Raw genomic sequence first — 225,172 nt, forward strand, 5'->3', positions numbered from 1 at the left:
GATCGTGGCCGTCACATCGAGGGCGGCAAATCGTGGCAGGTCGGCGGGGTTGACGACCTGGACGTGAGCGATGTGGTGCCGCCGGTCCCAGGCCTCGTTGGCGGCGCGTGCGTGCTCGACGGCATCGAGCACGTCCCGGACCGCCCGGTCGCCGATGGCGTGGAAGTGCAGGTGGAAGCCATCGGCGTCGAGGGCGGCGACGGCCTGGTGCAGCATCGCCGGATCGACGAACGAGAGTCCGTGCGGGTGCGGGCAGTCGGCGAGGTAGGGCTCCAGCATGCTCGCGGTGAAGTTCTCCGCCACGCCGTCCTGCATGATCTTGACGCTCGTCGCCCGGAACCGGTCGCTGCTGAGCCGGTCGCGGCGTTCCCGCAGCTCCTCGATCTGCTCCAGCCCGCGGTCGCGCTGCCACCACAGGGCACCGGTGACCCTCGCGGTGAGCTCGCCCCGGGCGGCCAGCTCGGCATAGTCGGCCGACGCGTCGGGGAGTGAGCCGAAGTCGCCGAGGATCGCGTCCTGCCAGGCGGTGATGCCGAGGGAGTGCAGGTGGCGCTGGGCGAAGCGGAGCGCGGCGAGCCGCTCGGCCCGGGTCGGCGGCGGGATCAGGGCCGTGACCAGGTCGACCGCGCCCTCGTGCAGCATGCCGGTCGGCCGGTTGCCGGGGCCGCGCTCGATCCGCCCGTCCGGCGGCTCCGGGGTGCGCTCGGTGATCCCGGCGAGCTCCAGCGCCCGGGTGTTGGCCCAGGCGCCGTGGCAGTCGCGGTTGTGCAGCAGCACCGGCCGGTCGGCGACGACCGCGTCGAGCGCCGGTGCCGTCGGCAGGCCGCCGGGGAAGTCGGCCATCGCCCAGCCGCCGCCGGTGATCCAGGGCCGGTCGGGGTGCGCGGTGGCGTAGGCGGCGACCGCGGCGAGGTAGGCCGGTGCTCCGGAGAGGCCCAGCAGATCGACCCGGAGGCTGTTGAGGCCGCCGCCGACGGGGTGGATGTGCGCGTCCTGGAAGCCCGGCGCGAGCAGCCCGCCCGCGAGGTCGACCACCTCGGTCGCGGGGCCGATCAGCTCGCGGGCACCGGCGCCGACCGCGGCGATGAGGTTGCCCCGGACCGCGACGGCGGTGGTGATCGGGCCGTCGGCGGTGAGGACGGTGCCGCCGTGAAAGACCAGCTGAGCGAAGTGCATCGCCCATGCTATCCGGACCGGGACCGCCGCCCGCACCGCAGGCGTGATGAATGCCGCATTGACATATATCGTTGGTCGGTCCATCCAGTGTCCTCGGAAGGTGACCGTCGTGACTTCCCCCCTGTCCCGTCGCAATCTGCTGCGTGCCGGCACCCTCGGCATCGTCTTCGCAGGCAGCATCGAGGCGATCTCGAGCTCTGCCTTCGCGCACGCACCCCGGACCGGCTACGGCCCGCTCGTGCCCGACCCGGCCGGGATCCTCGCCCTGCCGGAAGGCTTCTCCTACCGCATCGTCGCCGAGGCGGGAAAGACGCTGCTGGAGTCGGGCCACCCGACCCCCAGCGACCCCGACGGCACCGCCTGCTTCCGCAGCAGCCATGGATTCTCCCTCGTCAACAACCATGAGATCGGCGGCGGCGAGGAGTTCGGCGTACCGCCGCTGCCCGACCTCACCTTCGACCCGGGTGCGCAGGGCGGCACCACCACGATCGACGTGGACGCCCACGGCAACCGCCTCCGCGAATACGTCAGCGTCGCGGGCACCCACAACAACTGCGCCGGCGGCATCACCCCCTGGGGCACCTGGCTCACCTGCGAGGAGACCGAGCAGCGCAAGGGCGGCATCTTCGAGCAGGACCACGGCTGGGTGTTCGAGGTCGACCCGTTCGACCGGGAAGCCAACCGGCACCCCGTGGCGCTGAAATTCCTCGGCCGCTACGCCCACGAGGCCGTCGCGGTCGACCCGCACACCTCGGAGATCTTCCTGACCGAGGACGCGAGCGGCCCCAACGGGCTCTATTTCCGGTGGACCCCGCCGAGGCACTTCCGGGGCCGCAAGGGTGCCCTGCGGGCGCTGGCACTGGGCGCGGGCGGCGACACCGCGGGCAGGCTCCAGGCGCTCAGCGCCTCGCTCAAGGGCGTGCACATCACCGACCTGTCGCAGGCCACCACGCCCGGCACGCGCTACCGCGTGACCTGGGTCGACGTGCCCGACCGGCTCGCCACCACGGTCTCGGTCCGCCGGCAGTTCACCGATGACCAGGTCACCCGCAGCCGCAAGCTGGAGGGCCAGTGGTGGGGCGACGGCGGCGTCTACTTCGTCGCCAGCTTCGCCCGGCACACCGACGGCAGCGTCAACGAGCACGACGGCCAGGTCTGGTTCTACGACCCGAAGCACGAGACGATCGAGCTCAAGACCATCTTCGGCGTCAATCCCGATCCGAAGGTGGAGGGCACCTTCGACGGGCCCGACAACATCACCGTCTCGCCCTACGGCGGGGTCATCCTCGCCGAGGACGGGGAGGGCCTGTCGCACCTCGTCGGCGTGAGCGAGCGCGGGGAGGCGTACGCCCTGGCGCGCAACGAGATGAGCGACAGCGAGTTCACCGGCCCCACCTTCAGCCAGGACGGCCGGACCCTCTTCGCCAACATCCAGGCGCCCGGCCTCGTCTTCGCCATCACCGGACCGTGGCGCCGCCCGCACTACTGATCGCCCCGCCGCTACCCGGCCGCGCACCGCGGCCGGGTAGCGTTGCCGGTCATGCCGACCGAACAGCGCCGCCTCTTCATCGCGGCCTACCCGCCCCCGGCGGCGATCGGCGATCTCGCGGCACTCGTCGCCGGGCTCACGCTCGCCCAGCCGCACCCCGACAGCCTGTCGCGCCGGCCCGTCCCGCCCGACCAGTGGCACGTCACGCTCGCCTTCCTCGGCGAGGTGCCGGTGGACCGGATCGACGCGGTGACCGGCGCGATGACCGCCGCCGCCGCTCGGTCCCGCCCGCCCGCACCCCGGCTGCGCCTGACCGGCGGCGGGTGGTTCGACAACCTGCGGGCGGCCGCCATCTGGATCGGTGTCGACGGCGACCTCGACGCCCTGCACGCGCTCGTCGCCGGGCTGCGCGAGGAGCTGGCCGCCGCCGAGCTGCCCGTCGACGAGCGGCCCTACCAGCCGCATCTCACCCTCGGGCGACCCGGCCGACGGCTCTCCGAGGCGGAGCGGCGTGGGGACCTCGACCGGCTCGACGACTATGCCGGGCCGGTCTGGACCCTCGGCGAGCTGGCGCTGATGCTGGGGGACTACCCGGACGGCAACGACTACACCAGGATCTTCACGGCGCCGATGACATCCTGACGAGCTGTCGGTTCGGGGCGCCCCTGTTCGTTGTGAGGGTGAGAGCCTCGACCAACCAGGGAGCCAATCATGAAGCAGTACCTGATCAGCATCTATCAGCCCGAGGGCGGCTCGCTGCCGCCGGCGGAGCTCGCCGTCGTCATGAGCGACCTCGCCAAGGTCAACGAGGAGATGCAGGCGGCGGGGGCGTGGGTCTTCGCGGGCGGGCTGCACGCGCAGAGCAGTGCGACCGTGCTGCGGCATGCGGAGGGCGAGGTGCTCGTGACGGACGGGCCGTTCGCCGAGAGCAAGGAGTACCTCGGAGGGATCACGATCATCCAGGCCGCGGATCTGGATGAGGCGCTGGGCTGGGCTCGGCGGATCGCCGAGGCGATCAAGCTGCCCATCGAGGTACGCCCGTTCCAGTAGGGCACCGGCATGATCGTGCTTCTTCACGGAAACAGGCCCCTCGGAGCTTGTCGGTGGGCTTACTTCCGTGAAGAAGCACGATCATGCACGGTGACGCACCTTCCACCCGAGATGCGGGCGAGCCGGGGCGAGAGCTCCACGCCTCGCCCCCGACCGGCTCGTCGATCTCAGCTGACCAGCTCCAGCCAGGCCCGATAGTCGCTGGCGAAGGGCTCCGTGCCATCGGCCAGCGCTGTCATCAGCCAGGCCGCCGACGCTCGCGCCGCGTCGACGACCTCCGATGGGTACGCCCACCGCAGCCGATGCTCGTCGAACTCATCCTCATCCCACAGGACCACCCGACCGCCGGCTCGTTCCCGGGACACGTCGAGGTCGAGATCGACCATGGTGACCTGTCCCGGGTGCAGCCAGCGGACCGGCGAGGTGATGTCGCAGTAGATCTCGGTCTCGTGCGGCGGACCGTTGAAGGCCGCCGTCCACCACACGCCGGGCCGGAAGAGCATGACGTGCGGGTGCTCGGTGACATGCTCGCGTCCGGCTGTTCCCTTCTGCATGCGGACGCCGGGCGGTGCTCCCAGCCACACTCCGTGGCGGTCCTCCCCGAGGCGCTGAATCACGTGGTGCCAGTGCAGACTGCCGTCGAACTTGGTGTAGACGACACGCGTATCCCCGGTCATGCACCGACCGTAGGCGCTGCCGACGCACCTTTGCGAGCGGTTAACACCTCACGTGGCCGTGATCGTCGCGCTGTTGGTGATGAAGTCCTTGCCACCGCTCGCCGACGTGATCTCGTAACCCAGCTGCACGTTGCCGATCGTCACATCCCCGAACCAGCCGCGGTTCTTGATCCAGTTGGCGATCGCCTTGATGTCGACCGTGCCGGAGCTGGCGTTGCTCGTGCGCAGGAACGAGTAGACGTTGTTGCTGCCGTTGCTGCCACGGTAGATGTTCCACGTGTGTCCGCCGACGCTCGCCGTGGTCTGCAGCGTGCCGAGCGGTCCGACCGCGCCGTACTTGTTCATCCACAGCATGATCTCGTGCTTGTTGTCGCTGGACCACACGTCGTACGCCGTCGTGAAGGCCACCCCGCTGGTGGGCACGGTAACGTTGAAGGTGCTGCTCAGCGTACCCAGGGCGCTGATCTTCTTGCCCGACCACCTGGTCTGGTTGGGGTAAGACTTGATGCCGCCGGTGTTGGGGTGGTTGGCCCAGACGCCCCAGCTCGTCGCCGAGTTGGCCCAGATGGTCTGCGGGCCGTAACCGCTGCCCCAGACGTTGTTGTAAAGCGTGTAGCCGCCGCTGGAGTAGGTGCCCCAGCGGTCCGTGGAGGACCAGACGGCGGCCTGTGCCGGGGCGGCGGCGGATATGCCGAACCCCACGGTGAGCGCGAGTGCGATGACGGTGCGCCGCAGCATGGTGGACATGGTCGAATCACTCTCCTTCGAGTCTTTTCGCAGGGAGTTCAAGGGCCGGACGTCCGATGCTTCCGAACGGTAGTTATCGAATTTATCGAAATCAATACTTGAGATAGGTTGGGTTTCCAAATTATTTCGCAGCAGCTCAGGCTGCCCAAGGTCGTGCAATTTCCCGGAAGTAGTCCCCTCAGTCTGTGTCGGTAGGGCATGTTTCCGGGAAGCAGCACGATCTTGCGCTGAGGTAGGCCCACTTTCCCGGAACGTGCACGATCACCGCCGCGCCCGCGCTGCGCCCGTGTCTTGCTCCGGGCGGAGCGGCATTGCGTCCGTGCTCCGGGCGGCGCCGCCCCGAACCGCGCTTCGGATAGTGCCGTAGCGAGCCTCGCTTCGGGCAGTGCCGTAGCGAGCCTCGCTTCGGGCAGTGCCATAGCGAGCCGCGCACGGGCAGTGCCGTAGTGGACCGCGCTTCGGGCAGTGCCGTAGCTCGCCGCGCTGCGGGCATTGCTGCATCGCGCCCGCCCTCGCGGAGCATGTCAGCAGCGCGAAGTGTTGGTGTGCTCTGCCGCGCAGCCTGCTGGCGCGCCTTGTCGGCGAGCTCTTGATCGTGCTGTTTCCCGGAAGTAGTCCCCTCAGCCTGTGTCGGTAGGGCCAATTTCCGGGAAGTAGCGTGATCTTGCGCTGTGGTAGGGCCACTTTCCCGGAACGTGCACGATCACCGCCGCGCCCGCACCGCGCACCGCATTGCACCGCACGCATTGCACCGCCTGCACTGCGCTGCCTGCACTGCGCTGCCTGCACTGCGCTGCGCTGCACCGCGCGGAGCATGTGAGCAGCGCGAGGTGCCAGCGTGCCCTGCGGCGCGACGTGCTGGCGCGCCTTGTCGGCGAGCTCTTGATCGTGCTGTTTCCCGGAAGTAGTCCCCTCAGCCTGTTTCGGTAGGGCCAATTTCCGGGAAGTAGCGTGATCTTGCGCTGTGGTAGGGCCACTTTCCCCGAACGTGCGTGATCACCGCCGCTCCGCGCTCGCTCCGCCGCACCACCCACGCCGATCCGCACGCATCGCACGGCCCGTGCCGCCGCATCGCACCGCCCGTGCCCACCGCCTCGCACCGCCCGCGACACCGTCACGCCGCCGCCTCGCACGGCCCGCGCCGGCGCCCCGCACCGCCCGCACCCCGTCTCAACAAGCTCTCTCGATCGTGCCGAGAAACGCCGCCCAGGAGCGCGAAAAACCCCTACCCCGCGCTAGCCGGAGCGTGGAGCAGATCCAGCGGCCCGGTCATCGCACCCAAATCGAAGGTCTCCGCCAGCGGCGTGCAGGTGAGCACCAACAGCTCCCGTACCAGACTGGTGATCTTGCCCGTAGCCAGCGGAACCGGCGAGTCGCCGAACATCCGGCACTGCCGTACGAAGAACTGGCTCTCGTTCGAGATCCGCCGAATCATGATCTCCGTGACGATCTCGAACCGGGCATACCGCACGAGACCCACCCGGGCCACCGCGACCGAGTGCACCTTGAGCAGCGTCGTGTCGGTCGAGATCCCCTCCACCCTCCACCCGCCGAGCCGCCGCAGCGTGACCGTGGGAAACGTCGCCGACGGCACCTTGATGATCGTGTCCAGCTTCAGGTAGTCGCGAACCAGCTGTTCGTCGGCGCGCTCGTCGAGGCGGAACGCGAGCTCGAAGCTGTAGCTGTCCCGATCCGGCCGCCGCTGCCGCCATACCCGCCACGCCCAGGCCAGCACGAGGAACCCGGCCGCGCCGAGGACGACCGGCCACAACTCGACGAGCTGCTCGCTGAGGGGCAGGGCGTCCTTGCCGGACTGGTCGGCGGTGCGGATCGCGACGAAGACCGCGATCACCGTGAGCACCAGCATCAGCGCGTTGTAAGCCGTGTCGCCGACTCGGCGTCCGCCCGGCTGGCCGTGGCGGCTGCGCTCGATCTCGGCCATCGCCTCCTGTTCCGAGCGGGCCTGTTCCTGCTCGTAGAGGAGCCGTTCCTGCCAGTCGTGCTCGACCGCCGTCTCCAGGCTCTTGACGTTGACGCGGAGCCGGTCGAGCAGGTCGGCCCAGGAGCCCACGAGCGCCTCGACCTCGGCGAGCTGGATGTAGAGGTCGTGGGGCTGGTCGGAGTTCCGGCGGCCGAGGTCGGCGGCCCGGCCGGCCAGCGCCGTCATCGCGGTTCTCGCGCCGTCGGAGACGGTGAACATCAGCGGCAGCTTCGTGGCGACGAGCATGACGTAGCCGCGCATCTGCGACTCGGTCGCCTCGCCGGTCATCTCGGGAGTTCGCTCGTAGTCGATGCCGGAGAGGTCGAGCTGGATCAGGCGGGCCTGGCGGTGCGAGACGGCCATCATCTGGTCGAGCAGGCTCCTCCGTACGCTCTCGACGGACCGGCGCATCCACTGCAGCGAGCCGCGCGAGATCATCATGAAGCGGTGCAGGGTCGTGAGCTGCCCGGCGACGGTCGAGGCGTCGGCGGCCACGGTGACCTCGCGGATGAAGTCGTCGAGGTCGGTGGTGATCGAGGACTTCCGCTTGTACGCCTCCAGCCACTCACCCGCCCGTCGGTAGTGCTCGAAGAAGACCGCGGGCAGCAGCGACTGGTTGCACAGCCCTTCGATGAAGACGTTGAGCTGGTGGAAGCTGAGCGCTCCCCGGGGCGGCGTCGAGGCGACCTCGGTCTGCTCCGCCGCCGGTGCCGTGACGCTGAGCCCGTTGTATCGCCGGACGGCGGCGACGCCCTCGCTGCTGTGCCGGTCCCGTATGGACTGCAGCCGGTTGACCCCGAACTTCCCGCCGAAGACCGTGACGATGTGCTCCGCGAGGGCCTTGGCGACGAGTCCGGGCGCACCGTCGTGGGCGGCGCTGAACGTGTAGAACCCGAATTCGTCCACGCGCATCGTGACCGTCTGCACGCCCGCGTCGAGCAGCTCGGCGTGGGCGGGGCGGGCGTCGGCCAGCCCGACCACCGCCGTCGCCGTCTGCAGTGTCATGGTGAGGCTGACCGGCCTCGACTGGTCGTCCTGGTCTCCGCTGAACTCGCAGAAACCCACCCGCTCATAGCCGAAGGAGGCGGGCAGCACCTCGATGAGCCGCCGCAGGACGGATTCGCGCAGGAACGGGATGTAGTCGCTGCGCTCCGCGTGCCGCATCGAGACGCAGTCGCCGGTGAGGACGCCGTCGTCGCGTTGCAGCAGAACGGGATCGGTCATCGCGCTGTAGAAGTTGGCCGGCCCGATCGGCAGCCACAGTGAACGGGTAACCGCGCCCATCAGTCACATCCTGTGTAGTCGACCTCGCCGATGGTAGCCAGCGATGCAAATGCCTGCGCCTCAAGATCGCCACAACTCTTCAAGGGTTGCGGCGATCTTGAGGTGTCCCGACGGGTGGCGCCACGTCGCGGGCCATGGACAAACCGGCTCGGGCGGACGAGCATTTGATTTGACTATGTCGATCTACTGAGGAGGCCATGTGCGCCGCCTGTGTCTCGCGCTTGCCCTGTCCCTCGTGGGTGCGCTCCTCGTGCCACCCGGTGCCGCCACCGCCGACGGGGTGATCAGCTCCTTCTCCGTCTCGCCCGACTCCGTGCGCGACGGCGCGTCCTCGCAGGGGACCGTCACGCTCGCCTTCCCGGAGGGCACCGACACGACCGTCCTGATCTTCAGCGGCGACACCGCCGTCGCCACCGTCCCGGCCACCGCGACCATCCCCGCCGGTGCCATCGGCGTGACCTTCCCGATCGCCACCAACGCCGCGGCGCCGCCCACGATCGTGCAGCTCACGGCATGGGTCGGCAACACGCCCCGCTCGGCGAACCTCTCGGTCAACGCGGCGACCCCGCCCGGCCCGTCGCTCTCGTCGGTCTCCTTCGTCCCGACCACCATCGTCGGCGGCCAGAACGCCACCGGAACGGTGCGGTTCACCGGTGCGATGACCCAGGGCGCGGTGGTCCAGCTCTCCACCGGCAACCCGGCGATCGCCCAGGTGCCGGCGGAGACCGTCGTCAGCGCGGGGCAGTCCAGCGGCACCTTCAACCTCTCGACCTCGGCCGTCACCGCACCGACCACCATCACGGTCACCGCTCGGTGGTTCTCGGTCACGCGGACGGCGACGGTCACCGTCACCCCCGGCACGCCGCCGCCCGCCGACACGGTGCGGATCACGCGGGCGACCTGGAAGTCCGGGCTGCTGCGGATCGAAGCCACCAGCACCAACGTCAACGCGATCCTCAGCGTCTACTCCAGCGCCGGCAACTTCATGTTCACGCTCACCAACAACGGCGGCGGGCGCTACTCCGACCAGCGCGGCTTCATCACCAACCCGCAGCAGATCGCCGTGCGCAGCAACTTCGGCGGCTCCGCCGGCGCGACGATCAAAACCTGATGACCGATGTGTGGTGCCGGACTAATGACGATTGACTAGACGGCTCAGACCTGCGGCCACCGAGGTCGTCAGCAGCCAACCGAGCAGGACGAAGATCCAGCTGACGACCTCGCGTGGACCTGACATTCGGAACGACGACTCCTGACCGAGATCGATCAATGGTACGAGAAGATCGAACGCGTACGCGAACGGCCGGAACGCGGGTGGGTGATCAGCGATCGGGATCGGAGAGGAGTTCCGGAAGACGAACGTGCCGACAACGGTCAGCGCCAGCAACCACACTCCTGCGAGCCAGGTCCGGTATCCGTAGCCGACCGTCGCGTCGAGTAGTAGCCCCCAGGCTTTTCCGCGCCAGGTCAATGTCGACCGCCGAGCGCGCTGCTTGGCGAGTGCGACTCGCGCTGCGTCCTGTTCTCTGCCGGACAGACGGTAGAACGAGAGGAGTTGCTCATAGGGCTGGGGTGAGTAGCCGCTCTTGTTGCGCTGCAGCCACTCCAAACGTTGTTCGGCGCTCACCTCGGGCTGCGGCTGCAGCGATTCATAGGTGAAGCCATCCGTCGATATCCGAACCGGCCATGTCTCGGCTGCGTCGACGAGCCGGACGACCGTCACGTTGGTGAGGTCGAGCGTGCCGGATAGCGGCTTCGCGAAACGCAGGTCAAGGGTGTCGGCGGTCGTACCGGAGAGGTTGATCGGAACCTCACCTCCGCATGACTCGATACCATGCAGGTTGAGCGTTCCGCCGATCTCTGACGACTTCACCCTGATGCCGCCCGCGCACCTGAGCCCATCGCTCAGGTTCAGGTTGCGTCCCACCCGCAGGCGAGTCGCGCGGATGCTCGTGGGATCTTCAAGCGGCTTCTCTGACAATGTCTGCGGCTCGGTGAGAAGAGCACCTTCAAAGGCGATGCCGCCGGCTATCTGTGCGTTGGTGAGAACGATCGCCCCGGATGCTTCCAGCGGCTCCTTCGTACCCATGGCGCGCTGGAAGAAGAGACTGTCGCCGAGGACCATCCGCTCGCCCTGAAAGCAGATTTTGCCGGGGTTCCTGAGCCGCGCTCCCCGGAGCGTGACCAGGCCGTCGATGCGTGCGCTGATCAGTCTGATCTGGCCGTCGGCCTCCATGAGGCCGGCAAAGAGCGCGCCGCCGATCTTGATCCGATTGGCGTTCAGCGCCCACCGGTTCGGCTCTATGCTCTCCAGCGTCGCCTTCCGCAGGGACAGCTCATTGCCGATCCGCGCTCGCTCGAGGGTTACCTCCTGAGTGCTGTGGAACCCCTCGTCGAGCCACACGGAGCCCTTGACCTCGATTCCCATGGCATGCAGTCCAGGCATCGTCGACCCGGACAGCCGGAGGCTGGTCAGCGACGCGTTGTCGAGGCGGGGTGCTGACTCGAACCTGCACTCCACGAGCGCCAGCGGTGCGGCGATGGCGAGTTCTTGGAGGTCGAGCGTTCCGGTGATCGTGGCGTTGCGGAGCAGGAGCGCCGTGATCGTACTGTCGATGCTGTTGGTGACCATCCAGCGCAGCACCTCGGCGCGGACCGTCTGGCCGGCACAGTCGAATGCCAGGCCGCTGATTGCCGCGATGTGCAGTTCGCTCTCGACATTGCTGAGCTCGGGTTTGGCCATGACAGCACCTTCTGGGCGGCTATCCGACATGATCAGGCCCGCTTCAGCAGCCGGGTCAGACCTGCTGCGACCGCGCTGGTGAGGATCCACCCGGCGGCTGTGTAACCCCAGGCGAGCCAGCGGAGCGTGCCTTCGGGCCGCCAGTTGCTCTCCTGGCCGAACTCCACTACCGGGACGAGGAGATCCACCGTATAGATGAGCGGGTTGAACTCCGGACCCATGGTGGTCGTCGGCACGGTGGAGCCGGCGGCGAAGAGTGCCGACCCGCCGATCAGGAGGACGACGAGCCACACCCCCGCCATCCAGGTCTTGTAGCCGTATCCGACGGTCGCGCCAAGGATAAGTGGCCAGATCCTGGCGAATCGCCGTAGCGTCCTGGCCCGTTGCTTCTGTTTCTCAAAGCCGACAGACCTCGCCTCTTGCTCCTGTCCCGACCGTTGATAGACGGCGGCGAGCTGCTCGTACGGTTGGGGCAGGTAGCCCTTCTCGCCCCGCGTCAGCCACGTGAGCCGCCTGGCGACGGTCACGGTCGTTGCGGACGAGAGCCGCTCGTAGGTGAGTCCGTCGAGCGCTATCGCGGCTGGCCAGGACTCTTCGGCATCGTTGAGGAGCCCGACCTTCGCGTTCGTCAGGTCGAGATGGTTCGGCGGTTCGGCGAAGGTCAAGGTGAGAGTCTGGGCTGATGCGTCGGCGAGCCGGATGACGGCGATCTCCACTCCTCCGAGGCGGATCGGCGAGATGCGCGCTCCGTCGAAGGAGATGGTCCGCTCCACTGCGGCCGAGTTCATCGCGATGACTCCGGTGGCGCTGAAGCCATCCCGGCACAACAGGTTGCGGCCGACCCTGATCCCCGTCGCCTGCAGATTCACCAATTGGCCGGCCAGGTCGAAGTCCTTGGTATTGAGTTCCGGTGCACTCATGGTGCAGCCGGAGAAATCGACCGAACCAGCCACTCGGGCACCGTCGATCGTCACCCGGCCCTCGACCGTCGAGGAGTCCGAGTCCACGTCCTCGCGGTTGAACCAGATGCCCTCGTCGACCTCGATGCGTTCGGCCTGAAAGCAGAGCTGGCCAGGGTTGCGAAAAGTGGCGCTGCGTGCGTTGAGCACGCCGCCGATCCGCGCGCCGATGAGTCGCACCTGGCCCTCGACCGTGCTTCGGATGAAGCGAACACTGCTGCCGAAGTGCGCCTGGCTCGCCATAAGGGCGACGCCGGTCTCGGCTGAGCTCAGCTGGGAGCCTTCAAGGATAAGCGCACCGCCGACCTTTGCCCGAAGGAGGCGGACCTCGCCAGTGCTGATGATGCCGGTCAGGTCGATCGATCCATGGACCGTGAGGCCCGTGGCGCTGATACCGGGCACCGTACAGCGCTCCAGCCGCAGGCTCAGCACGGTCGCGTCGAGGAGCTGCGGCGCGGCCGTGAAGGTGCATTCGGTGAAGTCGAGAGGGTGGGTGATGAGCGCACCAGTGAGAGCGATTTCTCCCTCGATGACCGCGCCGACGATGCGTACGTTGCGGATGCTCGTCTGATCGTCACGTGTTCCAGTGAGAATCCATTCCAGATAGTCGGCGCGGATGACCCGGTCGTCGAGACCTCTCACGTCTGCAGACAAATGAGGACTTCCGGTCTTGGAAAGGTACGATTCGCCGGGGTGTCGAGGACTGTGATCCATGTCTGTCATTACGTCAGAAGGTGAACCCCGCGACAACGACTGATCATGTGGCATGTTGGGCGAATCGCATCACCGACTTCGGCGGTCCAGGCACAACATATGTATCCATGGCCGACCGCCGATGGGTATCCTGAGCCGCACCCTGTCCGTCAGTTAAACAAAGGGATCCCATGAGCCTCGACATTGGAGCGGTCAACAAGGCCTCGGAGCTGGTCGTGGGCGTTGGTCGCGCACTTCGCTACGCGCATTTCATCACCCCTCTGAATCAGCGTGAATCACGAGTGGCCTACTTGTCGGCATGGAATTCCGGACAGGCGATCGATCCGGTCTTCGAGTACCTGGAGCCGACCGCCGATACCCTGGACGCGATTGGGCGTGCCACAGCGGCGTTGCCCGACGACAGCGCGTGGCGGGAACGATTGAATCGAGAGATTGAGGCGGCACGCATTGGTCACGAGGCGCTCGTCACGCATGATCCAGCGACGATGACAGCCTATGCCCTGGGGCAGTTCGGCAGCCCCACCGATGAAGGACTGGCCCAAGCACTCGACTACCTCGCACACCATCCGCGGCAGGGCCCGGGCCCAGTTCAATGGACAGCAGACCGAGCTGCGGGAATCATGACCGAGGTACTCGCCAAAGCTGAGCTGGGGGACTGGGCGGTTGAGGTCGATGATCATATGGCGGCCCGGATGAGTGTTACGGGGGTGAAGCGGCTGCTGCGTGTGAAGCAGGGCGCCATGTTCACCCCCGCCGAGGTTCGGCGTCTGATCGTTCATGAGATCGGCACCCATGTCGCGCGAACCGTCAACGGCAACAGCCAGCCGCTGACGCTCCTCGCCCATGGCATCACCGGTTACATGGGCACGGAGGAGGGCTTGGCGGTCTGGCATGAGCAGCAGGAAGGTGTCTCCGACGTCAACGTCATGCGCACCTACGCCATGCGGGTGGTTGCTTGCCACAAGGCCATGACTGGCGGGTTCGGCGAAGTCTTCGCAGCAGTCCTGCCACACACGACACCGGAGGACGCCTTCGGCATCACCCTCAGGATCAAGCGCGGCCTCATCGACACCAGCCAGCCGGGTGGATATATCAAGGACCATGTCTACTTCATGGGGGCGCTTGCCGTTGCTGGGCATCTCGACCAGGCGTCGTCCGACCATGAGTTGCTGCTCGCGACGAAGTGGCCGCTGGCGGAGATCGAGGCGCTCCGAGATCTACGGGAGCAGGGTCTGCTCCTTGAACCGATCGTGCGGACGTCGATGATCGCCGCGTTCGCGCAGGAGGTCATGTCCAGTTACCGCGGCAGTGACCTGACGTCGTAAGAGTCGGCCGGGGCGGCACCGCACCGGCGGTGCCGCCCCGTCGATCGAGTCCTAGCGGGGCGGGCTGATCAGCGTCGCCTTGGCCCGGTAGGAGCCCTTCAGCAGCCAGGTGGAGTTGACCGCGCCCAGGCCCAACCGGACCTGGTCGGCCTGGTTGCCGTCGTTGTCGTCGGTGTAGCAGACCGACACCTCGCCCCACGGCGAGACGCCCACCGCGATCTGCTCCTGGCGTCCGACCGTCAGGTCGCTGAACGCCTGCGCGGTGATCCGCCCGGCCGTGGTGCCGTCGGCGTTGAAGCCGCGTGCCCAGACATCGAGGCCGTTGGCGGGCGTGGTCCAGGCGACGACGGTGTTCGCCTCGTCGTCGATGCCGACGCTCGGCAGGTTCGCGCCCGTCTCGGCGGAGGCGGCGACCTCGGTGTGGCGGGGCGTGCCGGCGGCGGTGAACGACCGCGTCCAGACCCCGAGGGCACCGGTGTGGTCGGACTCCCAGGCCACGGTGAAGTCGCCGTTGAAGTTGGCGGCGATCGCGGCGCGCCGCTGCTGGCCGTCGCCGAGCGAGTTGGCGGTCCGGCGGGTGAGGGTGACGGCACCGTTCGCCTTCGCCAGCCTGGTCAGGCCGATGTTGTCGAAGTTGTTGCCGTCGCTGTCCTCGTCCCACACGACGACCGCGTCACCCGAGGCGCCGACGGCGACATCCGGCCGGTGATGCGCGCCGGTGGCCTGGGACGCGACCACCTCGTACGCCTTCGTGGTGATGTTCGTGAAGCCCGATGCCCGGATGGTGGCGGGGCTGGTGCCCTGGATGTCCTCCCAGACCACGCTGAAGGCGACGGCGGCGGCGTTGCTCGGCGTACCGTCCGGATCCACGGCGACCTTCGGCCAGATCTGCTGCCCGGCGTCGGCCGCGTTGGCCTGGCCCGACGCGAGGATCGCCCCGGTCGGCGAGACCACCCGATAGGGCACGTTGAAGTAGCCGTTGCCGTCGGGGTCGTCGGACCAGACGACCACCGCGTTGCCCTTGTCGTCGAGGCCGACGTCGGGGCTGATGTGCTTCCAGTTGGTGCCGCTCGTGCCACCGGTGGAGAGCTTCAGTTCGTAGACGGCCGCCCCGTCCCGGTAGAGGCGCAGGAAGACCTCCGAGTGGCTGTTGTCGGCGGGTGCGGTGCTGTCGCGGTCGTCCTCCCAGACCACGGCGACGTTGCCGTTGCGGTTCATCGCGATGGCGGAGAAGTCCTGGTCGCCGGTGGCGACGCTGTTCGCGGTCGACCAGGTGACGCCCGGCGGTGCGGCGGATGCGGCGACGGGCATCCCCACGGCCGCGGCCAGGGCGGCGACGACGGTGGTGAGGACCAGCGGGGTGCGGTTCAACATCAACTGTTCTCCTAGATCTGCTGGAGGCCGGGCTGGCCCTCAGCGATGACGAACGAGCGCGTCGTGCTCACGGCGGCGCCGTGCTCGGTGACGCTGGCGACGGAGCGGAAGTCGGCCCGGACCTGGCTCGGGGTGATCGTGGTGCGGACGTACCCGCGCTGGTCGGAGTAGAACTTGATGTGCGGGTTCGTCGCGCCGTTGGGGATCGTGGTGCTGCCGGAGCCGTTGCCGTTGGAGGTGATCGAGGTGCAGACCAGCTCGGTGCCGATCGTCGCCGAGTTCGGGTTGGCGTAATCGGCCTTGAGGTTGCTGGCCCAGGACTTGTGCACGTCGCCGGTGAGCACCAGCGGGTTGCGGACGCCCCGGTCGACCCAGCCCTGCTGGATGCGCGCCCGGGACGCGCGGTAGCCGTCCCAGGCGTCCATGCTGCTCGCGCCCGCCGCGTCGAACTGGCGGGCGAAGAAGACCTGCTGGCCCAGGATGTCCCAGGTGCCCAGGTGCTGGCCGAGCCCGTCGAGCAGCCAGGACTCCTGCGCGGTGCCGGTGAGCGAGCGCGCGGGCAGGTCGGCGTCGGCGCAGACCTTCCAGCCGTCGCCGCAGGCCTGGTCGTCGCGGAACTGCCGGGTGTCGAGCATGTGGAAGGTGGCGAGCGACCCCCACCGGACCCGGCGGTAGAGCGGGATGGCGTTGCCGCTCGGCGCCTGGCTCGGCCGCAGCGGCATGTTCTCGTAGTAGGCCTTGTAGGCGGCGGTCCGCCGGGCGGTCCACTGGGCGGCGGTCAGGACCGGGCTGCTGTCGTTGCGGACCATGTTGGCGTAGTTGTTCTCGACCTCGTGGTCGTCGGGGACGACGAGCCACGCCGCGGCAGCGTGCGCCGCCTGCAGGTCGGGGTCGGTCTTGTAGAGCGCGTAGCGGCGCCGGTAGTCGGCGAGCGAGACGATCTCGGTGCCGAGGTGCTGGCGTACGCCGCTGGAGCCGACACCGCCCTCGTAGATGTAGTCGCCGAGGTGCAGGATCAGCCCCGGCTGGTCCTCGGCGATCCGGCGGTAGGCGTTGAAGTAGCCCGCCTCGTAGTGCGAGCACGACGCGAAGGCCATCACCAGGTCGCGGCCCGCGCTGCCCGCTGCCGGAGCCGTCCGGGTACGCCCGACCGCCGAGATGTGCCCCTGCGCGCGGAAGCGGTAGTAGTAGTCGGTGTCGGCGGCGAGCCCACCGGCGACCACGTGCACCGAGTGCGCGTCGGCGTAGCGGGCGATCGCCGTACCGGAGGCGATCAGCGTACCGAACGTGCTGGTCTTGGCGATCTGCCACTCGACGGTCACATCGGCGGTGCCCATGCCGCCCTGCCCGTCGGCGTTGAGCGGCGTCGGCGCGAGCCGGGTCCACAGCACCACGCTGTCGGCGGCCGGGTCACCGGAGGCGACGCCGAGCTTGAACGGGAAGGGCGATGCGGCGAGCGCGGTTCCCGCATAGGTCAGTGTGGACGCGGCGGCGAGCCCACCCAGGATGAAGGTACGGCGACCTAAAGATCTCATGGACGTAGATTTATGCAGATGCTTGAACGTGACAAGCCCTGCCGGTGAAGATCAGGCGACCAGCGGCCCTACGGTGATCACCGTTCGGTGATCGTCTCCAGGTTGGCGGAGTAGATCCGCACCCCGTCGGTGTCGCCGGTGCGGCGGCACTCCGCCAGCGCCGCCTCCGTGTGCTGCCGGGCGCCCTCGGTGTCGCCGAGCCGGTGCAGGTTGAGCCCGATCAGTCCGAAGATCTTCGCCAGGTGGCGCACGGACTCGGGAGCGTCCTCCGCCAGCAGGTCCCACAGCAGGTCGTTGCTGGCGTGGAAGCGGGTGCCGTCGCTGAGGTCCTGTGCCGTGGCGATGCGTCGGCGGACGTCGATCAGCCGCAGCGTCGCCGGATCGTCGCGGACGGCACCCTCGGCGAGCCGGGCCAGGTCGAGGTTGACCGAGTAGATCGCGACCCCCTCGCCGTCGCCGATCGCCGCGCACATCCGCAGGGCGAACTCGGTGTGCGCCACCGCGACGGCGTAATCCCCGGTGTGCAGCGCATTGCTGCCGAGCAGCCCGTGCACCTTCGGCGCGAAGTCGTCCACCGCCGTCCCGCTGACCTGCGACATCTCCGCCAGCACCCCGGTGAGCAGATCGGTGCCCGCGGCGAACTCGCCGATCGCGGCGAGCCGCTGCGCCTCCGCGTAGGCCCGGTGCCACTGCTCGATCGGGTTCGCCGATCCGCCGGTCAGCACCGCCATCGGCCCCGGGTAGCCGGCCTGGTCCATCACCTGCGCGATCGTGGAGAGCGCCTGGACCCAGGCGTTGACGGCCTGCTGATCGTCGCGGATCTGCTCGGGCACCCGGGCCCACGTGCGGAAGGCCCGGTCGACCGTCTCCAGCTGCGGCTCCAGGAGCTGCACGAACTGGTCGCGGGCGCCCATCGCGTAGAGATTGATCAGCATGTCGCGCAGGCCGCGCTCCTCGATCCCGTCCTCGCTCATCGGGCGCCTCCCAGCGTGGAGCCGAGCAGCTCCGTCAGGCCCGCGCGGAATACCCCGCCGGGCAGCTCCACGAAGGCGGCCGCGGTGGTCGCCACCCGGGCCGCGCGCTGGTCGCCGGGATCGCCGATCGGCAGGTGGTGGATGTTGCCGGCGCGCCCGTCGATCGCCACGACGGTGAGCGGGTAGCCGGCCGTCGTCACCCCGGTGATCAGTGCGGAGGCGGCGGCGCAGTGCTGGAGCCGGGCCCGGGTCGTGACGAGCAGCCAGCGGTCGGCGTCGACCGCGACGGTCCGCAGCGAGCCGTCGGGCAGGTGCCCCACCGGGGCGATGTCGCTCGCCAGCCAGGTCATCGTGCCGATCGGACCGCCTGCGGCCCGGGCCAGCTCGTCGAGGTGATCGTGGATCCACCGTCCGATGAGGACCGCCTCCCCCTCGCACGCCGCGACGATCGCGACGTGCGCGCCGTCGGCCGCGAGGCGTTGCCAGGACGGCTGGTCCGGGTGGGCGCTCGGCCGGCCGCCGGGCCTCAGCGCTCCGGTCCAGTCGATGGTGGCGCTCGCCGGTGGCGGCCCGCCGACGGGATGCGAGCTGCTCACCGGCACGACCAGGGTGGCGCCCCGGTCCACGACGGGCAGCGGGAAGCTGCCGGTCACGACCTCCATGTCATCGGTGTGCAGCCGGCTCGGGCCGCCCAGGCGGAGGAGCTGCTCATAGACGAGGGGCAGGTCGGTGCGGTGGGTCGCGGTGAGGCCGAGCCGGGTGAGGCACTCCTCCGGCGTCTGCAGGCCGAAGACCTCGGTGTCGAGCAGCGCCCGCCACACCAGGTGCGGCCGGTCGGCGAGCGCCCGCAGCAGGAAGTGCTCCGCCTCGCCGGACCGGGCGGCCGCGCGATGGGAGCCGACGAGCAGGTCGGTGGTGCCGGTGAGGTTGTCGGCGACAAGCGCCTCCAGGGTGCACCAGGCCCGGGTGAGGTGCGCGTCGGCGTCGTCGAGCAGGATCGCCGTGCGGCCGGTCGCCTGATAGGCGCTGAGGTGCCGCAGAGCCTGCTGGAACTCCCGCTCCTCATCGCCGACGTGGGGCCGCTGGGGCATGCAGCCGTAGTCGTACCAGACGAGGATCCGGTCGAGGACCGCGCAGAGTGCGGGCAGTCCCATGAGGAGCTCGCGCAGGCGCGACAGGCCGGTGTCGACGCGGGCCTCGGCCACCCCGCGATCGGCGGTGCGGGTCTCCAGCGCGGCGACCTCGGCGTGCAGCGCCGCCAGGCTCGCCTCGTCGAGAAGCGGGCGCAGCACGTTGACCACGATCGCCTCGGCCAGGTCGGAGCCGGTCACGCCCAGCTTGAGCCCCATCGCGGGGTGGCTGAGGCGGGGCTGGTGCAGCCCGCGGTAGAACGCGACCCGGGCCGCCTCGCACGCCGCGGCGACGACCTGCCACCCGATCATGGCGGCCTGCTGCCCCTCCGGGTCCGGCGCCTCGGGCCCCAGCCAGCGGTGCGAGATGAAGAGGTAGAGGTGGGCGGGCTCGGTCTCGGTGACCAGGTCGCCGCGCCACTGCTGCATCCGGACGACTCTGCCTGCGGCGATCAGCTTCCGCAGCGGCAGCCAGTGCGCGCCCGGCACCGAGAACCGGTGGGTCTGCGTCAGGATGGGCGGCTGGTCGTCCGGCTGGGCCTGCTCGGTGAGGAACGTCGGCGGCGCGCTGAGCGGGAACGACCACCGCTCCGACTGCGCGCCGTCGCGGTGGTGCGTCAGGTGGATGACCGTTCCGCGCACCTCGTAGCCGATCCGGCCGGTGATCCGGGGCAGCTCGATCGGCCGGTGTGCCAGTCTCTCGGTCAGGTCCAGCAGCTCCTGAACCTGGTCGGGCAGCCGGGTCCGCTCGCGGGCGGCCCGGTCGCGCAGCAGGTCAGGGATGGTCTGCAGCGGAACGGGTCCGGTTCTCGGAGCGGCCGAGCGGATCCGCGCACCGATCTCGTCGTATGCCGTCGTGCCGTCGGCCCGGCCGAAACCGAGTGCCTCGGCCGCGCCCCACCGTGACTGCGTTATCACTGAAAGCCTCCCGCCATCCGGCACAGGATAGGCCCGGCGACGCTCCACTGTGGTGCTCGGATCTAAAGGTGCGGAGAATAAAAGATTGCAGAGTCCGCAGGTTTTGCCTACCGTGGCTGGGTGACCCTCGTCGAGGACGCGCCCGCCCTGGGTCGGCGTGACCGCAAGAAGCAGCAGACGCGCGCAGCGCTGATCCAGGCCGCGCTGCGCCTCGCCGACGAGCGCGGCCTGGAGAACATCACGGTCGAGGAGATCAGCGAGGCCGCCGACGTCTCCTCCCGCACCTTCTTCAACTACTTCAGCAGCAAGGACGACGCGATCATCGGCGATCACCAGGCCGACGCGCCGCCGCTGCACGAGCTCTTCGCCGCGCTCCCCGCCGACATCCCGGTGATCGGGGCGCTGCGCCTCGCCCTCGCGCCGGTGATCGCGCAGGTCCAGGCCGACCAGGAGCTGTGGTTCCTGCGGATGCGGGTGCTCGCCGAGCATCCGGCGCTGCTGCCCCGGCTGCACGCCAACGGCGCCGCCGCCGAGCGCGACCTCACCGCCGCGGTCGCCGCCCGCACCGGCGTCGGCCCCGACCATGTCTTCCCGCCGCTGATCGTCGGTGCCGTCGGCGTCGCCGTCCGCACCTCGATGGCCCGCTGGGCCGCCTGCGGCGGTGCCCGGCCCCTCGCCGAGCTGCTGGACGAGGCGTTCGTCGCCCTCGCCGGCGGCCTGATGGACCCCCGCTAGTTCGCCAACGAAGGAAACGCGATGACCGCTGCCATCAGCACCACCGACAACTCAGCACTCGGCGGCGACCCGCCCCCGGTGGAGCCCGACGCTCCCGCGGCGAGGATGACGCCGAAGGAGGTGATGCAGGCCCTCTCCGGCCTGATGCTGGGCATGTTCGTCTCGATCCTCGCCTCCACGGTCGTCTCCAACGCCCTGCCCCGGATCATCGCCGACCTCCAGGGCACCCAGTCCGTCTACACCTGGATCGTCACCACCGAGCTGCTCGCGATGACGGCCACCGTGCCGCTCTGGGGCAAGATGGCCGACCTCTACAGCAAGAAGCTGCTGATCCAGCTCTCGCTCGGGCTCTTCGCGACCGGCTCGATCATCGCCGGCCTCACGCCCAACGTGGAGATCCTCATCGCCAGCCGCGTCGTGCAGGGCGTCGGCGCGGGCGGCATGACCGCGCTCGCCATGATCGTGATGGCGGCGATGATCCCGCCCCGCGAGCTCGGCCGTTACTCCGGGATCTTCGGCGCGGTCTTCGGCGTGGGCACGATCGCCGGTCCGCTCATCGGCGGCGTCCTCGTCGACACCTCGTGGCTCGGGTGGCGCTGGTGCTTCTTCATCGGCGTACCCTTCACGCTCTTGTCGATCCTGCTCCTGCAGCGCACACTGCACCTGCCGACGGTGCGTCGCGAGGTCAAGATCGACTGGCTGGGCGCCCTCCTGATCACGACCGGTGTCTCGACGCTGCTGGTCTGGTCCACGCTCGCCGGAAACAAGTTCGCCTGGCTGTCCGGCTGGACGTTCGCGCTCGTCGCGGCCGGTGTGATCATCCTGGCGGTCGCCGTCTTCGTCGAGGCGCGGGTGCCCGAACCGATCATCCCGCTCGACATCTTCCGCAACCGCACGGTCTCCCTCGCCACCGTCGCGAGCGTGCTCGTCGGCGTCGCGATGTTCGGCGGCACCGTCTTCCTCTCGCAGTATTTCCAGGTCTCGCTCGGCAAGTCGCCGACCGCGGCCGGCCTGATGAGCCTGCCGCTCATCTTCGGCCTGCTCATCTCGTCGACGGTCGCCGGCGGGCTGATCACCAAGTACGGCAAGTGGAAGATCTACCTGGTCTCGGGCGCGATCGTGATGACCGTCGGCATGGTGCTGCTCGGCACGATCGACGCGACGACGAGCGTGCTGGTCCTCTCGGTCTACATGGCGGTGCTCGGCGTCGGCGTCGGCATGCTGATGCAGAACCTCGTCCTCGCCGCCCAGAACGACGTGCCCGCGCACGAGCTCGGCGCGGCGACCTCGGCGATGACCTTCTTCCGCAGCATGGGCGGTGCGATCGGCGTCAGCGCGCTCGGTGCGGTGCTCGCCAACCGGGTCACCACGCTGGTGGCGGAGAAACTGCCGCCCGCGCCGGGTGGCTCGTCCGGCGGTGTCGCCAAGGTCCCCGACCTGAAGACGCTGCCGCCGGAGGTGCTGCGCATCATCCAGGACATCTACGGCACGGCGACCGCCGACCTCTTCCTGATCGGGGCGCCGATCGCGGCGCTGGCGGTGATCGCGGTCCTGTTCATCAAGGAGAAGCCGCTGTCGACGCTGAGCGGCGACGAGCGCCTCGCCAAGGAGCAGGCGTCGTCGTAAAACGCGGCGCATGATCGCGTTGTTTCCCGGAAACAGTCCCTACATCGTGCATGCGAGGGGACTGTTTCCGGGAAACAACGCGATCATTTAATTGCGTTGCGCGGCATGGACGTGCCGCTTAGTGTTCTGGGCACACCACTACTGAGGAGATTCCCGTGAGGACCTGGCAGACCGGCAAGCGAGCCGCGCACCTGTGCGCGAGCGACGCGATGCTGTCGACCGGTCTCCTCTGCGGACTCGACGAGTGGCTCAACGACAGTGAATGCCGCCGTGATGACGGCGGTGGGTGGCCCAGGTAGCGTTTGCGCAGACGCGACCAAGCCGCCCGCCCCTTTTCCGGGGACCGGGCGGTTTTTGTTTTCCCTATGGGTGTGGCTCAACTGGCAGAGCAGTGGTCTGGAAAAACCACAGGTTGCAGGTTCTACTCCTGTCACCCATGCGTAGGTGAACGCACCTTGAGAACTTCACAGCGGATGGCATAGAACAAGGGTCGATTCGGCTATGGGTAGGCCTTCCGGTTCTCGACCGGACAAAGCGGTTCGAGTCCCGCATCGACTACTCCCATCATATTCACCACCAGCAGAAAGGAGGCTGTCCCGATGAACGCAGTCCTCGTCCTCAACGCCGACCTCGGGCCGCTCCACCGGGTCAGCCTTCGGCACGCGATACGCATGCTCTACCGGCAGGTCGCCGAGGTCCACGAGGCCGAGCCCGACCAGGTCCTCGGTGTCTTCCCGATGCCCCGGGTCGTGCGGCTCGTCCGCTACGTCGTCACCCGGTGGCGCTTCGGCGGCGGGCCGAGCTGGTCCCGGCGCGGCGTGCTGGCCCGGGACGGCCACCGGTGCGGCTACTGCGGTGGCCACGCCGCCACGATCGACCACATCCTGCCCAGCTCGCGCGGTGGCCGGAACACGTGGCTCAACACCGTCGCCGCTTGCGGCGTCTGCAATCAGCGCAAGGCCGACCTCACACCGGTCGAGGCGGGCATGAAGCTGCGGATCACTCCCGCAGTGCCCTCCTGGACCGCGCTCGCGCAGCGCTGAACTGCGAAAAGTCGGCGCGCCACTCACGGGGGGTGGCGCGCCGCACCACGGGGTGGGTGCTGGTGCACAGTCTCGCTTTGCAAGCCTGACGGGCGGGGTTCGACTCCCCGACATTCCACGCCGCAATAGACCTTGAGTGGTTTCCGTCGCCATGGCGACGGAAACCACTCAAGGTCTCCAGAACCAAGCCCGGGTAAGCAATGCAAGCCGACGTAGCTCAGTGGTAGAGCGCCCGCCTGTCGAGCGGGTGGCGAGGGTTCGATTCCCTTCGTTGGCGCGGTCTCCGCGATGGCGGAGCATGCCTCCATGGCTCAGTGGATAGAGCGTCCGGCTACGAACCGGAAGGTCGCACGTTCGAATCGTGCTGGAGGCACTCGACGCGTGTTCGGTTATGGGTAGGCCACCGGGTTTTCACCCCGGTAGAGCGGGTTCGAGTCCCGCACGCGCGACCATGCAGCACGCCGTGCCATCCGCTGTGAAGCGCTATCGTAGTCGGCGGCGCACCGCTCGGCGAGCCGCTTTCGCCCCGCCGATCAGCGCCCAGCCCATGCGGGCCGACAGCGATCCGCTGAGCAGCTTGTTGATCCGTTGCGCCCGCTTGAGAGCGTCGTCGCGGGAGGTGAGCGCTTCGGCGTACCAGTCGGATTCGGCTCTGGACTCGGCGAGCTCGCGCGCGAGCCGGTCGCGCTCCGCGATCACCTCGCGCAGGGACCGCGCGGCCGGCTGCGGGCCGGGCCCGAGCGAGCGCCCGGCCATCACGGCGAGGGCCGCGGCCGGGTCGCCCGGCGGGAAGAGGTGGGCGAGCCCGGCGCCGGTCATCGACGCCGCCAGCTCCCGCAGCGCCACGTCGGGGTCACCGGCCGCCACCAGCGCGGACAGCCCGTCAGGGCCGACGATCACCTGGTCCGCGGCGACTCCGGCCGCGTCGCCGCCCTGCCAGCCGCCGACCAGCTCGCGCAGCGCCGGCACGTCCCGCCGCGTCGCCGCGTCCACGATCAATTCCCGGAGGGTACGCCCACCGGCCACCACGTCACCGTCACCGATGCCGTGCCGGAAGCGGGCCCACGAGCCGTCCCCCCGACGCCGGATCTCGTCCCATCCGCCCGGCTCCGCCAGGATCCCCCCGAGCGGCGACGGACCACCGGAGTGCGCCACCAGGACCCAGCCCGGCGCCAGTGAGAAGGCCGCACCGTGCCGCACCGAGTCCACCGCGAGCCGCACCGGATCGACGAGCTGGTCCACATCGGATGCTGCGCAGGCCCGCCCCACGGCGGCCTCGACGAACCCGCGTACCCCCTCGTCGTCCAGGAGCTCGGCCCCGAGCAGGGCGCGCGGCGCCGTCACCGCCGGATAGGCGGCATAGGCGCCCGCAACCTCGAGCCCGGCCGCGCCGAGCCGGGCGATCAGCGCGGCGAGCCCGGCGGGTCGGCTCCGGTCGTGCTCTTCGGCCGCCGTCCAGTCGGCGTCGGACGGCACGGTCGGCAGCGCGGCGAGCCGGTGCAGCCCGATCAGGTTCTCCACCCCGAGCAGCAGCGTCCCGCCCGGCCGGAGCAGCCCCACCAGCAGCGAGAACGCGGCCTCCCAGGTGAGGTCGTCGCTCTCGGCGGAGGAGAGCCGCCGGACCCCGTCGAGCGCCACCACCGTGTCGAACGGCTCCTCGGCGGCGAGCTTGTCGGGTGTGCCGCAGCAGACGGCGACGCCGGGCCGGTCGGCATAGCGGGCGGCGAGCGCCTCGGCGTCGGGCATCCCCCGGACGAGCAGGGTGATGCTGCCGGTGGGGAGCGTGTCGATGAGGGCGGGGTCGTGCGGCCCCGCGACGAGCGTGCGGCCGGTCTCGGCGGCGAGCAGGGGGGTGAGGGCCGGGCCGCCGGTGGCGCTGTCGAGGTCGGACCAGACCGGCATCTCGCCGCCTATCAGTCGCAGGTTCATCGGCCGGCCTCCTGGAGCAGGGTCGCGTCGTCCACATAGGGCTGTTGGAAGCGGTCCGGCCAGCCCAGGACGTGCCGCAGCTCGGCGGGGGGCAGGAGCCGGTCGGCGCCGAGCTCGGCGACGGCGATCTCCCGCGCCACGACGGGGTCGACCTGGGCGCCGTGCAGCTCGGGCCACTGCCGCCGGATGCGGGGCTGGCCACCGAAGGTCGGGTTCTCGCGCTCCAGCAGCATCGGGTCGCCGTAGACGGCCGGTTCGCAGCCCGCGAGCGCTCCGTAGATCACCGCGCTGCTGAGCCGGTTGGAGGCGACGCGCAGGTGTTTGCGCTGCTCTTCGAGTTGCCGGTAGAGGAACCGCGGTTCGAGGTTCTCCCACCAGCCGCCTCGGAAGCCGTGGCAGATGACCCGGAAACCGGCCCGCTCGTAGCGCTTGCGGGTGCTCCCGGACCGGAACTCCTGCCAGTAGAGGCACACCGTCACCGGTCCGGGCTCGGTCTGCTTGATCTCGTCGATGAGCCGGTTGTGGTCGCCGAGGACGTGCTGCCCCTCCCAGCCGTGGAAGGGGTACCAGATCGTGCCCTCGCGCTGCTCGGCCGCGCCGAGGTCGGGCTCCATCTCCAGCAGGTACGCCCAGGGCGATCCCACCACGTGCGTGTGCCGCCGCCCCAGCGACCACGCCCGTCGGCGGGTCCGCTCGGACCAGAGCAGCAGCGGGATGCCCGCCACGAACTCGTGGTCGGCGGCCATCCCGTCGCCGATGTTCCAGCCGTGCTGGAGGTAGCCGTGGATGCGTGGCGGATCCCGATCGTCCAGACCGCAGTAACGGGCCAGGACGTGCGAGTGCCCGTAGTAGTGGTTGGCGTGGTGCACGGTGGGGAGCCTAGCCAGGTCGGCTGCGTCGCTCGCGTCCCCGAGTGACGGCCGGGCGAAATCTCGGTGACGAGCACATGAAGAACCCTGCCGCTCGCCTGCTGTATACCCGTCGGCCTTCTGCGATTCACCGGATCAACCTCGTCGACTCATAGCGTCCGGCCCATGTCCTGGACCCCCGATGTGAGCGTGGTGATCCCGACCTTCGCCCGCCCGGACCTGGTGACCCGTGCCGTCCACAGCGCGCTGGCGCAGACGCTCGAGCGCATCGAGGTCATCGTCGTGATCGACGGTCCCGACGAGGCGACCCGGGACGCCCTCGCGGCGATCCCCGACCCGCGGCTGCGCGTGATCGAGCTGGCCACCCAGGCCGGGGCGCCCCACGCCCGCAACGTCGGCGTGACCGCGGCACGCGCCCTGTGGACCGCTCTGCTCGACGACGACGACGAGTGGCTGCCGACGAAGCTCGCCGTGCAGCGCCGCGTCGCCGACGAGGTCGAGATCGCGCTGCCGATCGTGGCGAGCCGCCTGCTCAACCGGACGCCGCGGGCCGAGTTCGTCATGCCGCGCCGCATCCCCGCCCCGGGCGAGCCGCTCAGCGAATACCTCACCGTCCGCAAGGGACTCTTCCACGGGGAGGGCTTCATCCAGACCTCCACGATCATGGCCCCGACGGAGCTGCTGCGCCGCGTACCGTTCACCGTGGGACTGCGCCGCATGCAGGAGCTCGACTGGACCATCCGCGCGCTGAACCAGCCGGGCGTCGACCTGGTCTTCGCCGACGAGCCGCTCGTCATCTGGCACACCGACGAGAACCGCCCCCGGATCAGCACCGGGGTGAAGTGGGAGCCGCAGCTCGAGTGGCTGCGGCGCAGCCGACCGCTGCTCACACCCAGGTCCTACGCCGCGATCGCGATGAGCTCCCTCAGCTCGATCGCCGCGCCGACCCGGAGCCGGCGGGCGTTCTGGCTGATCCTGGGCGAGGCCCGTCGGCACGGCAAGCCCAGCGCCATCGACTACCTCACCTTCCTGCAGATCTGGCTCGTCCCGCAGTCCCTGCGGCGCGGCCTGCGCGACCTCATCCTCGGTCGCCGCGATGCCGGGCAGGTGGCGACCGCCTACACTCCACCGGTCGAACCTCCGCTCAGCAGAATCGGTGAAGATGTCCGTCGGTAAGCATGTGGTCATCTGGCGGAGCCTGCTGCTCCCCGGATCCGAGACGTTCATCCGCAACCAGGGGGGCAACCTCACCGAGTGGCGACCGACCTACCTCGGTGCCCTGCGGATCCAGTCGCCGCTGACGGCGCGGACCGATGTCATCGCCTACCCGGACGGTCTGCGGGGGAGGGTCGCCTTCCTGCTGCTGCGGCTCACCGGCGGGTCGCGCCGACTGCGCGGGCTGCTCACGGGGCTGCGGCCGGCCGTCGTGCACGCGCACTTCGCCGGGGACGGGTGGCTCATCAGCCGGTCGGCGGTGCGGGCCGGTGCGCCGCTCATCATCACCCTGCACGGGCTGGACGTGACGAAGCAGCCGACGGCGGCGGGCATGCGGGGCAGCCGCTACCGGCGCAACCTGCGGACCGCTTTCGACCGCGCGACCGTCATCCTCGCCGTCTCCGAGTTCATCCGGGGCCGGGCGATCGCGCTCGGTGCCGATCCGGCGAAGGTGCGGGTGCACCACACCGGCGTACCGCTCCCGCCCGTGCCGGATCCCGTCGAACCCGCGTCCGACCTGCTCTTCGTCGGCCGCTTCGTGGAGAAGAAGGGGATCGACGACCTCATCGAGGCGGTCGGCCTGCTCCCGGAGCCCCGCCCGCGCCTCGTGCTCATCGGCGCGGGGCCGCTGGAGGAGACGATGCGCCGTCGTGCCGAGGCGCTCGGCCTCGACGCCACCTTCCTGGGTTCCCGCGACTCCGCCGAGGTCAGCCGCCGGATGGCCGAGTCGAGGATCTTCGTCTCGCCGTCGAAGACCGCCGCCGACGGCGACTCCGAGGGTCTGCCGACGACGATCCTGGAGGCGGCCGGACACGGACTGCCGACGGTCTCGACCCACCACAGCGGCATCCCCGAGGCGGTGGTGCACGGCGAGACGGGCCTGCTCGGCGCCGAGGGCGACCCGGCGGCGCTCGCCGCCAACATCGCGTTGCTCCTCGCCGACGAGGAGCTCCGTGCCCGCCTCGGCAAGCAGGCCCGCGCGCACGTCGAGGCCAACTTCGACCTGGCGAAGCAGACCCGCCTGCTGGAGGCTCTCTACGACACGGTCTCGACGAGCCCCCGGGCATAGTTCGTCATCGACCGCTGGTAACGGGGCAGGTGCGCGGCGAGCGCCTGCAACGCCATCGACAGCGCCTCGCGTTCGCGACCGGCATCGGCGAGGCAGAGCGCGAGGGTGCAGACGACCGCGTCCGACAGCTCGTCGGCGGGGCGGGCCAGCTCCGCCGTGAGCAGCTCGGTCGCCTCGTCGAGGGCGCCGATGTTGCGCAGCGAGCTCGACATCTGGATCGTGGCGCGCCGCCGCCGATAGGGGTCGAGGCCACCCGCGAGCGCCTGGCGGTAGAGCGGGACCGCCCGGTCGGAGTGGCCGTGCGAATCCTGTGCGCAGCCCCGCTCGAACGCCGCCAGCGGACTCCCCGCGGGCAGCTCGGTGACGAGGTCCTCGATCGCGGCGAGGAAGGACTCCTCGTCGTGGTCGTCCAATGTGGCCCACAGACCTGCGGAGCGCTGCTCGTACGCGGAGTCGATCTCGATCATGAACCCAACCTACTGCAGGTGCCGGACTCGATGGCCGAAGGGACGAGCGGAGCGGCGCCGGTCCGGCAGAGTGATTGCTGACAGCACCGTGACGGACACGGAGTGCGACATTCCCTGCGGTGGGCCGCATAACGTGCCGCATTCAAGGTGTGTCGGCCGGGCGAGGCCGCGCGACGGTGGGGGAGTGCAGTGGCCGGTGTCGACGAGTGCCTGCGCAGGTTGATGGCACTCCAGGGTGTCCTCGGAGCCGGCCTCATCGACTTCCCGACCGGATCCTCCCTCGGCACCGCGGGCCGGGGACACGACCGCTCCTATGCCGAGGACGCCGCCGAGATGATCCACGCCACCCTGCGGACGGCGGCCTTCGCCACCGTGGGCGACCCCGGTGCCGTCGAGGATGTCGTGATCACAGCGGCGAACGGCTACCACCTGCTCCGGCCGCTGCCCGCCGCCACCGTGGCCCGCGTCGTCATCTACCTGTGGCTCGATCGGACGACGGGCAACCTGGCCGTGACCCAGCGGCAGCTCACCGCCATCGCCGCCGAATTCTCCGCGAACTGACGGTCGCCGTGGCACTCTCACCCGGACCGGTCCTCGTCCGCGATGCGCTGGAACTGTGGTGCGCCGCCGGTGCCAGCGGTGCGCTGCGCGTTCTCGAGGCGCCCGGCGGGGTCATCCACCTCGTGGGCGGCCGGATCGCGTACGCCGAATCGCCCGTCACGACGAGCCTCGAACGCCAGCTCGCCGCCACCGGCCGGGTCTCCACCGAGGCGTGGCGGGCCGCCGCCGCGACCGGCCGGGCGCAGGCGCGGATCGGCGACGAACTCATCGAGGCCGCCCTGGTCAGCCGGCTGGAGCTGGAGGCGCTGGCCGAGATCGCGATTCACGACGCCGCGTTCTTCCTCCTCGACCTCGTCGCCATGGCGAGGTTCGAACCGGGGGCTCGACACCCGCTCGGCCACCGGCGCCTGCTCGACCTGCGCGCCGTCTGCCAGGAGGCGGAGCGGCGTCGGCGCCTGCTCGCCGACGCCTGGCCGGACCAGGCGATCGACACGGCGGCGGTGCTGCCGGTCTCCCGGCTGACCGGGCAGGTCGTCGCGCTCACCGCACTGCAGTGGGAGGTGGTGGCGAACGCCAACCGGCGCCGCAGCCCGATCGACCTGGCCCGCCTGCTCGGCCGGGACACCTTCGGGGTGCTCCTGGAGGTCCGCCGGATGGCCCGCGCCGGGCTGGTGGAGGCGGGGCGGCAGGGCGGCTCGGCCGCGTCGGAATCGGTCGCGGCGGCCCGTGCCGCAGCAGCCGTGGCGCAGCAGACCGAGCCGGTCAGGCGAGGTCCCGCTCGCTCCGGCAAGCGCAAGGCTGCGGTCGCGGAGGCACCGACGACGCTCGACCGGCGCACCATCCCGCAGCAGCGGCGACCGGTGCCGGTCGAGCAGATCGCCCCGCACGCGTCCGACGAGCACCGGCTCTCCGATCAGGTGCTCACGCGCCTGATCGCAGGGCTCACCGCGCTGTGATGCGCCTGTTCCGCCCTCGCTGGAACCGTCCGAAAAGGAGTGACCCGGTGCCTGACAACACTCCCGTGCTCGCCGAGCTGCGTCGGCTCCGTGAACGGCTGCCCTACATCGCCGGGATCGTCGTCGCCAGCACGGACGGGCTGCTCGTCGCTCATGAGGCGCCCGGGATCGAACCGGAGACCGTGGCGGCGATGTCCGCCGCGCTGCTCGGGCTGAGCCAGCAGCTCGCGGCCGGGACCGGATCGGGCGACTTCCGGGAGACGGTGACCTCCGCCTCCCACGGCTATGTCGCCACCTTCGTCGCCGGTGAGTCCGCGCTGCTCACGGTGCTGGCGAAGCCGGAACTGAACGTCGGGCTGCTGCACCACGAGGCTCGGCCGGCGGCAGCCCGGATCGGTGCGCTGCTCGCCGAACCGAGCGGTGCCCGACGGCCCTGATAACGCATCAACCGATCACCCTTCACCGCACAGAAATCGAGGAGATCATGCCCGACATGGAAACGTCGCTCAAGGAGTCGATGCAGATCGAGGGCGCCATCGGCGTCGCGCTCGTCGACTACACCAGCGGTATGGCGCTGGGCACGCTGGGATCGAGCAAGGACTTCGACCTGACCGTCGCCGCCGCGGGCAACACCGATGTGGTCCGGGCCAAGCTGCGGGCCCTGGAGATGCTCAAGATCAAGGATTCGATCGAGGACATCCTGATCACCCTGAAGGACCAGTATCACGTGATCAGGCCCCTGACCACGGCGAATACGCAAGGACTGTTCCTCTACCTGGTGCTGCTGCGCTCGCGGGCCAACCTGGCGATGGCCCGGCACAAGCTGCGGTCGATCGAGGAGAACCTCCAGATGAACTAGGCACACCCGCCACGATCGCCGCAACTCTTCAAGAGTTGCGGCGATCGTCCTTGATCTGGCTCGGCTACTGCGTGATCGTCATCCCGGCACTCGTGACCAAGGCGGTGAGCTGCTCGGTCGTGAAGATCGGCGCGGGCAGGTACGGTCCCCCGGCCGAGTTCGTGGCCACGGCGCTGACGGCCGACCCGTCGGCGAGGTGCACGGTGACCCCGACCTCCTGGAACCCGTCGGTCTTCGAGCTGGTCCAGACCGAGAACTGCTCACCGTGCGGTCCGGTCTGCGGCGCACAGGACGACCGGTCCGTCGTGTAGGCGGTGCACGGCGCGGCGCCCAGACCGGCCTTCGCGCCGTCGAGGGTGAAGCGCACCGACAGGTTCCCCTGTCCCGCGCCGGTGGTGACGAGCGCGAACCCCTCGTACCAGTCGAGGTCTGGGAGATCGGCGACGCTGCCCGGCGGCAGCACCGCGAGCGCGGGCGGCGCGAGCCCGGGGCGGTAGTTCGGGTCCGTCGCGAACTGCGCGTCGGGCCGGACCGCCGCCGCCGCGGCCTGCAGGGCTGTCGTGAGCCGGGCCGCGATCTGCGGCGGCGTCTCGGTCGCCGGGGCGGCGCTCGATGAGGGGGCGCCGACCGGGAGCGGAGCCGGTCCGGTGCCCTGGGCGAGCGCCGAGATCGCGATCGGGGTGATCGCGACGACGGCCGCGAGCCCGGCGACGGCGAAGAGTCCCCGGCGGCGCCGCTGCCGCTGCCGACCGGCACCGATCGCGGTCTCCCGGGTGATCGACGACGGCGGCTGATCTGCTGATACTTCCTCGAAGATGGTGCGGATGTCGCTCATGCTGCTCCTAGCGCCTGCGCGGATAGGGGATCGGTGAGCAGGCCGCGCAGCGTGTGCAGGCCGCGCGCGCACTGGCTCTTGACGGTCCCGGTCGAGCACCCCAGCAGGTCGGCGACCTGCTCGACGGACTGGTCCTCCCAGAAGCGGAGCACCAGCACCGCCCGCTGCCGGGGTGGCACCTGTGACAGGGCGGCGAGCAGCGCGAACCGCTCGTCCGTGCTCGCGGGCGAGTCCGTGACCGGCCGTTCGGGCAGTTCCGAGGTGGTCCGCTCGCGGCGGAACCAGCCCAGCCTGCGCTCGTCGATGAGCGCCCGCACGACGATGCGCCGCACGTAGGCGTCGATCGACTCGCGGTTGTGCAACCTGGGCCACGCCACATAGAGCTTGGCGAGCGCGGTCTGCACCGCGTCCTCCGACCGATGCCAGTCCCCGCAGGTGAGGTAGGCGAACCTGACCAGCCCGGGTGCCCGAGCCGTCACGTAGTCGCCGTAATCCTTTTCCGCGTCAACCTTCATCCAACCCTCCTCGTCTCCCTGTCGGCCCTAGTCACGGGTGCGGGAGCCGTTCGGGTTGCATCGAGGTCCGGCGGACTCTACCGGGCTTGGCGGCGGACCACTACTGTGGCGTTCCCTGAACATCGACGAGAGACCTCGGAGACCCCGCTGATGAGCTTTCCGCGTTTCCTGAGCGCACATGAGCAGGCGGTTCTTCGGCGTGCGCTCGCCGCCGACTCCGCCGACGCCGAGCGGCTGCGCGCGCAGATCCCCTTCACGAAGGCGATCGCCGACTGCGCCTGCGGCTGTGCCTCGATCGACCTCTGGGTCAAGCGCGCGCCGGGAGTGCTGCCCGCCGCCGCCCCGGCGGTGATCGCCGCCCGGATCCTCGACACGGACAACGCGGGGATCCTGGTCTTCGTCGATCCGGACGGGTACCTGTCGCTGCTGGAGATCTTCACCCACGCCGACGAGCCGATCACCCGCTTCCCCGCGCCGGAACTGGTCGAACCGAAGGCCGCCTAGGAGTCGCGCCGGGCCAGCCAGAGCTCGGTCGTGACCATCTGCTCCAGCACGCCGCCGCGCTCGTCGATGACGGCGGCGAGCGCCGCGTGCAGGGTGGCCCGCTGCTCCTCCGGCAGCAGCCGGTGCGGCGAGAAGGTCGAGAGCAGGGCGAGATAGCGCGCCGTCGGAAACGGCACCACGGTCACCAGCAGCTCCTGCGCGACATCGCCGAAGAGCGGTGAACCGCGCAGCTCCTCGGAGTGGAACGCGGCGGGCGGGTGCACGTGGCTGCCCGGCCGCTCGGCGATCGCGGGTGCGTGCCGCAGATAGACCGCGTTCAACGCCTCGGCGACCTCGTCGTCGGCGAATCCGTGCTGGTGCGCGAAGACCGCGAGCACCCCGCCCGGCGCGAGCGCGTCGTATGCCAGCCGGGTCCGGCGCTCGCGGTCGACCCAGTGCCACGCGGTGGCGCTCGCGACCAACCCCACCCCGCCAGCCGGCGGCGCCCACTCCTCGAACCGGCTCACCACGACCGAGACCAGCTCATCGCCGGTGAAGCGCCGCGCCAACACCGCGGCCATCGCCGGGTCCGGCTCGATGCACGTCATGGGTACGCCGAGCGTGCGCAACGTCGCCGAACCCTTCCCGGTCCCGGCGCCCGCCTCGGCCACCCGCTCCGGCACCCGCCCGGCATAGGCGGTGATCAGCTCGGCGATCTCCACCGGGTAGCCCAGCCGAACCTCGTCATAGGCCTCGGCGACCTCGCCGAAGACGAGGCTCCGCTCCCGTGGCGAGGTCATCGTGGCCGGTCGCTGAGGCGTCGGATGAAATCGACGCTGCCGTCGAAGATCCGCTGGGCGTCGTGGTCGAGCGTCGCGACGTGGAAGCTGTCGGCGAGCACGACCTCGGTCGCATCGGTCGAGGCGGTGTCGCGCAGCACGATCGCGCTGTTGACCGGCTCCACGACGTGGTCGTCGGCGGAGCGGAAGAGCAGCAGCGGCTGGGCGATGCGGGGCAGGTCGGCGCGGACCACCGCCTGGAAGCGGCGCAGCGACGCGGCGGCCCGCACCGGGGTCCGGTCGTAGGCGCCCTCGGTCATGCCGGGCTTCTTGATGTCATCGCCGATCGCGGGCACCGACGGGATGACCTTGGCGAGCACGGGCAGCAGCTTCGCGTCCCAGCGCAGCATCGTCACGGCCGGGTTGACGAGGACCAGCCCGGCCAGCTCGGGATGCTGCTGGGCCAGGCGTAGCGCGAGCGTCCCGCCCATCGACAGGCCGACGGCGTAGACCGCGTCGCAGCGCGCGCTCAGGTCGGCGTAGGCGCGGTCGACCTCCGAATACCACTCCTGCCACGTCGTGCGGTTGGCGTCGCGCCAGTGCGTGCCGTGGCCCGGCAGCAGCGGCATCCGCACCGACCAGCCCTGATCGACGAGGTGCGCGGCCCACGGTCGCATGCTGTGTGGCGACCCGGTGAAGCCGTGGCACACCACGACGCCCACGTCGGTGGCGCCGTCGTGGTGCAGGGGAGAGTGATCGATGGCGTTGTCCATGGCAGCCTCCGGGTTGGCGTGTGGCGTCATCCTGCCACCTCGGCCATGCGGCGGACCAGGAAGCGGCGGTCGGCCTCCGCCGTCGCCAGGTCCAGGGCCTCCGCGTAGCAGGCCAGCGCCTCCTGCATGCGGCCGAGTCGGCGCAGCAGGTCGGCCCGCGTCGCCGCCAGCAGGTGGTAGCCCGACAGGGTGCCGGTCGCCACCAGAGCCTCCACCAGCGCCAATCCCGCCTCGGGGCCATCGGCCATGGAGACGGCGACCGCCCGGTTGAGCTCCACGACCGGGGTGCCGGCGATCCTGGTGAGCTGCTCATAGAGCAGGGCGATCTGCGGCCAGTCGGTCGAGTCGGCGTCGGAGGCGCTCGCATGGCAGGCGGCGATCGCGGCCTGCACCTGATAGGGGCCCGGCCGGCGACGGCGCAGCGCCCGGTCCAGCAGGGTCAGGCCCTCGGCGATCTGCTCCGCGTCAAAGCGGCTGCGGTCCTGGTCGGGCAGGGTCACCAGGTCACCGGCCGGGTCGAACCGCGCCTCCCGGCGGGCGTCGTGCAGCAGCATCAGCGCCAGCAGGCCCAGCGCCTCGGGCTCGTCGGGCATGAGGCCTGCGGTCAACCGGGCCAGCCGGATCGCCTCCGCACCGAGGTCCGGCCGGACGGGATCGGGGCCGCGCGTGGTGGCGTACCCCTCGTTGAAGATCAGGTAGAGGACGGCCAGGACCGCCGGTGTCCGCTCGACCAGCGCGTGGCCCGGCGGCACCCGGAACGGGATGCCCGCGCCGCGGATGCGGCTCTTGGCCCGGGTCAGCCGCTGGGCCAGCGTCTTCTCCGGCAGCAGCAGCGCCCGGGCGATCTCGGCCGTGCGCAGGCCGCAGAGGTAGCGCAGGGTCAGCGCCACCTGCTCGGGGACGGCGAGCGCCGGGTGGCAGCAGGTGAAGATGAGTTCGAGCCGTTCGTCGGGGATGTCGCCGCCCGGTGGCGGCTGCTCCGGCGCCCGGTCCGCCACCAGGGCGAGCCCGCGCAGCTTCGCCGCCTCCACCCCGGCCCGGCGCAGCCGGTCCAGCGCCCGGTTGCGGGCGGTCGTGGTCACCCAGGCGCCGGGGCGTTGCGGGATGCCGTCGGTCGGCCAGCTGGTCAAGGCCTGGGCGAAGGCGTCCTGCGCGCACTCCTCGGCGAGGTCCCAGTCGCCGGTGAACCGGATCAGGCTCGCCACGATCCGACTCCACTCGGCCGTGTAGACCTGCGCGACCGCCTCGCTCACCCCGTCCAGAACGCCCTCCTTCTCCTACCGCGCAACCCTAACGCCGCAGTCCGACGAAAACCGGCGGCGAAGCATCCGGCGTAAACCGTAGGCTGGCCGGATGGCTGCGGGCGATGACTATCGGGCACTGGGCGAGCGGGCCTGGGCATGGGTGCTGGACCAGGTCGGCGACGACGACGGCCCCTGGCTGCCCGGGAGCGTGACCGACGGGCCGCCGCCCGGCCCGGCCGACGATCGCGACTCGCTCTATGCCGGGATCGCCGGCCTCGCCCCGGTGCTCGCCGAGATCGCCCAGCACCGCGAGCTCACCGATGCCGAGCGAGCCCTGTCGGCCGCGATCGTGACGAGGCTCGCCGCCGCCGCGGCCACCCGGGCGGAGCCGTCGCTCTATGACGGCCTCGCCGGTGACGCCACGGCACTGAAGCTGCTCGTCGGGGACTCCCAACCGGTCGCCCTGCGGCGACTGGCGCAGCTGGCCACCCCGATGGGGTGGAAGACGACCTTCGACCTCCTGCCGGGCTCCGACGCACCGCTGACCGACGTGGTCCTCGGCAGCGCCGGCATCGTGATGGCGGCGGTCTGGGCCGGTGGCGAGCACGCCGAGCCGATCGCGATCACCGGCGGCGAGGCGCTGCTGCGGATCGCCGAACCGACCGGGGCCGGCCTGAACTGGGGGATGATCCCCGGCAAGCCGTCCAAGTCGCCGAACTTCTCCCACGGCACCGCGGGTGTCGCCGCGGCCCTCGCCGTCGCCGGGACGGCGTTCGGCCGCCCCGATTTCGTCGAGGCCGCACGTCAGGGTGCGCTGGAGCTGCTCGATGTCGGCTCGCTCGACGGCGGCGGGTTCATCATCCCGCACACGATCCCGCCGTCCACGCGGGAAGTGGAGCCGCTCACCTACACCTGGTGCCACGGGCCGACCGGCACCTCCTATGCCTTCGCGGCGCTGTCGCATGCCGGAGTGGACGAGGTAGGCGGCCTGACCACTGCCGAGCTGCGGCAGCGGTGCCTGCACTCGCTGCTCACCTCGGGCATTCCGCAGCGGCTCCGCCCCGGATTCTGGGACAACGACGGGCGCTGCTGCGGGACGGCGGGGGTCGGCGACGCGCTGCTCGACGCGGTGCAGGACGACCCCGGGTCGGAGCATGCCGCGGAGCTGCTCGCGGGGGCGCGGACCATGGCGGACGCGCTGGTCGAGCGGGCTGTCGTCGACGGCGACGGTGCGCGCTGGCGGTTCATCGAGTACCGGCAGGACGAGCCGCTGCTGCCGCCGGGGACCTCGTGGATGCAGGGGGCGGCGGGGATCGCGGCCTATCTGTTCCGGCTAGGCAGGGTGCTGGAGCAGGGATTGGGCGCGAAGGTCGTCGATCGCCCCGACCAGTGGTGGGGCGTCCCCGCCGCGCTGCGCACCGTCCACAATTGATGGTTACCGGATCTTGTGCGTTTTCCGTCGCTACGGCGACGGAAAACGCACAAGATCTACATGTCGCACCGTGCGGGTCGCTGGTCGGTTGCCCGGCGCCGGTGACCACCGCCCAGATCCATGGTCACCGGCGCCGGGAGCTCTCCGGAATGCATTCGCGGTCATCATTCTCATCGCGGCTCCGCAACGCGGTCAACATGTTCCGGAAATGTTCCGGGCTGCTTCCGGGTCCGGGAGAATGAGAGATGCCGACCCGCCAGATCGACGGGTCGGCAGGGTGGCACATGCCCATTGCCGAAACTTCCGGCGACGTTACCGCCGCGGCTTCTGCGGGATGCGCGGCAGGACGTAGGGCGCCCCGGAGAAGGCCAGCTCGGCCTTCACGATGCCGAGCGCCCGTTTGGGCTGGTAGGCCTCGTCGTAGAGCGTGGCGAGCCCCTCCGGCGGGTTGGTGAACCAGGTCGGCACCCACGAGTGACGGTCGGTGAAGCCCCAGACCGTGAAGGAGAGGCAGTGCCGGTTGGAGAGGCACGCCTGCAGCAGGATGCCGAAGTTGCCCGCCGAGGCCTGCAGTCGCGGGTTGATCTCGTTGGAGTCGCCCGCCTGCACCCCGGCCGTCATCTGGCTGCGCACGTCGACCTCGGTGAACGCGGTCGCCAGTCCCAGATCGGTGAAGCGCCGCAGCGCGTCGGAGACCTGGAACGTGTCGTAGTTGCCGTACTGCGTGCCGAGGTGGCCCTGGCTGCCGACGCCGTCGATCGGGACGCCGGTCTCGCGCAACCGCTTCACCATCTCGTAGACGAACTGCGTCTTGTCGTCGGCCGCGTTGCCGGAGCCGAAGACCTCGATGTTGTAGTCGTTGTAGAAGAGCAGCGCCTTCGCGTCGGCGGCCCGGGCCCAGCGGAAGGCGTCGGCGATGTAGCCGTCACCCAGGTGCTGCGCCCAGAACCCCTTGTAGTGGATCGCGGGCGGCGAGTCCCACGGGTCGCTGACCGCCTCGTTGACGACGTCCCACTGCCAGATCTTGCCCTTGAAGTGCTTCACCACGGCGGTGATGTGGTCGCGCAGGATGACGCGCAGTTCGGTGTCGCTGATGGAGCCGTCCGCGACGCCCGCGGTGAGCCAGCCGGGGAGCTGGTTGTGCCACACCAGCACGTGGCCGCGGACGGACTGCCGGTTGCGCTGGGCGAAGGCGATCAGCTCGTCGGCCGGGGCCCAGTTGTAGGTGCCCCGGGTCGGTTCGAGCACCTCCCACTTCATCACGTTCTCGGCCGTGACCGTGGAGAACTGGGACGCGACCGTGGCGCGGTACTGCGGGTCGGCGGTGTCGGCGAGCGCGGCCATGTCGACCGCGGTGCCGATCTGGAGCCCGTGGCGCTGGGCCAGCCCGCGCAGGCTCTGCTCGGCGGGGCGGACGTTGTCCGCGGCGGCGGGCATGGCGTTCAGCGCACCGGCGACCGCGAGGGCCACGGTCCCGGTGATGATCAACCGTGAGACTTTCATCGGTGTCCTTCCTTATCGGCTGGGCGATCGGCTGGGATGAGCCAGTTGTGCCGATGGAGCGGACCTCGCCCGGGGCGGGGCGAGGAGTCAGAGTTCGGTGTATGTCGCGTGGTCGAAGTCGGCGTGGGTGCCGTCCGAGCCGAGGTCCTGCACCCAGAGGCCGAGGAACGCGCCGGTGAATCCCCAGGCGGCGGGCTCGCCGTCGATGACGATCGCGGCGTGCTCGTCGGAGAGGATCGTGGCGTCGAACTCGATCGGCAGGTCGGTCCAGACGTCGCCGAGCCGGTAGGCGAACCGCACCACCGGGCCGTCGAAGGTCACCCTGAGCCCGACCCGCGCGCTCTCACCCACGTCGACACCCAGCTGGGGGTACGCCGTGAGCCGCCCGCTGTCACACGCGAGCAGCTCCAGCAGCCGCCGCCCGTCGTCGGCCCGGGTGAGGTAGGCGTAGTACCAGTTCCCGGTGTTGTAGTAGCCGGTGACGCCCGCGAGGTGCCGGTGCCCGGTCGGGTCGAAGTCGACGACCGTCTCCAGCGAGCAGCGGGTGGACCCGACCCGCCGGGCGACGAGGCTGGGCGCCTGCCGGCCCACGGGTGACTGGCCGCCGACGATCCGCAGGTGCGAGGGCCGGCTGGTGAGGTCGACCCAGTCCGGGGTCGCCGGGCGGCGCAGTGTCGACCACAGTGGACCGAGCGCCGGTGCGTCGAAGGTGTCCGTCGCGGGCGCGGCGGGCCAGGGCGCCGGGGGCAGGTCCGGCCCGGCGACATCGTCGGCGGGCACGCCGCCGGGAATGCTCGGCCAGCCGCCGGCCGGCCAGTCGACCCGCTGGATCGCCGTCTCGCGTCCGAGCACGCAGCTGCCGAGCGGCGTGTAGGGCCGGGCCGCCAGGTGGGCGAGGTACCACTGGCCGGTCTGCGTCTGGACGAGGCTGCCGTGCCCGGCCTTCTGCAGCCGCAGGTCGGGTCGGCCGACGGAGGTGAGCAGCGGTCCGGACGGGTCCGCGGTGTAGGGGCCGAGCAGGTGCCGGGACCGGGCGACGGTCACCTGGTGCTCCCAGCTCGTGCCGCCCTCGGCGGTGACCAGGTAATACCACCCGTCGTGCTTGTAGAGGTGCGGTCCCTCGGTCAGCCCGGCTTCGGTGCCGCCGAAGATGACCCGGGCCTTGCCGACGAGGCGTCGTTCGGCGCGGTCGTACTGCTGGATCTCGATCCCGTTGAAGCGGTCGCGGCCGGGCCGCCAGTCGGCGTTCAGGGCGAGCAGCCACGAGGTGCCGTCGTCGTCGTGGAAGAGCGACGCGTCGAACCCGTGGCCGTGCAGCGGTACCGGATCCGACCACGGTCCGTCGATCGAGGGGGCGGTGATCAGGAAGTTCTGCGGGTCCCAGTAGCCGCTCGCGAAGCTGGCCACGTCGCTGTAGACCAGGTGGAACATGCCGTCGGCGTAGGAGAGGTCCGGCGCCCACACCCCGTTGGAGTCGCCGCAGCCGCGCAGGTCGAGCAGGCGCCGCTCGGTGATGATCCCGCCCAGCGGCCGCCAGTGAACGAGATCGCGCGAGTGGTGGACGCCCACACCGGGGTACCACTCGAACGTCGACGTGGCGAGGTAGTAGTCGTCGCCCACGCGCAGAATCGACGGGTCAGGGTGGAAGCCGCTCAGCACTGGGTTGCGGATGGTTCCTGCGGCGGTGGCCACGTCTGCGGTCTCGGTCGACATGGTGATTCTCCTCTATCGTTGCTGCTTCCAGCGTTGCGCCGAAACTTCCGGAGATTTGGCCGGGAATTCCCGCACACCATAGCGACAAGTGTCGACTCGCAACACCCCTTGACCGTTGTGGCACCGAGGTCGTAACGTGCCCGCCATCATTCGATAACGACCGGACTGATCGTGAAACTTTCGGTTCGGTGCAGCACTGAAGTCGACATCGGTATCCGAGTACTCGTCCGTACCTCGAAGGGACCGCTCATGACCGCGCATCTCTCCCGCAGATCTCTGCTGGGTGTCGCCGGTGCCAGCGCAGGCACGCTCCTGCTGGGCGCCTGCAGCGACGACAAGACCGCCGACCCGAATGGTGCACAGACCATCAACTGGTGGCACATCCAGAACACCGACCCGATGCTGCCCGTGTGGGCGGCAATCGCGAAGGAGTACGAGACCGCCCACTCGAACGTCAAGGTCGCGATCCAGCCGCTGGAGAACGAGGCGTTCAAGGCGAAGCTCACCACCGCCACGCAGGCCGGCTCTCCGCCCGACCTGTTCCAGTCCTGGGGCGGCGGCGTGCTCCAGCAGCAGGTCGACGCCGGCCTGGTCAAGGACATCACCGCTGACGTCCAGCCGTGGATCGGATCGCTGCTGCCCGCCGCGCTGCAGCCGTTCACGATCGACAACAAGATCTACGGCGTTCCGTTCGATGTCGGCATGGTCGGCTTCTGGTACAACAAGGAGCTCTTCACCAAGGCCGGCATCACCGCCCCGCCGACGACCTGGGCCGAGCTGCTGACGGTGGTCGGCAAGATCAAGGCGGCCGGCATCATCCCGATCGCCCTGGCGGGCAAGGAGAAGTGGCCGGGACACTTCTACTGGGCCTACCTCTCGATGCGCATCGGCGGCTTGGGAGCGCTCCAGCAGGCGGCGAAGGACCACAACTTCGACACCCCCGACTTCGTCGCGGCCGGGACCCGTTTCAAGGAGCTCATCGACCTCGCCCCGTTCCAGAAGGGCTTCCTCGGCGCCGAATACGGCTCACCGGACGGCCAGGCGGCCACGATGGGCAACGGCGGAGCGGCGATGGAGCTGATGGGCCAGTGGGCCCCGTCGGTGCAGGCATCCTCCTCCACCAGCAAGAAGGGGCTCGGCGACAAGCTCGGCTTCTTCCCCTTCCCGGCCGTCGAGGGCGGCAAGGGCACGGTGGCTGAGGCGTTCGGCGGCGGCAACGGCTTCGTCGTCGGCAAGAACGCCCCCGCGGCGACCCTGGACTTCCTGAAGACCCTTCTGACCGCTGCCAACCAGCGCAAGTCCGCCGCGACCGGCGCCGTGCTGCCGACCGTCAAGGACGCGGCCGACGCCATCGCCGACGCCAACAGCAAGGTGGTGGCCGCGAGCCTCGCCGCCGCGACCGGGTTCCAGCTCTACCTGGACCAGGCTTACCCGCCGGCCGTCGGCCAGCAGGTCAACGACAGCGTGGCCGAGCTCGTCGCCGGCTCCAAGAAGCCGGAGCAGATCGTCGTCGACATCACCAAGACGGCTAAGAGCCAGTAACATGCCCGGCTCCGAACTCTCGTTCGCCTCGTCGGCGGCCACGCGCAAGCGTGGCCGCCGGCCCCGGCGCGGCAACCTGGCGACGATCGCCATCTTCCTCGCCCCGGCGCTGGTCCTCTTCCTGCTGCTGGTGATCACGCCGATCCTCGTCGCGGGCTACACCAGCCTGTTCAAGTGGAACGGCTTCAACCTGCCGGAGAATTACGTCGGCCTCGACAACTTCACCCGGGCCTTCGGCGACGAGACCTTCGTCGGCGACCTGCGGCGCGGGCTGATCCTCGTCGCGCTGTCGGTCGCGATCCAGCTTCCCGTCTCGCTGGGCCTAGCCCTGCTGCTCAACCAGCCGATCCGTGGCCGGGCCGTCTACCGGCTCGTCTTCTTCGCACCCTACGTGCTGTCGGAGGTGACGACCGCGGTCCTGTTCACGCTCGTCTTCTCGCCCAACCGGGGGCTGGGCGACTCGCTGGTCGACCTCTTCGGCATCGAGGGGGGCGCGGTCTTCGCCGACCCCGAGACGGTGCTCTACGCCCTGTTCGTCGTGATCTCCTGGAAGTACTTCGGCTTCCACATGATCCTCTATCTGGCAGGGCGCCAGGGCATCCCGCAGGAGCTGACCGAGGCGGCCACCACCGACGGCGCCAGCGCCTGGCAGGTCTTCCGCCACGTGACGCTGCCGCTGCTCGGGCCGACGATCCGGGTCAGCATCTTCCTCTCGGTGATCGGCACGATCCAGCTCTTCGACATGGTCTGGGTGCTGACCGGCGGCGGGCCCATCCACTCCTCGGAGACGATGGCCGTGACGATGTTCCAGTACGGCTTCCGCCGCTTCGAGGTCGGCTACGCCAGCGCGATCAGCATCGTGCTCTTCCTGCTCAGCCTCGTCTTCGCCCTGATGTACCAGCGCTTCGTGCTCCGCCGTGATCTCGACGGCGCGCTCACCACCCGGGGAGTCCAGCGATGACCGCCATGCGTACCACGCCAGCCGCCAGGGCTCGCCGCCTCGTCCTGCACCTCGTCTCGATCCTGATCGGCGCCACGATCGTCGTCCCGATCGCGTTCGGCGTGCTCGGCGGCTTCAAGGACAACGGGCAGCTCTCCACCAACCCGCTCGGCCTGCCCGACCCCTGGGTACCGGAGAACTACACCGGCATCCTCACCTCGGGCGTCTTCTGGCGGCAGCTCGGCAACAGCACCCTGATCGGGCTCGCCACCGTGATCGTCGTCGTCGGCGCGTCGGCGATGGCGGCCTTCATCTTCGCCCGGTTCACCTTCCGGGGCCGCGAGTTCCTCTTCACCGTCTTCGCGGTCGGGTTGATGTTCCCCTTCGCGGTCGCGATCCTGCCGCTCTTCATCATCCTGCGCAGCGTCGGCCTGCTCGACAACCCGCTCGGCGTCATCCTGCCGCAGGCGGCGTTCGGGCTGCCGGTGACGATCATCATCCTGCGGTCGTTCTTCCGGTCCATCCCCGCCGAGGTCGAGGAGGCCGCCACGCTCGACGGCTGCGGACCCTTCGCCTTCTTCTGGCGGATCCTGCTGCCGATGGCCCGCCCGGCGCTCGCCACCGTCTCGATCCTCGCGATCGTCGCGAGCTGGAACAACTTCATGCTCCCGCTCGTCGTCTTCACCGATCAGAGCTGGTGGACGCTGCCGGTCGGCGTTCAGGCCTTCCAGGGCCAGTACGCCGACGACACCGCCCGGGTGCTCGCCTTCGTCATCCTCTCCATGGTGCCCGCGCTGGGCTTCTACGGTCTGGCGGAGCGGCAGCTCATCGGCGGGCTCGCCGGCAGTGTCAAGGGCTGATCACGGAGATGGACGGAAACCGCAGGGTCACGATCGCAGTCATCGCACGGGAGGCCGGGGTCTCCGTACCCACCGTCTCCCGGGTCATCAACGGCCGCGCCGACGTCTCGCCGCGGACCCGGCAGCGGGTCGAGGAGCTGCTCAACCGCTATGACTACCAGCGGCGCAGCACGTCGGTGCGCAGCACGACGGGCCTGATCGACCTCGTCTTCAACGACCTCGACAGCCCGTGGGCGGTGGAGATCATCCGCGGCGTGGAGGACGTGGCGCACGCGGCGGGTGTCGGCACGGTCGTCTCGGCGATCCACCGCCGCACCTCCTCGGCGAAGCTGTGGCTCGACAACATGCGGGCCCGCAACACCGAGGGCGTCATCTTCGTCACCTCGACGCTGGAGCCGCCGCTCCAGGCGGAGCTGCGCCGGCTCAACATCCCCGTCGTCATCGTCGACGCGGCGGGGGTGCCCCCGCAGGAGGCCCCGACGATCGGCGCCACCAACTGGAACGGAGCGCTGCGGGCCACGGAGTTCCTGATCGGGCTGGGTCACGAGCGGATCGGGTTCATCGCCGGGCCCCCGCAGCTGCTCTGCAGCCGGGCCCGCCTCGACGGCTACCGCACCGCCCTCGACGCGGCCGGGATCGCCCTGGACGACAGGCTCATCTACCCCGGCAACTTCTACCACGAGGCGGGGTTCACCGGTGGCGGCCGCCTCCTCGACCTGCCCAGACCCCCGACGGCGATCTTCGCGGCGAGTGATCAGATGGCGCTCGGGGTCTACGAAGCCGTACGCCAGAGGGGCCTGCGCGTCGCCGACGACATCAGCATCGTCGGTTTCGACGACCTGCCGGAGGTCCGGTGGTGCTCGCCGCCGCTGACGACTGTCCGTCAGCCTCTGGCGGAGATGGGCCTGCTCGCCGCGCGGACGGTGCTGCGCCTGGCGCAGCGGGAGAAGATCGAGAGTCCGCGGGTGGAACTCGCCACGGAGTTGATCATCCGGGACAGTGCCGCCAAGCCGCGCGCCTGAACAGCGGTCGGCGGCAGGCCGGTAAACTCGTCTGCCGACGACCGCGAGAAGGGGTTACCCACCGAGATGAGCACCACGCAGACGCTCGAATTCCAGGCCGAGACACGTCACCTGCTCCAACTGGTGATCCATTCGGTCTACTCCAATAAGGACGTCTTCCTCCGAGAGCTCATCTCCAACGCCTCCGACGCGCTGGACAAGCTGCGCATGGAAGCCTTCCGTGACAAGGACCTGCAGGTCGACACCGACGACCCGCACATCGGGGTCACGATCGACGCGCAGGCGCGCACCCTGACCGTGCGCGACAACGGCATCGGGATGAACCGCGACGAGGTCGTGGCCCTGATCGGCACGATCGCGAAGTCCGGCACGAGCGAGCTGCTGCGCCAGTGGAAGGAGGCGGCGGAGTCCTCGGCGCCCGACCTCATCGGCCAGTTCGGCGTCGGTTTCTACGCCACCTTCATGGTCGCCGACAAGGTCACGCTGGTGACCCGCCGGGCGGGGGAGTCGCAGGCCACCCGCTGGGAGTCCGACGGCCAGGGCACCTACACGATCGAAGACCTCGACGACGCGCCGCAGGGCACCAGCGTCACGCTGCACCTCAAGGCGGTCGACGAGCAGGACGGGCTCTTCGACTACGCCGACGACCGCAAGATCCGCGAGATCGTCAAGCGCTACTCCGACTTCGTCTCCTGGCCGGTGCGCCTCGACGTGCAGCGGGAGACCGCCGAGGGCGAGACCGTGCACGAGGTCGACACCCTCAACTCGCAGACCGCCCTCTGGGCCCGCCCCAAGGGCGAGGTCACGAAGGAGGAGTACGACGAGTTCTACAAGAGCATCGCCCACGACTGGTCCGACCCGCTCGAGACGATCACGATGAAGGGCGAGGGCACCTTCGAGTACGAAGCGCTGCTCTTCATCCCCTCGCACGCACCGCACGACCTCTTCATGCGCGACGGCCGCACCGGCATCCGCCTCTACGTCAAGCGCGTCATGATCATGGACGAGTGCGACGTGCTCCCCGAGTACCTCCGCTTCGTCAAGGGCATCGTCGACGCCCGCGACCTCTCCCTCAACGTCTCCCGCGAGATCCTCCAGCAGGACCGGCAGATCCAGCTCGTGCGCCGCCGCCTCACCCGCAAGGTGCTCGGCACGATCAACTCGATGCTCGCCGCCGACGACGGCCGCTACACCACCTTCTGGAGGGAGTTCGGCCGCGCGCTCAAGGAGGGCCTGCTCAGCGACGTCGACAACCGCCAGGAGATCCTGGAGGTGATCAGCGTCGCCTCGACCCGGGACCCGCTGCAGACGACCACGCTGCGCGGGTACATCGAGCGGATGCAGGAGGGCCAGCAGGAGATCTACTACATGACCGGCACCTCCCGCGCGCTGGTGGAGAAGTCACCGCACCTGGAGGCGTTCCGCGACAAGGGCCTGGAGGTGCTGCTGCTCACCGACCCGGTCGACGAGGTCTGGACCGACTCGATCTCCGAGTTCGACGGGCACAAGCTCCAGTCGATCGCGAAGGGCCAGGTCGATCTGGGGTCCGGCGACTCCGAGGACGACGCGAAGCCGTCGCGCGAGGAGTTCGGCGACCTGCTGTCGTGGATGGGGTCGGTCCTCACCGAGCAGGTCAAGGAGGTGCGGCTGTCGCAGCGCCTCACCACCTCGCCGGCCTGCATCGTCGGCGACGACTTCGACATGTCGCGGACGCTGGAGCAGATGTACCGCGCGATGGGGCAGGAGCTGCCGCCCACCAAGCGGATCCTGGAGGTCAACGCGGACCACCCGCTGCTGGTCGGGCTGCGCAAGGCCTATGACGAGGGCGGTGAGAGGGAGTCGCTGTCGGAGACGGTGGAGCTGCTCTACGACATCGCGGTGCTCGCCGAGGGCGGGGAAGTGAAGGACCCGGCCAAGTTCACCACGATGATCGCCAACCGGTTGGCGCTCTCGCTGTGATCTCCCGTGGGGTCCGGGGCGGCCGTCCCGGACCCCACTCCCTTGACATCGACTAGCATCTATAGTCGGATGGTGGGCATGAGGTTGCGCTCCGTCGTCGTTGCCCTCGTCGCGGCTGCCGCGACCACCATCGCCGTCCCGGGCCCCGCGCGGGCGTCGGCCGACTCGTGGGCCTGCTCCTCAGTCGGCAGCTACACCAGGACCGTCGGCGGCACGACCACCACCTACTCCAACGTGGGCAACGTCGGCCGCAAGGACTACCGCTACTGGCACGTCTCCAGCACCGCCGGCGGTGTGACGACCTATCAGGAGAGCTACCTGGTGCACTGCGACGTGGCGACGATCCTCGCCGAGCAGAACCTGGTGCCCTACCAGGAGAGCGGGCCCCGGTGCGGGACCACCACGACCGATGCGGCGCTCTACATCGGGTCGCGGCCGTTCTCCGACGGCGGGTTCAACTACCAGCTGCGCTACTGGCACATGCGCAAGCAGGTCGGCTCCGTCTGGATCTTCGACCATCCGGAGATGGCCCGCTGCCCGGTCTGACAAACCTCGACGGGTACGCCGTGGGTGGGCCTGGCCGGCACTGACCTGTCGAATCCGTGCTGGCGCGAGTCGGCTCAGGTGGTGCCGTGCACCTGGTAACCGCAGGTCGATTCATAGATGACACCGTCGCTGTAATCACCGAGGCAGACCGTGAAGTAGATCGACAGGCCTTCGTCCACGTTGCCGTAGGAGCGGTCGGTGCAGAAGTTCGACCCGGATCCGGCGGTGTGCCACTTGTAGGGCTTGTGAACGCCGTCGATGGTGGCGAGGACGACGACCGACTTGCCGTCCGGCTTCATGTCGCACACCTGTAGAGCGTCGCCGTCGGCGTTCCAGAGGGCGAAGCCTGCGGTGCCGGTGCAGCTTGAGCCCGCACACCCCTGGACGGTCGCGGCGTGTGCCGGTGTCGACACCATCGCCTGGCCGGTCAGGGCCAGGGCTATCGCCACGATGAGTTTGGGGAGAAGTCGCTTCATCGAGCCAACGCTAAGGGGCGCGGTGGCCCGCTGCGTCCACCCACGGGACTACCGCAGAAGTCTCAGTCACCGGATCGAGCGGCGGCGCAAAGTCACGCAATGCTTGTTGTCGCGTGCTGGGATCTCGAGCCTGAAGAGCGGGCACAACTATTCGAGTCGAGATTCTTGAGATCGCGCCTCCGCCAGTCGCCCTATGTAGGAAAACGATCATCGACGGGCGCAGCGATAGTCGGTGAAAGCTTCATGGCTGCAATATTGACTCACCGATGGCATGGCATGACGACGGATATCCGATCAGGTGCGACAAGGTACGTCATGGTCGATGAGTACTGTCCTCGCGTTGCCTCTTGTCGATCAGCTAGATAAAACTGCCGTTGATCTGCTCCATCGCAACTCGGGCTGTCCTAGCGTCAGCAGTTCCGATGTACAGGAGTCTGACTGTGACGCTGAGATTCAACACGCCTCCCAACTGGCCACAACCTCCTGCTGGTTGGGTTCCGCCGAAAGGTTGGTCACCTGATCCGGCATGGGGGCCGCCGCCCGCAGGATGGAACTTCTGGGGCGAAGGCGCGGCCCAGCAACCTGCGGTGACCCTGTCGATCGGTGCTCCGCCGACCGGCCCTTCGACGTCGTCGGCGCACCCGGTGGCTGCTGCCGTGCCGTCGGTGGAGATACCGCTGTTCGGCGCGCGTACGAAAGCTCGGGAGCTTGCCACCGACGTGACCAGGCTGCGTTCGGACGTGGCACTGTTATCCAGCCAGAAAGCGCAGCTGGAGGCCGAGTGTGACGTGGCCAAGGCCGAAATTGCTCGGCTTGGTGGCGAGATCGATCGCCTGGGCATCCTGCCACTCATCGAATTAGAGCATCGCGTTAGTGCGCTCGCCGCTGAAGAGCAAGCCGACACCGAACGGATTACCTTGACAAGGAGCGTCAGCACTATGCCAATGCGCTATCGGCGCTGCTCGCGAAGGGTGACGAGAGCGGAGCGAAACGACTTCAGGAGGAGCTGACCCGGATCGAGGGTGCCATCCAGGACGTGGACTACCGTGCCGCGAACGTCCGAGCCGGGTACGTCTACGTCATCTCCAACATCGGTGCCTTCGGAGAAGGGATGGTGAAGATCGGGATGACCCGTCGCCTCGAACCGCTCGACCGGGTCCGCGAACTGAGCGACGCGTCAGTGCCATTCAACTTCGATGTCCACGCGATCTTCTTCTCTAACGACGCGGTCGGAATCGAAAGTGCCATGCATTCTCGCCTGGCGTCACGCCGGGTCAACCTCGTCAACCAGCGCCGGGAGTTCTTCTACGTCACTCCGCACGAGGCGAAGCAGCACCTGCTCGAACTCGCCGGAGATCTCCTGGAGTACAACGAGTCGCCCGAGGCGCTGGAGTACCGGCAAAGTCTGACGCAATCTGAACTCTTAGCAGCTGGCTCTTCTGAAGCGTAGGCCTCGAACTGCCACGGAATGAGACGGTGGCCAGGGATCGAGGGCCGATCCCTGGCCACTGTCTGCGTACGCCGATCAGAACGGCGCGACGATCACCGCCGTGCAGTCGGAGTTGCCGCAGCGGATGACGCGTAGTGCCACCCCGATGAGCCCCGGCCCGGTGTAGCCGATCAACGGCAGCCCGTCCGGTCCCACGGTGATCGACGAGCGCGTGCCGACATCGTCGAAGCCGTCGATGAGGGCGGCGGTCGCCGCGCTACAGGCCAGGTTGGTGCAGTGCGCGACCTTCAGGTCCCGGTTGGTGATGTCGTGGTAACTGATCACGCCCAGGCCGTCACCGCCGATCGTGATCGATGACCGCCACCCGGTGTGCCCGCCGGTGTCGGCGGTGATGAGCGTCGAGGTGGTGCAGTAGGCATCCCGGCAGTGGGCCACCTTCAGATCGGAGCCGGTGGCGCTGTAATTGCCGTTGTAGCTGATCAGCGCCAGCCCGTCGCGACCGATCGTCATCGAGGACCAGCCGCCGTGCAGCAGCCCGGACGGATTGGCGGCCCGGTCGACGACCGTCCGCAGCACGGTCGCACAGGCCGGGTCGAGGCAGGCCGCCACCTTCAACATCTCGTTGGTGCCGCCGTCGTAGTAGCTGATCAGGCCCAGCCCGTGGTTGCCGATGGCGAGGCCGTTCTGGCTGTAGCCGCCGTTCTCGCCGTTGTCGGGCTTGACGGTGTCGATGGTGGTGACCGTCGAGGCGGTGCAGGCGATATTGGTGCAGTGGGCCACCTTCATCCTGGTGGCACTGCTGGTGGTCGTGTCCTGGTAGCTGATCAGGCCCAACCCGTCGCCGCCGATGCCGAGCGGGCTGACATCGTTGACCTTGGCGGCGGCGTCGATGGTGGTGACGGTGGCGCTGGTGCAGGCGATATCGTTGCAGTGCGCCACCCGCAGGTCCTCGATGAAGGCGTTGGCGGCGTTGCGGTTGGCGATGTAGCTGATCAGCGGCAGCCCGTCCGAGCCGATCCGGATGGACGAGAACTGCCCGACATCACCGACGGTGTCGATGTCGGTGGTGGTGATCGCCGTGCAGAGCACGTCCACGCAGTGCGCGACCCGCAGGTTCTGCTCGGATCCGCCGACCCAGTAGCTGGCGATGCCGAGCCCGTCGGTGCCGACCGTCATCGAGGGCTGGATGCCGGACAGGACGGCGGTGTCCAGAATGGAGAGGTTGCCGGTGGTGGGCGTCGGTGCCGGTGGCAGCGTCACCGGACTCGTCCCGGTGGCCCAGGCGGCGAAGGTCGGCGAGCCCGCGTTCTGCTCGTTGAACGACCCGTCGCCGTTGGACATGGCGAGGGTGACGGCGGTCGAGCCGGCGTTGCCGACCAGCGCCAGGTCGTAGCAGTCGTCGTCGTCGAAGTCGCCGACGACGACCTTCGCCCCGGCGGTGGCGGCCCACTGCGGGAAGTGCGGCATCAGGTCGTCGACGATGAAGAGCGTCTCGGGGTCCCGGGGCATCGCCACCGGCATGGTGGTCCAGGAGCTGCCCGGCTCCGGGAGGACGGCGAGGTCGGCGCGGCCGTCGCAGTCGTAGTCCGCGCTGATGATCGACGCGCCCGGCCGCAGTGCCCGGGAGCGGAACGCCGCGTCGCCCGCTCCGCCGGTCCGGTAGAGGTAGAACGTGCCGGTGCCGGTGGAGTAGGCCATCAGGATCCGGTCGTTCTGCACCACCGCGAGATCCATCCGGTGGTCACCGGTGAAGTCGCCCGCGACCACCTGCTTGCGGTAGGTCGCACCGACGAAGTCCGGGAAGTCGGTCCGGGTGACCTGGAACGTCCCGTTGCCGTTGGAGATCGCGACGGTGACGGTGAGGTCGGTGAGCATGTCCGCGTCACCGGGCAGCAGCACCAGGTCGGTACGCCCGTCGGCGTTGACATCGCCGCTGAACAGCCGCGTACCGGTGCCCCAGGCGAGCGACGGGAAGGTCGGCACGGTCGAGTTGGTGAAGGTGAACGTGCCGTTGCCCGCGGAGTAGGCGATGGGAATCGTGCTCCAGCCGTCGCCCGCGGTCAACGCGATGTCGGTCCTGCCGTCGCCGTTGAAGTCGCCGGAGAACGCGCGCGCGGTGGCCGCCGCCGCGAGGGCGGCGAAACCGGAGGAGCCGACCGAGGCGGTGGTGACCGTGAAGGTGCCGTTGCGGTTCGACAGCGCCAGCGGCATGCCCGTCCACCCGGCGACGCCGGTGAGCAGGATGTCGTCGGCGTGGTCGCCGTTGAAGTCGGCGGTGATCACCTTCACGCCCGGCAGCGAGGCCCAGGCGGCGAAGGCGGGCGACACGGCGTTGGTGACGTTGAATCCGCCCTGGTAGTTGCGGGTCGCCACCGGCAGGCTGGTCCATCCGGAGGCGCCGGTCAGCGCGAGGTCGGTGAATCCGTCGCCGCTGAAGTCGCCCGAGAGCACCGCCGGGATGCTGGTCGGGTTCGCCGGGACGACGACATCGGCCCGCGCCGGTGCCGAGCCCGCCGCGACCAGCGCCACCAGGACCGCTGACAGCCCGGCGAGGCGGCGGTTGAGCTTGCTGTGCATCTGACTTCCTCGTTTCATGGTCACGGCCGCAGCAGGCCGTCGAGCTGAACCCACGGGCCGTAGGTGGAGGCGGTCGGCGCGGTCTGCTTGCGGGTCCAGATCTGCCCGGCGGTGTTGACCGCGACGAGGCTGATCCGGCCGTCGAGGTTGCCCTCCGCGGCGACCGAGCGCAGCGGGCCGCCCGTGGTCGGCGAGTCGAGCGGCGCCCAGGCCGCCCAGGTGTTGACCCCGGCGAGCGCGTCGCGGCGGAAGAGCTGACCGGCGGCGTTGACGCCGAACACCGACAGGCCCGTCGGGCTGTTCCAGGAGACCGCGATCGTGGTGAGCAGGCCGTCGAGCTGCACCCAGGAACCGGCCGGGCAGTTGGCGGCGGTGTTCCAGCAGTGCCAGATCTCACCGGTCCGCGCCAGCCCGAACAGCTCCACCTTGCCGTTGCCGTTGCGTTCGGCGGCGATCCCCCGCAGGGGCGGTACGCCGGCCAGCAGCGTCCACGGCGTGAAGGCGCCGCCGGGGCTGACCTCGGAGCGCCGCCACACCTGGCCCTGCGCGTTGGTGCCGAAGACCTCCAGCGTCGTCCCGGTGGAGGCGACCGCGCAGGACGTGAGCAGGCCGTCGAACTGCTGCCAGATGGTCCACGTGTTGGTGTTGGCGACCGCCTGGTTGCGGTGCCACACCTGCTGGTTGCGCCGCAGCCCGACCAGTTTGATGCGCGACGAGGAGTCGGTGTCGGCGCAGACCGAGTACCAGCTCGGGTCGACCGACGATGTCCAGGCCGTGTAGGTGTCGGCGTTGGGCGCCGTCTGGGTGCGGAAGAACAGCGTGCCGGCCCGGTTGACCCCGAAGAGGTTCAGCCGGCCGTCGGCGTGCCGGGCGAAGGCGACCGACGACCCGCCCGCGACCGGTGGCGGTGGCGTGTGGACCAGCTTGTTCGGCGATCCGGCGTCCAGGCCCGTGACCACGTTGGGGGTGCTCTCCGACAGCAGCTGCGCCTTCACCTCCGCCGGTGTCTTCGTCGACCAGCCCGGCCGGGCCAGGATCAGCGCCAGGGCGCCGGTGACGTGCGGTGCCGCCATGGAGGTGCCGCCCATGGTCGCGCTCGCCGTGTCGCCGGCATTGCCGGCCGAGACGATGCCGTCACCGGGTGCCCAGATGTCGACGCAGGAACCCCAGTTGGAGGTGGGCCGCTTGGCGTCGTTGGCGTTGGCCGCGCCGGTGACGACGGTGCCGACGACCAGGTTGAACGGGCTGCCGCACGCGTTGATGTTCTCGTTGCCGGCGGACAGGACGTAGCTGATCCCGGCCGCGATCGAGTTCGTGATCGCGGTCTTGACGGCCTTGCCGGAGTCGGCGGGGCAGGGTGTGGGCATCCCGCTGCCGTCGACGCAGCTCATGCCGATGCTCAGGTTCGCGATGGCGGGCTTGACCGCGTGCGAGGTGATCCACTCCACCGCGTTCTGCACGCTGGAGGCGGTGGAGACACCGGAGCAGTCGAAGGCGCGGACGGCGACCAGCTTCACCTTCTTGGCGACGCCGTAGGCGGTGCCGCCGATGGTGCCCGCGACGTGGGTGCCGTGGCCGTTGCAGTCGTTGGCGATCGCGTCGCCGTCGACGAAGTCCCAGCCGTTGACGGCGCGGCCGCCGAAGTCGGTGTGCGTCGTGCGTACCCCGCTGTCCAGGACGTATACGGTGACCGGCGAGGGGTCGCTCTCGTAGCTGAACGTGGTGTCCAGGGGCAGGGCACGCTGGTCGATGCGGTCCAGGCCGGGCGACGGCGGGTTCTCCTGCGTGTCGGTGAGGTGCACCACCTGGTCCTGCTCGACGTAGTCCACCTCGGGGTCGGCGGCCAACCGCTTCGCCGAGGACTCCCTCATCGCCACCGAGAAGCCGGACAGGGTCTTCTCGTAGACGGAGTCGAGCTTCCCGGCGTACCGGTCGCTGAGGGTTTTCGCCCTGGTGGGGACGTCGTCGGCGCCCTTGGTGTTCTTCAGCACCACGATGTAGCGCCCCGGGATGGCGATGCCCGTTGCGGCGCCGACGATGTCCCCGACCGGGGCCGAGTATGCAGCCGGTGTCGACCCGACGACGCCTGCGGTGAATGTTGCCACCGCCAGTGCGGCCGCCGCCGCTTTTCGGCCGGTGATCGATGCGTTGAACACGCGCTGGTCCTCCGATGTGGATACGGCGGCGATGCGCCGTTCATGTCCCGTCGAACAGCAGGCGTTCCATTCCGTTCCAGTCGCTGGAACGGAATGGAACGGCTATGGGGTGAAGGACCCGTGTGCCCAGGAAGAGGTTTGCCCATGTTCACAGCCCCGCGTCGCGCTTCGACGGTGAGCGGTGTGGTGGCCGTCGTCGCGGCGGTGCTCGTCAGCTCGACGGTGACCCTCGCGGCCTCGGCCGGGCCACCGGACCCGCTGCCGGCGGCCGGCCGATCGGCTGTGCTGCCGCTCGCGGCGACCACCGCCGCGCCCAAGCCGGGCATCCGGGGCGAGCGGTCCAGCGCGGCGATCGCGGGCAGCTACCTGGTCAAGCTCAAGAAGAGCAAGGAGGACCTCGATTCCCGGGCCCGCCGGCTCAGCGACACCTATCACGGCGCCCTCGGCCAGGTCTGGAAGCACACCGCGCCGGGCTTCACCATCGCCCTGGCCCGCGCCGACGCGGTGAAGCTGTCGGTCGACGCCGAGGTCGAGTACGTCCAGCAGGACCAGCGGCTCGCCATCTCGCCGATGCCGGCGGTGGAGGGTCCGGTGGGGCTGACCCAGACACCGGCGCCGTGGGCGTTGGACCGGATCGACCAGCACGCGCTGCCGCTGGACAACAACTACAGCTTCGACGACTCGGCCGGTCAGGGCGTCAGCGCCTACATCCTCGCCAGCGGGATCGCCGTCTCGCACCCGGACTTCGGCGGGCGGGCCGTCGGCGGCGGCAACTTCGTCAACGACGGCCGACCGAGCACGAGCGACTGCCACGGTTCCGGTACGCGATTGGCGGGCATCGTCGGCGGCACCCAGCACGGCGTGGCGAAGAAGGTGGGGATGGTCAGCGTACGCATCTCCGACTGCAGCGCCCTCACCTCGACCACGGCGGTCGTCAACGGCATCGACTGGGTGATCGGCAACGCCGTGCTGCCGGCCGTGATCGTCTTCCCGCTGCTGGACTACTGCGTCAACCCGCAGAACGGCCAGCCCGTCCCCTGCGCACCCGATGTCGCCGAGATCATCGTCAACGCGCAGGAGAGCACGTTCCAGGCGGGCATCGCGGTCTTCGGCATGGCGGGCGACTCCGGCCAGGACACCTGCGCCAACGCGACCGGCGCGGCACCGGACACCGTCTATGTCGGTGCCACCACCAGCACCGATGCGCGGCTCGGCACCTCCAACTTCGGTCCCTGCGTGACGATGTTCGCCCCCGGCGGCGGCATCACCACCGACGACCCGGCCGGGACGATCACCGTCAGCACCAGCGGCGCCTCGGCCGCCTACGTCGCCGGTGCCGCCGCGCTCTTCGCCGGGAAGCCGGAGTTCGAGGGCGCCTCACCGGCCGACATCCGCGACGAACTGGTGCAGAACCGGTCCACCCCCAACGTCGTCACCGGCCTGACCGCCAACACGCCCAACCGGCTGCTCTTCACCGGCCCGCCCGGCTTCTTCACGGTGGGGGAGTCGGCGAGCCTCGCCCCGCGCTCCGACGGCAGGCTGGAGCTCTTCGGCGTCAACAGGACCGGCTCGATGTTCCACCGCGAGCAGGCCGCGCCGAGCAGCAGCACCTGGTCCAGCTGGAGCCAGTCGGTGAGCAAGGGCTGGCTCTCCGTCGGCGCCGAACCCAACGGCGACGGGCGGCTGGCACTGCTCGGCGTGACCCCGACCGGCGAGCTGTGGCTGCGCGAGGAGATGACGGCCAACTCCAACACGTTCTCGATCTGGTCGAAGCTGAGCCCGCCGGCCGGCGCGGTCCCGCTCGGCCGGGTCGTCATGGCGCACAACCTGAGCAACCGGCTGCAGATCTTCACCACCAACCAGCAGGGCCAGGTGTTCCAACGCGCCCAGCTCGGGCCCGGTTCGCGGCTGTGGTCGGCCTGGACGCCGCTCACCTTCGCCGGGAAGCTGCGCTCCATCAGCGCGGTCAACTACGCCGACGGCCGGATCGAACTCCTCGGGGTCGACGACGCCGGGCAGGTCTGGCGGGCCACCCAGCTCACCGCGAACGACAACAACTGGTCGTCGTTCACCAAGATCGGCGGGTTCGGGGTCGCCTCGATCGCCGCCGCCCGCAACGCCAACGGCACCCTCGAACTCGTCGCCGTCGACGCCGGTGGCAGCCTCTGGCACCGGACGCAGCCATCGGTCGGCACGTGGGGCAGCACGTGGTCCACGATCGTCCCGAAGACCCTGTCGCGGGTCACCGCCGAGACCAACGCCAACGGCCGGATCGGCCTGGTCGGGGTCGACAACCTCGGCAACATCTGGCAGAGCACGCAGACCTCGGCGAACGCGGGCACCTACACGTCGTGGGTCCAGCTCGACGGTCAGCTGCGGCCCTGATCAAACCCTCGGTGGGTACGCGGACCCGCGCGTCCGCGTACCCACCGAGGGTTGGGGGGTTTCACGGCCGGTAGCTGCACCGGGAGCCGGTGTGGACGGTGGCCTGCAGGTGCGCGCCGAGCTCGGGTTCGAACTCGGCCACCCGCGCGACCGCCCGCCGGATGGCCTTGCCCACCGCGATCCTGGCCCGTTCCGGATCACCGGTGAAGGCGCGGACCCGGCCGTGCAGGCCGGTCGCCGCCGCCAGCTCCGCCCGCAGCCACTCGCTCTCGACGACGGCATCGGCGGTGTGCTCGTCGGCGAGTCCGGTGAGCCGACTGCGGTAGTCGGCGATGGCGAGCTCGTCCAGCACCGGCTGGGCGGGACCGACCAGCGCACCCAGCCCGGAGGCGAGCCCGGCCGCCAGATCGAGCGCGCTGATCTCCTGCCCGGGGTTGGCGAGCAGGACCGCGAGGTGCGCCATGCCGACGCTGTTGTCGACCACCGCGGACCGGTCGCCGCGTTCGATCCGCCAGTGGCGGCCGACACGCAGGCACCGGACCCGGTCGGCGTCGGCGGCCGGTCCGGGCAACCGCATGCCGAGCGCCGCCGCGTCCCGCCGAGCCGTCGCCGTCTCCGCCTCGCCGCGCGGATCCCCGAGGGCGGCGAGCGCCTCGCCCAGCCGCAGCCGGGACAGCGTCGCCGCCGGCCAGTGCCCGAGCCGCTGGTTGGCCGCGACCGCCGCGTGCAGGTGACCGCAGGCCGTGACCGGGTCGCCGACGGTCAGCGCCGCGACGCCGAGGGCGTGCTCGGTCGAGCCGAAACAGGTCACGGCGAGGCTCGCGATCATCGGCAGGTGGGCGTAGGGGAGCAGCAGCCGATAGGCACGCGCGGCGGTCTCCCGATCGGCCAGCAGGTTCGCGGCTTCGACCACGCCGTACATCGTCGCCAGCCAGCTGCTCGACCGGGCCAGCCCGGCGAGCTCGGCGCCGCCGAGCCGGGCCAGTGCCCCGGTGGCCTCGCGGAACTCCCCGGCGCTCGCGGCGGCCACGGCGAGCGCGGCGAAGAACGAGTTGTCCACCGCGCTCAGCGTCGGCGAATGCGCGAGCTCCCGCAGCGACCCGACCAGCTCGTCCGGGCGCCCCTGGAACCAGCGCAGCGCGACCAGCTGACCACCGTGCCAGCCGGTGGCGTCGGCGTCCCCGGCCGCGTGCCCGTGGGCCGCGCACTCGGCCGCGAGCGTCTCCGCCTCGGCGAACCGCCCGGCCCGGGTGTGCAGCATCACCTCCATCGCACGGACGACGTAGCCGACCGCGAGATGATCCCGGTTGCCCGCCGCCGCACGCAGCTCGACCAGCCTTCGTTCGGAGTGCGGATCGCCGTCGAGGAACCCGTCCACGGTGCGCCACAGCAGCGCCACCAGCAGGTCGTTCGGCAGCCCGGCCCGAGTGGCTGTCTCGATCATCTCCTCGGCGAGCGCGGTGCGCAGGGCGGCGTGCTCCGGCCCGAGGACACAGTGGTGGGCCATGCTCAGCGCGGCGGCCAGGGTCGGCGGATCGGCCAGGTGCCGGGCCTCCTCGACGATGGCGAGCACCTCGTCGCAGCGTCCGGTGCGGTAGTCGGCCTCGCCGGCGAGGCGGGCGCGGACCTGCATCGTGAGCACGGGATCCGAGGCGACCAGGGGCAGTGATCGGCGTAGGCGCTCGCAGACCTCGGCCGCTCCGGCGGTCGTGCGGTGCTCGTGGACCCAGAGACCGCCGAGCCCCACTGCGGCCCGCGCCATTGACGGGCCGTCGCCGGTGCGTTCGGCCTGCTGGAAGGCTTGATCGAAGAGCAACCGACTGGTACGCAGGTCGCCCTCGACGTGCAGGGCGCGCGCGGCGTCGTGGAGGAGCACTTCCGTTCCGCTACCGAGCACCGTGATCATCCAGACCGCCGGGCTGACGGGGGGCAAGCAGTCATGACACCACACTGCGGGAAACCTGGTCGCTCATGCACCATCCTGTCGATCACCCGACGCGGACGGCTCCTGACTTGAGTTCTCGGCTGGGTCGGTCGTCCGCGACTTGGAGATCTTGAATGGTTTCCGTCGCTACAGCGACGGAAACCATTCAAGATCTCGGAGCCCGTTTCACAGCGCTACGAGCACGCATTGAACAGCGCGTGACCTAGCACTCCGTGGCGTCCGTCGCGTAAGGGCTGGAGTTGCCGCCGGTGCGAAACTCCCGGTAACCCTGGGCAGGTACCGTCGCGCACGCCGGATCCTTCCAGAGGGGAACCGTGGGACGGGTTTGCTCTGAAAGGAAACCAGCCCTCGCTGTGCCTGCACGTGTGACGACGGCACCCCATCATCACGTCACCCGCTTAGTCGCACACATAGAAAGGGCTCATGTTCATCGATTGAACATGAGCCCTGAGCTGGTGGGCGATACTGGGATCGAACCAGTGACCTCTTCCGTGTCAAGGAAGCGCGCTCCCGCTGCGCCAATCGCCCGTGCTATTCGTAACCTTACACAACCCGACAGGTCTCCCTGACGAGAGGTGGAGACGGGATTTGAACCCGTGTACACGGCTTTGCAGGCCGTTGCCTCGCCTCTCGGCCACTCCACCGTGAGTCCTCCCTTGCGGGAGTTCCGAGCGGATGACGAGATTCGAACTCGCGACCCTCACCTTGGCAAGGTGATGCGCTACCACTGCGCCACATCCGCATGCCTGGGGTTTGTCCCGAAAGCCTCACCCCTGACGGATCAGAACTTTAGCTGGTCGAGCCCCGCGATGCCAATCGGGTTACGCCCGGGCGCGTCGCCAATCGCCCAGAAGGCACGAAACCCCAGCTCACGGCCCCGGCTTCAGCCCCGAGCAGCGCTGCGCCCCGGCGAGTCGAGCCTTCACCGCGCTCGCGGCGGAGCCGGTGACGAGCTTCGGCTGCCCGGTTGAGCTGATCACCCCGGGTAGCACGTCGGCCTTCACGACCCGGGTGTGATCCGGACCTCCGCCGGGCACGGCGGAGACGGTCAAGGTCAGCAGCAGGGTGTCTGAGCTGCCGACATACCAGACGAAGTTGCCGGCGCCGTAGTGCACATAGGTGTTGCCGATCATGCCGCCGGCGAGCGGGACGTGCGCGTGCGTACCCGTGATGATGTTTGCGCCCGCCGCCGCGAGCGCCTTCGCGAGCGAGGTCATCTCGGCCTTGGGGCAGTTGCTGCTCTCGACGCCCCAGTGCATGAAGACGACGACCACGTCGGCCTGCGCGCGGGCGTCCTTGACGGCCTGGACGGCACGACCGCGGTCGTGGGACATCGCGACCCCGGACCGGGTGGCGGTCGGCGCCCAGGCCTCGGCGAGGGTGTGGATCTGCGACATGGCGAGCACGGCTACCCGCACCCCGCGCACGGTGACGACGTGCGCGGCATAGGCCTCGTCCGCTGTCGCGCCCGCGCCGATCACCGGCACCCCGGCGCTGCGGGCGGCGGCGAGGCTGTCGGCGAGCCCCACCCGGCCGTAGTCGAGCGCGTGGTTGTTGCCGAGCGAGGCGATGTCGATTCCGGCCGCCGTGAGCGCCGTGAAGGCACTGGCGGGAGTGCGGAAGTGGAACTCCTTGGGCTCCGGGGTGCCGCGCGTCGTGACAGCGGTCTCGAGGTTGACGACGGCGACATCGGCCGCGCGCAGCGGAGCGGCGAAGGCACCGAAGACGGTCCCGGGGTCGCGCAGCAGCCGCGCGGTGCGCCCGGTGAAGTGCACGTCGCCGCCGAAGGCGAGGGTGAGCGTCTCGGCCCCGGCCTGGCTCGGCGCCGGGGTGGGTGCGGGCGCCGACAGGCTGGGCGACGGTGCCGCGGACCAGACCGGTTCGGGCACGGCGGGCGGGGAGGTCGAGGTGCAGGCGGCGCTGAGCAGCGCGGTGGTCAGGGCGGCGACCGCGAGTCGCGCCCGTCGGCGGGCCATCACCCCGGCGACGGTACGCCGCAAGCCGCCCCCGCGCAGCCCCGGTCTCAGCCCGCGCCGAGCAGTGGGTAGAAGCTCGCCGGTGCCACGATGACATCGGCGTCGGCGGGTTTCGCCACCGCACCCGCGGTCCCGAACGCGGAGTAGCGCACCTGCACCGGCAGGAAGTCCTCCCCGGCCACGAGCGTGAGCCGCAACTGGACCAGCCGCCCCTGCGCGTCGAGGCTCGCCTCGAACGGCACCGCCGTGCCACCGTCCTTCAGCGCGCCGAGCTGCTCGGGCCGCAGCGCGATCCCGCTGCCCTTGCCGATCCTCGTCATGTCGACGGTGCCCCGGAAGCCGTCCCCGTCCCGTTCGGCGGCGGTCACGGCGTGGAGCACCCGGGCCCCGCCCGAGGGATCGTTGCGCAGCGGATCGAAGCTCATCACCGATCCGACCGGGGTCTTCGCCCGCTCCAGCAGCACCCATCTGTCCCCGACGTCCGGGACGGTCATGCCGTCGAGCTTGTAGTACGTCGAGTCGCCGATGAGCCGGATCCGGACCGTGGTGGCCTTGTCGCCGTTCTTCACCACGGTCGCGAGCTGGGCGACCCGGTGCGGCGCGTCCATGAAGCCCGCGGCGTCGACCTGCGGACCCATGTTGAGGTATGTCTCGAAGCTCGTCGTGGCGATGAAGTCGAGCGAGTGCGCCAGGGCCGCCCGGGCGGCCGGGTCGTCGACGACGGGGCTCGGCTCGACGATCTCGATCTTCGGAGTGCCGGGGTCCGAGCAGCCGGCCACGGCCAGGGCGAGCATGACGACGAGTGCTCGAACACGCATGGCAGCCTCCCGTCGCACATTCCTACTGGCGCGTATCCGTGACACGATAGGGCCCCGCGCTGCGGGGTGACAATGCGAGTCAGGAGACGCGGATGCGTTGGGTGTGGCTGGTCATCGGTGCGTTGCTCGTGCTCTCGGGTGTCGTCTGGACGCTGCAGGGGCTGGATCTGCTGGGTCAGTCCGGCGGCATGAACGGTCAGAAGATGTGGGCGGTCATCGGCCCGATCACCGCGGTGGTCGGCCTCTTCGCCGTCAGCAAGGGCCTGCGCAAGCGCCCCTGACGAAGAAATAACACCAACTCTTCAAGAGTTGCGGCGATCTTGGCTGGTCCCCGGTCACGTTTTGCAGCACAGCGTGGTCATTTCGCGCGCCGAGGCCACGCTGTGCTGCAAAACGTGACTAGGGGGGCGGGGCCGCGGCGAGCTTGGCGCAGGCGCGCAGGCGGGGTTCGTCGGCGGTGATGCGGGCGGCGGCGGTGCCGCGCGCGACGACGGGCTGGCCGGTGCGGCGGTTGATCACGGCGGGGATCAGGTCGGCTCCGGTGATCCTCCCGGCCGTCAGGGTCAGCTGCAGGACGCCGGTGTCGTTGCTGGCCGCATCGTCGCGCCACCAGAGGAAGTTGCCCAGGCCGTAATGGACGTAGGTACGGCCGAGCCACCCGCCGCCGAGCAGGATGTGGCCGTGCGTGCCGACCACGGCGTCGGCCCCCGCCCTCGACAGGGCCGTTGCCAGGTCGCGCATCTCCGTGGTGGGGCAGACCTGGCCCTCGGGGGAGGCCCAGTGGACGTAGACGACCACCACGTCGGCCACCTTCCGAGCCGCCCGGACCGCCTCGGTGGCCCAGGCGGTGTCACGGGCCATCGCGATCCCCGGCTGTGCCGCAGTCGCACGCCAGGACCGCCAGAGCTCGGCGACCTGGCTGACGCCGAGCAGGGCTATCCGCGTACCCCCGACGGTTGTGATCTTGGGGGTGAAGGCCGTGGCGGCGTCGCGGCCGGCACCGACGACGGGGAACCGCGCGCGGTCGGCGAGGGCGAGCGTGTCGGCGAGACCGACCCGGCCGTAGTCGAGGGCGTGGTTGTTGGCGACCGACGCGATGTCGACCCCGGCGGCCTTCAGCGCCGTGTATGCGCTGGCCGGAGCGCGGAAGTGGAAGGTCTTCGGCTCGGGGACGCCCCTGGTGGTGACGGCGGACTCCAGGTTGACCACCGTCAGGTCGGCCGCGGCGAGCACGGTGGCGATCGGGCCGAACGCGCTCTCCGGATCGTCGAGCAGCGGCAGCGTGCGCTCTGTGAAGTGCACGTCCCCCGCGAAGGCGATCGTCACCGGTCGAATGGTCGCCGAACGGGCGGGCGGAGAGGACGCCGGGACCACCGGCGGGGGCGGGGCGGCGGGCGGCGGCGGCGCGGTGCAGCCGGTCAGCGTGAGGAGGAGCAGGCCGAGGAGTCGAAGAGCGCGCACGCCGGTGCCAACCCCGAGTGCCACGCGTCGGTTACGGTGAGGCGCGTGACGAGACGAACCGCCGAAGTCCGCCTGGACGCGCTGCTGCGCACCGCCATCGATGTGATCGTGGAGCGCGGGCTGGCCAACACGCGGACCGCCGACGTGGCCGCGGCCGCCGGGGTGAGCCAGGCACTCGTCTTCTACCACTTCGCCAGCAAGGAGGCGCTGCTCGCGCAGGCCTTCGCCTACGCCGCCGAGCAGGACCTGGCCCGGCTCGACGCCGTCGTCAAGGCGCCCGCCACACCGCACGAAAAGCTCAAGAAGATCATCAAGTTGTACGCCCCCGTCGGCCGCTCCAAATCCTGGGCGATCTGGATCGACGGCTGGTCGCAGGCGCTGCGTTCGCCGGAGTTCGAGAAGCTCTCCCGCAAGCTGGACCTGAAGTGGAAGGAGTCGCTCACCGAGGTCATCTCGGCCGGGGTGAGCGACGCCTCCTTCACCTGCGACGATCCGGCCGGAGCCGCCTGGCGGATCACCGCTCTCATCGACGGGCTCGCCGTGCAGATGACCGTGCACGCCAAGGTCGCGTCCCGGGCGCAGGCCGCCGAGTGGATCGCGCTGACCGTCGCGCGTGAGGTCGGCCTCGACCGACTGTGATCACCGTGCGGCGTACCGGTGCGCGGCCGTCGTTTCGATAGGGTGTGCGCTCGTGGGAATCGACGTACAGCTCCGCAGATCGCTGCGCCTCCGGGACTCCGGCGAGGAAGAACTCGTGGCCGAGGTGGGTGACGGCGCGGCCGTCTTCGCACACCTGCTGATGCGGGCACAGGGTGGTGGCAAGACCCCGATCCTGGACCGGGCGTACCCGTACTCCGACATGATCGTCGTGGCGGCGGACTTCCCGGGACTGCTCGGGGAGCTGGCTGAGCTGCGAGGACTGACGACGGGCGCGGACGAGCTGGGCTTCATCCAGCGCCTGGAGGAACTCACCGACAGGGGCCTCCAGCAGGACGGGCTGGAGCTCCACTTCCTGGGCGACTGACCCGCCCGCGCTGCGCTCGCGGGCTTTGCTCGCGGGCGCCACATCCCCTGAATTTTAATGCTGGACACGCCGAGAAATCAGCAACAAAAGTCAGGATCAACTAGCGACGTCGAATCGATCCTGACTTTTGTGACGGCTTTGGCGGCGTGTCCAGCATTAAAGTTCAGGGCCGGTGGTGTGGATGGGGGCGCCGCGGCGCGGGGCGGGGGGTGCGCCGCGGCGCTGTCCGTGGGGCGCAGTGCCCGCGCACGCCGCGACGGATCGCGTGCGACGTGCGCGGACCTTGCTGTCTCCTCACGCGGTCTGGTCGGCCTTTTTGCGGCGACCCGACCACAGCACCCGGGTGACGATCCCCGGGGCGAAGAGGTCCGTGGGCGGTGCCATCAGGTTGGCGACGCTCAGGAACCGGTGACCGACGACGGCGTGCTTCTCAGCGGCGATGTGCAGCTTGCCGACGTAGTTGTTGAGGAACTTGACCTTGCCAGTGCGCTCGCCCTGCACGTTCGGGTAGCGCAGGTCGGCGCCGACCGCGATGTCCCAGGGCACGTCGATGACCTTGGCGGCCTCGGCGAAGAACCGCTTCGGCATGCCCTCGCGGCCCTTGGCGAGCGCGTCACGCAGCACGATCGCCTCGGCGGCGGCCACGGTCATGCCCTGGCCGTAGGCCGGGTTGAAGCTGCAGATCGCGTCGGCGAAGGCGATGAAGCCGTCGGGCAGGCGCACGGCGTCCTCGTAGCGGCGGCGCACGCTGGTCGGCAGGCGCATCTTCTTCGGCTCGCAGAGCGGCTCGGCCTTGCTGAGCACGTCGTAGATCTCGGTGCCGTGCAGGGTCCGGGTGAACTCGAGGAAGCCCTCGGGGTCCGACGGCGGAACCACGCCGTTGACACCGATCAGGGTGACCATCCAGCGGTCGCCGTCGGCGGCGATCATCACGCCGCCGCGCGGGGACTCGGGGGACGGGCTCATGATCGCGGCTGCGAAGTCGGCGTCGCCGTCGACCCGCTTGTAGTCGCGCGACATGTAGACCGTGCCCGGGTTGACGAGCACCTCGGCCGGCTTGTCGTAGCCGATCTCGGCGAGCCACGTCGGGCCGCGGTTGCCACGCCCGGTCGCGTCGACGACCAGCTCCGCGGCGACCTCGCGCTCCTCGGTGGTGCCGACGGTCATGACGCGTACGCCCGTGACGGCCGACCTGTCGTCGGAGGTGAGCAGGCCGAGGGCCTCGTGCCGGGGCGCGATCTCGACGTTGGGCAGCGCGGTGACCCGGGTGCGGATGTAGCCCTCCAGCGTCGGGCGGCTCACGCACAGCCCGCGCAGATCCGAGGCGACCCGGGGGATCCGGTGGCCATCGTTGATCCAGACGCAGTCGTTCTGGATGTCGATGGCGAGCGCGCCCAGCGCGGCGAGGTCGTCGGCGAACCCGTCGAAGAGCTCCTCGAGCACCTGGCGGCCACGGGCGAGCAGGCCGTGCGAGTGCTCGCCCTGCGGGACGCCCTTACGGTCCAGGCCGGTGGTGGGCAGCTCGTCGCGGTCGAAGATGGTGACCTTCGCGAACGACTCGCTCAGCACCCGGGCCGCGAGTAGGCCTCCGATGCTGGCGCCGAGCACTACCGCGTGCCCGGCTTTTCCGTTGGCAGACATAGCATTTCTCGTTTCCTTGAGTGGGGTAAGCACACCGTAGAGAGCTATGCCTCTCGATTGGAAACGAATACAGCGTCGTGACGATGACACTGTGCGTCGCGTCACGGGTACGCTCGGCGAAATCCGGTTGCGGCCGGATTCAGCCCCGGCGGAGATCGATCTCGTAGCGGAGCTGGCGAGTGGGAGCGTTCCCCATTGGCTGCTCACGCACGGTGCCCTCGGGCGTCCAGCCGCCCCGTTCATAGAAGGTGATCGCCCTGTCGTTGCCCTCGATCACCCAGAGGTAGGCGCGCTCGGCACCACCGCTGCGGAACCCGTCGAGAGCGGCTCTCATCAGGGCTTTTCCGACCCCGGTGCCCTTGCGCGACGGTGCAACGTGAATTTGGTGCAGCTCCCGTGCGAGCGGCTCGTCGGCCGGCCCGACATACGTAAACCCGACAATCTCCGGACCGTCCAGGGCGACTGACAAAAGGTGTGTTTCGGCTTCGGCGGCGAGGCGCTCGCGCAACCTGGCCCGATGGGCGACCGGATCGACTCCGTCGAACGCCCCGGGCGGCAGCATCGCGCTGTAGGTGTGCGCTCGGCTCGCCAGGTGCAGGTCGGCCACGCGAGCGAATTCGGCTGCCTGCGCAGGCCGGATGATCATGGTCAGCACCCCGCGTATGTGGACGAGCGGATGAGGTTGTCCGGCATACACCGTAACCTTGCCGGGTGGGCGAGCACGAGATGACGTTTGAGCGGCTGCAGCAGCAGCTTTCGCGGGCCTGGGACCGCGGCTGGATGCCGGCCGATCTGATCCGCTTCACCGGCAGGCAGTGTGACGGCCATGCCGTGTCGATGCTGGTCGACGTCCTCGCCGCGGAGATCCGGCGCTACCCGGCCGCGACCGTCGAGGAGCGCTGGGAGCGCCAGCTCAGCGAGGCCGAGGCGACGGTGTGGTGGCGGTCCGACGAGACCTGGCTCGACGAGTGGAGCGACCGCGAGGGGATCAGCGTGCCGACGGCGCTCGGTGTCGCGACCGAGCTCAACAGCGTGCTCCTGCAGCTGCCCAAGCTGCCCCGGCTCTGCGCCCTGCCCGGCGCGGCCCGCCGCGGCTCGCTCGGTGACGACCGGCTCGAACGGCGCGCCGTCGACCAGCGCAAACTCGACAAGCTGCGAGCGCTGCTCGCCAAGGCCGAGTCGACGAGCTTCCCCGACGAGGCCGAGGCCTACACGGCGAAGGCGCAGGAGCTGATGGCGCGCTACAGCATCGACTACGCGTGGCTCTCGGTCGAGTCCGGCTCGCGGGAGATCCCGTCCGGGCGCCGGGTCGGCATCGACAACCCCTATGAGGGCGCGAAGGCGCTGCTGCTCAACCAGGTCGCCGGGGCCAACCGGTGCACGGCGGTGTGGTCCCGGGAGCTGGGGTTCGTCACGGTCCTCGGGTTCGCGCCGGACCTGGACGCCGTCGAGCTGCTCTACACGTCGCTGCGGGTGCAGGCGACCACGGCGATGATGCGGGCCGGGTTCCGCAAGGAGGCCCGCTCCAAGTCGTTCCGGCGGGCGTTCCTGACGGCGTACGCGGGGCGGATCGGCCAGCGGCTCGCCGACGCGGCCGACGCGGCCAGCCGGGCTGCTGCCGCGCAGTCGAGCGCCGATCTGCTGCCGGTGCTGGCAGCTCGGGGCGATGAGGTCCGCGAGGCGACAGCGGAGATGTTCCCGCAGCTGGTGACCCGCGAGGTGAAGATCACCAACCGCGCGGGCTGGGCGTCGGGGGTGGCGGCGGCGGACCTGGCGTCGCTGGGAGTCCGCCAGCCGGTCGCGGCCGACCCGCGTTCCTGGTAACGCCTGCGTCCTGCGCCGGGTGCGCGCTACGCGTCGGGGGTGCACTCAACGCGTCCGGAGGTGGGCGCAACGCCAAGCGGGGGTGGCGCTCCGCGCCAAGATCGCGCTCTTTCCCGGAAGCTGGCCCCTCCAAGCCAGGCGGAGGGGCCAGCTTCCGGGAAAGAGCGCGATCATGCCTTCCAGGCTGCCCCGGACGCTCGCGGTAGGTGTCTCCTTAGCACCAACTCTTCAAGAGTTGGTGCTAAGGAGAGTGAGGCGCCAGCGGCGGCGCCGCGTGCCTAGGCGGCTGCCGTGTAGCAGACACGCCGTCGGCGTGTGGTGAGCATTCCGGCTGCCCTTGGCGGCGGATGTTAGCGCCGCCGTGCAGCGACACCGCTGTGTAGCGGTGTAGCGGTGCCGCCGTGTAGCGGTGCCGCCACATGGCGGTGCCGCCGTGTCGCGACACCGCCATGGGGCGCTCGCATCCTAAGTGGACCATCGCAGCGACGCTGCGGTGACCAGCGCGCTCAGCAATGCCTGCGCGACGAGGTAGGGACCGAGCCCCGCAGGAGCGCCCGCCAGCGCCAGCAGCAGCGGCAGGCAGCCCAGCACCGCGACGTCCAGGCCCGAGAGCATCCAGACCAGCCACCCGGCCGGAATGAACGACCCGGTCATCGGCATCACGATCGGCGTGGACGCGTGGTCGATCATCCCGCGCTGCGCCATGCGTACCGCCGCGACCGCGATCACGGGCGCCGCCACCGGCCCGAACGCCCACCACGGCCGATCCGGCAACCCGCCCGCCCCGTCGGCGAGCGCCAGCGCCACCGCGAGCCAGGCCCCGCCCAGCAGCCCGGGCAGCAGCAAGCGCGCCGAGCCCACCCGCCATCCGGAGTGTCCGATCATCCGCCGCAGCCCGGTGTCGCCGGTGTCTCGTCGCAGCCCTGCCGTACCGCAGGCGGCCACGGCGAGCGTCCCCGCACCGAGCAGCAGCAACACCGCGATGTGCCGCCCGAGCACCATCGCGAGCAGGGCGGGCAGGGCGGCGCTGGGCAGCAGTACGGCGAGCCGCCCCGGTCGCCGGCCGAGCATCCGCCAGTCCGCCCACGCGATCGCCAGGGCCGGCGGCAGCCGGGGCCACCGGCGCGACCGCAGCCGTCGACCCGACCAGTAGCGGTCCTCGGCCGCCCGGGCGACGAACGCCGGTTCCAGCCCGAGCATGGCGTCGGTCGCCGACCCCCACCGCCCGGCTGCGTCGACCACACACCGGGCCGGGAAGGTAGTGAGCGCCCGCCACGAGGTCAGGACCAGCGCGAACGCGATCACGACGGTGCCGCCGAGCACGACAAGCACGGCGTCCGGCGAGATCAGGGGCAGGTCGACGACCGCATCCGGCCGGCCGATCGCGGGCCGTCCGGCGGCGATCGCCGCCACGCCGAGCGCGGCGACCGTTGCGCAGGCGGCGATGACGCGCAGCCAGGGGGAGTCACGGGGTTGTGCGAGCAGTGCGATGCAGACGAGCGCCACCGCCACGGCCGCACCGATGCCGGCGGCCATTCCGGCACGGGCTGCGACGGCGTCCGGTGCGCCGAGCGCCGCGAGCCCGACGATGCCGAGAGCGGAGCCGACGAGGGCCGCGATGAGCAGCACCAACGACACGCTCGGCGCGAGCACGGCACGTCGCGGCAGCGGCGACGGCACCAGCCATGCGGCGTCGGCGGGGCGTACCACGACCGGGCCGACCAGCCGGGCCAGGCTCAGCAACGCCGCGAACCCGAGCACCACCAGCGCGACGGCGATGACGATGAGGGTCGGATCCGCCTGCGGCCCGACGCGTTCCAGCCGGTTGATCACGGCGAGCACCGGTACCGCGACCAGCGCGATGACGATCCCGCTGCCGAAGAGCGCGAGGTAGCGGTCCGACCACGATCGATGCGCCTGGTGCGAGCGGATCAGCGCCCGCGCGGCCGAGGTGGCGCTCACTCGCAGTCGACCTGCCCGTCCGCGACGACCGCCTGCCGTGCCGAGCAGCTCCGCACGAACGCCGCGTCGTGCGCGGCGAGAACCACAGAGCCACCCCCATCGGCGTACGCCGAGAGCCGCCCCCCGAGCCGTGACCGGAACTCGCTGTCCAGGGCCTGTTCGGGCTCGTCGAGCAGCAGCAACCGGCTCGGCCGGAGCAGTGCCGCGGCGAGCATGACCCGGCGCCGCTGCCCGGACGAGAGGGTGATCGGCGAGGCCTCGGCCCGCTCGCGGAGCCCGAATTCGTCGACCACCGCGTCGATCCGCGCACGGTCGCGGACCCCGTGCGTGATGCCGACGAGTTCGAGGTGTTCCCGCACGGTGAGCCCCGGGTACCACGAGGGCTCCTCGGCGACGAAAGCCACGTCCCGCCAGAATGCGGGCGCGCCGTCGGGTGCCGATCCCAGCACCGTGACCTGCCCGGACGTGGGCCGAAGCAGCCCGGCGAGGCAGCGCAGCAGGGTGGACTTGCCCGCGCCGTTGACGCCGACGAGCGCCAGAATCTCGCCCGCCGTGACGTCGAGGTGCACGTCCTTGAGTACGAGGTGGCCGCCGAGTTCGACGGAGAGTTCCCGGATCGCGACCACCATGCCGCCCACGATAGCGATAACACCAACTCTTGAAGAGTTGCGGAGATTGGGGCCGACCCAGAAGACGCAACTCTTCAAGAGTTGGTGCTTTGGCGGGCATGATGCACGCATGCTTCGTTCGATCATCAATGGCCGTGCCGCCGATCCGGCCGGTCCCACCGTTCCCAGCCGCAACCCCGCCGACCAGGGCGATCTCGTCGCCGAGGTGGCGCTCGGCGATGCGGCCACCGTCGTCGCGGCGGCCCGGGCGGCGAGAGCCGCGCAGCGAGCGTGGGCCGACGTGCCCGCGCCGGTACGCGGGCAGGTGATCGCCAACATCAGCGCCCTCGTCGAGGCGAACGCTGAAGCGCTGGCGCAGCTCGTGACCCGGGAGGTCGGCAAGCCGATCGCCGAGTCGCGCGGTGAGGTGCAGGAGATCGTCGACACGTGCCGGTTCTTCCTCGGCGAGGGGCGGCGCCTCTACGGTCAGACGGTGCCGTCGGAGATGCCCGACAAGCAGCTGTTCACCTTCCGGGAGCCGATCGGCCCCTCGATGATCATCACGGCGGGCAACTTCCCGGTCGCCGTACCCAGCTGGTATTTGGTTCCTGCCCTGCTCTGCGGCAATGCCGTGGTCTGGAAGCCGGCGCTCTACGCGGCGGCGTGCGCCGACGCGATGTTCCAGCTCTTCGTGCGGGGTGGCCTGCCCGACGGCGTGCTCAACCTGGTGCACGCGGACGGGCCCGAGACCTTCGCGGGACTGGAGTCGGCGCTGGGGGAGGGGCTGATCGGCAAGGTCGGGTTCACCGGCTCGACCGAGATCGGCCGGGAGATCGGCGCGCTCTGCGGGCGCCACCTGCAGACGCCCTGCCTGGAGCTCGGCGGCAAGAACCCGATGGTGGTCGCGCCCGACGCCGACCTGGACCTCGCGGTCGAGGGTGCGCTCTTCGCCGGGTTCGGTACGGCGGGCCAGCGCTGCACCTCGCTCGGCACGGTGATCGTCCACGAATCGGTGCACGGGGAGTTCCTGAGCCGCTACACAGCTGCGGTGAGCGCGGCGGCGGTGGGCGACCCGACCGCCGACGTGCTCTATGGACCGTTGCTGGACGAGAGGTTCGCCGCCGGTTACGAGACCTATCTGGGGTGGATCGGCGCAGGTCACCGTGTGCACGGACCGGTCGGGCGGATCACCGCCGAGAACCCGCGGCCCGGCTTCGTCGGCGACCCGGCGACCGGCCTCTTCTATCACCCGGTGATCGTGGACGGGGTCCGGCCGGGCGATGCGATCTTCGACAACGAGACGTTCGGGCCGATCGTCGGCGTGACCACCTACTCCACGTTGGACGAGGCGATCGAGCTCGCGAACGCACCTGGCTACGGGCTGTCGAGCGCGATCTACACCAGCGATCCGCGGACCGTTTTCGCGTTCCGCCGGGGCATCGGCGCGGGCATGGTGAGCGTCAACAACTCGACCTCCGGCGCCGAGGCGCACCTGCCCTTCGGCGGCAACGGCAAATCCGGCAACGGCAGCCGCCAGTCGGGGATGTGGGTGCTGGACCAGTTCACCCGCTGGCAGGCGGTCAACTGGGACTACTCCGGCCGGTTGCAGAAGGCGCAGATGGAGGTCGCCGTCGTCGAAGCCGATCTCGGGTTCCGCCTCTGACCCCACGGTGAGCCGATTGGCCGGGACGGCTCGGGCACCGGAGAATGTTCCACCATGGAACGAGGCCTTTTCGGGTACGCCGAGCTCGCCGGTCCCGGCCACGAGCTGACCAGCACTCCCTACGTCGTGATCGACCTGGAGACGACCGGCCTCTCCCCGGACGAGGACAGGATCGTCGAGATCGCGATGGCCCGGGTGGAGGACGGCCGGGTGGTCGACGAGTGGATGACCCTCATCGACCCCGGCCGTGACCCCGGTCCCACGTTCCTGCACCACATCAGCCAGGACATGGTCACCGGGGCGCCGATGTTCCGCGACATCGCCGGGGAGATCCTGGCGAGGCTCGAGGGCGGCATCGTCGTGGCGCACCACGCGCCGTTCGAGGAGGGGTTCCTGCGGGCGGCGTTCGAGCGCATCGGCGTACGGATGGAGCCGATCCCCGCCCTCGACACGCTGCGGGTGGCCAGGTCCGTGCTCGCCTCGCCCAACTACAAGCTCGCCACCTGCTGCGAGATCGCCGGGATCGAGCTGACCGACGCGCACACGGCCCTCGGCGACGTCCGCGCCACCGCCCTGCTGCTGCCGAAGCTGCTGCAGCTCGCGCCGGACCTGCGCTACCCGGTGGCGCCGGCACCGCTGCCGCGACTGCAGCGCATCGTCGGTCCCCGGACCCGGGTCACCAACCTGCGCCGGGGTGAGACCGGCTGGATCCGGTCGCTGCTCACCAAGCTGCCGATCTCCATGGACGACCACGACCCCGTCGGCGCCCAGCCGTACCTCGACTACCTCGCCGAGGCCCTCTCCGACGGCCGGCTCACCGGCGACAAGACCCGCCGCCTGGGCCGTCTCGCAGGCCGGGCCGGGATGGGCGCGGCGCAGGTCACCGAGCTGCACCGACGCTTCCTCGACGGGCTGCGCGACGCCGCCCTGCGCGGGGGCGCCCTCTCCGCCGACGAGCAGCAGCAGCTCACCGTGATCGCGGCGAGCCTCGACGCACCGGGCTACTTCGCCGACCTCACCCCCGACGCGGTCACCGCGCCGACGGGTCCCCGGGTCTGGGTCAGCCCTCAGGTGCCGCAGCAGTCCCGGCGGCGCCTCATCGAGGCCGGCTACCAGGTGGCGACGAACGTCACCCGTACGCTGGCCGCGGTGGTGGTCGCCCCCGGCGACGAGGTCCTCCCCAAGGCGAGGCGCGCAGCCGAGCTGGGCACCCAGGTGGTCGAGCTGGCGCAGCTGGAGGGCTTCCTGGGTACGGCGACCACGCAGACCATCGAGCACGACCGCCTCCCCGCCCCGGTGGCCCCCGCCGGCTGGTACCCCGACCCCACGGGCCGCAACACCTACCGCTACTGGACCGGCACCGAGTGGTCCCCCCACGTCAGCCCCGGCGGCGTCATCTTCACCGACCCCCTCCGCTAGCCACCGCCCCCCGCCCCGCACCCCACCCCCTTAATTCGCGTTGATCAAGGGAAGACTCGCCGCATATCGGGCACCCGACATGGTGAGTCTTCCCTTGATCAACGCGAATATAGGGTGGGCGGGTGGAGACGGACGCGCGGTTGGTGGGGTTTCTCTCGGCGTACCTGGGGGAGTGGGGTGGGGGTTCGGGGTTGACTGTCGTCGGCTCCGAGCTGCGGACCCGGCCTGGGTGGGACGGGACGGTGCTCGACGTTGTCGGGATTGCCGCGCCCGAGGGCGGGGTGCTGTCGGTGGTGCCTGAGCGTGCCGACGGGGTACGGGCAGCCGTCGCCGGTTGGGCGGAGGTGCCTGCGCTGCTGCCCGGGGCGGTGGGGCGGCCGGACGCCACGGTCTGGTCGGGAGTGTTCCGGTGGACTGTCGAGCCCGCCGACCTCGACGATGCGGGGGAGTGGGTCGGTGCCACCGATCCGCGGCTTCCGGACTGGCTGCACCCCTTCGGCGGGCAGGTGCTGGTCGCGTTCCACGACGGTGCCTACGCTGCCGGGGTGGGCATCAAGCGGCACAACCCACAGGGGCTGGAGATCTCGGTCGGCACCGACGAGCAGCACCGGGGCCGAGGGCTCGCCTCGCGATTGGTCGCGCAGGCCGCTCGCTGGATCCTGGCGCAGGGTGCCATCCCGACCTACCTGCACGATCCGGCGAACGCGGCCTCCGACCGCACCGCGCTGCGAGCCGGATTCCCGGACCGCGGCTGGCGCATCGTGGGTGTTTCCCGATGAAGTTATCCACAGGAGGAGATGCCTCGATGGCGCCGACGGCGACTCGTCGCTAGCCTGCGGATATGTCCACTGAGGTCCACCCGCCCGAGCTGAGGCGCACCGCCGCGCTGCTCGACGACGCAGCCGAAGCCCTCCTCGCCGCCGGTGACAAGCTCTCCCGCGTGGCGGTCCCCGCCGACCCGCACGCGGCCGACGGTCCCGATGTCGGCGGTGCGCTCTCGCGTCTCGGCCGCCGCTGCGCCGATGAGACCTTCGCCTTGAAGATCGCGGCCGAGCAACTCGCCAACGGGCTGCGCGAGGCCGCTGACCAGGCCGTGGCGGCCGACAACCAGGCAGCCCGGGCGCTGCGCTACGCCGCCGGTGCGGGGGTGTAGCGATGATCGTGCCCCGCTACCGGGTCGATGAGCTGCGCGACCTTCGTGACCGCATGCTCGCGATCCCGACGACCCTGCCCGACGGCTACATCACGCTCGCGGACATGGTGGCACGGGCCGTCGTGTGCTGCCGCCCGATCACCGTCGCCGAGCTCAAGCCCGGCCATGCGCTGGCGATCTCGGCCCGCGCAGACCTCGAAGCCGCACTGGCCTGCCTCAACGAGGCCTCGGTGGTGCTCGGCCGAGCCGGTTCGGGCGACGCGCATGATGCTGCCGTGCACGCGCTCCGGCGACTGACCGCGGCCGTCGACAAGGTGGCGGCCGGGGATCTGACGGCGCCGTTCCGGTGGGACCTGGACCTGATCGCGGAGGCGGTGGACCGGCTCAATCCGGTGCTCGACCAGGGCCGCCGGGCGATGACGGAGGTCCTGTCCGGCATCGGCGGGGTCTACAGCATCGATCTCCCGGATCCCGTGTCGTTCGAGCGGGCGCGCGCGGTGGCGGTGGCCGGTGCGTGCGACTGTGTGGAGGCATACGAGCACTTCGACCAGCTCGCCGTCCGGGCCGTCCGCGAGGCCGACGCGCGGGAACATTTCGCGATCTTCCGCGGCGGACACGACCCCTTCGACCCGCTCGCGGTGCTGGTCCGGTGAGAGGCTGAACTCATGGCGCATTTGATCAGTCCGGACCCCCGCTGCCGGGAGTCCTTCCTCGCCGCGATGGCGGAGTTTCAGGCGGAGGGGCGCGGCGGCTCCGACGATCGCACGATGATCGGCAGCGAGCTGCGCGACTTCGCCGACACCTGGCACGACCCGGCGGCGTTCGAGATCTTCACCCGGTTCCTGCGCGATCAGGCCCTGGAGTCCTCGCCCCGGCCGGAGCACTTCGTGCCCAGCACCACGCTGTGGTGGGTCGAGGGTGATGAATACCTGGGTCGGCTCGCCATCCGGCACCGGCTCTCGCCGTTCCTGCTGGAGGTCGGCGGCCACATCGGCTATGACGTGCGCCCCACCGCCCGCCGGCGGGGCCACGCCACCGCGATGCTGCGGGCCGCGCTGCCGATCGCGCTGGAGCTGGGCATCGATCCGGCCCTGGTGACCTGCGACGACACCAACATCGCCTCGCGGCGGGTGATCGAGGCCAACGGCGGGGTGCTGGAGGACCAGCGCGGCGACAAGCTCCGCTTCTGGGTCCCCTGCAGCCGGTGACACGTCGCGGCGCGGTCCGGGTCGCTGATCGTGCGCCGCGTTTTTGCAGCAAAACGTGGCCATTTCACGCTGCGAGGCCACGCTTTGCTGCAAAACGCGGCGTCATCGCGGCGAGCGGCAACAGCACCGCGGCGCCGAGCCGCAACGGCACCGCGGCGCCGAGCCGCGACGGCATCGCGGCGACAGGCGGCGACCGCATCGCGGCGCCAGGCGGCGACGGCATCGCGCCACCGAGCGGCGGGAGCGTCGTGGCGCCGAGCGGTCAGGGCGCGTTGAGGAGGAACGCCTTCGCGGCGAGGTCCAGGGCCGCGCGGCACTCGGCCGGGGTGTCGGCGACCGCGATGGCGTAGGCGATACGCCCCGACACGTTGCCATAGGTCGGCGGCGACAGGACCTCGCCGACCGTGGCGGAGACGGTCGCCTCGACGATCGTCGGCGGCAGCAGGGCTTCGTCGAAGCCGATCGAGGTGATCACGGTCGCAGGCTCGCTCACCGCGAAGAAGCGGATCCCCGCGGACCTGGTCCGATCGGGCTCGACGGACGGCGCGACCCCGCAGGCGGCGTCGGCGGCGGCGAGCCCGGTGTCCACCCCGGTCGCGAGCAGCCCGAGATAGGGGATGAGCCCGCCGCCGAGGCGCCCGTTGACCTCGATCACCTTGGGCCCGTCCGGCGAGAGTTTGATCTCGGTATGCGTGACGCCCTCGTCGAAGCCGATCGCGGCATGGGTGTCGTGCAGGATCGCGAGGAGCGCGGGATCGGTGCGGAGCGGGTCGTCGGCGTCGACGAAGTGCCCCATCTCGATCCGCCACGGCGGTTCGCTGATCACCTTGCGGGCCAGGACGAGCACCGTGACGCGGCCGCCGTGGATCACCGAGTCGACGCTGATCTCGTCGCCCGGGACGTACTCCTCGACCAGCACCCGGGCCTGGTAGCCCGGGATGCCGCCCTCGACGGCGTGCGTGGCGGCGAAGTGCTCCGGAAGGTCGGCCGGCGAATCGACGCGGACGACGCCCTTGCTCGCGACGAGGTCGCTGGGCTTGAGGATGACGGGGTAGCCGATCTCGGCCGCGGCGGCGGTGGCCTCGTCGAGGCTGTCGACCCGGATGGAGCGGGGCTGCGGCACACCGGCTGCGGCGAGGGCTGCCCGGGTCTGGTGCTTGTCGCGGCAGCGGCCGATCGCGGCGGCACCGGGCCCGGGGAGGCCGAGGGCGTCGGTGGCGAAGGCGGTCTGCGCGATCCGGGCCTCGTCCCAGCACATCATGCCGCTGATCGGCTCGCGGGCGTGCAGGTCGCGGGCGGCGGCGGTGGCGACCTCGGGGTCGAGGTTCTTGCCGAGCAGGGTGTGCCCGCTGATGTAGTCGTTCTCCCAGCTCGGCTCGACGCCCACGAACATGTGGATGCGGTAGCGGGAGCTGATGGACCGCAGGAGGTATTCGCGGTACTTTCTCGGCCCCGTGCGGTAGATGACGAGCAGGGGCAGGGCGTCGTCCATGTGCGGCCTTCGACTGGGCAAGCTGATTGATCAAAAGGGCGGTGCCGGCGCCCGAGGGGCTGCCGGCACCGGTATCTCTTGGATTGGCTACTCACCAGCGGTGAGGCTGCCGATTCTGTGGCTCCTAGGAAGCGCGATCGGTATGCCAGGCGGTGGGCTCAAGGCCTCAGCGCGTGATCCACTGGTGAGCAAGGCTCACGCCTTGTCCGCCGCGATCTCCTCGTAGTCCATGGTGCGCCTCCCTCCAGCTCGAGCCAAACTCGCTAGGCACACGTTGCCTGTCGCATCCCGTCGTGTCAACTATTTCGATCATTAGATCCAGTCAGGATTAGCCGGACATCGACCACATAGTAAGACAGTATTTTGACGGCCAACGATGAATCGCGAGGCTGTGAGCTGCTGTTATGTACGCACGGCCATATTTAGCTGTCTAATCATTGAGACTTTGAGAGATGTTCGTTGGTTGACCCGCGCGGTCCTCGAGGAAACGGTTCCGGAGGGCCACCTTGTCGACCTTGCCAACCTGGGTCAATGGGAGCTTGTCGATAAATTCGATCTCGCGCGGCGCCCAGAGATCGCTGAGGGTCTCCACCACCAGGGTCCGCAACTCGACGGCGGTCACCGCGGCGTCGGGGGAGACCACGACATAGGCGTGGACCGCCTCACCCGTGGCACTGTCCGGTACGCCGACCACGGCCGCCGCGCGTACGTCCGGGTGCCCGGCGAGCAGGTCCTCGATCGGCCGGGAGTAGACGTTGGTGGACCCCTTGCCGGTGATGATGATGTCCTTCTTGCGGTCGACGAGGAAGAGGTAGCCGTCCTCGTCGAGGTACCCGACGTCGGCGGTGCGCACCCAGCCGTCCACGAGGGTCTCCGCGGTCAGCTCCGGCTGCCCCCAGTAGCCCAGCATCGTCAGGCCGCCCGTCGCCCACACCTCGCCGATGACGCCGGTAGGGCAGAGCTTGCCGTCGTCGTCGCGTACCTCGATCTTCGCGTCGCCGTAGGCGAACCCGCACGACCGCAGCCGCTCGGGGTGCTCCGGGTCCTTGAAGGCCCCCGGGTATGCGGTGATGAACGCCTGCTCGCTCATGCCGTAGACGGGCCGGATCACCGGTCCGATCCGGTCGATCGCCTCGGCCATCCGCGACGGCACGATCGCGCTGCCGCCGACCGACCACATGACGACGCTGCTGGTGTCGACGCTGTCCAGCCGGGGGTTGTCGAGGATCTCGTAGAGGATCGGCGGCGTCATGAAGACACTGGTGATCTGCTCGCGCTCGATGGCGGCGAGCGCGGTCTCGGCGTTGTAGGTGAACTCCAGCACGAAGGTGCCGCCGGAGAAGAGCGTGATCATCCCGGCGTTCTGGCCGCTCACATGCCAGAATCCGGCACCGGCGAGGTGCCGCAGCCGGTGCTGCCCGGTCGCGACCCAGCCCTCGGCGAGCGCGAGCAGCGTCTGGAAGAAGATCTGGCCGTGGTGCACGAGCTTGGGCTGCCCGGTCGTGCCGCCGGTCTGGAAGAGTGAGGCCGGCTCCATCGGCACGTCGGCCGGGTCGATCGGCGTCAGCTCGGGCGCGCCGGGCGGGTAGGGCGCGAGGATGTCCGGGCCGAGCCCGCCCTCGCCGAGGCACGCCACGATCGGGACGGGGTTGCCCTCGCTCATGATGCGGCCCATGTTGGGCAGGGTGCGCGCGTCGTAGATGAACGCCTCGACACCCGCGAGCTGCAGGAAGTCCAGGCGGTATCTGCGCGGTGCGTTCGGGGCGAGGAACGCCGACCGGCACCCCATCAGGTGCAGGGCGAGCTGCAGCATCACCGCCTCGGGCGGGTTCTGCACCAGGATGCCGACGGTCATCCCCGGCGTGATGCCGTGCTGGCGCAGCCGTGCCGACACCGTCAGCACGCCGGTTCGCAGGTCCGCGTAGGTCAGGCGGTGCTCACCGGCGACGATCGCCTCGGCGTCGCCGAATCCGTCGAAGAGTTCCAGCACTCGCCGCACGTAGTTGGGTGCCGGCGCGACTTCGTTGTCCATGTGGAGCCACCTCTCATTGTCTCGCCCCGAGCGTGCATTCTGCTGCGCCGCCGGGCAACGGACGATCGGTGGGGATCTTCAGGATCTCCGGGCGCGCCCGCGGGGGCCGCACGCCACAGCTCAATACATGGAGAGGTGGACGTGGTTGGTGTGCGACGCCGACGGGTCGCAGCAGCCGCTGTAGCTTCGCCAGCCCAGTCCCGGGAACCAGATCTTGCGGAACCAGATCACGTAGAGCACGCCGAGCGACGAGGCGTTGCGGATGAAGAACGCCGCCAACTTGTTGCCGTAGGTCAGGTCGCCGCCGGTCGCCGTACCCGCGAAGCCGCCCTTGGCACTGGAGAAGTCGCAGGCGCGGCCGCGCGGGTGCTCGCCCCAGCTCTGCGTGCGCCAGCATTTCGTGAAGCGCGTGTAGCCGTTCTTGCGCGCCTCGTTGTAGGCGTGCAGCAGGCGCGGCGTGATGCAGCCGCCGGTCTTGGTCGGGTCGTCGACGGAGCAGCGCTCGGTCGGCCAGTTGCCGTTCTTGTCCCGGGGTGCCGGGATCGCGGCGGGGGAGTCGGGGTCGAGGTAACCGGTGGCGCTGCCGCCGCCCGCCTTGATGATCGCGGTCTCGGCGACCTTCATCCGGGCCTTCATGTCGGCGGAGAGCTTCGCCTGCTTCGCCGCCTCGGCGTCGACGGCGGCCTTGTCGGACTTGACCCGCTCCTCGGCCGCGGTGAGCCGGCCGATCGCCTGGTCCTGCTGGTAGGTGATCTCCTGCAGCATCGCCGCGCGGTCCAGGAACTGGTCCGGGTTCGCGCTGGCGAGCAGGGCACCGAAGCCGCTGAGCCGCCCGCTCTGATAGGAGGCCGCGGCGAAGTCGCCGACCTTGGCCCGCAGCGGCCCGAGCTCCTTCTCGACGGCGGCGAGCTGGATCCGGAGTTCGGCCTGCCGCTTCGTCGAGACGTCGAGGGCCGTCTTCGCGTCGATGTAGCCGCGGGCGGCCGCCTCCAGATTCTGGATGAGCTGCTGGTTGTGCCCCTCGTCGCCGGGTTCGGCGAGCGCGGGCGCGGGTGGCCCGCCGGCCACGAGCAGGGACGCGGCGACGATCACCGCGAGCAGGCTGGCGGCGATACGGCGCGGGGAAGCCGTCGCGGGCACGGTCGGTCCTTCCGAACCGGGCGGGGGCGCCCGGGCAGCTCACGGAGCCGCCGGGGATCGGCCGGGCTCCTGCGGGGTGAACGATCCGCGAGCACTCTAACCGAGGCGCCCATCCGGCACGAAAATCCTTACGCAGCGCCACAGTGCCGTTACGCTGCCCAGTCCTCCACCGCCGTCGTCACCGGCGCTCCCGTGCGCGCCGACTCCTCGATCGCGAGTCCGATCAGGTGGTCCTGGCACGCCTCGGCGAGCGGGTAGGGGGCATCGCCCTCGTCGCGGCTCCACCGGCCCGTGGCCTCGAGGATCGAGGCGATGGCGATCTCCTCGTCCGACAGGCGCGCCCCGGCGAAGGGGTTGCGGTAGACGACCTCCCCGTCGAAGCCGATGTGGTCCAGGTCGAAGCCCTCCAGGTTGAGGTCGCGGCCCGTCTGCCGCCGCCGCAGGGTCGACTCCATCGGGGTACGCGGGTCGGCCATCCGGATCACCCGATCGTCGACGAGCTCACCGCGACTGCCGCGGACCACGATGCGGCGCGAGCGCAGCGGGTTCCACCACTGGCCGTCGGTGAAGTCGTAGAGGCCGACCCGGCCGCCGAAGTCGAGCGTGGCGAGTGTCGTGACGGTCGGCTGCGGTTCCAGATCGCGCCAGCCCTCGACGCGGTCGAGCGGGGCGATCAGCGGCGCGGTGAAGGCGCGGGCGGAGACCTCGACGGGACCGCAGCCGACGCCGAGCATGCCCCGGATCATCGAGACCGCGTGGTAGAGGTGGGTGGAGGAGACCTGCGCCGAGGTCGGCTCGCCGATCCGGCCGGACCGCACCACCGCGAGCCGGGCGGCGTGGTCGGGGAGCAGGAGATACTGCTCGGCGACCTGCACCATGCGGCGCTCGCCGACGCCGGCCCAGAGGCGGCGCAGGCCGTCGCGGTCGGGCGCGGGCGGCGTCTCGGAGAGCACCCGCAGGCCGCGCTCCACCAGCGCTTCGACCATCCCGGGGTTGACATCCCAGGGCACCGACGTGATCACGAAGTCGGGCCGGTCGCGCTCCAACCCATCAAGATCAAGATGTGTGGGTACGCCCCAGGCGGCCTCGATCTGCGCCGCTCGTTCCGGGGTACGCGTGACGACGGAGCTGACCCGCAACCGGTCGGGCAGCGACGCCGCGAGCTTCAGGAAGAAGTCGGCCCGCCAACCGCTGCCGATCACCGCGTAACGCACAGGATTCTCCGCCATGCGGCGTACTTTATCCCCGGCGTCCGCGACGTGGCGGGTCACGGCCGGGACCAAGATCGCCGCAACTCTTCAAGAGTTGGTCCTAACGGGTTCTCAGGACCAACTCTTGAAGAGTTGCGGCGATCTTGGGGTCCCTGCGCCGCCCATCCGGCCACGGTGCCGATCAGAAGGAGCCGAGCAGCATGTTTCCCGGCGAATCCGGGTCGTCGCTGACGAGGAATTCGCGCAGCGCGACCATGAGCTGCTCCCGTGACAGCTTGCCGCTGCCCCGGGTGTCGAGCCGCGCGAATGCGGCAGCCGCGCCCTCGGCGTCGACCCGGATCGACATCAGGACCGCCTCGAACTCCGCCCGGTCGAGCTCGCCGTCGCCATCACCGTCGTACCCGGCGATCACCGATGCCGCGACCGGCTCCATGACCCGCTCGAAGCCGTCGGGTTCGAAGACCGACTCCTGCACCGAGGCCTGCCACGCCTCGCGGGAGAGCCGCCCGTCGGCGTCGGCGTGGACCGCGAGGATGTCCCAGAGGCCGAGCAGGCTGTCGACGATCTCCTGCCGCCGCGGGTCGTCGAAGCGGAGCTGGGCGCCGCCCGCGATCTGCCGGGCGAGCTCGGCGTAGTCGGTGCGGTCGAGGTAGCCCTTGCCCGCGACATCGAGCAGCGAGAACCGGTGGTCGAGCTTCGCCCGCTGCACGGCGGAGATGACATCGACCCCGTTGGCCGTCATCAGATCTTCCCGTAGAGGGCGTTGCCGAGGGCATCGGGGTCGGGGCTGGTGTAGAAGTCGCGCAGCGCCTCGGTGATCTCGTCGAGGGTCAGCGCGCCCGTCCCGTCGGTGTCGATCTGGTCGAAGGCGGCCGACGCGTCGCCCGCGTCGACCCCCATCGCGGTCAGGAACGACTCGAACTCGTCCTGGTCGAGCTCGCCGTCGCTGTCGGCGTCGTAACCGGCGAGCACCGCCTCGGCGACCGGCGCGATGATCCGGTCGAAGCCGTCGCGCTCGATGATCGACTTCGCCACCGAGGCGTGCCACTCGTCGCGGGAGATGCGGCCGTCGCCGTCTCCGTCGACCTTCGCCGCGATCGCCTCCCAGAGACCGAGCAGGCTGTCGACGATGTCCTGCCGCTGCGGGTGGTCGAGGGGCAGCGAGGCGCCCTGGGCGAGCCGCCGGGCGAGCTCCTCGTAATCCTCGCGCTGCACGTAGTTGTCGCCGGTCAGATCCAGCAGCGTGAATCGGCGGTCAAGCTTGGCCGCCTGTACCTCGTTGATCATTTTTCCCCCGATTAGTGCGGAATATCCGACCGACTCTAGGGGGCGGGTGCTGGTCCGTGAAGTCGGCACACCGGTCCTGAGCAGCGGTTTCTGTGGTCACAGCGGGATGCTCGGCCAGCGGACCGTGAGCAGGACCGAGTCGGTCTCGGCGCGCCAGCTGTGGTCGATGCCCGGCCCCCAGACGACGTAGTCCCCGCGCTCGGCGAGAAGGTGGCCGCCCGTCGTGAGCTCCAGGTGGAACCGGCCCTCGATGAGCAGCACCATCGTCGAGCGGGTGTCACCCGCGGTCCATCCGGCCCGGCTCTCACCCGCCGGGTGCACGCCCCACTTAACTTCAAGATCATCACTCTGGCGTACGCCGGGAGGCATGAAGTGCCCCAGCAGCCAGCCGCGATTGCCCGCCGCGTCGGGACCGGCGTTGCCGGCGTAGACCTCGCCGTTCACGGACTTCCCGCCGGTCCGGCGGCGATGGCGCGGAGCCGGCGGAGCCCTTCCGCGCAGGCGAACAGGCCCTCGTCGCTCCACGCCGCGTCCGCCATCAGCTCGTGCAGCAGATCGGTGTCGAGCGAGGAGTAGATGCGCAGCCCATCGGCCTCCCAGTTGCCCTGGATCATGCCGCCGAACAGGGTCCACCAGGCCGGGTCCTCGATCACGATGAGGCACGCCATCTCGTAGTTGCCGCTCATCAGGTTGAGGCCGACGCCCACGGACTCCATCCGCCAGACACCCGCGTCGCGCCGGTCCACGAGCCACCGCAGCGGTTCCGAGAGCAGGCTCGGATGCATCGGATCGGCGAAGCGCTTCACGTCCACGTCCGCCGAGTCGAGCTCGGTGCGGCCGAAGAGCTCCTCCTCCATCTCCCGCAGCAGGGTGGCGGAGAGCTTGGCGTCGTTGGCGAGATCGGTCAGCGGCTCGTGGAACGCCTTGGGAATCACCGAGAGCCGCCCGACCGCGTTGAGCACCTGCTCGGAGCGCTGCTGCACGAGCAGGGCATAGTCGGGACGGTCCCGCCGGCCGTCCGCGGGGCGGGCTGCGGCGAAGAGCGTGCAGACGCCGCCCGCGCAGATGCGGTTCGCCACGTCGGCGACCTTCGCGAGATCGGGAAGGAGCCGGTCGCGCAGCGGGAGCCGGCGCCGCGCATCGGGGAGGTTGGCGATGAGCTCCGGCTCCAGCAGGTCCATGGTGAGGGCGTACTCGATGAAGGTGGTCGTGGCGAATTCGCAGCGCAGCCGGTCTGGTCGCGGCTCCACCGAGAGCAGGCGGTAGACGGGGGCGTCGACGACCCGGGTCCCGCGCCGGGAGATCTCCGCGACCCGGGCCGCCGCAGCCGCGTAGTGCACCTCGTCGAGGACGAGGGCCGGATCGGACCGGGGGATGAGGACGGCCTGCTCAGCTGCGGTGCCGAGCGCTGCGGACAGGCCGATCCAGTCGGGCTTGGTCACGATGGAGAGCGTCAGCTCCCGATCGGGCAGCGTGACCCGGTAAGGCTGCAGCGCCGAGGACTCGTCGACCCGGTAGTAGGCGAGCAGCGCCTCGGCGATCGACGAGCGCGCCGGGGTCAGTGCCGCACCGGTGGGGCGGGTCGAGGCCGACCGTCCGATGTCGCGCAGCACCGTCTCGGGATCCCGCTCGGACCGGCGGGCGAGCCACTGCAGCAGCACGGGTGCGGCGGAGTGGTCGTTCGCCGGGTCGGCCGGGCGGACGGGCAGCTCCTCGGCCGCTGTACCCAGCCCCATCAGCGATCGGGGGATCGCCAGGCCCTCCGCGATCCGCTCCAGGACGCCGTACGCCGTGACGATCTGGTGCCTGTTGGCGATCGCGCGTACGCGAGTCTCGGCGAGCCCCGTATATCCGGCGATCATCGACCGGCTGAGCCCACGCGAACGCAGGAACCGGAAGACGAAGGCGATGTCGCGCTCGCGGAGCGCCTCGGTGAGCGGACGTCCCTCGAAGGACTCCTCCGTCCACCATCGAGGGTTGATGGGTTGTCCGGGCATGGCCGCCCCTTCCTGCATGACCGCTAACTAGATGTCTGTGGATCTAGGCTGTCATGACCTCCATCGGGGGTCCATCGTGGACCCCCATGAAGGGCCTTATCCCGGTCTGCGCGGTTCATGAAGATATGGGCGTGGCCTTGCCGCTGTTCGCAAGCACGCTGCGGCGGTGGGTGCCGGGCGGGCCGTGTTCCTCGGCTGGCAACTGTGCACGGCCCGCCCATCCACGAACTTCACGAAAGGAAGTGCCATGACCAGGAATTCTCGCGTCGCCGACTACGACCCGGTCTACCGCCAGTACGTCCTGCCGCGGTGGATGACCCAACCGACGACGGCGCTTCCGGCGCTGCCGCCGCGGCGTCCGCGCAACGCGGCGAAGGACCTCCCGACCGGTTGAACTCCCTGACGCCGGTCCGGGGATGAGTGGGGGCGGCGGCCATCGCACCGCCGTCGCCCCCATTTTCGTCTGATTCCCGCTACTCCGGGATCTGTGCTACTCCAGGCTGTGCGTTACTCCTGGACGCAGAGGACCTTGCCGTCGTCGAGCCGGGTGCGGGTGCCGCTGCGGCTGACCGAGTAGCGCTCCAGCACGTGGGTCGCCGCCTCCGGGCAACCGGCCTCGGTGTCGGCGACGCCGATGACCTTGCCGTCGTTGCGCTCGTCGCAGTCGACCAGCTCGGCGCTCTCGACACCGCCGGATACCGACACGCACCGCCCGATGTTGTCCTCGGGCTTGGCGTTGATCCCGGCGATGATGGCGCTGCCGACGAAGCCGACGACCAGGATCGGCACGAGCAGGCCGACGATCGTGGGTCGCAGATAGACCGGCCGACCCGCGTCGAGCTGCGGTCCGTGCGGCCGGTCGTGCACCGGTCGGGGCGCCTCCAGCTTCGCGACCTTCATCCGGGCGAAGAGGTTCCACAGCAGGATGAAGGGCGTGATGAGGAACGACGCCCAGCCCCACCAGCCCTGCACGAGGGTGCGGCTGGTCATGGTGCGGAAGGTCGCGATGCCGCATTCGCGGCAGAAGGGCCCCTCGGTCTTGAGGAAGCTCATCAGGATGATCAGTCCGCGGTGGCCGCGGAAGGTGGCGTCCACCGCCGGTGTGCAACCGCAGAACCGGCAGGTGGTGATGGCGCTCGTGCCCGGGTAGACCGGGAAGACGGGCTGAGGGATCAGATCTGTCACGCGGCGGGACACTACTGGACCGGGCCGGGGTGCGCTGTCCCGCTGACGGCGTCGGTGTTTACGCAGGCCGGGCCGGGCGGAGCGCGGTGGCCGTCGCCGCGATGAAGACCGCCAGCAGCACCGGGATCGCCAGTGCCACGGGCAGGCTGGTGACCTCGGCGAGGGCGCCGATCATGATGGGCCCGGCGACGAACCCGACCCAGCCGATGCTCACCACCCGGGCCAGCACGCGGCTCGCACGGGCCGGGTCGCGGTTGCCCGCCGCCGAGAAGACCTGCGGTGCGATGCAGGACAGTCCCGCGCCGAGACAGGCGAAGCCGATGATCCCGGCGACCGGCTCCCCGATCAGCAGCGCGATGCCCAGGCCGGCGGCGGCGAGCGCGGCACAGCCCCGGACCAGCGTGACCGGGCCGAACCGGGCGGTCAGCCCGTCGCCGACGAGTCGGCCGAGCATCATCGAGATCGCGAACGCCGCGTAGGCCATCGCCGCGAACCCGGGCGAGCTGCCGAGACTGTCGCGCAGATAGACGGTGCTCCAGTCGGCGGCGGCACCCTCGCCGACGAGGCAGCAGAACGCGAGCGCCCCGAGCAGGGCCACACCGCCGATCCGCCCGGCGGGGGTGGTGTCCACATGCGACTCAGGGACGTGCGGTGCGGCGTACGCCCACCGGCGAGCCCAGACCGCGAGCGCCACCACCAGCACCGCGACGGCGGCGAAGGTCTGCGTGGGCGTCCGCGACAGGTAGGCGAAGGCACCGCCGATCCCGGCACCGAGGAAGCCGCCCACGCTGTAGACGGCGTGGAACGACGACAGCATCGGGCGCACGGCGGCCCGCTCGATCTCCACGGCGTTGGTGTTCATCGCGATGTTGAGCGTCCCGTGCACGGTGCCGAGCAGCAGCAGCGAACCCGTGAGCAGCACGAGATTCGGCGCCACCCCCGGTGTGATCAGCGCGAGCCCTTCGGCGACGGCGGCCGGCACCATCACCCCGGCGGCGCCGAAGCGCTCCACGAGGTGGCCGACGAGCTGCATCCCGATGATGGCCCCGGCGGCGAAACCGAGCAGCGCGATGCTGAGCTGCCCGTCCGAGAGGCCGAGATCCCGTTTGATCGCCGGGATGCGCGCGCTCCACGTACCCACGACCATCCCGACACAGGCGAAGAGCAGGCAGGTGGCGATCCGCCCGCGGCGCAGCGCGGGCGGGAGGGGCAGGACGCTCATCGGCCAAGGCTGCCATACCTCGGCGGGCCTCGTCAGCACTAGACTGCGCCGATGACGCCGAGTGATCCCGCAGGCGAGCGGCGTGGCCGCAAACGCGGGGAGACGACGGTCGGCATCATCGCCCGCCTCGCCGGTGTCTCCGCGCCGACGGTGTCCAAAGTGCTCAACGGCCGGCCGGGTGTCGCCCTCGACACGCGCCGCCGGGTCGAGGCGATCCTCCAGGAGCAGGGCTATCGCAGGCCGGACGCGATCGGCCCGGCGCCCGTGCTGGAGGTCGTCTTCCACGCGCTGGAGAGCCACCTCGCGATCGAGATCATGCGCGGTGTCGAGGGGGTCGCCCGGGGACAGTCGCTCGCCGTCGGCTTCACCGAGATGCGCGGCCGCGAGGAGCCCGGGCGGAGCTGGCTGGAGCAGGTGCTGAGCCGTCGGCCCGTCGGGGTGATCGCCGTCTACTCCGAGCCGGCCGCCACGGAGCAGGCCCGGCTCGCGGCGAGCTCGATTCCGCTCGTCACCCTGGACCCCACCGGCGAGCCCCTGCACGACGTACCGTCGGTGGGCGCGGCCAACTGGAGCGGTGGCGTGGCGGCGACCCGGCACCTGCTCGACCTCGGCCACCGGCGGATCGCGATGGTGGGCGGACCCACCGGTTTCCTCGCCGCCCGCGCCCGGCTCGACGGGTTCCGCGCCGCGATGGACGCCGCCGGGGTGCCGGTCGATCCCCGACTGGTACGCGACGGCCGGTTCTTCTTCGAGGACGGGCTGCGGCACGGCCGGGACCTGCTCGCCCTCGATGCTCCGCCGACCGCCGTCTTCTGCGCCGACGACCTGCTCGCCTTCGGTGTCTATGAGGCGGCCCGGGCGGCGGGGCGGCGGGTGCCGGAGGACCTGAGCGTGGTCGGCTTCGACGATCTGGAGTTCGCCCGCTGGTCCGGCCCGGCCCTCACCACGGTGCGCCAGCCGCTGGCGGAGATGGGCGCGGCGGCGGGGGAGATGGTGCTGGCCCTCGCCGCGGGCATCACCCCCACACCCCATCGCGTCGAACTGGCCACCACCCTCGTCATCCGCGACAGCACCGCCCGCCTCCAAGATCGTCGCAACTCTTGAAGAGTTGTTGCTTCAGGCCGCCAGGCCTTAGCAACAACTCTTCAAGAGTTGCGACGATCTTGTTGTGTGCCAATGTCTTGGTGCTCCCCGGACCGTCTTGACCTGGCTGCGGGTGCGCTTTAGCGTGGCCTACGAAATACATCAATAAATGTTTAGAAACGTTTCTATCCTGTCCTAACGCCCAGGCGAGGTGGAACACAGATCATGAAGAGGACAACGACATCCCTGCTCAGCGCCGCGATCGTGGCGTTCGTGGCGGCTGCCGCGGTGGCGATGACATCGCAGCCGGCCGCCGCCGCGACCCTGACCGAGGTCACCGGCTTCGGCAACAACCCGACCAACCTGCGGATGCACCTCTACGTCCCCAACAACGTCGCCGCCCGGCCGCCGATCCTCGTCGCCGTGCACTACTGCACCGGCTCCGGTCCGGCCTTCTACTCCGGGACGCAGTTCGCGTCGCTCGCCGACCAGTACGGCTTCATCGTCATCTATCCCTCGGCGACCCGGAGCGGCTCCTGCTTCGACGTCTCGTCACCGCAGGCACTGACCCACAACGGCGGCAGCGACCCGGTCGGCATCGTCTCGATGGTCAATTACGTGCTGCAACGCAACAACGCCGATCCGTCCCGGGTCTACGTCACCGGCGCCTCGTCGGGCGGCATGATGACAAACGTGCTGCTCGGCGCCTATCCGGACGTGTTCAAGGCCGGTGCGTCCTTCATGGGCGTACCCTTCGGATGCTTCGCGACCACCGACGGCTCGATGTGGAACAGCACCTGTGCCAACGGACAGCTGATCAAGACCGCGCAGCAGTGGGGTGACCAGGTCCGCGCGGCCTACCCCGGTTACACGGGGGCGCGGCCGAGGGTGCAGCTCTGGCACGGCACCAACGACCAGACGCTGCGCTACCCCAACTTCGGCGAAGCGATCAAGCAGTGGACCAACGTGCACGGGCTGAGCCAGACTCCGTCGTCCACGGATACGCCCCAGTCGGGCTGGACGCGTACCCGGTACGGCTCGACCGGCGGCACCGCGCAGGTCGAGGCGATCAGCCTCAACGGTGTCGGCCACGACCTGCCGCAGAGCGGTCAGGCGGCGCTCGCCATCGCGTTCCTCGGCCTCAACGGCACGACCCCGCCGTCGCCGAGCGTCTCCCCGTCGGCCAGCCGGCCGCCGTCGCCGAGCGCTTCACCGAGCGCTTCACCGAGCGTTTCGGCGAGCCCGAGCCCGTCGTCGAGTCCGCAGCCGTCCGGTCCGTGCCGGATCGGTTACGTGCTCAACCCGTGGAACACCGGCCTCACCGCCGAGATCACCATCACCAATACGGGTACGACGGCGATCAGCGGCTGGTCGTTGGTCTTCACGCTCGCCGGCGGACAGGTGATCACGTCCGGCTGGAACGCGACCTATGCCCCGACGAGCGGCCAGGTGACGGCCCGCAACGTCTCCTACAACGGGAGCATCGCGCCAGGCGCCTCCACCGGCATCGGCTTCCAGGCCACCCACACCGGCAACACCACGAGGCCGGCGACCTTCACTCTCAACGGCGCCACCTGCGCCATCGCCTGACCTCCCGGCCGTCCCGCCACGGCGGGACGGCCCCTGAATTCGCGTTGATCAAGGGAAGACTCACCATCTCGGGTGTCCGATTCGCGGCGAGTCTTCCCTTGATCAACGCGAATATGTTGTTCAGCGGGTAAGCCATACCGCGGCGAAGGGGCCCAGGTGGACCTTCGCCTCGGGACGCGCCACCACCTCGCCGTAGTTGCCAACGTTGGAACCGCAGTAGACGGCCGCGTCGGTGTTGAGGACCTCGGTCCAGGTGCCCGCTGCGGGCAGGGTCAGCTCGTAATCCGTCACCGGGATGCCGGAGAAGTTGACCACGCAGGCGAGCATCGAGCCGTCGTCGCCGAACCTCGTGAAGGCGATCACGTTGCGGTCGGCGTCGTGGACGCTCAACCAGGCGAAGCCGTCCGCGGTGCCGTCGCGCTGGGACAGAGCGCCGATCCTGGTGAGCAGGCGGTTGGCGTCGCGCAGGGTGTCGATGACCCCCTGATCGGGGTGGGACCAGTCCAGGCCGCGCTGCTCGGACCACTCCTCGGTCGCCGCGAGCTCAGCACCCATGAAGATCAGCTTCTTGCCGGGGAAGGCCCACATGTAACCGAGCAGGCCGCGCAGGCCCGCCAGCTGCTGCCAGTGGTCGCCCGGCAGCTTGCCGAGCAGCGACTTCTTGCCGTGCACGACCTCGTCGTGGCTGATCGGCAGGACGAACTGCTCGTCGAAGGCGTAGAGGCTGGGCAGGGTCAGCTCGTCGTGGTGGTAGCGGCGGTGGATCGGTTCGTGCTCGATGTAGCCGAGCGTGTCGTGCATCCAGCCCATGTTCCACTTGAGGCCGAAACCGAGGCCGCCCCAGTCGAGCGGGCGCGAGACGCCCGGCCAGGCCGTCGACTCCTCCGCGATCATGACGACGCCCGGGTGCTCGGCGTAGACGGCGCCGTTGAGCTCCTTGATGAAGGCGAGCGCCTCCAGGTTGGTGTTGCCGCCGAAGACGTTGGGCTCCCACTCACCCGCCTGGCGGGAGTAGTCCAGGTAGAGCAGCGAGGCGACCGCGTCGACCCGCAGCCCGTCGACGTGGAACTCCTCGCACCAGAAGCGGGCGTTGCTGACGAGGAAGTCGCGCACCTCGTCGCGGCCGTAGTTGAAGATCAGACTGCCCCAGTCGGGGTGCTCGCCCCGGCGCGGATCGGGGTGCTCGTAGAGGTGGGTGCCGTCGAACGTCGCCAGCGCCCACTCGTCCTTGGGGAAGTGGGCGGGGACCCAGTCCAGGATCACGCCGATCCCGGCCCGGTGGAACGCGTCGACGAGATGGCGGAAGTCGTCGGGTGACCCCAGCCGCGCAGTAGGGGCGTAGAAGCCGGTGACCTGGTAACCCCAGGACCCCCCGAAGGGGTGCTCCATCACCGGCATGAACTCGACGTGGGTGAAGCCGAGGCCGCCGACGTAGTCGACGAGCTGCGTGGCGAGATCGCGATAGCTCAGTCCCGGCCGCCAGGAGGCGAGGTGCACCTCGTAGACCGACATCGGCAGGGCGTGGTGGTCGCCGCGGCGCGTCCGCATCCACTCGCCGTCACCCCAGGCGTAATCCGGCGCGTGCAGCACCGACGCGTTGGCGGGCGGGCACTCGGTCGCGAAGGCCAGCGGGTCGGACTTGTGGCGCCACTCGCCGTCGGCGCCGAGCACCCGGAAGCGGTAGCGCTGCCCGCTCGCGGCCGACGGCACCCACGCCCGCCACACCCCGTCAGACCAATCCTGATCCATGGGTACGCCATCGTCGGGCCACCAGCCCGTGAAGTCGCCGACGACGGTGACCGCCCGGGCGTTGGGAGCCCAGACGGCGAACCGCCATCCGTCGCCCTCGGGGTGCGCACCGAGCCGCTCCCACAGGCGCGTCACTGGGCGGGTCCGTGCAGCGCTGGGTTCACCTGAGCAGGTTACCTTCGCCGATGACGATCTGCGGCCGCTCGGCGAGCGCCAGCGCGGCGATCCGTTCGGCCCGGACCAGCGGCTCCTCGTCGATCGCGGCGTAATAGGCCCCGGCCGTCTTCGCCGCGATGCTCTGCCAGCCGTAACGTTCGCCGATCATCGTCAGTGCCTGCCGGGCGAGCGACTGCGCGTGCTCGGGCGCGGAGAGCAGCGATCCCACCGCCGTGGCGAGCGCGTCGGGATCGGAGTGCGGGAAGGTCACCCCAGTGACGCCGGACTCGACGATCTCGGCGAGCCCGCCGGTGTCGGCGACGGCGAGGGGGGCACCGGCGGCGGCGGCCTCCAGCGCGACCATGCCGAACGGCTCGTAGAGCGACGGCACCACCGTGGCGTCGGTGGCGGCGAGGACGGCGGGCAGCTCCCGCTCGTTGAGGAAGCCGGTGAAGGAGACGGTGCGCTGGAGCTTGAGCTTGCGGGCGGCGTCCATCAGCTCGCTCCGGTAGGGTCCGTCGCCCGCGATCACCACGCGCAGCCCCGGGTGCTCGTCGCGCATCTGCGGGATCGCGCTGACCAGGTGCTGCACGCCCTTCTCGTAGACGAGGCGACCGGCGAACCCGACGAGCGGGCCCTCACCGGCGTAGCGCAGCCGGGCTGCCTTGACCGCGGCGGGCGCGGCCTTCCACATGCTGCTGTCGACGCCGTTGGGGATCGCCTCGACCTTGGCGGCGGGCAGCTCCAGGAGCCGGGTGACCTCCCACTTCATGTACGCCGAGCAGACCAGCACCCGGCTCGCCTCGTGGCCCAGCCACCACTCGACGGAGTGGATGCTGCGGTTGAGGTCGTCCGGGAGCCACCCCTGGTGCCGACCGGCCTCGGTGGCGTGGATCGTCGCGACGAGCGGCCGTTCGAGGTGCTCGGCGATGGTGACGGCGGTGTGGGTGACGAGCCAGTCGTGCGCGTGGACCACGTCGAACTCACCGGCGTCCGCCGCGCGCAGCGCCGCCCGGGTCAGCGTGTGGTTGAACGCCATCGTCCAGGCGAGCAGCGTCGGCGTCGCGAGGGCGAAGAGCGGCGGGTCCTCGGGCGCCCGGACGATGTGGACACCCTCGGCGTCCTCCTCGATCGGAGCGCCGGGGGCGTGCCGGGTGACGACGGTGACGTGGTGCCCCGCCGCGGCGAGCGACGTGGCGAGGGCATGAACGTGCCGCCCGAGCCCGCCCACGACGACTGGAGGGTATTCCCAGGACAGCATCATGATGCGAAGCGGGCGGGCAGAGTTCATGGAGAGCCCCCTACGTTGGAGTACCCGGGCATGCGGAATCAAGGCACCGACACAGGTGCCCATCGCGCCATTGGGGTTATCACCATTGTCGTGGATCAGACATTGCGAGCGGGGGAAGTTGAGTTTCCGGCGTGTAACGGCCTTCCAGCAGGCGCTTTATCGGCAGGTGCGGATGAATTCGGCGACGCTCCACGCTTGGAACGGGCATCCGGTGGCGTCGTGCGGCGCCGCTCCGTCGGCCGTCTCGCTCACCGAACCGAGGCCCCACTCCGACAAATGCTCGGTCAATCCGGTGAAAATATCCTCGGTCGGCAGCCCGGACACCCGCATCGCGTCCGCCATCGGCCCGATCAGCCACGGCCAGACGGTGCCCTGGTGATAGGCGCGGTCCCGGTCGGCCATGGTGCCCCGGTGGCGGGGGCGGAACGCCGGGTCGGTCGGGGCGAGGCTGCGCGGCCCGAGCGGGGTGAGCAGCGCGTCGGCGATCCGGCGGACGGCGGCGGCGTCCGGCTCCATCGGCGCGTGCGGCAGCGACCAGGCGAGCAGCGCGTTCGGCCGCAGCGCCGCGTCGTCCGGGTCCACGACGTCGAAGAGCCCCGGCGCGGTCCCGCCGACGGCGGTCACGCTTTGCAGCAAAGCGTGGTCTTCCGGCGCCGCGAGGCCACCGTTTGCTGCAAAACGTGACGGGGACGCCGACGCCGACGCGGTGTGACGGGACAGGGGGAAGCGGTTGCGGAACGCCGCCACCGCCCGGTCCCGGTGGGTCGCGAAGGGCGAGCCATCCGCGCCTACCCGGTCACTGAGCTGCGCCAGGACGGCCAGCCCGTTGCACCACAGCGCGTTGATGTCGACCGCCTTGCCCGCCCGCTGGGTGATCGGCACGCCGTCGACCCGGGCATCCATCCAGGTCAGCGCCTCGCCGGGGGCGCCCTGCCGGAGCAGCCCGTCGGCCGGGTCCACCCCTATGCCGTAGCGGGTGCCCCGCACGTGCCAGTCGTAGATCTCCCGCAGCGCCGGGAGCAGCTCCGCGGCGAGGTCGGTGTCGCCGGTGACGGTGACGTGCCGGTCGATCGCGTGCAGGAACCACAGGGTGCCGTCGGCCGTGTTGTGCTGCGGCGCGCCGCCGTCGCAGGTGTTGGCGAGCATCCCCTCGCTGAGCGTCTCGGCGTAGTTGCGCAGCAGGTCACGCCCCTCGCCGAACCGTCCGGTGTGCAGGAAGAGCCCGTCGAAGGAGATCATCGTGTCCCGCGACCACGCCCCGAACCACGGGTAGCCCGCCACCACGTCCGGCCCGGTCGAGGTGCGCACGACGAAGGCGTCGGCGGCGACGTCGAGCCCGGCGTTACGCCGGCCGGCGGCCTCGATGATCTCGCGGGCGGGGGGTGGTTCCGAGCCCAGGTCGCCGGACCAGGCGACCACCTCCAGGCAGTCGCCGGGACGGGCCAGCTCCGCGCTGAAGGAGCCCGCGTGCAGCAGGTCCTCGGTCGCGGCCATCCCGCGCGCCGCCTCCTCGCGGTGGTGGGCGCCCAGCCACCACTCGCCCCGGGGGGTCCAGTTCGGCCCCCGCAGCCGGTACGCCGACTCGACCACCGCTCCACCGGAGCTCGACTCGACCCGCAGCGCGCCGTTGCCGGAGCCGCGTTCGCCGTGCGCGTCGCGCCAGGTGCAGAGCGCGTCCACGCTGATCGTGCAGGGTCCGCCCTCGATCAGCGTGTCGACGACCGCCACGCAGGAGGTGCCGTGGCGCATCGCGAGGCTGCGCTCGATCACGGTCTCGCCGAGGCGCCAGCGCCACACCGGCAGGCCGTCGTGCAGCGTGAAGCTCTCCAGCAGCTCGTACCCCCGGGGGGCGACGGTGCCGTCGTGCCACTCGTGCGTCGCGAGGCGTACCCCACTCGTGGTTGATGTGGTGGTGATCACCGGATCGAGCGCGACCAGGCCGACCCGCCGCTGGGCCGGCGTCTGACCGGCCACGACGAGCAGTGCGTGGTAGCGGCGGGTGGCGAGGCCCGAGACGGTGCCCATGGCGTAGCCGCCCAGCCCGTCGGGCACCAGCCACTCCCTGGTCGAGGCGGTGGCGAGGTCCCCGCAGAGCTGCGGGCCGAACGCGACGTGGAGATTCACAGGGTCGATGTTCGCATCCGCGAAACAGAGGTGGGTAAGAATCATGGGCGTGACCTCAGAACAGAGACGCCTCGCCGACGCCGACGCAGGGGCCACACCGTGGAAGGCATGGGGGCCCTACGTGGCCGAACGCGCCTGGGGGACGGTCCGGGAGGACTACAGCGAGCACGGCACCGCCTGGGAGTATTTCTCGCACGACGACGCCCGCTCGCGGGTCTACCGGTGGAACGAGGACGGCCTCGCCGGGATCTGCGACGACCGGCAGACCTTCTGCTTCGCCTTCGCCTTCTGGAACGGCGTCGATCCCATCCTCAAGGAGCGGATCTTCGGCCTCACCGGCAACGAGGGCAACCACGGGGAGGACGCCAAGGAGTACTGGTGGTACATCGACTCGACCCCGACCCACTCGTGGATGACCTGGCGCTACCACTACCCGCAGCGGGAGTTCCCCTACCAGGAGCTCATCACGGTCAACCGGCAGATGGACCGCTCCGAGGCGGAGTACGACCTGGCCGACACCGACGCCTTCGACGACGACCGCTACTGGGCGATCACCGTCGACTATGCCAAGGCGTCGCCGACGGACCTGTGCGCCCTGGTCACGCTGGAGAACCGGGGGCCCGACGAGGCGACCCTGCACGTGCTGCCGACGCTGTGGTTCCGCAACACCTGGTCCTGGGGGACGCCGGGCCGTGACGACCAGCCGGTGATCACCGCCGACGGCGCCACGCTCCACGCCAGCCACCGCATCCTCGGCCAGCTCGCGCTGCACGGCGAGGGCGAGCCGACCCCGCTGGTCTGCGACAACGAGACCAACGCCCAGCGCATCTGGGCCCTGGACGGGCGCTCGCTCTATCCCAAGGACGGCATCAACGACCACGTCGTCAACGGCGCCGCGACGGTCAACCCGACCGGCAAGGGCACCAAGGGCGCGCTGCACTACACCGTGACGGTCCCGGCCGGGGGGAAGGCCGAGCTCCGGCTGCGCCTCACCCAGATCGCGCCGCCGCCGGGCGGTCTCCCCGTCCCGGAGCCAGACCTCGCCGAGGGGTACGCCGAGGTGCTCGCCGCCCGCCGCGCCGAGGCCGATGAGTACTTCGCCGAGCTGACCCCGCCCGGCACCCCGCCCGAGGAGGCGATCGTGCTGCGGCGCGCCATCGCCGGGCTGATGTGGGGCAAGCAGTTCTACCACTTCGACGTGGAGAAGTGGCTCGACGGCGATCCCGGCTCGACGCCGCCGCCGGCCGGACGGCGGACCGGCCGCAACAGCGCCTGGCGGCACATGACGAGCTTCGACGTGATCTCCATGCCGGACCCCTGGGAGTACCCGTGGTACGCGGCGTGGGACCTCGCCTTCCACACCGTGGTCCTGGCCCACGTCGATCCCCGGTTCGCCAAGGACCAGCTGCTCCTGCTGCTGCGCGACTGGTACCTGCACCCCAACGGCCAGATCCCCGCCTATGAGTGGGCCTTCGGCGACGTCAACCCGCCCGTGCACGCCTGGGCCGCGCTGAAGGTCTTCGAGATCGACGGCGCCAAGGACTACGACTTCCTTGAGCGGATCATGCACAAGCTGCTGCTCAACTTCACCTGGTGGGTCAACCGCAAGGACCTGGAGGGCAACAACGTCTTCGAGGGCGGCTTCCTCGGCCTCGACAACGTCGGCCCCTTCGACCGCTCCGCCGCGCTCCCGGTCGCCGGTGTCCTGGAGCAGTCCGACGGCACCGCGTGGATGGCGATGTACGCCCTGAACATGCTGGAGATGTCGCTCGTCCTCGCCACCCACGACCGGGTCTGGACCGACATCGCGACGAAGTTCTTCGAGCACTTCGCCTATATCGCCAGCGCCGCATACAACCGGGGGCTCTGGGACGACGAGGACGGGTTCTTCTACGACGTGCTGCGGGGTGAGGACGGCGAGCAGATCCCGCTCAAGGTCCGCTCCGTCGTCGGCCTGCTGCCGCTGTGCGCGACGACGATGCTCAACTCGGTGACGCTGATCCGGCTGCCCGAGGTGGCGGCGCGGCTGCGCTGGTTCCTCGCCAACAAGCCCGAGTTCGCGGCGGTCGTCGGTGCCCGGCGCATCGCCGACGGCGGTCAGCAGGTGCGCCTGCTCTCCGTGGTCGGCCCCGACCAGCTGCTGCGGATGCTGGGCCGGATGCTCGACGAGGAGGAGTTCCTGTCGCCGCACGGGTTGCGTACGCTGTCGCGCAAGCACCTGGAGGAGCCCTACGAGGTGCAGCTCGGCGGCAACGACTTCACCGTCACCTATGAGCCGGGCGAGTCGACGACGGGCCTGTTCGGCGGCAACTCCAACTGGCGCGGTCCGATCTGGTTCCCGGTCAACTACCTGCTGGTCGAGTCGCTGCGCCACTACGCGAGGTTCTTCGGCGAGGACCTGGCGGTGGAGTACCCCACCCGCTCCGGCCGCAAGATCCCGTTGGGCGAGGTGGCCGACGACATCTCGGCGAGGCTGATCTCCCTCTTCCTGCCCGGCCCCGATGGCGTACGCCCCATCTACGGCACCAGCGACCGCCTGGGCAGGCACCCCGACTGGAAGGACCTGATCACCTTCCACGAGTACTTCCACGGCGACACGGGAGAGGGCCTGGGCGCGTCCCACCAGACGGGCTGGACAGCTCTCGTAGCCGACCTAATCCTCCGCCGCCGCCGCCCGTAACCCCCAAAATTCGCGTTGATCAAGGGAAGACTCGCCGCATATCGGACACCCGACATGGTGAGTCTTCCCTTGATCAACGCGAATTAGGAGGGGCGGGCGGGGCGGGTGGGGTGGGCGGGGCGGGTGGGGTGGGTGGGGTGGGGGACGGTCGCGGCGACCGTCAGGGCGGTGAGGAGGAGGGCGACGCTTACCGCGAACGCCGCTCGGTAGCCCGACGTCAGGGACTGCGGAGTGGGGATCGCGGCCGGGGAGAGGGCGGCGGTGCGGGCCGCTGCCACCGTGGCCAGGATTGCCAGACCCAGGGCGGAGCCGATCGACTGGGTGGTGTTGGCCAGGCCCGACACGAGACCGGCGTCGGCGTCGGTCGCGTCGGACATCGCCAGCGTCGTGACGGCGGGCAGGGCGAGGCCGCCGCCGGTACCGAAGATCACGATGCCGGGCAGGAGGTCGGTGAGGTAGTCGGCGTCCAGCGGCACCCGGCTCACCAGCGCCACTCCCACGGTGATCAGCACGAGCCCGGCGATCAGGACCCGGCGCGGCCCGAAGCGGGTGTTGAGGCGAGCGGAGAAGCCCAGCGAGAGCGTGCCGATCGCGAGCGCCACCGGTACGACGGCGAGCCCGGCCTCGACGGGGGAGTAGCCGAGCACCTGCTGCAGGTAGAGCGTGTTGAGGAACTGCCAGCCGAGGAGCCCGGCGACCATCAGGGCCTGTACGACGTTGGCGCCGGAGACGTTGCGGGAGCGGAAGACCCGCAGCGGCAGCAGCGGGCTGCGCGCCGTGGCCTGGCGGACGACGAACGCCACCAGCAGCGCGATCGAGGCACCGCCGAACCCCAGCGTGTGGACCGATCCCCAGCCGTGCGAGCCGGTCGCGACGATCGTGTAGACGCCGAGCATCAGGCCCGCCGTGACGAGCAGCGCACCGAGCGCGTCGGCACCGGCGGCGAGGCCGAGACCGCGTTCGGCGGGGAAGATCCGGATGGCGAGCGCTGCGGCGACGACGCCGATCGGCGCGTTCACGAAGAAGATCCAGTGCCAGCTCAGCGCCTCGGTGAGCAGCCCGCCCGCGAAGAAGCCGATGGTGGCACCGGCCGAGCCGACGAAGGCGTAGATCCCGATGGCGCGGGCGCGCTCGCGGGGCTCGGGGAACATCGGCACGATCATGCCGAGGACCACCGCCGAGGTGATGGCGCCGCCGATGCCCTGGACGAAGCGGGCGGCGATGAGCAGCTCCGGCGTGGTGGCGAGGCCGCAGAGCACCGACGCGGTGGTGAAGACGATCAGGCCGGTGACGAAGACCGACTTGCGGCCCAGCAGGTCGCCGAGGCGCCCGGCGAGCAGCAGCAGGCCGCCGAAGGGGATGACGTACGCGTTGACGACCCACGCGAGGTCGGCGGTGGTGAAGCCGAGCTCCTGCTGGATCGCGGGGAGCGCCACGGTGACGATCGTCTGGTCAAGGATGATCATGAGCATTCCGGCGCAGAGCACGACGAGGGCGAACCAGCGCGAGCGCGCTGGTGCCGGGGTCGCGGCACGGGCCGGAGCCTGGGTGATCATGATGGTGGCCTCCAAAGGTGCACTGTTTGTAACAGTGACCATCATGTGTGACCATTGGGTTTGCCGGAAGGAGGCACATTGATGTCACAGGGGCACACGGTTGTAGCGGACGAGGTCGCACCGTGCCTCGGCTCGCCGGATCTGCCGAAGATGTGCACCGTCCGCGAGGTGCTGGACCGGGTCGGCGGCAAGTGGAGCATCGGCGTGATCGTGGAGGCGTCCGAGGGGCCGGTCCGCTTCACCGAGCTGGAGCGCAAGATCGAGGGGATCAGCCGGCGGATGCTGACGCTCACCCTGCGCAACCTGGAGCGCGACGGGCTCCTGCACCGGACCGTCTACCCCACCGTGCCGCCGAAGGTGGAGTATGTCGCGACCGACATGGCGCGGGAGCTCTACAGCACCCTGCTCACGCTGACCGCCTGGGCGGAGCGGCACCGGTCGGCGATCGACTCGGCCCGCGAGGCCTACGATCGCGAGCGCGGCCTTTCAGCGGAGGCGTCCTAACTTCGACGCGTCGTTGGCAAATCTCCGCCACGCCGACCTCATCGATGATCAGTGTATTTATGCAGCTAAATAACTTGAGGTGGGGCAGGAGGGCTCCGTTGGCGATGTCCGTACTTGTCCATATGGCCGAGGGTGGTTTAGCCTCCACTTCAGGTACTTTCTAAAAGTTCGACAAAAGACATCGATGGGTTGGCGAAAGTCTCTCGGGTGGGCGTCCGCGTCCAGCGGCCCACCGGCAACAATGGGGGCGTCGACACGGTGATCCAGCGGCCACTGGCATCAACCACGCCAATCGAGAAGGAGACCCCGATGGGTGCGCCGCCCCAGTTGACCGAGCCGATCTCGTACCAGCTGCTCTGCCTGCTGCGCGACCTGGGCCCGCAGTCGCGGGTGGAGCTCGCGGACCGGCTGACCCTGCCGCGCTCCCGGCTCGCCAGCGAGCTCGACGCGCTGGTGGACGCCTCGCTGATCCGGGGCGCGGGCCCCGCCGAGTCGCGCGGCGGCCGGCGGTCGACCCTGGTCGAGCTGAACCCGGAGATCCGCTACGCCGCGATCGACCTCGGCGCCACCTCGATCGACGTCGAGATCACCGACGGCCGGTTGGAGCCCCTCGCGGCGCACAGCGAAGAGGCCGACATCAGCGCCGGGCCCACGATCATGCTGCGCCGGGTCAACGAGATCCTGCAGAAGATGCGCGTCGGCGGGGCCTATGACCGGCTCAGCGCGATCGGCGTCGGCCTGCCGGGCCCGGTCAGCGTCCGCGACGGCATGCCGGTCTTCCCACCGATCATGCCGGGCTGGGACCGGTTCCCGCTGCGCTCCACCCTCGGCATCGAGCACGGCTGCCCGGTCGCCGTCGACAACGACGTCAACATCATGAGCATCGGCGAGCGCCACAGCGGCATCGCCCACACGATCGACAACTTCCTCTTCGTGAAAATCGGCACCGGCATCGGCTGCGGCATCCACCTCGGCGGCCAGGTCCACCGCGGCGCCGACGGCTGCGCCGGGGACATCGGCCACATCCAGGTCGACGGCAAGGGACCGGTCTGCTACTGCGGCAACGTCGGCTGCCTGGAGGTCTTCTTCAGCGGCACCGCCCTCGCCCGCGAGGCGATGGTCGCCGCCCGCTCCGGTTCGTCGGCCGCCCTGGCCCGCAGGCTCGCCGCGCAGGGCACGCTGACCGCCAAAGATGTCGGCGACGCCGCGGCCGAGGGCGATGTCACGTGCATCAACCTGGTCCGCGCCGGCGGCCGCCACCTCGGCGAGGTGCTCGCCGGGATGGTGAGCTTCATCAACCCGTCGATGATCGTCATCGGCGGCGGCCTCGCCGGCCTCGGCCACCTGCTCCTCGCCGAGATCCGGGGCGTCGTCTACAAGCGATCGCTGCCGCTCGCCACGGGAAACCTGCTGGTCGTGCTCTCGGAGCTCGGCCCGCGCGCGGGCGTCACCGGCGCCGCGGTCCTCGCCAGCGACGTCGCGCACCGGCAGAGCTTCTGAACCATCAGGGGGTACGGGAACCGGCCCGCGCGGTCAGCCCCACCCGGTCGTGCAGTTCTGCACGCAGGTGATGACCCGGGCGACCCCCGTGCTGTCACCCGCGTGCACCAGGACGGGGGAGTTGTCGGGTGTGAAGGCGACCCAGATCCGCTCACCCCGGTAGTCGTCGAGCCGGTGCCACGGTCGGCGCGCGGAGCGGCGCCGGCAGTCGTCGGTGTCGCAGCGCACCAGCGCGATCCGGTCGAACTCGCCGATCGAGAAGCGGATCCCGAAGCCCTGCTGCGGTCGGCGCGACACGATCGCGACCACCAGCTTGCCCTGGCGGTCGATGCCGAAGCCGCCGACCTCCTGGACGGCGTCCGGGACCGAGGAGGTGACCGGCGGGTACGCCGTCCGGGTGTCGCGCTGGACGTGGGTGCAGGCCTCGTCGTCGCAGCGTGCCATGTGGATGAGCTGCGCGTCCCTTCTGCCCCAGGCGACCACCGGGAACCCCTGCGGGCTCTGCCCGATCGCAATGATCGGCTCCACGTCGTTGCCCATGAGGCTGAAGTAGGGCTGGATGTAGGTCTGCGAGGCGCGGCTGCAGTCGAGGCCGGGGCAGCGCCAGAGCACCACGTCGGTGGAGGACTCGTACTCCACCACCGCGACGATGACCAGCGTGCCGTGCGGGGTGACGGTCAGCGCCGCGCTCTGCCACTGGAAGCCGAGCTTCGGCAGCGGGAATTTCGCCTGCTTGCAGGAGCCCTCCCGGGCGCAGACGGTGAGCACCGCCTGCGTGCTGTCGCGATCGATGCCGACGATCGAGCCGTCGTCGAGGACCGTTTCGGAGCGGCTCGCCCCGACCGTGTCGCGCTGGTGGGTGCCGCTCTGGCAGTCGGTGTCCTCGCAGGTGAAGATCTGCTGCTCGGTGATCGCGACCGGACGGCCGTCCGGTGCGACGCCGACACCGGCGAGCCGGACGTGCCCGGTCGGCACCGACGCCTCGTCGAGCACCGGCGCGGCGTAGGGGTTGATGAAGGCGACGAGCAGCCCGATCAGCGCCGGTGCCGCGACCGCCAGCCCGGCGAGGCCGAGCAGGCCCGCACCCGCCTCCCGGCCGCCGACCCCGGTCAGCGTGGCGTCGACGGCGGCGAGGTCCGCAGCGGGGTGCGGGTCGCCCTCGACCCGCGGCTCCAGGTAGACCACGGTCAGCGTGACGGCCTGCACGGCGACGACCGCGACGACGAGGGCGAGGGCGGCGAGCGCGATCGGTGCCGCGAGTGCCGGGCTGTCCGGCAGCCCGCGCAGCAGCCCGGTCAGCCATGAGGCGCCGCCCGGCAGGACCACGAAGCCGAGCACGAAGATGAAGCCCGGGTAGAGCGCCCGGCCCCGGGTGACATCGTGTGCCCGGCTCAGGTAGCCCGGCCCCTGCAGCAGCGCGGACGGCAGCGCCACGGCGAGGCGGGCCAGCAGCACCGCGATGAAGACGAGTGCCACCAGCGCCATCCAGCCCACCACGCCCATCGCGATGCCGAGCAGCAGGAGCAGGAGCAGTCCGGCGATGATCCCCTGGATCGCGACGAAGCCGGTGTGGTGCAGGCGGGAGAGGGCGTAGCGGACGGCCGCCGCGGGTCCGACGTGGAGGTCGCGGGCGGCACCGGCGGCGACCACCACGCCCGCCGAGATCGCGATCAGCCACGCCACCAGCCAGATCAGCGCCCCGACCACGTCCTGCAGGCCCGTCGGCCCGATCAGCTCGCCGTGGAACACGATGCCCCGGTCCCCGGCGGTGAACATGGTGATCAGCGACTGCAGCAGCGACGCGAGCGCCAGCGGGGGTGCGATCACCGCCAGCAGCTGCCGCCAGTGGCTGGAGAGGATGGCCGGAGTACGGGGCATCCCGGCAGCGTAGACCGACAGCTCAAGGCCGTGGTGCCCGTACGCGGCTGCGTAACTGGCTGACGAGGATGGAGGCGGCGGCGCCCACGACGACGATGTTGAACAGGAGCTGGGCGCAGAGCACACCCCGGGCGAGCTGCCCCTCGGCGTGCACGTCGCCGTAGCCGACGGTGGCGAGTGTGGTGAGCGCGAAGTAGAGGGCGTCGAGCCTCGTGGCGAGGTCGACGAACTCGCCCGGCCGCTCGACGGCGATCTCGTAGTCGATGAAGGCGAAGATCAGGACGCCACCGACGATGGCGAGCATGAGCCCGGCGAGCGGTGCCACCGGATCGTCGACCTGGCGGCGGATCTGGCGATAGATGAGCCAGACGGCGAGCGCCATGATGAGCAAGGTCACGATGGCGCGCCAGACCGCGCCGTCATCGTCGGTCGAGACGGGGACCAGGAAGAATGCCGCGACGAGTAACGCGCACGTACCCAATGAGCGCCACAGTGCGACCAAGACCATGTCCGCATTGTCCGGCGGCCGTAACCCAATCGCAATCACCGTTACGTAGCGTCGGGACATGGCGGACCTATTCGAGGATTATCCCCTGGGCGCTGCCTGGGACGAGATGTTCGCGGCGACCGGCGAGCCCCGTCCCACCTACGCCTCGCTCCACGCCACCCTCCGGCCGCTCGCCGGAGGAGACCTGCGGACCAGGGCCGATGTGCTCGCCCGAGCCTTCCTCGACCAGGGTGTGACCTTCGCGCTCAAGGGCGTCGAGCGTCCCTTCCCCCTCGACATCGTCCCGCGAGTCATCGAAGCCGATCAGTGGCGCAAGGTCGAGGCCGGCGTGGCGCAGCGGGTCCGGGCGCTGGAGGCGTTCCTCGCCGACGTCTACGGCGACGGCAACGTGCTCCACGACGGCATCGTGCCCCGGTCCACGATCGTCACCAGCGCGCACTTCCACCGCGAGGCGCACGGGCTCAACCCGCCCAACGGCGTTCGCGTCCTGGTGTCGGGGGTCGACCTGATCCGCGACGAGCAGGGCGACTTCCGGGTGCTCGAGGACAACGTCCGCACGCCGTCCGGCGTCAGCTACGTCATCGAGAACCGCCGGGCCATGGCCCACGTGCTGCCCGAGATCTTCGGCTCCACCCGGGTCCGGCCGGTCGAGTCCTACCCGACGATGCTCCTCGCCGCCCTGCGGGCCGCCGCCCCCGCCGGGGTCGACGAGCCGGTCGTCGTCGTGCTCACCCCCGGCGTGCACAACTCCGCCTACTTCGAGCACGCGCTGCTCGCCCGGGAGATGGGCGTCGAGCTCGTCGAGGGCCGCGACCTCGTCTGCGTCGGCAACGAGGTGGCGATGCGGACCACCGCCGGCGAGCGGCGCGTCGATGTCATCTACCGCCGCATCGACGACGAGTTCCTCGACCCGGTGCACTTCCGGGCCGACTCGATGCTCGGCTGCGCGGGCCTGCTCAACGCCGCCCGCGCCGGCCGGGTCACCCTCGCCAACGCGGTCGGCAACGGCGTCGCCGACGACAAGCTCATCTACACCTACGTGCCCGATCTGATCCGCTACTACCTGGGTGAGGAGCCGCTGCTGCCCAACGTCGAGACCTACCGCCTCGACGACCCCGATGTCCTGCAGCACGTGCTCGGCCGCCTCGACCAGCTCGTCGTCAAGCCCGTCGACGGCTCCGGCGGCTCCGGCATCGTCATCGGCTCGATGGCGACCGACGAGGAGCTCGCCACGGTCCGCCAGCGGCTCCTGCACGACCCGCGCGGCTGGATCGCCCAGCGCGAGGTGAAGCTCTCCACGGTCCCGACCCTGATCGGCGAGAGCCTCCGGCCACGCCACGTCGACCTGCGGCCCTTCGCGGTCAACGACGGCAACAAGGTCTGGGTGCTGCCCGGCGGGCTCACCCGTGTCGCGCTCCCCGAGGGCGCGCTCGTCGTCAACTCCAGCCAGGGCGGCGGCTCCAAGGACACCTGGGTCCTGACCTCCTCGGACGAGGACGTCTTCGAGCCGGAGCCGGTCCCGACGCTGGTCGGCCCGCAGGTCGCGCAGCCCCGGCGGCCCGATCCCGGTCCCCACTTCGAGGACCAGGCACAGCAGCAGCAGCAGTTCCGCGTACCCGGGAGGCCGGCATGTTGAGCCGCATCGCCGAATCGCTCTACTGGATCGGCCGCTATGTCGAGCGGGCGGAGGACACCGCCCGGATCCTCGACGTGCATCTGCACCGGATGCGCCAGGACCCGTGGACCGACGAGGAGCAGGCCTGCAGGTCGCTGCTCGCCGTCATGGGCGTACCAGCCGTCGATCATGCCGTGAGCCAGGCGGGCGTCGTGGAGCGGCTCGGCCTCGACCCCGACAGCACCAGCTCGGTCCTGGGCGCGCTCACCGCCGCGCGCGAGAACGCGCGCGGCGCGCGCGAGACCGTCTCGGCCGAGATGTGGGAGTGCCTCAACACCACGTGGCTGGGCCTGCGAGACGCGCGTCAGCGCATCGAGGAGCGCGGTGTGCACGCCTTCTTCCAGTGGGTACGCGAGCGCTGCTCCATCCTCGCCGGACTCGCCGATGCCACGATGAGCCGGGACGAGGGCTGGCTGTTCCTGATGCTCGGCCGCAGCGTCGAGCGGGTCGACATGACCTCCCGCCTGCTCTCCACCCACTCGCGGGCGGGCGGCAGCATCCCGAGCTGGCTGACGCTGCTGCGCTCCACCGGCGGGTGGGAGACCTACCTGCGCACCTACCGGGGCTCCAGCAACGACCGGCACGCCGCCGAGTTCCTCGTGCTCGACCGGCTCTTCCCCCGGTCGGTGCTCGCCGCGCTCGTCACGGCCGAGAGCTGCCTCGCGGAGCTGGAGCCCGATCCGGGCCGGGTCGGCGTCGGCACCGACGCGCAGCGCATCCTCGGCCGGGTCCGCACCGAACTCGCCTACAAGCCACCGGAAGAGCTGCTCGCCGAGCTCGGCCCGACCCTCGCCAAGGTGCAGCGCACCTGCTCCCAAGTGAATGAGGCGATCTCCTTGCGCTACTTCCGGCAGACCGCAGCGGTGCACTGGGCGGAGGCGGTGGCGTGAACGGCGGCTATGTGGGCAGCCCCGGCTGGCGGCTGCAGATCAGGCACCGCACCGGCATGCAGTACGCGGGCCTCGTCGGCTCCTCCTACAACGAGGCGCGGATGTCGCCGACGATCGAGCCGCGGCAGTCGGTGCTCGACTCCCGGATCACGGTCTGGCCGTCGGCGCGCACCTTCGCCTACCGCGACTACTGGGGCACCACCGTCACCGCCTTCGACGTGCAGGTCTCGCACGAGTCGCTGGAGGTGATCGCGGACGCCACCGTGGAGACGCTGGTGGCGACCCCGGCCCGCTCCAACGGGATCGGCTGGGACGACCTCGACCGGCCCGCGGTCGCCGAGCGCTGGCCCGAGCTGCTGCTGCCCACCCCGCGGACCGCGCTCGACGAGGAGCTCACCGAGCTCGCCACCTCGATGCGGGCCGCCTTCAAGACCCCGGACGAGGCGGCGCGCGCGGTCTGCGAGCTGGTCCGGCAGGAGATCACCTATGCGTCGGGGACGACCGGCGTGCAGACCGACGCCGTCCAGGTCTGGCGGCAGCGGCTCGGGGTGTGCCAGGACCTCTCGCACCTCGCCATCGCCCTGCTGCGCACGATGGGGCTGCCCGCGCGCTACGTCTCGGGCTACCTGCACCCGACGCCCAACGCACCGCTGGGCCAGCCCGTCGCCGGGCAGAGCCACGCCTGGGTCGAGTGGTGGACGGGGGACTGGCACGCCTATGACCCGACCAACGGCGTCGGCGTCGGCGAGCGCCACGTGGTGGTCGGCCGGGGCCGGGACTACGGCGATGTCCCGCCGTTGAAGGGCGTCTATGCCGGTCCGCCCAACACCAGCCAGACGGTCGAGGTGACCCTGACCCGGGTCCGCTAGCGTGCGGTTTCTCCGGCGAGCGCGGATTGACCCGGCGACGCACAATGGGCGAGGCTGTTGCCCGGCGCAGCCCCATTTCTGCGCGACTGGGAGGAAAAACCTATGTCCGAGGGACAAATCGTCGTCTCCGGCTTAACCAAGCAATACAACAACGTCAAGGCAGTGGACAACCTTTCGTTCACGATCGAGCCCGGCCGGGTCACCGGCTTCCTCGGGCCCAACGGAGCCGGCAAGACCACCACCCTGCGGATGGTCCTCAACCTGGTGACGCCGACGGCGGGCACGGCGACGATCGGCGGGCAGCGCTATGCCGACCTGCCGAAGCCGCTGCACAGCGTCGGCGCGGTGCTGGAGGCGTCGAGCGCGCACAAGGCCCGCACCGGCATCAACCACCTGAAGGTCATCTGCGCCGCCGCCGGGCTGCCCTACTCGCGGGCCGACGAGGTGCTGGCGCAGGTCGGACTGACCCCGGCCGCGAAGCGCAAGTTCAAGGGCTACTCGCTCGGCATGCGCCAGCGGCTCGGTATCGCCGCCGCGCTGCTCGGCGACCCGAAGGTGCTCATCCTCGACGAGCCCGCCAACGGGCTCGACCCCGAGGGCATCCGGTGGATGCGCGACCTGCTCAAGGCACTCGCCGAGGCGGGGCGCACGGTCCTCGTCTCCAGCCACCTGCTCTCCGAGATGGAGCTCCTCGCCGATGATGTCGTGATCATCGCGGCGGGCAGGCTGATCGCGCAGGGGCCGGTCGACACCATCCTCAACGGCAAGGGCACCGCGGCTTCCGTCCGCGTCCGCACCCCCGATGCCGCGAAGCTGACCGCCGCGCTGACCGGTGCCACGGTGCAGCCGGGTGCCGACGGTGCGCTGATCATCACCGGCGTCGAGGCACCGGCGATCGGTGCCGCCGCCCTGCGTGCCGGAGTGGAGCTGCACGAGCTCTTCACCGAGAAACCCGACCTGGAACAGGTCTTCCTGGAGCTCACCGCGGGGAAGGCGGCCATCCGATGAACCTCATCCGCAGCGAGTTCCTCAAGCTCCGCACGACCAGCGCGTGGTGGCTCTTCACGATCGGCGTCGCGGTGCTGTGGGCGCTGGCCTTCGCGGCCAACACGTTCGGCACCTATGTCACGCTCCACCCGGAGAAATTCGCCGGCCCCGAGGGCCCGCAGGGCGACCAGGTGGAGGCCGTGGCGAACGTCGACTTCACGTCGATCGCCTCGAACCTCTACACCTCCGGCCAGTTCTTCGGCCTGCTCTTCGCGATGCTGCTCGGCATCCTGCTGATCACCAGCGAGTTCCAGCACCAGACGCTGACCACGACCTTCCTCACCACGCCGCGCCGCTCGTCGGTCGTCGCGGCGAAGCTCGCCGTCTCCGCCGTCGGCGGCGTCTTCTTCTGGTTCATCACCACGCTGCTCTCGGTCCCGGGCGGAGCCATCTTCCTCAGCTCCGAGGGCCAGTCGGCGCACCTCGGCGACACCGAGGTCCTCAAGGCGGTCGGGCTGAACCTGCTCGCCTTCTGCCTGTGGGGCATCTTCGGGCTGGGCTTCGGCGTGCTGATCCGCAGCCAGATCGGTGCGACGGTGACCGCGGCCGTGCTCTACGTCATCGGCACGTTCGCCGTGTCGATCATCTTCGAGCTGCTCGCCGCCTGGCAGGGCGACTGGATCCGGAAGTTCGACGTCATCGTGCCGTCCATCGCCTCAGCGGTGATGGTGAGCGGCACGCAACTGCCGGACCACCCACCGCAGTGGGTGGGCGCGGCCATCCTCATCGGGTACGCCGTGGTGGCCGGCACGATCGGCACGCTCATCCTGCGCCGCCGCGACATCTCGTAGCCGGCTCGGCAACCGCACGATCGGCGTGGCTCCGCACCGGAGTCACGCCGATCGTCGTTGCGCGGTGTCACTAGCATGGCCCGGATGAGCCACGGGGAAGCCGCCGCCCTCTACGCCCACCTCGCCTCGCCCGCCGGCCGGGACGACCCCTACCCCGTCTACGCGAAGTTGCGGCAGCTCGGGCCCCTGGTCGGTGTCGAGCCGGGCTTCCTCATCGCCACCAGCTTCGAGACGGTCGACGAGGTGCTGCGCGACAGCGCGTTCGGTGTCGGCGGCGGATCCGGGCGGTTGCTCGACGCGTCGATGCTCAACAACAACGCGCCCGACCACACCAGGATGCGCCGCCTCTTCGCCGGCGCCTTCACCCCGCGCCGGGTCAACGGCCTCGCCGACGCGATCACCGCACAGGCCCGTGAGCTGCTCCGGGAGATGTCGGCGGCACCGGGCCGGCAGGCCGATCTGATGGCCGACTTCGCCTATCGGCTGCCGGTCGGGGTGATCTGCGAACTGCTCGGGGTGCCCATCGCCGATCGCGGCTGGTTCCGGCCCGTCGCCGCGGACGTGGCGCTGGAGCTGGAGGGGGAGATGACGCCGGAGGAGGAGGCGTCCCGGCAGAGCGCGGCGGAGCTGCTGACGGCGTACTTCCTGAGTCTCGTGCGCGACCGGCGCAGGTCGCCCGGCGACGACCTCATCTCAGAGCTCGCGGCCTCGGACGCGCTCGCCGAGGACGAGCTGATCGGCAACCTGGCGCTGCTGCTGATCGCGGGGTTCGAGACGACGACCAACCTCATCGGCAACGGCGTGATGACCCTGCTCGACCACCCGGCCCACCTGGCGCGGCTCGTCGCGGACCCGGCGCTCGCCGAACGCTATGTCGAGGAGTTCCTGCGGTTCGACCCGCCGGTCCAGCTCACCTCGCGGGTGGCGCTCGAGCCGACCGTCGTGCATGGACACGATGTCGACCCCGGCTGGTTCGTCATGGCATTGATCGGCTCGGCCAACCGGGACGAGACCCGCTTCGCCGACGCCGACGCGTTCCGCCCGGACCGGACGGGCAACACGCCGATCTCGTTCGGGGCGGGGGCGCACTTCTGCCTGGGCGCGGTGCTGGCCCGGCTGGAGGCCCGGATCGCGTTTCCGCTGCTCCTGGGCTGCCTGCCCGGTCTCGCCCTGGCGGGGGAGCCCGTTCGGCGCAGCCGGATGGTGCTGCGCGGCTATGAGACGATGCCGGTCACCTGGGACCGGAGCTGATCAGTTCGTCGCCTTGCGCAGCATGCAGGTGAGGCGGGCGGTGCAGATCCGCGCACCCTCGTCGTCGGTGATGACGATCTCGTAGGTGGCGACGGTGCCGCCGAGGTGCAGCGGGGTGGCGACCCCGGTGACCTTGCCGCTGCGGGCGCTGCGGTGATGGCTGGCGCTGAGCTCCATGCCGACGGCGCCGGGGCGCCCGATGCTCATGCCGTGCATGGCGGCGCCGATCGAGCCGAGCGTCTCGGCGAGAACGCAGGAGGCGCCGCCGTGCAGCAGGCCATAGGGCTGCTGGTTGCCCTCGACCGGCATGGTGCCGACGACCCGCTCGGCGGAGACCTCCACCAGCTCGATCCCCATGCGCTCGGTCAATTGGGCGGCGTCACTGTCCATCTCCATACGCAGACCCTACCCGTTGGTAGAAACCGGCTCCGTCACTCGCTGTCGCGGTGGTGCTCGGCGAGGAACCGCTCCAGCTCGGCGCCGAGCTCGTCGGCGGTCGGCAGCTCCGGAGTGGCGCTCAGGAGGCTGGTGCTGCGTCCGCGGGTGAAGGCGTCGTACTGCTCCTCCAGCGCGCGGACCACGGACTCGGCCTGCTCGTTGTTGGCGAGCTGCCGCTCGACCTCCAGCCGCATCTGCTCGCCCGCGACCCGCAGGCCGTCGGTCGGCAGGAGCAGGCCGGTGGAGCGGGAGACGGACCCCAGCAGCGCCTCGGCGGCGGGCTGGTAGTCGGCCTCGGCGAGGTAGTTGGGGACGTGCGCGGCGAACCCGATCGCGTCGTGGCCGACCTGGCCGAGGCGGAACTCCAGCAGGTTGGTCATGCTGGCGGGCACCTGGACGCGCTGGAACCACGGCTCGTGCCCGGCGATCAGCTCGGGCCGGGTGGCGTGCGCGGTGACCCCGGCCGGCCGGGTGTGCGGCACCGCCATCGGAATGGCGTGGATGCCGATCGTCGTCCGAACGCCGAGGTCCTCGATCAGGCCGGTCATCGCCGCGACGAACCGCTCCCACTGCAGGTCGGGTTCAGCACCCGCGAGCAGCAGGAACGGAGTGCCGTCATCGTCGCGCAGGGAGTGCAGGGTCAGCTTCGGCGCGTCGTAGTGCTCCCAGTGATCGGCGTTGAAGCGCATCAGCGGGCGGCGGGCGCGGTAGTCGAAGAGCTCGTCGATGTCGAACTCGGCGAGCACCTGGCCTTCGAGCACGTCGACGAGGTGCTCCCGGGCGAGACGCCCCGCGTTTCCGGCGTCGACGAACCCGTGCAGGGCGTGCAGCAGCACCGGACGCCCGAGCTCGGGGAGCTGGCCGTCGAGCTGGTAGAGCTCGCGAGGATCACGCATGTTGGTGGCAACGCTCAAGCACGGCAGACCATTCCGGTTAGGTGGTGGTGATCACATCAGACGTCATTGGTGACGGTGCGCTGCGCGATGGTCCGGCGGCGGTTGCGCGCGGGATCACGACGCCCCTCCAGCACCTCAGTACGCCATTGGCGGACATAACGTGTGATAGCGGCTATTTCGGAGCTGTCGAACTGTTCGGCCAGGATCGCCGCGATCTCGCCGGGCTTTCGCGGGTCCTCCGGGTCGAACTGGCTGTCACATGCCTCGAAGATCAACGATCGGAAGGAGCCGTTGGCCGGGGGCCCCGACTCGATGGTCGGGAACAATCCGTCGAGTTGGGCACGCAGATCCGGCAGCAGTGGCTGCATCTGCACGGACTCCAGCTCCATCGTCGAACCGCCGAGCGCCTGCGACGGCGGCACCTCGACGGTCGGGGAGTCGACCGGAATGCGCTGAGCCACCACCGGGGAGGCCGGGGCCGAAGGAACCGACGCCGAGCCGACCGCCTTGCGGGTGCCGTTGGTCCGTTGCTTGGTGGCCCGCTCGCTGCTGAGCCGCTCGACGGTCTGCTCCGCCTCGAGCTGGGCCTGCTCGGCAGCGGCGGCGATCGTGGCGGGCGTGTGGTGGTGCCACGGCAGGACGCCGAAGCGGTGCGCGTCGGGGTGGGTGACCCGCCACGGCGGCACCACGTGCTGCTGGCTGGTGAGGTCGGGCACCGGCTCGCCCTTGCGGCGTGCCTCACGGACGGTGCGCTGCGCGGTCACGGCGGCGCGGTGGTAGAGCTGGTCCGCGCGGGCCATGTCCATCGCGGTGGCCGGGTCGGAGACCCCCTCGCCGAGCGCCAGATACCACGCCCGGAAGGTCTCGCGGGGGCGCAGCAGCCAGCGGATCGGCCGGTAGCGCGGCAGCGGGTCCTCGATCATGCCCGCCGCCCGCAGCCGGTCCCGCAGCGAACGCCGCGTCTTGGCCCGCCACAGCACCACGGTCAGCACGCTCGCGGTGGCGTAGACCATCGCCGCCTCGGGCTGGCCGATCGCCTGGGCGTGGATGATCTGCATCGTCACCGCGCCCGCGGTGACGGTCCAGACCAGCGACCACAGTCCGGCCGCCGAGTCACCGGCGAGGGCGGTCTGGTTGGCGAGCATCATCAGCGCGACGGCCGTCGCCTCGATGATGAGGAAGACGACGTAGCGTTCGGGGCCGTGCATGCCGAGATAGATCTCGGCGAAGCCGGCCTGTCCCAGCGCAGCGCCATAGGACGCTGCCAGCGCGACGATGGTCAGCAGCGCATTTATCCAGAAAGTGGTGCGCCGGTTGGCCTCGAACGCCGGCCAGCGACGTGCTGAGCGGATGGCGTTGACGGCTCCGGTGGGGGTGGCGCTCACGGGGGAATCCTCCCAGACGGGTACGGCGTGGTTCCACGCTGCCCCGCACAGCTTTATCCATCTTCATAACGACCGCATGTCGACAGGGTGAGGTAGTTTGCCTTCCGTGGATTGGAATTTGCGCACATGCGGACGTAAGGGTCACGTGACCTACGCTCCGACCGAACCGGAGCTGCGAGCCAGGCTGCACACCGCCACTCCGGTCGGCCGCGCATGGCGTTGCCTGCGCTGCGGCACCTTCGTCGTCGGCGACCCGCGCGGCGAGGGCCCCGCCGATCAGGCGCCCATCGTGCTGCGCGGCCGGGCCCTGCGCGACGCGGTCATCCTGCGGCTGCTCGCGGTCGAACGATTCGCCAAGGGCATCATCGTGCTGCTCGCGGCTTACGGCGTCTTCCGCTTCCGGGCCAATCAGGACGCCGTGCACCGCGCGTTCGACGAGGACCTGCCGCTGCTCAAGCCCATCGCGGACAAGTTCAACTATGACCTGAGCGACTCGTCCATCGTCCACACGCTGCGCAAGGTCATCGAGGCCGAGTCCCGCACGCTCACCTGGATCATCGTCGGACTCGTCGTCTACGGTGGATTGCAGCTCGCCGAGGGCCTCGGTCTCTGGCTGCTCAAGCGCTGGGGAGAGTATTTCGCGGTCGTCGCGACATCGCTCTTCATCCCGATCGAGATCTATGAGCTCACCGAGCGGGTCACCTGGGTCCGGATCGGCGCACTCGTCATCAACATCGCGGCGGTGCTCTACATCCTGCTCTCCAAGCGCCTGTTCGGCCTGCGCGGCGGCCACGCCGCGCATGAGGCCGAACGCCAGGAGGCGAGCCTGCTCGAGGTCGAGGTCGCGGGCGACGAGGCCACCAACCGCGCTCCCCGCCGCCGCGTCACGGCCCCGGGAGCCTCCCTCAACCCCTGACCCCGCGACGGGTACGCCGAGGGGCGGCCGGGGGGAGGGAGGTGCTCGCGCGGTCTGAGGGGTCCGGTATAGTTCGTCGAGTCACCGGAGCGATCCGGCGACATGCGGATGTGGCGCAGTGGTAGCGCATCACCTTGCCAAGGTGAGGGTCGCGAGTTCGAATCTCGTCATCCGCTCCAGATCGAAAGGCGCTCGCGACCCGCGGGCGCCTTTCGCCGTTCTGGCAGCGGAAACGCGCCGATAATCAGGCCGTGACCGTCTGGATCGCGATCTTCTGGGGTGCCTTCTCCTCCGCCGCCCTCTTCCTCGGGCAGGCGCTGGCCGAGCCGATGCGGACCCGGACGCGGGCCACCGGGCTCGTCATGGGCTTCGGCGCGGGCACCCTGCTCTCGGCGATCGCCTATCAGCTCGTGCCGACGGAGGCGCTGGACAACGGGCTCATCCTCGCCGGGGGCCTGAGCACGGGCGCGCTCGTCTACTTCTTCGCCGACAGGCTGCTCGACGGGCGGGGCGCGGCGACCCGCCAGAACATCCTCCCGGAGGCGGCCGGCGGGTCGGGGCTGGCGATGTTCCTCGGCGCGCTGCTCGACGGGGTGCCCGAGGCGTTCGTGCTCGGCGCCAGCCTCTCGCTCGGCGGCGCGATCAGCATCGCGTTCCTCGCCGCCGTCTTCGTCTCCAACATCCCGCAGGGTGTGGCGGGGACGGTCAGCATGCGCGCGGCCGGTTACACCAACCTGCACGTCGCCGCGATGTGGGGCGGGCTGACGCTCGCCTGCGGTGCGATCGCCGGGGTCGGCTTCTCGGTGGCGAGCAGCCTCAGCGACGGCGGGCTCTTCGTGGAGGCGTTCGCGGCGGGCGCGCTGCTGATGATGCTCGCCGACTCGATGATCCCCGAGGCGTACCAGCACGGTGGCAAGACGGTGGGTTTGCTGACCGTCGCGGGCTATCTGGCGGCCACCGCACTCGCCGCCATCTAAGGTCGACACCATGAGATTTGGACTGCTGGGCACCGGGCACTGGGCCCGGGTCGTGCACGGTGCGGCGCTTGCGGCCCACCCTGATGTCGAGTTCGCCGGAGTGTGGGGGCGCAATCCGGAGAAGGCTGCGGCGCTCGCCGACGAGCTTGGCGTACTCGCCTTCACCGAGGTGGATGAGCTGCTCGCCGAGGTCGACGCGGTGGCGGTCGCGCTGCCGCCGGGCATTCAGGCGGAGCTGGCGACCCGGGCCGCGCAGGCGGGCAAGCACCTGCTGCTGGACAAGCCGCTGGCGTTGACGGTCGAGGACGCGGACACCGTGGTCCGGGCGGTCGAGGCGAGCGGCGTCTCGTCGGTGGTCTTCTTCACCAACCGCTTCCGGCCGCACATCGTGGAGGTGCTCGACCAGGCGATCGCGACGGGCGGCTGGCTGGGCGGCCGGTCGACGCTGTTCGGTTCGATCTACTCCGAGGGCAGCCCCTACGCCGAGTCGGCCTGGCGCAAGATCCATGGCGGGCTCTGGGACATCGGGCCGCACGCGCTCTCGCTCTTCATCCCGGTGCTGGGCAAGGTGACCTCGGTCAGCGCGATGGAGGGCCCCCGCCAGACCTTCTACGTGACGCTGCGCCACGACGGCGGCGCGGTGAGCACGATGGAGCTGACGCTCGCCTCGGCGGAGCCGGCGGTGAAGTTCGAGAACCTGTTCCACGGCGAGTCGGGCTGGCTCACGATCGGCGGCTTCGAGAGCACGCCCGTCGACGCCTACCAGCGGGCCGTCAGCGAGCTGCTGGCGTCCGTGCCGGGTGGCGGGCACCCGCTCGACGTGCACTTCGGCCGGGAGGTGGTGGCGATCCTCGCCGCCGCCGAGGAGTCGGCGCGGACGGGCCGCCACATCGAGGTCGGCCCCTAGCTCATCCGCGCTCTGAGGGCTGCTTCAGCGCAGCCCTCAGAGCGCGGTGAACCGGACCACCGTGTTGAAGAGCTTGTCGTGCAGGGCCTGCCGCTTCTCCGTCCCCAGGATCGCGACCAGCCCGATCACCCAGACCGGCACCAGCAGCAGCCCGACGACGGCGCGCAGCAGAGCGCGCGCGAAGCCGACCCGACTCCCGTCGAGGCGCTGCACCCTCGTTCCCATCAGCAAACCGCCGAGGGTACGCCCGGAAACCGACCAGCAGCCCGCGAAGTAGACCACCGGCAGCAGTGTCCCCACCCACTGCGCACCCGTCTGCACCCAGTTCGGGGGAGTGCCGATCACCTGCTCCCAGACGACCGGGAACCCGGCCGCCACCGACGAGACCGCCACGGCGAGGACCAGCGCGTCGACGGCGATGGCGCTGATCCGGGAGACGATCCCGGCGTAAGGCGGGTGCACCGTCAGTTCTGGGTCTGCGGCAGATGGAACAGCTTGCGGAAGCCGGTCTCCACCCGGTCGTCGGCGCTGGCGGTGCTCTCCCGGAGCTGGATGGCGGCGTCGGTGAGCACTCCGCGGCCCTGCTCCGAGATCATCCCGCGTACCTCGGGATCGTGGGTCAGGTCCTCGATGATGATCGGCAGCACCTTGGCCCGGATGTGCGGCATCGCGGAGTCGATCATGCGGGGTACCACCGAGTCGGTCAGGTAGGGCATCATCCGGTCGAGCAGCTTCGGGACCAGCGTGTCCGCGAGGTAGGGCGTCATCTTGTCGATCACCTTCGGGGCGACCGTGTGGGAGATCCAGTCGATGGACTCGTCGACCCGGGACCGCACCGCGCTGGTGGCGGCGTCCCGGCCCTCGATGACGGCCTCGCCGCCGCGGTCGCCGAGGCGCCGGACGATGCGCGCCGAACCCCGGGTCAGCTGGCGGAGGCTGTCGACCGCGAGGGCCGCCGAACCGACGGCGAACTGCGCCACGCCGGGGTGATCGTGCGTCTGATCGGACATACCACCCAATTTACGCGGTCATCACGTGGAGTAGTTCACAAACACGGACATCTCGGCTGGGTAGGCGTCACTTACCGAGTCTGACCTGTTCACCGACCGTTCACCCATTCCCGGGTGACCGGCTACCTGGCGCGCCTAGCTTTCCTCTCAGCCGGTGAACCCGCCGGCCTTTCACCCCTCGAAAGGGAAAGCTTGTGAAGCTCAAGCGGCCCGCCATCCTGGCCGGTGTCATGCTGACCGCGACGGTCGCACTCGCGGCGTGTGGCACTGATAACAACACCACGCCCGGTTCGGGCTCCAGCTCGAACGCGTCCGGAGTCTCCGGCAAGCTCACCGCGCAGGGTTCCACGGCCCAGAAGAACGCCATGGACCAGTGGATCAAAGACTTCCTGGCGCTGAACTCCGGCGCCACGGTGGACTACCAGGGCACCGGATCCGGTGCGGGTATCCAGGCGTTCTCCGCCGGCACCGCCGACTTCGCCGGGTCCGACTCGGCCCTCAAGGACACCGAGCAGCCGGCCGCCGACACCCGCTGCGCCACCGGCAAGGCGATCCACCTGCCGCTGGTGACCGGCCCGATCGCGGTCGCCTACAACCTCACCGGCGTGACGGGCCTGCAGCTCAGCCCCGCCACGATCGCCAAGATCTTCTCGGGCGCCATCACCTCGTGGGACGCCGCCGAGATCAAGGCCGACAACCCGGGCGCGACGCTGCCGGCGAAGAAGATCCTCGCGATCCACCGCAACGACTCCTCGGGCACGACCGACAACTTCACCAAGTACCTCTCGAAGGCTGCCGCCACCGACTGGACCCTCGGCAACGACAAGGTCTGGAAGGCCGCCGGCGGTCAGGGCGAGAAGGGCAGCGACGGCGTCAGCGCCGGCATCAAGTCCAACGACGGTGCCATCGGCTACGTCGAGTGGTCGTTCGCCAAGGTCAACAGCCTCGGTGTCGCCAAGGTCAAGAACGGTGCCAACGAGTTCACCGAGCTCACCGCCGAGGCGGCCGGAAAGACCGTCGCCGGTGCGAAGCAGTCCGGCACGGGCGACGACCTGAAGCTCTCCCTCGACTACAACACCACGACGCCGGGCGCCTACCCGATCATCCTGGTGACCTACGAGATCGTCTGCGGCAAGGGCACCCCGGCCGACAAGCTGGCGCTGCTCAAGGCATTCCTGACCTACGCAGCCGGCGACGGCCAGGCCAAGCTGACGACGCTGGGCTACGCCCCGCTGCCGGCCGAGGTCCAGGCCAAGGTCAAGACCGCGATCAGCAACCTCAGCTGACGATGACGAGCTGGCGGGGCAGGCGCGAGCAGGCCCCGCCACCTGACGATGGAGAAGCTGGCAGATGAGCCACCCCTCCTGGATCGCGAACTCCGCCGAGACCGCAGCCGCGGCCTCGGCGGCGGCGCCGGATGATCCAGCCGTTCGCCTCGGCACACAGGCGCAGCCAGTCCAGCCACCATCGGAGGCATCCATGCCGCCCTCTAGCGACGGCCCCGCGAACCACCGGGCCGGCTCGGCGGTGACCGCACCCTCGCCGCTGCACGACGGGCCCGCCAAGCTCGCCGGACGCAAGCGCTTCGGCGGCGAGACGATCTTCAAGTTCCTCAGTACCGGCTCCGGCGTCTTCGTCCTGGTCCTGATCATCGCGATCGCGGCGTTCCTGATCGCGAAGGCGATTCCCGCGCTGCAGGCCAACGAGGCCAACTTCTTCACCTTCGAGGGCTGGTACCCCGACGACGTCGAGCACCCGAAGTTCGGCATCGGGGCCCTCGTCATCGGTACGCTGATCACCGCGATCATCGCGCTCGCCCTGGCCGTCCCGGTGGCGCTCGGCATCGCGCTGTGCCTGTCGCACTACGCGCCCAAGCGGGTCGCGACGACCCTCGGATTCGTCATCGATCTGCTCGCCGCCGTGCCCAGCATCATCTTCGGCCTGTGGGGACTCGCCTACCTGGTCGAGCCGGTGCGGGCGCTCTCGGCCTGGCTCCACCGGTATTTCGGCTGGATCCCGATCTTCGGCAGCGAAGGCCCCTACGGCAAGTCGCTGCTCCTCGGCGGCCTGGTCCTCGCGATCATGATCCTGCCGATCATCACCGCGCTCTCGCGTGAGGTCTTCAGCCAGACCCCGAAGATGAACGAGGAGGCGGCACTCGCGCTCGGTGCGACCAAGTGGGAGATGATCCGCACCGCGGTGCTGCCCTACGGGCGCCCGGGCCTCATCGCCTCGGTCATGCTCGGCCTGGGCCGCGCCCTCGGTGAGACGATCGCCCTCGCGATGACCCTCGGTGCCTCATTCGTCATCTCGTTCGACGTCATCGAGGTCGGCGGCAACACGATCGCCGCCAACATCGCCAACCGCTTCGGCGAGGCGGGCGAGATCGGCCGGGGCGCACTGATCGCCTCCGGCCTCGTCCTCTTCGCCATCACCCTGGTCGTCAACGTCAGCGCCCGGGCGATCATCTTCCGCCGTCGTGAATTCCGGGAGGCGCTGTGAGCACCGACGCGCTCGTCCTCAAGAGCCGCAAGCTGCCGTCCTGGGCACCCTGGGCGGTCGCCGTCGGCGCCCTCGCCCTGGCCTACCTCGGGGTGTACGCCGGTGAGCTGCTCGGCGGCGGCATCGCCCTGACCGGGATCGCCGCCGTCGTCCTCTACCTGGTCGGGGTGGGCATCGCCGCCACCGTGGTCGAGGGGCGCCGCTCCGCCAGCAACCGGGTCGCCTCATCGCTCATCTACGCCGCGTTCGCCCTGGCGCTGCTCCCGCTGGCGTCGGTGATCTTCACCGTGGTCGATCGGGGCCGGGAGCGGCTCGACGCCGACTTCTTCACGCACTCGATGCAGGGCATCATCGCCTTCGACGCCAACGGCGGCATCTACCACGCCATGATCGGCACGCTGGAGCAGGTGGGCATCGCGGTTCTCATCACGGTGCCGCTCGGCATCGCCGCCGCGATCTACATCGTGGAGTACGGCCGAGGTAAGCGGCTCGCCACCGCCGTTCGATTCTTCGTCGACGTCATGACCGGTATCCCGTCGATCGTCGCCGGCCTGTTCATCCTCGCCTTCTGGGTGCTCGTCGTCACGCCGATGTTCAGCTCCGACGGCAAGGCGCACTACTCCGGTTTCGCCGCCGCACTCGCGCTCAGCGTGCTGATGCTGCCGACGATCACCCGGTCCTGCGAGGAGATGATCCGGCTGGTGCCGGACTCGCTGCGGGAGGGCGCCTACGCACTCGGCATCCCGAGGTGGAAGACGATCACGAAGATCGTGCTGCCGACCGCGCTGCCCGGCATCGTCACCGGCATCATGCTCGCCATCGCCCGCGCCGCCGGCGAGACCGCTCCGGTGCTGCTCGTCGCCGGTGGCTACGCCTCGATCAACACCAACCCGTTCGAGGGCAACCAGGCGTCGCTCGCGACCTACATCTACGACCAGATCAGCACGGCCTCGCAGTACGGTCCGCCGCGCGCCTGGTCCGCCGCGCTGACGCTCGTCGTCCTCGTCCTCACCCTCACTGTCGCGGCGAAGCTCCTCGCCAGCCGCAACAAGCTCACGAAGTAAGGAAGACCCATGGCAAAGCGCATCGATGCGGTGGGGGTCACCGCTTACTACGGCTCGTTCAAGGCGATCGAGGACATCACGATCACCATCGAGCCCCGTTCGGTCACCGCGCTCATCGGCCCCTCCGGCTGCGGCAAGTCGACCTTCCTGCGGTCGATCAACCGCATGCACGAGGTCCTGCCGAACGCTCGGGTCGAGGGCCGGCTCGCCATGGACGGGCAGGACATCTACGACCGCGAGGTCGACGTCACCGCCGTACGCCGGTCCATCGGCATGGTCTTCCAGCGCCCCAACCCGTTCCCGACGATGAGCATCTTCGACAACGTCGTGGCCGGGCTGCGGCTCAACGGGGTTCGCAAGAAGTCCGAGCTGGAGAACGCCGCCGAGAAGGCGCTGAAGTCGGCGAACCTCTGGGACGAGGTGAAGAACCGGCTCGGCAAGCCCGGCGCGGGCCTCTCCGGCGGCCAGCAGCAGCGCCTCTGCATCGCTCGGACGATCGCCGTCGAGCCGCAGGTCGTGCTCATGGACGAGCCCTGCTCGGCGCTCGACCCGATCTCGACCGGCGCCATCGAGGATCTCATCTTCGAGCTGAAGAACGACTACACGATCATCATCGTGACGCACAACATGCAGCAGGCCGCCCGGGTCTCCGACCGCACCGCGTTCTTCTCGATCTCCAAGACGGGCGACCCCGGCCGGCTCATCGAGCACGACGTGACCTCGAAGATCTTCACGAACCCGAAGGAGAAGCGGACCGAGGACTACATCACCGGCCGCTTCGGCTGAGGTCCAACGGTGAATCCTGGGGAGGAAGGGCTGCTGCTGCTCGTGGCGGAGCCCGATCACGAGGTGGCGGCGAAGCTGGCCGAGGAGCTCTCGGGGCACGGCATTCGCGTCATCTCCTGTGGCGACGGGGCGGAGGCGCTGCTCATCGCGGGTACCGAGCATCCCGACGCCGTCCTCGCCACCACGAGACTGCCCATCATCGGCGGGGCGGCGTTCGTCCGGACGCTCTCGTCGCGTACCCCCATCCCGGTGGTGCTGGGGGTCGGTGACGGGGACGGGCCGGCGGCGGCCGAGGCGCTCGCGGCCGGTGCCGCCGCCTGCGTCGCCTATCCCTATCGGGTGCGCGAGCTGCTGCCGATCCTGCGCTCGATCACCCCGCCGCCGCTCGACGCGCCGGGGTCACCGGTGGAGTGCGGCGGCCTGCGCCTGGATCCGGCGAGCTTGACGGTGCACCTGCACGACCGTCCGATCCGGCTGCCGATGCGGGAGCTGAGACTGCTGCACCTGCTCATGACCCACGCCGACCGCGTGGTCACGAGGGACCAGATCCGCGACATCGTCTGGGGCGGCGAGCCGAGCAGCAACACGGTGACGGTCCACGTCCAGCGCCTGCGCCACCGCCTGGGCGACGACCACCAGGACCCCCACCTGATCCTGACGATAAGAGGAGTCGGCTACCGCCTGGTCCCCCCGGTCCTCACCACCAATTCGCGTTGATCAAGGGAAGACTCGCCGCATACCGGACACCCCGGATGGCGAGTCTTCCCTTGATCAACGCTATTTTCCGAGTGGGCTCGCGTCCCAGCGGTAGAACTCCTTCGCCACCGCGTCCTGGGGAGTCCGCCAGGTCTCCTCGTCGTAGGCGCGGATGTACGGGCGCAGGTCGGCGCTGATCTTGCGGAAGCCGGGGTTCTCCGGCGCCCGGCGCAGCGTCTCGACCGGGTCATCGGCGAAGTCGATGACGTGCAGGTAGACGTCGTTGAGCGAGTAGAGCGAGCGGCGACGCACGCCCAGCTCATAGGGCAGTTGCGTCGCATCCGACTCCGCGAAGACACCGGCCACGTCCGGCTCCGCGTTCGGGTTGATGCGCGCCACGATGATCGTTCGATGCATATGCCGAACGTACCAATTTCTCCTGATACACAGTGGAAGATCGGTGTATATCCGAACTGAAGCTTGGAGGCAGTACGTTGGTGCAGGTCACGGTAATCGGCGGCGGGATCGGGGGCCTTTCGGCCGCGCTCTTCCTCGCCCGCCGAGGGCACTCGGTCACGGTGTTCGAGCAGGAGGTCCACCGGCCCACCGGCGACCTCCGGCAGGACTTCTTCGGCTGGCACCGCCCCCGTACGCCACAGGTGGTCCAGCCGCACGCGATGCTCGCCCCGGTCCGCACGGTCCTGCGGACCGAAGCCCCCGACGTCTACGCCGAGATGCTCGCCCTCGGTGCGCGGGAGTACCACGAGTTCGACTGGTTCGCCGAGCACCCGCCGGCCCGCCCCGGCGATGAGGACCTCGTCGCCGTGCGTACCCGTCGGATCGTGCTCGAAACCGCGCTGCATCACGCGGTGGCCCGGGAAGCGGGGGTGGACCTGCGTTTCGACGAGCCGGTCACCGGCCTCGTCATCGACCGCGACGGCCCGGTCCCGCGGGTCACCGGTGTGCGGACCGCCGCCGGCGTCGTCGCCGCGGACCTGGTGCTGGACGCGGCCGGGCGGCGCTCGCCGATCCCGGGCTGGCTCGCCGAGGCGGGCTGCCGGCCGCCCGTGGTGGAGAACCACAGCGTCGGGCGGGCCTACTACTCCCGGTGGTACCAGCTCGATCCGGAGGGTCCCCAGAACCCGGGGCGGGTCTGGGACGTGGCCGTGACGCCCTTCGCCATCAACCTCGTCTTCCCCTCTGACAGCGGCGTCTTCGCGGTCACCTTCGCCGTCCCGCTCGCGGAGGCCCGGCGGGCGGCGCTGCGGGATCCGGCGGTCTTCGACGCGGCGGCGCGGCGGTTCCCCGCCAGCGGGCCCTGGCTCGCGCTGGAGCCGGAGGCCCTCGGCGACGTGCAGGTGATGGCCGGACTCGACAACCGCTGGACCGCCCTGGTCGACGACGCCGGTCCCGTTGTCACCGGGCTCGTCGGGATCGGCGACGCGATCACCCACACCAACCCGACGCTGGGACAGGGCGTCGCGCTGACCCTGCTCGCGGCGCAGCGGGTCGCCGACGGCATCGACGGGATCGCGGACCCGCACGCCCATGCCCTGGCGCACTTCCACTGGGCGGAGCGGACGCTCAAGCCGTGGTTCGACCTGCAGGTCCGCATCGACGGCGGCGACGAGGAGCTCTTCGCGCGACGCGGTTCGGGACCGGGCGGTCCGGGACAGGGCCCGCCGCCGATCCTCGACGACCTGACCCGGGCGCAGTATGCGTCGATCCCCTGCGCGATGCAGGACCCGGTGGTGATGCGGGCCCGCGCGAAGGTGCGCCACCTCGCCGTCGCACCGGAGGTCGCCTTCGCCGACGCGGAGGTCCGCGAGCACCTCACGGCGTGGCTCGACCGGCAGCAGGGGCCGCCGCGGATGCCGCAGTTCGTCAGCGGCGAGGAATGGGCGGAACTGCTGGCGTCGGCGGATGCGGCACCGGCCGTGGGCGAGCCGGAGCCGAACGCGGCGGCGCTGGCCGCGTGAACCGCGCCGTGGCCGCCGTGTGACGGAACAGCGCCGCGCCGGGATCCTCCCGGCGCGGCGCTGTTCGGCCCGGTCAGGTGGCGAAGATCTGGCAGAGGTGGGCGTCGATGGCCGCCGCCGAGATCGGTGCGCTGCGGAACCCCACGTGCCCATCCGGCCGGATCAGGTAGGCACCCGAGCCGCGCAGCCCGTACGCCGCCCGGAACGCGTCGCCGTCGTCCCGCAGCACCGGCAGGTCCGATCTGGACGGCACGATCGCGTCCGGGCTCGCCAGGAGGTAGATGTTGATCAGATCCGGGTCCTCGGCGCGGATGTTGGCGGCGAGCTTCTCGAACCGGATCATCTCCTCCTCGCCGACCGTCGCGTCGGCGTAGACGAGCAGCGTGTGCGCCGTGCCCCGGGTCAGGTCGAACAACCGCACCGGGTGCCCGACGCCGAAGCGCCGCAGGGTGGTCACGTCCGGTGCCCGGTCTCCCGGCCGCACCCCGTCGAGGGGCTCCTCGACCGCCTCGCCGACGACCGGGCTGCCCGCGTAGCTGAGGTTCATCTGCATGTCGGTCAGGAACTGCTCCCGCTCGTCGTCCATGTCGATCTCGTCGGTGAACGCGACCCGGACCGCCCGGTCGACGATCGACTTCCCGGCGGGGCGGCGCTCGGCCTCGTAGGTGTCGAGCAGACCCGGTGCGGCGAGCCCGCGAACGGCGAGGGCCAGCTTCCAGCCGAGGTTCCAGCCGTCCTGGATGCCGGTGTTCATGCCCTGGCCGCCGGCGGGCGGGTGCAGGTGCGCGGCGTCCCCGGCGACGAAGACCCGGCCGACCCGGTAGCGGTCGACGATGCCGTGCTTGATCCGGAAGATCGACGACCAGCGCAGGTTGCTCGCGGTCGTGCCCGCGGGAGCCAGCCGGTCGAGCACCGCCTGGATGTCGGCGATCCCCGGCGGCGTGTACTCCTTGCAGAAGCCGGGCGGGACGGGACCGGTGCCGACCTCGGCCTGCAGGTGCGCCGGTGCGAGCGTCGCCACCCGGTAGCGGCCGTTGCCCTTGAGCGGTACGCAGACCAGCATGCCCTTCATCTCGCCGTCGTCGAGCTCGACGAAACGCAGCAGATGCCCCTCGGGCACCGACCAGTCGAGATCGACGTCGCCGAGCATGAAGAGCTGCGGGAACATGCTCATGCCGCCCTCGAAGGCGAGGCCGAGCTGCTCCCGGACCGTGCTGTGCGCGCCGTCGCCGCCGACCAGGTAGCGGGCCCGCACCGTCTCCGTCTCGCCGGAGGCGTGCCGCAGCAGGGCGGTGACGCCGTCGTCGTCCTGGGTGAAGCTCCGCAGCTCCACGCCGCGTTCGACGGCGACGCCCTGCTCGCGCAGGCGCTTGCCGAGGAGCCGCTCGGTGTCGTATTGCGGCAGTCCCAGGTGGGCGTAGGGCAGGTCCGGCAGGTCCCAGCCGATCTGGTGGGTGAGCTCGCCGTTGACGTAGACGGTCTGCCCGTGCAGCCAGACACCGGCGTTCATCGCCTCCTGGACGATGCCCAGGTCCTCCCAGATCTCCATGGTCCTGCACTGCACGCCGATCGCCTTGTCGGCGCTGGTCGACGCCTCGGCGCGCTTGTCGACGAGGCGGCAGCCGATGCCGCGCCGGGCCAGCTCGATCGCGGTGGTGAGCCCGGCGGGTCCGGCGCCGACGACGAGCACGTCGGTGTCGAAGGCGCCGCCGCGCTCGCCGGGCACCACCGGGCGGGCCGCCGCGGTCGCCTCGGCTTCGGCCTCGCGGACCTGATCGGCCGGGCCGAGGGTCGCGGAGTCGGTGATCCCGGTCGCGGGCAGCGCCGAGTGCGCCACGGCGACCGGCGTCGGCACCGCCACCGGCGCGGCTTCGGCCGGTGCGCCCGAGACCGGCTCCGCGACGACCGGCTCCGCACCGACCGGCTCCGTGGCGACCGGCGCGGACTCCTCGGGCCGGGTCACGATGTGGTAGGTCTTCCGCGAGAAGCTGGCGAGCAGGTAGGGCAGGATCGGCGCGGTCTTGTCCAGATGCGACGGATCGTCGGCCCAGGCGTTGAAGACCTCCTCCGACTCCCACTCCGCGAAGAGGTGGTAGGTCGAGGTCCCCGGCTCGCGCAGCAGCTCCTCGCGGATGTGGCCCGGCGTACCCCGCATCCGCTCGGCGACCTTGCGGTACGCCTGCTCGTAGGCGTCCTCCTCGCCCTCGGCGACGGTGATCGTCACGACCACCCGGATCGACGGCCCCTTCGCCTTCACCGCGTGCAGCACGTGATAGGTGTTCTTGTCGGCGGATTCCCGCAGGTCGCGCAGCGCCGCGGTGAGCCGGTCGCGGGCAGCGCTGCGGCCGAACCGCTCCAGCGACTCCGCGTCGCTCCAGTCGCTGGTGATGAGGAAGGTACGCGGGTCCTGAACGTCGCGGATCAGCTCCTGGTGCAGGTTGCCCGGCACCCGGCTGATCTCCTGCGCCGCATCGCGCCAGGCACTGGCGAAGGCATCCTCGCAGCCTTCCCGGGCCCGCATCCGCAGGACCGTGCGAACCCGGTCGTCGTCGGCCACCTCGGTCATTGCTCTCCCTCCAGATAGCTCTTGAGCACGATGGAGCTGTTGAATCCGCCGTATCCGCGGGCGGTGACGAGGACGACGTCGACCCGGGCCGGTCGCGGCTCGCGAACGAAGTCCAGTCCGTAGCAGGGCACGGGCCGGGTCAGGTTGCCCACGGCCGGGATCAGCCCGTCCCGCATCGCGAGCAGGGCGGTGGCGACGTTCAGCGACGGGCCGCCGGCGCAGAGCCGACCGACGAAGCCCTGCGGTGCCGTGACCGGGATCGACCCGGCCCGGTCGCCGAACACCTCGCGGATCGCCCGCACCTCCAGCGCGTCGAGCTCTGGCGTCCCGGCGCCGTCGGCGACGATCACATCGACGTCGTCGGGGCTGACCGAGGCGTCCGCGAGCGCGCCCCGCATGGCCCGGGCGAGCTGGCGGCAGTCGGCGGGCGGCGCGCTGATGTGCTCGCCGTCGTGGGTCGCGGCATAACCGGCCAGCTCGGCATAGATCTGCGGCGCGCCACGCTCGGCGGCCGCGGCGGCCTCCTCGACCATCAGCAGCGCGCCGCCCTCACCCGGCGCGTAGCCGTTCGCTTCAACATCGAAAGGCTTATATCCGGTACGCGGGTCGCGGCTCTCGGTCAACCGGCCGCCCATCATCTGGCAGACGAGTGCGTAGGGCGCCACGGGTGCCTCGGTGCCGCCGACGAGCGCCGCCCGCGTACCGCGCCGGATGACGCGGCGGGCGGCGCCCAGGCTGTCCAGCCCGCCCGCGTGATCGCCGACGACCACCGAGGCCGGGCCCTTCGCGCCGTTCAGGATGGACGTCTGACCCGCGCAGGCGGCGTAGAACCAGGCGATCGACTGGTAGGCCGTGACCGCGCTCGGCCCGCCGTGGCACATCGCCACGATCTCCCGCTGTCCGAAGAGGCTGCCGCCGTAGTTCGCCGCCAACAGCACCCCGGTGCTGTACGGGTCGTAGGCCGACGGGTCGTACTTGGCGTCGTCGAGGGCGAGCTGCGCGGCCGCCAGCCCGAGCTGCGTCCAGTGGTCGGTCTGGATGATCAGCCGCGCGTCGATGTGCTCCTCGGCGACGAACCCGTGCACCTGTCCGGCGAGCGTGGTGGGGTAGCGGGACGCGTCGAAGCCCTCGATCGGGCTCACGCGCAGCTCGCCCGCGAGCGTCGAGCGCCAGTGCTCCTCGGTGCCGACACCGCTCGGTGCGACCACCCCGATGCCGGTGAAGACCATCCGTTTCGGGTGCATCGGGTCCTCCCTGTCGGCCGGTTTCATCGGGTCCTCCCGGTGGGGCGGGCGAGGACGACCGCCGACTGGAAGCCGCCGAACCCGCTGCCGACCGAGAGCACGGCGTCGACCCGCTGCCTGCGGGCCTCCCTCGGCACGTAGTCGAGGTCGCACTCCGGGTCGGGGTGCTCGAAGTTCGCCGTCGGCGGGACGACGCCGTGGCGGATCGCGAGCACGCACGCCGCGAGCTCGATCGCCCCGATCGCCCCCAGCGAGTGCCCGACCATGGATTTGATCGAGCTCACCGGTACGCGGTACGCGTGCTCGCCGAGGCTGCGCTTGAAGGCGGCCGTCTCGTGCCGGTCGTTCTGCTTGGTCCCCGAACCGTGCGCGTTGACGTAGTGCACCTCGGTCGGGTCCAGCTCCGCCTGGTGCAGCGCGTCGGTGATCGCCTCGGCCATCTCGATCCCGTCGGGCCGCAGCCCGGTCATGTGGAATCCGTTGCACCGGTTGGCGAAGCCGCGCACCTCGCAGAGGATGTCGGCGTCACGGCGCCGGGCGTGCTCGTACTCCTCCAGCACCAGGACCGCGCCGCCCTCGCCCATCACGAAGCCGTCCCGGGTCGCGTCGAACGGGCGGGACGCGTGCTCGGGATCGTCGTTGCGGGACGAGGTGGCCTTGATCGCGTCGAAGCAGGCCATCGAGATCGGCGAGATCGGCGCCTCCGCGGCACCGGCGATCACGACCTCGGCCTCGCCGTCGACGATCAGCTGATGGCCGTGGCCGATCGCGTCGAGCCCGGAGGTGCAGCCGGTCGAGACGACCGTCGCCGGACCGTGGGTCCCGAAACGGCAGGCGAGCTCCGTCGCGGCGCTGCTCGGCGTCAGCGCCTGGTAGAGGAAGCGGCTGGCGTACCGCTCGTCGACCAGCCAGTTCCGCCCGTTGTCGCTCACCACCATGTGCTCGTCCTCGAGGCGGATCGTGGCGCCGATCGCGCTGCCGATGCTGATCGCCACGGTGTCGTGGTCGACGCCGCCGCCCGAGGTGAGGTCCAGCCCGCTCTGCGCCACCGCCTCGTCCGCCGCGACCATGGCGAACTGGATGAAGCGGTCGTTGCGGTAGACCTCCTGCGGTGTCAGGCCGGCCAGGATCGGGTCGAAGTCGCACTCCGCGGCGATCTGGGAGCGGAACTCCGCCGGATCGAAGACGGTGATCCGCCGGGTGGCCGTGCGGCCGTCGGTCAGCAACTGCCAGAACGCCTTGCGGTTCACGCCGCCCGGGGCCACGACGCCCACCCCGGTCACGACGGTCCGGCGGGCCGTGTTCATGCGGTGCTCCCCTCCGGATAGGGCTCGGTGTCCACATGCCCCAGGTGCGGCTCGGGGGCCAGCGGGCCGAGGAAGAAGACGAGGAACGCGGGTTCCGTGCCCTCCTGCATCACCCGATGGCGTACGCCGATCGGGATCATCACGCCTTCCCGGGCGCGTACGGGCCGGTCCTGCCCGTCGAGCCGCAGCGTGATCTCCCCCTCCACGCAGAAGAGGAACTCCTCCGAGTAGGGGTGCAGGTGCTCGGTCACCACCTCGCCCGGCAGCAGCCGCACGGTGCCGAGGAACCCGGCGGTCGAGCCGACCGTGCCGGGGGAGAGCAGGGTGCGGACGTCGCCGCCGCGCTTGCGGTTGGCCGGCACGTCGTCGATGCAGAGGGTCTTGATGGCTTCGGTGGTACCGCTGGTTTCGATGGTCATGGTGGTCTCCCGTGCGGTCGGTGGATGAGGTTGTGGAGCACGGCTCAGCGGGTCGGCTGTTCGGCGGCGAGAAGCTCGAGCTTGCGCCGGATCACGTCCATCTGGACCGCCGTGTTGGCGTTGATCCGCCGGGTCATGGCCGCGGTGTCGATGGGCGCCTCGGGCCGCATCCGGAAGTCCTGCACCCAGCGCATCCGGGTGCCGTCCGCCTCGGTGCTGTAGTCCCATTCGATGTTCATGAACTCGAACGGGCCGGGCTCGACCCGGCGCGCGACGACGCGCCGCTCGGCCCGGTCGGCCGTGCGCTCCGAGACCCAGCTCCAGACCTTGCCGTTCTCGTCCGGATGCATGCTGAGCCGGAAGCGGACGGTGTCGCCGTCCCGGGCGAGGATCTCGGCCGCGGAGTATTCGGTGAACAGCTCCGGCCACTGCTCGACGTCGTTGGTGACGTCCCAGACGAGGTCGAGATCGGCCTTGATGACGATCGCGTTGTCGACGTGGCCGACGGTCGGGGCGCTCACCGGCTCCCCTCCTCGACGAGGGCGGGCCGGGCGTTCACGGCGGTGACGATGTCGCCGAAGGAGAAGCTCAGCGGCTGGTCGCCGGGGATCTCGACGGCGTAACCGGCCGCGAGCTCGGCCTGCATCTGCAGGTAGGCGAGCGAGTCCAGGCCGACATCGGCGAAGGTCGCCGACGGATCGTCGGTACGCGCGCTGTCCGGCAGGCCGACCTTGGCGACGAGGAGCGTCATCAGGTCGTCCTGCGTGAAGGTCTCGGTGGACATGGGATCTTCCTTTCCGGTCAGTGATCGGCGGCACTCTTCGCCAGGTCGGCGACGAGCGACGTGTCGTGGGTCCCCGCGATGAAGTCGGGGTGGTCCAGGGCGGTGCGCAGGAAGTCGCGATTGGTGCAGACACCCGGGCCGACGACGTGGACCTCGTCGAGCGCCCGGCGCATCCGGGCCAGCGCCTGCGGTCGATCGGGTGCCCAGACGGCCACCTTCGCCAGCAGCGGGTCGTAGACAGCCGACACGCGGCAGCCGGGCCGGGCGTCGGTGTCTGTGCGGACGAACGGCCCGCCCGGCATGGCGAACTCGGTCAGCACGCCGGGAGTCGGCATGAAGTCCCGGCTCGGGTCCTCGGCGTTCACCCGGCACTCGATCGCCGTTCCCCGGGGCACCAGCTCGGACTGGACCAGGCCGAGCGGCTCACCGGCGGCGATGCGCAACTGCTCGCGTACCAGATCGACCCCGAAGATCATCTCGGTGATCGGGTGCTCCACCTGGATCCGGCAGTTGACCTCCATGAAGGAGAATCGGCCCAGGTCGTCCACGAGGAACTCGACGGTCCCCGCACCGACATAGCCCGCGGCGAGAACACCGCGCAGGGCGGCCTCGCCCATCCGGTCGGCGAGCCCGGCCGGCAGGTTCGGCGCGGGCGCCTCCTCGATGATCTTCTGGCGTCGGCGCTGGACGGAGCAGTCACGCTGCCCCAGGTGGACGCCGTCGCCGTAGCCGTCGCAGAGCACCTGGACCTCGACGTGCCGGGCGGCGGGCAGGTATCGCTCGATGTAGACGCGGTCGTCCCCGAAGAGCGAGTGGGCCACGCCGCGGACCTCGCGGTAGCGCTGCGGCAGGTCGCCGGGGTCGTGCACCACCTGCATCCCGCGTCCGCCGCCACCGGCGACCGCCTTGACGATGACGGGGTAGCCGATGTCGGCCGCGGCCTTCTCCGCCTCGTCGGCGTCGGCGATCGGCTCGATGCTGCCCGGCAGCATCGGGAGCCCGGCGTCGCTCATCGCGGCCCGGGCCGCCGACTTGTCGCCGAGGCGCTCGATCACGCCCGCCGGCGGCCCGACGAAGGTCAGGCCGGACAGCGCGCACGCCTCCGCGAAGTCGGGCACCTCGGAGAGGAAGCCGTAACCGGGGTGCACCGCGTCGGCCCCGGTCCGGACCGCCGCCTCGATGATCGCCGAGAGGTTGAGGTAGCTGCGTTTCGAGGGCGCGGGGCCGATGCAGACGGCCTGGTCGGCGAAGCGCACCACGGCCGAGTCCCGGTCCTCGGTGGAGTAGACCGCGACCACGCCCAGGCCCAGCTCCCGGCAGGTCCGGGCGATCCGCAGCGCGATCTCGCCGCGATTGGCGATGAGCACCTTGTTGATCATCGCTTACGCCTGTCCCGCTGCGGTCGGCGTCGGGTTCGCCACGGGCTCGACGGCGAAGAGCCGCTCGCCGAACTCGACCGAGCTGCCGTCGCCGACGAGGACCGCGACGACCTGACCGTCCAGTTCGGCCTCGACCGGGATCATCAGCTTCATCGCCTCGACGATGCCGACCTGCTGGCCCCGGCGTACCCGGTCGCCCTCCGCGACGAAGGGCGCGGCGCCCGGCTGCGGCGCCCGGAAGAAGGTGCCGACGGTCGGCGAGCAGATGTCGAGCACGCCGCCGCCGGGGCAGGGCGCCTCGGCGACGGCCGGGATGCTCTCCTTCGCGGCGGTCGGGGTCCAGTCGGGGTCCGGCGGAGTCTGGCCCCACTCGAACTCGACCACGACGTCGCTCGCCCGGATGCGCAGCGTCCGCGGCTGGTTCTCCAGCCCCGCCAGGAACTCCTGTGCGCTGCACCGGGCGTCGCTCAGCGCCCGGGCGAGCTGGTGCGTGCCGGTGTCGGGGTCGACCCGGACGGGCTCGACTACCTCGGTCATCGCAGACCTCCTTCGAAGACGAGCTCCGCGGCGGCGGCGCTCACGGCGTGGTTCCCGTCGTGGCCCGGCTGGTCGAGGCGGCCGCCGAAGGCGCGGAAGCGCCTGCGCCGGTTGGCGACGAGCCGCGCCGAGTCGAGTGCGGCGAGGTCGGCGAGCTCGGCGAGGACCGCGGTGCGCACCGCGGCGGCGGCCGAGACGTGGTCGGTCTCCGCGCCGCCCGGCGGTTCCGGGACGACGCCGTCGACGACACCGAGCTGGAGCAGGGACCGGGCGTCGAGGCGCAGCGCCTCGGCGGCGGCCGGAGCCTCGGCCGAGTCGCGCCAGAGGATCGCCGCGCAGCCCTCCGGACTGATCACGGTGTAGAAGCCGTTCTCCATGACCAGCACCCGGTCGGCGACCGCGATGGCGAGCGCGCCGCCGCTGCACCCCTCGCCGGTGATGACCGTGACGACCGGGACGGGCAGGGCGCCCATCAGCCGCAGGTTCTCCGCGATCGCGGTGGCCTGCCCCTGCAGCTCGGCTTCGAGTCCGGGGTGGGCACCGGGGGTGTCGACGAGCGTCACCACCGGCAGACCCCACTTGGCGGCGAGGCGCAGCAGCCGGCCGGCCTTGCGATAACCGGCCGGACCCGGCATGCCGTAGCCGTGTGCGGCCAGCTCCGCGGCGTTGTGGCCCTTCTCGTGGCCGATCGCGACGATCGACTCGCCACCGAGCCGGCCCACGCCGCCGATGATCGCCCGGCAGTCGCCGCCGAGCCGGTCGCCGCGCAGCTCCTCGAAGTCGTCCAGGATCAGGCGCAGGTAGTCCGAGGTGGTGGGACGGCCGATGTGCCGGGCCCGGCGAACGGCGTCCCAGGCGGGCCGGTCGGCGAGCTGCTCGGGCTCGCGGATCACGATCCGGTCCTCCGGCGCACGCTGCGAAGACAGATCGCCGTCATGGCGGCGGGTGGCGATCGACAGCAGCCGGCCCAGCCGGTCCCGGATCGCCGAGCGCGGGCAGACCTGGTCGATGAAACCTCGTTCCAGCAGGAACTCGGCGGTCTGGAAGCCGGGCGGCAGCTCCTGCCCGATCGTCTGCGCGATCACCCGTGGCCCGGCGAAGCCCAGCCGGGCGCCGGGTTCGGCGACGATGATGTCGCCGAGCATCGCGAACGACGCCGCGACGCCGCCGTAGGTCGGATCGGCGATCAGGCAGACCGTCAGCAGTCCGGCCTCGTCGAGCTGGTGGAGCGCCTGGGTCGTCTTCACCATCTGCATCAGGCCGATGACGCCCTCCTGCATGCGTACGCCACCCGACGCGGTCACCAGCAGCAACGGCAGGCGCTCGGCGAGAGCCGTCTCGGCGGAGAGCGTGATCAGCTCCCCGACCGCCCCGCCGAGGCTGCCGCCCAGGAAGCGGAAGTCCATGACGGCGGCGATCGTCGGCGTACCCCCGATGGTCAGTCGGGCGCAGACGGCGGCCTCGGCGAGGCCGGTGGCCGCGCGGGCGTCGGCGACCCGCCTCGGGTAGGGCAGGCTGTCGGTGAACACCAGCGGATCGCCGCCGTCGACGGTGAACTCCAGCGGCACCAGGGAGCCGGGGTCGGCGATCAGGGCGAGCCGGTCGGGCGCGGTCAGCGGCGCGTAGTGGCCGCACTGCGGGCAGACCCCGAGGCTGCGGGCGAGCTGCTTCTGATAGATCACGGCGTGGCACCCGCCGCACAGGACCCAGTCCGGCGCAGTGTGGTCTGCAGTGGGCTTCGACACGAATTCCCCTCCTTCGCACCCGGCGGAGCCTGCTCGCAGGCGTTTTTCGCCTGGTCAAAAGGCCTATGCGAGGAGGGTTTCACTGGTCGGCTTGAAGGCTGGTCAAGCCTCGCTTGAGAAATGGCCGCTGAGCTGGGCAAATTTGCGGCGCCACGGCGCGGATAGTCAGCTTCCGCTGCCCGTTACGGTCTAAATGCTGAGATAATCCTGAGAATACGATCTGTCGCTCTATGAGAATTTTGAGAAATTGAACGAACGTTGGGGGGAGATATGGAGTATTGCGTTCTCGGCCGCCTCGCGGTGCGGTCCGGGCCGGTCGTCGGCCGGCTGACCGCGCCCAAGCCCCGCAAGGTGCTGGCGCTGCTCCTGGTGCGGGCCAACCTCCTCGTACCCATCGAGACCTTGAGCCTGGAGCTGTGGGGCGACGAGCCGCCGGCGAGCGCTCAGACCATCATCCAGACATACGTGCTGCAGATCCGCCGAATGCTGGCACAGGCGAGCGGCCTGGACTCCGCCGACGTGGCACGGGACGTCCTCGTCACCGCCTCCAGCGGCTACCGGCTCCAGGCCCAGCCGGGGGAGCTCGACCTGCACGACTACGAGCGGCTCGTCGGCGCGGCCCGGTCGGCGCTCGCGGACGGCAGCCTCGACGACGGCTCGCGGCTGCTCAGCGGCGCACTGGAGCTGTGGCAGGACACGGCGCTCGCCGACATCAAGCTCGGCCCGGTGCTGAAGGTCGAGGTGTCCCGGCTGGAGGAGGACCGGCTCGCGGCCTGCCAGCAGCGCATCGACGCCGAACTGCGCCTGGACCGGCACCACGCGGTCCTGGGCGAGCTGGGCAGCCTCGCCGTCCGGCACCCGCTCAACGAGGACCTCCAGGCCCAGTTCATGATCGCGCTCTACCGGGCCGGGCGGCGCAACGAAGCGCTCGAAGCCTTCCACCGGCTGCGGACCACCCTGCTCGACGACATCGGGCTGGAGCCGTCGCAGCGGATCCACCGGCTCCAGCACGCCATCCTGACGGCCGATCCCAGCCTCGACGTCGTGCTCTGCCCCACCTTCGCCGACGAGCTGGCCGTCACGCTCTAACGCCGTCGGCAGATCAGGTCGAAGATGTCCCGCCCGGCATCCCGGCCCCGCCGCTCGAACTTCGTCATCGGCCGCCAGTCGGGGCGGGGCGCGAAGCCGTCATACTCGTTGACCAGGCCCGGATCGGCCTCGACGGTCGAGAGCATCTGCTCGGCATACTCGGCCCAGTCCGTCGCGCAGTGCAGCCTGCCGCCGGGGACGAGGCGCGAGCGCAGCAGCGCCACGTGCGCGGGCTGGATGAGCCGCCGCTTGTGGTGCCGCGCCTTCGGCCACGGGTCCGGGAAGAAGACGTGTACGCCGGACAGGCTCTCCTCGACCAGCATGTGCTCGACCAGCTCCACGGCGTCGCCGAGCCCCACCCGGACGTTGGTGAGCCCGCGCTCCTCGACCTCGCCGAGCAGGCTCGCGATGCCGGGGGTGTGCACCTCGACGGCGAGGTAGTCGCGGTCGGGATCGGCGGCGGCCATCGCCCAGGTCGCCTCGCCCATCCCCGAGCCGATCTCGAGGACGAGGGGCGCCGACCGGCCGAAGAGCGCGGCCACGTCGAGCAGCTGATCGGGGTGGCGCGGGATCTCCAGGCCGTAGACGGGCCAGAGCCGCTCGAAGATGTCACCGCGCCGGTCGCCGAGGCGCCCCCGCCGAGGGTGGAATGTCCGGATCTTTGCCTGCTGTCGTGTGTCCATCGCCGTCAAAGCCTAGAGCGGCCCTTGATGAAGGAGGTGAGCCGGTCACCGTGCTCCACCCGGACCGGGAAGGGGTCGGTGGCGGCCCGCCGGACCATCCCGCCCAGGTCGATGTCGTCACCGCCGACGAGCAGCAGGTTGCCCGAGCGGCGCCCGCGCAGGACGGCCGCATCGGCCATGATCGCCACGGTGTTGAAGACCTCGCGCAGGGTCGCCGCCTGGCCCCGGGCGAAGTCGAGGGGCGACTTGTCGATGATGTTGGCGATGTAGCAGCCGTCCCGGTCGACCGCGCGTGCCGCGAGCTGCGCGAACTCCGACGTACGCACGTGCCCGGGCACCCGGGCGCCGGTGAAGATGTCGGCGATCACCACGTCGAAGGCGCCGACCGGCAGCGGTCGCAGCGCATCGAGGGCGTCGCCGATCGTCACCGTGATCGAGTCGTCCTCGAGCGGTGATCGGGCCAGCACGAGACCGGCGAGCGAGCCGTCGATCTCGACCACCCGCTGCTCGCTGCCCGGCCGCAGCGCCGCGAGGCACCGGGGCAGCGTGAGCCCGCCGCCGCCGAGGTGCAGGAACCGCAGCGGACCGGGCGGGGCCACGGTGTCGATGATGTCGACGATCCGGCGTACGTAGTCGAACGCGATCATCGTCGGGTCGTCGGCGTTGACGTGCGATTGCGGCATGCCGTCGAGCACGAGGGTCCAGGCGCCGGGCATGTGCGGGTCGGCGTAGAACTCGGCGAGCCCGGTGTCGACGCGGTAGACCTCCCCGTCGCCGTCGGGCATGTCGCTGAGGAAGGTCATGGCGCTGGCACGAGGAGTGAGGGAGCGGAGCGACCGAGCCCCGCAGGGCGCGCCGGGGAGTTGTGTGCTGGCGCGAGGAGTGGGGGAGCGGAGCGACCGAGCCCCGCAGGGCGCGCCGGGGAGTTGTGTGCTGGCGCGAGGAGTGGGGGAGCGGAGCGACCGAGCCCCGCAGGGCGCGCCGGGGAGTTGTGTGCTGGCGCGAGGAGTGGGGGAGCGGAGCGACCGAGCCTCGCAGGGCGCGCCGGGGAGTTGTGTGCTGGCGCGAGGAGTGGGGGAGCGGAGCGACCGAGCCCCGCAGGGCGCGCCGGGGAGTTGTGTGCTGGCGCGAGGAAGGCCGGCTGGGTCGTTCTCGGAAGGCTCACGGGATCATGGAAGCACACACGATGGCCGCGATCGCGATATTGCTGGCGCAGCTCACCCACACGGCGGGGTGCGGCTTCGGGTCGACGATCATCTCGCCGAGCCGTCCCGGCGTCAGCATGTCGAGCACCCAGAACGCCCCGGCCATCAGCGCGGTCCCGGCGAGGCCGAAGACGGCCGTGGAGACCAGCCCGTCGAGCAGGTCCGAGTCGCTGACCGCGATCGCGGTGACGACGATCGCACCGATGCCGAGCAGCGCGGTCGCGACGTAGCTCGCCGCGTTGCGGCTGCGGTCGACCCAGATCTGGTCGCGCAGGCGACCGGGGGTGATGAGATCCACCATCAGGAAACCGGCGAAGAGAAGCACAATTCCGACAACGGAGTAGATCACGGCCGCGAGCAGCCCGGGCAGGAGGTCAGTCACGCGGCGACCTTAGCGCACCCCGTCCAGATCCTTGCCAACGATCTGTACGCTCACCAGCCATGACCCCCGCTCCACTCCTCGACCCGGTCGCGTGCCTGCCCGGCGTGCCCGCCGGCTCACCTGCGCTGCCCCCCGGTGCGGCGCCGCTCGGTGCACTGCCGTGAACGTCAACCCCGTCCAGCCGGGTAAGCCGCCGAAGAAGCGCAAGACGGCGCAGCGCCCCACCGTCCCGGTCCCGCCGGTGCAGCCGGTCCAGCCGGCGAAGCGGCGCATGCGCTCCCGCAACGTGGTCATCGGCGGCATCGCCGCGACGGTGCTGACCATCTGCTCCTGCGGCTTCCTGACGCAGAAGGAGGACCGGCGCTGCGTCGACACCTCCACCAACAACGTCATCGACGACGACAACTGCAACAACGGCCACACCGGCTCCCGGTGGTATTACGGCGGCAGCAGCTCCAAGGGCAAGATGGTCGGCGGCTCGTTCGAGCGCGGCGGCTTCGGCGGCCTCTTCCACGGTGGTGGCTGACGTGCGCAGGATGACCCGCCCCGCCCGTCCCGGCTGGCGCGACACGGTCGAGTCGCAGGGCCTGGGCTACGCGGTGACGCTCAACGCGCAGGGCGAGATCTACGACTACTGGGACGAGACCGCCTACTACGAGTTCTCGCTCACCGAGATCGAGGCGCTGGAGACGGTCGTCGCCAACCTGCACGAGATGTGCCTCGCCGCCGCCGAGCACGTCATCGCCGCCGGGCGCCTGCACGACTACGGCATCCGGGATCCGCACGTCATCGACATGATCACGAAGTCCTGGCGGGAGCGGGACCGGGCACCGAGCGTCTACGGCCGCTTCGACCTGCGCTACGACGGCTCCGGCCCCGCCAAGCTCCTCGAATACAACGCGGACACCCCGACGTCGCTGCTGGAGGCCGCCGGACCGCAGTGGTTCTGGCTGGAGGAGCTCTTCCCCGAGGCCGACCAGTGGAACTCGCTGCACGAGCGGCTCGTCGACGCGTGGCGGGCACAGGCGCCGCTGCTGCCGACCGGGCCGCTGCACCTGGCCTACTCCGAGGCCGACGAGCTCGGCGAGGACTACCTCACCGTCGCCTACCTGCAGGAGTGCGCCGAGCAGGCCGGGCTGCACACGGTGCTGATCTCGATGGAGGAGATCGGCTGGGACCCGGCCGAGCAGCGCTTCATCGACCTGCAGAACCGCACGATCAAAGCGATCTTCAAGCTCTACCCCTGGGAGTGGCTCACCACCGACAAGTTCGGCGAGCACGCCGTGCGCGCCGCCAACGGTCCGATCTGGATCGAGCCGCCGTGGAAGATGCTGCTGTCCAACAAGGCGCTGCTCGCGATCCTCTGGGAACTCTTCCCCGGCCACCCCAACCTGCTGCCGAGCTATCTCGACGGTCCGCGTGAGCTGGCACCGACCGGATATGTCGCCAAGCCGCTGCTGGGGCGGGAGGGTGGCGGCGTACGCATCGTCACTCCCGGCGGCGAAGTGACGCTGCCGGTGCCCGAGGGCGGTCCGGTCTACGGCGCGGAAGGCTTCTGCTACCAGGCTTTCTACCCGCTGCCCGACTTCGGCGGACGGCGGCCGGTCCTCGGGGCCTGGGTGGTCGACGGCGAGCCGGCCGGGCTCGGCATCCGGGAGGCCGAAGGGCTCATCACCGACCAGGGCGCGCGCTTCGTTCCGCACCTGATCGTCTAGCACTGGCCACACGTACCCTCGACAGATCGACGTCGGACGACGACCATCTGTGGAATGGATGACGCCGACTCCCTCGCACAGGCGGTCGACCTATTCCACTCGTGGCAGCTCGACGACGCGTTCACGCTCCTCGGCGAGCTGGTGAGCAGCCCGCTGCGGCTCGCTGCGATGCCGCCCCTCGCGCGAGCCACCACCCAGCGGTTGTATGCCGAGGTCGCCCGCGAGACCGGCCGCCTCGACCTGGCGCTGCCGATCGCGCAGCCGCTCGCGCACCACTGCTTCACGGTCTGGGGTCCCCGGCACCCGGTGACCTTGCGTGCCACCGTCACCTACGCCACGATCCTGCACGACCTGGGCCGCATCGAGCGGGCCGAGGTGCTCTACCGGATGGTGCTCAACGGCGGCGGTCAGCGGCGCCGCCACACGGCCCGTGCGGTGCTGCTCGCCCGCGCCCACCTCGCCCTCATCGCCGCCGACCGAGGCGATGCGCCCCGTGCGATCGAGGCGCTGACCCAGTCGCTGGCCCGGTTCCGCCACGAGTTCGGCGCCTTCGACCCGCACACCGTCCGGATCACCCGGCAACTCATCGACCTGCAGATCCGCTCCGGCGATCCGGCCTCCGCCCGACGGCTGCTCAGCTCCGCCCATGTCGACGCGATGGACGACCTCGGCGCCCGCCACATCGTGACGAGGCTGCTCAGCCAGGACCTGATCGAGCTCGACGCCGAGGGTCCGGTCGAGGAGGTCGAGGTCGACGACGACGCGCCCCGGCTCACCGGACCGCGGAAGATGGCGGTCTGGCGGCGACGGCCGGTGCGCACCTCGGCCTATGTCGCGGGGGCTGCCGCGGTCACGGCGCTCGCCGTCGCAGTCGGCTCGGTGCTGACCCGGCCGGAGCCGCCGAAACCACCGGTCATCGTCACCGAGGCGCAGCCGACCGTCACCGCGCCTGGCCCCCCGGAGGCGGTCAAGATCGTCGCGACGACGAAGGAGATCGCGGTGACCTGGGTGGATCCGTCCCAGGGGTCGGCGACGCCGGTGGTCACGATCGTGATCGACGGCCAGCAGAGCTCGCAGTCCCTGGCACCCGGAACGCACCGCTTCACCCAGCGCGGCTATCCAAAGAAGATCACCTTCTGCGTCACGGTGAGCCTCCTCTGGCCCACCGCCGACGGCTCCCACCCCGCACCTCAGCAATGCACCCACGCCGACTGAGCAGCCAAGCGCCACTTCCCGACACCGCAGGTACTCTCGCCACTTGATCCGGTGCGTCATGATGGACGGATGATCTCTCCAAACCGCTGGTGGACCCGGGTAGGTGCGGCCGTGGCCGCGATGATCGTGACCGTGCTGGCGCCCGCAGCCGCGTGGGCCGAGACGAGCGGCGCCGCCGACCTCGTCCGCAAGAAGAAGAGCAGCCTCGGCTTCGGCACGATCCTGGGTGGCCTGTGCTGCCTCGTCGTCGTCGGCATCATCGTGGTCGTCGTCGTCCTCGTGCTCCGCAGGCAGAAGAACAAGTAGCCGTCCCCGACACCCGCCCGCCCCTCGATCCCCCAAGATCGTCGCAACTCTTCAAGAGGTGGTCCCATGGGTTTTCGGACCACCTCTTGAAGAGTTGCGACGATCTTGGGGTGTCTCTGGACCAGGGTGCGTACGGTGACCAGCGCCCGCTCGACCTCCGTCACGCTGTCGCCGGCTCCATCCCGTGGTCAGGCGCGCACACCGATCACGACGGTCGCGCCGAGCTCGTCGTCGAGCACGACCCGGGTCGTCAGCCCGCCCGCGAGCAGAGCCTTGGTCGCGGTCGGCTCCTGCTCCTCGGTGACCTCCATCAGCACCGTGCCGCCCGGGGCGAGCCAGGCACCGGCCTCGGCGGCGACCCGGCGGAGCAGGTCGAGCCCGTCGTCGCCGCCGTCGAGCGCGACCCGGGCCTCGTGCAGCCTGGCCTCGGCGGGCAGCGTCTCGATGGCGCCGGTCGGCACGTAGGGGACGTTGGCGGCGAGCACGTCGATCCGGCCGCGCAGGTGATCGGGGAGCGCGTCGAAGAGGTCGCCCCGGCTGACCCGCCCGCCGAAGGCAGCGAGGTTGCGAGTCGCGCAGGCCACGGCGGCGGGATCGACATCGGCCGCCCAGACCTCGACCCCGTCGGCGGCCTGGGCGAGCACGAGCGCGATCGCCCCCGCGCCGCAGCACAGGTCCACGACGATCGCGCCATCGCGCAGGCCCTCAGCGGCGGTCCGTGCGAGCAGCTCGGTGCGGACGCGCGGCACGAAGACGCCGAGGTCCACGCCGACGCGGTGACCGCAGAAGGCGGCCCAGCCCAGCACCTGCTCCAGCGGCTCACCGGCGACCCGACGGGCGATCAGCTCGCCGAGGCGGTCACCGGGCGCCGCCAGCAGCAGCTCGGCCTCCTCCTCGGCGAAGACGCAGCCCGCGGCGCGGAGTGTCGTGACGACCTCGTCGGGACTCAGCGCCGCACCTCGAGGGTGTCGAGCAGCTCCAGCGTGGCGGCCGTGACGGCGGCCACGGCACGGTCGAACGCCTCGGCGTTGTGGGCGGCGGGGGCCCGGAATCCGGAGATCTTGCGGACATATTGCAGCGCGGCTGCGTGCATGTCGTCCTCGGTGACGATCTCCTGGAAGGGCGGGCGCAGGGTTTTGATGCTCCGGCACATGCCCCCAGTATTCCCCGCACCCCCGACAATCGGTCAGGGCACCTTGATCACTTTCGCCCCCGCCGCGGCGAGCAGCGGATCGAGGCGTTGCGACAGGGTACGCAGGTGGTGGCTGGGCACCTGGGGATAGAGGTGGTGCTCCAGGTGATATGTGAGCTCCAGGAAGATCCCCGGGATGATGCGCCCGCGCAGCGTACGCGTCTGGGTGATCGGGTCGTCGCCGTGACCGTGGTGCGGGAGATAGACCGTGAGCAGCGGATAGACCCAGCTCCCCACGATCGCCATCCCGGCGTAGGCGAGCACCCACGGCGTCACCGGCCACAGCGCGGCGCCGACCGCGAGCACCGTGGCCGGCACGGCCGCCTCGACGAGCAGCCAGGTCCGGTCGGCACCCCGGCGCCAGGCCCACCACCACAGTCGCAGCAGGAAGACCGGGCCGTAGCAGACCGCTCCCAGCAGGCTCAGCTCCGCCGGGTAGCCCTCCGGGTCGTCGGGGTGCGGGAAGAGGCGGTGGTGCTGCAGGTGGCTGGCACGGTAGGCGTGGCCGCTCTCCAGCAGCACCACGCCGCTGACGAAGAGCGCCCAGTCGGTGGCGCGCGGGCCGAGGCCGAGGGTGCGGTGCACGACGTCGTGGGTGGCGGTGACGACCGCGACAAAGATGCCGAACATGATCAGCGGGGTCAGCCACCACCAGCCCAGCCAGGCCGCCGCGATGAAGATGATCACCATGGCGAAGGGCCGCGTCAGCGCCGTGGCGCGCTGAACCGGGGTGGTCGCGGTCAGCTCCGGCCCGAGCTCCCGCAGGGTCGGCAGCGTCGTCACCGGGCCCGCCGCAGCTCGCGCCGGATGTCGTCGGCGACGATCCGGCTGCCGATGACGCAGGCCACGGTGCCCAGCCCCGGCCAGGTCGAGTCGCCGACCAACCGCACTCCCGGTACGCCGAGATCGTGCGGGATCGCGTGGAGATTGGTGTGGCGCGGGGTCTGGCGTACGCCGCCGACGGCACCGTGCGGCCGGAAGGCGTACCTGGCGAATGCCCTGGGGGTTGCCGTGCTCTCGACCAGGGGCGCCTCGCCCAGCCGCGGGTAGGCGCGGCGCGCGAGGCCGAGGAGGCGCTCGCCGATCTCCGTGCGATGCAGGGTGTGCTCCTCCGGGGTGAGGCCGCTCCAGGTGGCGAGCGAGGTGTGGGTGGAGATCATCACCGCGCGGTGCCCGGCCGGGGCGCTCAGCAGGTCGCCCGGGGCGGAGACCGAGACGAACATGTTGTTGCCGTCGCCGAGCGGCGCCGCATAGTCCTGCAGCAGCTGGTGGTGGGTGAGGTCAGGTCCAGACACGTCACTGTCGGGTACGCCGAGGAAGACCACGATCGCGCCGCCCAGCCGCTGCGTGTCCCGGGCGAGAAAGGGCGCCAGCCGGCGGGCGACCGTGCCGCCGAAGATCGTCGAGGTCGACTCGGCCGGCAGCGCGCTCACCACGCACCGGGCACCGATCGTCGCGCGGGCCGTCCGCACCGTGAAGGCCCCGGCCCGGCCCTCGACCCCCGTGACCAGGCTCGCCGTGCGCAGCTCGCCACCGAGCGAGCGGTAATGCGTGACGAGGCGCCGCCAGAGCCCGTGCATGCCGCCCTCGTGGCGGGTCAGCCCGGCGCCCCGGATCGTCACGCCGAGCGCGGCGTTGATCAGGGGAGCGTCGTCGAGGTCACTGTGGACGGTGTCCTCGACCAGCATGCCGAGCAGCCCGCAGAGGGCCGCGTCACCGCGCAGGCCGTGCCGGCGCAGGGCGCCGCCGAGGGTGGCGTTGAGGTGCCGGGCGAGCGGCGCGTGCCGCAGGCCGATCGCCCGGGCGTTGGCGAGCAGGTCGGCGGGGTGCCGCAGCGGCAGCCGGACGCCGGAGCGGCTGGCCCGCCAGAACCCGTCGGAGACGGTGTCCAGGAAACGCCAGAAGCGCCGGTGCGCCTCGTCGTCGCCGAAGGCGCGCAGCCGCTCGGCGTGCCAGGCGGCCTGGTCGCGGTGGAGCCGGACGGTCCGATCGGGCAGCCAGGCCTGGTAGCCGGGGAGCGCCTCGCCGATGACCGGGCCCATCCCGACGGAGTCGAGCAGCTCGGCGCCGACCCCGCCCGGTTCGAAGTCGACCAGGGTGGTCGCGCCGACGTCGAAGGAGAACCCCCGATGGCGCCAGTAGCCCGCGCAGCCACCGGCATGCCCGTGTGCCTCCAGCAGGACCGTCCGCACCCCGCGGGCCTGCAGGCGCAGCGCGGTCGCCATCCCCGCCATGCCCCCGCCGAGGACCGCCACATCGGTCTGCATAGGCGATATCGTGCGCCTGCTCGGCGCCGCGCACCAGTGGTGCGGGCCGGCGGGAGCCGAGCACCTCGGTCACACCTTCGACAGCCAGCTCTGGTGCTCGGACGCGAAGGGCTCGGCGCCGGAGCCGATCGCCGTGTGCAGCCAGGTCGCGGCACGTAGCGCCGCGGCGATGACCTCCGGCGGATAGCCGTAGCGGATCCGGTGCTCCGCGAACTCGTCCTCGTCGAGCAGCGCCACGCTGCCGTTGTGGCGGAAGCGGACCACGTCCAGGTCGAGATCGACCATGGTCACCTCGCCCGGGTGCGGCCAGGTCGGCGGCGTGGTGATGTCGCAGTAGATCTCCAGCCGGGCTGGCGGGCCGTTGAACGAGGCGGTCCACCAGGAGCCGGGGGAGATCAGGATGACCTTGCCGTGCTCCAGCGTCTTCAGTGGACCGTCACCGCGCCGGACCGTGGTGCCGGCGCCCGCGCCAAGCCAGACGCCGTGCCGGTCCTCCCCGAGGCGGCGCATCGTCTGGTGCCAGTGCAGCGCACCGTCGTATTTCCGGTATGCCACGAAGACCTCATCACCCGTCACCCGGTGAGGGTACTGGGCCACTCCCACTTGCCGATACTGCTCCGGGTGACTAGTTGGTCACCCGGAGCAGTATCCGAGGGTCACGCGACCGGAGCCGCGTTGCCCACGTTGAGCTTTCCGCCGATGGCGGTGAAGATCTTGAATACCGCGAAGCCCGCCAGGACGACCCAGACCAGGTCGAACAGGCCGATGACCACATAGGCGAGCACGCTCAGTGAGCCCGACGCGGACCCCACCCCGTCGAAGACGCTGCCCAGGCCGATGAGGAAGGTGATGCCGTCGAAGAAGAGCATGAAGACGTAGAGGCCGAGCGCGGCGAGGCAGGCGAGCTTGCCGATGCCGAGAGCGGGCTGGACCACCGTCGCCAGCAGGACCGCCACCAGCGGAAGGGCGAGCGTGGTGAGGGTGGTGAAGTCCGCGTTCGCGGATCGCGAGGCGAACGTGCTGCTGTAGCCGGTGGGAAGGACCCAGCGGAAGAATTCGAAGAAGAGGATGGCCGCCACGTAGGCGAGCATCGCCCAGACGAAGAGCGTCCGCAGCGACTTGATGGCATCTCCGGCTGAGCCGGAGGGCTGCAGCAGCGACCTGATGGAGTCCCTGGCGGCGGAGCCGGCGGGTTGCGATGGGGTGGTCATGGTCCTCCTTGACGTTGATCATTTTCGACCAACTGCCACAGCATCGTAGGACCGGTCCGCCCTCCGCGCCATCGGAGAACTGATAGTCTCCCGTCTATATATAGCGTTCTCGTTGGGAGAGATCATGATTTCACGCAGCGTCACCGCCCTGCTGCTGGCGGCCGGGGCCACCCTCGCCGCCGTCGCACCGGCCGCGCCCGCGCACGCCCGAGCCTGCACGATCATGGCCTACTGCGTCACGAACTGGTACACGGGACCGTCGAAGACCACCCTCGCGGGCGCCAAGTACGAGGACTGCAACGGCAACCAGACGGTCTGGGGCACCACCACCGCCTGGGTCACCTTCACCGAGACCTTCTGCTGAGAGCGTCCGTCACGTGGCGCCTGGCGGCGTTGCTCGTCGCCTTGTGCGCAAAGGCGCACACGGCCGCACCGTGCGCCTGGCCGGCCACCGCGTGACGGGCGCTGCAAGCCGTCGCTCCGGCATCGGATCGCTCGCTGGGCCGAGCTGCCGCACTCGGCTCAGTCCGCGTCGAACCGGCGATAGGCCGAGCGCAGGATGTCGATGAGCGGCAGGTGGCGTACCTTCAGCTTCGGCGCCTCCACCGCGCGCAGCAGCAGGTCCACCGGCGCCTCCTGCCGGGGTGGCCGCGATCGCAGTCGGCTCAGCGGAATCGCCGGGGAGTAGAAGTCGGCCAACCGCTGCGCGAACGGCACATCGACCGCCGCCACCGGCGCGACCGCATCGTCGGCGGTGCCCCGCACCGCGTCGAGCAGCGCCGACCGGGTTCGGCCACGCCACGCCAGGACCAGGAACGGGTCGTCGTCGAACGCCTCGCCGAGCAGGTAGAGCACCGCCGACAGGTGCTTGCACGGCACACCGTGGTCCGGGCACGAGCACTCCATCGCCAACCCGCCGGGCCCGAGCCTGCCCTCGGGGAAGAGCGGGTGTCCGATCTCGGCGAAGACCTGCTCGATCTCGTGCGGCATCTCCCCGGCGAGCAGTTGCGCGCGGTAGACCGCCCGTGCGCCCAGCGCCTCGACGAGCACGGTCCAGATCTCGTCGGCGTAGGCGCCGATCCGCACCGACACCGCGTAAGGCGTCGGTCGCGAGCCCTGGACCTGCGCCGCCACGACGCCGGGCTCGATCGACATGCTCAGCACCTGGCCCTTGCGGGCATAGGCCCGGCCCCGAACGAGGCGCCCCGGATCGCAGATCTCCTCCAGGATGTCCACGAACCGCCGCGACCACCACTGCTCGCCGATCGAGCCGCGCCGGCTGCGGGCCTTGATGCCGCCCTCGACCGGGATCGGCTTCGCCGCCTCGAAGAACCCGTCCTTGCCGACCGGCATCTCAGCTCACCGCCGACGGGTCGAGGCGGAAGAGCTCCCGCAGCTGATCGGTGCTCAGCTCGCTGATCCACTCCTCGCCGGTGCCGACGACGCTGTCCGCCAGGGCGCGCTTGCGCTCGATCATCTCGTCGATCCGCTCCTCCAGGGTGCCGACGCAGATGAACTTGCGTACCTGCACGTTCTTGGTCTGTCCGATCCGGAAGGCGCGGTCGGTCGCCTGGTTCTCCACCGCCGGGTTCCACCAGCGGTCCACATGGATCACGTGGTTGGCTGCGGTCAGGTTGAGGCCGGTGCCGGCCGCCTTCAGCGAGAGCAGGAAGAGCATCGGCTCCGGGTCGTTCTGGAAGCGCTCGACCAGCTCATCGCGCTTGCTCTTGGGCAGGCCGCCGTGCAGCCACAGCACCGGCCGGTCCAGGTGCGCCGAGAGGTAGGGCTGGAGCATCGTGCCGAACTCGGAGTACTGCGTGAAGATCAGCGCTTTGTCGCCCTCGGCGAGGATCTCCTCCGCGAGCTCCTCCAGCCGGGCCAGCTTGCCCGATCGTCCGGCCAGCCGCGAGCCGTCCTTGAGCAGGTGGGCGGGGTGGTTGCAGACCTGCTTGAGGCGGGTCATCGTGGCGATCACGTTGCCGCGCCGCTCGATCCCGTCCGAAATCTCGATCTTGTCCATCATGTCGGTGACGACCGCCTGGTAGAGGCTCGCCTGCTCCGGGGTGAGCGTGCACCAGGTCTTCATCTCCAGCTTCTCCGGCAGGTCGGAGATGATGGACTTGTCGGTCTTCAGGCGCCGCAGGATGAACGGTCCCGTCGCCTGGCGCAGGGCGGCCGTCGCGTCCGCGTCGCCCTTGGTCTCGATCGGCACCTGGAAGCGGTCGCGGAAGCGCTTCGCCGGTCCGAGCAGACCCGGATTGCAGAACTCCATGATCGACCAGAGCTCGGCGAGGTGGTTTTCGACGGGCGTACCCGTCAAGGCGAGCCGGGTGCGCGCGGGCAGCGAGCGGACCACCTGGGCCTGGCGCGCGGAGCTGTTCTTGATCGCCTGCGCTTCGTCGCAGACGATGCGCTCCCAGGTGAGACCCTGCAGCGCGCCGAGGTCCCGCAGCGCCGTGCCATAGGTGGTGAGGACCAGGTCGGCGCCGTCGACGGCGGCGGCGAGGTCGTCGTCACGCTGCCGTGTCGCTCCATGGTGGACATAGACCCGCAGTGACGGCGCGAACCGCTCGGCCTCCTTGCGCCAGTTGCTCACCAGCGACATCGGACAGATCAGCAGCGTCGGCCCCGGCCGCGCCCCGTGCCGCTCGGTGAGTAGCAGCGACAGCGTCTGGGCGGTGTTGTGGCAGAGCATGCCGCCGGCGACGTAGTTGTGGTGCTCCGCCACCTCGAAGTCGTAGACGAAGCCGTCGTGGTGGAACTCCTCGACGCTGACGACCGTGGCGTAGAAGACCTGACGGTCCGCGGTCCGGTCGCGGATCGCGCCCGGCCGGGCCGCGTACGTCCGGGGGTACGCCAAGAGCGTCCCCGCCGAACCGGGATGAGGGCGTGATCGTGCTGTTTCCCGGAAGTAGCCCCTTGGGCGGGCGTCGGTAGGGCCTGTTTCCGGGAAGAAGCACGATCGTGCGTGTGGGTAGGGTTGGTTTCCCGGAAACGACGCGATCTCGCAGAGTGCTTCGAGCCGGGCCTGCTTCACCGGATCGGCGAAGCCCACCAGGTCGTGGAAGAGCCGCAGCCCCGTGCCGCCGATGAGGCCGACCCGGTTCTCGCCGGTCCGCAGCCAGATCCCCAGGCGGCGCAGCATCGTGGCGAGCTGCTGCATCAGCCACGGCGACGCCGACGAGATCTCCACCGAGCGGGTGGCCGCGCTCACGGACGCCGCAGCGGTGAAGTATTCCCGCAGGAAGAGCCGGATGCAGTCCTCGTCCCCGGTCAGCACGTAGTCCGGGATGCGCCGATCACCGATCCGGGTGGCGAGCAGCGCGACCGCGGCGGGGTCGCGGGGTTCGCCGTCCCAGGTGAGGACGCCGGGTACGCAGACACGGTCACCCACCCGCACCACGGTGGTCCAGCCGTCGAGCCCGTACACCCGATGGCGGCGGGTCATCGCGATCTCGCTGCCGTCGTCGAGCCGGATCCGGCGTACGGGCTCGCTGATCCGCTGGCGGTAGAGCCGACTGATCACGGCCGAGGTCATGGTGCCGGAGCTGTCCAGCGCACTGGTGCTCAGCGGTCGGGTCGGCTCGGCCCACTCGCCTTCGCCGTCGGAGCGCGACGCACCCGCGTACCGGTCCCAGAGTTCTTCGGCTGCGCGCAGGGTGCCGTTGGCGTAGACCGGCGTTCCCGGCAGAATGCACTTCCCGAGGCCCATGTCGTCGGCGAGGATCCCGCCCAGTCCCAGCTTCGACAGGAAGCTCAGCCAGGACAGGCCGCGCTCCTGATAGGGCCGCAGCTGCCCCTGGAAGTCCAGCGGTGTCGGCACCGGCGTCAACCGGCCCTCGTCGCTGTTGATCAGGTCGCCGAGCAGCCCGTCCGCGTCGATCCCGACCAGCGGCAGCTCCGCGTCACCGCCGCCGACGATCTCGCGGATCGCCTCGTCGATCGTCATCGTGCCGGTCCGGCGCTCCTCCAGGACCTTCAGCGCCGCCTTGAGCTGCCGGCCGTCCAGCTCGACCCAGTGGCCCCGGACCCGGACCAGCGGCACCTTCAGCATCGCGAGCGCTTCGAGCTCGTCCTCGCCGATCGTGTCGTCGCCGACCGCGAGGTCGAGGCGGAAGTCGACGAGCTCGCTGAGCCCGAACCCCTGCGCGGTAGCGGCTTTCGGACCGGAGGCGGACCGCGAGCGGGTGGTGAGCTTGAGGCCGAGGCCCTTGCGCCCGGCCCACGCCGGCAGCTGCACCCCGAACCCGGCCGCCTGGAGCAGAGGTGCCGCGTTGCGCAGGAACCCGAAGGCCCACCCCGTGTCGACCGTCATCGAGCTGGGCTTCGCCGCGTCGAGCGCCGGGTAGAGGTCGCCGTAGAGCCGGACCGCCCGACCCAGGCCGCCGAGCAGCACCTCGTCGGCGCGCGGCGGCAGCCCGGCCACGCGCTGTCCGGTCCAGATCAGCTCGGCGGGAACATAGAGGCTGGGGTCGTCGGCGGACTGCAGCGCGAACTCGAGCTCCCAGTCGTCGGTCTCCGGCTCCGGTTCGGCGAGCCGGAAGCAGACCCGGATCGGCCCGTCGAGCTCGTCGGTGGCGGCGAGCCACGTGTCCAGGGTGCCGCCCAACTCGCGGGCCTCGTCGGGCCGATCGGGCAGGCTCGCGTCGGCGCCGGTGAGCGCGAGGATCCAGTGGTCGATCAGCGGCTTCTTCGGCCCGGGCCTGGGGAGGATGACGAGCTTGTCGGGGTGGGCGCGGCGGATCGCGGCGTCGGCGAGCGCGTCGAGCATCTCGCGCAGCGTCTCGGCGGCGGGGCGTTCGCGGCCGATCGCGCGGCAGAGCGGCGGCATCGCGGTGGCGAGGTCGCGGAGGTAGGCGGCGTCGGCGCCGAGCGGCACGGCCCGCCAGCGGGCGGCCCGCCGGTCCGCGGCGATCCCGGGCAGCACCCGGCCCTGCCGCGCCAGGTCGGCGGCGAGTTCGGCGACGAGCGCCAGGTAGCGCAGCGAGGTCCCCGGCCCCCACTCCGGGCCGCCGTCGGTCGCGGCGAGTTCCGCTTCCAGCAGGCGCAGGGCCGCGGCGGGTTCCAACACCAGCGCGGGTACGCCCCACGCCGCGATCTTCGGCGCCCGGACGCGGCTGCCGATGCCGGACTCGGGCGACGGCAGCGGTGTCGTGGCCGACCCGGGCAGCAGGATCTGCTCGTCGACGGCGTGCGCGCCGTCGGCGAGCGGCCCGAGGGCGGCGGCGATCGCGGTGGCGGGAGCAGCGAACGGGTGCCGGCCGGCCGGGGCGCGTTCGGGGGGCGACGTGGTCTGCTCGGCCCAGACGGCAAGCCCTCCGTCGACCCAGGAACCGTGCACCACCAGCACTCGCCCACCCCCACCGTTCGGCGCTCCACCGTAGCAAGAGTCGTAGTTGAGCATTTGCTCAAGTGGGCGTACGCTTCGAATTGAGCGAGTGCTCAACCTGAGGAGGGTGACGTGAAGGTCGTGCTGGCCGGTGGATCCGGTTCGCTGGGGCGGCGGATCGCGGACGTGCTCGCCGCGCGCGGCGACGAGGTGGTCGTGCTGACGCGCACGGTGCGGCCGGGTGCCGCGCACCGCCAGGTGGCCTGGGATGGCGTGACGGTCGGGGAGTGGGCCGACGAGCTCTCCGGCGCCGCCGTGGTCAACCTGGCCGGGCGGCTCGTCGGGGACCGGCCGACGGCCGCCAACATCGCCCTGCTCACCAGCTCCCGCGTCGAGCCGACCCGGGCACTCGCCGAGGCGGCGGCCCTGGTGGCGGTCGCGCCGCCGGTCTGGGTGCAGATGTCCACGATGGCGATCTACGGCGACGGCGGCGACCGGCCGATCGCCGAGACCGCGCCGGTCGCGGACGGTCCGGCGCAGATGGCCGGGGTGGCCCGGCCGTGGGAGGCGGCGGCCGAGGGCGTTCGGGCCGATCGGCAGGTCGTGCTGCGGACCGGGATCGTGCTCGACCGCGACAGCCACGCCCTCGACATGCTCGCCACGCTGGTCCGGGCGGGTCTCGGCGGCCGCTGGGGGACCGGCCGCCAGTGGGTGAGCTGGCTGCACATCGACGACCTGCTCGCGATCGTGCTGCGTGCCCTCGACGACCCGGCGATCTCCGGCGTCGTCAACGCGACCAGCCCGCGCCCGGTGCGCAACGCCGAGCTGATGGCCGCGCTGCGCAACGCCCTGCGCCGGCCGATCGGGCTGGCGAGCCCCGAGCCGCTGCTCCGCCTCGGCGCGGTGCTGCTGCGCACGGATCCGGAACTGGCGCTGCTCGGCCGCCGCGGCGTCCCGGAGAAGCTGCTCTCCGAAGGCTTCACCTTCGCCTACCCCGACCTCGCCCCGGCCCTGGAGGACCTGCTGCGGCGCTCTTAGCACCAACTCTTCAAGAGTTGGTGCTAAGAGGCGCGCCCTGACCGCGCGGGGCTGCCGGCTCAGGCGCGCGGTCGACGTCCGCCGCGCGGACCCACCCCCCAAAGCCGCAACTCTTGAAGAGTTGGTCCTAAGGGGGTGGCCTGCGGCGGGACGGGGATGCCGGCAACGTGATCGGGGGACTTCGGCGGGGCGGCGCGCGGTGACCGGCGGCCGCCCGGCACAATGGCACCCCGTGACGACCTCCATCAGTGCGCGGATCGCCGAGGAACTCGGCGTACGCGAGCGCCAGGTGAACGCGGCAGTCGAGCTCCTCGACGGCGGGGCGACCGTGCCGTTCATCGCGCGCTACCGCAAAGAAGTGACCGAGATGCTCGACGACACGCAGCTGCGGACGTTGGAGGAGCGGCTTCGCTACCTGCGCGAGATGGAGGAGCGGCGTACCGCCATCCTCGAGTCGATCAAGTCGCAGGGCAAGCTCGACGAGGCCCTGGAGGCGCAGATCTGGGCGGCCGACTCCAAGGCCCGCCTGGAGGACATCTACCTGCCCTACAAGCCCAAGCGGCGGACGAAGGCGATGATCGCCCGCGAGGCCGGACTGGAGCCGCTCGCCGACGCCCTGCACGCCGACCCGACGCTGAACCCGCAGGACACGGCTGCCGCCTATGTGGACGCCGACAGGGGCGTCGCCGACATCGCCGCAGCCCTCGACGGTGCCCGGTCGATCCTCATCGAGCGTTTCGCCGAGGACGCCGACCTCGTCGGCACGCTGCGTGAGCAGATGTGGTCGAAGGGACGGCTCGTCTCCAAGGTCGCCACCGGCAAGGCCGAGGCCGGGGCGAAGTTCTCCGACTACTTCGACTTCGCCGAGCCCTTCACGAAGCTGCCGTCGCACCGGGTGCTGGCGATGTACCGAGGTGCCAAGGAGGAGATCCTCGACCTCTCGCTGGAGCCGGAGCCCGTCGACCCCGAGAACCCGGTGGTGGGGCTGAGCAGCTTCGAGCTGCTCGTGGCCCAGAAGTTCGGCATCGGCGACCGGGGGCGCGCCGCCGACAAGTGGCTCATCGACACCGTGCGCTGGGCCTGGCGTACCCGGATCCTGGTGCACCTGAGCATCGACCTGCGCGGGCGCCTCTGGCAGGCCGCGGAGGACGAGGCCGTGCGGGTCTTCGCCACCAACCTGCGGGACCTGCTGCTCGCCGCGCCCGCCGGCACCCGCGCGACGATGGGGCTCGACCCGGGCCTGCGGACCGGCGTGAAGGTCGCCGTCGTCGACGCGACGGGCAAGGTGGTCGCGACCGAGACGATCTATCCGCACGAGCCGCGGCGGCAGTGGGACCAGTCGATCGCCGTGCTCGCGCGCCTCGCCGACCTGCACAAGGTCGACCTGATCGCGATCGGCAACGGCACCGCCTCGCGGGAGACCGACAAGCTCGCCGGTGACCTGATCAAGACGTTCCCGCAGCTCAACCTCACGAAGGTCGTCGTCTCCGAGGCGGGCGCGTCGGTCTACTCGGCCTCCGCCTACGCCTCGCAGGAGCTGCCGGGCATGGACGTGTCGCTGCGCGGTGCGGTCTCGATCGCCCGTCGGCTGCAGGACCCGCTCGCCGAGCTGGTCAAGATCGATCCGAAGTCGATCGGCGTGGGGCAGTACCAGCACGACCTCGCCGAGGGCAAGCTCTCCCGCTCGCTCGACGCGGTGGTCGAGGACTGCGTCAACGCCGTCGGTGTCGACGTCAACACCGCCTCCGCGCCGCTGCTCGGCCGGGTCTCCGGCATCACCGCCGGACTCGCCGAGAACATCGTCGCGCACCGCGACGCCAACGGTCCCTTCCGGACCCGCAAGGCGATCAAGGACGTGGCGCGGCTCGGCCCCAAGGCCTTCGAGCAGTGCGCCGGCTTCCTGCGGATCCCGGGTGGGGAAGACCCGCTCGACGCCAGCTCCGTGCACCCCGAGGCCTATCCTGTGGTACGCAAGATCGCCGCGGCCGCCACCAACGGCGACCTCACCGGGCTGATCGGCAACACGGCGGTGCTGACGAAGCTGAAGCCGCAGGAGTTCGCCGACGAGACCTTCGGCATCCCGACGATCACCGACATCCTCAAGGAGCTGGACAAGCCGGGTCGAGACCCGCGTCCGGCCTTCAAGACCGCGACCTTCGCCGACGGCGTCGAGACGATGAACGACCTCAAGCCCGGCATGCTGCTGGAGGGCGTGGTCACCAACGTGGCGGCGTTCGGGGCGTTCATCGACATCGGCGTGCACCAGGACGGGCTGGTGCACGTGTCGGCGCTGTCGCACACGTTCGTCAAGGACCCGCGGGACGTGGTGCGCTCCGGTGACATCGTGCGGGTCAAGGTGCTCGAGGTCGACGTACCGCGCAAGCGGATCTCGCTGACGCTCCGGCTCGACGACGACCACACGGCCGCCGCGGGTAATGCCCAGCGCACCCGCGAGGGCGGCGGCAGCGGCCGTCCCGGCGGCCCGCCGCGCAGCGGTGGCGGAGGTCAGCAGCGCGGCGGCGGTGGCGGTCAGCAGCAGCGCCAGGGCGGTGGTCGGCCGGGGCAGCAGCCCAAGCGCGACGAGCCGTCCGGCGCGCTCGCCGACGCCCTGCGCCGGGCGGGCCTCGACAAGCTCGGCAGCTGAAGCCCGACGCCCCCCGGCCCGACCCAGGCCCCAGGCCCCGGCCCGGGGCAGGCCCAGGCTCGGCTCCGGCGCCTGCGTTCGGGCCGTCGCGCCAAGATCGTCGCAACTCTTGAAGAGTTGGTCCTATCGTGGAGGTCGGCTCGTCGTCGTCTCGACAGCGAGCCGACCATCGAGGAGTAGTCGGTCGCCATGCACATCAGTCAGGTCGAGCTCGAGAACATCAAGGGCTTCCGGGACGGTCCGCAGGGACTCAACCTGGACTTCACCCGCCGCGACGGTTCGCTGCCGCGATGGATCGTGCTGGCCGGGCGCAACGGCGCGGGCAAGTCGACACTGCTGCAGGCCATCGCGCTGGCCGTTGCCGGTCCGGAGGTGACCGGCAAGCTGCAGAGCTCCTTCACCGACTGGATCCATGAGGGCGGGACCACGGCCACCGTCACGGCCCGCCTGCGTCGCGGACGCGACGACCAGTACCTGAGCAGCGACGGATCGGAGGGTGTCGACCGTCCATGGGTCAGCATGACCTGGATGCGGGACGCCCGCGGGCCTGAGCCGCTCCGGGTGCTGGGCCTCTACCCCGACCCCTCGTCGTCCGGGCTCAGGTCGCTGATAGCCCGCAACGAGGTGGCTCATGAGATGACTCAGACCGGTCCGTGGGCGCCGAACCCGCATGGGTGGTTCAGCGCCGGCTACGGTCCCTTCCGGCGGCTGCCGCAGGCTGCTTTCGACGGGTCGCGGTCATCGGTCGCCGCGGGGCGGCTCGCCAACCTCGCCAATCTCTTCTGGGACGAGATGTCCCTCGCCGACTCGGTACCCTGGCTGCAGCAGATCTACCTCCGCCGGCTCGAGGGCGACGCCGATGCGGCTCTCGTCGAACGGGCGATGATCGGGCTGCTCAACGACGGTCTGCTCCCCGAGGGCATGCGGGTCACCCGGATCACCTCCGACGGGCTCTGGGTTCGACCGCCCCAGCGCGAGGAGCTGCCGCTGCGGATCCTCAGCGACGGCTACCGCACCGTCGCGGCCCTCGTCCTCGACATCGCCAAGCAGCTCCTGCAGGCCTTCGGCACGCTGGACTTCACCGAGAACGGCGGTCGGGTCCGCATCCTGCACTCCGGTGTGGTGCTGATCGACGAGATCGACCTGCACATGCACATCTCCTGGCAGCAGCAGATCGGGTTCTGGCTCAAGGAGCACTTCCCGAACATCCAGTTCATCGTCAGCACCCACAGCCCGTTCATCTGCCAGGCGGCGGACGAGCGCGGCCTGGTGCTCCTCCCGTCGCCGCGGGAGGACCGGCCCGCCGTCATCGTGACCGGGGAGCTGTTCAACCGGGTGGTGAACGGCTCGGTCGACGATGCCGTCATCACCGACCTCTTCGGCATGGAGTCGCCCTATTCACGGCCCGCCGCCGAGCTCCGGGACGAGGTCGCGGCGCTGGAGGCGATCGCGACCAGCGACGAGATGACCGACAGCCAGGAGGAGCGGCTGGAGACGCTGCGGGGGAAGCTGCCGCGGACGGTCTCGGCCGACGTCGCCGATGCGCTCAACCGGCTCACAGGCGGGTCCCGCGGTGCGGAGGATTAGCCGCTTCGCACTGCCGCAGGCCGCTCTGGTCAAGCTCAGCTCGAACACGGAGGAGATCCGGCGGCTGCCGCCCGGCAAGCAGCGGGCGGATCGGGCGGTGGCGCTCTGGAAGCGGCTGCCCATCGGCACCAAGCGGTCCATCCAGGGTGTGCTCGCCGCGATGAGCACCGGACTGCAGCGGTGCATGTACTGCGAGGACGGCCAGGGCACGGACATCGAGCATTTCCGTCCTAAGTCCGCCTATCCGCTGCACGCCTTCGTGTGGGGCAACTACCTGCTCGCCTGCTCGCACTGCAACAGCAACCACAAGCGGACGGCGTTCCCCCTCGATGCGGACGGGACCCCGCTGCTGATCGACCCGACGGTCGACGACCCGGTCGAGCACATGGCGCTCTCGCCGAGCACCGGGCTGTTCGAGGCGCGCGACGCGAAGGGCACGGCGACGATCGCGGTCTGCGGGCTCAATCGCGACGTGTGCGCCTCCGGCCGGCAGGACGCCTGGGTGTCGCTCAGCCAGCTCGCCATCCGTTACGCCATGCTGCGCGATCGGGATCCGGCCAGCTCGCATGCGGAGGAGATCCTGCGGGCGGTCCGGCGGTACCCGTTTCAGTCGGTGCGCGTACACATGGTGGAGATCTTGAAGTCACCGCGGGCCGCGCGGTTGCTCGTGCAGCCGGAGACCCGCCAGGCTTTCGAGCGCTACCCCGAACTCGCCGGCCTTTCGGCATAGTGTCCAGGCGTCGCCCGTTCCCGTCCGGGACGGTGGGGTTCAGACGCCGCGGTCTGGGCGCTTGCGCCCCTGTCGGAGCTGCAGGATCGCCACCAGGAGTGCGGCCGTGCTCAGGACGGCGCTGAGGAGTCCGCTATGGGTGTCGATCCAGTGCGCTATGTCGATGCCGGTGGCGTCGATCGGGCGGCCCTCGGCCGGCGGGGGCGGTGGCAGCACGGACTGCTGCTGCCCGCGGTCCGCCGCGAGGAACAGCAGCAGGGACGGGACTGTCAGCACGGCGAGAATGCCGAACGTCAAGACGATGATCGTGATCTGGCTTCGGCGGTTGCGCTTGTAGCGCAGCTCGGCGTCGTCATAGGGGACTTGCTTCAGGGGCACGCGTCGCAGGTTAGCGACCGGCCAGGCCGAGTGCAGTAGGCCGAAGGGTGCATGAGTTTTGTAAGATCGCCGCGCACAATTGTCGATTGTCATCCATGAATGCGGCGCCCACACCCGTTTCACGTCCGTCAGTTCTTCGCGGACACGAGAAATGAGGTGGCGGACGTGAATCAGGATGGGCTCCCATCGTGGCGCCGCATCGTCCTGTGGGGCGGGCCGCACGCCGGAAAGAGCACCCTGGCCGCCGCGGCGTGCGTCACGCAGTTCGTCGAGGTCGACGGCGGGACCTGGCAGGCACTGCCCGGCGGGACCGACCCGGAGCCGGGAATCTACGCCGAGTTGGGCAAGCTGCTCCAGGAGGACCGCCTGCTGCCCGACCCGGATCTCGACGGGGAGACGCGGGTGCGGCTGAACCTCCGCGGGACCGTCCCGGTGCCGGGCCCCCGTCGCACGTGGTGGCAACGGCGGCTGCGGGGACCGGTCCCGCCGGTGGCGACGCGGGACCTGATCGCGAGGATCGAGCTGCTCGATCGGCCGGGTGACGACTACCGGCACTTCGTCGACGTTCGACCGGAGGACGACCAGCGCCTGAGTGCGCTCGCCGACGCGGACGGTCTGGTCTACGTCTTCGACCCGGTGGCGGAGATCCGGCGGGAACGATCGAATCGCAGCTACCAGACGAGGTTCCTTCGACTGCTGAGGAGGTGGGCGCAGGAGGAGAACATGCTCCGGGCGCGCAACTACCTGCCGCACCGGATCGCCGTCTGCGTGACGAAGTACGACGAGACCGAGGTCTACAACCAGGGCTGTGTCGGGGGATTCGGCACCCAGGGGCCCGACGACACCCGGACTCCGCGCGTCTCCGATGTCGATGCCGTCGACTACCTGCGGTGGATCTGTCGGCAGCACGGCGCCGATGACGTCTTCGCCGCCATTCGCAACAGCTTCGATCCGGAGCGGGTGCGATACTTCGTGACCTCGGCGACCGGTTTCTACGTCCGGCCCGGTGAGTCGTTCGACGCCAACGATCACGCCAATGTCGAGGCCGATGGAAAGTCGATTCGAGGCCTGGTCCGCCCCGTCAACGTTCTCGAACCGCTCATCTGGCTGGCGATGCCCTACGCCGAGACCGTGGAACGGTAGGCGATGGTGGGAGAGTTCGAGTGGCGCCGGGCGGTACGCGACCAGGAGCGGGGCGCGGTCGGTTTCACGGTCAGGACCGATCGGAGCACGGCTCACCACCAGGCGGAGCTCGATTGGATCACCCGTCGGATGGCGCCGGGCAGCCCGGAGTACCGCGCGTCCGACGAGGAAGCCGCACCGTGGGTGGTCTTCGGCGGCGCGATCTCTGACTTCCTGGGGGCGAGGATGGGCCTCGCCATCGTGAGATGGCCCCCGCCGCCGCCGATCCTGAACGCCGCCCGTGCGCCGATCAGCGTGCTGCGCTACCTGGACATGGACTTCGCCGCCGCGGCCGAGGTCGGGCTGGGATATGACGAGCTCCACCTCCTCGGACACGAGGTGTCGCCACCGCCCGGCGATCCGGTGCGCTTCGAACTGCCTGAGCCCCAGGATCGTCAGTGGATGTCCACCCGGCTCCAGGAGAGCTTCGAGGAGTACGCCCGAGTCGCCGCACTGCTCGTGGACGGCGCGCCCGTGGCGGTGAACGGAGCGGTTCAGCGCGGGCTTCGCGACCGCATCATGTTCCTGGAGACGGTCGCCTCACTGCTGCCCTACGGCCTGCGCGCGGACCTGGTCGCCGCGACGCACACCTCGCCGCGGACGAATCACGACATCCGGCTGGGCCTGGGCATAGCCGGTGATCCGTCGCATCGGCAGGTCACCTGGCGGGACCAACTCCGCGACAGCGTCGTTCCGCCGTTTCTGACCCGGCACGGTGAGGAGTACTTCCGCTGCCTGCGGGCCCTGCGCGATGCCACCGGCGATGCGGCCGAAGTCGTCCGGCTGCTGCGTGAGACGCGACAGCCGCTGTCCTTCGGCGATCAGGCGACAGTCGTGGGCGTGGTGGTCGAGCTGGCCGGGCCCTTGATCGTGTGGCTCAACATAGTCGAGGAGCGGGCGACGCTGATGGAGGTACGCAACGCGATCATCACCGGTTCGATGAGCAGCCTCGGCCGGGAGCAGTGGCGGGAGTTCGTCACCTACCTGGCGAACCGAGGGGACCGGCACGACCTCGAATACATCGGCCGGCTGGAGTCCGAGCTTCCCAACGTCGTGTTCGAGGAGTTGGTCGATCGGATCATCGTGGGCCCGGACGAGCAGGTGCTGAGCCGCTACTGGGAGATCGCGCAAGGGCTGGGAATGGCCGAGCGGCTGTTGATCGGGCTCGCGTCCACCGCCCGCGAGGACCGCAGACGAGTCGGTACCCCGGTGGTGACCATCGTCGTCCGGCTGCTCGTCCTGCTCGACGGTCCACCGGCGGACTGGGCCGAGCTGCAGGCGGTGATGAGCACGGACCCGGGACTCTGCGCGGAGCTGCTCGGGTCACTCGCGGTCTCCGACCGGATCGGTCAGGAGGAGCTGCAGGCCTGGGCCGAGTGGCTCGGAGCCGGTCGCCCCGGTGGGCCGGCGGAACTCCGCCCCTTCGCGGCGGCGATTCTCGGCGGTCCGGAGATCACGGCGGTGGAGGCGGCGGCGCTGGCTGCGGCCGGACCCCGGCAGGTCGCCGCGGTGCTCCTCGCCGCGGGCAGATCCGGCGGCCTCGCCCACGTGCTGCGCCATCTCTTCGCCAAGTCGGTCGCACTGGTGGACCAGGCGACGGACTGGCGCGACGACATCGGCCGCATCGTCGCCGAGGACGCGGCGCTGCCGCCCGAGCTGCAAGCCTACGCGGACATCCTCAGCGTCATCGCCAACGGCAAGCAGCGGCAGTTCGCCATCGACGCGGACGACGAGCAGGCTGGGCGCTACGGACGGGCGGTGCAGGCCGTCCTTCCGTCCCTGTCGAATGTGACCGTGGCCGACTCGCTGCTGGGACGGCTGGTCGAGCTGGTGTTCGGCGTTCCGGGCCGGGGGCTGTCGCACAGCGACTCCGCGTTGCGGATCGCGATCGCCATGGCTCCCGCGGGTGGGATCCGCAACGCGCAGAACCCTGTCGTCCGAGCGATCGGCGCGGCCGCCGCGAGGGACCTCTTCGGAGTCGACTCGCTGCCTCCGGACTGGCGGGAGATGACGGTGGCCTCCTCGACGGTCCTGTCGATGAGGGAGTTCGAATCCGCCGTGCGGCGCCTGGACCAGCCGGGTGAGCTCGCCGCCCACTGGATCCGCTGCTATCAGGCGGGGTGTCTGACGAGCCAGCTGGTCGCCGCCCTGTGGCGGTGGCCGTCGGTCCAGCGCCCGGAGCGGGTGGGGCTGCTGCTGGACCACGTCTTCTGGGCGCTCGCCTCCGACCACCCCGACGCTGCGAGCGACCACTACGCGGAGTGCCTCCGCCTGCTGGCCGAGCCGGCCCGGGACCGCTCGCGGCCGGCGACGGAATTCCACGCCTACCTCGCCGTTCGTGCCCAGCTCGATCTGCGCCGCGCCGCCGCGGCGCTCCGGGTGAGCCAGGCGGTCGTTCCCGCTGTGGCGGCGAGCGGTGTGTGGACGCGATCACTCGAAGGGGAGGGCTGAGGATTGAGGATCTGGCTCGGCATGGCGGACCTGGCCGCTGATCGTCCCGCGTTGCTGCGACTGGGCGAGATCGCCATCGCCGTCGCGGCGATCCTGCTGCTCGTCGTGGTTCTCGTGTGGCTTCGCAACAAGCCGAGGCTCAGCGGATCACTGGAGCTGAGCTGGCTGGCGCAGGGCCCGCTGGGGCCGAACGACGTGCTGTCGATGCAGGGGACGATTCCCCTGTGGGGATGGCGCAGGCGGATCGGCGGCAAACTCGCCCAGCACGGCTCGCCCGGTGTCGCGGTCACCGCCCCGGGCAGCGGATTCGTCCGGTGCCGCAACATCACGACGGGCAAGTCCACGGATCGTCAGCTGGAGATCGAGTACTGGCCGAGGCGCATGGACGGCCGCCGCGACGTGCGACGGTGCGACCCCCGGTCATCGGTGACCATCAACGGGGTGCTCTTCTTCTGGTCCGACGAGCCGTGATCGCGTTGTTTCCCGGAAACAGTCCCCTCGCGCGCACTCCGAGGGCCCAATTTCCGGGAAACAACGCGATCATGCCGCGCGCCGCGCCGCGCCGCGCCCGCGTTACGGGCAGGAGACCCGGTGGGCGCCGAGGGCGAACTCCTTGCCGATCGAGGAGAACCCCAGCGGCTTCGCGACCGGGCAGAACGTCGAGGCGGGCAGCTCGTACTCGGCGTGGAAGACCGGTTTGCCCGCCGCGATGAAGACCGCCAGCTCCGAGCACTCGCGGTATTTCACGCACTCCTCGTTGACCGCGAAATCCATCACCGGCGCGAGCTCGGCGGCCTGCTCGACGTCGTTCTTCAGCCCGACGGCGAGCCCGGTGTCGTGGGCCAGCTTCGCGATCCGCCGGTTGAAGGCGAGCTGGTCGGCGGCGCTCAGCGGGAACCCGCTGTCGTTGGCGTAGGCATCCACATTGTCCGGTTCCACGGCGTCGAAGCCCTTGTCCCGGCACATCCTGAAGCGCTCGGTGAGTACGGGTTCCAGCAGGTCCCAGCGCCGGATGTCGACCCAGCGCTCGCCCGACCAGCCGGTCAGCCCGCGCCCGAGCACCTCCGCCGGATAGCGGCGCCGGTCCGGCCGGAACTCCTCGTAGGCGCCCGCGTTGACGTAGCAGATCACCCTGCGCCCGGCCCGGTGCAGGGTCGCGACCTGCTCGGCCGTGGTGGTGAAGGCGTCGAGGTCGTAGACGTCGGCCTGCACCGACAGGTCGAGCTTGCCGGAGAGCTGCCACTGCCAGGTCAACCCGGCCCGTGGCTGCCAGCGCGGCCCGCTCGAGCGGACGCCGGGCGACGCCGAGGACGGCGCGCCGGTGGCGGCGGCGCTGGCGGCGGGGGCCGCGGGGGTGGACGGGGAGGTGCCCGGCGCAGCGGTATCCAGCAGCGACGGTCGGGTCGCTGCGACGACCGGCCGATCCGGGTCGTCCGCCGGATAGTTGGCGAGCGCCGTGACACCGAGCCAGATCGCGACGGCCACGGTCACCCCGGCCGTGACGGGCAGCAGCGCGCGGCGGGCGGTCATCGCTGCACCGCCGCGGTCGCGCGCAGCCAGGACGGCACCCCGCAGTAGGGCAGCGGCATGTCGAGGTCGGTGACGAGGCCGCCGCCGGCGAGCCGGGTCATCCGGGCATGGGCCTCGGGCAGGTCCCAGCTGTCCACGCCGTAGATGAGGTGCGCCGCGTTGGGCCAGTCCGGCTCGTCGGGCAGGTGGCGGTAGGCCGCCCAGGACCCCTCGAAGGTGCAGATGAGGTCTGCGAGCGGGGCGTAGGCGGGGTGCGGCCGGGTGCCCGGGTTGAGGACGACCATGCCGCCGGTCCGGCGGGTCAGCCGCGCCACGGTCAGCAGCGCGGCCGGGTCGGTCGGCACCTGGTCGAAGAAGATCCCCTCGACCGGGTAGCGGTGCCAGGCGACCAGGTCCCGCTCGACCTCGTCCTCGCTGCGCCGCTGGTAGCTGAGGTCCACATAGCCGAGCATCGGCACCCGCGCCGCCCGCAGCAGCTCCGTCGCCTCCACATAGGAGGCGTCGAGGTCGCCGCCCGGCCCGTTGTGGACGTTGACGATCGCGGTCACGAACGGCCCGGCGGCGGCGACCGCTCGCCAGGCGTCCGGATCGACGAGCGGATGGACGTAGAGCGGGATCAGCATCGTCATCGATAACTCCAGGGATCCTTCATGGCGCTGACGGCTTCCAGCAGTGCGGGCGGATAGAGGCAGAGCAGGATCAGGGCGCAGCCCTTCGTGAGCGCGACCGGCATGGTCGAGAGCAGCACCGGGATGGCGAGGGTGCTGAAGCCGATCAGCGCCCCGGCGAACCAGACCAGCGCGGTCGCGCTCATCGGCCGCCGGTGGGCGACGAGCACCAGGCAGAGGGCGTTGATCCCGGCGAGCAGGGTGGACGAGGCCACGGCCCAGGCGTCGGGCGATGCCGCGACGAGGGCGACGGACGCGCCGATGACCAGCGGCAGTGCGAGTGCCAGCCCGGTGCCGTTGCCGACGCGCCGCACGTGGCGGCGGAAGGCGGCCCGATCCGCGAGCCGCGCGCGGCCGTCGGCCACTCGCCGCTGGTGCCACAGCAGCATCAATTCGGTGAGGGGTACGCCCACCAGCAGCGGAGCGGAGGTCGCGGCCGGTGCCACGGTGCCCGCCAACTGCAGGACGACGAGCACGAAGAGCACGGCCTGCCCGGCCCCCACGACACCGTGCCCGGCCGCCGTGGCGTAACGCCGCAGGTCGGGCCGCCACGGTGACCCGCCCCGGCCGAAGGCGGGCAGGTAGGCGACGACGAGCATCGCGGTGAGCGAGATCCCCAGCGCGGCGACGCCGACGTTCCCGGCACCGGCGATCAGCGCACCGGCGGCGATCCAGCAGCCGGAGGCGACGGCGAGCGTACGCCGCTCCATCCCGGTGACGAGCGCCGCCGTGTTCGCCGCGAACAGGGCCAGCTGTGCGGCGCTGACGAGGTACGACGTGAGCGAGGCACCGGAGAGCACGAGCAGGGTCGTCCAGATGGCGGCGAGGGCCCCGAATCCGAGCGCCAGCCGCCGGGCGGCCCCGGCCCGGCCGGACTCGTTGGCGGAGCTGTAGCCGAGGTAGGCGAGCGACTGCGCGGCGCCCCAGCCGGCGATGAGCAGCCCGGTCGTGGCGTACCAGGGGAGGGTTCCGAGCAGTGGTGCCGAGCCGACCGCGACGACGGTGGGGGTGAGGTAGAGCCCGGCCCGCACCATCGCGCTCGTCACCGGCAGCCGCAGGCGCCCCTGCAGCGTTGGCGGGTCGGGCTGTCCGATGGTGGCGAGGACCTGCCGGGCCAGGGCGAAGACGGAGGAGTGGCCGTAATCGCGGTCGGCCACCCGGTCGTTGATGCCGGTCGATTCGAGGATGGCCGCGACCTCGTCGGTGTCGGCGGCCCAGCCGAGGCGGGCCTGCATCTGCCGGGCCAGCAGCGCCGAGGCGGGTGCGACCGGCACCAGGTCGGCGCTCATGCGGCCCCGCCCGTCAGGAGCTTGTAGCGTTCGAGGTAGGCGTCGAGGCAGCGGCGCAGGGTGAAGCGCGCAAGCGCCCGCTCCCGGCCGCGCCGGGCGAGATCGAGCCGCAGCTCCCGATCCCGCAGCAGCGTGATGCACGCCTCGCCGAAGGCGACCGGGTCGCGGGGCGGGACCACGATCCCCGCGTCGCCGACCATCTCGGCCACTCCGCCGACGTCCGTGCTGACTGTCGCGCGTTCACACATCATCGCCTCCACGATGGTGTAGGGCATGCCCTCGGAGATGCTCGACAGCGCCGCCACGTGTCCGGCCGCGAACGCCTCGCGGCTGCTCGCCACAGGCCCGGCGAAGGTGACGGCGTCGGTCAGGCCCAGCTCGGCGGTGAGCTCGTGGCACATCTCGGCATAGTCGGTGTTGCCCGCCGGTACGGGTCCGGCGAGGTACAGGCGCGCGTCGGGTATCTGCGCCCGGACCACGGCGAGCGCCCTGATCAGGGTGGGCAGGTCCTTGAGGGGGTCGATCCGACCGACCCAGGAGATCGTCGGCGTCGACGGCTCCTCCGGCAGGGGCGGGAAACGCTCCGGGTCGACACCGTTGGGGATGATCGTGATCCGGGCGGGGTCGGCGCCGTGGCGCTCCTCCCACCGCTGGTTGAAGCCGCTGACCGGGGCGAGCAGGTCGGCCTCGGCGTAGGCGAGCCGCGCCAGGGCCCGGTGGAACCGCAGCAGCGCCACCTTCACCCCCGGTGACTGGTCGCCGGTCGAGAGGTAGCGCTCGCGCAGGTAGACGCCGTGCTCCGTCATCAGGAACGGGGTGCCGAACCGCCACTTCGCGGCCAGCGCCACCAGGGACGACAGCCCGTTGGCGTTGGCGTGGCACACGTCCACCGGTGGCAGGACGGCCGCCAGCGGGCGTACCGAGTGCTCGATCAGGACCGCGGCCTCGTCGGCGTCGCGCAGGGTGAGCGGCGGCAGCGGCCGCGTGCCCGTGCCCTGCGCGGCGTGCCAGGCGTCGAGGAGGAGCTCGGCGAGCGGCAGCCCGTAGAGCGGGTGCCGGCCGGCGAGCCCGTGCCGGGGGCAGGTGATGGGGGAGTCCCGACAGCGCTGGCAGGACGGCCGGATGTCGGCCCGGTGCGGCATCGCCAACTCGCGCAGCGCCTCCCGGAAGGTGGCGAGGTGCTCGGGGGAGTCCCCGAGCATCCCCGCGCACATCCGCGCCGCCGCTTCGGTCAAGCGGCGGCGCGGAGCCCGGGGCCTGCCCCAGACGGGTACGGCGGTCAGCGACGCCACGTTGCCGGGGACGGTCAGGGCCGGGGTCACCGACGCCTGACCGACCATGGTGACCAGGTGCCAGTCGATGTCGGTCAGCCCGCGGACGAGCTGATCGCACCAGGTGCTGACACCACCGAGCACGTAGGGGTACGTGCCCTCATTGATCAACGCGACGCGCATCGGGTGTCCCTACGGCAGGCGGAGCAGCTGCTGGCCGTTGCCGCTGAGGCTGGTCCAGCCCGAGCGCTCCGGTCCGTAGACGGCGCCGTACGGCCCGGTCAGGATCTCCAGCCCGAGGATCGAGAGCATGACGACCTGCGTGTTCGCCGGGACGGTGATCGGCACGGCGACGGTGCTGCCGTGGTTGACGACCGTGACCCGGCCGTTGAGCAGATAGGCCTCGACACTGCGGGCGGCGACCGCGGTGCGCCAGGCGGCCTGCTGGCTCTGCAGCGTGGCCACCTCGCTCATGCGCGGCACGACGATCGGCGTGGCGGTGGTGAAGGCGGCCCGGTAGGTCGCGAGGATCGAGTCGAGCACCGGGTAGACGATGCGGTCCTCGGTGATGTTGGACTGGTGCACGTAGTGCGGCGCCGGTGAGCCGCCGATGATGTGGCCGTAGGCGATCCGCGTCTCGATCGGCACGATGTAGCTGTCGAACCCGGTGACCGTGTCGAGCGGCTCGATGCAGGTGGAGGACGGGTTGTTCTCGCAGATGCCCGAACCGCCGTCGGCGACGCTGGTGTAGATCCAGTTGTACTCGTCGACCTCCTCGGCCTTGGTGGCGACGTTGTAGAAGATGTTCATCGGGTGCCTCGGCACCGTCCGCGCCGCGCCGACCGACCGCGGCGCGGGCTCGCGGGAGGCGTCGGAGGCGAGCACCGTGATGGCCGCCTGCGCGAGCGCCGGTGCCAGGTTGGGGTTGTCGACCGCCATCTGCGGTGCCGTCTTGAGGCCGGAGTGTTCGCCGGTGACGACCTCGGCCTTGTTGATCGTGATGCCCTTGCTCTGCGCCCAGGTCACGTTGTCGGTGAACTGCGCCTTGATCTCGGCCTGCGAGGCGTAGACGATCTGCCCGGTGACCGGGTCGGTCGCACAGTGCCACGGCACGGTGCTGAAGTCCTGCACGCAGCCCAGGTAGGCGTGCGAGTAGGTGTGGTTGAGCCAGCGGAACTGGGCCCGGTCGGCGACGAGCTTCGCGGTCAGCGGGTCGGTCGGACCCGCGTCGACGCTGCCCTCGGCGTTGTAGGCGAGCTCCAGCTTCATCCCCTGCGCGTTCTGCCAGGCTTCCAGCGCCGTCACGTCGGCGGCGGTCATCCGGATGTCGGCGGGCGGGTTCGGGATCTCCGGGCAGCCGTCGCCGACGGTGCAGTTGCGCGCGGTGTCCCAGCGGGCGTCGGGCAGCAGCACGTCGTCGACGTGCACGCTGAACCAGTTGCGCCAGTAGCCCAGGTGCACGCCCTGGGTCAGCCACGTGACGAGACCGTGCCCGAGCTGCAGCGCGACGTTCTGGTACTGGTTCATCGCGAGGGTGATGACGAGCTCGTCGTGGTTGCCGTTGCGGTAGACGCCGATGATCGCGCCCGAGGTCTCGCTCGCACCGTTGACGAGCGGGGTGTAGGTCGCCCCGGCCACCGGCTCGGCGAGGTAGCCGTAGCTCTCCGAGACGTTCGGGTCGACGTCGTCGATCGGCAGGACGCCGTTGAGGTAGCCGAACCCGGCCGCCTGACCGGCAGAGGTGACCGAGAGCTGGCCGCCGTCGAGGACGCCGCTCCAGGTCGTGGTCAGCCCCACCGCCGCCGTGGGCGCGGTGTAGGCGTCGATCTGGCGTACGCCGAAGGTCTGCTCGAAGGTCGCGAGCACCGCGAGCTCGGCGGGCGGGAGTGCGTGCTCGTTGGGGAGCACCACGCCGTTGTACTTGGCCCGCGGGCGGCCCGAGACGGTGTCGGAGAGGGCACCGGCGGTCAGCGCCGGGCGACCGGGCTGGTTGAGGTCGACGGTGTCGTAGGGCACGCCCTCCCGATCCATCTGCGCGGTGATGACACCGACCCCGGCGGAGCCGTCGCTGAAGACGAGGACGCGGAGGTCGACGCGGACCCCGCTGGCATAGGCCTCGGCCGGGGCGGCGGCGAGGGCCGTCATCGCGAGGCTCGCCGCCGCGCAGGCCGCGACGAGGCGGGCCGCCCGGCGACGCGGCGGGGATATCGAGCGGAACAAGGATGTCTCCTTATATCGAAGGGGTTTAACCTGGTCAGACGGTGGCCAAGCTCCAGTCACCGGCTGCTGAGCGGACGATGTCGTCCAGTCCGAAGCGCGCGGTCCAGCCCAGGCGCGCGGAGATCTCCCCGACCCCGGCGACGACCTCGGCGGGGTCGCCGGTGCGGCGGGGCCCGACGAGGTAGGGCAGCGGCCCGACCGTCCGGCTGACCGCGTCGATCATTTCGAGCACGGAGACGCCCTCGCCCCGGCCGACGTTGAGCACGTCGGCCGAGAGCACCCCGCCGGACAGGGCGAGCGCGGCGTGCACGTGGGCCTCGGCGACGTCGCGCACGTGCACGTAATCGCGGATCGCGCTGCCGTCCCGGGTGGGGTAGTCGCCGCCGTGCACCGTCGCCGCCGAGCCCGTCCGCGCGGCCAGCAGCAGCTTGGGAACGAGGTTGGTCAGCCCGGTGTCGCGCAGCGCCGGGGCGGCGGCACCGGCGACGTTGAAGTAGCGCAGGGCGGTCCAGCGGAAACCGGCGCTGGCGGCGGCGTCGCGCAGCAGCCACTCGCCGACGAGCTTGGTCCGGCCGTAGGCGTTCTCGGGGACGGTCTGCGCGGTCTCGGCGATCGGCCCGGGGTCCGGCGGGGTGCCGTAGACGGCGGCGCTGGAGGAGAAGAGCACGTGCGGCACGCCGTGGGCGATGACGGCGCTGAGCACCGAGCGCAGCCCGTCGAGGTTGTCGCGGTAGTAGCAGAGCGGGTGCAGGGTGGACTCGGCCACGTCCTTGCGGGCGGCGAGGTGGATTATCCCGGTCGGCCGGTGGCGGGCGACGGCTGCGGCGACCTCGGCGGGGTCGCGGACATCCACCCTGACCAGGGGTACGCCCTCGGGTACGCGGGCGGCGGAGCCGGTCGAGAGGTCGTCAACGACGACGACCTCGGAATCTGCGGCGATCAGAGCGTGGACGACGTGCGCACCTATGTACCCGGCGCCGCCGGTCACCATCCAAGACATGCCCTTACAACGATGGTTAGTTGATTAGTTACGGGCGTGTCGGTTGCGTGACAGTGAGTGAGTACGAAAGTTCAACTCACTCGTACTTTTGGCTCTATTTAAGGGTTTTCCTGCTCGGTGTCCGGTCTTAATGTACCCCCGGACATAGACGATCCCCGAGGCGCCCGCTCACGCGGCCGGCGGGACTAACGCCGGAGACACCTCGGGGATCGGGTAGCTGTCATAAGTCGCCGCACCGCTGTCACACGGTCTCGACAAACCCATGTCAAGGACAGCGGCTAGCGAACAACCACCTCAAGAGTCCTATTGCCGTTCAAAGCGGGACCACCTCCTTTCGCCGTGTACCGACGACGATAGCCACGCGATCTAGCGACCGGCAACAGAATTTGTTGTGGGACGATCAGGGGACCATGACGCTCACCGACCGCCTCCCAGACAGCCCGGATCCCGACGCGCTCTTCGACGCCTTCGCGGGCTGGGTGTCGGAGCAGGGGATCACCCTCTACCCGGCGCAGGAGGAGGCGCTGATCGAGATCGTCTCCGGCGCCAATGTCATCCTGAGTACGCCGACCGGCTCCGGCAAGAGCCTCGTCGCCGCGGGCGCGCACTTCGCCTCGATGGCCCTGCGCCGGCGCACCTTCTACACCGCGCCGATCAAGGCCCTGGTCTCGGAGAAGTTCTTCGCGCTCTGTGCCACCTTCGGCCCGGACAATGTGGGCATGATGACCGGCGACGCGGCGGTCAACGCCGACGCCCCGATCATCTGCTGCACCGCCGAGATCCTCGCCAACCTGGCCCTGCGCGACGGCGAGGACGCCGACGTCGGCCAGGTGGTGATGGACGAGTTCCACTTCTACTCCGAGCCCGACCGCGGCTGGGCCTGGCAGATCCCGATCATCGAGCTGCCGGATGTGCAGTTCATCCTGATGTCGGCCACGCTGGGCGACATGTCGCGGTTCAAGGAGGACCTGACCCGGCGTACCGGTCGGCCCACCTCGGTGGTGAGCTCCGTCGAGCGGCCGGTGCCGCTGCACTACTCCTACGTCACGACGCCGCTGCACGAGACGATCGAGGAGATGCTCTCCACGAAGCAGACCCCGGTCTACATCGTGCACTTCACCCAGGCCGCCGCGCTGGAGCAGGCGAGCGCGCTGATGAGCATCAACATGTGTACGCGGGCGGAGAAGGACGCCATCGCCGAGCTGATCGGCAACTTCCGCTTCACGGCCGGCTTCGGCAAGACCCTGTCCCGGCTGGTCCGCCACGGCATCGGCGTCCACCACGCCGGCATGCTGCCGAAATACCGCCGCCTCGTCGAGCTGCTCGCCCAGGCCGGGCTGCTCAAGGTCATCTGCGGGACCGACACGCTCGGCGTCGGCATCAACCTGCCGATCCGCACCGTGCTCTTCACCGGCCTCAACAAATTCGACGGCATCAAGATGCGGCTGCTCAAGGCACGTGAGTTCCACCAGATCGCGGGCCGGGCCGGCCGGGCGGGCTATGACACGATCGGCCGGGTCATCGTGCAGGCCCCCGACCACGTCATCGAGAACGAGAAGGCCGTCGCGAAGCTCGCCGGTGATCCGAAGAAGCTGCGCAAGCTGGTCCGCAAGAAGCCGCCGGAGGGCTTCATCGGCTGGGGCGAGCCGACCTTCGAGCGGCTCGTCGCCGCCGAGCCCGAGGCGCTCACCTCCAGCTTCCACGTCAGCCACTCGATGGTCCTCAACGTCATCGAGCGCGGCGGCGACGTCTTCGACAACATGCGCTTCCTGCTCACCGACAACCACGAGACGCCGACAGCCCAGCGGGCGCACATCCGCCGGACGATCGCGATCTACCGCGCGTTGCGGACAGCCGGGATCGTCGAGCAGAGCGAGAGCGGCGAGATCAGGGTGACCGGCGACCTGCAGCTGGGGTTCGCGCTCAACCAGCCGCTGTCGCCGTTCGCCGTCGCCGCGATCGAGCTGCTCGACGCGGCGTCGCCGACCTACGTCCTCGACGTGGTCTCGATTATCGAGTCCACGCTGGAGAACCCGCGCCAGATCCTCTACGCCCAACAGGACAAGGCGAAGGGCGACGCCGTCGCGCGGATGAAGGCCGACGGCATCGAATATGAGGAGCGGATGGCGCTGCTGGAGAACGTGACCTACCCCAAGCCCCTGGAGGAGCTGCTGGAGGTCGCGTTCGACAGCTACCGCAAGGGCCACCCGTGGGTCGCCGACCAGGTGCTCTCCCCGAAGTCCGTCGTGCGCGACATGTTCGAGCAGGCGATGAGCTTCGTGGAATATGTGAGCTTCTACAACCTCGCCCGCTCCGAGGGGCTGGTGCTGCGCTACCTCGCCGACGCCTATCGCGCGCTGCGCCAGACCGTGCCCTCGGACGCCAAGACCGAGGAGATGCACGACCTGATCGAGTGGCTCGGCGAGCTGGTCCGGCAGGTCGACTCCAGCCTGCTCGACGAGTGGGAGCAGCTGCAGAACCCGGGCGCGATGCCGGTCGAGATCGTGCCGCCCGCCGTCACCCGCAACGTGCGCGCCTTCCGGGTGCAGGTGCGCAACGCGCTCTTCCGGCGGGTGGAGCTCGCGTCGCTGCGCCGCTTCTACGACCTGGGCGAGCTCGACGGCGAGAGCGGTTGGGACTCCGATGCGTGGCGCGAGGCGCTGGAGCCGTACTTCGAGGACTTCGACGAGATCGGCACCGGCCCGGCCGCGCGTGGACCGGCGATGCTGCTCATCACCGAGGAGCCGGGGGTCTGGCGGGTCCGGCAGATCATCGACGACCCCGACGGCGACCACGACTGGGGCATCTCCGCCGAGGTCGACCTGGCCGAGTCGGACGAGCAGGGCGAAGCGGTCGTCCGCATCACGGATGTGGGCCGGCTGTAGCCCACCCACCCACCCACTTACCTGAATTTTAATGCTGGACACGCCACAAAAACTGCAACCAATGTCAGGATCGATCTCGCGCTGAGAGTTGATCCTGACATTGGTTGCAGGCTGGACGGCGTGTCCAGCATTAAAATTCAGGGGTTAGCTGATCTTGGGGGTGGTGGGGGAGTCCAGCCAGGTGTTGATCAAGGTGGTGAAGTCCTCGCCGGTGTGCTTGTTGACGAAGGCGATGAACGCCGCCCGGTCCTGCGCCGTGTTCCGGTGCTGCTGCACCCAGTCCCTGGCCAGCGCGAAGAAGCGCTGATCGCCGATCTTCTTGTGGATCTGGTGCAGCATCAGCGCCGGGCAGATGTAGACGTTGCTCTCGGCGAAGCGGCCCGGGTCCGGCTTGCCGGGCGGCCCGGCCCGCTCGCGCAGGTCGGTGTCGACGAGGCGGATCTGCCGCTCCCAGCTGCTCATGCTGATGCCGTCGCGCTCGTTCATGTAGAGGTACTGGACGTACATCGCCCAGCCCTCGTTGAGCCACAGGTCCCGCCAGTTCGAGGTGGTGACGGCATCGCCGAACCACTGGTGGGCGTACTCGTGGAGCAGATCGCCGTCGATGCGGTCGCTCCGGCTGGCGCCCATCGTGATCATCTGCTGCGTCTCCATCCCCGAGGTCGAGGCGACCAGGACGACGCCGGCGGTGTCGAAGGGGTAGGGCCCGAACCGCTCCTCCAGCCACGCCAGGTGTGCGGACCCCTTGCGCAGGGCGGGCAGCACATCCTCGTCGACGCCGGGGCGGTACCAGTAGGTCAGCGGGATGCCGTGCGGCCCCGTCGCCGTCTCCTTCCGGTATTTCCCGACGACGAGGGTGGTGAGGTAGCTCGCGACCGGGACGGAGCTCGCGTAACGGAACGTATTGCCCTGCTGGCCCTTCGGGGTGCCGCTGGCGATCCCGGACCAGCCCGCGGGCACCGTGATCGCGATGTCGTAGAGCGCCTTGTCGGAGGGCTGGTCGTTCACGGGGTACCAGGTGAACGCCCCGAACGGCTCCTGCATGGTCCAGAGCCCGCCCTCGCTGGTGATCGTCAGCCCGAGCTCCTCGACATCGGCGCGGTGCGACGGCATCGGCACGGTGTCCGGCGTACCGGTGTAACGCACCACCACCGTAGCCGCGGCGCCCGCCTTCAGCGGCGCGTCGACGACCAGCTTCGAGCCGGAGACCTTCGCGGTCCGCGCGGCGCCGTCCACGGTCACACCCCCCAGCCGGTACGCCGAGGAGAAGTCCAGCCGCACCTCGGCGAGGTCCTTCACGGCCCGGAGCTTGACGTCGGCCACCCCGGTGAGGGTCTTCGTGGCGGGCGCCCAGGTGAGGTCGAGCCCATAGCGCAGCACGTCCAGCCCCGGATTGCCGTACTGCGGATAGATCGGATCGGCGATCGGGGTCGACGAGCCGTCCGTCGGACCGGCCGGGGCGGTCGGGGCGGGACTGCCCGACGGCAGCGTGGCCGGAGCCGGGGTGGGCAGGTCGGGCAGGCTGATGGGGTGGCTCGGCGTGCAGCCGCCGACCAGCGCGATGGCGACTGCGGCGGCGACGAGGGGGGTGCGGCGCATCCGGCCACCCTAGAGCAGGCGGCCGGCGTGGCGGACCCCGCGTCAGCCCCGTTCGGCCCGGGCGTCGAGCGCGGCCTGGGCGAAGGCCCGGTGCACGCTCGTCTCGCCGGTCGCCCGCCAGGCGAGGCCCCAGCCCCGCTCCGGCGACTCGTCGACCGGCAGGCAGATGATGTCGGGCTCGTCGACCGGCAGCGGGCTGAGCTGGATGTCGACGTCACCGGCGCGCAGCGGTCCGAAGGGGTCGCTGTGGTGCACCTCGCGGATCTGCAGCTCGCAGCCGGGGTGCCGGGCGCGGAAGAGCCGGGTGATCGGCGCGAGCTCTTGGCCCAGGGTGCTGGTGATGCCGAGCGCCAGGGTGCCGGTGTGCCCGCGCGCGCTCGCCGCGGCGGTGGCGAAGCCGTCCTGGATGCGCCGGTAGCCCGCGTCGAGATCGGCGTAGAGGTGCCGGCCGATCGGGGTCAGCGCGACGCGCGGGTCGTCGCGGCCGTTGGCCGGCTCGAAGAGCGACGCGCCGACGCGCCGTTCCTGCTCGGCGATGGAGAGGCGGACCTGTTCCGCCGAGAGCTGCAGCCGATCGGCCGTACGGCCGACGTGCAGCTCCTCGGCGAGCGCGAGGAAGATCTCGATGTCGCGTAGTTCCACGCCAGGCCTCCGTCATCGATAACGCTATGGATTATCGACCATTCGCGGATCATGCATTGTTGGTGGGCTGCTGGGTTGCGATTGTGGACTGACTCGCGACGGATTGGCAAGAGCCCGGGCTGTTTCTGACGCGCCCTGGTGGCGCTACTCGGAACCGTCGGCGTTCTCGACCGGGGTCGGCAGTGGACGTTTCGCGGTGATCCCGTCGCCGGAGGACCGGCCGCGCAGGTGGCGGCCGATCCACGGCAGCAGGTAGCGGCGCAGCCACAGCACCTCGGCGCGGGCGGCGGCGAGCGCGCTCCGGTCGGGCGTGCCGGGCAGGGGCCGGGTCCACGAATCGTCGAATCCGGGCAGGCCGGCGGCGTGGGCGAGGCCGAGCGCGATCCGGGCGTGCCCGTCGGAGTTGGCGTGCAGGCGGTCCTCGCTCCACAGGCGCGGATCGGAGGCGACCGGGTGGACCCCGAGATCCAGCAGGATCGCCCCGCTGCGGGCGCTGGCCTCGCGCAACGCCTCGTTGAGCGCGGCGAACCGGGGCCGCAGCGGCTTCGCCATCGGCATCACCGGTCCGGGGTCGGGCATCGTGAAGGTGAGCACGGTCGCACCCTGGCTGACCAGGGCGTGCTGCATGGCGAAGACGTGCTCGCCGACGGCCGCCGCGTCGAAGGAGCGGCGCAGCACGTCGTTGGTGCCGGAGACGACGGTGGCGAGGTCGGGCCGCAGGTCGAGCGCGACCGGGAGCTGCTCGTCGTGGATCTCCGCGGTCACCTTCCCCCGGATCGCGAGGTTGGCATATTCCAGGCCACCTTCGGGGCCGCTGTCGCGCTGGGCCCGCGCCACGTGGGCGGCGAACCTGTCCGCCCAGCCGCGGAAGCCACCACGGCCGTCGGGGTCGTCGAGACCCTCACTGGTGCTGTCGCCGATCGCCACGTACCGCTGGAACATCAGGCAAGGCTAACGGCCCGCCGAGCGAGGTTGATATTGGCGGTCAGGGTCGACCGCATGGACTCCGGGACCCGGCCGTCGCGCAGGTGCACCCGCCACTCCCGGCACGCGAGCAGCATCAGGTGCACGGCGTAGGACCGGTCGATGCCCTCCTGGCGTACCCGGTCCTCGATCAGGGGTGCCACCCACGGGTTGCCGGGTGCCCAGAGCAGGCGGATCACGGCCCAGTCCACGCCGGGCAGCCGCAGCCCGGTGTGCTCCAGGTCGATCAGGCCGACCGAGCCGGGCGAGATCAGGATGTTGGAGGCGAGCGGGTCGCCGTGCTCCGGCCGGACCGCGGTGGCCCCGTCGAGGAGCTGCTCGACGAGCTCCCGGTCCCGGGGGCGGAGCTGACCGGAGGCCGCCTGGCGGTCGATGAGGGACGCGGTGGGCAGCTCCGCCGGGCCGAGCGCCGTGCCCGCCGACCACGAGTGCAGCTGGGCGAGAGCGTCGAGGACCCGCCAGACGCCGATCGGATCCAGCCCCGACGGGTAGCGCCCCGGCGCCAGGACCGTCCCGGGCAGCCGCTCCAGCACCAGGCATCGATCGGTCTCGTGGAGCAGCTTCGGCAGGCGGACCGGGGGCGGATGCTCGCCGAGCGAGGCGTAGAGTCCTCGCTCCCAGGCCTGCCGCTCGATCCAGTGCGGATCTTCGCTGGTCAGGACCTTCGCCACCACGGCCCGGCCACGGAAGGTCCCGCTCACCACATAGGACTTGTCGCTGTCCCGGATCGTTCGCTCGGTGATCACACCGATCGCGTCGAGGTGTGCGAGATGCGATTCGCTCACGATGACCGAGACTACTCGTGAATTCTGAAACCCTCCCAGGTGTCGTATATCCGAAGACAAAGTAGCCAAGCGGCTGAGGTCGTGGGTCTTGCGGATCACCGCGCGTGGGCAGAGTCTTCAGGGTGGTCAGGTCACCACAACAGGAGGTGCGCGGTATGGCCCGATACCGTCGCGACCACCGGAGAGATACGGTCTCCGGGCACAGTAGACGCGGACGACTTCGGTCGATCCGCGTTCGTCTGTTGCTTCCGGTCGTCGTCGCACTCATCGGTGTGGGCGCGCTCGGCCTGGTCCAGACCGCCGAGGCGCTCAACTCCGCCACCGACGCCCAGCGGTCCCGGCAGATCGCGCAGGCCCTCAGCGCGACCGTCAAGCTCGGCCACCAGCTCGAGCAGGAGGTCGCCGAGACGGCGGACCTGCTCCTGCGCGGCGGCACGGCCGGTCAGCAGCTCCTGATCGCCCAGCGGATCCGCACCGAGGAGGCGATGGCCCGGTTCCGCGAGGCGACCGCCGCCGCGGCGCTCGCCTCACCCGCCGTCCGGGAGCTGCTCGACGAGGCCGAGGAGGAGCTCGACAACCTCTCCACCACGCGCTACCGGGCGCTGCACCCCGATGTGCCCCCGGGCGGGGTGCCCGTCACCTCCGACCGGGCCGGATCACCCGAGGACTCCTCGCCCGAGGCCGCGTACGACGAGCTCACCCACACCCTCGTCGCCGTGGCCGAGGCATACGCCGTGCAGCCCGTCGACCCGCGCCTCGCCGCGAGCGCCCGGGTCGTCTCCGTGCTCACCGGCGCCGAGCACCGCGCCGCCGAGCAGCGCGGACTGCTGCGCGAGGTCTTCACCCGGGGCAGGTTCGAGCCGGGCGAGCTCGCCCAGCTCGGCATGCTGCGCGGGGCCGAGCAGGAGCGCCTCGCCGAGCTCGACCGGATCGCCACCCCGGTGATGCGGTCCCGCTACGCCGCGGTCGTCTCCGGGGTCGACGTCGAGAACGCCCGCTCGATGATCGAGAAGGCGCTGCAGGCGGACAGCCGCAGCGACGCGCTCAAGGTCGACTCCGACGCCTGGTACATCGCGCAGACCAACGCCCTGCGCCGCCTCTACCTCTTCGAGCTCGAGGCGATCGGGGTGCTGGAGGAGGAGGCGACCTTCCAGGCGGCCGTCGCGCAGACCCAGGCGGTCGTCTCCGGCATCAGCACCGCCGCCATCATGGCGCTCACCTTCTACGCCGCGCTGTCGCTCGCCGTGCGTACCAGTCGGCGGTTGCGCAACCTGCGCCAGGCGGCGCTGGCGGTGGCCAACACGGAGCTGCCCGGCGCCATCGCGGCCGTGACCGAGGCACCGAGCCCGGACACCGTGCGGGCCGTCATCGCGGCCTCCACCGAGCGCTCCGCCGCGTCACTGCCCGTCGACGCCGACGAGATCGGCGAGGTCTCCGCCGCGATCGGTGCGCTGCACCGCCAGGCGCTGCGCCTCGCCTCCGACCAGGCACTGCAGCGCCTCGACATCGCCGGCGTCTTCGTCGCGCTGTCGCGGCGCGGGCAGACCCTGGTCAACCGGCAGCTCGCCCTGATCGACGAGTTCGAGCTGGTCGAGACCGACCCGGAGACGCTGTCGCGGCTGTTCCGCCTCGACCACCTCGCCGCCCGGATGCGGCGCAACGAGGAGAACCTGCTGGTCCTCGCCGGTGGCGAGCCCGGCCGGACCTTCCCCTATCCGGAGCTGCTCAGCGACGTCGTGCTCGCCGCCGCCGCCGAGATCGAGGACTACGCCCGGATCGACGCCACGGCCGTGCCCGAGCTGTGGGTCTCCGCCCACTGCGTCGGCGACCTCGTCCACCTCATCGCCGAGCTCGTCGAGAACGCCACCCTCTTCTCGCCGCCGACGAGCCGGGTCCAGGTCTCGACCCACCGGGCACCGGAGGAGCTGACGATCAGCGTCTTCGACCGGGGCATCGGGATCCCGGCCGGGCAGCTGGCGCAGATCAACGAACGCCTCGCCCACCCGTCCCGGCTCACCAGCGAGCTCGCCAGCCGGATGGGTCTGCTCGTCGTCGCCCGGCTCGCCGAGCGGCTGCAGGTCGGCGTCGAGCTGCACAGCGCACCCGGCCAGGGCACGATGGCCCTGGTCCGGCTGCCCGCGCGGCTGCTCGCCACAGCCGAGGGGGTCGCCGCCCGGCGGAACGCGGAGGCGGCCGCCCGGGCCGCCAGCGCGCCCGTCGCCGCCTCGGTCGCACCGAAGATCGTTGCCCGGGGCCATGCCCGGCCTGTCGGCAACGGCAACGGCAACGATCTGCCCGTCCGCGATCCGGGCGACGCCCTCGCCCCGGCGCTGATCGACGACCCGGCGCAGACCGTCGTCCCGGCGACGATCGACCCGGAACTCATCCGCGCCCGCCTCACCAGCCTGGCCACGGGTATGGCAGCCCACCGCCAGGCCGCTCCGCCCACCCGTCCCTAGCCACGAAGGACGCCCTGATGCCCGACCTGTCCGCCCCCACCGAACCCGAGAGCCTCGACTGGCTGCTCACCTCCTTCGCCAAGCGCGTTCCGGACGTGACCTACGCCCTCGCCGTCTCGGTCGACGGCCTCGCGCTCGCCGCCACCGCCGGCCTGCCGCAGGACCAGTCCGACCACCTCTCGGCCATCACCAGCGGGCTCGCCAGCCTCACCGTCGGCGCGGCTCGATGCCTCACCACCGGCCGGGTACGCCAGACGATCATCGACATGGACGGCGGCGTGCTCCTCGTGATGGCCGTCGGTGACCGGGCGCAGCTCGCCGTCCTCGCCTCCCCGGGCTGCGATCTCGGCCAGACCGGCTACGAGACCGCCCTGCTGGCTCAGCGCGTCGCGGTGGCGCTGGACCCGGATGCGCGCGTACCGGGCCAGCTGTGAACCGCCGCCGGCTGCTGCTCGGCGCGGTCGCGACCGCCGCGCTGGGCGGCTGCGGCACCGATCCGTCGCAGGGCGACGCGTGGCACCGCGGCCAGATCACGGTGGGTACCGGGCCGACCAACGACGTCTTCAACCAGATCGGCGGCGGCTACGCCGACGTCATCACCCGGCACCTGCCGGGCTATGAGGCGGTCGCGGTGCCGACGAACGGTGCCGCGGAGAACCTGCAGCGCCTGGTCCGGGGCGATGTCGACGTGGCCTTCACCTTCGCCGACAGCGCCGCCGACGCGGTCGCGGGCCTGGGCGCCTTCGCCAACAACCCGCAGCCGATCCGGGCATTGGCCAGGGTCTTCAGCAGCTACACCCACCTGGTGACCCGGGCCGCCGGGCCGATCAAGCGGCTCGCCGATCTCGCCGACCGGCGGGTCGGGATGGGACCGCCGCGCTCGGGGACGGAGGTCGTCGCGACCCGCATCCTCACCTCGGCCGGGATCCGGGTGAAGCAGGTGTCCGGCTCGCTCAACCAGATGATCGCCCTGATGCGCTCCGGCGACCTCGACGCGATGTTCTACTCGGCCGGAGTGCCGACCGTCGGCATCACCGCGCTCTTCGAGCGGAACAGCACATACACCCTGCTGCCGACCGCGTCGGTCCTGGCCGACCTGCAGCGGACCTACCCGGGCATCTACACCGACGGGTCGATCCCGGGCTCGGTCTACGGCCTGATCGTGCGGGAGATCCCGACGGTCACGATCCCCAACCTGATCGTCGTCGCGGTGAACCTGCCGGAGCGGCTGGCGTACGAGATGACTCGGTTGATCTTCGATTACCAGGGCGAACTCGAACTGGTGCACCCCGAGGGGAAGAATATTTCCCAGGCCGTCGCCTCGCATACGCTGCCCGTCCAACTGCACGACGGTGCCCAGCGGTACTACAGCGGGTTGGGCTGACGCTCCGGAGAGTCCGACCGGTTAGTTGATCGCCACCTGATCGGTTCCCGGCGCACACTCAGCCGCATGAGCTTGATCTACCTCGTGCAGCACGGTGAGAAGCAGCCGGAGCCCGGCGATCCGGGCCTCACCGACCGGGGTAGGTGGCAGGCCGATTGCGCCGCCCGGCTGCTGCGGGACGCCGGCATCACGAGTGTCTTCAGCAGCCCGCTGCTGCGCGCCGCCCAGACCGCCGAGCGCATCGCCGCCGTCGCCGGTCTCGGTGTCACCGTCGACGACCGGCTGCGCGAGCGGATGAACTGGGACGGCCACCGGCCGATCGGCGAGTTCCTCATCGACTGGTCCCGGTCCGTGCGCGAGCGGGACTTCGTCCCCGCCGGGGGGTACTCGTCCCATCAGGCGGCCGAGCGGATGCGCGCGTTCCTCACCGAGGCGGCGCCCGCCGAGCCGATCGCGGTCGTCACCCACGGCGGCATCACCGTCGACCTGCTCCGATCCCTGCTGGGCGATGCGGCCGTGCCCGCGCGGCTGCTGCACGAGGGCGTCCCGTCCGCGGCGATCACCACCATCGACGGCTTCTCCGTGGTGCGGATCGCCGCCACCACCCACCTCGACGAGCTGCCCCGGCGGGGCGCGCGCTGACGGGTCGCGGCACAGCGCGGCCTCGCGCAGCGAGACGGCCGCGCTGTGCTGCACGGCGTGACGGTTGTCCGGTGCCGGGCAATGTCTGGAATCGGAAGGGTCCATATCGATGGATGGGGCTTAGCTTTAGCGCACCCCGGGGCCATCCTTACCCTTCCAAGGAGAATCCATGGCACACCCAAGCGGGCCGACCCGTCGGCTCCTGATCGCCGCGCTGGCCGGTGCGGTCGCCACCACCGGCGCCGTCAGCCTCCAGCTCTCAGCGTCGGCGGGCCTCCCACCCCTGTCCGTCTCGGACGGCGCCCTGCTCGTCTCGGCACCCTCCGGCTACCTCGGCGCGACCGAGGCGATTCCCGGCAGCTACCTCATCGGTCTCAAGGGCGCCGCGTCGCTCGCCGCCGCCGCCCGCGTGGAGGCGGGCGACGAGGCCCGCAACCTGGTCGGAAAGCATGGCGGCACCGTCGGCACCGTGCTCTCCGCGGCACTGCGCGGTTTCACCTTCACCGGCACCGAGGCGCAGGCGAGGGCACTCGCGGCGGACCCGTCGGTGCAGTTCGTGCAGCAGAACGGCCGGGTCCACCTCACCGACACCCAGACCAACCCGCCGTCGTGGGGCCTGGACCGCATCGACCAGCGCAACCTGCCGCTGGACAAGGCCTACACCTATCCGACCACGGCCTCGTCGGTGCACGTCTACGTGCTCGACACCGGCATCCGGGCCTCGCACCAGACCTTCGGCGGCCGGGCCGACGTGGTCTTCGACAACATCGGTGACGGCCGCAACGGCGTCGACTGCCACGGGCACGGCACCCACACCGCGGGCACGATCGGCGGCTCCACCGTCGGCGTCGCCAAGGGCGTGAAGGTGCACGCCGTCCGGGTCCTCGACTGCTCCGGCAACGGCGACGACAACAAGATCGCCGAGGCGATCGACTGGGTCACCGCGCACGCGCAGAAGCCCGCCGTCGCCAACATGAGCCTCGGCGCCCAGGGCACCCATGCCGGGATGGAGACGGCGGTGCGGGGCGCGATCGCGGTCGGCATCACCTTCGCCCTCGCCGGGGGCAACAACGGCGAGTCCGCCTGCAACTTCACCCCGGCCCGGGAACCGCTCGCGATCACCGTCGGCGCCACCGAGTCCAACGACGCCAAGGCGAGCTACTCCAATTACGGCAGCTGCCTGGACATCTGGGCACCGGGCTCCAACATCGTCTCGGCCGGATACAGCAGTGACACCGGCACCGCCACGATGAGCGGCACCTCGATGGCGTCGCCGCACGTCGCGGGCGCGGCAGCGCTCTACCTCGCGGCCAACCCCAATGCCACCCCCGCACAGGTACGCGACGCGCTGGTCAACGGCGGCACGCCCGGCAAGGTCACCAACCCGGGCAGCGGCTCGCCGAACGTGCTGCTCTACGTGGGCGGCACCGCTCCGTCCCCGACACCCTCCACCTCGCCCTCGGTGCCGCCGACCTCGCCGTCGCCGTCCGCCTCTCCCTCCACCCCACCGTCGCCGTCCTCCTCGCCGTCCCCGCCGCCGCCCGGTGGCGTCTACGCCAACGAGAACGACTATCCGGTCGGGGACTTCAACAACCCGGGCGTCAGCACGATCACGGTCAGCGGGCGCCCCGGCAGCGCACCGGCCTCGCTCAGCGTCAAGGTACGGGTCGTCTGCCCCAACCGGGGCCAGCTCAGCATCGAACTGGTCGGGCCCAACGGCTACACGTACCAGCTCAAGCAGATCAACTTCGGTGACACGGCGCCCAATGTGGACGCGACATACACGGTCAACGCGAGCTCGTCACCGGCCTCCGGGCAGTGGACGCTGCGGGTGCGGGCCTTCAACTTCACCGCCACCAACGGAACCATCGACCGATGGAGCCTGACCTTCTAGGCACTCGGGTGGGCTCGCCCCTGGCCGGGCGGGCCCACCTTCAATACGCTGCGGGGATGCCGTCCCTGCTGGAACCGGTCGGTCTGGCGCAGATCCACAGCGACCTCTATCTCGACCTGCTCTCCCATCCCCGGAGCACCCCGACCGACCTCGCGGCGAGGCAGGACCTGCCGGTGGCCCGCGTCCGCAAGGCCCTGCAGCGCCTGCTCGACACGGGGCTCGCCGCCCGCCTCGTCGGCAGCCGCAACAGCTATGTCGCGGCGCCGCCGGAGATCGCCGTCGACGCGCTGGTGCTGCGCCGCAGCAAGCAGCTGGAGCAGCTGCGCATCGATGCGCACGAGCTGGCGCTGCGGGTGCGCTCGGTGCTCCCGCCGGCCGAGTCGTCGGAGTTGATCCAGCTCGTCGAGGGCCCCGAGGCGGTGAGCCACCATCTCGCCAGGATGCAGCTCGGTGCCCGCGAGGAGGTGCTGATCATCGACAGCCCGCCCTACCTCTACGGGCGGCCGGTGGCGAATGCGGAGGAGATGCAGGCGCTCGCCCGAGGCGTGAGCTACCGGGCGCTCTACGACGCCCCGGGACTGCACGAGGCCGGGCACGTCGACCAGATGATGGAGTGCGTCGCGGCGGGGGAGCAGGCGCGTACGCTGCCCAGCATCCGGATGAAGATGATCATCGCGGATCGCGACCTGGCGCTGCTGCCGATCAGCTTCTCCGCCGGTGAGACCGGCACCCGGATCCTGGTGCACGCCTCGCCGCTGCTCGACGCGCTGGTGCTCTGCTTCGAGTCGCTCTGGGCGCAGGCCACCCCGATCGGCGTCACCGCGACCACATCCGAAGGCGTCAGCGATCAGGACCGGCGGCTGCTCTCGATGCTGGCGAGCGGGTTCAAGGACCGGGCGATAGCCAGGGCGCTCGGCGTGACGGAGCGAACGGTGGGCCGCCGGATCCAGGAGCTGATGGCACAGCTCCACGCGACGACCCGCTTCCAGGCCGGACTGTCGGCCGCCCGCCGAGGCTGGCTCTGACCCTTTAGGACCAACTCTTGAAGAGTTGCGGCGATCTTGGCGCGGCGACCCGGTCACGTTTTGCAGCAAAGCGTGCCCTCCGACGTGCGAATGGGCACGCTTTGCTGCAAAACGTCACTGGGTTTGGGCGACGCGGAAGCCGATGTTGCCGCTGGAGCTGTCGGGGGTGTTCGACGAGCGGGCGGCCACCCGGTAACGGTTGCAGTAGGAGTCGTGGCACATGTGCGAGCCGCCGCGCATCGACCGGGCGTGCTGGTCGGCGCCGAACCAGTCCGCGCACCACTCCCAGACGTTTCCGGCCGTGTTGAACAGGCCGAATCCGTTGGGGGCGAACGACTGTGCGGGCGCCGTGCCGCCGAGCCCGGTCTGCCAGATGTTGCACGCCGCGTCGCCGCCGGGGGTCAGGTCGTCGCCCCAGGGGTAGCGCCGCTGGTCGAGGCCGCCGCGGGCGGCGTACTCCCACTCGGCCTCGGTGGGCAGGCGCGTGCCCGACCAGCCGCAGTAGGCGGTCGCGTCGTGCCAGGTCACGTGCACGACCGGGTGGTCGGCGGCGGCCTCGGTGCCGGGTCCGCGCGGATGCCGCCAGGTCGCGCCTTCGACCGCACACCACCAGGGCGTTCCGTGTACGCGGGGCGCCGACTCCGCCAGCTCCGCGCTGAGGAAGCCCTCGTAGACGAAGGAGTAGCCGAACCGTTCCGACTCGGTGCGGTAGCCGGTCGCGGTGACGAAGGCGGCGAACTGCGCGTTCGTCACCGTGGTCGCCGCGATGGCGAAGGGGCGCACCGTGACGGTCCGGATCGGCCCCTCGCCGTCGGCGGGGAACCCGTCCTCGGCGCCCATCCGGAAGGCGCCACCGGGAAGGCTGATCAGGCCGGCCGCTGGTGAGGGCTGATGTGGCGCAGCGGCCGGCCGATTGATCACCGCTACCGGGGTGGTGCCCGGTGCGGCCGTCCCTGACGCGGTGGCGCAGCAGGGTCGGTGGGTCATGGTGCGGTGGCGCCCGAGCTGGTGCGGTCGGCGGCGAGCTGGGCGGCGAGGGCCGGGATGCCGAGCGCCTGCTCCTGCGCGGGCGTCGCCTGGTAGAGCAGGTTGGTCAGCTGGTGCGGGTCGTTGACGAGGTCGTAGTACTCCCGGAACAGCACGGCACCGGTGCCGGTCGGTATCCCGTTGGCGTCGGTGTGCAGCTGGTAGTACTCGGTGTACTGCCGCGTCGCGTCGACATAGGACGACCAGGTGTTGGGGCCGCCCGCACCGGTGCCGTGCTTCCAGAACTCGGTGAGCAGGCGGGTCCGCCGGTGCGAGCCGAGCAGCGAGTGGCCGTCGAGGACGTGCTGCGGCCCGGGGGTGACACCGGTCGCGTCGAAGATGGTCGGCGCGATGTCGATGTTGGCGGCGAGCCGGCCGTCGTCGGCGCCGGTGTCGAGGCCGCCGGCCGGCCAGGAGAGGTAGAACGGCACCTGGATCGACGGGGTGTATGGCACCGACTTCTTGGTCCAGCCGTGGTCGGCCCAGGTGTATCCGTTGTCGCCGATGAAGATGACCAGCGTGTTGTCCAACTGGCCGAGCGCGACGAGCTTCTGCCGGATCGCCTCGACGGCGTCGTCGACGGAGAGCAGCGTGCGCAGCTGCGCGGTGCGGATCGCCTTGCCGTCGGCGAGGGTGCCGGTGGCGTTCTTGATGAACCCGGGCTTGTCGGACCGGTCCGCCTCGGGCACGGAGGGCCGCCCCTTCCAGGCCGGGACCGGCGTGTTCTCGTAGGGCGTGTCCGCCGTGTTGGGCCCGTGCGGCGCCTTGGGCGCCACGTAGAGGAACCAGGGCCGGGTGTCGGTGGCGCTGCGCTCGATGAACTTCACCGCCTGGTTCTTGATGACGGTGGTGGAGTAGCCCGCGATCGTCTTCACCGTGCCGTTGACGTTGTAGGTGCCGTCGTTGTAGGTGATGGGTGCGAGCAGCGCGTACTCGTCGAAGTGCGGGGGATTGTCGTGGACGTCCCAGCCGTTGAGGAACTTGCCGTAGAGCCCGGTCCGGTAACCGGCGTCGTGGAGGTACCGCTGCACCGTGCCGCTGTGGTCGAGGTTCTCCGAGTGCTGATTGCCGCGTACGCCGTGGTTGTGCGCGTACCGGCCGGTCAGGATCGAGGAGCGCGACGGTGCGCAGAGGGGCGTGGCGGCGTACCCCCGGGTGAACGTGACGCCCTGGTCGCCGAGCCAGCCGACGGTCTTGGGCGTCGCCCAGCTCGTGTTCTTGGGCTGGTCGTCGGTGACGATCACCAGGATGTTGGGGCGGGCCGGGGGCGCGGCCGATGCCGCCGTGCCGCCCGCGGCGGTCGCGCTCGCCAGACCGGCGGCGGCCGTGCCGGCGATCAGGGTACGCCGACTGACGGTGGGAATGTCCATATCGATGAGCCTAAGATCCTGTTAGGCGCACCTCAAGAAACTATTCTTATCTATCCCGATAACGGATTGTTACTGTCAAATGCGGCAAGGCTATGCTGTCGATCATGGAGGAGCTGATCCCGTGCCTCGCCCGCGACCTGCGTGCGGCCCTCGACGCGGAGTTGGCGCCCCTCGGGATCACGATGCAGCAGGGCGCGCTGATCATGCGGATCGCGCAGGGCGAGGACAGCCCCGGCCAGCTCGCGGGCCTGGTCGGCACGGACACGGCGGGCATGACACGCCTCATCGACCGGCTGGTGGGCAAGGAGCTCGTGCGGCGGTCACCCCGCCCCGGCGATCGGCGAGCCGTCGTCGTCGAGCTGACCGAGGCCGGTCGTGAGCTGCATCCGCTGGTGCCGCCCGCCTTCGCCCGCGTCGCCGCGCGGCTTCTCGGCGGCTTCAGCCCCGCCGAGGAGCGGGCGGCGGACGACCTGCTCCGGCGCATGATCGAGAACCTGCACGGCGCCGGAGCCTGCACCGGCGGCTAGCCGACGCCGAGGGCCGCCTTCACCTTGGTGACGGCGGCGGTCTCCGGCTCGGTGACCCCGCCCGACGCGTCGGCGACCTTGTCGCACGCGGCGACGATCGCGCTGCGGAAGCCGTCCAGCTCGGCCGGGGCCTTGGACTGCAGGATCGTCGTGGACTGCTGCAGTGCGGCGAGGACGCCGGTCTCCATCTCGGCCGGCGATCCCTTCGGCACCTGCGGCAGCCCGCCGGACTTGAGCAGGTCGCGCAGCTCGGGCGACGAGCCGGCGAGCACCTTGGACCCGGCCATGCTCTCCTTGATGGTGGCGAAGAAGCCCGGGTCCGCGTTGGAGACGAGCATCATCGCGCCGAACGCGGCGGTCCGCAGCGTCTGGCGTTCCTCGTCGGTGTAATCGGTCATGCCCTGCATTCTGCTGCGCGCCAGTACGCCACCGTGGTGGTTTACGGCAATTCGCGTACCTTGACATGGATCTTGGCGATCGCGAGCTCGGCGGCCTCGCGCGCCTCCTCCGGCGTCGGCGCCCAGGACATCGCGTAGGCCGCGCGATCCCACGAGCTGCGCAGCTCGTGCACCTCGTCACCCGGCGCCACCAGGCACTCCACCCGGACCACGTCCGGCACGTCGGCCGCGTCGTCGAGGCCGTCGACGCACTCCACGACGCCGGCGTCCACGGCGAGGAACCACACCGCGCAGGCGGCGGCGGCCGCCGCCTGCGCGGGACCGGGGTCGACGCCCTGCATGACGTCGAAGTAGCGGCTGGTGATGTTGATCGGCCAGGCGTACTCCATCAGCAGCACGATCATGTCGCCGGGCAGCCGGCCGGCGCACTCGACGAGGTAGGGCGTGCCGTCAGCGGCGACGATCCACTCGCAGTGCAGGAATCCGCTGCGGAACCCGACCGCCCCGGCGACCCGCGCCGTCGCCGCGACGAGCGCCTCGTGCAGCGGGTCGGGAATGTCGGCGGGCACGACGTGGCCCCGCTCGATCGGGCGCGGGCCGTCGAAGAGGACCTTGTCGGTGACGTTGGCGAACCGGGACCGGCCCTCGTGGACCAGCATCTCCACGCTGTACTCCGGGCCGGTCACGAACTGCTCGGCGAGCATCCGCAGCGGCAGCCCGCGATCGGGGACGTGCATGCTCTCGTCCTGGGCGATCGCCGCCGTCCAGGCCTCGTCGATCGCACCGGGCCCGTCGATGATCCAGGTGCCGATCGTCGCCTGCCGGTTGCTCGGCTTGATGATGATCCGCCCGGGGTGCCGCTCGGCGAAGGCACGCACGTCGTCCGGGCTCGCCACGCTCGCCGAAGCGGGGTTGGCGATCCCGGCCGCCGCGGTGACGGCACGCAGGCGGCCCTTGTCGCGCAGGGTCTCGGCGGCGGTGAGCGTCGCACCGGGTACGCCGTAGAGCTCGGCGAGCCGGGCGGCGAAGGGCACCGCGTACTCCATGGCCGGGATCACCGCGACCACCGGCTCGTCCGGGTGCTCGTCGTGGAACCGCTCGGCGGCGCCGGGCACCTGGTACTCCCAGGTGACGAGCTCGCGCACGCAGTCCAGGGCGGCGAGCTTCCCGGCCGCGTCGTTGCGCTCGGCGACCTCGGGCTCCTCCACGTAGAGCACCGATCCCGCAGGCAGGATCGTGTCGGCAGGAGTAACGACGTTCATCACCAGACCTACGATGATCACGGTGCCAGGCATTGGGGTCTCCCAGATGATGGTGGGCCGATGAGGTGCGGGGTTGCGGGCGTCCGCCTACGATCCAGCTCGTGGACACAGACTCAGATCCTCGGCCCGTCGCGGCGATCACCGGTGCTGCGCAGGGTATCGGCGAGCGCATCGCCCAGGTGCTCGCCGACGAAGGCTATCGACTCGCGCTCTTCGACCGCCAGCAGATTCCCGACTCCGATAGTGTGCTCGCGATCACCGGCGATGTCACCCGGGAGAGCGACGTCGCCGACTTCGCCGCAGCGATCGGTGAGCGGTTCGGGCGGATAGACGTGCTGGTCAACAATGCCGGGATCGCCTGCATCAGCCCCGCCGAGGAGACACCGGCCAGCCTGTTCCGCCAGGTGGTCGACGTGAATCTGACCGGGCCTTTCCTGCTCTCCCAGGCCCTCGGGCGGCAGATGCTCGCCGCGGGCAGCGGTTCGATCGTCAACATCGCCTCGGTCGCCGGGCTCTTCGGGGTCGCCGACCGGTCCGCCTACAACGCGAGCAAGCACGGGCTGATCGGCCTCACCAGGACCCTCGCCGCCGAGTGGGGCGGCCGGGGTGTCCGGGTCAACGCCGTCTGCCCCGGCTGGGTCAAGACGCCGATGGACGACGCGTCGCAGGGCGAGGGCGCCTACGGCGACGCCGACATCACCGATCACGTGCCGATGGGGCGCTTCGCCACACCGGACGATGTCGCCCAGGCCGTGGCCTTCCTCGCCGATCGGCGGCGCAGCGCCTTCGTCAACGGCGTGACGCTCTCCGTGGACGGTGGCTGGGCCGCCGACGGATCGTGGCAGTCGCTGCGGCTGGGGGCACGGGAGCGATGAGCATCTCGAAGAAGCCGGTCGTCGTCGTGATCGGCGTCGCGGGCAGCGGCAAGAGCACCGTCGGCAGCGCGCTCGCCCGACACCTGGGCGTGGAGTTCGCCGACGGCGACGACTTCCACCCGCCCGCCAACGTGGCGAAGATGGCGGCCGGGCAGCCGCTCGACGACGCCGACCGGTGGCCCTGGCTCGCCGCGATCGGCGACTGGATCGACGGGCGGCTCGCCGCGGGCACGGGCGGTGTCGTCGCCTGCTCGGGGCTGCACCGCGCCTACCGCGACCGGTTGCGGCGCAGCCCCGACGTACGCGTCGTCTACCTGCGGATCTCGGCCGCGGAGGCGACCGCGCGGGCGGCGCACCGCACCGGCCACTACTTCGGCGCCGACCTGGTGGCGAGCCAGTTCGCCACGCTGGAGGAGCCCGGACCGGACGAGGACGTGGTCACCGTCGACGCCACGGCGAGCCCCGCCGACCTGGTGGCCCTCATCGGTAAGGAGATATCGCCGCCTCGGTGATCATCGTGCTCACCGTGCCGACGATCTCCCGGACGGCCGGCTGCTGCTGATCGAGCAGGTAGGACAGGCGGCTGAGCAGCTCGCCCGACGGGAGGTTGACGTTGAGGGTCGACTCCAGCCGGAGCGTGCCGACCAGTCCGCAGAGCGCGGCGCACTGGTCGTCCGGGGTCTCGCGGCCGTTCACGGCGTACCAGACCCGGGCCCGGGTGGAGCCGATCGGCGCGTCCGGCGCCGGCGGGTAGCGCACCACCATCGAGCCGAGCAGCCGCCGGTAGCTCGTCTTCGTCACCAGCCCCGCCGCGTGCAGCCCGCCGGTGGTCCGGTCATAGGCGTCCCGGGCGATCGTCCCCAGCCACCCGCGCGGCTGCCGGGGGAGCTGGTCGCCGACCATCTGGGCGATCGCCCAGTCGCCGATCCCGTCGCCGGTGCGGGCGGTGTCGCGCAGGGCCACCCGCCCCGGCTCCACCGTGACGTGACCGGAGAGCACCAGGTCGATCAGGATCGCACCGGCGAGCCCGAAGGAGAGCGAGCCCGTGTGGATGCGCGGCTCGCCACGATCGTCGTGCGCGAGCAGGTAGACCTCGTCGCGGAGGGTCAATCGCTGCATGACCGCCGCCTCCCGTGTGTGTCGTAGAGCGATCAGGTCACCCCGCCGCGGCGATCGACCGCAGCCGGGCATGCGTGCCGGCGTAGGCCGCAGCCGGCCCCGGCAGCCATCGTTTGGCGATCTTCGCGAGCATCGTGTAGTTGGGGTCGACCACGTTGCCCGCCGGTGCGGTGCCGGCCTGCGAGAGCAGCTGATAGGCGTCGAGCTGCTCCAAGCCGGTCAGCTCGCCGATCCAGCGCGTCATGTCGGCGTGCGCGATGCGGTAGGCGTCCTCCAGCGGCCGGGCCACCCCGACCGAGATGAGGTATGAGTCGGTCTCGATCCGCGGCCACGGTGTCGCGGTGTTCGGGATGAGGTCGACGACGAGCGTCGTCTCCATCGCCGTCTCGACCGCGGTGCCGCACGCCTCGCCCTCGCCCTGGCGCGCATGGCCGTCGCCGAGGGAGAAGAGGGCGCCGTCGACGTTGACGCCGAGATACAGCGTGGCGCCCGCTCGGATCTCCGGGGTGTCCAGGTTGCCGCCGTGGGAGTCGCAGGTCAGCGTGGAACGGACCTCGAAACCGGCGGGGGCGACGCCGACCGTACCGTGCATGGGGTCGAGCGGGAGCGCGACGGCCTGGTCGCCGCGGGTGGCCCGGAAGTGCACGAGGCCTGCGGCGGTGTCGATGTCGTAGACCCAGACCCGCTCCTCCAGCGGCGGTTGCAGGCTCGCGGTGCGATCCGTCGAGGTGAGCGCGCCGAAGTGCGGGACCGTCGCCGAGACGCCCCAGTCGCGGGCGGGCGTGATCGCCGCGAAGTGCAGCGCCAGGGTGTCGCCGGGCCGCGCTCCCTCGACATGGAAGGGCCCGGTGACGGGGTTGACGAAGGGCAGCGGGCAGACCTGCGACGGCAGATCCTGCGGCCCGCGGACCAGCCCGCCGAAACAGTCCTGTGTGGAGACCCGCAGGATCTCGCCGGGCCGCACGGTGCCGATCGCGGCCCGGCCGCCGAGGGTATAGGCATACATGCCGGTCATTCTGCCCGGCTCATCCCGGCCAGCGTGGGCGACCGCCCGGCCAGGGTCATCCCGATCAGTGCGACGACGCCGAGGATCAGCCAGACCGCGCCGAGCGCCTGCGCCCAGACGCCGGCATTGACGATCACCATGACGAGTACGCCGATCCCGGCGAGCGGCAGCACCAGGTGCGCCAGCAGGTTGCCCGAGCGGTTCCGGATCAGGTAATGCACGATCACCGACAGGTGCAGCACGACGAAGGCGACCATCGCGCCCATGTTGACGAGCCCGACGAGCAGCCCGATGCCGTCGGCCCGGGTCGACATCCACACTCCGACGACGGTGGAGAGCGCGGCGACGAGCAGCGTCGCGTTGGCGGGCACGCCGCGCTTCATCGAGACCGTGGCGAGGAACCTCGGCAGCTGGCGGTCGCGGGCCATCGCGTAGAGCAGCCGCGAGACGGCGACCTGGGCCACGAGCGTGTCGGCGAGCCCCCAGGCGATCGCGGTCGCGGTGGAGGTGAGGTCGGCGAGCCAGGAGACGCCGGTCTGCGCCGCCGCGTCATAGAAGGCGGTGCCGTCGGGGTCGCCCGCCGCGAGCAGCGCCGCCGGGTCGGCGACGAGGAGCGAGGCGACCCAGACCTGCACGATGAAGAGCACCCCGGCGAGGATCAGCGCCAGCTTGATCGCCTTGCCGACCTGTGCGGCGCCGCCCCTCGCCTCCTCGGCGAGCATGGAGATGCCGTCGAAGCCGAGGAACGACAGCACGGCGACGGAGACCGCGCCGAGGATGATCGGCCAGGTGAAGGTCTCGGAGTTGAAGAGCGGGGTGAGGCTCCAGCCGTGGCCCCGGCCGTCGGCGAGCGCCCAGATGCCGATACCGAGGAAGACGGCGAGGACGATCAGCTCGCCGACGATCATCACCTTGGTGAAGAGCGCCGTCATCCGGATGCCGCGCAGGTTGATCAGGGTGTTGGCGAGCACGAATCCGATCAGCCAGAGCCAGACCGGGATGCTCGGCACGGCGGCGTGCATCGCCGTCGCCGCGATGAGGTAGAGCAGGCTGGGCACCAGGATGTAGTCGAGGAAGATCGCCCAGCCGGTGAGGAATCCGGCCGATGCCCCGATGGAGCGCCCGGCGTAGCTGTAGACGCTGCCCGCGAGCGGGAAGGCGCGCAGCATCTGGGTGTAGGAAGCGGCCGTGAGCAGCAGCGCGACCAGCCCCACGGCGTAGGCGAGCACCGGCATCCCGCCCGAGGCGGCGAAGACGGTGCCGAAGATGGCGAAGGGTGCGATCGGCACCATGAAGATCAGTCCATAGAAGACCAGATCGGCCAGGCCCACGCCCCTGCGCAGCTCCTGCTGATAACCGAACCGGCCGAGCACGTCATCCGACACCGTTGCACTCCAGGTCGCGCGATCCGTCGAGGAGCCATCAGGTTGCCGCAGTTTCACCGGGGTGGCAATAAAGCGTTCATTGACAGGACGCCCGGCATTTCCTCGCGAGGGACGGTCGAATAGCTGCTCGAATGCTGTCGGTGCGCCGACAGTGCGCGCCATGAGCTGCTCGGAGCCGGGAGAATACCGTCTGTTCGGATGGGTGTCCGTCTCCGCCGAATGCCGATTGGCAAGGGTCGCACAAGGGTGTCGCAGGGGTCATTGATTAATGTCTCCATACGCGATTCCGTGCTATGTCGTGACGTCGTCCTGGAATCCGGAATTGATGTGGGTGGCATAGCCTTCGGCACCGTCGAAGCTGTCTGCCACCGGCCCGAGCTGTAGCATGTGGCGGGTGACGGATGTGACCAGCAGCAAGCTGCGCGGCCTCGGGACGACGATCTTCGCCGAGATGACTGCCCTGGCCAAGCGCACCGGCGCGGTCAACCTCGGGCAGGGCTTCCCCGACACCGACGGCCCGGCCGGCGTGCTCGCCGCCGCGCGCGACGCCATCTCCGCCGGGCTCAACCAGTATCCGCCGGTCGACGGCCTGCCGGAGCTGAAGTCCGCGATCGCCGCCGCCCGGGCGGACCGCTACGGCCAGGTCTTCGACCCCGACGGCGGCGAGATCATGGTGACCGCCGGTGCGACGGAGGCGATCGCGTCCGTGCTGATCGCGCTCTGCGAGCCCGGCGACGAGGTGGTCGTCTTCGAGCCCTACTACGACAGCTACCTCGCCAACATGGCGATGGCCGGTGCGGTCCGCCGCCCGGTGCAGCTCCGGATGGCCGGCGACCGCTTCGGGTTCGACCCGGCCGAGCTGCGTGCCGCGATCACGCCGAAGACCAGGCTGCTGCTGCTCAACAGCCCGCACAACCCGACCGGCAAGGTCTTCACCGCAGCCGAGCTGACCCTCATCGCCGAGCTCTGCGTCGAGCACGACCTGATCGCCGTCACCGACGAGGTCTACGAGTACCTGACCTTCGACGGCGCCGAGCACATCCCGCTCGCCACGCTGCCGGGCATGCGCGAACGCACGCTGACGATCTCGTCGGCGGGCAAGACCTTCTCCGCGACCGGTTGGAAGATCGGCTGGGTCTGCGGTCCGGCACCGCTCGTCGCCGCCGCGCGCAAGGCGAAGCAGTTCCTCACCTTCGCCGGGGGTACGCCGTTCCAGGCCGCGATCGCCGTCGGGCTGCGTGACGAGCTGGACTGGGTCGCCGCGCTCCGCGCCGATCTGCAGGAGCGCCGCGACCGGCTGCGCAAGGCGCTCACCGCGATGGGTGCGGAGACCTACCCGTGCGAGGGGACCTATTTCCTGCAGATCGACGTCCGCTCGCTGGGTTATGAGGACGGCGTCGAGTTCTGCCGCGATCTCGCCGAGAAGGCCAAGGTGGTGGCGATCCCCGCCCAGGTCTTCTTCGACGATGTCGAGACCGGCCGACGCTATGTCCGCTTCGCCTTCTGCAAGTCGGATGCCGTCCTCGACGAGGGCATCCGCCGACTCGCCACCTTCACCAGCTGATCGCCGAGCCACCGGGAGCCCCTGCCATGCGCGTCGCCGTCTGCCAGCTCAACGCCCGCGATGACCGCGCGGCCAACCTCGCCACCGCCCGCGAGCTGCTCGACCGGGCCGCCGCGCTCGGTGCCGACCTCGCCGTGCTCCCGGAGTACACGGACTACCTCGGCCCCGCGGCGGGCGCGCCGAAGCCGGAGACGCTGACCGGCGATTACGCGGCGTTCTTCGCCGATGCCGCCCGGGAGCTGGGGATGTGGGTGCTCGCGGGGTCGTTCCACGAAGCCAGCGCCGACGGGGAGCGCACGCACAACACCGCGCCGCTCTTCGACCGGTCCGGCGCCCTCGTCACCGCCTACCGGAAGATCCACCTCTATGACGTGGAGATCCCGGGGCGGGTGTCCTTTCTGGAGTCCGCGACGATCGCGCCCGGCGCCGAGACCGTCGTCGCCGACGTCGACGGGGTCCGGGTCGGCTTCTCGATCTGCTACGACCTGCGCTTCCCCGAGCTTTACCGGCGGCTCGCCGTCGAGGGCGGCGCGCAGGTGATCGTGGTCCCGGCGGCCTTCATGGCGCACACCGGCCGCGACCACTGGGAGGTGCTGCTGCGGGCCCGGGCGATCGAGAACCAGTGCTACGTCGTGGCGGCCGGGCAGATCGGCGACCATGACCCCGGCCGCACCTGCTTCGGCCGGAGCATGGTCATCGATCCGTGGGGCACCGTGATCGCGCAGGCCCCGGACACCGTCGGCGTCACCGTCGCGGAGCTGGACCTGGCCCGGCTCACGAAGATCCGCGCGGAGCTGCCCAGCCTCGCCAACCGCCGGCTCTAATCGGTGATGGCCCGGCGCATGGAATAGGTCACGGCGAAGAGGCGGTGCGGCTCGCCGTGCATGAAGATCGTGGTGCGGTCATAGGCCTGCCACCCGGCCGCACCGGCACGGTTGAGGTGGCGCAGGTCGTCGAAGCGCTCATCCGTGCCCCAGCGGCTGGACCCGCCCGGGTAATGGAACGTCGCGTCCCAGTCCATGAACTTGTCGTTGCCCAAGACCCCGGCCGATCGATATTCCAGCCGTGCGTACTCCCATGCGGTCACGGTTGAATCATGCCGCACGTAGGCAAGCGAACTCAATGCGTGAGCAAGAGGTTCAGGTCCCCGAACTCGTGCCACAGATAGCGTTCCCCGATCGCCTCGGCGTAGCACCGTCCCAACAGGTCGTTCCCGGCGATCGCGGCCAGCATCAGCAGGTGCGACGCTCGCGGTTCGTGGAAGCCGGTGAGGAGGCCGTCGACCACGCGTACCCCCTGGTCGGGCGTGACCACCAGGTCGGTCCAGCCGCCGGCGGCCGCGACCGACCCGTCGGCCCGCGCGGCCGTTTCGATCGCGCGGACCGCGGTGGTCCCGACCGCGACGACTCGGCCACCCGCGGCCCTGGCCTGGTTGACGAGGCGCGCGGTGGTCGCACCGACCGAGAACCGCTCCGGGTACGGCCGCTCGTGCGCCTCCGGTGACGCCACACCGGTGTGCAGGGTGATCGGTGCGATGACGACGCCCCGGCTCACCAGCCTCGTGACGAGCGCCTCGGTGAAGGGACGGCTCGCACTCGGCATCTCCGCGCTGCCCGGCTCGATCGCGAAGACGCTGTGATAGGCGGAGATCGGCCATTGGCGCTCCACATAGGAGTAACGAATCGGCCTGCCGTGCCGGGCCAGGTAGGCCGGGACCGACACCGTGTCCAACTCGGCCGCCCAGAGCCGGTCCGAGTAGGCCGCCCGCAACGTCACCGTGGCACCGCCACGCAGCGTGAGCCGCTGCCCGGCGACACCGCCGAGGAACGGCTGCCCGTGCCGGCGCAGCTCGACGAGCCAGGTGCCGTCGGGCTGCAGCGTCGAGACGTGCACGGCGAGCCCCGGCTCGGTCGTCTCCACGGCCGCCGGCATCGTCGCGGAGGTGTTGACGACGAGCACGTCACCCGGGTCGAGCAGCGACGGCAGGTCGGTGAATCGGTGGTGGGAGACGTGATCGGGGGAGCGGCCGACGAGCAGGCGCACCTGGTCGCGGGCGAGACCGCGCGCCTCGGGCGGCTCGTGCGCCTCCAGCTCGGGGTCGAGCGCGAAGTCGAGCATGGTGGTCACGACCGGGCCTCGCTCCAGATGAGGACGGCGTTGCCCGCCGGATCCCGCACGACGAAACCGTAGTGCCCGCGCGGGAACACCACCGCCGGACCGAGATCGCCGCAACTCTTCAAGAGTTGCTCCATCGCGGTGATCGTCTCGTGCAGCGCGTCGACCGCAGCGCGGCTGGGCAGCTCGATCGCGACTCCCGGCGGCGAGCTGGGAGTGCCGGTCTGGACCACCTCGATCCGGCCGCCCTCGCCGACGCCGAAGACCGCGCCCCGCTCGTCCTCGCTCGACCACTCGTCGATGCGGGGCAGGCCCAGCACCTCGCCGTAGAACTCGGCGGCACCGGCGAACTCCGGCACCTCCAGCGGCGCCCACAGGGCCGCGGCGCTCATGCGTCCAGCCAGTCCGCGAGCCGCTGGCGACCGGAGGCCGGACGCTTCGCGAGCAGGTTGAGCAGGCCCGGCGCGACCGTCGACGGCAACGGCCGATCGGAGATGTCCTCGCCGGGAAACGCGTCCTGGTGCATCCGGGTCCGCAGATCGCCGGGGTCGAGCTGCCACACGGCGAGCTCCGGCTCCTCGGCGCCCAGCACCCTGCCGAGCTGCTCCAACGCCGCCTTGCCCGCACCGTAACCACCCCAGCCGGGATAGGCCGCGACGGCTGCGTCGGAGGTGACCAGGACGACCGCGCCGCGCGCCGCCCGCAGCATCGGCGCGGCGAGCTGGGTCAGCGCCAGCGGCGCCAGCACGTTGGTCTCGAAGACGTCGCGCAGGGCCGCGAGCGGCAACTCGGCGACGCTGGGCAGGGGCGACGGGCCGAGCGTGCCGGCGTTGTTGACGAGCAGGTCCAGACCGCCGGTGTTCCAGGCGGCGTCGATCAGCTCCTCGCGATGGGCCGGGCTGGTGACGTCGCCGGCGACCGCCGTGACGCCGGGCAGGCCGCCGACGGCTTCGGACAGCTCGGCGGCGTCGCGGGCGTCGACGATGACGCGCCAGCCGGCGCCGGTGAGGGTGCGGGTCAATTCGAGCCCGAGGCCCCGCGAGGCCCCGGTAACGATCGCGGTAGGCATGTCATCGACGCTATTCGCGATCGTGACGGGCCGAATCGGTCCGCAGCCGCCCTGTGTCTAGGACCTTGGACCTAGGCCCACGGACTGACGCGGCTGCCCGCGCCGGGGCGCTACGGTCAGGAGGTGGACGATCGGGAGATGCTCGACGAGCTGAGCGCGGCGGTGCTAGCGGTCAACCGGCACCTCTCCACCCGCGAGGTGCTCCAGACCATCGTGACCGCCGCGCGCGGGCTGCTGGAGTGCGAGTATGCGGCTCTTGGCGTACCGGACGACCAGGGCGGGTTCGCCGAATTCGTCGTGGACGGGATCTCCGACGAGCAGTGGGCGGCGATCGGCCCGCTGCCCCGCCAGCACGGACTGCTCGGCGCGATGCTGCACTCCGCCCAGCCCGAGCGCCTGCCGGATGTCCAGGCCGACCCCCGTTTCGGCTGGTGGCCGCGGGCGCACCCGGTCCTCAAGGACTTCCTCGGCATGCCGATCACCGACGGCGAGGAGATCCTCGGCGCGATCTATCTCGCCAACCGGCGCGACGGCGACGGCTTCACCCCCGACCACGAGCGGCTGCTCGGCGTTCTCGCCGCGCACGCCGCCATCGCCCTCACCAACGCCCGGCTCTACGAGCACAGCCGCGAGCTGACCCTGCTGGAGGAGCGGCACCGCGTCGCCCGCGAGCTGCACGACGCGATCGCCCAGAAGCTCTTCAGCCTGCGACTCACCACCGAGGCCGCCGCCGCCTGGGTGCGCCGCGACCCCGCCCGCGCCGAGGAGGAACTCGCCGAGATCCGCCGCCTCGCCGGGCAGGCCACCGACGAGCTGACCCAGATCGTCGCCGAGCTGCGCCCCCGCGAGCTCGCCGACACCGGGCTCGCCGAGACGCTGCGCCGCCGGGTCGCGCTGCTCGACCGGGTCCACGACGCCGAGGTCACCTTCAGCGAGTCGGGCCGCCCGCGATTGACGCCCCGCGTCGAGGAGGTGGTGCTGCGCGTCGCCGAGGAGGCCCTGCACAACGCGCTGCGCCACGCGGGCGCGGCCCGGGTCCGGGTGGCGCTGACCGCCACCGACACGGGTGTGGTCTGCGAGATCGCCGACGACGGGATCGGCTTCGATCACACCACGCCGACCGGCGCCAACGCCCGGCTCGGTTTCGCCTCGATGCGGGAGCGGGCCCGGCGGGCACAGGGCAGCCTCGACGTGCGCTCGGCACCCGGCAGCGGCACCACGGTGACCCTGGCGGTGCCCGGTGAGTGACGAGCCGATCCGGGTCCTCATCGCCGACGACCACGCCGTCGTCCGGCGGGGCCTGCGGGTCTTCCTCGAACTCCACGACGACATCGACGTGGTCGGCGAGGCGGTCGACGGTGCCACCTGCGTCACCGCCGCCGCCGAGCTGCTGCCCGACGTGATCCTGCTCGACCTGCGGATGCCCGGGCTGGACGGCGTCTCGACGATCCGGGCACTCGCCGCGGCCGCCCCGGCGGCACGGGTTCTCGTCGTCACCAGCTTCACCGAGCCGGTGCTCCTGCTCCCCGCCGTGCGGGAGGGGATCGCGGGCTGCGTCTACAAGGACATCGACCCCGCCGACCTGGCCAACGCGATCCGCTCCGTCCACGCCGGGCATGTGCTGCTGCCACCGGGGGTCGCGGCGGCACTGATGACCGGCGGCGGTGCCGGGGCGGACCGGTTCGGCCAGCTCACGCCACGCGAGCGCGATGTGCTCGCCGAGATCGCCCGGGGCCACTCCAACCGGGAGATCGCGAAGGTCCTGCACCTCGCGGAGAAGACCGTGAAGACCCACGTCTCCAGCATCCTGATGAAACTCGACCTCGCCGACCGTACGCAGGCGGCCCTCTACGCCGTCCGCCACGGCGCTCCCTAGCCCGTCCCGGTACACCTGATCTCCGGCGCTCGTCGTCATCCCACGATCGCCCGGGGCTTGTGGCATGATCACGCCGTTTTCCCCGAAGAAGGCCTGATCATGGTCCTTGATCACACCATCGTGGGGGAAACGGTGTGATCACCCCGCTGGCGCGGGAGCTGCCCGCGGCATGGTGCGAGTAGCGCAAGCTCCCGGTGCATCCCTGCTCCCTGCCCGGTCCGGGCGCCTTTCTCGCTGCGCTGTGATCGCGTTGTTTCCGGGAAGTAGTCCCCTCAGGGTGCGTTGGAAGGGCATGTTTCCGGGAAAGTGCGCGATCTTGCGGAGTTTTAGGCACATTTTCCCGGAATGTGCGTGATCGTGGTGCGCGCCGCACTCGACTCAGCCCGGACCGCCCGATGCTGCCCGGACCGCCCGATGCTGCCGGGACCGCCCGATGCTGCCCGGCCGGCTGGTCCACACGGGCGAGGAGCGCGGGTGCGTCTCTGCTCCCGCCGCGCCTGGGCGCCTTCTCGCTGAGCCCTTGATCGCGCTATTTCCAGGAAACAGCCCCCTCAGCGCGCATCGGAAGGGTCAACTTCCGGGAAAGTGCGTGATCTTGCGTGAGAGCTTCCGGAGCATGCCTGGCAAGCGGGTGTGTTCTGGTTCGCAGGGGGTACAAAGGTGCCGTCCGCCGGCCGTAGTCTGCGACGCGATGAAACGTCTGCTGGTGGGGATGCGTGCGCACGCGGTCGGGATGGGCGGCTCGAGCTGGTCCGACTGGGCCTGGAGCCTGGCGTTCTTCCTCGGCTTCCTGGGCACCGTCCTCGCGATACTCGTCGCCACGAACCTGTTCGATCTCGCCGAGGCGGCCCGGATCGGAGGATCCGGGGTGACGGTCGCGGTGAGCAGCAGGCTCATCTATCGCACCGTCTGGCGGTTCAGCCGAGCCGGAAAGGCCCCTGACGGCGGTCCCGCCGCCGGTTAGTCTCGACGACGTCGATGAAGGGGAGGTCGTGGTGGTGGACGTACCGAAGGTGGCGCTGCGGGTGACTGTGGCGGATCCGCTCGCGGTGAAGCCCTCCGCCGTCTCGATCGTCGACGGCAGCGACGGCGCGGAGACGGTCCGCCTCTGGTTCTTCGCCGGCTTCCCGCGCCGCATCGTGCTCCCCGTGACGCTCGACGCCGCTTCGGCGGAGCGACTGCGGGCGTACCAGCGGAAGGTGATCACGTTGTTGAGCCTGGGCGGGCTGGTGCTGCTGGCGACGCTCTGGCGGCTCGTGCACGTCGTCACGGCCTTCGCCGGGGGTGCGGACATCGGCACCGGTGGCGGCGCGATCCTCCTGATTCCGATCCTGGTGCTGCTGATCGGCAGCCGCATCCTGGGGCGGGCCCGGCCGGCCTTCTTTCCGGTGCCGGTGCCGGGCAGCCGCTCGGTCGTCGTCCTGCGCGGGCTGGATCCGGCGGGTGCCGACGACTGGAAGCAGCGTAACCCGGGCCTCATCGAGCAGATCTAGAGCGGGATCCACTCCGTCCGGGTCGTCACCTCGGCGAGCGCGGCCTGGTCGGGCAGCACCCCGATCCCGGGTCCCGAGGGTACCCGGATATGCCCGTCCACCAGCACGAACGGCTCAGTGATGTCGCGGGCGTAATACCGCCGGGACGCCGAGATGTCGCCGGGCAGCACGAAGCCCGGCATCGCGGCGAGCGCCACGTTGGCGGCCCGGCCGATCCCGGTCTCCAGCATTCCGCCGACCCAGACCGGCACGCCGTTGGCGACGCAGACGTCGTGGATGCGGCGCGCCTCCAGGTAGCCGCCGACCCGGCCGGGCTTGACGTTGACGATCGCCGCCGCGCCGAGCGCGATGGCATCGACCGCGGCGCGCGCCGAGGTGATCGATTCGTCCAAACACACGGGGGTACGCATCCGGCGGGCCAGAGCCGCGTGGCCCCGGATGTCGTCCTCGGGCAGCGGCTGCTCGATCAGGAGCAGGTCGAAGGGGTCGAGCCGGGCGAGCAGCGGGGCATCGGCGAGGGTGAAGGCGCAGTTGGCGTCGACCTGGAGCAGGATGTCGCCGAAGCGTTCCCGCACCGCGCGGACCGGTTCGACCTCCCAGCCCGGCTCGATCTTCAGCTTGATCCGGGAGTAGCCCGCCGCGACATAGCCCGCCACCGCGTCGAGCAGCTCGGGGATCGAGTCCATGATGCCGACGGAGACACCGGTCGCGACGGTTGCCCGGACCCCGCCGAGGAAGCTGACCAGCGGCATCCCGGCCGCGCGCAGCCAGGCGTCGAGCAGGGCGGTCTGCAGGGCCGCCTTCGCCATCGGATGGCCCTTCACCGCGGCGAAGACCGGCTCCACGCTGTGCGGATCCGCGCTCGGGAGCGCGACGACGGGCGGCAGCAGGAATCGGCGGATCACCTCGGCGGCGCCGTCGACATACTCCGCGGAGTAGCCGGGCTCCGACATCGCGACGCACTCGGCCCAGCCCTCCGCCTCGGTCGTGACTGCCCGGACGAGGAGCACGTCCCGCTCGTGCTCGGTGCCGAAGGAGGTCCGGAACGGCGCGACGAGCGGCATGCGGATCCGGCGCAGTTCGACACCCTTGAGCCTCATCGGGGGACCTCCTGGTGCTCGGGGTGGCGGAGCAGATAGCTGCCGGTGCGGGTGATGCCGCTGATGGCGTACCCCCGGGTGAGGGTTGAGGTGACGGCCTCGCGCAGGGCGACGCGCCAGGCGGCCGCGAGGTGGGGATCGCGCGTGCGCAGCGCCTCGATGTCGCGCGGGACGGCGATGAGCAGCGGGCCGCCGTCGGGTGCCGCCGAGCCCGGCACCGGCCGGTCGTCCGCGTCGGCGAGCAGCGTCGCGGCACCGGCGGGGTCGGCGTCGGCCGGCGTGCCCCGGGCGGCGCCGATCGCGGCGGGGGAGTCCAGGTGCCACTCGATGTAGAGGCGGTCGGTGACGTCGCCGGCGTTGACCCCGTCGTCGAGCGGGCCGTAGAAGTCGGGGAGGTACTCCGTCGCGTCGGCACCGAGTTTGCGCAGGTTGAAAACCGCGTTGCGGCGGATCAGCGGATCGAAGGTCCAGGCGACGCGGTCGATGCCGTGCCGCAGGGACCAGCCCCGCTGATGCTGCTTGAGGGCGTGGCCGACGCCGCCGCCCTGGTGGCCGGGGAGCACCCCGGCGACGTGCGAGTGCAGGTGCCCGTCGCCCCGGAACGCAACCGCGACCCCGACGAGCAGGTCTCCCGCGTAGGCACCGGCCACGTAGTTGCCGGAGTGCGCGAACGCCCGCATCGTCGAGGCGTTGACCACCGAGTCGGCCGATGCCGCATCCCAGACCTGCCGGACCAGCTCACCCGCGGCGATGCAGTCGCCGATGGAATGCAGCTCGACCACGCGCAGCCCCAGCCGGCCGGCGATGGTGCGGGCGACGGCCTCGGCCTCGTCGGTGACGTCCATCGGTGCAGTCTGCTAGGAGGCGTCCAGCAACGCCAGCCCCAGCGGTGTCAGCAGGTGCCAGTTCGCGCTGCCCTGGCGCCGGGTGACGACGAGCCCGGCCTGGCGCAGCATCGCCAGGTGCCGGTTGGCCACGGTGGGCTCGACGTCGAGATGGCGGGCCAGCTCCCCGGTCGTGCAGCCGTCGGCGATCCGGCCCAGCGCGCTCGCGTTGGCCGAGCCCATCAGCGCCTCGATCGCCGGTGACCCGGGGAGGGCGTCGGCGAGCAGGCGGGCGCCGCGCATGGAGCCGATGTCGGCCGGGAAGACGAGCCGCGGGGGCTGCTCGTCATGGAGGTCGTTGAGCAGGACCAGCCGTTCGCCGAGGAAGAGCGACGGCACCAGGACCAGGCCCCGGCCGCCGAGCTCGATGTCGGTCTCGCTCGGCATCCTGATCTCCAGCACCGGTGCCCGCCAGCGGATCCGGTCCGGATAGAGCGTCGTGAAGAGGCTCTCGACGCCGCCGGTGAAGAGCACGTCGGCGCGGGCCATCCGTTCCGCACCGAGGCAGGCGCGGACCTGCGTCCAGTGGGGTTCGATGAGCGCGCGATAGGAGACGTAGGCCGCCCGGGCGAGCAGGTCGCGCTCGTCGCCGCCCGGGTTGGCGAGCCGCCACGCCGCCCTGGGCAGCTCGCTGTGGCTGGCGAAATAGTCGAGCTCGGCGAGGACGCTCTCCTCCCGCATCGCCCGCAGCGCGGCGATGCCCTGCTCGATGGTGGACTGCTCGCCGGTGAGCGTCCAGAGGTCCACCGCGCGCATGCCGGGGGGAACCAGCGAGGTGAGCGGGTACATCTGCGGCGTGATCCGGGTCAGCGCGCGGCGGTGCCAGCGGGCGAACGCGACCGGGTGCCGGCCCGGCGCACTGAGCTGGAGCAGGCCGAACAGCGTCTCCGCCAGCGGGCCCAGGGAGTCGCCGATACGGACGCGAGCGAGATCCAGCGCCGTGAAGTGGATCCGCCACGTCATTGATGCAGCCTCTTACCCGCGGCGGTGCCCGGTCAACCTACGCGGGCGTTTACGGACCGACGTTGGCGGAGATCACCCGTCCGGTCTGCCGAGGGTCCCCGAAATGCCGTCATCCCAAGGGAGGATGGAGGTGTGCCTGAGGGAGATACGGTCTGGAACACGGCGGCCCTGCTGCGCGACGCGCTCGCCGGGCGGACGGTGACGGCGTCGGAGTTCCGGGTGCCGCAGCTCGCCACCGCCGACCTCGCCGGCTGGTCGGTCGCCGAGTCCGCCAGCCGGGGCAAGCACCTGCTGCTGCGCCTGCACGATCCGGAGCGGGACCGGGCCGTCACGCTCCACTCGCACCTGCGGATGGAGGGCAAGTGGTCCGCGTACGCCGTGGGCGAGCGCTGGTCGGCCCGCCCCGCTCACCTGATCCGGGTGGTGCTGCGGGTGCCCGAGTCGGTGGCGGTCGGCTATCACCTGCACGATCTGGCGCTGGTGCCGACGGCGGAGGAGGACCGGCTCGTCGGCCACCTCGGCCCGGACCTGCTCGGCGCCGACTGGGACCCGGCGGAGGCGGTGCGGCGCCTCTCGGCCCGGCCCGAGGTGAGCATCGCCGAGGCCCTGCTCGAGCAGCGAAATCTCGCCGGCATCGGCAACATGTACAAGGCCGAGGTGCTCTTCCTGCGCGGGATCTGGCCGTGGACGCCGGTGGGGCAGGTGCCGGACCTCGACGGGCTGGTGACCCTGGCGCAGAAGCTGCTCGCCGCCAACCGGGGCCGGTGGACGCAGAGCACGACCGGCTCGCTGCACCGGGGCCAGACGATGTATGTCTACGGGCGGCGGGCCCAGCCGTGCCGGCGCTGCGGCACCGCGATCGCCAAGGCCGATCAGGGTGAGCGGATCACCTTCTGGTGCAAGCGCTGCCAGCCGGAGCGCCGCTAGCCGGACATGATGAAGGCGCAGGGACCCCCGGGGGGAGTAGAGGCCCCTGCGCCTGTCTGCGGTGCCGATCTAGTCGGCGCCGCGATATCCGCCGAGCGCGGCCAGACCCACGATCCAGCCCACGAAGAGGCCGTAGATCGCGCCGGACCCGGCCGCCTGGAACGCGGCGAGCAGGGTCGGGTTGGTCTGGATGAACGCGGTGAGCAGGCCCGCGAACGCGCCGGCGAAGATGAAGCCGCCCCAGCCGGCCAGGAGCTGGCTGGCTGTGCCCCGGGCACGGGCGAGCTGGGATCCCGGCAGCAGCGTCAGGAAGACCCAGGTCAGAATGACGAGGAGGATCGCCTTGAGGTCGTCGGCGAAGACGTTGCCGACGGAGTCGTCCGCCGAGAAGCGCCAGGCGGGCCAGGTGAGCAGTCGCAGGAACCAGCCGCCCGCTGTCTGCGGATCGGCGTTCTCCTGAGCCCACGAGACGTACGCGGGATTGCCGAACGCGAGCACGAGCACGAGTGCCGCGAGGAAGCCCGCCGTCGGTGCAGAACGGTACCGAGAGGTGAGTGCCATGGCAGAGGATTTCCCGTCGAAAAGCCCCGATAAACCTGTCCAATGTGGATGATCAACGGGGTGCGTTACATTCTCGCGGTGAAGCTTGGCAGGCGAGGCTGGAGTGTGCTGGTCACCGCTGTGGCGGTGGCGCTTGGCGGCGGTGCGGTCGCGGTGTCCGCCCTCACCGGCGGCGAGCCGGACACGGGTCCGCCCACCCCGCCCGGCGAGGCGCGCATCGCCGACCTCACCTGCACCGCGGTGACGCTGAGCTGGTCGGCCTCGACCGACGACGTCGGTGTCGCCTTCTATGACATCTTCAAGGACGGCCAGCTGATGGAGTCGGTCGGCGGCGATCACCTCGCCACCCGCCTCACCGTCGTGCCGGGCGCCAACTGGGGTCTCTATGTCAACAGCCGCGACGAGGCGGGCAACGTCTCGCAGGCGAGTGCGACCGTGACCGTCCAGGCACCGCAGTGTGGGACCGACGAGAAGGCGCCCACGACGCCGACCGGGCTCGCCGCCACCGTCTCCGGTACGACGATCACGCTGCGCTGGCAGGCCGCGACGGATGACGTGGCGGTCGCCGCCTACGACATCTATCGCAACGGGGTCAAGGTCGGTGCGGCACCCGTCACCACCTTCACCGACAGCGCGCTGGCGCCGAGGACCGACTACGGCTACGAGGTGGCGGCCCGCGACGCGCAGGGCAACACCTCCTCGCGCAGCGCGCGGGTGCCGGCGCGGACGGAACAGTCCTGTGCCAACCCGATCTGCTCGGCCACGAAGGTCCGCACCGAGGACGACGTGGTGTGGGGCCTCGCCGAGCTGCCCGACGGCACGCTGCTCTTCAACCGGCGCGACGCGCACGAGGTGGTGCTGCTCGATCCGCGGACCGGCAGCCGCCGGGTCGTCGGCACCGTGCCCGGCGCGTCCGGCACCGACGGCGAGGGCGGCCTGATGGGGCTCGCGGTCGCGCCGAGCTTCGCCACCGACCACTGGGTCTACCTCTTCCACACCACCAGGACCGACAACCGGATCGTGCGGCTGAAGCTCGGCACCGGCGGCCTCGACACCGCAACGCTGGAGGTGCTGCTCAGCGGCATCCCCCGCAACAAGTTCCACAACGGCGGGCGGCTGCGCTTCGGCCCCGACGGCAAGCTCTACGCCGCGACCGGCGACGGGCAGAACGGCGACTGGGCGCAGCGCCTCGACAACCTCGCGGGCAAGGTGCTGCGGCTCAACCCGGACGGCAGCCGGCCCGACGACAACCCCTTCAACAGCTACATCTGGAGCTACGGCCACCGCAACCCGCAGGGCCTCGCCTTCGACTCGCAGGGCCGGCTCTGGGAGCAGGAGTTCGGCAACGTCGAGCTGGACGAGACGAACCTGATCGTCAAGGGCGGCAACTACGGCTGGCCGCTCTGCGAGGGAACCAGCTCGCACCAGGGCGCGGGGTGCGCGACGCCGGGATTCATCGCGCCGAAGCACACCTACCCGACGGCCGAGGGGTCGTGCAGCGGCCTCGCGATCGTTCAGGACGTGGTCTATGTCGCCTGCCTGCGGGGCATGCGCCTGTATCGCGCGACGATCAGCGGGAGCGAGCTCACCGGCTTCGAGGAGTTCTTCGCGGGTGCGGCTCACGGCCGGTTGCGCACGGTCGAACCGGGCACGAGCGGGCTGTGGATCGCCTCCAGCAACGGCGGCGACAAGGACAGCTCACCGGGCAACACGACGGCGGTCATCTATCGGGTCACGCTGGGCGGCTAGGCGGGTGGTCAGGCGCCCAAGGCCCGCTCCATCGCGCGGTAGATCTTGCCGAAGCGGGTGACGTCGGACAGGCGCATCAGCCGCACCTGGCGGCCCCTGGTCTGCGCCCAGATCTCATAGATCGCGTCGCCCTTGTCGTAGCTGTCGTCGACCCGGTGCAGCATCCACTCCCAGATCGGTGCGACGAAACCGAGCAGGATCAGCACGATGGCGACGAGGATCAGGGTGTTGCGGGGGATCGGCAGACCGCCGACGGACGCCGCGATCTGCGACTCGCTGTAGGCCGACGCGATCAGCCCGACCAGCGCGATCGCGCCGACAAAACCAGCCAAGATCATAATCGTGTTGAGTACGCCGCGGCCGGCCGTCCGGCCACGCACGCGCCAGTCCGGCCGGACCTTGGTATGCCAGACGTAATCCAGGTCGGCGAGGCGGATGGTGAGCTCGTCGACCTGGATGTAGGTCGAGGTGACCGTGACGCTGTCGTCGCGATAGAACGTGATCACATCGACCTCCATCGCAGGATGCTGCTCCCACCGTAGAGTAGCCGCGCCGCTACGCGTAGCTGGGTCATCGGCGGCCTGCTGACGGCCCGGCTCAGTCGGGCTTCTGCTCGCCGGCCTCTATCGGCACCCGCAGGGTGTTCTCCGGCGGCGGCAGCGGGCAGGTCGCGAAGTCGGTGAAGGCGCACGGCATGTTCAGGGTCCGGTTGAAGTCCAGCGTGATCGTGTCGCCGGTCGGCGCGCCGGGGTAGAGCGCCCGGACCCCGCCATAGGTGGTGATCCCGCTGGTCGAGTCCCGGAAGAGCACCTCCAGCTCGTCGCCGTCGCCGAACGCGGTCAGTCGGTGGGCGGTGCCCTCGATGGTGAAGTGCAGCGTGCCGACGGCGGTCTGCTGCTGGGTCAGCCCGTCCACACTGGTGCCGACGGCGACGGTCACCGGGACGGGGTGCCGCTGGAAGCGGGCCCGCACGATCCACCGCTCCCGGAACGGGTAGGTCGGCACGTCGACGAAGGCGACCCGGGCGGGTGCATGCGGATCGCGTACCCGGATGGCGTGGTCGTCCCCGCGCCGGATGACCTCGATCGCCTTGTCGCCCAGCCGGAGCTCGACCCCCGCCAGGTCGCGCTCGGGGCGCAGGACGAGCTCGCCGAGGACCGGGGAGCCGTCGAGCGTCAGCCCGTCATCGGCGGTCGCCGTCACGACCACGGCACCGTCGACGGCCCGCCAACCACCGGTGACCTCGGGGAATCCGGAGTCCTGTGTGGTCAGCCAGTGCATCGCGGTGAGGCTGAGCCAGCCGTAGGGGCTGCGCAGGCGGGCGAGCCGGGCGTCGCGCCAGAACTGCCACTGCTGCTCCGAGGTGAAGGTCATGTGAGAGAAAGCCTGGTGACAGCGTCGTTATTCCCTATTTTTGGGTCGCTTCGCTCCGCGCGCCCCTGCGCGACGCCTTCCCTCGTCGCTGCGCTCCTCAGTCCAGGCGCCGCGGCGCGCTCCGCGAAGCTCCCGTGCTCCTCAGTCCAGGCGTCGCGGCGCGCTCCGCGAAGCTCCTGTGCTCCTCAGTCCAGGCGCCGCGGCGCGCTCCGCGAAGCTCAGGTCTGCCGTGGCGGATGGGTGAAGCAGTGCATGGGCACGATGCTGCCGTCGGAGAGGCGGAAGTCGACTGTCTCCAGCCGGAGCCAGCCCGCGCGCTGGTAGAAGCCGAGCGCCCCGGCGTGCTGGTCGAGGACGCCGAGCACCGGGTGCAGGCCGCGCTCCAGGGCTGCGGTGACGGTCTCGGTGAGCAGCCGCTCGCCGAGGTGCAGCCCGCGCGCGGACGGCGAGGTGAAGAGACGGCTCACGGTGGCTGCCCGGCTAGCGTCGTCGCCGGTGTGCGCGGCCCAGATCCGGGCCGGGTCGCTCGCGTCGGGGGAGAGGGAGGCGTGGCCGAGCACCCGGCCGGTGCGGTCGGCGGCGACCCAGCTGCCGATCGCGGTCGGCTGGTCGAGCCATCCGGCCGGATCCTGCGGCCACACCACCGGGTAGGCGTCGCGGCGGTGCACCTCGGCGAGGATCTCCACGCAGGCGGGGAGGTCCTCGGGACGGCGGGCGCGGATCACGGCCACGGAGAGATCATCGGTCATTCGCGCAGGGTAACTGAGCTGCCGTTGTCGATGGAACGTATGGGTAAAGAGTTATGACCTTAGGCATTCACATTTGTCGTTGCAAATCTTATCCTCTGCGTGCCGGTAACCCCGGTTCACCCGATGCGAGGAGCAAGAGTTGAGAAATCGAACGATCCTCCGAGGTCTCGTCGCGCTAGCCCTCACCGGCGGCGTCGCGCTGGCACTGCCCACCCCCGCCACCAGTGCCCCGATCGCCGCCGCTCCGCAGGCCGCCCTGCTCGCGACGCCCGACATCTCACTCACCAATACCAAGGCGCACCTGGCCCAGTTCCAGGCGCTCGCCTCCGCCAACGGCAACACCCGGCGCTCGACCACCGCCGGATACACGGCCTCGGTCAACTACGTCTACGACAAGCTCGTCGCGGCCGGATTCAGCGTCGTCAAGCAGCCGTGCACCTCCGGCTGCACGTCGGGCGCCGGCCCCAACGTCATCGCAGACTGGCCCGGTGGCGACGCCAACAACGTCTACATGTTCGGCGCCCACCTGGACAGCGTCTCGGCCGGTCCCGGCATCAACGACAACGCCTCCGGCTCGTCGACGGTGCTGGAGCTCGCGCTGACCCTCGCCGCGACCAACCCCGCGATGCTCAACCACGCCCGGTTCGCCTGGTGGACGGATGAGGAGCAGGGTCTGCTCGGCTCGAAGTTCTACGCCAACTCGCTGCCGACCGCCGAGCGCACGAAGATCAAGGCGTACTTCAACTTCGACATGGTCGCCTCCACCAACGGCGGCTACTTCATCAACCGGATCACCAGCGCCGCCGGGCAGACCCTGAAGGCCTATTACGACACCAACTTCCCGGGCCTGGCGCCCGAGGAGAACGTCGAGGGTGCCGGTCGCTCCGACGACGCCTCCTTCAACAGCATCGGCGTCCAGACCAGCGGTGTCGCCGCCGGTGCCAGCGCCAACAAGACCTCCGCGCAGGTCACCAAGTGGGGCGGCACGACCGGGGACTACGACCCCTGCTACCACGCCTCCTGCGACACCAACCCCAGCAACATCAACGACACCGTCCTCAACCGCGCCGGCGACGCCGCCGCGCACGCTCTGTGGACCCTTGCCGTGGGTACGCCGGCCGGCAACGACTTCTCGATCGCGGCGTCCCCGTCGGCGGGCTCGGTCAACCCGGGCAGCTCGGTCAGCTCGACGATCAGCACCGCGCTGACGAACGGCTCGGCCCAGACGATCACCCTCTCGGCGAGCGGCCTGCCCAGCGGCGCCACCGCCTCCTTCGCACCGGGCTCCGTCTCGTCGGGCGGCTCCTCGACGCTGACGATCGCCACCACGGGCGCCACCACTCCCGGCACCTACCCGGTGACGATCACCGGTACGGGCACCGCGGCGACGCACACCACCGCCTACACGTTGACGGTGAACGGGCCGCCGGGGTGCTCGGGGACGAACTCGACCGATGTCACCATCTCGGACAACACGACGGTGGACAGCCCGATCACGATCAGCGGCTGCTCCGGCAACGCGGGCGCGGGTTCGACGGTGGCGGTGAACATCGTCCACACCTACATCGGTGACCTCAAGGTCGACCTCGTCGCCCCCGACGGCTCGGTCTACACCCTGCACAACCACACCGGCGGGTCGGCCGACAACATCGTCCAGACCTACACCGTCAACCTCTCCAGCGAGGTCGCCAACGGCACCTGGATCCTGCGGGTCAACGACAACGCCGGTGGCGATGTCGGCTACATCAACACGTGGACGCTGACCCTCAACAGCGTCGTCCCGCCGGGCTGCTCGGGCACGAACGGCACCGACGTCACGATCCCCGACAACACCACCGTGAACAGCCCCATCACCATCTCGGGCTGCACCGGCAACGCCTCGGCCACCTCCACGGTCGCGGTCAACATCGTCCACACCTACATCGGCGACCTCATCGTCACCCTGGTCGCGCCGGACGGCAGCCTCTACGTCCTGCACAACCGGGCCGGCGGCTCCGCCGACAACATCGTCCAGACCTACACGGTCAACCTCTCCACCGAGGTCCGCAACGGCACCTGGAACCTCCGGGTCCAGGACGCCGCCACCACGGACACCGGGTACATCAACAGCTGGACGCTGACGCTGTAACCCGTTCCCGAAACACCGACGGCCGCAACCTCCACGGAGGCTGCGGCCGTCGGCATGCGGAATCAGCTGGTGGAGCGCAGGGCGATCGCCTTGAGGAAGATGTCGCCGATCTTCGCCGGGTCCTTCGTGACGAAGACACCGCCGCCGGTCTGCTTGGTGATCTGCTCCAGCGGCGCCGGGTTGACGTCGCCGATGCCGATGATGATCACCTGGATCGGCTTCTGCGGGTCGGCCGTCTCCTTCAGCTTCGACAGCAGGACATCCTTCTCGATGCCGTTGTCGTCGTCGTTGTCACCATCGGTGAGCAGCACCACCGAGTTGACCCGGCCGGGGTCCCAGTCCTTCTGCACCGCCTGGTAGGCGGCGAGAATCGTGTCGTAGAGGCCGGTGTCGCCCTGCGGCTTGGGCTGGATCGCGGCGAGCTTGCTCAGCAGCTCGTTGCGCTGCGTGGCGAGCGGGCCGATCGGCACCAGCTGCTTGTGGTCCTTGGCGCCGTCGAGCTCGGTCGAGAAGATCCACAGGCCGACGGCCCAGGCCTCGTCGAAGAGGCCGAGACCGCGCCGGGCCGCCTCCAGGGTCACCTGCTCGCGGGTCGCGTTGCCGGCGGTGGGTACGCGCTCCAGCATCGAACCGGAGACGTCGATGACGGCGAGCATGCGGGCGGGGAGGGTCACGGCTGCCCAGGTGCTCAGGGCCCGGTCGAGGGTGGCGAGGGCGGCCGGCGTACTGGCCGTGGGTGCGGGACTGGTCGCGGTGGCCGGATCGCCGCTCGGCGCACCCTTGGGCGCGGCGAAGGTCGCGCCGGTCGTGCCATCGGCGGCCCGCAGCCCCGCGACGGCGAGGTCGTCGCGGAAGGCTGGGTCGAGCAGCGCGCCGCTGAGCCGGTTCGCCACCGCGGACTGCGTCACGTCCGCGCCCGGGAGCAGCGCGAACGGGTAGTTGAGCGGCAGCGGAGCGGGCTCCAGGTAGACGGCGGCGAGCCGCACGGGCGGCTGCGCCGAGTTGTAGGTGATCACCGACTGCTCGGAGAGCGGAGCAGCGCCCAGCGCCGAGGCGACGGCTGCGGCATCGGTCGACCGGGGGAAGCGGGCGAGCACGTCATCGCGCAGCGCCGACCGCCCGGCCGCGAGCGCGCGCAGCGCGGCGGTGGAGGCGGTGGCCGCGTCGGGTGCGGTGCTCGCGGCGGCGCCGAGGGCGAGCAGTCCGGCGAGGCCCGCCGAGTCCCGGCTCGGGTCGACGATGCCGACGTGCAGCTTCGTGCTGGCGGTCATCGACTGCAGCAGCGCGGGCCAGGTCAGCTTCTTCGTCGGCCAGCCCAGGCTCGCCGCGACCGGCTCCGGCATCGCCAGCACCACCGGGCTGCGCGCGATCGAGGCGGACTGCGCGGCCGCCTTGCTCTCGGCGAAGGTCGTGCTCGCGGTGCTGATCCGGGCCAGCCAGGTGGAGGAGTCCGGCACCCACACGTCGGGGATCTCCATGGTGCCGTTGGGCTGGCCGACGCCGGTCAGCGACGCGCCGTAGCGGGCCGCGACGGCCGACGCCACGTCGGCCGGGTCGGCCGCCTTCACCTCGATCGCCACACACGCGCCGTCGACGTCGGCCTTCTGCGCCGCGAGCCGCGCAGCGGCGGCCCGGAGGGCCGGCACGATCTCCGGCGCGGCGGCCACCGAGAGGTTGGCCTCTCCCGAGCAGGACGACGTCTGCAGGTACTGATAGGCGCCGAAGGATCCGGCGGCGACGAGGATGACCGCCACGACGACGGTGATGACGGTCCGGAGGGGACCCTTGCTGCGATTACGGTGACGGCCCGGCACAGGTCCCAATGTTTCGTCACGATGACGGGTAATGCCACCTACGTTTGGTCAAATGTTACCGGGAAGAAACTTACCGTCTGGTCAGATAAGGGGCCGTCTCGTACCGACTGGGCGATTGCCTGGTCACGCCCTTCCCTCCCGGAACTGCTCCACGGCCTTGACGATGCGCCGCTGCCGGGTCTCGTCGGTCTTCGCACCCTCGATCGCGAGCACATGCCGCCGCCGGTTGCTGTAGGAGAGCCCGTCGAAGAACGCCCTCGCCTGCGCGTCGGCGTCCAGTGCGGCCTGCAGGTCCGCCGGGACCTCCACCTCGCGGGGCTGGTCGTCGAGCTCCAGCTCGACGTCGAGCTCGTCACCGGCGGCGACCCCGGCGCCCGCCCGGTGCTCGGCGCTGACCCCGAGCAGGTAGACCCCGCCCATCGGCGCGACCGTGTTGCGATAGGTGTAGCCGTTGATCGTCACGCGCACCGGTGGCCGCTTGCCCGCGCCGAGCGCGGTCACGACCTCCTCCGGCACCTGGAAGCCCGTCGCGGTCTTCCCGGCCAGTTCCAGCGTCGCCCGAAACCTCATGCCACCTTCATACCACCCGCATGATCGTGCATTTTCCCGGAATCAGTCCCCGCCGGGTCGACCGGAGGGGCCGGCTTCCGGGAAAATGCACGATCATGCGCTGGCGACCCGTCAGGGGTGGGTGGTGATGGCGGAGCGCAGTCGCAGGTTGCGCACCTTGTAGGCCGCGCCGATCAGCGAGACCACGATGATGAGCAGGAGCGCCAGCCGCACCGTCTCGTTGGCGGGGTCGGACTCGAAGGGCCGGGCGGCGACGAGCACCCAGGTCAGCACGGCGCAGGTCACGACTGTGAGGCCGAGGTCGAGGCGGCGGGTCAGCGGCTGCCAGCGCCCTCGAACCGCGAGCGCGACGAGCAGCGCGATGTTGGCGCCGAGCACCACCAGCACCACCGGGCCGAGGGTCCGGGCGAAACCGTCGTCATAGGCGAGGGCGGCATAGGCCTCGGGTGCGGCTCGTCCGCCCCAGACCGCGTCCAGCAGGAGGCTCGGGACAGCCAGGACGACGGTGCCGAGGACGGCGGCGGCGCCACCGGCCGCGTACGCCACCCGGTTGACCTGGTCGCGGTCGACCGCGCGGGGCTTCCACTCCGCGAGGCGGGGCCACCGCCGCCGGACCCACGCCGCCGCGACGAAGCAGGCGCCGAGGAATCCGGGCCACCACAGTGCCGCGAGCCCGGCGTTGAACCACCACCGCGGGACCAGTTGCGCCGCCGGGACGGTGCCGGCGTCCAGGGCGACGTCGATCACCCCGAGCAGCCAGACCACGGCCACGCCGATCAGGCTGACCCGCCGGAACGTCCGCGCGTCGGCCGGGTCGATGACGTGCAGGGTCGGCCGGTAGCGAGCGGCGACCTCGGCCGGCCGCCCGAAGGTGCGCAGCAGCTCGCGCGCCCGCTCCGGCTCCGCATCGGGGCCGAGCTCCTCGGCCAGCAGCGACCGCAGCTCCAGCGCCACGTCGACCCGCTGCTTGCGCGGCAGGCGTTTGACCACGTCGGAGACGTAGCTCTCGATGAGCTCATCAGCGTTCATCATCAGGTGCTCCACGGGTGAGGAGGTGGTCCATGGTGTCGTTCAGCGCGCGCCAGGACGTGGTGAGCCGCTCATAGAGCAGCCGGCCGTCAGGGCTGAGCACGTAGTAGCGGCGGGGCGAGCCCTGGTCGGTGCGCCACTCGCTGCTCAGCACGCCCTGCGACTCCAGCCGGCGCAGCAGGGGATAGAGGGTGCCCTCCTCGATGACCATGCCACCGTCGGCGAGGGATTGGCGCAGCTCGTAGCCGTATCTCGAGGTCTGGAGCTGCGACAGGGCCGCGAGGACGACCACGCCGCGGCGAAGCTCGAGCTCCAGCTTCTCGGACGCGTCGACGTTTGCCATGCGGCACACGATACTGTGCGCCACACAGCATGGCAATATGCGGGCTCAGGGCTGTCGGCCAGTCGATCCTGACGTCTGTTGCAGATGTGGCGGCGTGTCCAGCATTAAAATTCAGGGGGGTATCAGCGCTGCGGCGTGATGATGATGAAGGCGGCACCCTGCGGGTCCAGGATCCCGGCGAAGCGGCCCGTCGGGATCTCCGCCGGCTTGCCCTTCACCGTCCCGCCGAGCTTCTCGGCCAGGGCCGCGCTGTCGTCGCAGTCCTCGACCACGAAATACGGCATCCAGTGCGGCGGCACCTGCTCGGGCACGTCGGCATCGAGCGGCATCATCCCGGCCACGGCCGTGCCGTCCAGGCGGAAGGTGGTGTAGGGCCTCGGCCCGAACTGCTGGTCATCGGCGGTCCAGCCGAAGACCGCGCCGTAGAACCTTTTCGACCCGGCGAGGTCGCGGGTGTTGAGCTCGGTCCAGCCGAAGCTGCCGGGCTCGCCGAGCACGTCGGCGCCGGGCATCGAGCCGCCCTGCCAGACCGAGAAGGCGCCACCGGACGGGTCGAGGAAGACCGCCATCCGGCCGAAACCCATCACGTCGAAGGGTGCCATCGCGATCGAGCCACCGGCCCTGACCACGCGTTCGGCGGTCTCGTCGGCGTCGTCGGTGGCGAGGTAGACCGACCACGCACTCGGCTGATCGGGGGAGAAGAGCGGTCCGGCCCCGGCGGCCGGTGTGCCGTCCAGGTTGAAGATCGTGTATCCCTGCGCCTCCGGCTCGGGGGAGACGTGCGCCGTCCAGCCGAAGAGTTCGGTGTAGAACGTCGTGGCGGCTTCGAGATCGCTGGTGCCGAGGTCTACCCAGCTCGGCGTACCTGGTGCGTGGGTCATGGGCTGAGTTTGGCGTACCAAACCGTGTTAAATGGTTTGAAACGCCCTGGCCGCCGGGACGCGCGTCGCGGCGGCCAGGGATCACTCAGGCGGCGGCGAGCCGCAGGCGCTGACGGGCGGCGGCCCGGACCACATGCGTCAGAGCGGCCTCCACCTGCGGATACGTTCGTGTCTTCAGGCCGCAGTCGGGGTTGACCCAGACGCGGTCGGCGGGGAGCACGGCGAGCGCCGCCGCGATCAGCTTCTCGACCTCCTCGACGCCGGGTACGCGCGGCGAGTGGATGTCGTAGACCCCCGGCCCGAGACCGCGGGCGAAGTCCGGCAGCCCGGAGACGCCGAGGATCGTGCCGTGCGAGCGGGCCGACTCGATCGTCGTCACGTCGGCGTCGAGCGCGTCGATGGCGTCGAGCACCTCGGCCGCGTTGGAGTAGCACAGATGCGTGTGGATCTGCGTCCGGTCCGCCGCACCCGAGGTCGCGACGCGGTAGGCACCGACGGCCCAGGCGAGGTACTCCGCCTGCTCGGCCCGGCGCAGCGGCAGCAGCTCGCGCAGGGCCGGCTCGTCGACCTGGATGATGCCGATCCCGGCCGCCTCCAGGTCCGCCACCTCGTCGCGGATCGCCGCGCCGACCTGGTCGAGCAGGTCGCCGAGCGGCACGTCGCGGCGCACGAACGACCACGCCGTGATCGTCACCGGACCGGTGAGCATGCCCTTGACCGGCTTGTCCGTGAGCGACTGGGCATAGGCGGCGAGCTCGACCGTCATCGGTGCGGGCCGCTTCACCTCGCCGTGCAGGATCGGCGGCCGGGTGCAGCGCGAGCCGTAGGACTGCACCCAGCCGTGCTTCGTCACCGCGAAACCGTCGAGCCGCTCGGCGAAGAACTGCACCATGTCGTTGCGCTCCGGCTCGCCGTGGACCAGCACGTCCACACCGAGCCGCTCCTGCAGCCGGATGGCCCGCTCGATCTCGGCGCGGACCCGGCGGTCGTAGTCCGCCGCCGGCAGCGAACCGCCGACGAGACCGGTCCGGGCCGCGCGCAGTTCGGGCGTCTGCGGGAAGGAGCCGATCGTCGTCACCGGCAGCGCGGGCAGCCGCAGGTGCGCGGCTTGCGCGGCGGCCCGCACGGCATAGGGGCTGCGCGCGGTGGGGACGGCCTTTCCACCGGCACTGTCTGCTGTCACTGGCGCGCCCTGCGGGGCTCCCTCGCTTCGCTCGGTCACTCCTCGTGCCGGCGCGGAGGTTTCCGGCGCGCCCTGCGGGGCTCGGGCCGGCGCGTCGGCGAGGGAGACGATCTCGGCGACCTTCTGCTCGGCGAAGGCGAGCCGCTCGCGCAGCTCGTCGTCGAGGCCGTCCTCCAGTGCCAGGTCATAGGGCACGTGCTGCAGCGAGCAGGACGTCGCGACCACGACGTGCTCGATCTGCGCGCGCACCGCGCGCAGCGTCGCCGCCGCGCTTCCCAGGTGGGTACGCCAGATGTCCCGCCCCGACACCACCCCCGCGACGACCGTCTTGCCCGCGAGCAGTCCCAGGTCGGCGGGGACCCGTCCGCGCACGAGGTCCAGCCCCACGGCGTCGATCGCGGTGCTCGCGAGCACCGGCAGCGCCTCGCCGAGCTCGCCGAAGGGCGCGGCGACGAGCAGTCGCGGCCGCGCGGTGCGGTCTCCCAGCCGGGTGTACGCCGCCCGCACCCCCGCCAGCACCGCGGCGTCGAGGTCGGTGACGAGGATCGGCTCGTCGAGCTGCACCCACGACACCCCCTCGGCGTGCAGTGCGGCGAGGAGCTCGGCATAGACCGCCACCACGTCCCCGAGTCGGTCCAGCGGCGCGAAGCCGGCCGGACCGCCCGGCGCCGCCTGTGCCAGCGACAGGAACGTCACCGGCCCCACTATCACCGGCCGGGTCTCGATCCCCAGCTCCCGGGCCTCGCGGACCTCGTCGAGCACCTTGGCGGCGTCGAGCCGGAACGGGCTGGTCGCGTCGATCTCCGGCACGATGTAGTGGTAGTTCGTGTCGAACCACTTCGTCATCCGCAGCGGCGCCACCCCCTGGGTCCCCCGGGCCATCGCGAAGTAGGCGTCGCCCGGCGGCAGCGCCCGGTAGCGAGCGGGAACCGCGCCGAGCAGCACGGCGGTGTCGAGCACCTGGTCGTAGTAGGAGAAGGTGTTGGACGGCACCGCGCCGAGCCCGAGGTCGCGCAGCCGCAGCCACGTCTGTTCTCGCAGCTCCCGGGCGGTTTTCGCGAGCTCGTCCGCGCCGATGGTGCCGTCCCAGTGGGATTCCAGGGCCTTCTTGAGCTCGCGGTGCGGCCCGATCCTCGGGTAGCCGAGCACGGTCGAAGGGGGAAAGGGCGTCTGCACGCTGGTCTCCAGCCTGTCGTCGAGATGTCTGCCGCGGATCGTGCCGCGCCGCCCACCCGTCCCGCCGGATGTATTGGTGCTGCTTATGGATCGCCCGGCGGGTGATACTGAGGCGTGCTTCCCGGGCCCTCGCTGCGCGACATCGGCTGCTTCGCGCTGGTCGCCCGCCGGTTGAGCTTCTCCCGGGCCGCCGTCGAGCTGGGCCTGTCGCAGCCCGCCGTCAGCCAGGCAGTCGCCCGGCTGGAGCGGGTTCTCGGCCTGCGACTGCTCGTGCGCACCAGCCGGGAGGTCGAGCTCACCGAGGCCGGGCGTACCCTGCTCGCCCGGGCGGAGGTGCTGCTGGAGCAGGCGGCGGCGTTCACCGTGGAGGCGACGCGGCTCGCCCAGCCCGCCAACCGGATCATTCGCCTCGCTTATGCCCCGCTCGTCGGCGGCTTCGCCGCGTCGGTCGCCCGGCGGCTGCTGCACCGCAAGCCCGAGATCGAGGTGGAGCTGCGGGCGGCGGGGTGGAGCGCGGCCACCGCCGACCTCACCCAGGCCAACGTCTCGGCGGCGCTGATGAGCACGCCCTTCCCGCCGGGGTTCGCCTCCACCGCCCGGTTCCACCTGCCGATCACGCACCTCGCCGTCCCGGCCCGGGATCCGCTCGCCACCACCACGCGGGTGCGCCTGGACCAGCTCCTCAAATACGAGCTGCTGGTCCCGCGTACCCTCCGGTCGAGCGTGACCGCCGGACTGCCGGGACCGCACCAGCCGCGGCTCGTCGCGATCGACGACGATCTCGCCGCCGGGCTGGACCTGGTGGCGGCGGGCCGGGGCGTGCTGCCCGTGCCGCAGCTGCTCGCCGGGACGATCCGCCGTCCGGACCTCGTCTTCGTGCCCCTCGACGCCGGTGACCTGCGCATCACGTTCGGCCTGGTCTGGCCGCCGGAGCGGGCCACGCCCGAGGTGATCGCGCTCGTGCAGACGGTCCAGGAAAGTTTGCGGTCCCGCTGAACCAACTCAGCGGTTGGCATCGACGATGGTTATGTCTATGTTGGTCTGGTAACACCTTGCCGCTGGCGGATCGGCGTCCGACAGCCCCACACCCCCAACGGCATCAGCGCGATCGGCGCGCGCCTTGCCCTGGCTGACGTCCCACAGCTCAGGAAAGGATCCATCCATGCGTTTCTCACCGCTCCGGTTGATCGGGGTCGCCGCGACAGGCGCCCTGCTCGCCACGGCCCTCGTCGGCGTGCCCGCGTCGGCGGCCGACCCGGCTTACAAGGTCATGGTCTTCTCCAAGACCGCGGGCTTCCGGCACGACTCGATCGCGGTCGGCACCCAGGCCATCCGCGACCTCGGCGCGGCCAACAACTTCACCGTCACCGCCACGGAGGACGCGGCCACCTTCACCACGGCCAACCTGGCCCAGTTCCGGGCGGTCGTCTTCCTCAACACCACCGGTGACGTGCTCAACGCGGCGCAGCAGACCGCGTTCGAGAGCTACATCAACGGCGGCGGCGGCTACGTCGGCGTGCACGCCGCGGCCGACACGGAGTACGACTGGCCCTATTACGGCACGCTGGTCGGCGCCTGGTTCCTGTCCCACCCGGCGATCCAGCAGGTCACGGCCCGGGTCGAGGACCGGACCCACCCGGCCACGAGCCACCTCGGCACGACGTGGGTACGCACCGACGAGCTCTACAACTACCGCACCAACCCCCGTGCCAACGTGCGGGTGCTGATCAACCTCGACGAGAGCACCTACAGCGGCGGCACCATGGGCGACCACCCGATCGCCTGGTGCCACTCGCAGAGCAGCGGCCGGTCGTTCTACACCGGACTCGGCCACACCCAGGCGTCCTATGCGGAGGCTGCCTTCCGGGCGCACCTGCTCGGCGGCATCCGCTACGCGGCCGGTGTGGCCACCGCCAACTGCTCGCCCGCCACCGGTCGTCCCCCGGTGACCGTGGAGGGTGAGGCGTTCACGTCGACCGGCGGCGTACAGGTCGCCAACCACGCTCCCGCGAGCGGCGGCAAGACCATGGGCTACATCGAGAACAACGACTGGGCCGGATTCTCCTCGATCAGCACGGTCGGCCGGACCGGCTTCTCGGCGCGGATCTCGTCGGCCGGTGCCGGCGGCACGATCCGGATCCGTTCGGGCTCGCAGACGGGCACGATCCTCGGCACGGTCACCGTACCGAACACGGGCGGCTGGGAAACCTTCCAGACGGTCACGACGACGCTGACGGGGACCGGAACGGGTCCGATCTTCCTCACCTTCACCGGCGGATCAGGCTCCCTCTTCGACGTCGACACCTTCACCATCACCGGCTGACCGCCAAGATCGCCGCAACTCTTCAAGAGTTGGTGCTAAGGCCTGGCGGCCTGAAGCACCAACTCTTGAAGAGTTGCGGCGATCTTCGGGTTACGGGGTGAAGTCGGCGAAGATGATCGACGCCAGCGCGAGGCCGACGGCGAGGTTGGCGACCGTGGCGCTGGCGAAGACGGCGATGGGCCGCCAGCCCGCCTCGCGCAGCGGTGCCGCCCGGAACTCCAGGCCGATGCTGATGAAGGCGAGCACCAGGAACCAGATCCGCAGGTCGTTGACGACCCCGATCGCCGCCTTCGCCTCGGCGGCGTTCGTCGCCGCGTTGAGGTACCAGGTGCCGATCGCCGAGGCCGCGATGAAGCCCAGGACGAACTTGGGGAACCGGTCCCACAGGGCGCGCAGGCCGGGGCGCGGGGTGTCGGCGCTCTTCTCCACCTTGAACGCGAAGTAGGCGGTCAACGCCACCGCGACGATGCCGAGCAGGGCGTTCTGCGTGGTCTTGACGATCGTCGCGATCTTCAACGAGGTCTCGCCGGCGAGCGTACCGGCGGCGGTGACGGCGGCCGTGGTGTCGATGTTGCCGCCGATCCAGGCACCGGCGACCACGTCGCCGAGCCCGAAGACGTCGGCGAGCCACGGCAGGATGAAGATCGCGGGCAGTGCGAAGACGATCACCAGGCTCGCCGTGTAGGCGAGCTGCTCCCGCTTCGCCTTGACCGCACCGGCTGCGGCGATCGCCGCGCTGACGCCGCAGATCGAGACGGCGGCCGACAGCAGGGCGCGCAGCTTCGGATCGAGCCCGAAGACGCCGCCCAGCCACCAGGTGAAGAGGAAGATCGTGCTGATCAGCAGGACCGCCTGCAGGATCGCCGGGCCCGCCGCGCTCCAGATGAGGCTGATGTTGATCGAGGCGCCGAGCAGGACGAGGCCGGTCTTGATGAAGAACTCGGTCCGGAACGCGCCGGAGAGCCGGTCCCGCAGTCTGGTCAGGGTCAGGATCAGGTTGCCGAGCAGGCCCAGCGCGATGGCGTAGACGGGGTACTCGATCGCGGCGAGGTACTTGCCGTAGCTCGTCTGCTTGGTCTCGATCGGGATGTGGTGGTCGAGCCACCGGGTGCCCCAGGCGAGCCCGAGGACGACGACGAGGCCGAGCGCGGTCCAGGGCCAGGGAGCCCGGGCGACGGGTGCCTCGTCGGGAAGGTCGGTGTCGTCGGCGGTGGTGATCTCGGCGGTCATCAGGGCACCAGTCCCGTCGTGATCACACCGGCGAGGACGAGGCCGAGCAGGACGAGACCGATGACGGTCGCCGCCCAGTCCTCGTTGATCGCGAACCGGTTGAGGCGGGCGACCTCTGTCGTGGGTGGAGGCTCATCCGCTGCGACGGATGCGTTGTCGCTCATGGCGTATGCCTTTCGGTGAGGGGGTGCGGGAATTCTATACTCCGCCTATAGGAATAGTCGAGTATGGTCTCTGCTTATATAAGTGAAAGCTGGTATAGTCGCCGTCATGCACGCGTTCGATGTCCTGGGGGACCCGGTCCGGCGCCGGATCCTGGAGCTGCTCGCCGCCGGTGAGCAGACCTCCGGCGCGCTCACCGCGACGGTTCAGGCGGAGTTCGGGATCAGCCAGCCGGGGGTCTCGCTCCACCTGCGCGTGCTGCGGGAGAACGGGTTCGCGACCGTTCGTGCCGACGGCACCCGCCGCCTCTACGCCATCGACCCCGCGCCACTGCGGGAGATCGACGCGTGGCTCGACGGCTTCCGGGGCTTCTGGGAGCAGCGCCTCGATGCGCTCGGCACCGAGCTCGCCCGAGGCAGGCGGGAGCGCCGCCGCGCGGAGGCCGCACCGACAGCGATCACTGCCGCACCGACGGCGATCACGAAAACCGAGGAAGCAGCATGACGGAGAAAGACCTGACCGAGTCCCTCGACGCCCAGCTCAGCGGTACCGAGCGCAGTGTCGGCGAGCGGGGATCGGCGCACACGGCGGTGCTCCGGCGGACCTACGACGCCGATGTCGCCGACGTCTGGGAGGCGATCACCACCCCGGAGCGCATCGCCCGCTGGTTCCTGCCGGTCACGGGTGACCTGCGCCTGGGCGGTCGATACCAGATCGAGGGCAACGCGGGCGGCGAGATCGTCCGCTGCGAACCGCCGCACCTGCTCACCGTGACCTGGATCTTCGGCGACACCCACGCCGAGGGCGATGTCAACGAGGTCGAGGTGCGCCTGAGCGCCACCGACGACGGGCGGACCCTGCTGGAGCTGGAGCACGCCGCGACGGTCGACCCCGGCATGTGGAGCATGTTCGGACCGGGTGCGGTCGGCGTCGGCTGGGACCTCACCCTGCTCGGCCTCGACCTCTTCCTGGGCGGCGGCGCCATCGACGACGCGAAGAAGCCGGAGTGGATCGCCACGCCCGAGGCCCGCGACTTCATGGCCCGCAGCAGCGCCGCCTGGGGTGCGGCGTTCGCCGCGTCGGGCGCCGATCCCGACCAGGTGGCGGCGGCGGTCGAGGCGACCACGAAGTTCTACGCCCCCGACGCTCCTCCCGCGGAGTAACCCCAAGATCGCCGCAACTCTTCAAGAGTTGGTCCTAACGGTTTTAGGACCAACTCTTGAAGAGTTGCGGCGATCGTGGCCGTGGCCGTGGCCAGCACAACGGGACCCGGCGAGCGTCGCTCAGAGCTGCCAGACCGCGCGGATCTCGGCCAGGACACTCGCGGCCTGGGCGTGGCCGGCGCGCGCGGCGGGGGCCCGGTGGGCGGGGTCGAGGACGTTGCGGCCGATCGCCGCCTTCGCCGCCGCGTCGGGGGAGACCACCACCACCACCTCGGCGCGCTCGCGCAGCGCGGCGACGTGGTCGCTGAGTTTGGGCATCGCGCCACCGCCGCCGACCACCGTCGGCGCGATGACGACGATCCGCTCGCACCCCTCGGCGAGGTCGGCGTTGGTGGTGGAGCGCATCCCGCCGTCCATGTATCGCACCCCGGCGACGGTCACCGGTGCCCAGACACCGGGCACGGCACAGCTCGCGCCGACGGCGTCGATGAGGCCGACGCCGCTCTCGCGGTCCCAGACGACGAACTCGCCCGTGTCGGTGCGGACGGTCGTGATCAGCAGCTCCGCCTCGGGCCACTCGTCGGAGGGCAGCCGGGCGGCGATGACCTCGCGGCGTTCCGCCTCGGGCAGGGTCTTCGCGGCCAGCGCCATCGCACCGATCCGGCGCCGGAAGGACTCGCCGTCCCGGTGGGTCAGCAGCGCCCAGGCGATCGTGGCGTAGAAGTTCGCCCCGATCTTCGCGGTCAGCTCGGCTCCCGGCCCGGCGAGCTGCTGCTGGTAGAGCTCGGTGAGGTCCGCGTCCGAGGTGATCTGGGCGGCGACGACCGAGCCGGCGGAGGTGCCGATGAAGCGGTCGGCCGTCCGCAGGTCGAGGCCTGCCTCGGCGAGACCGGCGATGAGGCCGAGCTCCCAGGCGACGCCGGTCACCCCGCCGCCGCCGAGTACGAGGGCCCTGCGCGTCATTGTCGGCTCCCTTCGTGGACCAGTGCCGTGATCATCGCTGAAACGGCCGGGCCGCGAAAGTGCGGAGAATGCGATCAGCGCGCGGGGATCGGGTCGACCTCGTCGAGCGCGTCCTGCTCGCGCAGGGTCAACTCCTGCAGGGTCGGCTCGGGGTGCTCGGGGCCGGTGAAGGCGCTGCCACGGGCGTCGCCGTCCTCGCTGCCGCTGAAGAGATGGGTGTTGCCCTCGCTCCGGGAGTGCCGACCGTCCGCTGTGGAGGGTGTACGGGTCCAGGTCCACGGCGCACGTGCGGTGCTCTGGCTCAGCTCGGCACGCCTGCGCGGGAGTGCGTCGGGGCGCTCGTCGCGTACCCATGCGATCATCGCCTCGCGGACCCGGCAGCGCAGGTCCCAGAGGGAGGGCGCGTCGGCCGCGCTGACCAGGGCGCGGAGCCGGACCACACCGCCGACCGCGTCGGTGACCTGCAGAACGCAGACGCGGCCGTCCCACAGCTCGCTCGCCTCGACGACCCGGCTCAACTCGGCCCGCATCGCCGGGACGGGTGCCGCCCAGTCCACGTCGAACTCGACACTGCCGAGCACCTCGGAGCGGGTGCGCGTCCAGTTCTGGTAGGGCTTGGTGGTGAAGTAGGAGGTGGGCAGGATGAGCCGCCGGTCGTCCCAGATCTGCAGGACGACGTGGCTGAGGGTGATCTCCTCGACCCGGCACCACTCGCCCTCGACCACCACCACGTCGTCGAGCCGGATCGCGTCGCTGAAGGCGAGCTGCAGCCCGGCGATGACGTTGCCGAGCACGCTCTGCGCGGCGAGTGCCGCCACGATGCCGATGACTCCGGCCGAGGCGAGCAGGCTGGCACCGATGGTGCGGACCTGCGGGAAGGTCATCAGGGCCAGGCCCAGCGCGACGACGACGACCGCGGCGATCGTGACCCGGCGCAGCATGACGACCTGGGTGCGGATGCGGCGGGCGTGCCGGTTGTCGGGCACGTCGATCCGGAAGCGCGCCTCGGCGGCGTCCTCCATCGCGAGCAGCACCGCGGCGAGCAGCCAGGCACCCGCGCCGATCAGGGCGATCCCCAGCGCGTGCAGCACGCCCTCGCGCAGGTCGAAGCTGATGCGGGAGACGTGGATCACGGTACGCAGGGCGAGCACCACGCTGAAGACCTGGAACGGGCGGTGCGCGTGCGAGGCCAACCCGGCGAGCACCACCGACCGCCTGCCCAGGCGCCGCACCACCCGGTGCACCACCTCCACCAGCAGCAGCGCCAGCGTCATCGCGCCCAGTGCCGCGATGATCGTCCATGGCATGGTCTGCACGTCCTGCTCCCTCCGCGAGGCTTCCGACCGGGTGTCGGATTCAGAGATCATTTCTCCGATTGCCCCGTGCCAAACCTCCATCATGTGCTCTTATCGGCCGAATTGAGCTGCCCGTGCGGGGGAACGTGACGGGAGCCTCAGCGATGGAGGATTCTTTTCGCCGAATCCGGGTAATGAAGCTGCGCGGACACACCGCAGCTCTCCCCTCGGAGGTGGAAAGATGATCATCCTTGGCCTCGTCCTGTTCGTGCTGGGTCTCCTGCTTCACGTCGGCATCCTGCAGACCGTGGGCATCGTCCTGCTGGTGATCGGCGCGGTGCTCTGGCTCGCCGGATCCCTCGGCCGTCCCGTCGGTCGCAAGCACTATTGGTGACCCCGAAACGCGCGGAGGGCTCGAACCCACTGGGTTCGAGCCCTCCGCGCATTCCCTGACTTCTGTCGCCGTTTTCGCGGTGTGTCCAGCATTAAAGTTCAGGGAGGTCAGACCAGGGTCCAGGACGTCATGACCGGGCCGCCGTCGGGTGGGTAGCAGCTCAGGCGCAGGTGGCCCCGCGCTATCCCCGCCGCGGCGAAGCGGCCCAGGGCGTCGGCGTCCACCCACGTCGGGCCGTCCGCGTGATCGACCCGGATCCGGGCGTGCTGAGGTGGGACGAGCTGGCCGGTCAGCCCGGCGGTGAGGCCGGTCACCGCGACCTCGACCTCGATCGTGAGGTCGCCGGCGGTGAAGGTGAAGAGTTCGGGCTGGTCGTCGCCCCGGACGCCGGCGAGCTCGGCGAGCGAGGTCTGCTGCACCAGCAGGGCGAGGGCGGCGTCGGTGTCGCGCCAGGTGAAGCTCTCCTTCGCCATGGTGAGCACGTTGGCGGGGACGGGGTCCATGCGTGTGGTCAGGCCGTTCAGATTCATCAAGAACTCGTCATCATCGTCGAGAGTGGACATCAGTCCGTCAGCCTCCGTCGCAGTTGATCAAGGCAACGAGCGCGGGTCGGTCCGATGCTGCCGATAGGGATGTCCAAGGCCGCGCTGACCTCGGCATAGCTGGGCGGCGGGTCGAGCAGGAGCAGCCGCAGCACGTTCTG

210 protein-coding genes and 8 tRNA genes (2 of these 218 cut by a window edge) are annotated in these 225,172 nt (G+C 70.6%); 99 read left to right on the forward strand and 119 right to left on the reverse strand.

The genetic code is table 11. The features are described from left to right. Positions 1 to 1,176, reverse strand: the 5' portion of a protein-coding gene (locus tag F4553_RS30360) for an amidohydrolase (RefSeq protein ID WP_184842831.1). The gene continues 453 nt to the left of window position 1, outside the view; the window shows 1,176 of its 1,629 coding nt (coding positions 1-1,176); the start codon lies at positions 1,174 to 1,176; the stop codon falls past the left edge of the window. 109 nt (positions 1,177 to 1,285) lie between these two features. On the opposite strand from F4553_RS30360, the gene F4553_RS30365 reads away from it, so the two are divergent. From F4553_RS30365 to F4553_RS30375, 3 genes are all read left to right on the forward strand, one after another. Continuing rightward, complete coding sequence (locus tag F4553_RS30365) at positions 1,286 to 2,665, forward strand: alkaline phosphatase PhoX (RefSeq protein WP_312875447.1); 1,380 nt, start codon at positions 1,286 to 1,288, stop codon at positions 2,663 to 2,665. 51 nt (positions 2,666 to 2,716) lie between these two features. Continuing rightward, entirely contained in the window at positions 2,717 to 3,307 is a 591-nt protein-coding gene (gene thpR / locus F4553_RS30370; RefSeq protein WP_184842838.1) for an RNA 2',3'-cyclic phosphodiesterase, read from the forward strand. A gap of 69 nt (positions 3,308 to 3,376) precedes the next feature. After that, positions 3,377 to 3,715: a YciI family protein gene (locus F4553_RS30375; RefSeq protein ID WP_184842841.1), complete on the forward strand. Its 339-nt coding sequence runs from the start codon at positions 3,377 to 3,379 to the stop codon at positions 3,713 to 3,715. 167 nt (positions 3,716 to 3,882) lie between these two features. Here the strand turns inward: F4553_RS30375 and F4553_RS30380 are convergent, their stop codons facing one another. The 3 genes from F4553_RS30380 to F4553_RS30390 form a co-directional block, all read right to left on the reverse strand. After that, positions 3,883 to 4,392, reverse strand: a complete 510-nt coding sequence (locus tag F4553_RS30380; RefSeq protein WP_184842844.1) for a ribonuclease FAU-1 family protein — start codon at positions 4,390 to 4,392, stop codon at positions 3,883 to 3,885. A gap of 48 nt (positions 4,393 to 4,440) precedes the next feature. Further along, positions 4,441 to 5,139, reverse strand: coding sequence for a GH12 family glycosyl hydrolase domain-containing protein (locus tag F4553_RS30385; RefSeq protein WP_221470542.1), 699 nt, complete (start codon positions 5,137 to 5,139; stop codon positions 4,441 to 4,443). Positions 5,140 to 6,364: 1,225 nt separating this feature from the next. Continuing rightward, entirely contained in the window at positions 6,365 to 8,404 is a 2,040-nt protein-coding gene (locus tag F4553_RS30390) for a hypothetical protein (RefSeq protein WP_184842847.1), read from the reverse strand. A gap of 199 nt (positions 8,405 to 8,603) precedes the next feature. Between F4553_RS30390 and F4553_RS30395 the strand changes: the two genes are divergently transcribed. Then, positions 8,604 to 9,515, forward strand: a complete 912-nt coding sequence (locus F4553_RS30395) for a hypothetical protein (RefSeq protein WP_184842850.1) — start codon at positions 8,604 to 8,606, stop codon at positions 9,513 to 9,515. Between the two features lie 21 nt (positions 9,516 to 9,536). Here the strand turns inward: F4553_RS30395 and F4553_RS30400 are convergent, their stop codons facing one another. Further along, on the reverse strand, positions 9,537 to 11,147 hold the full coding sequence (locus F4553_RS30400) for a hypothetical protein (protein ID WP_184842853.1): 1,611 nt from the start codon (positions 11,145 to 11,147) through the stop codon (positions 9,537 to 9,539). Between the two features lie 32 nt (positions 11,148 to 11,179). Beyond that, complete coding sequence (locus F4553_RS30405; RefSeq protein WP_184842856.1) at positions 11,180 to 12,748, reverse strand: hypothetical protein; 1,569 nt, start codon at positions 12,746 to 12,748, stop codon at positions 11,180 to 11,182. A 242-nt stretch (positions 12,749 to 12,990) separates the two neighbouring features. Here F4553_RS30405 and F4553_RS30410 point away from each other — a divergent pair, with 242 nt between their 5' ends. Beyond that, complete coding sequence (locus F4553_RS30410) at positions 12,991 to 14,145, forward strand: tyrosine/phenylalanine carboxypeptidase domain-containing protein (protein ID WP_184842859.1); 1,155 nt, start codon at positions 12,991 to 12,993, stop codon at positions 14,143 to 14,145. A 51-nt stretch (positions 14,146 to 14,196) separates the two neighbouring features. Here F4553_RS30410 and F4553_RS30415 read toward each other — a convergent pair whose 3' ends face one another. From F4553_RS30415 to F4553_RS30430, 4 genes are all read right to left on the reverse strand, one after another. After that, positions 14,197 to 15,519: a hypothetical protein gene (locus tag F4553_RS30415; protein ID WP_246467525.1), complete on the reverse strand. Its 1,323-nt coding sequence runs from the start codon at positions 15,517 to 15,519 to the stop codon at positions 14,197 to 14,199. A gap of 11 nt (positions 15,520 to 15,530) precedes the next feature. After that, positions 15,531 to 17,054, reverse strand: a complete 1,524-nt coding sequence (locus tag F4553_RS30420) for an alkaline phosphatase D family protein (protein ID WP_184842862.1) — start codon at positions 17,052 to 17,054, stop codon at positions 15,531 to 15,533. 77 nt (positions 17,055 to 17,131) lie between these two features. Next, a complete protein-coding gene (locus F4553_RS30425; RefSeq protein WP_184842864.1) occupies positions 17,132 to 18,028 on the reverse strand; it encodes a hypothetical protein in 897 nt (298 codons plus the stop codon). Continuing rightward, the gene (locus F4553_RS30430; RefSeq protein ID WP_184842867.1) at positions 18,025 to 20,076 is read right to left on the reverse strand and encodes a hypothetical protein; all 2,052 of its coding nucleotides are present in this window, start codon (positions 20,074 to 20,076) and stop codon (positions 18,025 to 18,027) included. The genes F4553_RS30425 and F4553_RS30430 overlap by 4 nt, the downstream gene beginning before the upstream one ends. Before the next feature lie 120 nt (positions 20,077 to 20,196). Here F4553_RS30430 and F4553_RS30435 point away from each other — a divergent pair, with 120 nt between their 5' ends. The 8 genes from F4553_RS30435 (at position 20,197) to F4553_RS30470 (ending at position 23,932) form a co-directional block, all read left to right on the forward strand. Next, a complete protein-coding gene (locus tag F4553_RS30435) occupies positions 20,197 to 20,811 on the forward strand; it encodes a TetR/AcrR family transcriptional regulator (RefSeq protein WP_312875448.1) in 615 nt (204 codons plus the stop codon). 21 nt (positions 20,812 to 20,832) lie between these two features. Then, positions 20,833 to 22,437, forward strand: a complete 1,605-nt coding sequence (locus F4553_RS30440; RefSeq protein ID WP_184842870.1) for an MDR family MFS transporter — start codon at positions 20,833 to 20,835, stop codon at positions 22,435 to 22,437. A 155-nt stretch (positions 22,438 to 22,592) separates the two neighbouring features. Then, the gene (locus F4553_RS30445; protein WP_184842871.1) at positions 22,593 to 22,736 is read left to right on the forward strand and encodes a hypothetical protein; all 144 of its coding nucleotides are present in this window, start codon (positions 22,593 to 22,595) and stop codon (positions 22,734 to 22,736) included. A 66-nt stretch (positions 22,737 to 22,802) separates the two neighbouring features. Continuing rightward, positions 22,803 to 22,876: transfer RNA gene (locus F4553_RS30450), tRNA-Ser, on the forward strand. A 160-nt stretch (positions 22,877 to 23,036) separates the two neighbouring features. Then, positions 23,037 to 23,480, forward strand: coding sequence for an HNH endonuclease (locus F4553_RS30455; protein ID WP_184842872.1), 444 nt, complete (start codon positions 23,037 to 23,039; stop codon positions 23,478 to 23,480). A gap of 206 nt (positions 23,481 to 23,686) precedes the next feature. After that, positions 23,687 to 23,757: transfer RNA gene (locus tag F4553_RS30460), tRNA-Asp, on the forward strand. Positions 23,758 to 23,780: 23 nt separating this feature from the next. Continuing rightward, positions 23,781 to 23,853 (forward strand) — tRNA-Arg (locus tag F4553_RS30465). A 5-nt stretch (positions 23,854 to 23,858) separates the two neighbouring features. Further along, positions 23,859 to 23,932: transfer RNA gene (locus F4553_RS30470), tRNA-Glu, on the forward strand. A gap of 31 nt (positions 23,933 to 23,963) precedes the next feature. Here the strand turns inward: F4553_RS30470 and F4553_RS30475 are convergent. Next, on the reverse strand, positions 23,964 to 25,409 hold the full coding sequence (locus F4553_RS30475; protein ID WP_184842875.1) for a hypothetical protein: 1,446 nt from the start codon (positions 25,407 to 25,409) through the stop codon (positions 23,964 to 23,966). Then, entirely contained in the window at positions 25,406 to 26,278 is an 873-nt protein-coding gene (locus tag F4553_RS30480) for a hypothetical protein (RefSeq protein WP_184842878.1), read from the reverse strand. The genes F4553_RS30475 and F4553_RS30480 overlap by 4 nt, the downstream gene beginning before the upstream one ends. Positions 26,279 to 26,443: 165 nt before the next feature. Between F4553_RS30480 and F4553_RS30485 the strand changes: the two genes are divergently transcribed. Together F4553_RS30485 and F4553_RS30490 are read left to right on the forward strand one after the other, a co-directional pair. Next, on the forward strand, positions 26,444 to 27,454 hold the full coding sequence (locus F4553_RS30485; protein WP_184842883.1) for a glycosyltransferase family 2 protein: 1,011 nt from the start codon (positions 26,444 to 26,446) through the stop codon (positions 27,452 to 27,454). After that, complete coding sequence (locus tag F4553_RS30490; protein ID WP_184842886.1) at positions 27,441 to 28,562, forward strand: glycosyltransferase; 1,122 nt, start codon at positions 27,441 to 27,443, stop codon at positions 28,560 to 28,562. The genes F4553_RS30485 and F4553_RS30490 overlap by 14 nt, the downstream gene beginning before the upstream one ends. On the opposite strand, the gene F4553_RS30495 is transcribed toward F4553_RS30490, so the two are convergent. Then, positions 28,529 to 29,029, reverse strand: coding sequence for a tetratricopeptide repeat protein (locus F4553_RS30495; RefSeq protein ID WP_184842888.1), 501 nt, complete (start codon positions 29,027 to 29,029; stop codon positions 28,529 to 28,531). The genes F4553_RS30490 and F4553_RS30495 overlap by 34 nt on opposite strands. Before the next feature lie 189 nt (positions 29,030 to 29,218). On the opposite strand from F4553_RS30495, the gene F4553_RS30500 reads away from it, so the two are divergent. The 4 genes from F4553_RS30500 to F4553_RS30515 are packed head-to-tail and all read left to right on the forward strand — an operon-like array spanning position 29,219 to position 31,405. Further along, positions 29,219 to 29,590 carry a hypothetical protein gene (locus tag F4553_RS30500; protein ID WP_184842890.1) on the forward strand — a complete coding sequence of 124 codons (372 nt, stop codon included), beginning with the start codon at positions 29,219 to 29,221 and terminating at the stop codon, positions 29,588 to 29,590. 8 nt (positions 29,591 to 29,598) lie between these two features. Then, complete coding sequence (locus F4553_RS30505) at positions 29,599 to 30,546, forward strand: hypothetical protein (protein WP_184842893.1); 948 nt, start codon at positions 29,599 to 29,601, stop codon at positions 30,544 to 30,546. Between the two features lie 47 nt (positions 30,547 to 30,593). Next, positions 30,594 to 30,983 (forward strand): roadblock/LC7 domain-containing protein, encoded by a 390-nt coding sequence (locus F4553_RS30510; protein WP_312875449.1) that lies wholly within the window; start codon positions 30,594 to 30,596, stop codon positions 30,981 to 30,983. A gap of 47 nt (positions 30,984 to 31,030) precedes the next feature. Continuing rightward, a complete protein-coding gene (locus F4553_RS30515) occupies positions 31,031 to 31,405 on the forward strand; it encodes a hypothetical protein (RefSeq protein WP_184842898.1) in 375 nt (124 codons plus the stop codon). 64 nt (positions 31,406 to 31,469) lie between these two features. On the opposite strand, the gene F4553_RS30520 is transcribed toward F4553_RS30515, so the two are convergent. Further along, positions 31,470 to 32,240 (reverse strand): hypothetical protein, encoded by a 771-nt coding sequence (locus tag F4553_RS30520; RefSeq protein WP_184842901.1) that lies wholly within the window; start codon positions 32,238 to 32,240, stop codon positions 31,470 to 31,472. Further along, on the reverse strand, positions 32,237 to 32,755 hold the full coding sequence (locus tag F4553_RS30525) for a SigE family RNA polymerase sigma factor (protein WP_184842903.1): 519 nt from the start codon (positions 32,753 to 32,755) through the stop codon (positions 32,237 to 32,239). Before F4553_RS30525 ends, F4553_RS30520 begins: the two co-directional genes overlap by 4 nt. 150 nt (positions 32,756 to 32,905) lie before the next feature. On the opposite strand from F4553_RS30525, the gene F4553_RS30530 reads away from it, so the two are divergent. Continuing rightward, positions 32,906 to 33,259 carry a hypothetical protein gene (locus F4553_RS30530; RefSeq protein ID WP_184842906.1) on the forward strand — a complete coding sequence of 118 codons (354 nt, stop codon included), beginning with the start codon at positions 32,906 to 32,908 and terminating at the stop codon, positions 33,257 to 33,259. Here F4553_RS30530 and F4553_RS30535 read toward each other — a convergent pair. From F4553_RS30535 to F4553_RS30545, 3 genes are read right to left on the reverse strand one after another with little or no spacing between them, the layout of a single operon-like run. Then, positions 33,256 to 34,038 (reverse strand): class I SAM-dependent methyltransferase, encoded by a 783-nt coding sequence (locus F4553_RS30535; RefSeq protein ID WP_184842908.1) that lies wholly within the window; start codon positions 34,036 to 34,038, stop codon positions 33,256 to 33,258. The genes F4553_RS30530 and F4553_RS30535 overlap by 4 nt on opposite strands. Beyond that, positions 34,035 to 34,820, reverse strand: coding sequence for an alpha/beta hydrolase (locus F4553_RS30540; protein ID WP_246467527.1), 786 nt, complete (start codon positions 34,818 to 34,820; stop codon positions 34,035 to 34,037). Before F4553_RS30540 ends, F4553_RS30535 begins: the two co-directional genes overlap by 4 nt. Beyond that, positions 34,817 to 36,052 carry an RNA polymerase sigma factor gene (locus F4553_RS30545; RefSeq protein ID WP_184847121.1) on the reverse strand — a complete coding sequence of 412 codons (1,236 nt, stop codon included), beginning with the start codon at positions 36,050 to 36,052 and terminating at the stop codon, positions 34,817 to 34,819. Before F4553_RS30545 ends, F4553_RS30540 begins: the two co-directional genes overlap by 4 nt. 91 nt (positions 36,053 to 36,143) lie before the next feature. Here F4553_RS30545 and F4553_RS30550 point away from each other — a divergent pair, with 91 nt between their 5' ends. Then, positions 36,144 to 37,466: a lanthionine synthetase LanC family protein gene (locus F4553_RS30550; RefSeq protein ID WP_184842910.1), complete on the forward strand. Its 1,323-nt coding sequence runs from the start codon at positions 36,144 to 36,146 to the stop codon at positions 37,464 to 37,466. A 312-nt stretch (positions 37,467 to 37,778) separates the two neighbouring features. On the opposite strand, the gene F4553_RS30555 is transcribed toward F4553_RS30550, so the two are convergent. Together F4553_RS30555 and F4553_RS30560 are read right to left on the reverse strand one after the other, a co-directional pair. Then, complete coding sequence (locus tag F4553_RS30555) at positions 37,779 to 38,969, reverse strand: endo-1,4-beta-xylanase (RefSeq protein WP_184842913.1); 1,191 nt, start codon at positions 38,967 to 38,969, stop codon at positions 37,779 to 37,781. 87 nt (positions 38,970 to 39,056) lie between these two features. Then, positions 39,057 to 40,682 (reverse strand): glycoside hydrolase family 43 protein, encoded by a 1,626-nt coding sequence (locus F4553_RS30560; RefSeq protein WP_184842916.1) that lies wholly within the window; start codon positions 40,680 to 40,682, stop codon positions 39,057 to 39,059. Positions 40,683 to 40,931: 249 nt separating this feature from the next. On the opposite strand from F4553_RS30560, the gene F4553_RS30565 reads away from it, so the two are divergent. The 6 genes from F4553_RS30565 (at position 40,932) to F4553_RS30590 (ending at position 47,551) form a co-directional block, all read left to right on the forward strand. Then, positions 40,932 to 42,224: an extracellular solute-binding protein gene (locus F4553_RS30565; protein ID WP_184842919.1), complete on the forward strand. Its 1,293-nt coding sequence runs from the start codon at positions 40,932 to 40,934 to the stop codon at positions 42,222 to 42,224. A 1-nt stretch (position 42,225) separates the two neighbouring features. Continuing rightward, positions 42,226 to 43,185, forward strand: a complete 960-nt coding sequence (locus tag F4553_RS30570; RefSeq protein WP_184842922.1) for a carbohydrate ABC transporter permease — start codon at positions 42,226 to 42,228, stop codon at positions 43,183 to 43,185. Further along, positions 43,182 to 44,024 (forward strand): carbohydrate ABC transporter permease, encoded by an 843-nt coding sequence (locus F4553_RS30575; RefSeq protein WP_184842925.1) that lies wholly within the window; start codon positions 43,182 to 43,184, stop codon positions 44,022 to 44,024. Before F4553_RS30570 ends, F4553_RS30575 begins: the two co-directional genes overlap by 4 nt. 8 nt (positions 44,025 to 44,032) lie before the next feature. Beyond that, on the forward strand, positions 44,033 to 45,046 hold the full coding sequence (locus F4553_RS30580) for a LacI family DNA-binding transcriptional regulator (protein WP_184842927.1): 1,014 nt from the start codon (positions 44,033 to 44,035) through the stop codon (positions 45,044 to 45,046). A gap of 66 nt (positions 45,047 to 45,112) precedes the next feature. Then, positions 45,113 to 47,005 (forward strand): molecular chaperone HtpG, encoded by a 1,893-nt coding sequence (htpG, locus tag F4553_RS30585; RefSeq protein ID WP_184842930.1) that lies wholly within the window; start codon positions 45,113 to 45,115, stop codon positions 47,003 to 47,005. Positions 47,006 to 47,083: 78 nt separating this feature from the next. Continuing rightward, positions 47,084 to 47,551, forward strand: a complete 468-nt coding sequence (locus F4553_RS30590; RefSeq protein WP_184842933.1) for a hypothetical protein — start codon at positions 47,084 to 47,086, stop codon at positions 47,549 to 47,551. 74 nt (positions 47,552 to 47,625) lie between these two features. Here F4553_RS30590 and F4553_RS30595 read toward each other — a convergent pair whose 3' ends face one another. Further along, a complete protein-coding gene (locus F4553_RS30595) occupies positions 47,626 to 48,027 on the reverse strand; it encodes a hypothetical protein (protein ID WP_184842935.1) in 402 nt (133 codons plus the stop codon). Between the two features lie 587 nt (positions 48,028 to 48,614). On the opposite strand from F4553_RS30595, the gene F4553_RS30600 reads away from it, so the two are divergent. Both F4553_RS30600 and F4553_RS30605 read left to right on the forward strand, forming a co-directional pair. Beyond that, positions 48,615 to 49,037, forward strand: a complete 423-nt coding sequence (locus F4553_RS30600) for a hypothetical protein (protein ID WP_184842938.1) — start codon at positions 48,615 to 48,617, stop codon at positions 49,035 to 49,037. Positions 49,038 to 49,063: 26 nt separating this feature from the next. After that, positions 49,064 to 49,477: a GIY-YIG nuclease family protein gene (locus tag F4553_RS30605; protein WP_312875450.1), complete on the forward strand. Its 414-nt coding sequence runs from the start codon at positions 49,064 to 49,066 to the stop codon at positions 49,475 to 49,477. Positions 49,478 to 49,552: 75 nt separating this feature from the next. Here the strand turns inward: F4553_RS30605 and F4553_RS30610 are convergent, their stop codons facing one another. Together F4553_RS30610 and F4553_RS30615 are read right to left on the reverse strand one after the other, a co-directional pair. Further along, a complete protein-coding gene (locus tag F4553_RS30610; RefSeq protein WP_184842941.1) occupies positions 49,553 to 52,054 on the reverse strand; it encodes an FG-GAP repeat domain-containing protein in 2,502 nt (833 codons plus the stop codon). Positions 52,055 to 52,074: 20 nt separating this feature from the next. After that, on the reverse strand, positions 52,075 to 54,210 hold the full coding sequence (locus F4553_RS30615) for a S8 family serine peptidase (protein ID WP_184842944.1): 2,136 nt from the start codon (positions 54,208 to 54,210) through the stop codon (positions 52,075 to 52,077). Positions 54,211 to 54,354: 144 nt separating this feature from the next. Here F4553_RS30615 and F4553_RS30620 point away from each other — a divergent pair, with 144 nt between their 5' ends. Then, entirely contained in the window at positions 54,355 to 56,595 is a 2,241-nt protein-coding gene (locus tag F4553_RS30620; RefSeq protein WP_184842946.1) for a DUF8189 domain-containing protein, read from the forward strand. Between the two features lie 61 nt (positions 56,596 to 56,656). Here the strand turns inward: F4553_RS30620 and F4553_RS30625 are convergent, their stop codons facing one another. The 6 genes from F4553_RS30625 to F4553_RS30650 form a co-directional block, all read right to left on the reverse strand. After that, entirely contained in the window at positions 56,657 to 58,528 is a 1,872-nt protein-coding gene (locus F4553_RS30625; RefSeq protein ID WP_221470543.1) for a hypothetical protein, read from the reverse strand. A gap of 465 nt (positions 58,529 to 58,993) precedes the next feature. Continuing rightward, positions 58,994 to 59,068: transfer RNA gene (locus F4553_RS30630), tRNA-Val, on the reverse strand. Positions 59,069 to 59,113: 45 nt separating this feature from the next. Then, positions 59,114 to 59,184 (reverse strand) — tRNA-Cys (locus tag F4553_RS30635). Positions 59,185 to 59,210: 26 nt separating this feature from the next. Then, positions 59,211 to 59,282 (reverse strand) — tRNA-Gly (locus F4553_RS30640). Between the two features lie 127 nt (positions 59,283 to 59,409). Then, positions 59,410 to 60,540, reverse strand: coding sequence for a CapA family protein (locus F4553_RS30645; RefSeq protein WP_184842950.1), 1,131 nt, complete (start codon positions 60,538 to 60,540; stop codon positions 59,410 to 59,412). Positions 60,541 to 60,563: 23 nt separating this feature from the next. After that, positions 60,564 to 61,334, reverse strand: a complete 771-nt coding sequence (locus tag F4553_RS30650; protein WP_184842952.1) for a hypothetical protein — start codon at positions 61,332 to 61,334, stop codon at positions 60,564 to 60,566. 92 nt (positions 61,335 to 61,426) lie between these two features. On the opposite strand from F4553_RS30650, the gene F4553_RS30655 reads away from it, so the two are divergent. Beyond that, positions 61,427 to 61,615 carry a hypothetical protein gene (locus tag F4553_RS30655; RefSeq protein ID WP_184842955.1) on the forward strand — a complete coding sequence of 63 codons (189 nt, stop codon included), beginning with the start codon at positions 61,427 to 61,429 and terminating at the stop codon, positions 61,613 to 61,615. A gap of 118 nt (positions 61,616 to 61,733) precedes the next feature. Here the strand turns inward: F4553_RS30655 and F4553_RS30660 are convergent, their stop codons facing one another. Continuing rightward, positions 61,734 to 62,795, reverse strand: coding sequence for a CapA family protein (locus tag F4553_RS30660; protein WP_184842958.1), 1,062 nt, complete (start codon positions 62,793 to 62,795; stop codon positions 61,734 to 61,736). 45 nt (positions 62,796 to 62,840) lie between these two features. Between F4553_RS30660 and F4553_RS30665 the strand changes: the two genes are divergently transcribed. Further along, positions 62,841 to 63,434, forward strand: a complete 594-nt coding sequence (locus F4553_RS30665; protein WP_184842961.1) for a TetR/AcrR family transcriptional regulator — start codon at positions 62,841 to 62,843, stop codon at positions 63,432 to 63,434. 52 nt (positions 63,435 to 63,486) lie between these two features. Next, on the forward strand, positions 63,487 to 63,819 hold the full coding sequence (locus tag F4553_RS30670; RefSeq protein WP_184842964.1) for a hypothetical protein: 333 nt from the start codon (positions 63,487 to 63,489) through the stop codon (positions 63,817 to 63,819). 294 nt (positions 63,820 to 64,113) lie between these two features. Here F4553_RS30670 and F4553_RS30675 read toward each other — a convergent pair whose 3' ends face one another. After that, positions 64,114 to 65,460 (reverse strand): FAD-dependent oxidoreductase, encoded by a 1,347-nt coding sequence (locus F4553_RS30675; RefSeq protein WP_184842967.1) that lies wholly within the window; start codon positions 65,458 to 65,460, stop codon positions 64,114 to 64,116. A gap of 139 nt (positions 65,461 to 65,599) precedes the next feature. Beyond that, positions 65,600 to 66,106 carry a GNAT family N-acetyltransferase gene (locus tag F4553_RS30680; RefSeq protein ID WP_246467774.1) on the reverse strand — a complete coding sequence of 169 codons (507 nt, stop codon included), beginning with the start codon at positions 66,104 to 66,106 and terminating at the stop codon, positions 65,600 to 65,602. A 65-nt stretch (positions 66,107 to 66,171) separates the two neighbouring features. Here F4553_RS30680 and F4553_RS30685 point away from each other — a divergent pair, with 65 nt between their 5' ends. Further along, the gene (locus tag F4553_RS30685) at positions 66,172 to 67,284 is read left to right on the forward strand and encodes a DUF2786 domain-containing protein (protein ID WP_184842972.1); all 1,113 of its coding nucleotides are present in this window, start codon (positions 66,172 to 66,174) and stop codon (positions 67,282 to 67,284) included. A gap of 465 nt (positions 67,285 to 67,749) precedes the next feature. On the opposite strand, the gene F4553_RS30690 is transcribed toward F4553_RS30685, so the two are convergent. Both F4553_RS30690 and ccmA read right to left on the reverse strand, forming a co-directional pair. Beyond that, the gene (locus F4553_RS30690; RefSeq protein ID WP_184842975.1) at positions 67,750 to 69,246 is read right to left on the reverse strand and encodes a DUF6297 family protein; all 1,497 of its coding nucleotides are present in this window, start codon (positions 69,244 to 69,246) and stop codon (positions 67,750 to 67,752) included. Beyond that, a complete protein-coding gene (gene ccmA, locus F4553_RS30695; protein WP_221470544.1) occupies positions 69,243 to 69,875 on the reverse strand; it encodes a heme ABC exporter ATP-binding protein CcmA in 633 nt (210 codons plus the stop codon). The genes F4553_RS30690 and ccmA overlap by 4 nt, the downstream gene beginning before the upstream one ends. A 109-nt stretch (positions 69,876 to 69,984) precedes the next feature. Between ccmA and F4553_RS30700 the strand changes: the two genes are divergently transcribed. From F4553_RS30700 to F4553_RS30725, 6 genes are all read left to right on the forward strand, one after another. Continuing rightward, positions 69,985 to 71,517 (forward strand): aldehyde dehydrogenase family protein, encoded by a 1,533-nt coding sequence (locus F4553_RS30700; RefSeq protein WP_184842978.1) that lies wholly within the window; start codon positions 69,985 to 69,987, stop codon positions 71,515 to 71,517. Positions 71,518 to 71,571: 54 nt separating this feature from the next. After that, entirely contained in the window at positions 71,572 to 72,936 is a 1,365-nt protein-coding gene (locus tag F4553_RS30705; protein WP_184847128.1) for an exonuclease domain-containing protein, read from the forward strand. Positions 72,937 to 73,058: 122 nt separating this feature from the next. Continuing rightward, positions 73,059 to 73,715 (forward strand): GNAT family N-acetyltransferase, encoded by a 657-nt coding sequence (locus tag F4553_RS30710; protein WP_312875451.1) that lies wholly within the window; start codon positions 73,059 to 73,061, stop codon positions 73,713 to 73,715. Between the two features lie 62 nt (positions 73,716 to 73,777). Continuing rightward, positions 73,778 to 74,089 (forward strand): hypothetical protein, encoded by a 312-nt coding sequence (locus F4553_RS30715; RefSeq protein ID WP_184842981.1) that lies wholly within the window; start codon positions 73,778 to 73,780, stop codon positions 74,087 to 74,089. Between the two features lie 2 nt (positions 74,090 to 74,091). After that, positions 74,092 to 74,742, forward strand: a complete 651-nt coding sequence (locus F4553_RS30720; RefSeq protein ID WP_184842984.1) for a hypothetical protein — start codon at positions 74,092 to 74,094, stop codon at positions 74,740 to 74,742. A 12-nt stretch (positions 74,743 to 74,754) separates the two neighbouring features. Next, positions 74,755 to 75,297, forward strand: a complete 543-nt coding sequence (locus F4553_RS30725; RefSeq protein WP_184842987.1) for a GNAT family N-acetyltransferase — start codon at positions 74,755 to 74,757, stop codon at positions 75,295 to 75,297. A 64-nt stretch (positions 75,298 to 75,361) separates the two neighbouring features. Here the strand turns inward: F4553_RS30725 and F4553_RS30730 are convergent, their stop codons facing one another. The 9 genes from F4553_RS30730 to F4553_RS30770 all read right to left on the reverse strand — a co-directional run bounded on the left by F4553_RS30730 (position 75,362) and on the right by F4553_RS30770 (position 84,456). Next, entirely contained in the window at positions 75,362 to 75,520 is a 159-nt protein-coding gene (locus F4553_RS30730; RefSeq protein WP_184842990.1) for a hypothetical protein, read from the reverse strand. 39 nt (positions 75,521 to 75,559) lie between these two features. Next, positions 75,560 to 76,789, reverse strand: coding sequence for an ATP-grasp domain-containing protein (locus F4553_RS30735; RefSeq protein WP_184842992.1), 1,230 nt, complete (start codon positions 76,787 to 76,789; stop codon positions 75,560 to 75,562). 430 nt (positions 76,790 to 77,219) lie between these two features. Continuing rightward, complete coding sequence (locus F4553_RS30740; RefSeq protein ID WP_184842995.1) at positions 77,220 to 78,821, reverse strand: AMP-binding protein; 1,602 nt, start codon at positions 78,819 to 78,821, stop codon at positions 77,220 to 77,222. 120 nt (positions 78,822 to 78,941) lie between these two features. Next, positions 78,942 to 79,961 (reverse strand): coiled-coil domain-containing protein, encoded by a 1,020-nt coding sequence (locus F4553_RS30745; RefSeq protein WP_184842998.1) that lies wholly within the window; start codon positions 79,959 to 79,961, stop codon positions 78,942 to 78,944. A 149-nt stretch (positions 79,962 to 80,110) separates the two neighbouring features. Next, entirely contained in the window at positions 80,111 to 81,190 is a 1,080-nt protein-coding gene (locus tag F4553_RS30750) for a Gfo/Idh/MocA family protein (protein WP_184843001.1), read from the reverse strand. Between the two features lie 163 nt (positions 81,191 to 81,353). Continuing rightward, the gene (locus F4553_RS30755) at positions 81,354 to 81,914 is read right to left on the reverse strand and encodes an EF-hand domain-containing protein (protein ID WP_184843004.1); all 561 of its coding nucleotides are present in this window, start codon (positions 81,912 to 81,914) and stop codon (positions 81,354 to 81,356) included. Beyond that, positions 81,914 to 82,459, reverse strand: a complete 546-nt coding sequence (locus tag F4553_RS30760; protein WP_184843007.1) for an EF-hand domain-containing protein — start codon at positions 82,457 to 82,459, stop codon at positions 81,914 to 81,916. The genes F4553_RS30755 and F4553_RS30760 overlap by 1 nt, the downstream gene beginning before the upstream one ends. Positions 82,460 to 82,555: 96 nt before the next feature. Then, positions 82,556 to 82,903 (reverse strand): cupin domain-containing protein, encoded by a 348-nt coding sequence (locus tag F4553_RS30765; protein ID WP_184843010.1) that lies wholly within the window; start codon positions 82,901 to 82,903, stop codon positions 82,556 to 82,558. Then, a complete protein-coding gene (locus F4553_RS30770) occupies positions 82,900 to 84,456 on the reverse strand; it encodes a transcriptional regulator (RefSeq protein ID WP_184843013.1) in 1,557 nt (518 codons plus the stop codon). The genes F4553_RS30765 and F4553_RS30770 overlap by 4 nt, the downstream gene beginning before the upstream one ends. A gap of 247 nt (positions 84,457 to 84,703) precedes the next feature. On the opposite strand from F4553_RS30770, the gene F4553_RS30775 reads away from it, so the two are divergent. Next, positions 84,704 to 84,850 carry a hypothetical protein gene (locus F4553_RS30775; protein WP_184843016.1) on the forward strand — a complete coding sequence of 49 codons (147 nt, stop codon included), beginning with the start codon at positions 84,704 to 84,706 and terminating at the stop codon, positions 84,848 to 84,850. 113 nt (positions 84,851 to 84,963) lie between these two features. Here the strand turns inward: F4553_RS30775 and F4553_RS30780 are convergent, their stop codons facing one another. Continuing rightward, entirely contained in the window at positions 84,964 to 85,641 is a 678-nt protein-coding gene (locus F4553_RS30780; protein ID WP_184843019.1) for a hypothetical protein, read from the reverse strand. A 58-nt stretch (positions 85,642 to 85,699) separates the two neighbouring features. Continuing rightward, positions 85,700 to 86,863, reverse strand: a complete 1,164-nt coding sequence (locus F4553_RS30785; protein ID WP_184843022.1) for an MFS transporter — start codon at positions 86,861 to 86,863, stop codon at positions 85,700 to 85,702. Between the two features lie 51 nt (positions 86,864 to 86,914). Here F4553_RS30785 and F4553_RS30790 point away from each other — a divergent pair, with 51 nt between their 5' ends. Further along, on the forward strand, positions 86,915 to 87,967 hold the full coding sequence (locus tag F4553_RS30790) for a LacI family DNA-binding transcriptional regulator (RefSeq protein ID WP_184843024.1): 1,053 nt from the start codon (positions 86,915 to 86,917) through the stop codon (positions 87,965 to 87,967). Positions 87,968 to 88,171: 204 nt separating this feature from the next. Next, the gene (locus tag F4553_RS30795; protein ID WP_184843027.1) at positions 88,172 to 89,536 is read left to right on the forward strand and encodes an extracellular catalytic domain type 1 short-chain-length polyhydroxyalkanoate depolymerase; all 1,365 of its coding nucleotides are present in this window, start codon (positions 88,172 to 88,174) and stop codon (positions 89,534 to 89,536) included. Between the two features lie 120 nt (positions 89,537 to 89,656). Here F4553_RS30795 and glgB read toward each other — a convergent pair whose 3' ends face one another. The 3 genes from glgB to F4553_RS30810 all read right to left on the reverse strand — a co-directional run bounded on the left by glgB (position 89,657) and on the right by F4553_RS30810 (position 94,856). Further along, positions 89,657 to 91,420 carry a 1,4-alpha-glucan branching protein GlgB gene (glgB, locus tag F4553_RS30800; RefSeq protein ID WP_312875452.1) on the reverse strand — a complete coding sequence of 588 codons (1,764 nt, stop codon included), beginning with the start codon at positions 91,418 to 91,420 and terminating at the stop codon, positions 89,657 to 89,659. 25 nt (positions 91,421 to 91,445) lie between these two features. Further along, positions 91,446 to 92,732, reverse strand: a complete 1,287-nt coding sequence (locus F4553_RS30805) for a glycosyltransferase family 4 protein (RefSeq protein ID WP_246467529.1) — start codon at positions 92,730 to 92,732, stop codon at positions 91,446 to 91,448. Between the two features lie 156 nt (positions 92,733 to 92,888). Then, positions 92,889 to 94,856: an amylo-alpha-1,6-glucosidase gene (locus F4553_RS30810; RefSeq protein ID WP_376776317.1), complete on the reverse strand. Its 1,968-nt coding sequence runs from the start codon at positions 94,854 to 94,856 to the stop codon at positions 92,889 to 92,891. A gap of 43 nt (positions 94,857 to 94,899) precedes the next feature. On the opposite strand from F4553_RS30810, the gene F4553_RS30815 reads away from it, so the two are divergent. Continuing rightward, positions 94,900 to 97,536 carry an MGH1-like glycoside hydrolase domain-containing protein gene (locus F4553_RS30815; RefSeq protein ID WP_246467531.1) on the forward strand — a complete coding sequence of 879 codons (2,637 nt, stop codon included), beginning with the start codon at positions 94,900 to 94,902 and terminating at the stop codon, positions 97,534 to 97,536. A gap of 83 nt (positions 97,537 to 97,619) precedes the next feature. On the opposite strand, the gene F4553_RS30820 is transcribed toward F4553_RS30815, so the two are convergent. Continuing rightward, positions 97,620 to 99,107 carry an MFS transporter gene (locus F4553_RS30820; protein ID WP_246467532.1) on the reverse strand — a complete coding sequence of 496 codons (1,488 nt, stop codon included), beginning with the start codon at positions 99,105 to 99,107 and terminating at the stop codon, positions 97,620 to 97,622. Positions 99,108 to 99,242: 135 nt separating this feature from the next. Between F4553_RS30820 and F4553_RS30825 the strand changes: the two genes are divergently transcribed. Together F4553_RS30825 and F4553_RS30830 are read left to right on the forward strand one after the other, a co-directional pair. Beyond that, positions 99,243 to 99,596, forward strand: a complete 354-nt coding sequence (locus F4553_RS30825; RefSeq protein WP_221470793.1) for a winged helix-turn-helix transcriptional regulator — start codon at positions 99,243 to 99,245, stop codon at positions 99,594 to 99,596. Between the two features lie 309 nt (positions 99,597 to 99,905). Next, positions 99,906 to 101,096, forward strand: coding sequence for an ROK family transcriptional regulator (locus tag F4553_RS30830; protein ID WP_184843042.1), 1,191 nt, complete (start codon positions 99,906 to 99,908; stop codon positions 101,094 to 101,096). Between the two features lie 33 nt (positions 101,097 to 101,129). Here the strand turns inward: F4553_RS30830 and F4553_RS30835 are convergent, their stop codons facing one another. Both F4553_RS30835 and F4553_RS30840 read right to left on the reverse strand, forming a co-directional pair. Then, complete coding sequence (locus F4553_RS30835) at positions 101,130 to 102,974, reverse strand: hypothetical protein (RefSeq protein ID WP_184843045.1); 1,845 nt, start codon at positions 102,972 to 102,974, stop codon at positions 101,130 to 101,132. A 22-nt stretch (positions 102,975 to 102,996) separates the two neighbouring features. Further along, the gene (locus F4553_RS30840) at positions 102,997 to 103,482 is read right to left on the reverse strand and encodes a potassium channel family protein (protein WP_184843048.1); all 486 of its coding nucleotides are present in this window, start codon (positions 103,480 to 103,482) and stop codon (positions 102,997 to 102,999) included. A 58-nt stretch (positions 103,483 to 103,540) separates the two neighbouring features. Here F4553_RS30840 and F4553_RS30845 point away from each other — a divergent pair, with 58 nt between their 5' ends. The 6 genes from F4553_RS30845 (at position 103,541) to F4553_RS30870 (ending at position 110,005) form a co-directional block, all read left to right on the forward strand. Continuing rightward, positions 103,541 to 105,118, forward strand: a complete 1,578-nt coding sequence (locus F4553_RS30845) for a circularly permuted type 2 ATP-grasp protein (protein ID WP_184843051.1) — start codon at positions 103,541 to 103,543, stop codon at positions 105,116 to 105,118. Further along, on the forward strand, positions 105,112 to 106,047 hold the full coding sequence (locus F4553_RS30850; RefSeq protein ID WP_184843054.1) for an alpha-E domain-containing protein: 936 nt from the start codon (positions 105,112 to 105,114) through the stop codon (positions 106,045 to 106,047). The genes F4553_RS30845 and F4553_RS30850 overlap by 7 nt, the downstream gene beginning before the upstream one ends. Continuing rightward, positions 106,044 to 106,916 carry a transglutaminase family protein gene (locus F4553_RS30855; RefSeq protein ID WP_312875453.1) on the forward strand — a complete coding sequence of 291 codons (873 nt, stop codon included), beginning with the start codon at positions 106,044 to 106,046 and terminating at the stop codon, positions 106,914 to 106,916. The genes F4553_RS30850 and F4553_RS30855 overlap by 4 nt, the downstream gene beginning before the upstream one ends. Positions 106,917 to 107,018: 102 nt before the next feature. Then, positions 107,019 to 107,924, forward strand: coding sequence for an ABC transporter ATP-binding protein (locus F4553_RS30860; protein ID WP_184843056.1), 906 nt, complete (start codon positions 107,019 to 107,021; stop codon positions 107,922 to 107,924). Beyond that, positions 107,921 to 108,754: an ABC transporter permease subunit gene (locus F4553_RS30865; RefSeq protein ID WP_184843059.1), complete on the forward strand. Its 834-nt coding sequence runs from the start codon at positions 107,921 to 107,923 to the stop codon at positions 108,752 to 108,754. Before F4553_RS30860 ends, F4553_RS30865 begins: the two co-directional genes overlap by 4 nt. 84 nt (positions 108,755 to 108,838) lie before the next feature. Then, positions 108,839 to 110,005: a cytochrome P450 gene (locus tag F4553_RS30870; RefSeq protein ID WP_184843062.1), complete on the forward strand. Its 1,167-nt coding sequence runs from the start codon at positions 108,839 to 108,841 to the stop codon at positions 110,003 to 110,005. Here F4553_RS30870 and F4553_RS30875 read toward each other — a convergent pair whose 3' ends face one another. Genes F4553_RS30875 through F4553_RS30885 form a run of 3 tightly spaced genes read right to left on the reverse strand, consistent with a single transcriptional unit; the run spans position 110,006 to position 112,724 of the window. Further along, positions 110,006 to 110,401, reverse strand: a complete 396-nt coding sequence (locus F4553_RS30875; protein WP_184843065.1) for a PaaI family thioesterase — start codon at positions 110,399 to 110,401, stop codon at positions 110,006 to 110,008. It lies immediately after the preceding gene. A 35-nt stretch (positions 110,402 to 110,436) separates the two neighbouring features. Further along, positions 110,437 to 111,339: a proteasome assembly chaperone family protein gene (locus tag F4553_RS30880; protein WP_184843068.1), complete on the reverse strand. Its 903-nt coding sequence runs from the start codon at positions 111,337 to 111,339 to the stop codon at positions 110,437 to 110,439. 56 nt (positions 111,340 to 111,395) lie between these two features. After that, a complete protein-coding gene (locus F4553_RS30885; RefSeq protein WP_184843071.1) occupies positions 111,396 to 112,724 on the reverse strand; it encodes a DUF2637 domain-containing protein in 1,329 nt (442 codons plus the stop codon). Positions 112,725 to 112,869: 145 nt separating this feature from the next. Here F4553_RS30885 and F4553_RS30890 point away from each other — a divergent pair, with 145 nt between their 5' ends. The 4 genes from F4553_RS30890 to F4553_RS30905 all read left to right on the forward strand — a co-directional run bounded on the left by F4553_RS30890 (position 112,870) and on the right by F4553_RS30905 (position 115,524). Then, positions 112,870 to 113,640: a DUF2127 domain-containing protein gene (locus F4553_RS30890; protein WP_312875454.1), complete on the forward strand. Its 771-nt coding sequence runs from the start codon at positions 112,870 to 112,872 to the stop codon at positions 113,638 to 113,640. Between the two features lie 104 nt (positions 113,641 to 113,744). After that, positions 113,745 to 113,819, forward strand: a tRNA-Gly gene (locus tag F4553_RS30895). Between the two features lie 72 nt (positions 113,820 to 113,891). Further along, the gene (locus F4553_RS30900; RefSeq protein ID WP_184843077.1) at positions 113,892 to 114,617 is read left to right on the forward strand and encodes a ZIP family metal transporter; all 726 of its coding nucleotides are present in this window, start codon (positions 113,892 to 113,894) and stop codon (positions 114,615 to 114,617) included. Positions 114,618 to 114,627: 10 nt separating this feature from the next. Beyond that, positions 114,628 to 115,524, forward strand: coding sequence for a Gfo/Idh/MocA family protein (locus tag F4553_RS30905; RefSeq protein ID WP_184843079.1), 897 nt, complete (start codon positions 114,628 to 114,630; stop codon positions 115,522 to 115,524). A 36-nt stretch (positions 115,525 to 115,560) separates the two neighbouring features. Here the strand turns inward: F4553_RS30905 and F4553_RS30910 are convergent, their stop codons facing one another. Both F4553_RS30910 and F4553_RS30915 read right to left on the reverse strand, forming a co-directional pair. Next, complete coding sequence (locus F4553_RS30910; protein WP_184843082.1) at positions 115,561 to 115,986, reverse strand: RDD family protein; 426 nt, start codon at positions 115,984 to 115,986, stop codon at positions 115,561 to 115,563. A 2-nt stretch (positions 115,987 to 115,988) separates the two neighbouring features. Beyond that, complete coding sequence (locus F4553_RS30915; protein ID WP_184843085.1) at positions 115,989 to 116,534, reverse strand: hypothetical protein; 546 nt, start codon at positions 116,532 to 116,534, stop codon at positions 115,989 to 115,991. Positions 116,535 to 116,728: 194 nt separating this feature from the next. On the opposite strand from F4553_RS30915, the gene pstS reads away from it, so the two are divergent. The 5 genes from pstS (at position 116,729) to F4553_RS30940 (ending at position 121,603) form a co-directional block, all read left to right on the forward strand. Then, positions 116,729 to 117,820 (forward strand): phosphate ABC transporter substrate-binding protein PstS, encoded by a 1,092-nt coding sequence (gene pstS / locus F4553_RS30920; protein WP_184843088.1) that lies wholly within the window; start codon positions 116,729 to 116,731, stop codon positions 117,818 to 117,820. A gap of 193 nt (positions 117,821 to 118,013) precedes the next feature. Next, on the forward strand, positions 118,014 to 119,036 hold the full coding sequence (gene pstC / locus F4553_RS30925; RefSeq protein ID WP_184843091.1) for a phosphate ABC transporter permease subunit PstC: 1,023 nt from the start codon (positions 118,014 to 118,016) through the stop codon (positions 119,034 to 119,036). Beyond that, complete coding sequence (pstA, locus tag F4553_RS30930) at positions 119,033 to 120,100, forward strand: phosphate ABC transporter permease PstA (RefSeq protein ID WP_312875455.1); 1,068 nt, start codon at positions 119,033 to 119,035, stop codon at positions 120,098 to 120,100. The genes pstC and pstA overlap by 4 nt, the downstream gene beginning before the upstream one ends. Before the next feature lie 9 nt (positions 120,101 to 120,109). Continuing rightward, positions 120,110 to 120,886 carry a phosphate ABC transporter ATP-binding protein PstB gene (gene pstB / locus F4553_RS30935; RefSeq protein WP_184843093.1) on the forward strand — a complete coding sequence of 259 codons (777 nt, stop codon included), beginning with the start codon at positions 120,110 to 120,112 and terminating at the stop codon, positions 120,884 to 120,886. Positions 120,887 to 120,895: 9 nt separating this feature from the next. Next, positions 120,896 to 121,603: a winged helix-turn-helix domain-containing protein gene (locus F4553_RS30940; RefSeq protein WP_184843096.1), complete on the forward strand. Its 708-nt coding sequence runs from the start codon at positions 120,896 to 120,898 to the stop codon at positions 121,601 to 121,603. Positions 121,604 to 121,663: 60 nt separating this feature from the next. Here F4553_RS30940 and F4553_RS30945 read toward each other — a convergent pair whose 3' ends face one another. Then, entirely contained in the window at positions 121,664 to 121,999 is a 336-nt protein-coding gene (locus F4553_RS30945; RefSeq protein ID WP_184843099.1) for a TcmI family type II polyketide cyclase, read from the reverse strand. Between the two features lie 80 nt (positions 122,000 to 122,079). Between F4553_RS30945 and F4553_RS30950 the strand changes: the two genes are divergently transcribed. Continuing rightward, positions 122,080 to 123,561, forward strand: a complete 1,482-nt coding sequence (locus tag F4553_RS30950) for an NAD(P)/FAD-dependent oxidoreductase (protein ID WP_221470546.1) — start codon at positions 122,080 to 122,082, stop codon at positions 123,559 to 123,561. Positions 123,562 to 123,634: 73 nt separating this feature from the next. Here F4553_RS30950 and F4553_RS30955 read toward each other — a convergent pair whose 3' ends face one another. From F4553_RS30955 to accA, 9 genes are read right to left on the reverse strand one after another with little or no spacing between them, the layout of a single operon-like run. Further along, entirely contained in the window at positions 123,635 to 126,127 is a 2,493-nt protein-coding gene (locus tag F4553_RS30955; RefSeq protein WP_221470547.1) for an FAD-dependent oxidoreductase, read from the reverse strand. Next, entirely contained in the window at positions 126,124 to 127,371 is a 1,248-nt protein-coding gene (locus tag F4553_RS30960; protein ID WP_246467533.1) for a beta-ketoacyl synthase N-terminal-like domain-containing protein, read from the reverse strand. Before F4553_RS30960 ends, F4553_RS30955 begins: the two co-directional genes overlap by 4 nt. A gap of 23 nt (positions 127,372 to 127,394) precedes the next feature. After that, entirely contained in the window at positions 127,395 to 128,678 is a 1,284-nt protein-coding gene (locus F4553_RS30965; protein ID WP_184843108.1) for a beta-ketoacyl-[acyl-carrier-protein] synthase family protein, read from the reverse strand. After that, entirely contained in the window at positions 128,675 to 129,097 is a 423-nt protein-coding gene (locus F4553_RS30970; RefSeq protein WP_184843111.1) for a cupin domain-containing protein, read from the reverse strand. The genes F4553_RS30965 and F4553_RS30970 overlap by 4 nt, the downstream gene beginning before the upstream one ends. A 44-nt stretch (positions 129,098 to 129,141) precedes the next feature. Beyond that, complete coding sequence (locus F4553_RS30975) at positions 129,142 to 129,618, reverse strand: SRPBCC family protein (RefSeq protein ID WP_184843114.1); 477 nt, start codon at positions 129,616 to 129,618, stop codon at positions 129,142 to 129,144. Then, positions 129,615 to 129,881 carry an acyl carrier protein gene (locus F4553_RS30980; RefSeq protein WP_184843117.1) on the reverse strand — a complete coding sequence of 89 codons (267 nt, stop codon included), beginning with the start codon at positions 129,879 to 129,881 and terminating at the stop codon, positions 129,615 to 129,617. Before F4553_RS30980 ends, F4553_RS30975 begins: the two co-directional genes overlap by 4 nt. Before the next feature lie 17 nt (positions 129,882 to 129,898). Continuing rightward, the gene (locus F4553_RS30985; RefSeq protein ID WP_184843120.1) at positions 129,899 to 131,260 is read right to left on the reverse strand and encodes an acetyl-CoA carboxylase biotin carboxylase subunit; all 1,362 of its coding nucleotides are present in this window, start codon (positions 131,258 to 131,260) and stop codon (positions 129,899 to 129,901) included. A 3-nt stretch (positions 131,261 to 131,263) separates the two neighbouring features. Further along, the gene (locus tag F4553_RS30990) at positions 131,264 to 131,797 is read right to left on the reverse strand and encodes an acetyl-CoA carboxylase biotin carboxyl carrier protein (protein ID WP_184843123.1); all 534 of its coding nucleotides are present in this window, start codon (positions 131,795 to 131,797) and stop codon (positions 131,264 to 131,266) included. Beyond that, on the reverse strand, positions 131,794 to 133,542 hold the full coding sequence (gene accA / locus F4553_RS30995) for an acetyl-CoA carboxylase carboxyltransferase subunit alpha/beta (RefSeq protein ID WP_184843125.1): 1,749 nt from the start codon (positions 133,540 to 133,542) through the stop codon (positions 131,794 to 131,796). Before accA ends, F4553_RS30990 begins: the two co-directional genes overlap by 4 nt. 270 nt (positions 133,543 to 133,812) lie before the next feature. On the opposite strand from accA, the gene F4553_RS31000 reads away from it, so the two are divergent. Then, a complete protein-coding gene (locus F4553_RS31000) occupies positions 133,813 to 134,631 on the forward strand; it encodes an AfsR/SARP family transcriptional regulator (protein ID WP_184843128.1) in 819 nt (272 codons plus the stop codon). On the opposite strand, the gene trmB is transcribed toward F4553_RS31000, so the two are convergent. From trmB to F4553_RS31015, 3 genes are all read right to left on the reverse strand, one after another. Continuing rightward, complete coding sequence (trmB, locus tag F4553_RS31005; RefSeq protein WP_184843130.1) at positions 134,628 to 135,314, reverse strand: tRNA (guanosine(46)-N7)-methyltransferase TrmB; 687 nt, start codon at positions 135,312 to 135,314, stop codon at positions 134,628 to 134,630. The genes F4553_RS31000 and trmB overlap by 4 nt on opposite strands. Before the next feature lie 5 nt (positions 135,315 to 135,319). Continuing rightward, positions 135,320 to 136,117: a spermidine synthase gene (locus F4553_RS31010; protein WP_184843133.1), complete on the reverse strand. Its 798-nt coding sequence runs from the start codon at positions 136,115 to 136,117 to the stop codon at positions 135,320 to 135,322. Positions 136,118 to 136,475: 358 nt separating this feature from the next. Continuing rightward, the gene (locus tag F4553_RS31015; protein ID WP_184843136.1) at positions 136,476 to 136,901 is read right to left on the reverse strand and encodes a DUF350 domain-containing protein; all 426 of its coding nucleotides are present in this window, start codon (positions 136,899 to 136,901) and stop codon (positions 136,476 to 136,478) included. A gap of 160 nt (positions 136,902 to 137,061) precedes the next feature. On the opposite strand from F4553_RS31015, the gene F4553_RS31020 reads away from it, so the two are divergent. The 4 genes from F4553_RS31020 (at position 137,062) to F4553_RS31035 (ending at position 140,137) form a co-directional block, all read left to right on the forward strand. Continuing rightward, positions 137,062 to 137,427, forward strand: a complete 366-nt coding sequence (locus F4553_RS31020; protein WP_221470548.1) for a hypothetical protein — start codon at positions 137,062 to 137,064, stop codon at positions 137,425 to 137,427. Positions 137,428 to 137,437: 10 nt separating this feature from the next. After that, the gene (locus tag F4553_RS31025) at positions 137,438 to 138,616 is read left to right on the forward strand and encodes a glutathionylspermidine synthase family protein (RefSeq protein ID WP_184847146.1); all 1,179 of its coding nucleotides are present in this window, start codon (positions 137,438 to 137,440) and stop codon (positions 138,614 to 138,616) included. Between the two features lie 54 nt (positions 138,617 to 138,670). Then, complete coding sequence (locus F4553_RS31030) at positions 138,671 to 139,831, forward strand: tetratricopeptide repeat-containing protein (protein ID WP_184843139.1); 1,161 nt, start codon at positions 138,671 to 138,673, stop codon at positions 139,829 to 139,831. 69 nt (positions 139,832 to 139,900) lie between these two features. Further along, positions 139,901 to 140,137 (forward strand): hypothetical protein, encoded by a 237-nt coding sequence (locus F4553_RS31035; RefSeq protein WP_184843141.1) that lies wholly within the window; start codon positions 139,901 to 139,903, stop codon positions 140,135 to 140,137. A 188-nt stretch (positions 140,138 to 140,325) separates the two neighbouring features. Here the strand turns inward: F4553_RS31035 and F4553_RS31040 are convergent, their stop codons facing one another. From F4553_RS31040 to F4553_RS31065, 6 genes are all read right to left on the reverse strand, one after another. Continuing rightward, positions 140,326 to 141,087: a putative protein N(5)-glutamine methyltransferase gene (locus F4553_RS31040; protein WP_184847148.1), complete on the reverse strand. Its 762-nt coding sequence runs from the start codon at positions 141,085 to 141,087 to the stop codon at positions 140,326 to 140,328. After that, positions 141,084 to 141,290 carry a DUF2277 domain-containing protein gene (locus tag F4553_RS31045; RefSeq protein WP_184843144.1) on the reverse strand — a complete coding sequence of 69 codons (207 nt, stop codon included), beginning with the start codon at positions 141,288 to 141,290 and terminating at the stop codon, positions 141,084 to 141,086. Before F4553_RS31045 ends, F4553_RS31040 begins: the two co-directional genes overlap by 4 nt. A 33-nt stretch (positions 141,291 to 141,323) precedes the next feature. Next, positions 141,324 to 142,112, reverse strand: a complete 789-nt coding sequence (locus F4553_RS31050) for a fatty acid desaturase family protein (RefSeq protein ID WP_312875456.1) — start codon at positions 142,110 to 142,112, stop codon at positions 141,324 to 141,326. Further along, positions 142,109 to 143,596 (reverse strand): phytoene desaturase family protein, encoded by a 1,488-nt coding sequence (locus tag F4553_RS31055; protein ID WP_184843147.1) that lies wholly within the window; start codon positions 143,594 to 143,596, stop codon positions 142,109 to 142,111. The genes F4553_RS31050 and F4553_RS31055 overlap by 4 nt, the downstream gene beginning before the upstream one ends. A gap of 69 nt (positions 143,597 to 143,665) precedes the next feature. Further along, the gene (locus tag F4553_RS31060) at positions 143,666 to 144,172 is read right to left on the reverse strand and encodes a DUF402 domain-containing protein (protein WP_184843150.1); all 507 of its coding nucleotides are present in this window, start codon (positions 144,170 to 144,172) and stop codon (positions 143,666 to 143,668) included. Positions 144,173 to 144,252: 80 nt separating this feature from the next. Further along, a complete protein-coding gene (locus F4553_RS31065; protein WP_184843153.1) occupies positions 144,253 to 144,807 on the reverse strand; it encodes a hypothetical protein in 555 nt (184 codons plus the stop codon). 124 nt (positions 144,808 to 144,931) lie between these two features. On the opposite strand from F4553_RS31065, the gene F4553_RS31070 reads away from it, so the two are divergent. Further along, the gene (locus F4553_RS31070) at positions 144,932 to 145,171 is read left to right on the forward strand and encodes a DUF6289 family protein (RefSeq protein ID WP_184843156.1); all 240 of its coding nucleotides are present in this window, start codon (positions 144,932 to 144,934) and stop codon (positions 145,169 to 145,171) included. A 158-nt stretch (positions 145,172 to 145,329) separates the two neighbouring features. Here the strand turns inward: F4553_RS31070 and F4553_RS31075 are convergent, their stop codons facing one another. Further along, positions 145,330 to 146,160 carry an SWIM zinc finger family protein gene (locus tag F4553_RS31075; RefSeq protein WP_184843159.1) on the reverse strand — a complete coding sequence of 277 codons (831 nt, stop codon included), beginning with the start codon at positions 146,158 to 146,160 and terminating at the stop codon, positions 145,330 to 145,332. A 1-nt stretch (position 146,161) separates the two neighbouring features. Beyond that, a complete protein-coding gene (locus tag F4553_RS40290) occupies positions 146,162 to 150,157 on the reverse strand; it encodes an SNF2-related protein (RefSeq protein ID WP_221470549.1) in 3,996 nt (1,331 codons plus the stop codon). A gap of 111 nt (positions 150,158 to 150,268) precedes the next feature. Here F4553_RS40290 and F4553_RS31090 point away from each other — a divergent pair, with 111 nt between their 5' ends. From F4553_RS31090 to F4553_RS31105, 4 genes are all read left to right on the forward strand, one after another. Further along, positions 150,269 to 151,174 carry a TIGR01777 family oxidoreductase gene (locus F4553_RS31090; protein WP_184843161.1) on the forward strand — a complete coding sequence of 302 codons (906 nt, stop codon included), beginning with the start codon at positions 150,269 to 150,271 and terminating at the stop codon, positions 151,172 to 151,174. Between the two features lie 232 nt (positions 151,175 to 151,406). After that, positions 151,407 to 153,818, forward strand: a complete 2,412-nt coding sequence (locus F4553_RS31095) for a Tex family protein (protein WP_184843163.1) — start codon at positions 151,407 to 151,409, stop codon at positions 153,816 to 153,818. Positions 153,819 to 154,007: 189 nt separating this feature from the next. Beyond that, on the forward strand, positions 154,008 to 155,405 hold the full coding sequence (locus F4553_RS31100) for an AAA family ATPase (protein WP_184843165.1): 1,398 nt from the start codon (positions 154,008 to 154,010) through the stop codon (positions 155,403 to 155,405). After that, positions 155,392 to 156,135 carry an HNH endonuclease family protein gene (locus tag F4553_RS31105; RefSeq protein WP_184843167.1) on the forward strand — a complete coding sequence of 248 codons (744 nt, stop codon included), beginning with the start codon at positions 155,392 to 155,394 and terminating at the stop codon, positions 156,133 to 156,135. Before F4553_RS31100 ends, F4553_RS31105 begins: the two co-directional genes overlap by 14 nt. Positions 156,136 to 156,174: 39 nt before the next feature. On the opposite strand, the gene F4553_RS31110 is transcribed toward F4553_RS31105, so the two are convergent. After that, entirely contained in the window at positions 156,175 to 156,513 is a 339-nt protein-coding gene (locus F4553_RS31110; protein WP_184843169.1) for a hypothetical protein, read from the reverse strand. 165 nt (positions 156,514 to 156,678) lie between these two features. Between F4553_RS31110 and F4553_RS31115 the strand changes: the two genes are divergently transcribed. The 3 genes from F4553_RS31115 to F4553_RS31125 are packed head-to-tail and all read left to right on the forward strand — an operon-like array spanning position 156,679 to position 160,617. Then, the gene (locus tag F4553_RS31115; protein WP_184843171.1) at positions 156,679 to 157,656 is read left to right on the forward strand and encodes a P-loop NTPase family protein; all 978 of its coding nucleotides are present in this window, start codon (positions 156,679 to 156,681) and stop codon (positions 157,654 to 157,656) included. A 6-nt stretch (positions 157,657 to 157,662) separates the two neighbouring features. After that, on the forward strand, positions 157,663 to 160,146 hold the full coding sequence (locus F4553_RS31120; protein WP_184843173.1) for a hypothetical protein: 2,484 nt from the start codon (positions 157,663 to 157,665) through the stop codon (positions 160,144 to 160,146). 21 nt (positions 160,147 to 160,167) lie between these two features. Then, positions 160,168 to 160,617, forward strand: a complete 450-nt coding sequence (locus F4553_RS31125; protein WP_184843175.1) for a hypothetical protein — start codon at positions 160,168 to 160,170, stop codon at positions 160,615 to 160,617. Between the two features lie 102 nt (positions 160,618 to 160,719). Here F4553_RS31125 and F4553_RS31130 read toward each other — a convergent pair whose 3' ends face one another. The 6 genes from F4553_RS31130 to galE are packed head-to-tail and all read right to left on the reverse strand — an operon-like array spanning position 160,720 to position 168,124. Continuing rightward, positions 160,720 to 161,676, reverse strand: a complete 957-nt coding sequence (locus tag F4553_RS31130; protein ID WP_184843177.1) for an endo alpha-1,4 polygalactosaminidase — start codon at positions 161,674 to 161,676, stop codon at positions 160,720 to 160,722. Further along, positions 161,673 to 162,305, reverse strand: a complete 633-nt coding sequence (locus F4553_RS31135) for a spherulation-specific family 4 protein (protein WP_184843179.1) — start codon at positions 162,303 to 162,305, stop codon at positions 161,673 to 161,675. The genes F4553_RS31130 and F4553_RS31135 overlap by 4 nt, the downstream gene beginning before the upstream one ends. After that, a complete protein-coding gene (locus tag F4553_RS31140) occupies positions 162,302 to 163,633 on the reverse strand; it encodes a hypothetical protein (RefSeq protein ID WP_184843181.1) in 1,332 nt (443 codons plus the stop codon). The genes F4553_RS31135 and F4553_RS31140 overlap by 4 nt, the downstream gene beginning before the upstream one ends. Then, a complete protein-coding gene (pelF, locus tag F4553_RS31145) occupies positions 163,630 to 165,087 on the reverse strand; it encodes a GT4 family glycosyltransferase PelF (protein ID WP_184843183.1) in 1,458 nt (485 codons plus the stop codon). Before pelF ends, F4553_RS31140 begins: the two co-directional genes overlap by 4 nt. A gap of 9 nt (positions 165,088 to 165,096) precedes the next feature. Then, positions 165,097 to 167,124, reverse strand: coding sequence for a hypothetical protein (locus F4553_RS31150; RefSeq protein WP_184843185.1), 2,028 nt, complete (start codon positions 167,122 to 167,124; stop codon positions 165,097 to 165,099). A gap of 34 nt (positions 167,125 to 167,158) precedes the next feature. Then, positions 167,159 to 168,124, reverse strand: coding sequence for a UDP-glucose 4-epimerase GalE (gene galE, locus F4553_RS31155; protein WP_184843187.1), 966 nt, complete (start codon positions 168,122 to 168,124; stop codon positions 167,159 to 167,161). A gap of 410 nt (positions 168,125 to 168,534) precedes the next feature. Here galE and F4553_RS31160 point away from each other — a divergent pair, with 410 nt between their 5' ends. Further along, positions 168,535 to 171,009 (forward strand): DEAD/DEAH box helicase, encoded by a 2,475-nt coding sequence (locus F4553_RS31160; protein ID WP_184843189.1) that lies wholly within the window; start codon positions 168,535 to 168,537, stop codon positions 171,007 to 171,009. A 144-nt stretch (positions 171,010 to 171,153) separates the two neighbouring features. Here F4553_RS31160 and F4553_RS31165 read toward each other — a convergent pair whose 3' ends face one another. The 4 genes from F4553_RS31165 to F4553_RS31180 form a co-directional block, all read right to left on the reverse strand. Further along, positions 171,154 to 172,608, reverse strand: a complete 1,455-nt coding sequence (locus F4553_RS31165) for a M1 family metallopeptidase (protein ID WP_184843191.1) — start codon at positions 172,606 to 172,608, stop codon at positions 171,154 to 171,156. A 42-nt stretch (positions 172,609 to 172,650) separates the two neighbouring features. Continuing rightward, complete coding sequence (locus F4553_RS31170; RefSeq protein ID WP_184843194.1) at positions 172,651 to 173,250, reverse strand: LysR family transcriptional regulator; 600 nt, start codon at positions 173,248 to 173,250, stop codon at positions 172,651 to 172,653. A 144-nt stretch (positions 173,251 to 173,394) separates the two neighbouring features. Next, positions 173,395 to 174,192: an SGNH/GDSL hydrolase family protein gene (locus tag F4553_RS31175; RefSeq protein ID WP_184843196.1), complete on the reverse strand. Its 798-nt coding sequence runs from the start codon at positions 174,190 to 174,192 to the stop codon at positions 173,395 to 173,397. Next, the gene (locus F4553_RS31180; protein ID WP_184843199.1) at positions 174,192 to 175,019 is read right to left on the reverse strand and encodes a phosphotransferase; all 828 of its coding nucleotides are present in this window, start codon (positions 175,017 to 175,019) and stop codon (positions 174,192 to 174,194) included. Before F4553_RS31180 ends, F4553_RS31175 begins: the two co-directional genes overlap by 1 nt. Before the next feature lie 242 nt (positions 175,020 to 175,261). Here F4553_RS31180 and F4553_RS31185 point away from each other — a divergent pair, with 242 nt between their 5' ends. The 6 genes from F4553_RS31185 to F4553_RS31210 all read left to right on the forward strand — a co-directional run bounded on the left by F4553_RS31185 (position 175,262) and on the right by F4553_RS31210 (position 182,423). Further along, a complete protein-coding gene (locus F4553_RS31185) occupies positions 175,262 to 177,478 on the forward strand; it encodes a sensor histidine kinase (protein WP_184843202.1) in 2,217 nt (738 codons plus the stop codon). Positions 177,479 to 177,495: 17 nt separating this feature from the next. Then, a complete protein-coding gene (locus F4553_RS31190) occupies positions 177,496 to 177,912 on the forward strand; it encodes a roadblock/LC7 domain-containing protein (protein ID WP_184843205.1) in 417 nt (138 codons plus the stop codon). Then, positions 177,909 to 178,862 carry a TAXI family TRAP transporter solute-binding subunit gene (locus F4553_RS31195; protein WP_184843209.1) on the forward strand — a complete coding sequence of 318 codons (954 nt, stop codon included), beginning with the start codon at positions 177,909 to 177,911 and terminating at the stop codon, positions 178,860 to 178,862. The genes F4553_RS31190 and F4553_RS31195 overlap by 4 nt, the downstream gene beginning before the upstream one ends. 66 nt (positions 178,863 to 178,928) lie before the next feature. After that, the gene (locus F4553_RS31200) at positions 178,929 to 179,504 is read left to right on the forward strand and encodes a histidine phosphatase family protein (protein ID WP_184843212.1); all 576 of its coding nucleotides are present in this window, start codon (positions 178,929 to 178,931) and stop codon (positions 179,502 to 179,504) included. 169 nt (positions 179,505 to 179,673) lie between these two features. After that, complete coding sequence (locus F4553_RS41995) at positions 179,674 to 181,398, forward strand: S8 family serine peptidase (protein ID WP_184843215.1); 1,725 nt, start codon at positions 179,674 to 179,676, stop codon at positions 181,396 to 181,398. Between the two features lie 56 nt (positions 181,399 to 181,454). After that, positions 181,455 to 182,423, forward strand: coding sequence for a helix-turn-helix transcriptional regulator (locus F4553_RS31210; RefSeq protein WP_184843217.1), 969 nt, complete (start codon positions 181,455 to 181,457; stop codon positions 182,421 to 182,423). 114 nt (positions 182,424 to 182,537) lie between these two features. On the opposite strand, the gene F4553_RS31215 is transcribed toward F4553_RS31210, so the two are convergent. Continuing rightward, positions 182,538 to 183,410 carry a formylglycine-generating enzyme family protein gene (locus F4553_RS31215; RefSeq protein ID WP_184843220.1) on the reverse strand — a complete coding sequence of 291 codons (873 nt, stop codon included), beginning with the start codon at positions 183,408 to 183,410 and terminating at the stop codon, positions 182,538 to 182,540. Further along, positions 183,407 to 184,819 (reverse strand): sulfatase family protein, encoded by a 1,413-nt coding sequence (locus tag F4553_RS31220; protein WP_184843223.1) that lies wholly within the window; start codon positions 184,817 to 184,819, stop codon positions 183,407 to 183,409. The genes F4553_RS31215 and F4553_RS31220 overlap by 4 nt, the downstream gene beginning before the upstream one ends. Before the next feature lie 104 nt (positions 184,820 to 184,923). Here F4553_RS31220 and F4553_RS31225 point away from each other — a divergent pair, with 104 nt between their 5' ends. Beyond that, on the forward strand, positions 184,924 to 185,346 hold the full coding sequence (locus F4553_RS31225; RefSeq protein ID WP_184843225.1) for a MarR family winged helix-turn-helix transcriptional regulator: 423 nt from the start codon (positions 184,924 to 184,926) through the stop codon (positions 185,344 to 185,346). Here the strand turns inward: F4553_RS31225 and F4553_RS31230 are convergent. Together F4553_RS31230 and F4553_RS31235 are read right to left on the reverse strand one after the other, a co-directional pair. Next, positions 185,343 to 185,744: a hypothetical protein gene (locus tag F4553_RS31230; RefSeq protein WP_184843228.1), complete on the reverse strand. Its 402-nt coding sequence runs from the start codon at positions 185,742 to 185,744 to the stop codon at positions 185,343 to 185,345. The two genes, F4553_RS31225 and F4553_RS31230, sit on opposite strands and share 4 nt — an antisense overlap. Before the next feature lie 41 nt (positions 185,745 to 185,785). Beyond that, a complete protein-coding gene (locus tag F4553_RS31235) occupies positions 185,786 to 187,006 on the reverse strand; it encodes an ATP-grasp domain-containing protein (protein ID WP_221470803.1) in 1,221 nt (406 codons plus the stop codon). Between the two features lie 101 nt (positions 187,007 to 187,107). Between F4553_RS31235 and F4553_RS31240 the strand changes: the two genes are divergently transcribed. Continuing rightward, positions 187,108 to 187,881 (forward strand): SDR family NAD(P)-dependent oxidoreductase, encoded by a 774-nt coding sequence (locus F4553_RS31240; protein ID WP_184843234.1) that lies wholly within the window; start codon positions 187,108 to 187,110, stop codon positions 187,879 to 187,881. Beyond that, on the forward strand, positions 187,878 to 188,393 hold the full coding sequence (locus tag F4553_RS31245) for a gluconokinase (RefSeq protein ID WP_221470551.1): 516 nt from the start codon (positions 187,878 to 187,880) through the stop codon (positions 188,391 to 188,393). The genes F4553_RS31240 and F4553_RS31245 overlap by 4 nt, the downstream gene beginning before the upstream one ends. Here F4553_RS31245 and F4553_RS31250 read toward each other — a convergent pair. The 3 genes from F4553_RS31250 to F4553_RS31260 are packed head-to-tail and all read right to left on the reverse strand — an operon-like array spanning position 188,362 to position 191,391. Further along, on the reverse strand, positions 188,362 to 189,000 hold the full coding sequence (locus F4553_RS31250) for a GOLPH3/VPS74 family protein (protein WP_184843237.1): 639 nt from the start codon (positions 188,998 to 189,000) through the stop codon (positions 188,362 to 188,364). The two genes, F4553_RS31245 and F4553_RS31250, sit on opposite strands and share 32 nt — an antisense overlap. A gap of 37 nt (positions 189,001 to 189,037) precedes the next feature. Beyond that, the gene (locus F4553_RS31255; protein ID WP_246467535.1) at positions 189,038 to 190,006 is read right to left on the reverse strand and encodes an acetamidase/formamidase family protein; all 969 of its coding nucleotides are present in this window, start codon (positions 190,004 to 190,006) and stop codon (positions 189,038 to 189,040) included. A 5-nt stretch (positions 190,007 to 190,011) separates the two neighbouring features. Next, a complete protein-coding gene (locus tag F4553_RS31260; protein ID WP_312875457.1) occupies positions 190,012 to 191,391 on the reverse strand; it encodes an APC family permease in 1,380 nt (459 codons plus the stop codon). 385 nt (positions 191,392 to 191,776) lie between these two features. On the opposite strand from F4553_RS31260, the gene F4553_RS31265 reads away from it, so the two are divergent. Continuing rightward, positions 191,777 to 192,955 carry a pyridoxal phosphate-dependent aminotransferase gene (locus F4553_RS31265; RefSeq protein WP_184843246.1) on the forward strand — a complete coding sequence of 393 codons (1,179 nt, stop codon included), beginning with the start codon at positions 191,777 to 191,779 and terminating at the stop codon, positions 192,953 to 192,955. A gap of 26 nt (positions 192,956 to 192,981) precedes the next feature. Continuing rightward, positions 192,982 to 193,779, forward strand: a complete 798-nt coding sequence (locus F4553_RS31270) for a carbon-nitrogen hydrolase family protein (RefSeq protein ID WP_184843249.1) — start codon at positions 192,982 to 192,984, stop codon at positions 193,777 to 193,779. Here F4553_RS31270 and F4553_RS31275 read toward each other — a convergent pair. Genes F4553_RS31275 through F4553_RS31290 form a run of 4 tightly spaced genes read right to left on the reverse strand, consistent with a single transcriptional unit; the run spans position 193,776 to position 196,139 of the window. Continuing rightward, complete coding sequence (locus F4553_RS31275; protein ID WP_184843252.1) at positions 193,776 to 194,042, reverse strand: hypothetical protein; 267 nt, start codon at positions 194,040 to 194,042, stop codon at positions 193,776 to 193,778. The genes F4553_RS31270 and F4553_RS31275 overlap by 4 nt on opposite strands. Positions 194,043 to 194,074: 32 nt before the next feature. After that, complete coding sequence (locus F4553_RS31280; protein WP_184847157.1) at positions 194,075 to 195,073, reverse strand: S-adenosylmethionine:tRNA ribosyltransferase-isomerase; 999 nt, start codon at positions 195,071 to 195,073, stop codon at positions 194,075 to 194,077. Positions 195,074 to 195,078: 5 nt separating this feature from the next. Next, a complete protein-coding gene (locus F4553_RS31285) occupies positions 195,079 to 195,462 on the reverse strand; it encodes a VOC family protein (protein ID WP_184843255.1) in 384 nt (127 codons plus the stop codon). Continuing rightward, entirely contained in the window at positions 195,459 to 196,139 is a 681-nt protein-coding gene (locus F4553_RS31290) for an SDR family NAD(P)-dependent oxidoreductase (RefSeq protein WP_184843258.1), read from the reverse strand. Before F4553_RS31290 ends, F4553_RS31285 begins: the two co-directional genes overlap by 4 nt. A 123-nt stretch (positions 196,140 to 196,262) precedes the next feature. Between F4553_RS31290 and F4553_RS31295 the strand changes: the two genes are divergently transcribed. From F4553_RS31295 to F4553_RS31310, 4 genes are all read left to right on the forward strand, one after another. Then, entirely contained in the window at positions 196,263 to 197,387 is a 1,125-nt protein-coding gene (locus tag F4553_RS31295) for a GAF domain-containing sensor histidine kinase (RefSeq protein ID WP_312875458.1), read from the forward strand. Further along, positions 197,380 to 198,015 carry a response regulator gene (locus F4553_RS42600; protein WP_184843261.1) on the forward strand — a complete coding sequence of 212 codons (636 nt, stop codon included), beginning with the start codon at positions 197,380 to 197,382 and terminating at the stop codon, positions 198,013 to 198,015. Before F4553_RS31295 ends, F4553_RS42600 begins: the two co-directional genes overlap by 8 nt. A 691-nt stretch (positions 198,016 to 198,706) precedes the next feature. Then, positions 198,707 to 198,979, forward strand: a complete 273-nt coding sequence (locus tag F4553_RS31305) for a hypothetical protein (protein ID WP_184843263.1) — start codon at positions 198,707 to 198,709, stop codon at positions 198,977 to 198,979. Between the two features lie 28 nt (positions 198,980 to 199,007). Beyond that, positions 199,008 to 199,508 (forward strand): hypothetical protein, encoded by a 501-nt coding sequence (locus F4553_RS31310; protein ID WP_184843266.1) that lies wholly within the window; start codon positions 199,008 to 199,010, stop codon positions 199,506 to 199,508. Here the strand turns inward: F4553_RS31310 and menC are convergent. The 3 genes from menC to F4553_RS31325 are packed head-to-tail and all read right to left on the reverse strand — an operon-like array spanning position 199,505 to position 202,455. Beyond that, a complete protein-coding gene (gene menC / locus F4553_RS31315) occupies positions 199,505 to 200,608 on the reverse strand; it encodes an o-succinylbenzoate synthase (protein WP_184843269.1) in 1,104 nt (367 codons plus the stop codon). The genes F4553_RS31310 and menC overlap by 4 nt on opposite strands. Then, positions 200,605 to 201,453: a GNAT family N-acetyltransferase gene (locus F4553_RS31320; protein WP_184843271.1), complete on the reverse strand. Its 849-nt coding sequence runs from the start codon at positions 201,451 to 201,453 to the stop codon at positions 200,605 to 200,607. The genes menC and F4553_RS31320 overlap by 4 nt, the downstream gene beginning before the upstream one ends. A 12-nt stretch (positions 201,454 to 201,465) precedes the next feature. Then, positions 201,466 to 202,455 (reverse strand): ArsR/SmtB family transcription factor, encoded by a 990-nt coding sequence (locus F4553_RS31325; protein WP_184843274.1) that lies wholly within the window; start codon positions 202,453 to 202,455, stop codon positions 201,466 to 201,468. 132 nt (positions 202,456 to 202,587) lie between these two features. Between F4553_RS31325 and F4553_RS31330 the strand changes: the two genes are divergently transcribed. Next, positions 202,588 to 203,382, forward strand: coding sequence for a DNA-formamidopyrimidine glycosylase family protein (locus tag F4553_RS31330; RefSeq protein ID WP_184843277.1), 795 nt, complete (start codon positions 202,588 to 202,590; stop codon positions 203,380 to 203,382). A 69-nt stretch (positions 203,383 to 203,451) separates the two neighbouring features. On the opposite strand, the gene F4553_RS31335 is transcribed toward F4553_RS31330, so the two are convergent. Further along, positions 203,452 to 203,943 (reverse strand): hypothetical protein, encoded by a 492-nt coding sequence (locus tag F4553_RS31335; RefSeq protein WP_184843280.1) that lies wholly within the window; start codon positions 203,941 to 203,943, stop codon positions 203,452 to 203,454. Between the two features lie 78 nt (positions 203,944 to 204,021). On the opposite strand from F4553_RS31335, the gene F4553_RS31340 reads away from it, so the two are divergent. Then, on the forward strand, positions 204,022 to 205,692 hold the full coding sequence (locus F4553_RS31340) for a PQQ-dependent sugar dehydrogenase (protein ID WP_312875459.1): 1,671 nt from the start codon (positions 204,022 to 204,024) through the stop codon (positions 205,690 to 205,692). 8 nt (positions 205,693 to 205,700) lie between these two features. Here the strand turns inward: F4553_RS31340 and F4553_RS31345 are convergent, their stop codons facing one another. The 3 genes from F4553_RS31345 to F4553_RS31355 all read right to left on the reverse strand — a co-directional run bounded on the left by F4553_RS31345 (position 205,701) and on the right by F4553_RS31355 (position 207,815). Next, positions 205,701 to 206,210, reverse strand: a complete 510-nt coding sequence (locus F4553_RS31345) for a DUF6232 family protein (RefSeq protein WP_184843286.1) — start codon at positions 206,208 to 206,210, stop codon at positions 205,701 to 205,703. A gap of 79 nt (positions 206,211 to 206,289) precedes the next feature. After that, complete coding sequence (locus F4553_RS31350; RefSeq protein ID WP_184843289.1) at positions 206,290 to 207,066, reverse strand: DUF1684 domain-containing protein; 777 nt, start codon at positions 207,064 to 207,066, stop codon at positions 206,290 to 206,292. 218 nt (positions 207,067 to 207,284) lie between these two features. Next, the gene (locus tag F4553_RS31355; protein WP_184843292.1) at positions 207,285 to 207,815 is read right to left on the reverse strand and encodes a GNAT family N-acetyltransferase; all 531 of its coding nucleotides are present in this window, start codon (positions 207,813 to 207,815) and stop codon (positions 207,285 to 207,287) included. A 139-nt stretch (positions 207,816 to 207,954) separates the two neighbouring features. On the opposite strand from F4553_RS31355, the gene F4553_RS31360 reads away from it, so the two are divergent. Then, positions 207,955 to 209,943 (forward strand): proprotein convertase P-domain-containing protein, encoded by a 1,989-nt coding sequence (locus F4553_RS31360; RefSeq protein WP_184843295.1) that lies wholly within the window; start codon positions 207,955 to 207,957, stop codon positions 209,941 to 209,943. A 62-nt stretch (positions 209,944 to 210,005) separates the two neighbouring features. Here F4553_RS31360 and F4553_RS31365 read toward each other — a convergent pair whose 3' ends face one another. The 6 genes from F4553_RS31365 to metE form a co-directional block, all read right to left on the reverse strand. Then, positions 210,006 to 211,757 carry a VWA domain-containing protein gene (locus tag F4553_RS31365; protein ID WP_376776319.1) on the reverse strand — a complete coding sequence of 584 codons (1,752 nt, stop codon included), beginning with the start codon at positions 211,755 to 211,757 and terminating at the stop codon, positions 210,006 to 210,008. A gap of 123 nt (positions 211,758 to 211,880) precedes the next feature. Next, positions 211,881 to 212,327, reverse strand: coding sequence for a YdeI/OmpD-associated family protein (locus tag F4553_RS31370; protein WP_184843298.1), 447 nt, complete (start codon positions 212,325 to 212,327; stop codon positions 211,881 to 211,883). A 111-nt stretch (positions 212,328 to 212,438) separates the two neighbouring features. After that, positions 212,439 to 213,359, reverse strand: a complete 921-nt coding sequence (locus F4553_RS31375) for a hypothetical protein (protein WP_184843301.1) — start codon at positions 213,357 to 213,359, stop codon at positions 212,439 to 212,441. Continuing rightward, entirely contained in the window at positions 213,346 to 213,699 is a 354-nt protein-coding gene (locus F4553_RS31380) for a PadR family transcriptional regulator (RefSeq protein ID WP_184843304.1), read from the reverse strand. The genes F4553_RS31375 and F4553_RS31380 overlap by 14 nt, the downstream gene beginning before the upstream one ends. Positions 213,700 to 213,821: 122 nt before the next feature. Further along, positions 213,822 to 214,580 (reverse strand): VOC family protein, encoded by a 759-nt coding sequence (locus F4553_RS31385; protein ID WP_184843306.1) that lies wholly within the window; start codon positions 214,578 to 214,580, stop codon positions 213,822 to 213,824. Between the two features lie 85 nt (positions 214,581 to 214,665). Then, positions 214,666 to 216,939: a 5-methyltetrahydropteroyltriglutamate--homocysteine S-methyltransferase gene (metE, locus tag F4553_RS31390; protein WP_184843309.1), complete on the reverse strand. Its 2,274-nt coding sequence runs from the start codon at positions 216,937 to 216,939 to the stop codon at positions 214,666 to 214,668. Between the two features lie 114 nt (positions 216,940 to 217,053). On the opposite strand from metE, the gene F4553_RS31395 reads away from it, so the two are divergent. Beyond that, positions 217,054 to 217,935, forward strand: coding sequence for a LysR family transcriptional regulator (locus tag F4553_RS31395; RefSeq protein ID WP_184843312.1), 882 nt, complete (start codon positions 217,054 to 217,056; stop codon positions 217,933 to 217,935). 6 nt (positions 217,936 to 217,941) lie between these two features. Here F4553_RS31395 and F4553_RS31400 read toward each other — a convergent pair whose 3' ends face one another. Beyond that, positions 217,942 to 218,103 carry a hypothetical protein gene (locus tag F4553_RS31400; protein WP_184843315.1) on the reverse strand — a complete coding sequence of 54 codons (162 nt, stop codon included), beginning with the start codon at positions 218,101 to 218,103 and terminating at the stop codon, positions 217,942 to 217,944. Here F4553_RS31400 and F4553_RS31405 point away from each other — a divergent pair. Next, on the forward strand, positions 218,102 to 219,262 hold the full coding sequence (locus tag F4553_RS31405) for a ThuA domain-containing protein (RefSeq protein WP_184843318.1): 1,161 nt from the start codon (positions 218,102 to 218,104) through the stop codon (positions 219,260 to 219,262). The two genes, F4553_RS31400 and F4553_RS31405, sit on opposite strands and share 2 nt — an antisense overlap. A 90-nt stretch (positions 219,263 to 219,352) precedes the next feature. Here the strand turns inward: F4553_RS31405 and F4553_RS31410 are convergent, their stop codons facing one another. Both F4553_RS31410 and F4553_RS31415 read right to left on the reverse strand, forming a co-directional pair. Beyond that, positions 219,353 to 220,492, reverse strand: a complete 1,140-nt coding sequence (locus tag F4553_RS31410) for a YeiH family protein (protein ID WP_184843321.1) — start codon at positions 220,490 to 220,492, stop codon at positions 219,353 to 219,355. Beyond that, positions 220,492 to 220,656, reverse strand: coding sequence for a hypothetical protein (locus F4553_RS31415; protein WP_184847532.1), 165 nt, complete (start codon positions 220,654 to 220,656; stop codon positions 220,492 to 220,494). The genes F4553_RS31410 and F4553_RS31415 overlap by 1 nt, the downstream gene beginning before the upstream one ends. A gap of 106 nt (positions 220,657 to 220,762) precedes the next feature. Here F4553_RS31415 and F4553_RS31420 point away from each other — a divergent pair, with 106 nt between their 5' ends. Together F4553_RS31420 and F4553_RS31425 are read left to right on the forward strand one after the other, a co-directional pair. Then, positions 220,763 to 221,158 (forward strand): ArsR/SmtB family transcription factor, encoded by a 396-nt coding sequence (locus F4553_RS31420; protein WP_184843324.1) that lies wholly within the window; start codon positions 220,763 to 220,765, stop codon positions 221,156 to 221,158. Continuing rightward, positions 221,155 to 221,817 carry an SRPBCC family protein gene (locus F4553_RS31425; RefSeq protein WP_184843327.1) on the forward strand — a complete coding sequence of 221 codons (663 nt, stop codon included), beginning with the start codon at positions 221,155 to 221,157 and terminating at the stop codon, positions 221,815 to 221,817. Before F4553_RS31420 ends, F4553_RS31425 begins: the two co-directional genes overlap by 4 nt. Positions 221,818 to 221,937: 120 nt before the next feature. Here F4553_RS31425 and F4553_RS31430 read toward each other — a convergent pair whose 3' ends face one another. Together F4553_RS31430 and F4553_RS31435 are read right to left on the reverse strand one after the other, a co-directional pair. Next, a complete protein-coding gene (locus F4553_RS31430; RefSeq protein WP_184843330.1) occupies positions 221,938 to 222,780 on the reverse strand; it encodes a patatin-like phospholipase family protein in 843 nt (280 codons plus the stop codon). A 74-nt stretch (positions 222,781 to 222,854) separates the two neighbouring features. Further along, a complete protein-coding gene (locus tag F4553_RS31435; RefSeq protein WP_184843333.1) occupies positions 222,855 to 224,096 on the reverse strand; it encodes a mechanosensitive ion channel family protein in 1,242 nt (413 codons plus the stop codon). Positions 224,097 to 224,316: 220 nt separating this feature from the next. Here F4553_RS31435 and F4553_RS31440 point away from each other — a divergent pair, with 220 nt between their 5' ends. Then, positions 224,317 to 224,469, forward strand: a complete 153-nt coding sequence (locus F4553_RS31440) for a DUF6131 family protein (protein WP_184843336.1) — start codon at positions 224,317 to 224,319, stop codon at positions 224,467 to 224,469. A gap of 107 nt (positions 224,470 to 224,576) precedes the next feature. On the opposite strand, the gene F4553_RS31445 is transcribed toward F4553_RS31440, so the two are convergent. Together F4553_RS31445 and F4553_RS31450 are read right to left on the reverse strand one after the other, a co-directional pair. Beyond that, positions 224,577 to 224,999: a hypothetical protein gene (locus tag F4553_RS31445; RefSeq protein WP_184843339.1), complete on the reverse strand. Its 423-nt coding sequence runs from the start codon at positions 224,997 to 224,999 to the stop codon at positions 224,577 to 224,579. Positions 225,000 to 225,031: 32 nt separating this feature from the next. Next, positions 225,032 to 225,172, reverse strand: partial view of an RNA polymerase sigma factor gene (locus tag F4553_RS31450; RefSeq protein ID WP_376776351.1) — the end only. Its footprint extends 405 nt past the window's final position; 141 of the gene's 546 nt are visible here — the last part of the coding sequence; its start codon lies off the right edge, out of view; the stop codon is at positions 225,032 to 225,034.

This window comes from Allocatelliglobosispora scoriae (assembly GCF_014204945.1).
Lineage (GTDB): Bacteria > Actinomycetota > Actinomycetes > Mycobacteriales > Micromonosporaceae > Allocatelliglobosispora > Allocatelliglobosispora scoriae.

Excerpts from the sequence above, each read along its gene's own strand:
- thpR (WP_184842838.1), top strand. The coding sequence starts at position 2,717 with ATGCCGACCGAACAGCGCCGCCTCTTCATCGCGGCCTACCCGCCCCCG.
- F4553_RS30375 (WP_184842841.1), top strand. The coding sequence starts at position 3,377 with ATGAAGCAGTACCTGATCAGCATCTATCAGCCCGAGGGCGGCTCGCTG.
- F4553_RS30380 (WP_184842844.1), bottom strand. The coding sequence starts at position 4,392 with ATGACCGGGGATACGCGTGTCGTCTACACCAAGTTCGACGGCAGTCTG.
- F4553_RS30385 (WP_221470542.1), bottom strand. The coding sequence starts at position 5,139 with ATGTCCACCATGCTGCGGCGCACCGTCATCGCACTCGCGCTCACCGTG.
- F4553_RS30390 (WP_184842847.1), bottom strand. The coding sequence starts at position 8,404 with ATGGGCGCGGTTACCCGTTCACTGTGGCTGCCGATCGGGCCGGCCAAC.
- F4553_RS30400 (WP_184842853.1), bottom strand. The coding sequence starts at position 11,147 with ATGGCCAAACCCGAGCTCAGCAATGTCGAGAGCGAACTGCACATCGCG.
- F4553_RS30410 (WP_184842859.1), top strand. The coding sequence starts at position 12,991 with ATGAGCCTCGACATTGGAGCGGTCAACAAGGCCTCGGAGCTGGTCGTG.
- F4553_RS30415 (WP_246467525.1), bottom strand. The coding sequence starts at position 15,519 with ATGTTGAACCGCACCCCGCTGGTCCTCACCACCGTCGTCGCCGCCCTG.
- F4553_RS30420 (WP_184842862.1), bottom strand. The coding sequence starts at position 17,054 with ATGAGATCTTTAGGTCGCCGTACCTTCATCCTGGGTGGGCTCGCCGCC.
- F4553_RS30425 (WP_184842864.1), bottom strand. The coding sequence starts at position 18,028 with ATGAGCGAGGACGGGATCGAGGAGCGCGGCCTGCGCGACATGCTGATC.
- F4553_RS30440 (WP_184842870.1), top strand. The coding sequence starts at position 20,833 with ATGACCGCTGCCATCAGCACCACCGACAACTCAGCACTCGGCGGCGAC.
- F4553_RS30455 (WP_184842872.1), top strand. The coding sequence starts at position 23,037 with ATGAACGCAGTCCTCGTCCTCAACGCCGACCTCGGGCCGCTCCACCGG.
- F4553_RS30475 (WP_184842875.1), bottom strand. The coding sequence starts at position 25,409 with ATGAACCTGCGACTGATAGGCGGCGAGATGCCGGTCTGGTCCGACCTC.
- F4553_RS30485 (WP_184842883.1), top strand. The coding sequence starts at position 26,444 with ATGTCCTGGACCCCCGATGTGAGCGTGGTGATCCCGACCTTCGCCCGC.
- F4553_RS30490 (WP_184842886.1), top strand. The coding sequence starts at position 27,441 with ATGTCCGTCGGTAAGCATGTGGTCATCTGGCGGAGCCTGCTGCTCCCC.
- F4553_RS30495 (WP_184842888.1), bottom strand. The coding sequence starts at position 29,029 with ATGATCGAGATCGACTCCGCGTACGAGCAGCGCTCCGCAGGTCTGTGG.
- F4553_RS30515 (WP_184842898.1), top strand. The coding sequence starts at position 31,031 with ATGCCCGACATGGAAACGTCGCTCAAGGAGTCGATGCAGATCGAGGGC.
- F4553_RS30520 (WP_184842901.1), bottom strand. The coding sequence starts at position 32,240 with ATGAGCGACATCCGCACCATCTTCGAGGAAGTATCAGCAGATCAGCCG.
- F4553_RS30525 (WP_184842903.1), bottom strand. The coding sequence starts at position 32,755 with ATGAAGGTTGACGCGGAAAAGGATTACGGCGACTACGTGACGGCTCGG.
- F4553_RS30530 (WP_184842906.1), top strand. The coding sequence starts at position 32,906 with ATGAGCTTTCCGCGTTTCCTGAGCGCACATGAGCAGGCGGTTCTTCGG.
- F4553_RS30535 (WP_184842908.1), bottom strand. The coding sequence starts at position 34,038 with ATGACCTCGCCACGGGAGCGGAGCCTCGTCTTCGGCGAGGTCGCCGAG.
- F4553_RS30540 (WP_246467527.1), bottom strand. The coding sequence starts at position 34,820 with ATGACGCCACACGCCAACCCGGAGGCTGCCATGGACAACGCCATCGAT.
- F4553_RS30550 (WP_184842910.1), top strand. The coding sequence starts at position 36,144 with ATGGCTGCGGGCGATGACTATCGGGCACTGGGCGAGCGGGCCTGGGCA.
- F4553_RS30555 (WP_184842913.1), bottom strand. The coding sequence starts at position 38,969 with ATGAAAGTCTCACGGTTGATCATCACCGGGACCGTGGCCCTCGCGGTC.
- F4553_RS30560 (WP_184842916.1), bottom strand. The coding sequence starts at position 40,682 with ATGTCGACCGAGACCGCAGACGTGGCCACCGCCGCAGGAACCATCCGC.
- F4553_RS30565 (WP_184842919.1), top strand. The coding sequence starts at position 40,932 with ATGACCGCGCATCTCTCCCGCAGATCTCTGCTGGGTGTCGCCGGTGCC.
- F4553_RS30570 (WP_184842922.1), top strand. The coding sequence starts at position 42,226 with ATGCCCGGCTCCGAACTCTCGTTCGCCTCGTCGGCGGCCACGCGCAAG.
- F4553_RS30575 (WP_184842925.1), top strand. The coding sequence starts at position 43,182 with ATGACCGCCATGCGTACCACGCCAGCCGCCAGGGCTCGCCGCCTCGTC.
- F4553_RS30580 (WP_184842927.1), top strand. The coding sequence starts at position 44,033 with ATGGACGGAAACCGCAGGGTCACGATCGCAGTCATCGCACGGGAGGCC.
- htpG (WP_184842930.1), top strand. The coding sequence starts at position 45,113 with ATGAGCACCACGCAGACGCTCGAATTCCAGGCCGAGACACGTCACCTG.
- F4553_RS30590 (WP_184842933.1), top strand. The coding sequence starts at position 47,084 with ATGAGGTTGCGCTCCGTCGTCGTTGCCCTCGTCGCGGCTGCCGCGACC.
- F4553_RS30595 (WP_184842935.1), bottom strand. The coding sequence starts at position 48,027 with ATGAAGCGACTTCTCCCCAAACTCATCGTGGCGATAGCCCTGGCCCTG.
- F4553_RS30610 (WP_184842941.1), bottom strand. The coding sequence starts at position 52,054 with ATGCACAGCAAGCTCAACCGCCGCCTCGCCGGGCTGTCAGCGGTCCTG.
- F4553_RS30620 (WP_184842946.1), top strand. The coding sequence starts at position 54,355 with ATGTTCACAGCCCCGCGTCGCGCTTCGACGGTGAGCGGTGTGGTGGCC.
- F4553_RS30650 (WP_184842952.1), bottom strand. The coding sequence starts at position 61,334 with ATGCGTGTTCGAGCACTCGTCGTCATGCTCGCCCTGGCCGTGGCCGGC.
- F4553_RS30655 (WP_184842955.1), top strand. The coding sequence starts at position 61,427 with ATGCGTTGGGTGTGGCTGGTCATCGGTGCGTTGCTCGTGCTCTCGGGT.
- F4553_RS30675 (WP_184842967.1), bottom strand. The coding sequence starts at position 65,460 with ATGTCTGCCAACGGAAAAGCCGGGCACGCGGTAGTGCTCGGCGCCAGC.
- F4553_RS30680 (WP_246467774.1), bottom strand. The coding sequence starts at position 66,106 with ATGATCATCCGGCCTGCGCAGGCAGCCGAATTCGCTCGCGTGGCCGAC.
- ccmA (WP_221470544.1), bottom strand. The coding sequence starts at position 69,875 with ATGGTGGTCGCGATCCGGGAACTCTCCGTCGAACTCGGCGGCCACCTC.
- F4553_RS30700 (WP_184842978.1), top strand. The coding sequence starts at position 69,985 with ATGCTTCGTTCGATCATCAATGGCCGTGCCGCCGATCCGGCCGGTCCC.
- F4553_RS30705 (WP_184847128.1), top strand. The coding sequence starts at position 71,572 with ATGGAACGAGGCCTTTTCGGGTACGCCGAGCTCGCCGGTCCCGGCCAC.
- F4553_RS30715 (WP_184842981.1), top strand. The coding sequence starts at position 73,778 with ATGTCCACTGAGGTCCACCCGCCCGAGCTGAGGCGCACCGCCGCGCTG.
- F4553_RS30720 (WP_184842984.1), top strand. The coding sequence starts at position 74,092 with ATGATCGTGCCCCGCTACCGGGTCGATGAGCTGCGCGACCTTCGTGAC.
- F4553_RS30725 (WP_184842987.1), top strand. The coding sequence starts at position 74,755 with ATGGCGCATTTGATCAGTCCGGACCCCCGCTGCCGGGAGTCCTTCCTC.
- F4553_RS30730 (WP_184842990.1), bottom strand. The coding sequence starts at position 75,520 with ATGCCGTCGCCGCCTGGCGCCGCGATGCGGTCGCCGCCTGTCGCCGCG.
- F4553_RS30735 (WP_184842992.1), bottom strand. The coding sequence starts at position 76,789 with ATGGACGACGCCCTGCCCCTGCTCGTCATCTACCGCACGGGGCCGAGA.
- F4553_RS30740 (WP_184842995.1), bottom strand. The coding sequence starts at position 78,821 with ATGGACAACGAAGTCGCGCCGGCACCCAACTACGTGCGGCGAGTGCTG.
- F4553_RS30750 (WP_184843001.1), bottom strand. The coding sequence starts at position 81,190 with ATGGCGGAGAATCCTGTGCGTTACGCGGTGATCGGCAGCGGTTGGCGG.
- F4553_RS30755 (WP_184843004.1), bottom strand. The coding sequence starts at position 81,914 with ATGACGGCCAACGGGGTCGATGTCATCTCCGCCGTGCAGCGGGCGAAG.
- F4553_RS30760 (WP_184843007.1), bottom strand. The coding sequence starts at position 82,459 with ATGATCAACGAGGTACAGGCGGCCAAGCTTGACCGCCGATTCACGCTG.
- F4553_RS30770 (WP_184843013.1), bottom strand. The coding sequence starts at position 84,456 with ATGCCCGGACAACCCATCAACCCTCGATGGTGGACGGAGGAGTCCTTC.
- F4553_RS30775 (WP_184843016.1), top strand. The coding sequence starts at position 84,704 with ATGACCAGGAATTCTCGCGTCGCCGACTACGACCCGGTCTACCGCCAG.
- F4553_RS30785 (WP_184843022.1), bottom strand. The coding sequence starts at position 86,863 with ATGAGCGTCCTGCCCCTCCCGCCCGCGCTGCGCCGCGGGCGGATCGCC.
- F4553_RS30790 (WP_184843024.1), top strand. The coding sequence starts at position 86,915 with ATGACGCCGAGTGATCCCGCAGGCGAGCGGCGTGGCCGCAAACGCGGG.
- F4553_RS30795 (WP_184843027.1), top strand. The coding sequence starts at position 88,172 with ATGAAGAGGACAACGACATCCCTGCTCAGCGCCGCGATCGTGGCGTTC.
- F4553_RS30805 (WP_246467529.1), bottom strand. The coding sequence starts at position 92,732 with ATGAACTCTGCCCGCCCGCTTCGCATCATGATGCTGTCCTGGGAATAC.
- F4553_RS30815 (WP_246467531.1), top strand. The coding sequence starts at position 94,900 with ATGGGCGTGACCTCAGAACAGAGACGCCTCGCCGACGCCGACGCAGGG.
- F4553_RS30825 (WP_221470793.1), top strand. The coding sequence starts at position 99,243 with ATGTGCACCGTCCGCGAGGTGCTGGACCGGGTCGGCGGCAAGTGGAGC.
- F4553_RS30830 (WP_184843042.1), top strand. The coding sequence starts at position 99,906 with ATGGGTGCGCCGCCCCAGTTGACCGAGCCGATCTCGTACCAGCTGCTC.
- F4553_RS30835 (WP_184843045.1), bottom strand. The coding sequence starts at position 102,974 with ATGCCCCGTACTCCGGCCATCCTCTCCAGCCACTGGCGGCAGCTGCTG.
- F4553_RS30840 (WP_184843048.1), bottom strand. The coding sequence starts at position 103,482 with ATGGTCTTGGTCGCACTGTGGCGCTCATTGGGTACGTGCGCGTTACTC.
- F4553_RS30845 (WP_184843051.1), top strand. The coding sequence starts at position 103,541 with ATGGCGGACCTATTCGAGGATTATCCCCTGGGCGCTGCCTGGGACGAG.
- F4553_RS30850 (WP_184843054.1), top strand. The coding sequence starts at position 105,112 with ATGTTGAGCCGCATCGCCGAATCGCTCTACTGGATCGGCCGCTATGTC.
- F4553_RS30860 (WP_184843056.1), top strand. The coding sequence starts at position 107,019 with ATGTCCGAGGGACAAATCGTCGTCTCCGGCTTAACCAAGCAATACAAC.
- F4553_RS30865 (WP_184843059.1), top strand. The coding sequence starts at position 107,921 with ATGAACCTCATCCGCAGCGAGTTCCTCAAGCTCCGCACGACCAGCGCG.
- F4553_RS30870 (WP_184843062.1), top strand. The coding sequence starts at position 108,839 with ATGAGCCACGGGGAAGCCGCCGCCCTCTACGCCCACCTCGCCTCGCCC.
- F4553_RS30875 (WP_184843065.1), bottom strand. The coding sequence starts at position 110,401 with ATGGAGATGGACAGTGACGCCGCCCAATTGACCGAGCGCATGGGGATC.
- F4553_RS30880 (WP_184843068.1), bottom strand. The coding sequence starts at position 111,339 with ATGCGTGATCCTCGCGAGCTCTACCAGCTCGACGGCCAGCTCCCCGAG.
- F4553_RS30905 (WP_184843079.1), top strand. The coding sequence starts at position 114,628 with ATGAGATTTGGACTGCTGGGCACCGGGCACTGGGCCCGGGTCGTGCAC.
- F4553_RS30915 (WP_184843085.1), bottom strand. The coding sequence starts at position 116,534 with ATGTCCGATCAGACGCACGATCACCCCGGCGTGGCGCAGTTCGCCGTC.
- pstC (WP_184843091.1), top strand. The coding sequence starts at position 118,014 with ATGCCGCCCTCTAGCGACGGCCCCGCGAACCACCGGGCCGGCTCGGCG.
- pstB (WP_184843093.1), top strand. The coding sequence starts at position 120,110 with ATGGCAAAGCGCATCGATGCGGTGGGGGTCACCGCTTACTACGGCTCG.
- F4553_RS30945 (WP_184843099.1), bottom strand. The coding sequence starts at position 121,999 with ATGCATCGAACGATCATCGTGGCGCGCATCAACCCGAACGCGGAGCCG.
- F4553_RS30955 (WP_221470547.1), bottom strand. The coding sequence starts at position 126,127 with ATGACCGAGGTGGCCGACGACGACCGGGTTCGCACGGTCCTGCGGATG.
- F4553_RS30960 (WP_246467533.1), bottom strand. The coding sequence starts at position 127,371 with ATGCACCCGAAACGGATGGTCTTCACCGGCATCGGGGTGGTCGCACCG.
- F4553_RS30965 (WP_184843108.1), bottom strand. The coding sequence starts at position 128,678 with ATGAACACGGCCCGCCGGACCGTCGTGACCGGGGTGGGCGTCGTGGCC.
- F4553_RS30970 (WP_184843111.1), bottom strand. The coding sequence starts at position 129,097 with ATGACCATCGAAACCAGCGGTACCACCGAAGCCATCAAGACCCTCTGC.
- F4553_RS30980 (WP_184843117.1), bottom strand. The coding sequence starts at position 129,881 with ATGTCCACCGAGACCTTCACGCAGGACGACCTGATGACGCTCCTCGTC.
- F4553_RS30985 (WP_184843120.1), bottom strand. The coding sequence starts at position 131,260 with ATGATCAACAAGGTGCTCATCGCCAATCGCGGCGAGATCGCGCTGCGG.
- F4553_RS30990 (WP_184843123.1), bottom strand. The coding sequence starts at position 131,797 with ATGACCGAGGTAGTCGAGCCCGTCCGGGTCGACCCCGACACCGGCACG.
- F4553_RS31000 (WP_184843128.1), top strand. The coding sequence starts at position 133,813 with ATGGAGTATTGCGTTCTCGGCCGCCTCGCGGTGCGGTCCGGGCCGGTC.
- trmB (WP_184843130.1), bottom strand. The coding sequence starts at position 135,314 with ATGGACACACGACAGCAGGCAAAGATCCGGACATTCCACCCTCGGCGG.
- F4553_RS31010 (WP_184843133.1), bottom strand. The coding sequence starts at position 136,117 with ATGACCTTCCTCAGCGACATGCCCGACGGCGACGGGGAGGTCTACCGC.
- F4553_RS31025 (WP_184847146.1), top strand. The coding sequence starts at position 137,438 with ATGACCCGCCCCGCCCGTCCCGGCTGGCGCGACACGGTCGAGTCGCAG.
- F4553_RS31030 (WP_184843139.1), top strand. The coding sequence starts at position 138,671 with ATGGATGACGCCGACTCCCTCGCACAGGCGGTCGACCTATTCCACTCG.
- F4553_RS31035 (WP_184843141.1), top strand. The coding sequence starts at position 139,901 with ATGATCTCTCCAAACCGCTGGTGGACCCGGGTAGGTGCGGCCGTGGCC.
- F4553_RS31045 (WP_184843144.1), bottom strand. The coding sequence starts at position 141,290 with ATGTGCCGGAGCATCAAAACCCTGCGCCCGCCCTTCCAGGAGATCGTC.
- F4553_RS31055 (WP_184843147.1), bottom strand. The coding sequence starts at position 143,596 with ATGCAGACCGATGTGGCGGTCCTCGGCGGGGGCATGGCGGGGATGGCG.
- F4553_RS31065 (WP_184843153.1), bottom strand. The coding sequence starts at position 144,807 with ATGACCACCCCATCGCAACCCGCCGGCTCCGCCGCCAGGGACTCCATC.
- F4553_RS31070 (WP_184843156.1), top strand. The coding sequence starts at position 144,932 with ATGATTTCACGCAGCGTCACCGCCCTGCTGCTGGCGGCCGGGGCCACC.
- F4553_RS31075 (WP_184843159.1), bottom strand. The coding sequence starts at position 146,160 with ATGCCGGTCGGCAAGGACGGGTTCTTCGAGGCGGCGAAGCCGATCCCG.
- F4553_RS31100 (WP_184843165.1), top strand. The coding sequence starts at position 154,008 with ATGCACATCAGTCAGGTCGAGCTCGAGAACATCAAGGGCTTCCGGGAC.
- F4553_RS31125 (WP_184843175.1), top strand. The coding sequence starts at position 160,168 with ATGGCGGACCTGGCCGCTGATCGTCCCGCGTTGCTGCGACTGGGCGAG.
- F4553_RS31130 (WP_184843177.1), bottom strand. The coding sequence starts at position 161,676 with ATGACCGCCCGCCGCGCGCTGCTGCCCGTCACGGCCGGGGTGACCGTG.
- F4553_RS31135 (WP_184843179.1), bottom strand. The coding sequence starts at position 162,305 with ATGACGATGCTGATCCCGCTCTACGTCCATCCGCTCGTCGATCCGGAC.
- F4553_RS31140 (WP_184843181.1), bottom strand. The coding sequence starts at position 163,633 with ATGAGCGCCGACCTGGTGCCGGTCGCACCCGCCTCGGCGCTGCTGGCC.
- pelF (WP_184843183.1), bottom strand. The coding sequence starts at position 165,087 with ATGCGCGTCGCGTTGATCAATGAGGGCACGTACCCCTACGTGCTCGGT.
- galE (WP_184843187.1), bottom strand. The coding sequence starts at position 168,124 with ATGTCTTGGATGGTGACCGGCGGCGCCGGGTACATAGGTGCGCACGTC.
- F4553_RS31160 (WP_184843189.1), top strand. The coding sequence starts at position 168,535 with ATGACGCTCACCGACCGCCTCCCAGACAGCCCGGATCCCGACGCGCTC.
- F4553_RS31165 (WP_184843191.1), bottom strand. The coding sequence starts at position 172,608 with ATGCGCCGCACCCCCCTCGTCGCCGCCGCAGTCGCCATCGCGCTGGTC.
- F4553_RS31175 (WP_184843196.1), bottom strand. The coding sequence starts at position 174,192 with ATGTTCCAGCGGTACGTGGCGATCGGCGACAGCACCAGTGAGGGTCTC.
- F4553_RS31190 (WP_184843205.1), top strand. The coding sequence starts at position 177,496 with ATGCCCGACCTGTCCGCCCCCACCGAACCCGAGAGCCTCGACTGGCTG.
- F4553_RS31200 (WP_184843212.1), top strand. The coding sequence starts at position 178,929 with ATGAGCTTGATCTACCTCGTGCAGCACGGTGAGAAGCAGCCGGAGCCC.
- F4553_RS41995 (WP_184843215.1), top strand. The coding sequence starts at position 179,674 with ATGGCACACCCAAGCGGGCCGACCCGTCGGCTCCTGATCGCCGCGCTG.
- F4553_RS31210 (WP_184843217.1), top strand. The coding sequence starts at position 181,455 with ATGCCGTCCCTGCTGGAACCGGTCGGTCTGGCGCAGATCCACAGCGAC.
- F4553_RS31215 (WP_184843220.1), bottom strand. The coding sequence starts at position 183,410 with ATGACCCACCGACCCTGCTGCGCCACCGCGTCAGGGACGGCCGCACCG.
- F4553_RS31220 (WP_184843223.1), bottom strand. The coding sequence starts at position 184,819 with ATGGACATTCCCACCGTCAGTCGGCGTACCCTGATCGCCGGCACGGCC.
- F4553_RS31225 (WP_184843225.1), top strand. The coding sequence starts at position 184,924 with ATGGAGGAGCTGATCCCGTGCCTCGCCCGCGACCTGCGTGCGGCCCTC.
- F4553_RS31230 (WP_184843228.1), bottom strand. The coding sequence starts at position 185,744 with ATGACCGATTACACCGACGAGGAACGCCAGACGCTGCGGACCGCCGCG.
- F4553_RS31235 (WP_221470803.1), bottom strand. The coding sequence starts at position 187,006 with ATGAACGTCGTTACTCCTGCCGACACGATCCTGCCTGCGGGATCGGTG.
- F4553_RS31245 (WP_221470551.1), top strand. The coding sequence starts at position 187,878 with ATGAGCATCTCGAAGAAGCCGGTCGTCGTCGTGATCGGCGTCGCGGGC.
- F4553_RS31250 (WP_184843237.1), bottom strand. The coding sequence starts at position 189,000 with ATGCAGCGATTGACCCTCCGCGACGAGGTCTACCTGCTCGCGCACGAC.
- F4553_RS31255 (WP_246467535.1), bottom strand. The coding sequence starts at position 190,006 with ATGTATGCCTATACCCTCGGCGGCCGGGCCGCGATCGGCACCGTGCGG.
- F4553_RS31265 (WP_184843246.1), top strand. The coding sequence starts at position 191,777 with ATGTGGCGGGTGACGGATGTGACCAGCAGCAAGCTGCGCGGCCTCGGG.
- F4553_RS31270 (WP_184843249.1), top strand. The coding sequence starts at position 192,982 with ATGCGCGTCGCCGTCTGCCAGCTCAACGCCCGCGATGACCGCGCGGCC.
- F4553_RS31280 (WP_184847157.1), bottom strand. The coding sequence starts at position 195,073 with ATGCTCGACTTCGCGCTCGACCCCGAGCTGGAGGCGCACGAGCCGCCC.
- F4553_RS31285 (WP_184843255.1), bottom strand. The coding sequence starts at position 195,462 with ATGAGCGCCGCGGCCCTGTGGGCGCCGCTGGAGGTGCCGGAGTTCGCC.
- F4553_RS31290 (WP_184843258.1), bottom strand. The coding sequence starts at position 196,139 with ATGCCTACCGCGATCGTTACCGGGGCCTCGCGGGGCCTCGGGCTCGAA.
- F4553_RS31305 (WP_184843263.1), top strand. The coding sequence starts at position 198,707 with ATGAAACGTCTGCTGGTGGGGATGCGTGCGCACGCGGTCGGGATGGGC.
- menC (WP_184843269.1), bottom strand. The coding sequence starts at position 200,608 with ATGAGGCTCAAGGGTGTCGAACTGCGCCGGATCCGCATGCCGCTCGTC.
- F4553_RS31320 (WP_184843271.1), bottom strand. The coding sequence starts at position 201,453 with ATGGACGTCACCGACGAGGCCGAGGCCGTCGCCCGCACCATCGCCGGC.
- F4553_RS31325 (WP_184843274.1), bottom strand. The coding sequence starts at position 202,455 with ATGACGTGGCGGATCCACTTCACGGCGCTGGATCTCGCTCGCGTCCGT.
- F4553_RS31335 (WP_184843280.1), bottom strand. The coding sequence starts at position 203,943 with ATGGCACTCACCTCTCGGTACCGTTCTGCACCGACGGCGGGCTTCCTC.
- F4553_RS31345 (WP_184843286.1), bottom strand. The coding sequence starts at position 206,210 with ATGGAGGTCGATGTGATCACGTTCTATCGCGACGACAGCGTCACGGTC.
- F4553_RS31350 (WP_184843289.1), bottom strand. The coding sequence starts at position 207,066 with ATGACCTTCACCTCGGAGCAGCAGTGGCAGTTCTGGCGCGACGCCCGG.
- F4553_RS31355 (WP_184843292.1), bottom strand. The coding sequence starts at position 207,815 with ATGACCGATGATCTCTCCGTGGCCGTGATCCGCGCCCGCCGTCCCGAG.
- F4553_RS31370 (WP_184843298.1), bottom strand. The coding sequence starts at position 212,327 with ATGAGGTTTCGGGCGACGCTGGAACTGGCCGGGAAGACCGCGACGGGC.
- F4553_RS31375 (WP_184843301.1), bottom strand. The coding sequence starts at position 213,359 with ATGATGAACGCTGATGAGCTCATCGAGAGCTACGTCTCCGACGTGGTC.
- F4553_RS31380 (WP_184843304.1), bottom strand. The coding sequence starts at position 213,699 with ATGGCAAACGTCGACGCGTCCGAGAAGCTGGAGCTCGAGCTTCGCCGC.
- F4553_RS31385 (WP_184843306.1), bottom strand. The coding sequence starts at position 214,580 with ATGACCCACGCACCAGGTACGCCGAGCTGGGTAGACCTCGGCACCAGC.
- F4553_RS31405 (WP_184843318.1), top strand. The coding sequence starts at position 218,102 with ATGCGTTTCTCACCGCTCCGGTTGATCGGGGTCGCCGCGACAGGCGCC.
- F4553_RS31400 (WP_184843315.1), bottom strand. The coding sequence starts at position 218,103 with ATGGATGGATCCTTTCCTGAGCTGTGGGACGTCAGCCAGGGCAAGGCG.
- F4553_RS31410 (WP_184843321.1), bottom strand. The coding sequence starts at position 220,492 with ATGACCGCCGAGATCACCACCGCCGACGACACCGACCTTCCCGACGAG.
- F4553_RS31415 (WP_184847532.1), bottom strand. The coding sequence starts at position 220,656 with ATGAGCGACAACGCATCCGTCGCAGCGGATGAGCCTCCACCCACGACA.
- F4553_RS31420 (WP_184843324.1), top strand. The coding sequence starts at position 220,763 with ATGCACGCGTTCGATGTCCTGGGGGACCCGGTCCGGCGCCGGATCCTG.
- F4553_RS31425 (WP_184843327.1), top strand. The coding sequence starts at position 221,155 with ATGACGGAGAAAGACCTGACCGAGTCCCTCGACGCCCAGCTCAGCGGT.
- F4553_RS31430 (WP_184843330.1), bottom strand. The coding sequence starts at position 222,780 with ATGACGCGCAGGGCCCTCGTACTCGGCGGCGGCGGGGTGACCGGCGTC.
- F4553_RS31440 (WP_184843336.1), top strand. The coding sequence starts at position 224,317 with ATGATCATCCTTGGCCTCGTCCTGTTCGTGCTGGGTCTCCTGCTTCAC.
- F4553_RS31445 (WP_184843339.1), bottom strand. The coding sequence starts at position 224,999 with ATGAATCTGAACGGCCTGACCACACGCATGGACCCCGTCCCCGCCAAC.